The sequence below is a fragment of the uncultured Agrobacterium sp. genome, from assembly GCA_913777615.1.
GTDB lineage: Bacteria > Pseudomonadota > Alphaproteobacteria > Rhizobiales > Rhizobiaceae > Agrobacterium.
This window is the reverse complement of sequence record CAJYTK010000007.1, coordinates 1-230,686: the sequence shown is the minus strand read 5'-3', so window position 1 is coordinate 230,686 and position 230,686 is coordinate 1. Positions and strand designations below refer to the sequence as shown.

The window sequence follows — 230,686 nt, the reverse complement described above, 5'->3', positions numbered from 1 at the left end:
GGGTGGCATCCTTGGCGGGATTTTGGAGGCGGCACTCGGCGAGAAGCCCGCACGAAAGACAAGACGAGCGCCTGCGAAGAAACAAGTCAGCAAACGCCGGACAGCCGCCGCTCGCAGCAAGCAGAGGGCGCGGTAGGCCTGTAGTCCCTCATTACGTCTGCTGGTGCTTCATCAGTTCAGACACTGTGACGAATTGAAAGCCACGCGAACGCACACCGTCGATGATCTTGGGTAGAGCCTGGCGCGACGCTTCGCGGCTTCGATACATGACATGCAGCAGAATGATCGAGCCGCTCTTCGCGTTCTTTATCACATACTCCGCGATCGCATCGGGGTCCTCGGCGATATCCGGATAGGATTCCGGCTCTACATCCCAGGTGATCGACGTGCGCCCGGTTTGCGACAAATACCACGGCAAGGTGAAAAGCTTCTTGCCATAGGGCGGGCGGAAGTAGATTTCTCCCTGATATCCCGCGGCGCGAATGGCACGATCCGTTGTCTCGATTTCGTCGCGCACCTTGGCGAGGCCCATCAGGCTCATGTTGGAGTGCGAGAAGGAGTGATTGGCGACCTGGTGTCCGCGACGGACGATGTCGGCTGCGAGCGCTGGCGTTTCCTCCATCTCTTTACCTGTGAGAAAAAAGGTCGCCTTGACGTTCTTCTCATCCAAGAGGTTCAACACATCGCGCGTATAACGGAGGGTGGGACCATCATCGAGCGTCAAAGCCACAAGCGGCGCGCTTGTCTCCACGCGTGGAACGATCGTTCCGAAGAGTTGATAGCCACGCGCCTTGCTTAGCTGGAATAACCCGAAAACCGAGAGCAGCACCACCAGCGCTGCGATAATCCACACACCAAATTTTCGCATGTCTTGTCCCGGCTTTGGTTGAATGGAGCATCAGGGCACCACATTTTCAGGGCAGCACCATGACTGCTTGTTTCAATTCCGAACGCTCTCCGTTTTTTCGCCTTTGCGACTGGAAATAACGACATTCCATGTTATTTAAGAGCGAACGAAGCAGCGGCCTTGACCCGCATGTGAAAGGAATCCAGCCATGAGCGGCATTCACGACATGATCGACAACGAAGTGAAGAGCAACGATATCGTTCTTTTCATGAAGGGTACGCCCCAGTTTCCGCAGTGCGGTTTCTCCGGACAGGTGGTCCAGATTATGGATTACCTTGGCGTTGATTATAAGGGTGTCAACGTTCTGGCTGATGCTGAAATTCGACAGGGCATCAAGGACTATTCCAACTGGCCGACGATCCCGCAGCTTTACGTCAAGGGCGAGTTCATTGGCGGTTGCGACATCGTAAGAGAAATGTTCCAATCCGGCGAACTTCAAAGCCACCTTCAAGAACAGGGTATCAGCGTCCGCGGCGCGGCCTGATTTCGGCCGGTTCATCCGGCCCACCCTGATTGTCAGAAAACTATGCCAGGCGTTGCGTCATGCAACGCCTTTGCCGTTCTTTTGAGGCAATCCATTGACAAATCCTCCACAAACGACCGCTTCGCCCGCAGGCACTATGGGGCGCACGGAATTCATTGGCCTAGCCGCCATGCTGATGGCGCTCAATGCTCTTGCCATCGACATCATGCTCCCGGGCCTCCAGGAGATCGGCGCTTCACTCGGCGTCGATAATGAGAACCATCGCCAGTATGTCGTCTCGGCCTACCTGCTCGGTTTCGGCATCGCCCAGCTTTTTTACGGCCCGCTGGCGGATCGCTTTGGTCGCCGCAAACCGATGCTGTTCGGCCTTGGTATTTATATCGTGTCATCTATCGCAGTGATCTTTGTGCCGAGTTTTGCCGGCCTCCTGGCGCTGCGTTTCATCCAGGGTATTGGTTCAGCCGCAACACGCGTCATCACCGTCTCTATCGTTCGCGACATCTATGGCGGGCGTCAGATGGCCGAGGTCATGTCGCTGATCATGATGGTGTTCATGGTGGTGCCGGTCATTGCACCGGGGACAGGCCAGATCGTCCTATTCTTCGGAGACTGGCACCTGATATTTGGTTTCATGGCAGCAATCGCGGCCATCGTAACGGTCTGGATGTACACGCGTCTTCCCGAAACACTGCGTCCGGAAGACATGCGCCCCCTGACGGTTTCATCCGTACTGACGGGCTTCAAGATCGTCCTGACCAATCGGGTGGCGCTCTGTTACACCATCGCCAGCATGATCATCTTCGGCGCGCTGTTCGGTTTCATCAATTCCGCCGAACAGGTCTATAAGGGCATCTACGATCTCGGTGCGTGGTTTGCCGCAGCCTTTGCCGCGGTCGCACTGTTCATGTCGCTGTCGTCCTTCCTGAACTCGAAATTGGTTGGGCGCTACGGCATGCGCAAGCTGTCGCATGGTTCGTTGCTCGGCTTCATCACCATCAACTTCATCTGGTTGATGATGATGGTCTTCGGGCCCCATCCATTGCCCTTCGCGCTGTTTATCGTGATGTTCGGTCTGTCGATGTTCCAGTTCGGCCTGATCGGTTCGAACTTCAACTCGCTCGCCATGGAGCCACTTGGCCATGTGGCGGGAACGGCGTCTTCCGTCATTGGCTTTTTGGGAACGGTAGGCGGCTCGCTAATTGGTGCAAGTATCGGGCAGGCTTTCAACGGCACCGCACTACCCATGGTCAGCGGCTTCTTCATCGTCTCCGTGATAGGCTTGGTCTTCGTGCTGATCGGTGAAAAAGGCAAGCTGTTCCAGGCTCATAACAAGCCAACGCACTGAGTTGAATATTCAACGAAAAAGGGCGCGGTTGTCACAACAACCGCGCCCATCTTCGTGCAATGTGTCAGCAGATCACACCGTAAAAATCCGCTCGCGCAGAACTGTCCACGTCTCTTTATCCGGAGCCAGCAGCAAGCCGCCACTCACATGGTTTGGCAGATAAAGAGAACCGTCGAAGCGGGCAGCGTAAGCACCCGCTTCCTGCGAAATCAGTGTGCCAGCCAGATGATCCCAAGGCATCAGCTTGTTGTACATCAGGAAGTGCATGTGGCCGCCGCAGAAGATGCGGTATTCGTGCGCTGCGCAGCGATAACTGGTGAAGAGCCGGACATCGGCGAGATTGTTTAAGATGCGACGGCGCGTCTCGACGTCGAAGTAGCCTGTATTGGCAATACCGACCATCTGCGACAGTTCCGGTGAAGGAACCACCTGCAACTGGGTCTGGGAGCCATCCGCACTGCAAAGCCAGGCTCCAGAGCCTTTTTCCGCAATGACCCAGTCATTGCCCATCGGATCGAAGATGATACCCGCAACGGTCTCACCCTTGGAGACGACGCTCAGCATCACACCGAACAGCGGCAATCCGGCAGCGAAGTTATAGGTTCCGTCGATGGGGTCGACGACCACGACAAGGTCAGCGTCGCCGAGTTTGTCCAGCAGCGATGGATCTGCCGCGACCGCTTCCTCGCCGACGAAAAGAGCATCGGGCATGAACTCGGCAACACGGGCGCGGATCAAACGCTCCGCCGCCTCGTCGGCCTCAGTGACCAGATCGATCGCTTCGGTTTTTACCCGCACGTCACCCTCTCCGAGATTGCGAAATCGCGGCAGGATTTCCACCGCTGCGGCTTCCTGAAGGGCATTGGCCAGCGAGGCGATGTCGAGTTCCACGGACATGGGCGGTTCCTTTACATATTCAGATCAAAGACCGAGAATTTCCCGGCGCAGCATCTTCCAGCTTTCCCTGTCGGGTGCGGAGAGGATGCCGCCCTCAATATCTCCCGGACGATAGGGCGTACCATCGAGCTTTGCCGTGTGGCCGCCTGCTTCCTGATGGGTTAGCACGCCTGCCAGATGGTCCCAAGGCATAAGCTTCTCATGACCGATGAAATGCAGCTTGCCGGCTGCCACCAACCAGTATTCGTGCGCCGAGCAATTCAACGACAGCGCCATTTTCGTCTTCGCCATGTTGGCCGCGATCATCGGCCGGCGGTCCGGATGGCTGTGCCCCCAAGAAAAAATACCGACCATATCCGTAAGACCGACCGCCTCGGCGACTCGCATTTTCGCTTCGCTGCCGTTTTCGCGCTTCAGCACGGCGCCGGCGCCTTTGACCGAGACGATGCTATCGCCCATCACTGGATCATGAATGATGCCAGCGACCGTTTCACCTTTGACGGTCACGGCAAGAAGCGTTCCAAAGGCTGGAAAGCCGGACGCAAAGTTGAACGTACCGTCGACCGGGTCGATCACGAAGGCAAGCGGCGCATCACGCAGAGCGGGGATGACGGAACGATCCGCATCATAGGCTTCTTCCCCAACAATATGAGCAGAGGGAAATCGCTGCAACAAAGCTGCAGTGATGCGCTTTTCAGCAAGTATATCGGCTTCCGTAACCAAATCTACAGCCGACGTCTTCTCGGAAATGGCAGAAGCGCTGAGATTGCGAAAGCGTGGCATGATTTCACTCGCGCCAGCATCGGCGACAGTCGCGACGAGGAAATCAATATCTGAATCGGAAAGGGTCATCGAAGGCAATCTGAAAAGGTGAGGAATGTGCCTCACCTACCTCTCTAGGATGACGGATCGGTGACAGTTAGACCGGAAAAGTCAAAGAGTTTCGTATCAAGCAAATGCGAAGGATTGACGTGGGCGAGCGCGCGCAACATCACGTCCTTGCGGCCCGGCATGCGGCGCTCGATATCGGCTAGCATGTCCTTCATGGCATTTCGCTGCAAACCGTCCTGAGAGCCGCAGAGATCGCAGGGTATGATGGGAAACTCCATCGCGGTAGCAAATTTTGCTAGATCGTCCTCGGCGCAATAGGCGAGCGGGCGCAGCACCATCAAGTCACCCTCATCATTCATCAGCTTCGCCGGCATGCCGGCAAGCCGGCCACCATGGAAGAAATTCATGAAGAAGGTTTCCAGAATGTCTTCGCGGTGGTGACCGAGCAGCAGCGCGTCGCAGCCCTCTTCCCGTGCGATGCGGTAAAGATTGCCACGACGAAGACGCGAACAGAGGGAGCAGTAGGTGGCTCCTTCCGGGACCTTCTCTTTCACGATCGAATAGGTATCGCGATATTCGATGCGATGCGGCATCCCGATCTTCGTCAGATAGTCGGGCAGGATATGTTTTGGGAAGTTCGGCTGCCCTTGGTCGAGATTGCAGGCGATCAACTCAACCGGCAAAAGACCGCGCCACTTGAGATCGAGCAGGAGCGCGAGAAGACCATAGCTGTCCTTGCCGCCGGAAAGACCAACCAGCCAGCGCTTTTGCCCGTTCAACATGCCGAAATCATCGAAAGCCTGTCGCACGTTTCGCAACAACCGCTTGCGCAGCTTGTTGAAGGAGACCGAACGCGGCGCATCGGCAAAGAGCGGATGGGCACCACCAGCCTCTTCGACCTCGCCGGCTTCCTGAATGTCATCGATATTGGCGGCAATGGTCATGGTCATCTCGCTGTCCTATCCGCATTGAAGCGGCTAGGGACAGGGAATGCCCTCATATAGGCGCAAGATCAAGCCCCGAATACCGACCAGCCCATGCGGTTCGCCAGCATTTCGAGCGCATCCGAGCCAAGCGCGGAGTTGCCCACCTTGTTGAGACCCGGCGACCAGACGGCTATTGAAGCCTTGCCGGGCGCCACCGCCAGAATACCGCCGCCGACGCCGCTCTTGCCGGGAAGACCGACGTGGTAAGCAAAGTCGCCCGATCCATCATAATGGCCGCAAGTGAGCATAAGGGCATTGATACGACGCGCCCTGCGATCAGAAACCACCGAATGCCCCGTCAGTGGATTGCGTCCGCGATTGGCCAGGAAGAGCCCTGCCCGCGCCAACTGCACGCAGTTCATCGAGAGCGCGCACTGGTGAAAGTAAACGCCGAGCGTATGGTCCACCGGATGATGGATATTGCCAAAACTGCGCATGAAGTTTGCGAGCGCAAAGTTGCGAAAACCGGTTGCCTGCTCGGATTTGGCGACGGTGTTATCGATCGAGATCGTATCGTCATTGGCGAGATAGCGAACGAAGCGCAGGAGTTCACCAATAGCTTCTCGCGGCTGATGTCCAGCAAGTACCATGTCGGTGACCACGATCGCGCCTGCATTGACGAACGGGTTGCGGGGAATGCCGTGTTCATGTTCCAACTGAACGATAGAATTGAACGATGAGCCGGAAGGCTCTCGGCCAACGCGCTTCCAGACGGACTCACCGGCCTTGCCGAGCGCAAGAGTCAGCATGAAGACTTTGGAGATACTCTGGATCGAGAAAGGCACGATGGCGTCGCCTGCAACGAAGGTCTCGCCTTCGACTGTGGTGACGGCAATGCCGAACTGCTTCGGATCAACCTTGGCGAGTTCGGGAATATAATCCGCGACCTTCCCTTCACCGAGATGGTTTTTCATCTCGTCATAGATGGAATCGATGACCGTCTGAATATTCTGCATACCCTGCCCCGATACAGAAAAAGCGCCCGTGGGGCGCTTTTGCTAGATGTATGACCGCCTTAGATGGAGGTTGAACGTGCCTTTGTGGTGATGGCGAACGCCTTCATCACGTAGCTGTCACGATCGTAAACGTCGTCGAAATACTGCACCTTGCCATCCTTGTCGGGCCATGCGGTAAAATAGGCGACATAGACCGGAATTTTGACAGGCACTGACACGGCACGGTTTTCGCCACCAGCAATCTGCTTGTTGACGTTGTCGATCGTCGTGCCGAGAACCGCTGCCGCCATGCGACGTGGGTCAACAAGGCGGATACAGCCATGGCTCAGAGCGCGCATATCGCGGTTGAAGAAGCTCTTCGATGGCGTGTCATGCATGTAGATGGCATGGCTATTGGGGAAGAGGATCTTGAGATCGCCCAGCGCATTGTCGCTGCTCGGAGGCTGACGAACCGAGATTGCCTTGGTCGAGCCATACCAGTTGACGCTTGACGATGACACGGCACGGCCATTGACCGTAACTTCATAGCCAAGACGATCGAGATAGGACGGATCGTTGCGAAGCTTCGGCAGCATTTCGTTGACGATGATCGACTGTGGAACGCCCCAATAGGGGTTGAATTCTACCGTCTGGATTTCATCCTGGAAGAAGTAGGTCTGGTTGGTCTTCGACCCGATGACCACCTTCATACCGAACTGCTCTTTGCCCTGATCATGGTAGTAAGCCATGAAGGCGGGCTGGTTGATGAGCACATAGCGGTCACCAAGATCGGCAGGCAGCCAGCGGACCTGCTCCATCGCCACTTGAAGCTTGGCGATCTTGGCCTCGTTGCTGTCGCCGGTCATCGCCCTAACAGTTGCGCGGCCGATCACTCCGTCGGCCTTAAGACCGTTTTCACTCTGGAATGCCTTGACTAGCTCCACCAGTTCCGGCGTGTATTGTGTGGACTGCTGCGAGGCGGAAAGTGCCGCAGCATGCTCGCTCTTCAATGCCTCGGAAGAGCGATGCTGAATGGCTTTCACCACATTCGCCACTTCGGGATTATCCTCGCCGGGTTTCAGAACCAGATCGGCGGGAACAGCAATCTTGCCCTCACCAGACTTGTGTTCATCCAGAAGCTTTACCAACTCAGCCTTCAGCGCTTTGTATTCCGGATTGGACGGTTCGCGAGACCGCAAATAGGCCGTCACGTCTGGGCTCAAAGCAGTAAGCTTCAAAACCGGCGCCAGATTGACGGTCTTGCGCTTAAAATCATGGTAGCCGGAAAGCTTGTTCGGATCGACCCTGCCCCTTGTGGTGTCCTGAACGTAGCCGAGAACTTTTGCCGAAAGCGCCAGCTCGAATTGCATCATCGAACGGTTGACTGGCTTGGTTTCGGTTTCGGCAACGCTAACCGTCTGCACGGCTGCCTGTGGCTCGTCGGCGATGCTGGCGGTCACGTCGGAAGATGGCGCGGAGATACCGTAATCCGCTGGATCCAGACCACTTTCGCCTACGGTTTCGAAGAAAGCGAGCACGGCAGAAGCCCGCTCATTGATATCCCCATTGGACACCCAGATCGGCTTTGCGCCGCCTGCATAATAGGCCTCCAATGCCTTTGCGATTTCCGGTGTCGCCGACAGCTTTACGCCTGCGTAATCAGGTCCGAATTTAGATGTGTCGACCGCAAGCGTGCCGTCGGCCTTATACGTGTAATAGCGCGGACCGGAGATACGCGGTGCAGGCTCAGGATCCATATCGCGCCCGGCGGGCGCGCTTTGCTGCACGACGCCAGGAAGACCGCGGTCCTGACGTTCGCGCTCCACTTTACCAGGTCCGCCGCGAAGCAGATCCATGAGAGTGATTGCGCTGGCGGGAGCGGGAATGCCCGCAGAGACGGAAACACCGAGAGCCAGTATGAACGCCGCCGATTTTTTTCCTGAAGTGATCTGCAATTTGTTCCTCATTGCGTCCAGCGCCCGCATCCATCGAAGCGCGAATAAACCATTGTCTGTCTAGCGGATTGAGCTTCACTTGGAAAGAAAACGCGCAAAGTCCGATCTCGTGCCAGAATCGTTCTGCCGTTAGTCAAAAAAATCTCCGGCAATCTCCTTAATTTTTGGCAGGAATAGTTAAATTTCTCTTTAATTTCGCAGCATTGCAGCAAGATGTTTTTTCGTGAGGCATGGGGTCTCAATGGTGAGAGTGACCGCTTCAAAAACGTCACCCAAAAGTCACGCCGATCGACTTTCGAATCTGCGACGAAATCTGACGCCCCGCTGCGACTGAGGCTTTCCACGCTTGCGGGATAGCTCTATATGTCTGCGCGCGCAGGGCGAGCGGAGATAGCGTCCTGCTGAAGGAACACAATGGAGAGGCAGGACCGATGACAGCCACACGCACCGAAACCGATACATTTGGGCCGATCGAAGTCGCCAGCGATCGCTATTGGGGCGCGCAGGCCCAGCGGTCGCTCGGCAATTTCAAGATCGGCTGGGAAAAGCAGCCCACATCCGTCATCCGTGCACTTGGCATCGTCAAACAGGCCGCAGCGCGCGCCAACATGGCGCTGGGCGGTCTGGATGCGAAGCTCGGCGACACTATCATCAAGGCCGCTCAGGAAGTCATCGATGGCAAACTGAACGAGCACTTCCCGCTCGTCGTCTGGCAGACGGGCTCGGGCACGCAGTCCAATATGAATGCCAATGAGGTGATCTCCAACCGGGCAATCGAGATGCTCGGCGGCGTGATGGGTTCCAAGAAGCCCGTCCATCCCAACGATCATGTCAACATGAGCCAGTCGTCCAACGATACCTATCCGACGGCCATGCACATCGCCTGCGCCGAACAAATCGTCCATCATCTCCTGCCTGGACTGAAGCATCTTCATGCTGCTCTAGACAAGAAGGCGAAGGATTTCGCCCACATCATCAAGATCGGACGCACCCACACACAGGACGCGACGCCGTTGACGCTTGGTCAGGAGTTTTCCGGCTACGCAGCGCAGGTCGCCTCGTCGATCAAGCGCATCGAATTGACGCTGCCGGGCCTTTGCGAACTCGCCCAGGGTGGAACCGCCGTTGGTACCGGGCTGAACGCACCCATCGGCTTCGCGGAGAAAGTCGCCGAGGAAATTGCGGCCATTACAGGCCTGTCCTTCGTCACCGCGCCGAACAAGTTCGAGGCACTCGCCGCGCATGATGCAATGGTCTTCTCGCACGGCGCGATCGCCGCTGCGGCTGCGGCACTCTTCAAGATCGCCAACGATATCCGCTTCCTTGGTTCCGGCCCGCGCGCAGGTCTTGGCGAACTGTCGCTGCCGGAGAACGAACCGGGTTCATCGATTATGCCGGGCAAGGTCAACCCCACCCAGTCCGAAGCGCTGACGCAGGTTTGTGCTCACGTCTTCGGAAACCAGGCTGCCATTACCTTTGCTGGATCGCAGGGCCATTTCGAGCTCAACGTCTATAATCCAATGATGGCCTACAACTTCCTGCAGTCCGTTCAGCTCCTGGGCGATGCAGCGGTGTCCTTCACCGACAATTGCGTGGTGGGCATCGAAGCGCGCGAAGACAACATTCGCAAGGGTGTGGAAAACTCGCTGATGCTGGTCACAGCACTCAACACCAAGCTCGGCTACGATGCTTGCGCCAAGATCGCCAAGACTGCTCACAAAAACGGCACGACGTTGCGTGAAGAGGCTGTCGGCGGTGGATATCTTACGAACGAGGAGTTCGATCAGTATGTTCGTCCCGAGAACATGATCGGCCCCAAATAAAGACCATGGTCAGACAACGGGCATGTCCCGTTGTCTGACCTACTCGTGCTGTCTACTGCCCAACGAAATGCCTGTTTACAGACAATAATTTTCGTAGATAAAATCTTGGTGAGCTTATAAAGCAATACTATGTTCTCCAGCGACTCCCGCAAGAGGCTGAACTTGAGAACGGGCCGGCCTGTCAATGCAGCATCAACGGTAAGTTTGGGAGAACTGTCGTTGAGGATGCGCCGGTTACAACAAGATTACATGGGGACGCCTGATGAGTACGGGATCGACACTGACCATGCCCGGCGCTGATGTTGCCAGTCAGATTCTTCTTGCCATGCGCAACATGGGCGTTGCACCAATTCCGCGTAACTACAATCTTTTCTACGAGGCGTTTATCGGCTCAAACCCTGCGCTTTCGAAAGAACTGCTTCGATTTGGCAGTACGGTAACTCAGGAAGAGCTGGATGAACTTGGTGCTCGCTTTTTCAACCAAGGCCACAGCAGGATTATCGAGAACGTCCACGAGAGGCTTCATCTAGAACTGGAAGCTTTGCTGACGGTCCTGAAACAGGAACAATCGAGCCTGGAAAAATATAACCGTGTTCTGGACGAAACCCGTGAACGCATCTCGGTAAAAAGCGCGACGAGCACCTCTATCGTCAGCGCAGCGATATCCATTCTTGCAGAAGCCACGGGCAACAAGATTTCCCAAGGAGAGACACGTTCCAAGGACTTGAATCGGCATGCTGAAGAGATGCAGCAGGTCCGTCTCGAACTGGACGAATACAAGCGCATCGCCAATACAGATTCTCTGACCCGCCTCTCCAATCGCAGAGCCTTCGATGAGAAGCTTGCGGGTGTGTATGATACGAGCATCGGTCTTCACCTTTCCTCCCTTGTGCTGCTGGACGTGGACAACTTCAAGCGCATCAACGACACCTATGGTCATCCCGTCGGCGATAAAATCCTCGCAAGCGTCGCCTCCGTCATTCGCAAGTCCGTTCGAGGCGAACTCTTCGTTGCACGCACAGGCGGCGAGGAATTTGCGATCATAGCTGAGAAGATGAATGCCGATGAAGTCAGGGAAATGTGCGAGCGTATCCGAGTGGCGCTTGAAAAAACCCCGTTCAGAAACTCGAAGACTGGTATCGATTACGGTCAGATCACTATTTCAATCGGCTATGCAATAGCAACACAGGCCCAAAACCCGGTCGATCTTTACACGAATTCCGATGTTGCGCTTTATAATGCGAAAAGCAGTGGCCGCAACCGCACGATCCTGTTCGAAGAAGGCATGCAGAAGAATTACACCGGTAAAGGCTGGCTGATCTACCGGACCTGATCTGCGTGATCCGGACGTCCTACCACATTGTTTTTGCAGCCCTTTCCGGCCATTCCTTATCGTAGCTGTCCTGATCGAAATCCGTCTTGGCTGCCTTGAGCAATGCACCTGGCGTCGGAAGCGACGCCGGATCGATGAAGTTTTGCGGATGCCAGAGCTCTGAACGGATCAGGGCGCGGGCGCATTGAAAGTAGACTTCATTGATCGTCACCACCGTAACGGTGCGTGGATGTTTTCCATCCATCGTAAAGCTTTCGAGGAGAGCGGGCTCTGCCGAGACAAAGGCGCTTCCATTGATGCGCATGGTCGTGGTGGAACCAGGCACGAGGAACATCAGCGCAACTCTCGGGTCACGTACGATATTCATCAGCGAATCCACTCGATTATTGCCCCGCCAGTCCGGAAGTAGAACGGTCTTGTCATCCTGAACCCGAACGACGCCACCCTTGTCTCCACGTGGGGAGCAGTCCATTCCCTCCGGTCCAACCGTCGCAAGCGCCAAAAACGGCGCTGCTTCGATCATCTGGCGATATTCGGGGGTGAGATGCGACGTCACCTTGATCAAAGATGCCTCGGAACAGCCGTCATAGATGGCCTTCAGTTCCTCGACCGAGCGAATAACTCCCATTTTTTCTTACTCCTTTTCAGAGCGCTCTGCGATCTCTCGCGGCGCTCCCCATCCTGCTGTGTTCGATAGCATGTCGGCGTCCGAACTGCGGCCAACTTTCGCGACGACCATGTGTAGCAACGCCATTTTTCGACTGAAGTCAGCCATCTTGCTCTGCTTCTTCGCGTGCTTCACGTTCAGCGCGCTCACGCGCCGTCCTTGCCGCTACGAGATCGGCAGGTGATGCATTACCGCGCACGAGCGAGCGACCCGCATATATGCCGCCGACAACTTCCATGGCGAAGCGCTCCGCGTCGACATCGCGAAACTCTTCGACCAGACTTTCGGCAATCTCCTGCCTCTCGCCGACGGAGGCCAAAACCTTCTCACTGAAATCGAGTGCCGATTCGTAGGTCTCGCGGATTTGATAATCGACGCCTGCTTTGACCAGGTCGATGGCATGACCGCGATCGAAAGCGCGCGCCAGCACCGGCACCAGCGGAAACTCATGCTTGACGATCTCCGCGATGCGAACCGCCGCCTCTTTGTCATCGACGCAGATCAAAACGGCACGCGCCGTCGCAGCCCCCGCTGCATGGAGGATTTCCGAGCGCGCACCATCGCCATAATAGACTTTGAAACCAAAATCAGCCGCATCGCGGACGAAGTCCGCATCCTTGTCGATCAGCGACAACATGTAGCCACGTGCCAAAAGCGGCTGGCTTACGATCTGGCCAAACCGGCCGAAGCCGATGATGAGAATACTGCCTTCGACATTTTCAGGAAGTTCAAGGCCGTCCGTATTGGGCTTTGCAGCCGGCATGACACGATCGTGGACGATCACCATCAACGGCGTCAGGATCATCGAAATGATGATCATCGCAGTCAGCACAGCGTTTGCTTCTGCGTTCAGAATACCGGCGGTCGCTGCGGCGGAATAAAGAACGAAGGCAAATTCACCGCCCTGCGCCATCAGTGCGGCACGCTCGATGGCTTCACGCTGGCAGGTACCCACAAGCCTTGCGACACTGTAAATCAACAGCGCTTTGACGAGCATGTACGCGATGACGCCAACGACTACGATCTTCCAGTTCGTCGCAATGACCGAAAGATCGATCGCCATGCCCACACCGAGAAAGAACAGGCCAAGCAGAATGCCACGGAACGGCTCGATATCGGCTTCCAACTGGTGACGGAAAGCCGATTCCGATAGAAGAACGCCGGCAAGAAACGCTCCCATCGCCATGGAAAGCCCGCTGACCTGCATGAGAAGCGCTGATCCAAGCACGACAAGCAGCGCCGCAGCCGTCATCACCTCACGCGCACCGGAGGCGGCCAATAGACGAAAAAGAGGATTGAGCAGATAACGCCCGGCGAAAACCAGAGCAACCGTCGCAGCAAGCGCGATACCGAAAGACAGGAGCCGCTCACTCATCGCGACTTCTTCGCCGCCTGCGCCCAGAAACGTGACGAGCACCAATAGCGGCACGATCGCCAGATCCTCGAAGAGCAGAATGGCGATGATGCGCTGTCCCTTCAGCGTCGAAAGGCTGCCGCGCTCCTGCAGCATCTGCATGACGATGGCCGTCGATGTGAGTACAAATCCAGTTCCCGCTACAAAAGAGAAAATGACCGGATATCCGAAAACCACGCCGATCATCGTCAGACCGCCGATACAGATTATGACCTGAAGGGCGCCCAGACCAAAAATATCTTTTCGCATGGACCACAGCCTTGATGGCTGCATCTCGAGACCGATGATGAAGAGGAACATGACCACGCCGAGTTCGGCGATATGTATAATGGCCTGCGGATCGGAAAATGCGCCTAGTCCGAAAGGACCGATAACGAGGCCCGCTGCGAGATACCCAAGAACCGAGCCGAGACCGATGCGTTTGAAAATGGGGGCGGCCGCCACACCGGCGGCGAGCAGGACGACCACTTGGGCCAGATCATTCGCATTTCCCTCGACGGCCAAGTGTCACCTCTACGTTGAAATCATATGCAACTTCCCTAACGGAACCGCGGCTCCCTGCTCAAGCCCTTTTCCGCCAGTTCCTGTTCGTAAGTCTGGAACAGTGCGTCTCCTTTTTCGCCCAGTTCCTGAAGGTAACGCCAGGTGAAGATGCCGCTGTCATGCCCGTCATCGAATGCGATGCGCACGGCATAATTGCCCGTCGCGACCACATTGCGGATCGCAACATCGCGCTTGCCCGGCACAGTAGTCTTCTGCCCTGGACCGTGTCCCTGAACTTCCGCAGAAGGGGACAAGACGCGAAGCATTTCAGCAGGAAGCGTATGAGATACGCCGCTGTCGAACAGCACGGTCAGATGCTTGCGATCCTTGGAAACCCGCAATTCGGTGGGCCAAGCTTCACTCATGTCGATTTCCATCACGTTAAAGGTAGGGAACAAGTATGGCCTTGTCGGCTTACAGGCAAGACATTACATGTTGTGAAACAACGACCCCAGGCCACTGGCACAATATCCCTGAACATGGAGAGATCCGCTTGAACAGCGTTGTGACGCATCTCGGGCAACCTCAAGCAATCGCCAAGGCCGATGGCCCGATGATCGACCCCTTCGGCCGGGCGGTCACATACTTGCGGGTCTCGGTCACGGACCGCTGCGATTTTCGCTGTACCTATTGCATGTCGGAGCACATGACCTTCCTGCCGAAGAAGGATCTGCTGACGCTCGAAGAACTCGACCGGCTCTGTTCCGCCTTCATCGCCAAGGGCGTGCGCAAGCTGCGCCTGACAGGCGGTGAACCCCTAGTGCGCAAGAATATCATGCATCTCATCCGCAATCTCGGTCGCCATCTTGAAACCGGCCGACTGGAAGAGCTGACGCTGACCACCAATGGCTCGCAACTTGGTGCCCATGCCGCCGAGCTTTATGATTGCGGCGTGCGCCGGATCAACGTGTCGCTGGATACGCTCGATGCGGAGAAGTTCCGACAGATCACCCGTTGGGGTGATTTCTCCAAGGTGATGGCCGGCATTGACGCGGCTCTCGCGTCAGGCATCAAGATCAAGCTCAATGCAGTGGCGCTGAAAGACTTCAACGAGCACGAAATTCCCGAACTCATGCGTTTTGCCCACGCGCGCGGCATGGATCTGACCGTAATTGAAACCATGCCGATGGGCGAGATCGAAGAAGACCGCACGGATCGTTACCTGCCGCTTTCGCAAGTTCGCGCATCGCTCGAAGAACGGTTCACACTTACCGATATTCCTTACAAGACGGGCGGCCCAGCCCGTTATGTCGAGGTCAGGGAAACCGGTGGACGTCTTGGCTTCATCACGCCGATGACACACAATTTCTGCGAGAGCTGCAATCGAGTGCGCATTACCTGCACCGGCACACTCTATATGTGCCTTGGCCAAGACGATGCGGCGGATCTGAGAGCGGCGCTACGCGCCTCAGATGGCGACGTGCTATTGTCACAGGCAATCGACGACGCCATTCTCCGTAAACCCAAGGGCCACGACTTCATCATCGACCGGGATCGCAAGCGTCCCGCTGTCGCTCGCCACATGAGCGTTACCGGCGGCTGATGTCTCCACCCGAGCATCAAGCCGGAACTGATCTTGGCACAGCACGACGCGCGGAGCCGACGAAGAACGATGATCCTTCGTGCGTCCAAGAGCGCAAAATGAAGTGCTCGCTTATTATTTGATACCCTTACATTAAATGGATTGAATTCGACCGCCCGCCATGTCACGACTCTGAAACTGGAGGAGTGAACGGACTCGCGCTGCTGCTGCGGAAGAAAGCATCGCGACGTCGTTCTTGGGATCACATCATGGCATTGACGGACAATACGCGCGGAGCGCTGCTGATGGCTCTGGCGATGGCAAGCTTCACGATCAACGACGCTTTTACCAAGTCCGTCACGCCCTACATCAATACCGGACAGATCCTCTTCGTTCGTGGCGTGATGACCTGCGTGCTAGTATACGTAATCGCGCGCCACATGGGGGCGCTGCGCCCTCTGACAACCATGCTACGGCCCATCATTCTGCTGCGTTGCCTTTGCGAGGTTGCGGCCTCCATTCTTTATCTCAAGGCGCTTAGCCTGATGGAGTTTGCCAATGTGGCGGCTATCATGCAGTCGCTCCCCCTTGCCGTCACGCTTGGTGCAGCACTTTTCCTGAAAGAGCCTGTGGGCTGGCGGCGTTGGACCGCCATCCTCGTCGGCTTCCTTGGTGTTCTGGTTATTCTGAGGCCTGGTCCAGAGGGCTTCACCTCCGGCGCACTGCTTGTGGTGGCTGCGATGTTCGTGACCGCCGGACGCGACCTTTTGACCCGGCGCATGTATACCGATGTTCCATCCATGGCCGTGACGATGACGACGACTGTCGTGAACACGTTATTTGGGTCCGCACTGATCATGCCCTTCGGTGGATGGCAGCCGATGAACGCATACGTCTGGTCGCACCTCGTCGCAGCCTCTTTCCTGGTCGTCATCGGTTACCAGGCGGTGATTACTGCAATGCGCAGCGGCGATATTTCGTTCGTTGCACCTTTCCGTTACACCAGCATGATCTGGGCCTTCTCCATCGGTCTTTTCTTCTTCGGCGAGCATCTGGACGTCTGGACGCTGTCCGGCACAGCCATCATCGTCGCCTCCGGTCTCTACACATTCTATCGCGAAAGCAGACGTCACCGCGCGCCGATCGCCAAACAGGCTGTGGGTATCGAATGACCAAGACGCGTTTTCTCGATCGCTCCACCCCACCGCATGTGATCACGCTCGTCCTCGTGGCGGGTGTCGCAGCGCTCAGCATGAATGTCTTCCTGCCGTCGCTTGCGGCAATGTCGAACTATTTCGGCACCGACTACGCCGTGATGCAATTCGCCGTCTCAGGCTATCTTGCCGCAACGGCAGTGCTTCAGCTTGTGATCGGACCGCTTTCCGATCTCTTCGGGCGCAGGCCCGTGATGCTCTTCAGTATCCTGCTGATGATTGTTGCCACACTCATCTGTACCTTTGCGCCGAATATCACCGTTTTCATGATCGGCCGCGTTCTGCAGGCGGCGATCGCGTCGGGCTTCGTGCTGGCGAGGGCCATCGTCCGCGACATGGTACCAGCCGAGCAGGCCGCCTCGATGATCGGTTATGTCACAATGGGAATGTCGGTGGTTCCGATGGTCGGGCCCACCGTCGGCGGCTTTCTCAATGATCTCGCTGGCTGGCAAGCAAGCTTCGCCTTTGTTGGCCTCTCCGCCGTTGCGGTTCTGCTGCTCGTCTTTTTCGACATGGGCGAAACCAACCGGCAGAAGTCAGCAAGTTTCGCAGCGCAGTTCAAAGCATGGCCGCAACTTCTTCGCTCCACTCGTTTCTGGGGTTATGCGCTAACCTGCACGCTCTCCTCCGGCCTGTTCTTCTCGTTCCTCGGTGGCGCACCTTTTGTCGGCAGCGTGCTCTACGGGCTGACGCCTGCGGTGCTGGGCATGCAGTTCTTCTTCATGGCGACAGGATACATGCTGGGCAACTTCGTCTCCGGCCGCTATGCCAGCCGAATCGGTATCCCAGTGATGATGCTGACCGGCAATGTGATAGCGCTTGGCGGTATCGCCATCGCATATCTTCTGCTTCATCTTGAGCTCGACAGTCACTATGAGTTCTTCATTCCGCTGGCCCTGATCGGCGTCGGTAACGGCGTGACACTGCCCAGCGCCAATGCAGGCATGGTGAGTGTCCAACCTCATCTGGCAGGCTCCGCCTCCGGGCTTGGCGGAGCGCTGACAATTGGTGGTGGAGCAATGCTGTCGGTTATCGCCTCTTCCCTCCTATCGGAAGAAGCCGGTACGACACATCTCCTCCTCGTCATGCTGGTGAATGGCGTGCTTGCCGTTGCGACGAGCGCTTATGCGGGCAGACAGGAACGTCGCCACACACAGCATATACCGAGAGGTGAGGCATGACGAGCACGGTGCGCGCTTTCCCCGGCCTCATACTGGCGGGCGGTCTCTCCCGGCGTATGGGCTCCAACAAGGCTCTCTGCCCCTTAGGCGAACAACAACTTCTGCACCACGTCATCGACAAGATTGCGCCGCAGGTTTCGACACTGGCGCTTAACGCCGTCGGCGAATGGGGAAAAGGCTTTGACCTGCCTCTCGTGCCCGACACAAAGATCGGTCACGCAGGCCCCCTCGCCGGTATTCTCGCTGGCTTGGAGCATTTTAGAGATCACCCTTCCAGCGCAAGCCACATCTTGACGGTGCCTTCAGATAGCCCGTTTTTTCCAGATGATCTTGCTTCGAAGCTCTTGGATCATTTGCCTGACGAGAACTCTATTGTCATCGCGGCCTCCAAAGGCCAGGTCCATCCGGTCTTTGCTCTCTGGCCCCTTGCTCTTATGGAGGATCTGCAGCAATGGCTCGCAAACGACAATAACCGGCGCATCCGAAGCTTCCTGGCGCGCCACCCCACGATAGGCGTTTCTTTCCCGCCAGTCGAAAGCGCTACGAGTTCCATCGATCCGTTCTTCAACGTCAATACGCCCGAAGAACTGGCGCAGGCTGAGACTTTCCTTCGGAGCCTGTCTGCATGACGCGTCAAAAAGTATTCGGTATTTCCGGTTGGAAGAACTCGGGTAAGACAGGGCTCGCCGTTCGCATCGTCTCTGAGCTGACTGCGCGCGGCTACCGGGTCTCCACTATCAAACACGCACACCATGATTTCGATATCGACAAGGTGGGCGCAGATAGCTGGCGGCATCGGCAGGCTGGCGCGCATGAGGTGACGATCGTTTCCGGCACCCGATTTGCCATCATGCATGAGCTTCGCGGCGCGCCTGAACCTTCCTTCGAAGAAATTCTGTCCCGGATTGCACCCTGCGATCTGGTTTTGATCGAAGGGTACAAATACGAGCCCGTACCCAAAATCGAGGCCCGCCGAACAGACGCGGCAAAAACAGAACCGCTGGCGCCGCACGATCCGCATATCATTGCAATCGCTGCCGACCACTTGATCCCGCAGAGCACACTTCCGGTCTTCCACCTCGATGACACTGTCCGGATCGCCGACTTCATCGAAGCAACCGTCGGACTTGAGCGTCCATCAACATGAAGAAACCGGCGAAATAAAAACCTGACCGAAATGAAAAAGCCGGGCCTCACGACCCGGCTTTTCCTGTTACCTTGATACGCACATTACACTATTCAAGGAAAGAGGACGGGTTCACCGGCGTTGCATCCTTGCGGACTTCGAAGTGAACCTGTGGACGCTTGGCGCTGCCAGTCATGCCCGACGTCGCGATGGTCTGGCCACGCTGGACCTTCTGGCCGCGCTGAACGTCGAGGTTTGCGGCGTTGCCGTACACCGTCACCTTGCCGTCGTCGTGGCGAACCAGAACCGTGTTGCCGAGCTGCTTCAGTCCGTTGCCGGCATAGATGACCACACCGTTTTCGGCAGCCTTGATCGGCGTACCTTCGGGCACGGAAATGTTGATGCCGTCATTACGATTGCCATCGACATTTTCGCCGAAGCCGGAGATGACGGCACCGCGAACCGGCCAGCGGTACTTGCCAATGCCTGTAGACTCCGGTGCAATCGAAGCGACATCGGACTTCTTCTCGACATCGCTGACACTTGCTTCGGCAGCCGGCGCCTTTGGCGCTTCTGTCTTGGCAACTGGCGTTTCGACAGCCTTTGCAGCCGCTGCAGGCGCAGTTTCATGTGGCTTGACCGAAGCGGTTTTGATGCCATCCGTTCCGGCAGCTGGAATCGTCAGTGTCTGACCGATGCGGATATTGCCGTCTGCCATGTTGTTGGCAGCCTTCAGATCGGCAACGGAGACGCCGTTTTCGCGGGCAATCTTGGCAATGCTGTCGCCCGGCTTGACCTTATAGCCACCGGTTGGCGGCAGTCCCTTGCCGCCTGGAGGTGTCAGCTTGCCGCTTTCAGCCGAAGCCTTGTCGCGCGCCGCCGTCTGCGCCGGCAGAACCGCAACATTCTGCTCAGGACCACGAGCCGGAGCCGGTGCGTTGTTCTTGCTCAGATCAATGTTGTCGGACGCAGCGCGCGCAGCGTTGCGTGGCTGACCGAAGCGTGGAATGACAATCGACTGACCGGGACGTGCGGCCGATGCCGTCTTAAGACCGTTTGCGTCGAGTAGCGCCTTTTCCGGAACGCCATAGCGTCTGGAAAGCGTGGCGATGGTTTCACCGGAGTTGAGCGTGACGGAAGACGCTCCCTCGGTATGCCAGCCGTTGCTATCGCGCTTGACGGTTCCTGTTGAAAGCGTGTCGGCGCCATTATTGGCCGGTACGCGTGCCGATGCCATGGATGGCGCACGGTTTGCGGTTGCAGACGGCAATGGCTGCGCCATGGCTTCGGTTCTCGTGGCCGGATCACGGCCTGCTGCTGAAGATGGGGCTGAAAGCTCAGCGCGCTGAACCGGCGCGGCGGACGATGCTGCGCGGGCCACCGATGGCTGAACCGAACCGTAACCGCCATTGGCAGCCGGATAGGGCTGATTGGTGGCTGCGTTCTGGCTTCCATAACCGCCCTGCGGTGCGGTTGCATAACCACCGCCATTCATATCGCCCTGTGGAACGGGGGCTTGGCCATAGGCACCAGCACCGTTTCGCTGGGGAATGGACGCGGTCGTCATCTGGTCCGTATTGTTGCTGGAAAAGAGTCCGGAGAAGCGTGTCGCATCCGAGCTGCAACCCGTTGCGACGCTTGCCAGCAATGCCGCTGCGAACATCTTTGCGATTGATTTTCCGATTTTAGGCGAATGACTCATACGCATGACTCGATCTACACTGACGCAAACGCCGCATCGGAATCGATCCGGCTCAACAAACTCTGCAAGGCCCCTCTTCCGAAACGGAAAAACCATGCGTCGATGGAGATGATTAAAGCGCGTTAGTGTTACCACGCCGTTAAAACGTTAAGCACTTCGCATATTTTTTGACACTTCGATAACCATGACGGAATGGGCGCATCGAAAACACGGCCTTGCTTCCGCCAATGATACCGGTGACGACAAGGCGGGTTCCTCCACCCATCGCCAGTTGACGACGGGCCATCGTCCACGCCAAATCCCCGCAGCGCGGCTGAAGGAGGAGCGATCATGATCGACAAGCTGGAATTTTTCATCGCGCTTGCCCGAGCCGGGCACTTCGGACGGGCCGCGGAAGAATGCGGGATTTCGCAGCCGACGCTTTCAGCAGCGATCCGACAGCTTGAGGATCATCTCGGCGTCGTTCTCGTCGTACGCGGGTCGCGCTACCAAGGCCTGACACCGGAGGGCCAGCGCGTTCTCGAGTGGGCGCGAAGGATCGTTGGCGATACACGCACCATGCGTGAAGAAATGCGGGCAGCAAGAAAAGGTCTTGCTGGACATATTAGGATTGCCGTCATCCCTACTGCGCTGGCCATGGTCCCGAGGTTGACGGAACCTTTTCAAGCGCGGCATCCGGACGTCACCTTCTCGGTGACCTCCCGTACCTCCTTGCAGGTTCTCAGCCAGCTTGAAAATCTCGATATAGATGCGGGAATCACCTATCTCGATAATGAGCCACTTGGTCGCGTGACGACGGTTCCTCTCTATTCAGAACGCTATCACCTGATCACCGCTGCTGGCACACCCTTGGCGGATCGCGAAGTCGTGACCTGGAAAGAGGTATCGGACCTTCGGCTTTGCCTATTGACCTCGGACATGCAGAACCGCCGCATTATCAATCAGCACATGGCGGAAGCCGGCGCTCCGGTGAAGCCAACGCTCGAATCCAATTCAATGATCGTTCTCTTTTCTCACATACGAACAGGCAAATGGGCCTCGATCATGCCACGTAACGTAGCGGAATCATTCGGCTTTCCTGAACAAATCAGAATGATTCCGATTTCCGAGCCGGATGCCGAGCATCTTGTGGGCCTCGTAGCGACCCATCGGGAACCGCACACCCCCCTTGTCTCAGCGCTCCTGCACGAAGCAAGGTCGCGCGCTGCGGCATCCGCCTTTGATAGAAATTTTCTATCGATCGACGCGAAGGCGTTATTGACCTGATCCCGTCAATTTCGTCATCTTTGACGAGAGCCAATTTAACGGCTTGCGCATTTGCTTTCGGTCGTCGTTTACCGAAAGCGTGGGTTGGCAGAATTTGAGGTTTCGCCAATCTTGCGTCGGTTTGGGAGGACTGACCATGAACATTCGAGCGGTTGCCGCCACTGAGGCAAGCCGGATATCAGAGATCATCGATCACTGTCGTCACTTGGAAGGGCCCATGCTGCCTATCCTGCATCATGTGCAGGCGGAGTTCGGCTATATTCCAGAAAGCGCCAAGCAGTTGATCGCTTCCGCGCTGAATGTGTCGCGCGCCGAGGTCCATGGCGTCGTTACCTTCTACCACGATTTCCGCGATCAACCGGCAGGACGTCACAGCTTGAAGCTCTGTCGCGCCGAAGCCTGTCAGTCCATGGGCGGCGACCGGCTCGCCGAACGGGCGAGGGCAAAGCTCGGCCTCGACTGGCATGAGACTGCACCTGACGGCTCGGTCACGCTGGAACCGGTCTTCTGTCTAGGGCTCTGCGCCTCTGCTCCCGCAGCCATGCTGGATGGCGAACTTCATGGGCGATTGGACGAACACTGCCTGGACGACATCGTGGCGGGGGTTAGCAAATGAGCATCACCGTCTTCGTTCCCCGCGATGCAGCGGCTCTCGCCGTCGGCGCCGACAAGGTCGCAGCAGCCATCGAGCGTGAAGCAGCCTCCCGCGGCACTTCGATCCGCGTCGTGCGTAATGGCTCACGCGGCATGCTCTGGCTGGAAGTACTTGTCGAGGTAGAGACTGACCAGGGCCGCGTGGCCTATGGGCCAATCAAGCCATCCGACGTTCCTTCTTTGTTCGACGCGGGCTTCCTGGCGGGAGGTGCACATGCGCGTTGCCACGGCCTCACAGAAGAAATGCCATTTCTGAAAAGCCAGACGAGGCTGACCTTCGCCCGTTGCGGCATCACCGATCCTTTGTCTCTGGATGATTATCGCCAGCATGGCGGCCTTCAGGGACTGGAAAAGGCCGTTGCGATGGCGCCTGCGGATATCGTCCGGCAGGTCACTGACAGCGGTTTGCGCGGACGCGGTGGCGCTGGCTTTCCGACAGGCATCAAATGGAAAACGGTCGCGGACGCCGCTGCCGATCAAAAATACATCGTCTGCAACGCGGATGAGGGCGATAGCGGCACCTTCGCCGACCGGATGATTATGGAAGGCGACCCCTTCGTTCTCATCGAGGGCATGGCGATCGCCGGTATCGCGGTGGGTGCCACCAAAGGCTATATCTACACGCGCTCGGAATATCCGCATGCAATCGCTGTCATGGAAGAGGCGATCCGCATCGCCCGTAATGCCGGTATTCTCGGCGCTTGCGTGATGGGCTCGACGTATGCGTTCGACCTTGAAGTTCGCATGGGTGCGGGTGCCTATGTCTGCGGCGAGGAAACCTCGCTTCTGAACAGTCTGGAAGGAAAGCGCGGCATCGTCCGTGCCAAGCCGCCGCTGCCTGCGCTTCAAGGACTGTTCGGCAAACCCACCGTCGTCAACAACGTCATGTCGCTGGCGTCCATTCCGGTGATCATGGCTCGCGGTGCACAGTTCTATCGCGATTACGGCGTTGGCCGGTCTCATGGCACAATCCCGATCCAGCTTGCCGGAAACCTGAAACATGGCGGCCTCTACGAAACCGCCTTTGGCATGACGCTCGGCCAGCTCGTCAACGATATCGGTGGCGGAACTCTCTCCGGTCGTCCGGTCAAGGCAGTCCAGGTGGGCGGCCCGCTCGGGGCTTATTTTCCGCCATCGCTTTTCGACACGGTCTTTGACTATGAGGCCTTCACCGCCGCTGGCGGCCTGATCGGGCACGCGGGGATCGTCGTTTTCGACGAAAGTGTCGACATGCTCAATCAGGCGCGGTTCGCGATGGAATTCTGCGCGGTCGAGAGTTGCGGGAAATGCACGCCTTGTCGCATAGGCTCGACACGCGGTGTCGAAACTGCCGATAAGATCGCGCAAGGGATTGAGCCCGAAAAGAACCGCCAGCTTCTGGCGGATCTCTGCAACACCATGAAGTTTGGCTCGCTTTGCGCGCTGGGCGGCTTCACCCCATATCCGGTGATGAGTGCGATGACGCACTTCCCGGAGGATTTCGCACCCACCCCACTTGTTGAAGCGGCGGAGTGATACCATGACCCTCGTTCCAGAAATCGACTACGGCACACCGGCTTCCAAATCCACCGAAATGGTGACGCTCACCATCGATGGCCGAGAGATTACTGTGCCCGCTGGCACCTCCATCATGCGCGCTTCCATGGAAGCAGGCATTCAGGTGCCCAAACTCTGCGCCACAGATATGGTGGATGCTTTCGGCTCCTGCCGTCTCTGTCTGATCGAGGTGGAGGGCCGAAACGGCACCCCCGCCTCCTGCACCACGCCGGTTGCGCCAGGCCTCGTCGTCCACACCCAGACGGAGCGGCTGAAGCAGATCCGCAAGGGAGTGATGGAGCTTTACATCTCCGACCACCCGCTGGACTGCCTCACCTGCGCTGCCAATGGCGATTGCGAATTGCAGGATATGGCAGGCGCTGTCGGCCTTCGCGATGTGCGCTACGGCTATGAGGGCGACAACCACGTCAAGGCTCGTTCGACCGATGGAGCGATCAACGCGCAATGGATGCCGAAGGACGAGTCTAACCCCTACTTCACCTATGACCCGTCGAAATGTATCGTCTGCTCGCGTTGCGTTCGCGCCTGCGAAGACGTGCAGGGAACCTTCGCGCTGACGATCGAAGGCCGTGGCTTCGACAGCCGCGTTTCAGCCGGCGCGCATGAAGCCTTCCTCGATTCCGACTGCGTTTCTTGCGGCGCCTGCGTGCAGGCCTGTCCGACCGCGACACTGACCGAAAAGTCGGTGATCGCCATCGGTCAGCCGGAACATTCCGTGGTCACCACCTGCGCCTATTGTGGCGTCGGCTGCTCCTTCAAGGCAGAAATGCGCGGCGAAGAGCTCGTCCGCATGGTGCCGTGGAAGGATGGCCAGGCAAACCGTGGCCATTCCTGCGTCAAGGGTCGATTTGCCTATGGTTACGCCAGCCATAAGGATCGCATCCTTAATCCCATGATCCGCGAGAAAATCTCCGATCCCTGGCGCGAAGTCACCTGGGAAGAGGCGTATGCGCATGTCGCATCCGAATTCCGTCGCATCCAAAACCAGTATGGCAAGGAATCGATTGGCGGCATCACCTCTTCTCGCTGCACCAATGAAGAAACCTATCTGGTTCAGAAGCTGATCCGCGCTGGCTTCGGCAACAACAACGTCGATACCTGTGCCCGCGTCTGCCATTCGCCAACCGGTTACGGCCTCGGTCAGGCCTTTGGCACCTCTGCTGGCACGCAGAATTTCGACAGCGTCGAGCATTCCGACGTGGTGCTCGTCATCGGCGCGAACCCCACGGATGGACACCCGGTATTCGGCTCGCGCCTGAAGAAACGGCTGCGCCAGGGTGCCAAGCTGATCGTTATCGATCCGCGTCGTATCGATCTGGTACGTACGCCGCATGTGGAAGCCGCCTTTCATCTGCCGCTGAAGCCCGGCACCAATGTCGCAGTTTTGACATCGCTTGCGCATGTCATCGTCACCGAAGGGCTGTTCGACGAAGCCTTCATTCGCGAGCGGTGTGACTGGTCCGAATTCGAGGACTGGGCTTCTTTCGTTTCCGAAGAGCAGCATAGCCCGGAAGAGACCGAGAAATTCACCGGCGTTCCGGCGGCTGACCTGCGCGGCGCGGCACGGCTTTATGCGCGCGGTGGCAACGGCGCAATCTATTACGGGCTGGGCGTAACCGAGCACAGCCAGGGCTCCACCACTGTCATGGCGATTGCAAACCTTGCAATGGCGACCGGCAACATCGGTCGTCCGGGCGTTGGCGTGAACCCGCTACGCGGTCAAAACAACGTTCAAGGTTCATGCGATATGGGCTCCTTCCCGCATGAGCTGCCGGGCTATCGGCACATTTCTGATGACGCGACGCGCGAAATCTTCGAGAAACTATGGGGTGTCACGCTCAATAACGAACCCGGTCTGCGTATTCCAAACATGCTGGATGCCGCTGTCGAAGGCACCTTCAAGGGCCTCTATGTGCAGGGCGAAGACATCCTCCAGTCGGACCCGGATACCAAGCACGTATCTGCGGGACTGGCGGCCATGGAATGCGTTGTGGTGCATGATCTGTTCCTGAACGAAACCGCCAACTACGCGCATGTCTTCCTGCCAGGATCGACGTTCCTTGAAAAAGACGGCACCTTCACCAATGCCGAACGCCGCATCAACCGCGTGCGCAAGGTCATGAGCCCGAAGAACGGCTATTCGGACTGGGAAGTGACGCAGAAGCTCGCGCAGGCGATGGGGCTGGACTGGAATTATACTGATCCGTCTCAGATCATGGATGAAATCGCGGCGACGACGCCAAGCTTTGCGCGCGTGTCCTATGATTATCTTGAGAAGAACGGCTCCGTTCAGTGGCCTTGCAACGAAAAATTCCCGCTCGGCTCGCCCATCATGCACATCGATGGCTTCGTGCGCGGTAAGGGCAAGTTCATCCGCACGGAATATGTGGCGACCGACGAGCGCACAGGGCCACGCTTCCCGCTGCTGCTGACAACGGGCCGCATCCTGTCGCAGTACAATGTCGGTGCGCAGACACGGCGGACCGAGAACGTCGTCTGGCACGAAGAAGACCGGCTGGAAATCCACCCGCATGATGCGGAGCAGCGCGGCATCAACGATGGTGACTGGATCAAGCTTGCAAGCCGGTCGGGCGATACGACGCTGCGCGCGCTGATCACCGATCGTGTGTCGCCGGGTGTGGTCTATACGACGTTCCATCACCCCGACACTCAGGCTAATGTCATCACCACCGACTTCTCCGACTGGGCAACCAACTGTCCGGAGTACAAGGTAACGGCGGTCCAGGTCTCGCCCTCTAACGGTCCGACGCAATGGCAGGAGGAATATGAAGAGCTGTCCCGCCAGTCCCGCCGTATCGTTGCGAAACTGGACGCTGCGGAGTAGGACGGGGGATGCAGCGAACCCCCAGCAGAACGATCGAAGAGTGGCGCTTCCGGCAGGGACGGATCGAGGCGGGTCACCGCATTGTTCCGGAAGAAGTGCCGATCGCTTTTTCCTACGGCGGCTCCACGCACGCCGTGATGATGGCAACGCCTGCGGATCTTGTCGACTTCGCATATGGCTTCTCGCTGGCCGAAGAGATCATAACCTCGGCGCAGGATATTCTGGAGGTGGAGCTAGTCGAGGCTGGGCGCGGGATCGACGTGCAGATCACGTTGCGGGACGCGACTGCCGATGCGCTTGTGGCGCGCCGTAGGCGTATGGCGGGACCAGTAGGCTGTGGCTTGTGCGGCATTGAGTCGATCGACCAGGCAACCCGCTCTGTCAGAACGGTAAACGACCCAGCATCGCGCTGGCAGCCGCGACAGGTCAGCGAGGCCATCCGCATGCTGGCAGACGGGCAGAGCCTCAATCGCGAGACTCGCGCCGTCCACGGCGCGGGTTTTTACCGACCGGAAGGCGGCATTGTCGCCATTCGTGAGGATGTCGGGCGGCACAATGCTCTGGACAAGCTGTCTGGCGCGATCCTTCGATCGGGGCTGTCTGCACTCGAAGGTATTGTAGTGGTTACGAGTCGTCTTTCCGTGGAGATGGTTCAGAAAACGGCTCTCCTCGGCTGCCCCGTTCTGGTCGCGATTTCGGCGCCGACGGCGCTCGCCATTGAGACAGCAGACGGATCCGGGATCAGCCTCATCGGCATTGCACGCGGCGATGAATTTGAAGTGTTTACCAGACCCGATCGTCTGGCATCGGGGGAGACCAGTCATGTCGCTTAGTCACACAGATGAAAAACTCGTTCGCATGGCGAACCAGATTGCCACCTTCTTCCTCTCGCAGCCACAGGACGTGCAGGTGGACGGTGTCGCCACTCATATCAACAAATTCTGGGAGCCGCGCATGCGGCGGCGTTTCTTCGAGATGATCGATGGCAGCCACGAAGGATTTCTGCCGCTGGTTTTGACCGCAGCCAAACAGATCAAGCGTCCGGAAGATCCGACGTCGCAGGCAGTCGGACTTGGTTCAGATGCTGCAAAGGGCGCGCCGGGCGGAAAGGGAGTAGTGGCGGGAGAGTCGCTGTCGGAGCCCAGCATTCCACCAAGTGGAGCATGAGAGTGAAGGGCATCGTCACCGGGTCCACCTACTGTCACAATGCCGTTGAAAAACAAATGGAGGCCACCGGCTCTCCGATTTCTCACAGATTTTCAATTCATTGATGGTCGCTCATTGCATTTGAGCGACAATCATTAGAGTAGTCCTGACATTCCAAGAGGGAGGTATTGTCGATGGCAGTTACAGGCGTAAGCGGAGGAGGCATGGCGGGGACCGGTCTTCTCGATCGAGAGCGAATCATCGCCAAACCCGGATTCAATCGTTGGCTGGTTCCGCCCGCCGCACTGGCCATTCACCTGTGCATCGGTATGGCCTACGGCTTCAGCGTATTCTGGCTCCCTTTGTCGAAGGCTCTTCCCGCCACAGATCCAAGCTGCTCGAGCTTGACGCTGATCGGTGCCCTCTTCACGACTGCCTGTAACTGGCGCGTGGCAGATCTTGGGTGGATTTACACTCTGTTCTTCGTTCTCTTGGGCTGCTCTGCGGCCATCTGGGGCGGTTGGCTGGAGCGTGTCGGCCCGCGCAAAGCCGGCTTCGTTTCCGCGTGCTGCTGGTGCGGCGGTATTCTCGTCGCGGCGATCGGTGTCATGACCCATCAGTTGTGGTTGATGTGGCTCGGTGCAGGTGTCATCGGTGGCGTGGGCCTCGGGCTTGGCTATATTTCGCCCGTATCGACGCTGATCAAATGGTTCCCGGACAGGCGCGGCATGGCGACGGGCATGGCCATCATGGGATTTGGCGGCGGCGCGATGATCGGCGCTCCACTCGCCAACCTGCTGATGGGCCATTTCAAGACCGATACGACCGTTGGCGTCTGGCAGACCTTCGTCGTCATGGCGCTGATCTACTTCGTCTTTATGATGGCCGGTGCTTTTGGATACCGCATCCCACCCGCTGGCTGGCGCCCGGAAGGCTGGACGCCGCCTGCTTCCAAGAGCGCGATGATTACCACGCGCCACGTGCATCTGCGTGACGCCCACAAAACCAAGCAGTTCTGGCTGATCTGGGCGGTTCTTTGCCTCAACGTTTCTGCGGGCATTGGCGTGATTGGCATGGCTTCCCCCATGCTGCAGGAAATCTTTGCCGGTTCTCTCATCGGAGCGCCAGGTGTCGCCTTCGCAGACCTCGATGCAGCGCAAAAGGCACAGATTGCGGCGATCGCAGCAGGCTTCACCGGGCTTTTATCGCTCTTCAACATTGGCGGCCGTTTCTTCTGGGCCTCGATGTCAGACAAGATTGGCAGAAAGAACACTTACTTCTGCTTCTTTATTCTTGGCATTGTGCTTTATGCGCTTGCACCGACGCTTGCGCTGATGGGCTCGAAGGCTCTCTTCGTCCTTGCCTTCGGCATCATCCTGTCCATGTATGGCGGTGGTTTCGCCACCATCCCGGCCTATCTCGCGGATATCTTCGGCACACAGTTTGTCGGCGCCATCCATGGTCGCCTGCTGACGGCTTGGGCAACGGCTGGTATCGTTGGTCCCGTCGTGGTCAACTACATCCGTGAGGCACAGATCGCCGCTGGTGTCGCACCGGGCCCTGCTCTCTACACCAGCACGATGTACATCCTAGCCGGCATGCTGGCGCTCGGCCTCATCGCCAACGCCTTCGTCAAGCCACTCTCCGACAAGTGGTTCATGTCAGACGAGGAAGTCGCCTCGCTTCAGGCAAAGACCGCGGCGGCCAATGCCGGCCCGACAGGCTCCTTCGGCATCGGCAAAGGCGGTTTCGATGGTAAGGCGGCTCTCGCCTGGGCCGCAGTCGGCCTCCCGCTCCTGTGGGGTGTATGGGTTACCCTGAAGAGCAGCTTCGCGCTCTTCGGGTAAGTGCAGCAAGACAGGTCAAAGATCATCGGGAGCCGGTGTAAGCCGGCTCTTTTTTTAGCCACTTTGAAGCCATCTGGGCGCGTCGTGACCTTAAGCTTCGCTCATATGTCTTTATCGCATGACGTGACCACAAAACCGCTGCACAGTCCGACGCGACAGGCTCTAAAGATAGGTTGCGATGTGGGATTCGATTGGCAGGAAGGGTGTTTCAAAAAGCTCTTCGCGCTCGAAGCGACTGCCGGTCTTTGAAAAGCGGGTCATCACGCAGCGTCCATCTTCAAGTATGATCGGGGCAATCATCATACCGCCGGACACGATCTGTTCAGTGAAGAAGCGCGGCATGGCGGAAAAGGCGGCGGTGGAAACGATCCGATCGAAGGTTCCCTCACCCACAAGACCGTTCGAACCATCGGCCTGACGGATGACCACATTGCGGATGCTGAGATCGTCCATCCGATTCTGTGCCGCTTGAACCAGCGTTTTGTATCGCTCCACGGAGAGTACACGTTCCGCACGTCGCCCAAGGACCGCGGTCATGAAGCCGCTACCCGTGCCGATTTCAAGCACACGCTGGCCGGGCTTCACCTGGAGCCGGGCGATGATCTTCACCGCCATATCGGCGCCTTCCATGAAGGCTCCGCAGTCGATGGGGATTGTGCGGCTGCAATAGGCGTCTGCGGCGAGAGGCGCCGGAACGAAGAGAGAGCGTGGCGTCTGCTCGACCGCCGTCAGAAGATCGAGGTCGGAAATGCCCGCGGCCCGCAGTCTGAGGACAAGCGCAGCGAAGCCTTCTTTCTCCACCATGGGCGATTTCAATCGTTTGCTCCGAATCCAAGTGCCTTGGCGATCCGATCCTTGACCGAGTAGTCGGTAAGGTCAAGCTTGAGGGGTGTTACCGAAATCTTGTTGTGCTTGACGGCATGGATATCGGTGCCCTCCATGAAGGTACCGAGGCGTTCGCCGAAACGCAGCCAGTAATAGGGTAGACCACGGCCATCATGGCGCTCCTCCACCATCAAGCCAAAGTCGAGCTTGCCTTGTCCCGTTACGCTGACACCTTGGACGTCTTCGGGTGCGCAGTTTGGGAAGTTGAGATTGAGAAAGGTACCATCCGGTAGATCGACCTTGCTCAACTTGCGAATGAGATCCGGCGCGTAAGATTCGGCAACCTCCCAGGGAACGACCCGCTCGGCTGTACCCGTATAGGCGTAGGCTTGGCTCAGCGCGAAAGAGCGGACACCCTGAAGCGTGCCTTCGATCGCACCCGCGATCGTTCCCGAATAGGTCACGTCGTCGGCCATATTGGCGCCGGAATTGACACCGGAGAGAACCAGATCTGGCTTACCGGGAAGAACTTCACGGATGCCCATGATAACGCAATCGGTCGGCGTGCCGCGTACCGCGTAATGCTTGTCCGATATCTTGCGCAAGCGAAGCGGCTCGGAGAGCGTCAGGGAATGGGCAAGACCGCTCTGATCGGTTTCCGGCGCAACGATCCACACATCGTCAGACAGCGTGCGGGCGATGCGCTCCAGCGCTGCCAGACCCTCCGCGTGGATGCCATCATCATTCGTCAGTAAAATCCGCATGATCTTCTCCCTCGTTGCTTCGTCCCGTGCCACCACCGCACCAGCAACCGCTCAACCGGAAGGCAAGCCTAGCGGGTACACTCCTCATGGCAGAGGTGACTTTCCGCGCCGGTGACGCGGAGAGCAGAATTCAGAACTCAGGCTGCCTTCTCGATTCGCTTCAAACCGCCCATGTAAGGCAGCAAAACGTCCGGAATGGTGACCGAGCCATCTTCGTTCAGATAGTTTTCCAGAACCGCGATCAGGCAACGTCCGACGGCGGTACCCGAGCCGTTCAATGTGTGAACGAACGTCGTGGCCTTGTCGCCCTTGCCGCGATAGCGCGCATCCATGCGTCGTGCCTGGAAATCGCCGCAGAGGGAGCAGGAGGAAATTTCACGATAGGTGTTCTGGCCGGGCAGCCAAACCTCGAGATCGTAGGTCTTGCGCGCGCCGAAGCCCATATCACCGGTGCAGAGCGTCATCGTGCGGAAATGCATGCCAAGACGCTTCAGCACTTCTTCGGCACATGCCGTCATGCGCTCATGCTCTTCAATCGAGCTTTCAGCATCGGTAATCGACACAAGTTCGCACTTCCAGAACTGATGCTGGCGCAGCATGCCGCGGGTGTCGCGACCGGCGGAACCTGCCTCCGAGCGGAAAGAAGGCGTCAACGCCGTGAAACGAAGCGGTAGCTTTTCCTGTTCGAGAATTTCACCGGCAACCAAATTGGTCAGCGTCACTTCCGCGGTCGGAATGAGGTATCGTCCGTCCGTCGTCTTGAACAGGTCTTCCTCGAACTTTGGCAGATTGCCCGTTCCATACAGCGTTTCAGCACGCACCATAAGCGGCGACGAAACTTCCGTATAACCGTGTTCGCTGGTGTGCAGGTCAATCATGAACTGACCGAGCGCACGCTCCAGCCGGGCAATCTGGCTGGTCAGCACGGTGAAGCGAGAGCCCGAAAGCTTGGCAGCACGATCGAAATCCATGTAGCCCAGGGCTTCACCGATCTCGAAATGCTCCCTCGCCTGGTGGTTCCAACCGGGTTTCTGGCCAACGACGCGCGTCACGACATTGTCGTTCTCATCCTTGCCGACCGGTACACCGTCCAGCGGGATATTGGGAATGCGCGAGAGGGCATCGTTGAGCTGACCGGTAACCTGACGGTCTTCCTCTTCCAGCTTCGGCATGCTGTCCTTGATGTCAGCGACCTCGGCCTTCAGCTTCTCAGCCAATTCAGCGTTCTTCTGCGCCATGGCAGCGCCGATCTCCTTCGAGGCGGCATTTCGGCGAGACTGCATGTCCTGCAAGGTCTGGATGACGGAGCGGCGCTTCTCGTCGAGCGCAATCAGGCCCGCGGACTGAGGTTCGGCTCCGCGCTTGGCAAGCGCAGCATCGAAGGCTTCAGGGTTTTCGCGTATCCATTTAATATCGTGCATCGTCGTTCCAGACCGTGGTTTTTGCGTCTTGGCTTGTTGGAAAACAAAACGCCGGGACAAATGACCCGGCGTCTGGAGAAAAGCGTTCGAGAACCGTTAGACCTCTTCGGGGCCTTCAAGCTCCCGTCCAGCAACTTCGGCAGCGCGCTTCTTCTCCACGAGTCGAGCCATATAGATTGAAACCTCGTAGAGAAGGATCGCTGGCAAGGCAAGACCGATCTGGGACATGGGATCGGGCGGTGTCAGAACGGCAGCAACGATGAACGCGGCAACGATCGCAAACTTGCGCTTTTCTCTCAGCCAGTCGCTTGTCAGCAATCCAACGCGTGCCAGAAGCGTGGTGACGACCGGTAACTGGAACACAAGCCCAAAGGAGAGGACGAGCGTCATGATGAGGCTCAGATACTCAGACACCTTCGGCATCAGCGAAATAGCCACCTCGCCATCTTGCGGCAATTGCTGCATGGCAAGGAAGAACCACATCACCATGGGCGTGAAGAAGAAATAAACGAGAGCGGCGCCGAGGAGGAACAGCAGTGGAGAAGCGATAAGGAACGGCAAAAAGGCCGCGCGCTCATTCTTGTAGAGGCCGGGTGCCACGAACTTGTAGAGCTGTGACGCAACCACCGGAAAGGAAATCACCATGGCTCCGAACATGGCGACCTTGATCTGGGTGAAGAAAAATTCCTGCGGAGCCGTGTAGATCAGCGAGGATTTCGCAACATCCAGACCGGCCCAGATGACCGCCCACTTGTACGGAATAACGAGTAGATTGAAGAGATGCTTGGCAATTGCGAAGCACGCAAGGAAAGCGATGAAAAACGCGCCGAGCGACCAGATAAGCCGGGTGCGCAGTTCCATGAGGTGTTCGATAAGCGGCTGCGGCTTATCCTCGGTATCCTCACTCATGCTTCATCCTTCTTGGCCTTGACGGTCCGGGTCTTTTTCAACGGCGTTTCTGCGGCAACGTCATCGGATCTGGCGCTTTCGATTTTCGCCTTTGTGACGCTCTGCTTCTTCGGCGTTACGGTCCTTGTCGTTTTCGATTTTGCCGCCGTTGCAGCCATCTCTGTAAGTGCAGGTGTAATGGCGGGTTCGGCTTCCATTTCAGCGATGGAGGCAACCTTCGGCTTCTTTGCATCAGCCATGGCGGCTATGGTGCGAGACGCACGTTTCGGTTTTGCGGCAACCGTTTCCGCCTCGACTTCCTGAGCAGACTTGGCGGATGCCTTCCGATTGCGCTTGGGCTTCTCGGCGATGGAATTCGCGGTCACCGTTGCATCTGTGGCGATCGAACTGGTGGTGCCGGATGCTGTCGCAGGATACAGGGCGGAAGGCGGCGTATCCGGCAACCTCATTTCGGGCTCGGACAGCGTAACCGCAGGTGCATCGGCCGGAGCGCTGGTTGCAGGTCCAGATGGTGGCGTTGCAGCATTCTGCAGGTCGGAGCGGATGTCATTGCCGAGCTGGCGCAGCGGGTTCATCGCATCGCGCAGAGAATTGGTCGGGTTGAGATTGCGGACATCGGCGATCGTCTGGCGCACATCGTCCATGTCGGCCTCTTTCATGGCCTCATCGAACTGAGCGCGGAAATCCCCCGCCATCTTGCGGAAACCGGCCATCGTCTTGCCAAAGGCACGGATCATGGGTGGCAAGTCTTTCGGGCCAACAACCACGATCAGGACGATCGCGATCACCAGCAACTCGCTCCAGCCGATATCAAACATCAAAAAGCTCCCGACACGCGCACCGACGCGCCATGATCCTCAAGGCGCGAAGACCAGGGTGACGACGTTTCCGTCCCACCCCGCGTCAATTACTTGATCTCGTCAGCCTTATGATCAACCGTCTTGGCATTGACGTTGGTATCGGAAGGCGGAGGTGTGGCATCGTCATCGGCCATGCCTTTCTTGAAGCTCTTGATGCCCTTGGCCACGTCACCCATCAATTCGGGAATTTTGCCCCGGCCGAAAAGCACTAGCACAATCACCAGAACGATCAGCCAGTGCCAAACACTAAAAGAACCCATGACGCAAACTCCCTGAATTTTGCTTTGCAACGATGTAAGACGTTTGCAGGGCTTTTTCAAACGACAAAATGGCTATTCAACAAAGTAAGCGAACCGCAAATGCTGTGATGCCACAGCACGTCGACACATCTGCGTGATCACTATGCTGTTGCAACAAAATCAATCATCTGGATCGCCGCCACTCGGTGCAAGCAGGCCAAGCTCCTCTAGATCGAGCTGCGTGATCGGGTCTTCGTCCTCGGTCAGTTCGTCGCTCATGGAGGGAATCGGAATTCCGAAATTCGGAGGAACGCGACCGGACAAGAGGCCTGCGCCCTTCAGTTCATCGAGACCCGGAAGGTCTCGCAACTCCTCGAGGCCGAAATGATCGAGAAATTCGACGGTCGTTCCCATCGTAACCGGACGCCCAGGCGTGCGGCGACGGCCGCGAAAACGCACCCAACCTGCTTCCATCAAAACGTCCAGCGTTCCACGCGATGTTTGGACACCGCGGATATCTTCGATTTCAGCGCGCGTGACAGGCTGATGATAAGCGATGATCGCAAGCACTTCCAAAGCAGCCCGGGATAGCTTCTTCGGCTCCTTCTCATCGATATGTATGACGAAGGACAGATCACCAGCCGTGCGAAACGCCCAGTTGCCGCCCACCTGCACAAGATTGACGCCGCGTGTTGCGTAAACCTGCTTCAACCGGTTCATCAGAGGTGGCACATCGACACCGCGCGGGATACGCTCAGCGATGAACGCTTCCGACACGGGTTGCGCCGAGGCGAACACCAAGGCTTCGGCAATGCGTTCCGCCTCGGCTTCAAGACGCTGCGAGACCGAGCCGCCCCTAATCTCTGCTGTGTCTTCAGCGACGTCGTTTTCTTGGTCAGCTTCATTCGGCATCATCGGCCCTTTCAGAACGTTCCTTCGCTCTAACCGAGCCTTTACGCATGAAAATCGGTTGAAACGCGCCATCCTGGCGAATTTCCAGTGACCCGTCCCGCACAAGTTCCAACGACGCTGCGAATGCGCTTGCAATGGCGGTGGCGCGCATAGAGGGATCGGGCACATATTGCAGGAGATACCGATCAAGTTCCGTCCATTCTCCGATCTCACCCAACATCGAGGTGAGCAACTCACGGGCCTCGACAAGCGACCAGACTTGGCGTTTCTCGATCGTGACCTGGGTGATGGCCTGACGTTGGCGAAGCGTTGCATAGGCGCTCAAGAGGTCATAGAGGCTCGCCTCAAACGCAGAGCGGCTACGGTGGGGGATATGCTCGGGCGCACCACGAGCGAAGATATCGCGCCCAAGCTGATCTCGGTTCACCAGCCTCTCGGCAGCGTCGCGCATGGCCTCCAGTCGCTTGAGCCTAAAAGCAAGGGTCGCGGCCATTTCTTCGCCGCTCGGCCCTTCATCCTTGCTTTGCTGGGGGATGAGCAGCTTGGACTTGAGAAAAGCGAGCCACGCCGCCATGACCAGATAATCGGCTGCAAGCTCGATACGCACCCGCCGGGCGCTTTCGACAAATTGCAGATATTGCTCCGCCAGCGCCAGAACCGAGATGCGGGAGAGATCGACCTTCTGGACGCGGGCAAGATGCAGAAGCAGATCGAGCGGGCCTTCAAAGCCCGCCACATCGATCATCAATGCCGCCTCGCCTGTTGCGCGCTCAGGCTTCACATCCTGCCAGAGCTTGTCCATCGGCGTATTGCCGCGCGATTTTTCTGCTGCCATGGTTCTCTTCGCCGGACCTTTCGCTGACGCTCCGGCCGGCGGTGCATCAGGCAACCGCAAGCATCGCGTTGAACTCTTCTCTCAAGCTTGTCTCATCGGCATCGTCCGGCTTCGGGAAGCCCATTTCCACAGCTTTGGCACGCTCGAGAGACCGGCCCGAAAGGACAGGAACTTCCTTCACGACCTGCAGCATTTCACTCATCACGCCGTTGCAATGCAAGACCATATCGCAACCGCCAGAAATAATATTGGCGGCACGTTCGCCGAGCGTACCTTTGAGTGCATTCATCGAACTGTCGTCGGACATCAGCAGTCCGTCAAAGCCGATACGCCCACGAATGATTTCCTGGATGACTTTCTTTGACGTGGTTGCGGGACGCTCGGGGTCGACTGCCTTGAACACGAGATGCGCGCTCATGCCCATCAGTTCCTGATTGAGAGCACGGAAGGGTACGAAATCATGTGTGTCGAGATCGTCGAGAGCAACGTCAACGACCGGCAGTTCGTGATGGGAATCTACCATACCGCGTCCATGACCTGGCATATGCTTCATGACCGGCAGCATTCCACCTGCTTTCAAACCATCGGCGGCCGCCTGCCCCATTTCGGTTACCATCGTCGGATCGAACCCGTATGCACGGTTACCGATAACGTTGCTCGCGCCTTCCACCGGTACATCGAGAACGGGCAAGCAATCGACGGTAATGCCGAAGCGCGTCAGGTCGAAAGCATGCAGGCGCGACATCAGCCATGCTGCACGCAGACCTTTATCCCGATCGCGCGTGTAGATCTCGCCGAGGGCCTGTGCATTGGGATAAGACTGGAGAATTGGTGGACGAATGCGCTGAACGCGTCCCCCCTCCTGATCTATCAGCACGGGCGCGTCGGGCCGTCCCACCGCATCACGCATGGAGGCAACCAGATCGGTGATCTGCTGCGCATCACCAATATTGCGACCAAAAAGAATGAAGCCCCAAGGTTGCTCTGCCTTGTAAAGGTCGATTTCCTCCGCGGTCAGCGTCAGGCCGCTACAGCCAAGGATCATAGCTTTCGATTGGGTCATGATGTCGGTCCTGTGCATGAGGTCGAGTTGGAGCGTGGGATATTCTTATAAAAAAAGCCGGGACGGCAAGACCGTCCCGGCTTTCGAGTACTAAAGCGTCGCTCTCACCGCGCGATAAGGCAGCTGCCGCCGGCAGAGCGGAAGCGTTCGCACAATGCAGCAGCTTCGTTCTTGTCACCAGCGGGAATACGAACGCGGTAGAATGTTCCCTTTCCGGCGATTTCCGCGGCCTTGATGTCCACACCTCGTCCACCGATCACGGAGCCGAACTTCGCAGACATGTTCTGATAGGACTTCTGCGCCTCTGCCTGGCTCGGCAGCGATGCGATCTGGATGTAGTAGCCACCGGAAGACGGCGTGCTGGTCGCGGCTGCTGGCGTAGATGCCGCCTGCGGCGCAGCCTGCGGCTGAGACGCCGGACGAACATTGCCCTGGCTCGTCACGGTCGCGACAACGTTGGCTGGCTGGCTGGCCGGGCGGGAGCCAGGCAGCGGTGCCGCAGTTTGCGACGGCTGGGCAGTGGCAGGGCGTGCTGTCGTTTGCGTCGAAGCGGGCTGCTCCGGCGTAACCGGAACACGCGATGCGGAAACCACTGCAGGTGCGTCTTCCGCAGCCTGTCCGGCAGTCGGCGCCGCCAGTTGCTCAACCTTGTCCTGCTGCGGCGCTGCGGTGGCTGGAGCAGGCACTTCCTGAGCAACAAGAGTACCGTCCGGCTTGACGATCATGGTGCGCACCTTGCGCGGAGACACATTCACACCGCCATGACCGGCGTTATCGGCAGCCTGCGCATTATCGTTGCGAGACAGCAGACGCGGATCTTCGGTTTCGCCGACGGGCGTGGATGTACCACCCTGCATCTGGTCGGCCTCGTCTTCCATCGGAAGTTCGGGGATCAGCGTGCGCTGAACGACATCCACAGGTTCTTCGTTGGTCGAAATCAGCGATGGCTGCTTGGGATCTGACGGTGCAGCACCGGCGACGCGATCATAGACCGCCTTGTCCTGGTTCGGGACCACACGGCCACCAGGATTTTCAGGAACCACCTTGGTCGGCTCGCTATCGGCGGAGATGATCACCGGCGCGCCATTTGAACCGGAGTGCGACGCACCACCACCGATCAAGGCGTAAGTGCCGCCACCGATGAGGATAAGACCGACGGCAGCAGCCACCGGTACGAACCAGCGGCGTGCGCCACCCTCGCGGCTGTCATCCGAATAGCGAACCTCGGCGGGAGACGCATCGTCTCTAGACTGCGAGCCGGCGCGGCCTTCCGCCGCTTCCTGCATGCTTCGGCGAAAATCTTCTTCCAGCGCACGCTCGAACTCATCCACCTCTTCAGGCGTTGGCTGAGCCTGCTGCACCTGACGAGGCGCGCCATTCTTGTGGCGATCAAGACCACCTGAAGTTGGCGTTGCAAAGAGCGATGCAAGCTCGGTGTCGAGATCGAGATCCTCTTCATGACGGCGGGCAACAGGTTTTGGTTCGAAAACGCCGACGGGAAGTTCGGGAACGTCCATCTCCGTAATGGTTTCAGGCGCATCCTCCGTCTCACCGATCTGCGTCGGATCGAAAGGAAGTCCTTCCAGAGACGCGGCGGGAACGACAGCGGCCGGAGCCGGAGGTCGGCGCTCCTCGTAGCGCGTCTGTTCAACCACGGGCTGCGGCTGCAAACGGGTAGCAACGGGTGTCGTGACGCTCGATGCCGCGACCGGCTTAGGTGCCACGGCAGCCGGCATAACAGGCGCCGGCTGAGCGACTGGTGCAGGCTGGACGGCAGCCGGCTTAGCGACCGCTGGCTTGGCGACCACTGGCTTGGCGACAGGTGCGGGTGCAACATCTATATTGCTGATTTCGGAGAGGTCGATATCGAAATCGATATCCTCAAGCGCAAGCTCGAAATCGGCATCATTGAAGGCATCGAATTCATCGGCCACCGGCGTCTCTACTGCTGGCGCAACAGGCGGCTTGACGACCTGCGCAGTAGCAGCGCGTGCAACAGACGCAGGCGTGGCAACAACACCCTGCTGTGAAGCGACCGGCTTGGGTGCTGCAACGGGCGTTTCGAAGACAGGTTCCGCACGGACCGGCGCCACGGGCGGTGCGTCAGGCTGCGCTTTTAAGACAGGCGCGACAGACGACAATACAGGCGTTGCTGTCGCAACCGGCTCCATCCTCGCAACAGGTGCGGCAGCGTTCACGCTCTTATTGCTGATCTCATAGCGCGCCACGTCGGAAATGAGTTCATCCATTGCCGACAGCTTATGTCCGGCAGGAGAAGGCATCACAACATCATCGGCAACAGGCTTGGCAGATTCAAGGACAGGTGCAGTAGCGGTAGCAGGCTTGGCTGCAACTGGGGTTGCGCGTGGAGCGCCGAAGTTCGCCAGCGGAAGGCGCAGGCTCGAGAAGTCGAGCGAAGATTTGCGCAACGATGGAGCTGCTGGCTGAACTGGCGTAGAAACGTCGTCCGAAACGGAGAGCTCCAGTTCGCTTGCGAGATCGATCGCAGTTTCACCGGACGTCTCGGCCATCAGCTCCCAATTGGGCTGCTGTAGCTGAGCCGGCTGTTCGTACGCACGAGGCTCGGGCGCAGCGGCGATGGGTGCCGCCGCGATCTCTGCTTGCGCCACATGGGAAGGCTCTTCAACCTGCGTAACCGTATCGCGGCGCGTAACATCAAAAACTGCAGCAACCGAATGCGGATCGTCGCTAAAATCGTCTCTCAGATCTGAATGCGGTGCGGACGCGTGATGCTCGGCAATAAGATAGTCTTCGCGATCGACGGGAAGCTGCTGCGCGACCGGCTCTAGCTCCGGCTCGCGGCGGGAAAAAACCGATTCCACACGCTGCATGAATTCGCTGGCTGGAACGGGTGAGCGAACATCGTTGGCAGCATCCAGTGCGATGGGCTCATGACGCGGCGCATCGTAGACGGCAAACTCACGAAGCAGCTCATCTTCGAGGTTGAATTCGGGTTCCCGACGCACAGACGACGCGGCAGCACTCTGCGCGGCCGGCGGCGCGACATGGGAAGGACGATCCTCTTGCGCACCAAGTCGCGCCAATTGGGCCAGAGGATCGTTGTCAGCGAATTCCTGCGACCGAGAGTCTCGGTTAAACGCGACATTTTTTTCGACCATTACGTGTTCCACCATCTACGCATCACAGCACTTGCCAGCGTATTGTGAGCAAATAATGGTGAGGATGTCATCGCATCTCGTCAGGCGCGTCCGCTCCCAAAAGCGTCAATCCGGACTTCAGCACATTCGCGACAGCACTCACCAGCCCTAGTCTGGCAACGCTCAATTCTCGGTTTTTATCGTTAACAAAACGTAATTCCGGCTGATCTTTACCTTTGTTCCAGTGTCCATGGAAGGAACTGGCCAGATCGTAGAGGTAAAATGCCAAGCGATGCGGCTCATGATTCTGTGCCGCAGACTCGATCAGACGCGGATATTCCGCCAGCTTCGCGATCAACTGCAACTCATTGACATCGTTAATCAAAACCGATCCGGAAGAGAAATCGGAAACGTCCAGATCCAACCCCGGAAACGCCTCGTTCGCCTGCCGGAAAACCGACTTGCAACGGGCATGAGCATATTGCACATAAAATACCGGATTGTCTTTAGATTGCTCGGTCACCTTGGCAAAATCGAAGTCCAAAGGCTCAGAGTTCTTCCGATAAAGCATCATGAATCGCACCGGATCGCGTCCGACTTCGTCCACGACGTCCCGCAATGTAACGAAATCGCCCGAGCGCTTCGACATCTTCACCGGCTCGCCATCACGGAAAAGCTTGACCAACTGGCACAGCAAAACGGTCAGTTTCGCTTTGCCTTCCGACACCGCCCGCGCCACCGCTTCCAGACGCTTGACGTAACCACCATGGTCTGCGCCCAGAACGTAGATCATCTCGGAGAAGCCGCGATCGTACTTATCCTTGAAGTACGCCACATCGGCTGCAAAGTAGGTGTAGGTGCCGTCCGACTTCATCAGCGGACGGTCCATGTCGTCACCAACTTCGGTGGAGCGGAAAAGCGTCTGCTCGCGGTCTTCCCAATCTTCGGAAACCTCACCCTTAGGCGGCGGTAGCGTGCCCTTGTAGACATGGCCCTTGAAGGTGAGGTCGTTGATCGCAGACAGAATGGGACCGGCATTGCCAGCATGCAGGGTCCGCTCGGAATAGAAGACGTCGTGCTTGACGTTGAGAGCTGCCAGATCCTCACGGATCATCGCCATCATTGCATCGATCGCCTTGTCCTTGACGATCGGCAACCACTGCTCCTCAGGCATGGCGCGCAGCTTGATACCGAACTCATTGGCAAGCGCCTGACCGACGGGAACGAGATAATCGCCCGGATAAAGACCTGGCGGGATGGTGCCAACATCCTCACCTAGCGCTTCGCGGTAACGCAAGAAGACTGACTTCGCCAGAACATCGATCTGCGAACCGGCGTCGTTGATGTAGTATTCCTTGATGACGTCATAGCCCGCGAATGCAAGCACATTTGCAAGCGTATCGCCAACGACAGCACCACGGCAGTGACCGACATGCATCGGACCTGTTGGATTGGCGGATACATACTCAACGTTAATTTTCTTGCCCGTACCGACTGTGGACCGGCCAAAATCCAGACCCTGCGAGATCATGCCAGCCAAGAGGCGCTGCCAGTAGCCAACCGAAACGCGGATATTGATGAAGCCGGGGCCTGCCACATTGACGCTATCGACATCGGCATCCTGTTCAAGTGCCGGCACGATCAGCTCAGCCAGCGCGCGCGGGTTCGTGCCAAGCGGCTTGGCCAGCACCATTGCCGCGTTGGTCGCGACATCGCCATGGCTTGGATCGCGTGGAGATTCCACGGTGATACGGCCAAAATCGACAGCATCGCGATTGGCTTTGACGAGATCGATCGTCTCGAGAGCTTTTTTGATTCGTGCGTCAAAATCGGCAAAAAGGTTCATGGTCATCTACCTTCGCGAAGGGCTTTCAGTCATCCGGGTATCGGCTTCGCAATCGCGCGCTGCCTATCGCAAATCGGGTGTATGGTCAAACAGCCGCTGATGCGTCCTAAGCGCATAGCTATCGGTCATGCCTGCGAGATAATCGCCCACATGGCGCGCCCTTGCGGCTTCCGTCATGCCGGGAATGCTGTCCACCCAGTAGTGACTCTGCATCTCGGCTGGCGTTTCCATATAGCGGTGGAAAAGGTCAGTAACGATCTGCGTCGCGCCTGCGCGAATGCGCATGATATCCGGGTGGCGATAGATATGCCCGAAGAGCAGCTTCTTGATCTGCTTGTCGGTCTCGGCCATGTCCGGCGAAAAGGTCGCGACGGTGCGGTCGGCGGCGCGAATATCGGCAGCATTCTTCGGTTTCAGGAGATCGAGGTTGTGCTGCGCCACACCAATCACATCTTCCACCATCCGCGTAATCTGGCGGCGCATGATTTCATGCGCGAAACGATCATCATCGAGCGACGGATACTTTGCACGAACCTCAGCCATCAGGCCTGAGAGGAACGGCACGTCCTCCAGCATATCAAAGGTCAGATAACCTGCGCGCAGACCATCGTCGATGTCATGTGTATTATAGGCGATGTCATCGGCGATGGCGGCGACCTGGGCCTCCAGGCTGGCGAAGGTGCCGATCTCCAGATCCTGAAGCTGGCAATATTCGAGGATCGGCAATGGCACCGGACCATGCGTCCCCTCACCCGCCGCATTCAACAGAGGACCATTGTGCTTCACCAGACCTTCGAGCGTTTCCCAGGTCAGATTGATACCGTCATACTCGGCATAGCGCCGCTCAAGCTTGGTGACGATGCGCAGCGACTGGGCGTTGTGATCGAAGCCGCCATAGGGCTTCAGAACTGCATCCAGCGCATCTTCCCCGGTATGGCCAAATGGCGTGTGCCCGAAGTCATGCACCAGCGCCACGCCTTCAGCCAGATCCTCATCCAGTTTCAGTGCGCGAGCAAGCGCGCGGGCGATCTGCGCCACTTCAATCGTGTGGGTCAGACGTGTGCGATAATGATCGCCATCGGGACTTATGAACACCTGCGTCTTGTGTTTCAGTCGTCGAAAAGCGGTGGTGTGAACGATGCGGTCGCGATCGCGCTGGAATTCCGAGCGTGTCAAACTGGATGTTTCGGCAAACAGGCGTCCGCGCGTCGTCCATGGATCCGCGGCATAAACCGCTCTTTCTCCGCTCCCAAAACCCAACGCACGCTGATCGATAATCATGTCTGTCCTGCCATCGGCCCATTGACCTTTTACTTTGCTCTTCATACCTATCGCGGAGGTTGCCGCAAAGCGGGTTTGCGACCGTTAAGCCTATAGACGGTGAATTTGACTGGTTTATAATCGGTCTTACACAGAACTTTGCTCGCCGGTTCTTGACCCCGGTTGGAGAAACGACATGACCACGGACGTTACACTCTCTGAATCCGCCGCAAAACGAATCGCCCAGATCGTTTCGGCTGAAGCGGGAAAACAGGCACTTCGCGTCTCCGTCGAAGGCGGCGGCTGTTCCGGCTTCTCCTATAAGTTTGACCTGGATGGCGCGCCGACCGAAGATGACATCGTTATCTCGCGCGGGGATGCGAAGGTCCTGATCGACAGTTTGTCGCTCGTCTACATGGCAGGATCGGAAATCGATTTCGTCGACAATCTGCTGGGCCAGTCCTTCCAGATCAAGAACCCCAACGCGGTTGCCAGCTGTGGCTGCGGCACCAGCTTCTCGATCTAAGCTTGCTGTTGAAACAGTGAAAACCGATGGCATTCGCCGTCTCATCGGGTAAAACAGGTCCAAAGAAAATGGAGCCTGCGATGAAGATTGCCACCTGGAACATCAACGGCGTCAAGGCGCGCATCGAAAACCTCTGCGAATGGCTGAAGGATTCGTCGCCCGATATTGCCTGCCTCCAGGAAATCAAATCGGTCGACGAAAACTTCCCTCGTTTGGAGATCGAAGCACTTGGATACCATGTGGAAACGCACGGCCAGAAAGGTTTTAACGGCGTTGCCCTTCTATCGAAGATGCGCCCGGATGAGGTCAATCGCGGTTTGCCAGGCGACGATGGCGATGAACAGGCGCGCTTCATCGAAGGGGTGTTCTCCATACAAGGCGGCGTTATCAGGGTCTGCTCGCTCTATCTGCCGAATGGCAACCCACCTGACGACCCGGTGAAATATCCTTACAAGCTGGCCTGGATGGAACGGCTTCGCCGCTTTGCCGAGGAACGTCTGCAATTGGAAGAACCGTTGATCCTTGCAGGTGACTACAACGTTATCCCCGAGCCATTCGATTGTTATGACCCACGAGCTTGGGAAGGTGATGCACTATTCTTGCCGCAGACTCGCGCAGCTTTCAGAAGTCTGGAAAACCTCGGCCTCACCGATGCCACCCGCGCCACATCCGACGAGGCCGGGCTCTACACATTCTGGGATTACCAAGCGGGCGCTTGGCAGAAGAACAACGGCATCCGCATCGATCATTTGATGTTGTCATCGGAAGCGGCAGACAGGCTTCAATCGGTCTCGATTGAGAAACATGTCCGCGCCTGGGAAAAACCATCCGACCATGTGCCAGTCTCAGGTTATTTCGACTTCCAGCCAGCCTGAAGGCTGACGACCCAGGAATCCGCGGCTAACACAGAAGCTTGGTAAGAAAGCCCCACGAGTGCATGTAACGCGTTGGCCGTGGCAGCGCCTGTCCGTTGTCTCATTTTTTGTGGAGCATCACCGGGACAATTGCGTCGGCCAGAAAGTAGTCCGGAGACACAAGGGCAACCTGCGGCCTACGTTCGCGCTTCAACGTTATCGTGACAAACCAATATACTAAACGAAGCGGCGCTTTTTCTGATCAATCAGCATCGCTGGAAGCGATGTTACGGGCCAGCTGAATAGCAACGCGGCGATCATTTTCCGCTGCCACGGAAAAAGCCTGTTCCTGGAGGTTCTGTATCCAGATGCAATTGGCTGCGGCGCATTTGTCGAGAGCTGCGGTCATGAATGCCAGCCCGCGAACTGTCTGTCCTTCCTGGAAGAGAAGATTTCCGAAGATCGACATGGCACCGGCATGACCATGCTTGCGAGCCTGATTAAGCCACTTTTTGGCCTGCTGCGTATCCGCGCGGCCACCCTCACCCGCGAGGATCATCTGCGCAAGCTGAAACTGCGCCTCCGCTACGCCGAAGGTCGATGCGACCTGAAAATAGAGTTGGCGGGCCTGTCCCAAATCCATCTTGACCGGACTGCCAGGAATGCCGTGGCGATAATAATCTGCGAGAGACAGGAGTGCGTTGACGAAGAAGCCCGTATCCTCCGACCCCGGCTCCACGCCCTGGCTGGCAATCTCGCTGTAAATCTTGAAGGCCTCGAAGTCGTTTTTCGCTACACCGTCGCCATAGGCATACATATTGGCAAGCGCCCAACGCGATCCAGTGTGACCTTTTTCTGCAGCGTAGCGATAAGCCTCAACGGCATCTTCTTTCTTGCCGTCCTTGTAGGATTTGAAGCCGAACTTAAAGAGATCGAAAGGCCCAGATTCTTTAGTGACGCCGGAATTGATATCGAATGCCAGAACAGGCACGGACAGTGAAGCAAGCAGCAGTCCCAGACATAGCGGTTTCAAAACGTTGATGTCACATTTCAGCATTTCAACGAACTTCTCTCACTCTTCCCGGCAAAAGCCGAGATGCGATCTTTTGAACAAACTGCACCCGCCCGACAACAGCTTTCATGCTGCCGCCGGTGATCTTGAGCGGTCGTAAACTGGTAATGTCATGAGCACAGATATAAGTACCGTTTCCGGCAACATCGCGGCGTTTCACCGCCGTATGGATTCTTCCAAGCAAGCCGTTACGGACAAAACCCGTGTTTACTTGCTTAGAGCCTGAATCCGCACCTGTTTTCACTTCCACCACTTCCGCAGAACCAGTTTTGATGTCTGCATATTCTTCCATTCCCGCACCGTCGCGAGCATTCAAGCACATGCTTTGTGGCGGGAAATGGACAAATCTGCCCACATTCTTACGCTACGTGAAGGTTGCAGAAATTTGTTGCCAAATCGTCACAATATTGCGGATTGGCAACAAAAAACCCGGCCGATGAGGCCGGGTTTGGATTGATTGTTTTCCGAAACTTAGAACTTCACCTTTACCGAGGTGTTAATCGCAGCAACGACGTCATTGCCGAAGTCGTACGTGGCGTCAGTACCGTAAGTCACACCGCCGCGCATGACCTGACCTGAACTACCGCTAGTTAGCAGACCGACAGCCGCGCCCAGACGCCATTCAATATTATCGGTAACGGCATACTGAACCCCTGCACCAAGTGTCCATGTGTCAGTCGATGCGCCAATACCAGTGCTCGTACCACGGTCCCAGGTCACGCTAACGGCACCTGAAAGCTTATCGTTGAACTTGTGCCCGATACCGCCGCTGACGGTCCAGCCGTCTCTATAGAGCAGATCGAGCGACGTCACACCCGTAGCGGGGCAGCCAAAGGCGCCATTCTCTTCACAGAAGCGAATAGACTGGATCAAGCTCCAGTTCGTCCATTTCACCGAACCAAACGCCAGCCAGTCAGGAGCGATACCGCTCTGAACTTTCAACTCAATCGAGTCCGGGGCTTCAGCAGAGCCAAAAACGTTGAAGCGCCTTCCCGCGTACGGATTGCCAGGAATCGTCGGAAGCTGTGTAAGATCGAGTGTGCCGGTAAGATCATATTTCACCCGACTATTGTACACTAAGCTTGTTCGAAGCGCGTACTCAGGGATTTCATAAGCTATGCCAGCTCGCCAACCAAAAGCCTCGTCCGCAAGGTCAAGTCTTCCATTACCATTTATGGGCGCGCCAGGCGGAACGTATAGGACATTCCGGGTCTTGAAACCCTCTATCTCTTGATAGAAGCCGCCACCAATAATTCGAAACTGACCTGGACCTGCATCAAACTTATACGAACACGTCAGCCCGTAATTATCTGTCCGCAGTTTGGTCTCAATATTGCTCTGCGCACCCGCCCAATTTGCGCCTGGATTGAGATGGGCCCCAAATGGCTGAGAATAGTCGACCAAGCAATCGACATCGCCGTAACTTCCCTTGAACCCGACATAAGGGATGGCGAAATTCTCAGTATCATCTGCAGTAGTTGTGCCGCCAACGAACGTGTTACCACCGGGTCCGTCTTTGGCGTTCTTCAGCTTTCGCTGAGGCGCAACATATGTAACGCCAGACTGGAACGTGAAGGGCGAGGCGTCAAACAACTGGTCGATGTTATAACCGCCACGCTCGAGGCCGCCCGCAAATGCAGGCGTAACCGAAGTGATGCCGACAGCAAGGCATACCGCACCATTTATGATTGAAATTCGCTTTGCCATCTCTCTCCCCAATCAAGGCAATGTGATGTTTGGAAATTGAAATGCTTTCGAGGAAATGACAATCGGCACTTTGCGAAACAGAGCTCGATTAGTTAGTCGATATTTTACGTGAGAAATCCAGGCACTAATGGATTCGCAAAAAAATTAGAAAAAAAACCTTATAAATGACTTTCAATCTTGCTCTTGTAGACTTTTTTTGCGCCCAAGGCTTCGTGTGTGTCTACAAGACAACATCCACTGTTTTCACTCAAAAAAGTCAACGTTCTGTCATGTTTTGAGGCACTTGCGTGGTTTTCCGGCAGCTTGATCGTTTGAAGGCGACTCGTCGGCAAGAAGATTTTCGACGCCAACAAAAAAAGCGCCTCCGTTGTGAAGGCGCTCTCATGATCGTTTTGATATCTTATTACCCGGCCTCGTTAACCCGTTGCAAGGCAACTTTCAGGCTCTTGATCTGAAGCTCAAGCTCCGCCTTACGCTCACGGTCCGCTGCAACCACCTCTGGATCAGCATTGGCTACGAACTTCTCATTCGACAGCTTCTTGTCGATGCGCTCTAGCTCCGCCTCCGCTTTACCAATCGTCTTTTCGAGACGGGATCTTTCAGCCGAGACATCAATGAGATTGCCGAGTGGAATGCACACGGTTGCTTCACCGACAACGATCTGTGCCGAACCCTTAGGTGCCGCATCCGCAGCAAGAATTTCATCGGCACGGGCTAGACGACGGATCGCTGCAGAGTGGCGGTCAAGACGCAGTTCGGTGGTCGGATTTGCGGCAACGACAACCAGTGGTGCCATGGCACCAGGTGGTACGTTCATTTCCGAGCGGGTTGAACGGATGCCCGAAACAAGTTCGATCAACCAGTTGATTTCAGCCGCCGCCGCTTCGTCGGTAAACTCCGGGGCAGGCCAGTCGGCATGGCAAAGCAGTTGGTCGCGGCTTGCGCCTTCACCAGCCGTGTGCGCCCACAGTTCTTCCGTCATGAATGGCATAAACGGATGCAGAAGCTTGTAGATCTCTTCGAGTACGTAAGCCGCACAGGCTTGCGCCTCTTTCTTGGCCGCCTCATCCTCGCCGTTGAACACCGGCTTCAAGAGTTCGAGATACCAGTCACAGAACTGGTTCCAGACGAAGCGATAGAGCGTGGTGGACGCATCATTGAAGCGATAGCTCTCGATCGAAGCGGTGACGTCCTTGGCCGTATTAGCAAGTTCAGTCAGGATCCAGCGATTGATCGTCTGTGTGGCCGCCTCGGGTTTAAAGCGCGGATCGCGTTTGACGCCGTTCATTTCGGCAAAGCGCGTGGCGTTCCAGAGTTTGGTACCGAAGTTGCGATAACCCGCAATACGTGCCGGATCGAGCTTCACGTCGCGGCCCTGCGCCGCCATGATGGCCAGCGTAAAGCGCAGCGCGTCTGCACCATACTGGTCGATCAGTTCCAGCGGATCGATGACGTTGCCCTTGGACTTCGACATCTTCTGGCCGTTCTTGTCGCGAACCAGCGCGTGAACATAGACGGTGTTGAACGGCTCGACGGCGTGACCGGCATCATCCTTCATGAAATGAAGACCCATCATCATCATCCGGGCGACCCAGAAGAAGATGATATCGAAGCCGGTGACGAGAACGTTGGTCGGGTAATAGCGCGCAAGCTCCGGCGTCTTGTCCGGCCAGCCAAGAGTGGAGAACGGCCAAAGTGCGGAGGAAAACCATGTGTCCAGAACATCTTCGTCGCGTGTCAGGATTTCGCCCGGCTTGAAGTTTTCAAGCTTCTCCTGCACCCAAGCCTTCCACGGGCCTTCATGGGCAAGATAGTGCTGGACGGCAGCGTCGAGTGCTTCTTCCTCCGTCTTCTCAACGAAGACCTGACCATCCGGACCATACCAAGCAGGGATCTGGTGACCCCACCAGAGCTGACGCGAAATGCACCATGGCTGGATGTTCTCCATCCATTCGAAATAGGTCTTGTCCCAGTTCTTCGGAACGAAGTTCGTGCGACCCTCGCGCACCGATGCCATCGCAGGCTCGGCCAACGTCTTCGCATCGACGAACCACTGGTCGGTCAGCATCGGCTCGATGACGACGTTGGAACGGTCGCCAAAGGGCTGCATGATCTTCTTGTTCTCGACGTAAGGCACGTCGTTGCCTTCAGCGTCCTTGGTCGTGACGGCAAGACCATCGGCATTGATGGCGGCGACGACGCGCTTGCGAGCCTCGTAGCGGTCAAGACCGCGATACTCGTCGGGAACGAGGTTGATAGCATCGACATCCGCTTCCGACGGCAGCTTGCCGGAGCGCGTGATTTCGCCTGCAAGTTCCGCGCAGCGCGCATAGGGCTCGCCATCGTCGCGCATCTGTGCCTGCGTATCCATCAGGCGATAGAGAGGAATATTGTTGCGGCGGGCGACCTGATAGTCGTTAAAGTCATGCGCGCCTGTGATCTTGACGGCGCCGGAACCGAAGGTCGGATCCGGATACTCATCGGTGATGATCGGGATCAGGCGGCGGCTTTCCTTCGGACCGACAGGAATTTCGCAAAGCTTACCAACGATTGGCGCATAGCGTTCGTCCGACGGATGAACGGCAACAGCGCCGTCGCCCAACATGGTTTCCGGGCGAGTGGTCGCGATCGCGATATAGTCGCGCTCTTCCTGGAAGACGATGTTGCCGTCGGCATCCTTCTCGACATAGGTATAGGTCTCACCACCGGCGAGTGGATATTTGAAATGCCACATATGGCCGTCGGTTTCGCGGTTTTCGACCTCGATATCGGAAATCGCGGTCTCGAAATGCGGGTCCCAGTTGACCAGACGCTTGCCGCGATAAATCAGGTCCTGCTTGTAAAGCGTGACGAAGACTTCAAGAACCGCCTTGGACAGGCCTTCATCCATGGTGAAACGTTCGCGCGACCAGTCACAGGATGCGCCAAGGCGCTTCAACTGGTTGAAGATCAAGCCACCCGACTCACCCTTCCACTCCCAGACCTTGTCGATGAAGGCTTCGCGGCCCATGGCGCGACGGCCAGGCAGCTGGTTTTCCATCAGCTTGCGCTCGACAACCATCTGGGTTGCAATGCCCGCATGGTCCATGCCCGGCTGCCAAAGAACATCCTTGCCGCGCATGCGCTCGAAACGCACCAGAATGTCCTGAAGCGTATTGTTGAGCGCGTGTCCCATGTGCAGAGAGCCGGTGACGTTTGGCGGCGGGATGACGATGGTGAAGCTTTCGGCATCCGGCTTGGCGTTCGCGCCAGCGCGAAAGGCGTCTGCCTCATCCCAGGCTTTGGCAATTTTGGGTTCTACGGATGCGGAATCGTAGGTCTTGTCGAGCATGTTCTGACCTGAAATCTGGAGTTCTATTTTTGGTTTGTAAATAAGGATGGGCGGTTGAGAGTCAACAGCAACCGAAAGGGCACCGGGCTCATGCGTGACCGCTTTGTCACTGGAACTCGAATATCTGCCGGAAAACGCCAGGAGCAATCAGCGACAGAGGATTGATCTGCAACCGCGGTGTCGCTGTCGGGCCGGTCAGTTTGAAGGTAATGCCGAGAAGACCACGATCACGACCATTGCCCAGGAAGATGCCGATAAACGGCAACTCGCCAAACAGGCGATTGAGACCGTAGGCCGGCATGAAGGTCCCGGTCATATCGATATTGCCGTTCTGGTCTTTCAAAACGCCCTGGAAGGTAGCTCCGATCTGCTCCCCACGCACCACACCGTTCTCCAGTGCCACGATGCCGTTGACGTAGACGACACGCGCAAAGCCTCGCTGGAACTTTTCCGAACTGACATCGATGTTGCGCCGAACAGCCGCGTTCAGGCTGCGGCCATCTTGGCCGGAAGGGGTCGCAACAATGTCCTGAAGCTTGGCTTCATTGAGAACGGCGAAATTGCGCAGATCGAGGGAGCCGCTCCACGACGTCCCGTTGGACGTGGTCAGAACCAGATTTAACAGGCCACCACGGATACGGGTGTAGAGATTGGTGAAACGCGCAAACGCGCCTGCGTCGCTGCTGGTCAGATTGATCGTGCCGCCATCCCCTTGGTTGGTCGTCTGTGCGACCACGGCCTGCCCTCGACCGGACACGCCCTTGAAATCAACGGTGCGCACCTTGCCGTCCCTGACGCCGATGCTGGCGGTAACATTGGAAAGTGCCTCGTCGTTGAAGCCATAGACGCGGTCGAGATCCGCCTTGATGTTGAGCGAGCCGAGATCTCCACTCGGTACCGCACTGGCTGATGCTCCGGACTGCCCGCTATCGGAACTGCGCAGCTTGGCGATGATGGGCCTGAGATCTGCCGACTTGCCGTTAATACTGACGGAGTAGCTTCTTTTCGCGGCAGAAACGGAAACCGCATAGTCATCCTGTGGCGACAACTGGAAACGGGAGAAGTTGGCGGAGATCAAACCGCCCTTGTCAAAAGCAAGGTCGCCAGCCACACCAAAACCATCGCCTTTGAGCGCTAGGTCATGAATGTTCGTACGGCCATTCACCGTCTCCATGTTGAAGGACGCATTCGCCTTTACGCCAACACCCTTTGTCCAGCCAATACCCGGCAAGACCATGGAAGCATTGGAGAGATCGAGTTTTACGTCCTGTCGGTCGGGATCGGTGCTGTCGATTTCAAGCAAGGTGGTTCCGCCGAGCACGCTGGAGAGTTCCGGTGCAAGCTTGGCAATCTGGCCTGGCTCCAGCACGGCATTCAGCACCAGCTTTCGGCCTGTCTTGCTGCTTTTGCGGATGGGCTGGGTCAGATCGATATTCATCGCAACATCGTCGATCCGCCCCTTGCCCAGCAGGTGAAGCGTATCATTGTTGAGCTTCAAGCTTCCGTTGACAGACGATACCTTTCGATTGGAGATGGGGCGAGACAACGACACGTCATTCAGCGACAGATCAGCCGACCAAACAGGTTCGGGCGGAGACTGGCTTTTCAGCAAACCGACGCGCAGCTTTGCGTGGGCCGTTACCGTCCCGGAAAAATCATCCGGCTTGAATTCGGTGTCTTTCAGCGCGTTGAGCGGCTGGAAGGACGCAAGCTCCGCGACGCTGTCGGCCGATCCGCTAACGTTAAGATCGAGGTCCGCCATCAGCGGTTTGTTGTAGACGTCGACAATTGAAAAACGGCTATTTTCCAGCTCAAGATTGCGGTTGGATGGGAAGTAGGACGTCGCTTTGGAGACATTGACGTCGATCTTTTCGCCCACCAGTTCAAAACGGGCATAGACGTCGCGAAGCGGCGGGATGTCACCGGCAACGTTAAGCCGCGTATTGTCGACGTCGAACCTGATCTGCAATTCGCTCGCTGCAAGCTCCAGCGAGCAGTCCGGCCCGCACATTTTGCCCGCGGGAATGAAGACGGCTATGGAGCCGTTGCGCACCGTCCCGCCGAAAAGATTGGCGATTACCCAAGGCCGCGCCTTGCGCGCCATCCAGAAGGGCCAGAGCTGCTTGACGGCGGTCGTTTCCATTTTGGGAATTTGCCCGCCAAAACTGATCTCAGGTGAACCCTCTCCAAAGCGAACCTTCAGCGATCCCGCCATATCCCCATGCTGACTTGCGACGTAAAGCGCAGGCACATTGATCTCGCGTGTTGCGCGGTCATAGGTCCCATCTGCCGTCAGGTCGAACGTCACCGGCTCTTCGCCACCGGCATCAGCCACGGCAACGCCTTGCGGTAGGCGCAGAGCAAGATTGAAACCTTTGTCGTTGTCGCTGATCTTGCCTTGGATCGGAAGCGTTGTGCGCCCCAATACGAGGCTTGAATTGCCTATCACGATGGCCTTGTCATCAAAATCATAGCGGGCGTTGATCACGCCGCTGGACACTGGCTGCGCCTCGCCGCCGATGTAAAGTTCACCATTACCGAGCGCAAACGAGAGGTCGAGCATGGGTTTTTGACCGCTTGCGCCCCGGCTCGCGTCGATAATGACACCTGCCTTGACGTTGAGTCCCTGATGCATGAGGCCATCGCCATCATATTGCTCCACAAGCGGACCGATATCGAAGCCGTCCAGCCGTGCGGAAAACTTATCGATGCCGCCACCGCTGGCGGTGGCAGCAAGCGCCAGTTCCGCAATCTGCCCGTTGAAAGCCACGTCGCCATCCAGCTTGTAACCGCCATCGCCATCAGGAACGAGCGACAGTTCGCTTAAGTTGATTGTGCGCGGCTTGCCGTCCTCGCGCGGCGGCAAACGGATTGCGATATCTGAAAGATCAATTTCCTCCGTACCACTGCGCTGGAAAGTCTGTGATAGCCGGTCGAGATGGGCGAACGCATTTTCCAGAAGACCCGGCAGGGTATCAACACGTAGCTGCGAGAAGTCGAAGCCCTCCCCCTTCGGCAAGAGGGACGTATCGAGCTCCATGCCATTGGCTTCAAGGGCGGCGATCGATACGCGACCTGTCAGCAGGGCCAAAGGATCGAGCGCCATCCCGATGGAACGCGCCCGGCTGAGGTGCTGACCCGACTCGCTATCGATGATGTCAACATCCTGCGCCACGAGCGCCAGCTTCAGCCCGGAAGAAAAGCGAATAGCGGTGGAGCCTATGCGGGCCTCGTACCGAGAACCGAGCGCCCTCTCAAGCGCCTGCTGAGCCTGGCTGGACAGGGCGTTGTCCACGGAGCCGGTTTCCACCGACAAGATGATGCCGCCAATGGACAGGAAAGCGAGGATGAAGAGAGCGACGAAGACCTTGGTGAAAGCGCGCAGCATGGAGCGCGGCGGAGGGCAGTGGACGATGATCGGGTCTTCGGCTTGCGCAGACGGCAAATCGTGAAGGGGCACGATGTCTCGCTTGCTGAAATTGACCTTCTCCCCTCGAATTTCCGCCATCCGTCCTGCCCGCTCCCGGAAACATCATGAACCCAAAGCCAATGGAATGAATTTGACATTTGATACCCATACACGGCCATCTTGAAGATCAAATGTCTGCTTCGAAAATTCCACTGGAAACAAAAACTTACTAGCGACTTTCATAATCTTGACGTTTGCTCTTGAGGCCTTCGCAGGCGGCAACAAGCGTCAAAATCAGACCACTAGCACTACATCAGTTTGGCGGTGTCACCCTGCCATTCCGCTTCAAACGCAACAAGACTGGACGAAGCTGTTATTCGCACTATATCGAGTAGCAGCCCCCATGCTCAACAATCCGGGCAAAAGAAAGGTGAACCATGGCAGAATTGACGATTGGCGACGAAGCACCCGATTTCCGTCTTCCCAGAAATGGCGGTGGTGACATTTCTCTCTCCGATTTGAGGGGCAAAGCGGTCGTCCTTTATTTCTACCCCAAGGACGACACATCCGGTTGCACGGCAGAAGCTATCGATTTCAGTGCGCTGGGTGGAGAATTCGAGAAGGCCAATAGCGTCGTCATCGGCATATCGCCTGATTCGGTGAAAAGCCATGACAAGTTCGCTGCGAAACATTCACTGAGCGTCATGTTGGCCGCCGATGAGGATAAGACCGCCCTGGAAGCCTACGGGGTCTGGAAAGAGAAGAGCATGTACGGAAAGAAATACATGGGCGTCGAGCGCACGACCTATCTGATTTCTCCGCAGGGCAAGATCGCGAAAATCTGGAACAAAGTGAAGGTTCAAGGTCACGCACAAGCGGTCCTCGACGAAGTGAAGGCCCTTTGACCGGCAAAAAGCTGATCGCGGAACCATGACATTTACCGTGACATCGCTACGCGGCGGGGCAATTGACGCCATTGCCTCAGCCGATCTCGATCGAAAAACCGCGCTTACGCAGGAGACGGCAACGCGCTGGCTCGAGCGGCGTCTTTCTTTACGCTCGCCGCTCGATCCAAAATTGCCCGAACGTCCTGGACGCCCTGAGAAACCGGAACTCGTTCCACCCACCGCTGTGAAGCGGCGTTCGCTTCACAGCGTGAAGGGACGCATCGCGCTCTTGCACGCCATCGCGCATATTGAACTCAACGCGGTCGATCTCGCTCTCGACATCGTTGCCCGATATGCCAGCGAGCCCGTCCCGCACTCGTTTTTCGATGGCTGGATGCAGGTGGCCTTCGAAGAGGCGAAGCACTTCACGCTGGTGCGGGACAGGTTGCGCGCCTTAGGTGCCGATTATGGCGACCTCCCCGCCCATGACGGCCTGTGGCAGGCAGCGCACGCCACCCGCAACGATCTGACAGCACGGCTTGCCGTCGTTCCGCTGATTCTCGAAGCGCGCGGTCTCGATGTCACGCCCCAGCTTCAGGCGAAGATGCGAGAGACAGGAGACATGGAAAGTGCAGCCGTCCTCGATGTGATCTATAATGACGAAAAGAGCCACGTTGCCATCGGCGCGAAATGGTTTCGATTTCTGTGTGCGCGAGAAAAGAAGGATCCAGCGGAAACCTTCAAGAACCTGGTCCGCGTCAACTTCCGTGGCCCTTTGAAGCCCCCCTTCAATGACCTTGCGCGCGCGGAAGCTGGTCTGACGCCCTCGTTCTATCGATCGCTTACCGCCGTCAGCCAAAGTTGACTGCGTTTGTAAAAGCTTCGTTAACCTTAACAAAGTATGTTTTTCAGCGAGCTGAAGCGTGCCGCGATCGCCCGGATTCGTGCCTTACGCTCCAACTTGATGTTGATCGCATGTCGCCATCGCAAGACCGCTTCACGCTTTTGCACGACATGCTTCAGAAACCGCTGGAGCTGAAATGACGGAAGCGAGGACAAACCTGGCCTTTGGCAAGAAGCGCAAACAGCACGTCCTCATTCTGGCGAGCGGCGAAAGAGTTCGCCATGTCACGATCCGGCCTCTGCTGGTCGTCCCCACTCTTGTCATAATCCTCGTCATGACACTCGGCTTTGTCGGCTCCACCGCCTACCTGGTATTCCGCGATGATATGCTTGGAGCGATGATCGCGCGCCAGTCTCGTATGCAAAAGGACTATGAGGACCGCATCGCCGCGTTACGGTCACAAGTAGACCAGATCACCTCGCGTCAGCTTCTCGATCAGCAAGCGGTTGAAAAGAAGGTAGAAAAGCTTCTGGCTCAACAGAACGCCCTTTCCTCGCGTCATGGTCGGGTGAACGATCTTTTTAATGAGAACGATGGACCCGCCTCACGCGAACAGGAAAGCGCTGCTCCATCGGCAAATGCATTTGCGCCTCAGAAGAGGGCAAGCCTTTCGGGAGCTGCGTCCGCCATCGATCACGCGCTACGCGGGCCGGGAAAGGAACCGGGCCTAAAGGGAAGCCTGACATACCTTGATAACAAGGATGCTATTTCCGGCCGGGCGCTGACTCGTATGCTGGCATCGCTCAATCGAATCGAATCGGAACAGCTCGGGCGAATCGCTTCGCTAACGATAGGCGCAAACAATCGCGCAGACGCCATGGCCGATATCATTCGCAGCACCGGCATCAAGATCGATGACAAAGCGGACGATGCAATTGGCGGTCCCTATGTCGAGGCCTCCTCTAGTCCTTTCCAGTCCTCACTTGCCGATCTCGACAATGCGCTGGACCGGCTGGAAACCGTCCGTGGCGCCGCCGAGCGTTTGCCGCTTGGCAATCCGGCACCGGGCCGCGATATCACCAGCCGCTTCGGCAACCGCATGGACCCCTTTTTAGGTCGGCTTGCATTGCATACCGGCATAGATTTTCGTGCGGAAACAGGCGCGGATGTGCGCGCCACCGGTGCGGGCACCGTTTCTTTCGCAGGTTATTCGGGCGGTTATGGCAACATGGTGGAAATCGATCACGGCAAGGGCGTGAGCACCCGCTACGGCCACCTTTCACAGATTCTGGTTAGAACCGGTGAGAAAATCGAAGTTTCCGACGTCCTCGGCAAGGCAGGCAGCACGGGCCGCTCGACCGGTCCGCATGTCCATTACGAAGTGCGGCTGCACGACGAGGCTGTCGATCCGATGCGGTTTCTCGTGGCGGGCACGGAATTGAAGACCTATCTACAGTAACGCTCACGCCCCTCGGCAGAATTCAGACCGGTTTTTCTTCCCCGGCTACGATTTCATGTGTCGTTTTGGCACAAATCCCTGTTTCCTTGACTTTTCGACGATTTAAGCCTAAGTCGCGGACCACGATCTGCGGCACTAACGCTACGACAGTCGTTTGTTCTTCGAACCAGAACGGAAACAGTTTTTCCTTTGACAACATTCTCTGATCTTGGCCTGAGCCAAAAAGTCCTTTCCGCTATTGCCGATGCCGGCTACAACACGCCGACACCTATCCAGGCGGGCGCCATTCCCCCGGCGCTGGAAAGACGCGACATTTGCGGCATTGCACAGACAGGAACCGGTAAGACCGCCTCCTTCGTGCTGCCGATGCTCACCCTGCTGGAAAAGGGTCGAGCGCGCGCACGAATGCCCCGGACACTCATTCTGGAACCGACGCGCGAACTCGCCGCCCAGGTTGCCGAGAATTTCGAGAAGTATGGCAAGAATCACAAGCTCAATGTCGCATTGCTCATCGGCGGCGTTTCGTTCGAAGAGCAGGATCGCAAGCTGGAGCGTGGCGCGGATGTCCTGATCTGCACCCCCGGTCGCCTGCTCGACCATTGCGAGCGCGGCAAGCTTTTGATGACGGGCGTGGAAATCCTTGTCATTGACGAAGCCGACCGCATGCTCGACATGGGCTTCATCCCCGATATCGAACGCATCGCGAAGATGATCCCCTTCACGCGCCAGACACTGTTCTTCTCGGCCACCATGCCGCCGGAAATTCAGAAGCTCGCCGATCGCTTCCTGCAGAACCCGGTCCGCATTGAGGTTGCAAAGCCTTCTTCGACGGCAAAGACGGTCACGCAGCGCATCGTCGCAACGCATGACAAGGATTATGAGAAGCGCGCCGTGCTTCGTGATCTCATCAAGGCGCAGACCGAGCTCAAGAACGCGATTATTTTCTGCAACCGCAAGAAGGATGTCGCCGATCTCTATCGTTCGCTTGAACGTCACGGCTTCTCCGTCGGTGCTCTGCATGGCGACATGGACCAGACCTCACGCACCAAGATGCTTGCCGGCTTCAAGGACAATCAGATCACGCTGCTGGTCGCGTCCGACGTTGCCGCGCGCGGTCTCGACATTCCAGATGTCAGCCACGTCTTCAACTTCGACGTTCCGATCCATGCGGAAGATTATGTTCATCGCATCGGCCGTACCGGTCGCGCTGGCCGTTCGGGTGCCGCCTTCACACTCGTCAATCGCCGCGACACCAAGTATCTCGACGCCATCGAAAAGTTGATCGGCGAGAAAATCGAGTGGCTGAACGGCGACCTTTCGGAACTTCCCGCCCCCATGGAAAGTTTTGCTACCGACCGTCCGCGCCGTGGCAAGGACAAAGACAAGGATCGTGGCCGTGGTCGCGACCGGAACCGCCGCGACGCGCCACAGCAGGTCGAGGCAGAAATCCCGAATGTAAAACCGGCTGACAACACGCATGTTGCGGCAAATGGAGGCGACAAGGTGAAGGCAGAGCGCAAGCACGAGAAGGCACCTCGCAATTTTGAGCGGAGCCACGGTGCTTCCCACGCCAATGACGACAACCGTGACCGTCGTCGCCACTACCGCGACCATGACGACGGCCCGACGCCTGTCGGATTCGGCGATGACATTCCGGCTTTCATGCTGATCGTCGCAAACGCCAAAGGCTGATGGCACGACCGGGCATCGATTTTCCCGGTGTAGGATGCGGGCTCGTCATTAGACGAGCCGGCAAGGTTCTTCTATATAAGCGCGTCAAGTCACCTGAAGCCGGTCACTGGAGCATAGTGGGCGGTAAAGTCGACCATATGGAGCACGCTCTCGATGCTGCCCGGCGGGAGGCTGAAGAAGAAAGCGGGCTGACGATCGGTAACGTCCGCTTCTTGTGCATCAGTGAGCAAATCATTCCTGCGGACGGCCAGCATTGGCTCTCCCTCATCTACGTAACCGACGATGCGACGGGAACGGCGCAATTGACGGAGCCGGATAAGCTTTCAGACATGGGCTGGTTCGATATAAACGACCCACCCTCCCCGCTTTCCCTTTTCGCTCAGGACGCGTTTCGTCACCTTGGATCCTGGCAGGGTCAAGACTGAACGATCCGCGGCGCTATACCCATCGCGCGCTAAGCAATCATTCTTAGCCATAAGACGTTTTTTCTCGGCATTAGCCTTTTGCATCCTGCTCAGCCTCGATAACATCGGACAATCGCACAGGATAATGCCGTCCATGAATTCACTCCGCCTGCTCAGTTTTGCCTTTAGCCTCAGCGTGGCCAGCGTCGCACATTCGGCGACTATAGCCGTTGTTGCGCCGCAAAGCGGTCCGTACGAGATATTGGGTTCACAAATCCGGCAGGGTGTGAAGGCGGCAGCGGCGAAGGTCGGCCTCGATGTGATGGAGATCCATGAAAGCTGCGAAGATGGTAGCGGCGGCGCGATAGCTGATGGCCTTGTCGCATCCAAAGTCTCTGTCGTGGTTGGCTTCCTCTGCACAGAAACGCTTGCGGATGCCTTGCCAACCCTGAAGGGCGCAGCCATTCCAGCAATCACGCTGTCCAGCCGGGCACCGATCGTCATGGAAGATTCGTTGAAGCGTGGCTGGCCTCTGTTCCGTATGGCCGCTTCGGAGACCGCAGAATCATCTGCCATCGCTGATGTCATGTTGCGCGACTGGAAAGGCCTGCCCTTCGCCCTTCTCGATGACGGCACGATCTATAGCCGCGAGCTGGTGGATCGGGTTCGTGCGCGGCTGGAAGAAGCCGGGCTGAAACCGACATTTACCGATACGCTGCGCCCGTCGCAGGAACAACAAATCTCTCTTGTTAGACGCCTCAGCCGTACGGGTGTGACACATGTCTTTGCTGCTGCCGAACGAAATGACGTATCGATTATCGCGCGGGATGCAACGGCAGAAAAAATATCGCTGGTGCTGTTGGGCGGCGATGCACTGCGAGCGGCAAACACACCCGTTCCGCTTCAGTCAGGCGTTCTGGCTATGGCGCTACCGGATTATGCGACACTGCCATCCGCAAACGAAGCCGTACAACAATTGCGCACCGCCCATATCGAGCCAGACGGTTATGTCCTGCCAGCCTATGCAGCGACGCAACTCTCCGCCCAAGCGCTCGAAATGGCTGCGGAACAATCGAAGCCAACGCCTGCGATCATGATCGGAAACACCTTCACTACGGTGATCGGCCCCATCATCTTCACTGATCGCCACGAGTTGCAGGATAATCCCTATCGGTTACAACGCTGGACAGGGACTGAGTTTACGCCTGTCGATAAGGCGATAAATTAAAGCGTTTGCCAGCCGTATGGAAACGTTACCGTCATGCTTGATTGTCTTCCGACCCAATCGACTGGAGACTGGTCCTATCCTTAGCCAATCTTGTTGTGCCGGACATCCGATGATAAGGGGCAGCAACGCCTTGCCACTCAGGAGCATTTGCCAATGACACTGCCCGTCAGGATCGCCCCCTCCATTCTCGCCGCAAATTTCGCAAAGCTCGGGCAAGAGGTTGCCGACGTAACGGCGGCTGGAGCCGACTGGATCCACCTGGACGTCATGGATGGTCATTTCGTGCCGAATATCTCGTTCGGACCGGATGTCATCAAGGCGCTACGCCCGCACAGCAACGCCTTTTTCGACTGCCATTTGATGATTGCGCCAGCCGATCCTTATCTTGAGGCTTTCGCCAAGGCTGGCTGCGACGGCATCACGGTTCACGCGGAAGCCGGACCTCACCTGCATCGCTCTCTGCAAACCATCCGTTCGCTTGGCAAAAAGGTTGGCGTCACGCTTAATCCCGCGACACCGCTTTCGGTGCTCGAAAACGTGCTGGACGATGTCGACCTCATCCTCATCATGAGCGTCAACCCGGGCTTTGGCGGCCAGAAGTTCATTCCGGCGATGCTGGACAAAATTCGCGCTGCAAAGTCGCTTATCGGCGACCGGCCGATCGAACTCGAAGTTGATGGCGGGATCACCATCGAAACAGCAGGCAGCGCCATTGCCGCTGGCGCCAATGCACTCGTCGCTGGTTCTGCCATCTTCAAGGGCGATGGCGTAGATGACTACAGGAAAACCGTTTCGGCGCTGCGGGCATCCGCCGAAAGTGGCAGGACCTGAGTGTGATCACTCCACGCGTCGGGATTTACCCTGCCGCGCCGAATGCGTTGAGATTGCCGGAACACTTTGCTAAACGGCATCAGATTTCTCAGTTCAAAAAGGCTTTGCCATGATCCCTCGTTATTCCCGGCCGGAAATGGTCGCTATCTGGTCGCCGGAAACCAAGTTTCGCATCTGGTTCGAAATCGAGGCGCATGCGTGCGACGCGCTGGCCGAGATCGGGGTGATCCCCAAGGAATCGGCAAAGACCATCTGGGAAAAGGGCGGCGCTGCAGAGTTCGATGTTGCCCGCATCGATGAGATCGAAGCCGTCACCAAACATGACGTCATCGCCTTCCTGACCCATCTTGCGGAGTTCGTCGGTCCTGACTCGCGCTTCATCCACCAGGGCATGACCTCGTCCGACGTGCTCGATACCACGCTGAACATTCAGTTGGTCCGCGCCGCCGACCTGCTGATCGCCGGCATGGACCGCGTTTTGACGGCACTGAAGACCCGCGCTTTCGAGCACAAGAACACCGTTCGCATCGGCAGAAGCCATGGCATTCATGCCGAGCCGACCACGATGGGCCTGACATTTGCCCGTTTCTATGCCGAGATGGACCGCAACCGCAACCGCCTCGTCAATGCCCGTGCGGAAATCGCAACTGGTGCGATCTCCGGCGCTGTCGGCACCTTCGCCAATATCGATCCGTCGGTTGAAGAGCATGTTTGCAAGGCGCTTGGCCTGTCGCCGGAGCCCGTTTCCACTCAGGTCATCCCGCGTGACCGCCACGCCATGTTCTTTGCTACACTCGGCGTCATCGCCTCGTCGATCGAGAACGTTGCCATCGAAATCCGTCATATGCAGCGCACCGAAGTTCTGGAAGCGGAAGAGTTCTTCTCCCCCGGCCAGAAGGGCTCGTCCGCCATGCCGCACAAGCGCAACCCGGTGCTGACCGAAAACCTGACCGGTCTTGCCCGTCTGGTGCGCATGGCTGTGGTTCCCGCCCTGGAAAACGTCGCTCTGTGGCATGAGCGCGATATCAGCCACTCATCCGTCGAGCGCGGCATTGGCCCGGATACGACCATCACACTGGATTTCGCTCTCAACCGGCTTGCCGGCGTGATCGAGAAGCTGGTGATCTATCCGGAAAACATGTTGAAGAACATGAACAAATTCCGTGGCCTCGTCCATTCGCAGCGTGTGCTGCTGGCTCTGACTCAGGCCGGCGTTTCGCGCGAAGATTCCTACCGTCTCGTTCAGCGCAATGCGATGAAGGTCTGGGAGGAAGGCAAGGACTTCCTCGAAGAACTGCTGGCGGATGAGGAAGTGCGCGCAGCGCTTCCGGAAGAGACGATCCGCGAAAAGTTTGACCTTGGCTACCACACCAAGCACGTCGATACGATCTTCAAGCGGGTGTTCGGCGAGGCTTGATCCTCAAGCCGAAGACAAAATCGGCGCTTCGCGTCACTTAAAGATCATCGCTCACTTCGGCCAGAACCGAGGTGAGCGTCAGGCGTGGAAGAGTTCGTCCTATGGGCATTTCCGGGTCTTAGCATCTTGATAACGCCAGCCAACGCACCAAGATAAGCGGTATGAAAGCATCAGAAGCAGATATCCTCATCGTTCCCGGATATACCAATTCCGGTCCTGATCACTGGCAAAGTCGCTGGCAGGAGAAGCTGTCGACGGCGCGCCGCGTTGAGCAGGCGGAGTGGTCGAAGCCGGTGCGTGAAGACTGGGTGGCCCGCCTCGTGGAGGAAGTGAACGCCTCGACGAAACCAGTGGTCCTCGTCGCGCACTCGCTCGGCGTGCCCACGGTGATCCATGCGCTGCCAAACATCGGCTCGAAAGTGGCGGGTGCGATGCTCGTGGCACCGCCAGACGTCGCGAATCCGGACATTCGGCCAAAGCATCTGATGACGTTCGGACCTTATCCGCGCGATCCGCTACCCTTTCCGGCAATCACGATAGCCAGCCGCAATGATCCGTTCGGAACATATGAGCATGCCGACGACATCGCCGCAGCCTGGGGCTCGCTTCTTATCGATGCCGGCATGTCGGGACATATCAATACGGAATCGGGCCATGGCCCATGGCCTGAAGGCACCATGGTTTTCGCCCAGTTTCTGAGCAGGCTCAAACCGCCTCCTGGCTTCGTCACTGCTGAGTAACAGTGAACGAAATCACCTGTTTTTACCCAAAAATTTCATGAATTGAGAGTAAAACAAAAATCCGAGCAAGCAAATCTCGCGCGGATTTAATCTGTCGATATGTGTGATCAAGACCGATAACGTCAGGCAACGCGCTTGTTGCCGAATTGCGAGATCCCATCACGCAGCTCGTCGGCGGCACAGCGTAGCAGGCTACTCATCTGGTCATGGATCGCGTCGTCGGTAACGCCGACACCGGCTGCGATGAAATCGTCATGCAGCTTGTTGAACACAGCTTCATCGCCTTCGCTACCGATGGAAGTGGAAACGATCTCTGTTGCATAGGAGTTCGCGTCTTCCTTGTGCATCAGGGAGGCGGCCCACAGCCCCATCAACCTGCTGCGCAGCCCGTGAAGGCGGAAGCTTAGTTCTTCTTCGTGAAAATAAAGATTCTCAAGCGCTTTACCGCGCGTTCTCAGACCCATGACTATACCCCGTTTTACTTGTATCGTTATTTGCGTCCTCTTGGTCGGGACAACACTGTTCTACAATACAACTGTTGAAAAAGCGTAACTTTGGAATGATGCCTTGGAAGAGCCAAAAACAGGGTTGAAGAATTGCAAACAACCGCGTGCCGTCGCATTGTGAAGTCGCTTCTTTTCCGTTATGGGACCGCTTCAAGAAACGAAACGACCGCCACCCGCACCGGCGCTAAAACAAGAGATATGTCGCTATGAACCGTCGCCGCCGAATCTATGAAGGCAAGGCCAAGATCCTTTATGAAGGTCCGGAGCCGGGAACGCTCATCCAGTTCTTCAAGGACGACGCGACCGCTTTCAACAAGAAGAAGCATGAAGTCATCGACGGCAAGGGCGTTCTGAACAATCGCATCTCGGAATATGTCTTCACGCATCTGAACAAGATCGGCATTCCGACACACTTCATCCGTCGGCTGAATATGCGCGAGCAGTTGATCAAGGAAGTCGAGATGATCCCCCTTGAGGTCGTCGTGCGCAACGTCGCCGCCGGCTCGCTTTCGAAGCGCCTCGGCATCGACGAAGGCGTCGTGCTGCCACGTTCGATCATCGAGTTCTATTATAAGTCGGACGCGCTGGAAGACCCTATGGTCTCGGAAGAGCACATCACGGCGTTCGGCTGGGCCAACCCTGCCGAACTTGACGACATCATGGCGCTCGCCATTCGCGTCAACGACTTCCTCTCCGGCCTTTTCCTCGGTGTTGGCATTCAGCTCGTCGATTTCAAGATCGAATGCGGACGCCTGTTTGAAGGCGATATGATGCGCATTATCCTTGCAGACGAAATTTCTCCGGATAGCTGCCGCCTGTGGGATATCGAGACGCAGGAAAAGATGGACAAGGATCGCTTTCGCCGCGATATGGGTGGACTGCTGGAAGCCTACTCGGAAGTCGCGCGGCGTCTCGGCATCATCAATGAAAATGAACCGATCCGCGGCACGGGCCCGGTTCTCGTCAAGTAACATCAGGAGACCATCAGGTGATCAAGGCACGGGTGACTGTTACGCTGAAGAACGGCGTTCTCGATCCGCAGGGTAAAGCAATCGAAGGCGCGCTGGGCAGCCTCGGTTTCGATGGCGTCGGTCAGGTCCGTCAGGGCAAGGTCTTCGATCTTGAACTGGACGCCACCGACAAGGCGAAGGCCGAAGAAAACCTGAAGGCGATGTGCGAGAAGCTTCTCGCCAACACCGTCATCGAAAACTACGCGATCGCCATCCTCTAGAGCAATTTGCGTGAACGGTGTTCACCTTTATAGCTCTCAACTCTTTGTTTGACGCATTTCCACATGCAAGATCGCAGGCGCTTCTGCTGGAAATGCTCTGAATTTCGGAGCCAAGGCCCATGAAATCCGCAGTCGTCCAGCTTCCTGGCCTCAATCGCGACCGTGACATGATCGCGGCCTTGACGAAGATTTCGGGTCAGGCGCCCGTCACCATCTGGCAGACGGAAACGCAAATCCCGGATGTCGATCTGATCGTCATCCCAGGCGGCTTCTCCTATGGCGATTACCTGCGTTGCGGCGCGATTGCTGCTCGCATGCCAGTCATGCAGGCGATCCGCGAGAAGGCAGAACAGGGTGTGAAGGTTTTGGGTGTGTGCAATGGCTTCCAGATTCTGGTTGAAGCTGGGATGCTTCCGGGCGCCTTGATGCGCAACGCCTCGCTCAAATTCGTCTGCCGCGAAGTCAAGCTCGAAGTCGTCAACAACGATACCGAGTTCACCCGCACCTATGACAAGGGCCAGATCATCCGCTCGCCCGTTGCTCATCACGACGGCAACTATTTCGTCGAAGCTGACGAATTGAAGGCGATGGAAGACAATGGCCAGGTCGTCTTCCGTTACGCTGAAGGCACTAACCCGAACGGCTCGTTGAACGATATTGCCGGCGTCATCAACGCCAAGGGCAATGTTCTCGGCATGATGCCGCATCCGGAAAACCTCATCGAAGCTGCCCATGGCGGCAAGGATGGGCGCGGCATATTTGCCTCGGCGCTTGGCGTTATTGCCGCCTGATATCGCAAGCATCGAGCCGGGCGGATCAGCCCGGCTTTCTTTTTGCCGCTCATGCTGGATTGAAGAATGAACCGCACCGCTCCCACACGTTCCGTCGGCATTGTCGCTCTTGGCTTCGCAGCAATCGCACTTGCTGCATGCCAGCCGAAGCCTGAGCCACCGAGGGCTGCGTCGCAGGCTGCCCTTCCTGTGATGGAGCGCATCGCGCTTGGCGCCAATGCCTGCTGGTTCAAGTCCGGCGATCCAGCTTTCAAGGCCTACCGCCTTGCACCCGAACTCAACTCTTTCTCTGGCCGTCCTCGTATTCTCCTGGTTCCACGCAACAGCCCGGAATCGCGTCCAATGCTGGTGGTACAAGCCGAAGGCAATCCGGCCAATCTTCAGGCTTTCGGTCCGGTGATGAATGACGGTCACGCACCGCGCATCTCAGCAGATATCAAGCGATGGGCCAATGGTGGCAAGGGCTGCTGATCTTCCATAGGCTGGATACGGCCTCTTGTAACGTTGATAGGGAGCAGGCCGGAAATTCTATTTCCGCCTCTCCACAGGCAGCTTGAGCAAGATCACGATCGCCGCAAACGCACAGACTTGCTTTTTGCCGTTTCTTGCCGCTATTAGCCAAAGCCATCAGCAATTGAATGAGATGGCAGACACCCATGTCCCTTCCCGATAAAGCCTTCCCAGTGTCCTGGGATCAGTTTCACCGCGATGCCCGCGCGCTGGCGTGGCGTCTTGCCGGCCTGAACCAGGAGTTCAAGGCCATCGTCTGCATCACCCGCGGCGGACTCGTTCCAGCGGCGATCATCTCTCGCGAGCTTAACATCCGCCTCATCGACACGGTCTGCATCGCCACCCGTCACGACTACTTGAACCAGGGCGATACCGTTCTGCTAAAGGGCATCTCCCCCGAACTGTTGGAAAAGTCCGGCGAGGGCATTCTGGTCGTCGACGATCTGACGGATACGGGCAAGACGGCTTTGGAAGTCCGCGAGATGCTGCCAAAGGCACATTTTGCCTGCGTCTATGCCAAGCCAACCGGTGTTCCCACCATCGACACCTTTGTGACCGAGGTAAGCCAGGATACCTGGATCTACTTCCCATGGGACATGGGCTTCACCTATCAGGAGCCAATCGCCAAGGGCGCGCCCGGCTGATCACCCCAGATAAATCATGTCGCGTCGAATCCTGTGAGGTTTGGCGCGATATGGTCTCATCGCGCTGTCAGAGCGCATCTCCCCTTACGGCCCCGGCTCCAGCAGCACCGGCCCGGCACCCTTATCACCCAGTATATCTGCCGGATTGCGCAGCGGACACTCATCCGTCGAAAGACAGCCACAGCCGATGCAGCCGGTCAGCTGATTGCGCAGTCGTGTAAGACGCGCAATACGGTCGTCCAGTTCGGCCTGCCAATGGGTGGCAAGCCTCTGCCAGTCCTTTCCCGTCGGCGTGCGACCATCCGGCAGAGTATTCAATGCCTGCTGAATTTCCTTGAGCGGAATCCCCGCCCTCTGGGCCACCTTGATAATGGCGATGCGTCTCAGCACATCGCGCCCATAGCGACGGTGATTGGAGCTGTTGCGCCAGCCTTTTATCAGCCCTTCGGCCTCGTAAAAGTGGAGCGTCGAAACCGCCACCCCCGCCCGCTCGGCAACGTCCCCGACAGATAGATCGCGCACCAGCGGAATCTGCTGAAGTTTTCTCGTCATGTTTGCTGACCTCAACTTTACTTGAGGAATTACCATATGGCGATCAACCGTCCAAGGAGAACCTACATGCCGTCGCGCCTGCGACCGTAAGGTGCCATCGACTTAAATGCTTTGAGGAAAGAGCTGCACAGACCGCTAGATGTAGTCGTAGGCCTGTGCATAAAGGCCGCTCACGCTACAATTGGCTGTAGAAGGACATCTCATGTTGCCGCTTGGCAACATCGAGAATCTTCCCGGAAATGCTCGATTTCATGCCCTGCGCTGCGACAGGCAAGCTTCACGCAAGGTAAGGGTAAAGCTCTCATTCTGCGCAAGTCACTGAAATCTATAGAGGGTTTTTCTTTCCCCGTTTTCCACAACCTATCCACACCATATCTTGTGGTAAATAAACACTTACAAACTAGCACTTGACGGAATCGGCTCGTTTTCTAAAAGTAGCCCCACGTTGCGGCGGCACCGGAATCGGCAGGTTCATCTGCGGTTCTTTCCTGTATCTGTTCACGCGTTGTCTTGCGTTCCAACCATGAGGGGTGAGGAACGTGAGGGCGTGTCCATGTGTCGGGAATGCTGCCAAGACGTGCGGCGGGGTCTGGCAACAAGAAACTGTTAATACTATATATAGTATGCTTGCGGCCATTATAACCACGACATAAGGGAACGACATCCAAAGATGAACGTTTCCAACTCATCGGCGAACAACTGGTGGCGCATGGCCCATGCGACACCGGAACGATATTTTGCGCCCGACCAGGCGCCAACGGACAAGGACACCAACGATGCGCATCGAACGCCGCTTTACGAAGCCCGGCCAGTCGCCTTACGCGGAAATCGAATTCCGCAAGGCCATTAGCGAAATCAAGAATCCGGACGGTTCCGTCGTGTTCCGTCTTGCGGATATTGATGTGCCGGCGCAGTTCAGCCAGGTGGCGACCGACGTTCTGGCGCAGAAGTATTTCCGCAAGGCTGGCGTTCCCAAGGTCCTGAAGAAGGTCGAAGAGAACGACGTTCCATCCTTCCTGTGGCGCTCCGTTGCCGATACGGCTGCCATGAAGGATCTGCCTGAAGCCGAGCGCTACGGCTCGGAAATCGACGCGCGTCAGGTTTTCGATCGCCTCGCCGGCACCTGGGCCTATTGGGGCTGGAAGGGCAAGTATTTCTCATCCGAAGAAGATGCTCTCGCCTTTCGCGACGAGCTCGCCTACATGCTCGCCACCCAGCGCGTTGCGCCGAACTCGCCGCAGTGGTTCAACACTGGCCTGCACTGGGCCTATGGCATCGATGGTCCGGGCCAGGGCCACTTCTATGTCGACCCCTTCACCGGCAAGCTGACCAAGTCCAAGTCCGCTTACGAGCATCCTCAGCCGCATGCGTGCTTCATCCAGTCCGTTGAAGACGATCTCGTCAACGAAGGCGGCATCATGGACCTTTGGGTTCGCGAAGCCCGTCTGTTCAAATACGGCTCCGGCACGGGCTCCAACTTCTCCTATCTGCGTGGCGAAGGCGAAAAGCTTTCCGGCGGCGGCAAGTCCTCCGGCTTGATGAGCTTCCTCAAGATCGGTGACCGCGCAGCTGGCGCCATCAAGTCCGGCGGCACCACCCGTCGTGCGGCCAAGATGGTCGTCGTCGATGCCGACCACCCGGATATCGAAGCCTATATCGACTGGAAGGTGAACGAAGAGCAGAAGGTTGCTGCCCTCGTCACCGGCTCCAAGATCGTCGCCAAGCACCTCAAGGCCATCATGAAGGCCTGCATCAACTGCGAAGGCGATAACGGCGATTGCTTCGATCCTGCCAAGAACCCTGCCCTGAAGCGCGAAATCCGCGCTGCCAAGAAGGATCAGGTTCCGGAAAACTACATCAAGCGCGTCATCCAGTTCGCCCAGCAGGGTTATAAGGATATCGAATTCAAGACCTATGATACCGACTGGGATTCGGAAGCCTACCTGACTGTGTCTGGTCAGAACTCCAACAACTCCGTTTCGTTGAAGGACGATTTCCTGCGCGCTGTCGAAAGCGACGGCGACTGGAACCTCACCGCCCGCCGCGACGGCAAGGTGATGAAGACGCTGAAGGCACGCGACCTGTGGGAAAAGATCTCGCATGCCGCCTGGGCCTCTGCCGATCCGGGCCTGCACTTCAACACCACCATGAACGACTGGCACACCTCGCCTGCCGCCGGCTCCATCCGTGCATCCAACCCATGCTCGGAATACATGTTCCTCGACGATACGGCCTGCAACCTTGCTTCGCTGAACCTCCTTCAGTTCAAGGACGCCGCTACCAAGAAGATCAACATTGCCGATTACGAGCACGCCGTTCGCCTGTGGACCGTCGTTCTCGAAGTCTCGGTAATGATGGCGCAGTTCCCATCGCGTCAGATTGCCGAACGCTCTTACGAATACCGCACACTGGGCCTCGGCTACGCCAACATCGGCGGTCTGCTCATGTCGTCGGGCATTCCTTATGACAGCGATGAAGGCCGTGCGATTGCAGGCGCCCTGACCGCCATCATGACCGGCGTATCCTACGCAACGTCGGCTGAAATGGCAGGCGAGCTTGGCCCATTTCCAGGCTTTGCACCGAACCGCGACAACATGCTGCGCGTCATCCGCAACCACCGCCGTGCGGCCCAGGGCCTTGCCTATGGTTACGAAGGCCTGTCGGTAAACCCGGTTCCGCTGATCCATGCCGATTGCACTGATCAGGACCTGATCAAGCACGCCGTTGCTGCCTGGGACAAGGCGCTGGAACTTGGCGAGCAGAACGGTTACCGCAACGCCCAGACCACCGTTATCGCGCCAACTGGTACGATCGGCCTCGTCATGGATTGCGACACGACCGGTATCGAGCCTGACTTTGCTCTCGTAAAGTTCAAGAAGCTCGCAGGCGGCGGCTACTTCAAGATTATCAACCGTGCGGTTCCGGAATCGCTGCGTTCGCTCGGCTACTCCGAAAGCCAGATCGCCGAGATCGAAGCCTATGCTGTCGGCCACGGCAACCTGAACCAGGCGCCCGGCATCAACCCCGGCTCGCTGAAGGCCAAGGGCTTCACCGATGAGAAGATCGAAGCTGTCAATGGCGCGCTCAAGAGCGCCTTCGACATCAAGTTCGTCTTCAACCAGTGGACGCTTGGCGCGGACTTCCTAAAAGAGACGCTGAAGGTTTCCGACGAGCAACTCACAGACATGAGCTTCAACCTGCTGGAGCATCTCGGCTTTGCGAAGAAGGACATCGAGGCAGCAAACGTACACGTTTGCGGTGCGATGACGCTGGAAGGCGCGCCGTTCCTCATGGACGAGCATCTCTCGGTTTTCGATTGCGCCAATCCCTGCGGCAAGATCGGCAAGCGTTATCTCTCGGTCGAATCCCACATCCGGATGATGGCGGCGGCACAGCCCTTTATCTCGGGTGCGATTTCCAAGACCATCAACATGCCGAACGATGCGACGGTTGAAGATTGCGGCGCAGCCTACATGCTGTCCTGGAAGCTTGCACTGAAGGCCAACGCACTTTACCGCGATGGCTCGAAGCTCTCCCAGCCACTGAACGCCTCGCTGGTGGAAGATGAGGACGACGAAGACGCCATGGAAGAGCTGCTGGCTCAGCCACAGGCAGCCCAGGCCGTCACCATCACCGAAAAGATCGTCGAGCGCATCATCGAGCGCGTCGTTCGCAGCCAGGAAAAGCTGCCGACCCGCCGCAAGGGCTACACCCAGAAGGCCAAGATCGGTGGTCACACCATCTTCCTTCGCACCGGCGAATATGACGATGGCCGTCTTGGCGAAATCTTCCTTGATATGAACAAGGAAGGCTCGGCACTGCGCGCCTTCATCAACAACTTCGCGATTTCCGTGTCGCTCGGCCTGCAATATGGCGTGCCGCTGGAAGAATATGTCGACGCCTTCACCTTCACCAAGTTCGAACCTGCCGGCATGGTGACGGGCAATGACGCGATCAAGAACGCCACGTCGATCCTCGACTACGTGTTCCGCGAACTCGCCATCTCCTATCTCGGCCGCCATGACCTGGCACATGTCGATACGTCGGACTTCTCCAACACCGCACTCGGTCGAGGCGTGTCCGAAGGCAAGGCAGATGTCGTTTCCAAGGGCCTGACCCGCGGCTACAAGCCAACGCTCGTCTCCAACAATGGAAGCGAACGCGGCTCGGCGGAAATTAAGGGTTCGGCAACGGCAGCCCCTGCCCGCGCCTCGGCCAATGTGACGGCAATTTCCGGCAACGCAGCCCGCAAGCTGGAAGCAACAGTCTCAGTCGCCACCTCGGAAGTCGTCGCCTTCAAGCGTGACTATGAGGAACGCGCCCGCGAACTGGCCGAAGAGATTGCAGAGGAAGTCACCGAAACAGAACAGAGCGCGACCGGCCTCTTCTCGGACAAGGCCGCAGCGGACGCAGCCTCTGCCAAGGCCGACGCCAAGAAGGTGGAAAACGAACGCCGCATGCGCTCGATCGCCCAAGGTTATACGGGCAACATGTGCTCCGAGTGCCAGAACTTCACGATGGTCCGGAATGGGACTTGCGAGAAGTGCGACACGTGCGGTGCGACGAGTGGTTGCAGCTGATGACTGAATTGCCCCACTTAAACGTCATAAAGTGGGGCACCAAAGTCCAGAGAAGCCCTGGTGTTGCGTCCGTTTATTCACGAGATTCAAACGTGACCTCGCTTCAGAACTAAAGCTTCTTTTTAGGCCGTTACGCTCGAATGAACGTAACGGCCTGTTCCTTTGATGTCTTGGGAGGTCGTACCTCTCGAATCCTCAAGGCAGATCAGAGGAAGCAGAGCAAAGCGGGTCGCAGAATGCACCGGAAAACGTGAGTTACACGATCTTCCAATTCTCAACTCTAATATTGAGTCCATGCTCCGGATCAAATCCGGCCTCGACCTGTATCGTAAACGACCTTCCTCCATAAACCTGGATTGATGCCTTTCGCCCAAGTAACGGCCAAATTTCTTGGCTTGAGCTGATCTGCGGAAAGTCCTTGATCCAGTCCTTCTTTTCCTCCGCATCCATGGCCTCAAACTCGGGATAATATCGTTCTCTGTAAATATGAAAGACGTGATCCTCGAAAATTTTTCGGAAGGATGCCTTATTGAGGATTTCCGTTATCAATTCTATTACTTCAGCAGTCAGCGCATCCTCTTCACCACCGACGTGAAGCTCACATTTGAACTCTGCCCAGACTGGAGCGACCTTCTTCTTGAGGTGCCATTTATACGTTGTGTCGAAACCGAAGGTGCCGACGCCCCTCACACGCACATCCTTAATCGTTCCCTCAAGACGCCGAACGATTGTCCAAAGTCCTGATTTCGCATCATAATACAGCAGATATTGCTCATCGAAAGTCAGGTTGTCCCCTATCGTGCTCTTCACGGTCATCGTCATGAAGCCCTTGGAGAGCTTCTGTCCGACAAATCCGCCGTCATAGGGAGTGGGCACCCCAAACCGAATGGCGCGTCGCACGACAGCAGTTGAACTCTGAAAGGCGTTCGCTGGCATTTCATGACCGCTGGCTATCGCACTTTTTTTGATATCCTCCGATGTCTCAAATCTTCGCCCGCTAACGTAATGGTCGAACTCTACGTTTCTAACGCCATCAAAGAGGGTCTCCTCGCGCCGGTCGAAGTAGCCTTGCAACAAAATTTCCGGTGTTGATGCAGAGGAGGCAATTACGCTCGGTTTTTTTATTTCACTTGCGAACAACCGCTTAAAAAGAGCCTCATTGTTTTTCTCCGCTTTTGCCTGGAGGTTTCTCTCGGACCCCACCTGTTCAATGAATGTTGCAAAATCATCCGCAAGGCGTATGGGCTTAGAAGGTGTTTGATCGTCATGATAGCCAATGGGTCGGACACCCCAAATCGAACCGAAGTCCTCTCCTTCATTTAAATCAACGAGCAACCGAAGCGTTACACTCGGCCTGAACTCTCCGCTTATTTCACAAAGCGGATAATAAAGGGCTGGATTGCCTGGTAGTCCTGCGCCCTCTCTGCGATCCAGATAATGCTCGTATCGGCTCTTGAAGAAAACCTGATCTTCTACGCCTTTGAACCTCAAATTGAGAAGAGCGTCGCCCCGTGCGACAAGCACGGCACTGTAATCATATTCCAACTTCCAGGACCCGATATTCAGGAGGTACCACCGGATGTCTTGTGGGAGAGGCTGACCGACCAGCGCCTCAATGGCATCTATCGTCTCAGCATCATAGCGATATGAATAATACGGGTCTCTCTCATACCGAGCGCGACCCACAGTATCTTCAATTCTGCTCATGACCTTCCTATTCCGTTTATCCCGCTGCGCTCAATTCACGCAACGCAACGGTGGATCCTCTCAATTCCGCAGTATCTAAATGCCAAAATTTAAACCTGCTGAATCGAAACATCAGAACATACAACGCAGACAAGAAATTAAAGATGGAGTAGTTCCATGTAAAGTGGCGAGGCATCGTAGTTGCCCCTCCAATCACCACCGCGACACAAAAAAGGCCCGCCTAAGCGAGCCTTTCCAACCTCTTCCGAAAACCTTCAATCAAATTTCCGGGCAACCGCGCTGGTTGGCAAATGTGATGGTGTCGGTGCCGCGGCGGGTGTCGCCTTCGACGACCACGCGGCGCGGGGTCACGCGGACGACTTCCGGATCACGCAAGCCCGAGGCGCGAGCGGCTGCGCGAGCTTCGCGTTCGCTGCATCCCCTCATTGGGCCACGACGGTCCATGTCGCGGCGGTCGCGGTCGCGATCGCGGATAACCGGACGGACGCCATCTGGGCCGATCCGCAGCTCAACATCCTGCGCCTGTGCAACGCCTGACATGGCGACGCTCGAAACTGCCATAGTAACAGCAAGTCCTGCAACTTGAATAATCTTCCGCATGTTGCCTCCTCAGTGCCATTACTTCGGCACGCATAAATGTTCACCGCGCTATAACGTTGAAACGTCTCGCTGGTTCCTTCACGGTTGTTTCGTGATCATCTTGGAATGGGTGGCAGACCATAAAAAATACCCCGCAATCGCGGGGCATGAAGAGTGACGATGCGCCTTTATGGTCGCCGCATCAGGCCGCGACATCCGCCGTGAAAGCAGACTTGATCAGCGTCTTTGTATAATCAGCAGTGGGCGCGTTGAAGATTGCATCCGTCTCCCCCTCTTCCACGATCTTCCCATCCTTCATAACGATCACGTAATCCGAAATCGCCTTGATGACCGAAAGGTCATGGCTGATGAAGATGTAGGAAAGGCCATGGGTCTTCTGCAGCTCGCGCAGCAGATCGATCACCTGGCCTTGCACCGAGCGGTCGAGTGCCGAGGTCGGCTCGTCCAGCACGACGACGTCGGGCTTCAGGATGATGGCTCTGGCAATCGCAATACGCTGGCGCTGACCGCCGGAGAACTCGTGCGGATAGCGGTTTCTGGCTGCGGGATCGAGGCCGACTTCCTTCAGCGCTTCGATGGCGCGCTTATCCCGCTCGGCGCGGGTCAGTTGCGGTTCGTGAACAAAAAGACCTTCGGTGATGATCTCGCCCACTGTCTGACGTGGAGAGAGAGACCCGTAAGGATCCTGGAACACGAGTTGCAGCCGACGACGTAAGGGGCGCATTGCCTTGCGGTCCAGCCCCGTAATCTCCTTCTTCTCGAAAGTGATACGTCCGTTGGCATGGGTCAGCCTCAGAAGCGCGCGGCCAAGCGTCGATTTGCCTGAACCGGATTCACCGACGATACCAATGGTCTGGCCCTGGCGCAGATTGATACTCACGCCATCAACCGCACGAAACACGCTGGCCTTCGACAGGAAGCCACCAGGAATATCGTAATCGACGGTGACATTCTGGCCGGAGAGCACAACGGGCGTGCCATCTGCGACCGGCGGCTTGTGGCCGCTCGGCTCGGCATCGAGCAGCATCTTTGTGTAATCCGCTTGCGGGCGCTCGAAAATATCCTCCATCGTGCCTGCCTCGACCACCTCCCCGCGCCGCATCACCGTGACGCGGTCGGCAAAGTGGCGCACCACGCCAAGATCATGGGTGATCAGCACCACAGCCATGCCGAAGCGTTGCTGCAGCGACTTCAACAGATCAAGGATCTGCGCCTGGATCGTGACATCCAGTGCTGTCGTCGGCTCGTCCGCAATGAGAATGTCCGGCTCGTTTGCCAGCGCCATGGCAATCATGACACGCTGGCGCTGCCCGCCGGAAAGCTCATGCGGATAGCTGTCGATACGGCGTTCCGGATCGGGAATACCGACGAGCTTCAGAAGTTCAAGAACACGAGCGCGCGCCTCGCTCTTGCTACCGCCGCGGTGGTGCAGGATCGGCTCGGCGATCTGCGCGCCGATCCGGTAGAGCGGATCGAGCGAGGTCATCGGCTCCTGGAAGATCATGGTGATCTTCGCGCCGCGGATGGTGTTGAGTTCATCGACCGGAAGGCCGATCAACTCGCGTCCGCGATATTTCGCAGATCCATTGATGACGCCATTGGAGGCGAGAAGCCCCATAATGCCCATCATCGTCTGGCTCTTGCCAGAGCCGGATTCACCGACAACGGCAAGCGTCTCACCCTGGCGAACATCGAGGTCGATACCCTTGACGGCATTGACCATGCCGTCCGGCGTGGTGAAATCGACCTTGAGATTGCGAACCGAAAGAATGGTTTCAGATGTCGTCATGTCAGCGATCCTTTGGATCGAGTGCGTCACGCAACCCGTCGCCCACGAAGTTGAGAGAGAACAGGGTCAACACGAAGAACAGCGCCGGGAAGATCAGAAGCCAAGGTGCCGACTGCATGTTGTTGGCGCCCTCAGAAATCAACGCACCCCAGCTCGTCAATGGCGCCTGAACGCCAAGGCCGAGGAAGGAGAGGAAACTTTCCAGCAAAATGACTTTCGGCACGACCACAGTGACGAAAACAACGACCGGGCCAATGGTATTGGGAATGATGTGACGGCGAATGATCTGCCAATCGCTCAAACCCAAAGCCTGTGCCGCACCGACGAATTCCCGTCGCTTGAGTGCAAGCGTCTGGCCTCGGACGATACGCGCCATATCCAGCCACTCCACCGCCCCGATCACCAGAAAGATCAGGATGAAGCTTCGGCCAAAGAAGACGACGAGCACCACGACCAGGAAGACGAAGGGCAACGAATAGAGGATTTCGACAAAGCGCATCATCACATTGTCGACGCGTCCACCGATGTAACCGGCTGTCGCGCCATAGACGACGCCAATGCCAAGCGACACGAGGCTCGCCAGAACGCCGACCGCAATCGAGATCTGCCCGCCCAGCATGACGCGGGCCAGCATGTCACGTCCGTTGGTATCGGTGCCGAAGAAGAAGTATTCGCGGTTCACCTCGCCTTCCAGCTTCAGTGTCCGCCCATCGTCTTCGGTGGCAACAACTTTGGTGTTTTCGAACTCGTTGGCACGGTCGAAATAGCGTGTCGTGCGCGGATCGATGGCGGAGCTGGAGGTCACGGTCGCCGTAAAGGTCTGTCCGCTGACAGCAAACTCCTTCAAGTCAACACGCGCCCGGCTTGCGACCCCTTTCATCACCTCCTGGAGATTGTTTACGTCCGGACGCGGTTCCAGGCTTGGCGGCACAGAGACGTAGGAGGAGAACACCTGATCGTAGGTGTGGGTCAGGAAATGCGGACCGATGAAAGAAAAAAGCGTGATCAGCACCAGCATGACGGAACCCGCCATCGCTGCCTTGTTGCGCCGGAAGCGCAAAGCCGCCAGCTGGAAGAGGCTTCGGCTCTCCACAGTGGATACAATTGGAGGATTGGTTGCGATATCAGTCATGTCGGACCCTCGGATCGAGCAGGCCGTAGAGAATATCGACCACGAGATTGAACAGGATGACGAAGATGGCGACGAGAACGACGGTTCCCATGACCAGCGTGTAGTCGCGGTTGATGGCGCCAAGAACGAAGTACCGGCCGACCCCTGGGATCGTGAAGATGGTTTCGATCACCGCGGAACCGGTGAGAAGTGCCGCTGCGCAAGGCGCCAGATAGGAAACGACCGGCAGCATGGCGGCGCGCATCGCATGAAACACCACGACGCTTTTGGCCGGAAGCCCGTAAGCCTTGGCGGTCCGGATATGGTCCATCCGCAAAGCCTCGATCATCGCACCACGGGTCAGGCGGGCAATCACCGCAAGCTGCGGCAGCGCCAGCGCAATCATTGGCAAAATGAGATAGCGTAGCGATCCATCACCCCAGCTACCGGCGGGCAACAGGCCGAGGAACACCGCGAAGACGAGCGTCAGAACGGGTGCAACGACGAAGTTCGGCACTGTCACGCCAACTGTCGAAATCGACATGATGGAAAAATCGAAAGCGCTGTTTTGTCGGAGGGCGGCGAAGGTGCCAGCTGTCACGCCACCGATCAGCGCCAAAAGCAGCGCGTAGCAGCCAAGCTCCAGCGAATAAGGCAGGCCCTTTCCGATCAACTGAGCGACAGTGTTGTCCTTATAAATATAACTCGGGCCGAAATCTCCGGTCACCGCATTGCGCAGATAAATTAGATACTGACGCCACAATGGTTCATCCAGATGATAAGTCCTCATCAGGTTTTCCATCGTTTGTGGCGGTAGCGGCCGTTCGAGGTTAAACGGACCGCCCGGCGCAAAACGCATCAGGAAAAAAGAAATGGTGACGACGATGAACAGCGTCGGCACCGCGCTCGCCAAACGGCGCAGAACAAATGAAATCATGGATCTTCAGGCTCCGGGCAAGGCGCGGCGGACCCTATGAGCCGCCGCGCCAGCGCTGCTTATTCGGAAACGCTCAGAAAGCGGCTCAAATGTTCATTGGCAGCGTTGTCGTGCCAACCCTTGACGCGATCCGATACCAGCCAAAGGTCGGCCTGGGTCAGAAACGGTGCCACCGGCTGTTCCTTCATCAGAATGGTTTCCGCCTCATGCAGCAGCTTGGAGCGGGCTGCCGGGTCCTTTTCCTCGTAAGACTTCTGCATCAATGCGTCATAGTCGGCATTGTTGAACTTCGCATAGTTGAAGGTCTTGTTGGAGGAGATGGAAAGCGCCAGGAAGTTTTCGGCGTCCGCGTAGTCAGCAACCCAGCCGGCACGCGCGACATTGTACTTGCCGCCTTCCTGCAGGTAGCCATAATGCGAGGCAACGTCGAGGTTTACGAGCGAAACCTTGGCACCGAAAGTGTTCTTCCACATATCGGCAATAGCGGTCGCCACGCGCTCGTGGTTCGGGTTGGTGTTGTAGCGGATTTCGATGGAGAGCGGCTTGCCGCCTTCACCGTAACCGGCTTCCTTCATCAGCTTGAGCGCTTCGTCTTCACGATCAAGCTGCGACATGGCGGCGAAATCGGCCTTTGCGGGCTCGCCATAGGAGTCCATGCCGGGCGGCACCATCGAGTAGGCCGGAACCTGCGAACCACTGTAGATTTCCTTTGCGAGGAAGTCGCGATCGACCGCCATGGAAAGAGCCCGGCGAACGCGAACGTCGCTATAAGGCGCCTCGCGCGTATCGAACGTGTAGTAATAGGTCGCAAGTGTCGGCGACACGTGAACCTGTTCGCCATAGGACTTGCGCAGACGATCGAGCTGATCGGCCGAGAAGTTGTAGGCAAGATCCATTTCCTTCGCTTCAAAGCGACGCACAGATGCGGCCTGGTCGTCGATTGGGTAGAAAATCACCTTGTCGATCTTGGTATTGCTAGCGTCCCAGAAGTTAGCGTTCTTCACCACCGTCAGGCTGTCATTGGGAACATGAGACTGCAGCGTATAGGCACCGTTCGACACCATGACGCCGGGCTTGACGAAATCATTGCCGTTCTTCTCATAGCTCGCCTTGGAAATAGGAAGCGCGGTCTGGTGAGCGAGCAGCTCAAGGAAGAAAGGCGTCGGGCGCTCCAGCGTAATTTCCAGCGTCTTGTCGTCCACGGCCTTCACGCCGAGCTGATCGACAGGCAATTCGCCCTTGTTGATCTTCTCGGCATTCTTGATGGGATACAGGATGTTGGCATATTTCGCCGCCGTCTTCGGGTCCTGCACGCGCTGGAAGGAGAACACGAAGTCTCCGGCGGTTACGGGCGAACCATCCGACCACTTGGCATTGTCGCGTAGCTTGAACGTGTAGACGGTGCCGTCATCCGACAGCTTCCAGCTTTCGGCCGTGCCGGGAATGATCTTTCCGGCTGCGTCATAGATCGTCAGACCCTCATAGAGGTCCTTCAGAATGAAAGCTTCGATATTGATCGAGGTTTGTGCCTGATCGAGGGTTTGAGGTTCCCCGGAATTACCGCGATGCAGAACGGTTTCAGCAAGAGCGGAACTGGCGCCAATCAGAAGCGAGCCAAGAAGAAGTGCGGCCCGTGTTGTCGTTTTAAACGAAATCATTTTTTTATGCTCCCAGACAGTTGAGAGGCCTAAAACAAGGCCATATTGGCTTGACGCGCAACCCCCAATATTTGCAGCCACGTCAAACTTGCCCCTCGAACAGGCACGCGGCTTGGCTGCGCAACAATGCGGCAACGGAAAATATGCTGAAAAAATATCGGGATACGAGGCGCTGTAATCGGTCAAGCTGACTGACAAATTTGCCCCCAATTTCGTAACCGGCTGTGGAAAAAGATGAACCTGAAAGTTCAGATAAGTCTAATCTTCAGAAGAATCCGCTTCTGACAGACGGGTTGTAAATAGCGTCGAAGGACGCTTGAGCGCCTTTCGTTTTCGGTTAAACTGAACCAAAACGAAAAGATTTAGGGGATCATCGAATGTTTCTCACCACACGTCAAACTGAGATAATAGAGCTTGCCAAAGCCGAGGGACGTGTGCTCGTCGAAGACCTCGCAACACGCTTTTCCGTTACCCCGCAAACGATCCGCAAGGACTTAAACGAGCTTTGTGAGAACCGCACGCTGAACCGCATCCACGGCGGTGCGATTTTTCCCAATGGTACAGAAAATATGCGCTATGAGGCGCGCCGCTCGATCGCGGCGGCTGAGAAGCAGGCGATCGGGAAGGCTGCGGCAACCATCATACCGAACAAGTCATCGCTTTTCATCAACATCGGCACTACGACAGAAGCGGTGGGGGATGCGCTCCTCGATCATCAGGAACTGATGGTCATTACCAACAACATCAATGTCGCGAACCGGCTGCGGATCTTCCCCTCTATCGAAGTCATCATAGCTGGCGGCGTGGTGCGCGGCACCGATGGTGGCATTGTCGGTGAGGCGGCGGTTGATTTTATCCGTCAGTTCAAGGTCGATTATGCAGTGATCGGCGTTTCCGCCATCGATCCTGACGGCGCGCTGCTCGATTACGACTTTCGGGAGGTGAAAGTGGCCCAGGCCATCATCGCCAATGCGCGCCATGTGATTCTTGCCAGCGACTCAAGCAAATTCGAACGCACTGCCCCGGTCAGAATAGGCCATCTGTCGCAGGTTCAGACTTTTATCACCGACCACTGTCCATCAGATGCCATCAGAGAGATCTGCCGCGAAGCAGGCGTAGAGCTGGTCGAAACAGCTCAACTGAATGGCGACGCTATAGACAATAGTTTCGTTTGACATTCACTTTGAGTTCCTTTTATTTTCTCTTTAACAAAAAAATCGTTCGGCTTGCACGCGCAACATCAGGGAGTGGGACAGGTGGCTCAAGAGGCGGTTCGCGACATCTTCGTGATCGGCGGTGGCATTAATGGCTGCGGCATTGCGCGTGATGCGGCCGGTCGGGGATATTCCGTCACGCTGGCCGAGATGAAGGATTTTGCCTCCGGCACGTCCTCTGGCGCCACCAAACTGATCCATGGCGGCTTGCGCTACCTCGAACATTACGAATTCCGTCTCGTGCGCGAAGCACTGATGGAACGCGAAGTCCTCTGGGCCATGGCTCCCCATATCATCTGGCCGATGCGCTTCGTTTTGCCCTTCCATAAGGGCGGCATTCGCCCTGCCTGGCTGATCCGGCTCGGTCTCTTTCTCTACGATCACCTCGGCGGCCGCAAATTGCTGCCTGCGACAAAGTCGCTCGACATGCGACGCGATCCAGCCGGCAAGCCGTTGAAGCCGCTTTTCACCAAGGCCTTCGAATATTCCGATGGATGGGTGGATGACGCCCGCCTCGTGGTGCTGAACGCACGTGATGCGGCTGATCGCGGCGCAGACATCATGAACCGCTCGAAAGTCACCTCCGTCCGCCGCGAGAACGGTCTTTGGACCATCAACGTCCAGGACATTCAAAGCGGCGAGTTGAAAACCGTGCAGGCACGAATGCTGGTCAACGCCGCCGGTCCTTGGGTGGATCAGGTGTTGTCCAATGCCGCCGGAAAGAACCAGGTTCATAATGTCCGCCTCGTTCAGGGCAGCCACATCGTCGTGAAGAAGAAGTTCAACGACCCACGCGCCTATTTCTTCCAGAACCCCGATAACCGCATCATTTTCGCCATTCCCTACGAAACTGACTTCACCCTGATTGGCACGACCGACCGCGATTATGACGGCGATCCTTCGCAGGTGCGGATCAGCGACGAGGAGACGGATTATCTCTGCAAGGCGGCAAGCGAATATTTCGCCGAGCCGGTAACGAAGGACGATATCGTCTGGACCTATTCCGCCGTTCGTCCGCTCTATGATGACGGCGCATCCAAGGCGCAGGAAGCCACGCGCGACTACGTCTTGAAGCTGGAGCAGAACACCGGCGAACCGCCACTGCTCAACGTCTTCGGCGGCAAACTCACGACCTATCGTCGCCTGGCCGAGCATGCGCTGGAAAAAATCACCGAAGCGATCGGCGCCAAGGGTTCGCCCTGGACGGCAAAAAGCTCACTGCCGGGCGGCGATTTTGCACCGACGGGATACGAGGCCGAAGTGGCAAAACTGAAGGCCATCTACGGCTTTCTCTCGGACCGCCACGCGCGTCGTCTTGTCCGGCTCTACGGAACGAAGGCTGCCGTCTTCTTGGGAGATGCGGCCAGTGTGGAGGCACTGGGCAGGCGTTTCGGCGGCGACCTTTACGAGCGCGAAGTCGCATGGCTCATGGAAAAGGAATGGGCCAGAACGAGCGAGGATGTGCTCTGGCGCAGAACGAAACAGGGCTTGCATTTTTCCAGGGAGGAAGCCGCAGCCCTTAACGATTACATGATGACGAAGGCTGCTTGAGACGACTGATCTATACGCGCCGTAACGGCGCTACATGAAGCATATTGATTGCAGACATCTTGCTGGTGGAGGAGGCCGCGGGACAGAATGCTTGAATTGCGCAATATCGCGAAGATGGTGGGTGGGGATTATCATATCTACCCGACCAATCTCACACTCAAGCGGGGCACGCTGAACGTCCTGCTGGGCCCGACCTTGTCCGGCAAGACATCCCTGATGCGGCTGATGGCCGGCCTCGACAAGCCGACCGAAGGCTCGCTGATGTTCGATGGCACTGACGTGACAGGCAAACGCGTGCAGGATCGCAGCGTTGCCATGGTCTATCAGCAGTTCATCAACTATCCCTCGCTTTCCGTTTACGAAAACATCGCCTCCCCGATGCGGATCGCCAAAAAGGATAGTGCCACGATCGATCGCGAGGTGCGCAAGGCGGCAGAGCTGTTGAAGCTGACGCCCTATCTGGAGCGCACGCCACTCAATCTTTCCGGCGGCCAGCAGCAGCGCACCGCCCTTGCTCGCGCCATCGTCAAGAATGCCAGCCTCGTTCTTCTGGACGAGCCGCTTGCCAACCTCGATTACAAGCTGCGCGAAGAACTACGCGAGGAGTTGCCCAAGATCTTCGCCTCGTCCGGCGCGATCTTTGTCTACGCAACCACCGAGCCTTCCGAGGCACTCCTGCTTGGTGGCAATACGGCAACGCTGAGCCAAGGCCGTATCACGCAATATGGCCCGACCATCGATATGTATCGTAATCCGGTGGATCTTATCTCCGCCAGAACCTTTGCCGATCCGCCCTTGAACATCGTCGAACTGACGAAAGCAGGCGGCTCCTTCCTGCAAAATGGCCAGCCGGCTTTCGCCGTGCCCGCTCATCTTTCCGGAATTGCTGACGGGCCGATGACGGCAGCATTTCATCCACACCACCTTTATCCCGAGCCGACCAACATCAATGCCGTGAAACTTCAGGCAAAGACGCTGGTGTCTGAAATTGCCGGTTCGGAGAGCTTCATCCATCTGGATTTTGCCGGCCACCGATGGGTCATGCTGACACGCGGCATTCTCGATATCGAGCCGGACCGGCAGATCGATATCTATCTCGATACCCGTCACCTGATGGCCTTCGACGTGAATGGCCGTTCCCTTGCCGCTCCTAAGCTTGCTGCCGCGTGAGGAGATAGAGACATGGCACGTATCAGTCTCGACCATATCCGCCACGCCTACAACGCCAAGGCCAAAGCAGCCAACGATTACGCTCTGAAAGAAGTGCATCACGAATGGAGCGATGGCGGGGCCTATGCGCTTCTCGGGCCGTCCGGTTGCGGCAAGACGACCTTGCTCAACATCATTTCCGGATTGATCCACCCGTCGGATGGTCGCATTCTCTTCGATGGCAAGGACGTTACTACCCTGCCGACAGAGCAGCGCAACATCGCGCAGGTTTTCCAGTTCCCGGTCATCTACGACACGATGACGGTCTATGACAATCTCGCCTTTCCTTTGCGCAATCGCGGCGTGGCCGAGCCGGATGTTGATCGTCGCGTCAAGGAAATTCTAGAGATGATCGATCTTGCCGCGATGGCGAAGCGCCGTGCGCGAGGCTTGACGGCCGACCAGAAGCAGAAGATCTCACTCGGGCGCGGGCTAGTGCGCAATGATGTGAACGCCATCCTCTTCGACGAGCCGCTGACGGTCATCGATCCGCATATGAAGTGGGTGCTGCGCTCGCAGTTGAAGCGACTTCACCGCCAGTTCGGCTTCACAATGGTCTATGTCACGCACGATCAGACCGAAGCCCTGACATTCGCGGACAAGGTCGTCGTCATGTATGACGGCCAGATTGTCCAGATCGGGACGCCAGCGGAGCTCTTCGAGAAGCCAAGCCACACTTTCGTCGGTTACTTCATTGGCTCGCCTGGCATGAATGTGATGCCGGTTTCTCTGAACGGCGCACAGGCAACGGTCGGCGACCAGACAATTGCGCTGTCCTTCGCGCCAAACGTCAGCGCGGGTGCAAAAACTGAACTTGGCATCCGTCCCGAATTCATCTCGCTTGGTCGCGACGGCATGCCGGTCTCGATCAACAAGGTGGAGGACATCGGTCGGCAGAAGGTCGTACGCTCCAGCTTTGCCGGCCAGCCGTTGACCATCGTGGTTCCGGAAGATGGTGAGATTCCCGCAGACCCGCGCGTGACCTTCGATCCCAAAGCGATCGGCATTTACGCCGATAGCTGGCGCGTCGGAACAGGAGCCTGAGCCATGGACAAGACAGTCAATAACAAGGCCTGGTTCCTCGTCATTCCGGTTCTGGTGCTCGTCGCCTTCTCAGCCGTCATCCCGCTGATGACGGTCGTCAACTACTCGGTGCAGGATACGTTCGGCAATAATGAGTTCTTCTGGGCGGGCACCGACTGGTTCGTGCAGATGCTGCATTCACCTCGCTTCTGGGATGCGCTCATCCGCAACCTGATTTTCTCGCTGGTCATCCTGGCCATCGAAATTCCGCTTGGAATCCTGATTGCGCTGAACATGCCGAAAAAGGGGTTAGGCGTTCCGGTCTGCCTCGTGCTGATGGCGCTGCCGCTCCTCATCCCATGGAACGTCGTCGGCACCATTTGGCAGGTGTTCGGTCGCGTCGATATCGGCTTCCTTGGCCATTACCTCTCGATGCTCGGCATCGACTATAACTATACGCAGGATCCAGTGGATGCCTGGGCGACCGTCATCGTTATGGACGTCTGGCACTGGACAAGCCTTGTCGTGCTGCTCTGTTATGCCGGTCTTGTCTCTATTCCGGATGCCTATTATCAGGCCGCCCGCATCGATGGCGCCTCGCGTTGGTCCGTCTTCCGCTTCATTCAACTGCCAAAGATGAAGCGTGTGTTGCTGATCGCCGTGCTGCTACGCTTCATGGACAGTTTCATGATCTACACCGAACCGTTTGTCGTCACCGGCGGCGGTCCCGGCAACTCGACGACGTTCCTCTCGATCGACCTCGTGAAGATGGCCGTCGGCCAGTTCGATCTAGGTCCTGCTGCGGCAATGTCGATCATCTACTTCCTGATCATCCTGGCACTGTCCTGGATCTTCTACACCGTCATGACAAACAGCGACGCGGACGCGTGAGAAAGGAGACCGATATGAGCAATTCCACCATGAGCCGGTTTTCCTTTTTGATCCCGACGGTCTACATCATCTTCCTGCTGCTGCCGATCTACTGGCTGGTGAATATGAGTTTCAAGGAGAATGCCGAAATCCTCGGTGCCTTCTCGCTCTGGCCGCAAAACCCGACGCTGCGTAACTACACGATCATCTTTACCGACCCGTCCTGGTATAACGGTTACATCAACTCGATCATCTATGTGGCGCTAAACACCGTCATCTCGGTCGCAGCGGCCCTGCCAGCGGCCTATGCCTTCTCCCGCTATCGGTTCCTGGGCGACAAACATCTGTTCTTTTGGCTGCTCACCAACCGCATGGCACCCCCGGCCGTCTTCGCTCTGCCTTTCTTCCAGCTTTATTCCGCCTTCGGTCTGATCGACACGCATATCGCAGTCGCAATCGCCCACTGCCTGTTCAACGTGCCGCTGGCGGTGTGGATTTTGGAAGGCTTCATGTCCGGCGTTCCGAAGGAAATCGACGAGACCGCCTATATCGACGGATACTCTTTCCCGCGCTTTTTCGTGAAGATCTTCATGCCTCTGATCGCGAGCGGCATCGGCGTAGCGGCCTTCTTCTGCTTCATGTTCTCATGGGTCGAGCTACTGCTCGCCAGAACCCTGACCACGACGGCGGCAAAGCCGATTGCCGCGACCATGACACGCACAGTTTCTGCTTCGGGGATGGATTGGGGTGTTCTGGCGGCTGCTGGCGTGCTGACGATCATCCCCGGAGCGCTCGTCATCTATTTCGTCCGAAACTACATCGCCAAGGGCTTTGCCCTCGGCCGCGTCTGAGAAAGGAGAATCTCACATGAATTTTTCCTGGATGGCCTGGACGCTGCCGACAGCCCTGTTTTTTCTGACGATCCTTATGCTGCTGATCGGCATGGCGGTGTGGGAATATTTTTCACCCGGCGGTAATCCGCGCGTCGGCATTCTTCGCTTCGAGACGACGCGCGGGGACAGGCTCTTCGTCTCGCTGCTCGGCTCTGCGTTCATCAACCTCGCTTGGCTCGGCTTTGTCGGCCCAAGCCTCTGGTGGGCGCTCGCTCTTTCGGTTGTCTATGCGATCGGGGTGTTCCGCTTCGTATAGCTGCCGACAACATACCGGGGCGGAGGACGACCCGGCACTTCTCTACATGACGCAATCGCAAAACCTTGGGAGGACCTCTTATGCGAATGCATCTTCTTACCACCACGGCAGCAGTGCTGCTGGCAATCACCGGCGTGGCTCACGCCGGCATGAATGAAGCCAAAGCCTTTCTGGACAAAGAAGTCGGCGACCTTTCTTCCCTTTCCCGTGCGGACCAGGAAAAGGAAATGCAATGGTTTATCGACGCTGCAAAGCCATTTGCAGGCATGGACATCAAGGTCGTCTCCGAAACGCTGACGACGCATGAATATGAATCCAAGGTGCTGGCCAAGGCCTTCTCGGACATCACCGGCATCAAGATCACCCACGACCTGATCGGCGAAGGCGACGTCGTCGAAAAGCTGCAGACGCAAATGCAGTCCGGCGAAAATATCTACGACGCCTTCGTTAACGACAGCGACCTCATCGGCACGCATTGGCGCTACCAGCAGGTGCGCAACCTGACCGACTGGATGGCTGGCGAAGGCAAGGACGTCACCAATCCTGGTCTCGATCTTCCCGACTTCATCGGCACGAAATTCACCACCGCGCCGGACGGCAAGCTCTACCAGTTGCCGGACCAGCAGTTCGCCAACCTCTACTGGTTCCGCTACGATTGGTTCAACGACGCCAAGAACAAGGCCGATTTCAAGGCCAAGTACGGTTACGATCTCGGCGTTCCGGTCAACTGGTCGGCCTATGAGGATATCGCCGAGTTCTTCACCGGTCGCGAAATCGACGGCAAGAAGGTCTACGGCCATATGGATTATGGCAAGAAGGACCCGTCGCTTGGCTGGCGCTTCACCGACGCCTGGTTGTCGATGGCCGGCAACGGCGACAAGGGTCTGCCAAACGGTCTGCCGGTCGATGAATGGGGTATCAAGGTCAACGAAAAGTCCCAGCCAGTCGGCTCCTGCGTTGCGCGCGGTGGTGACACCAATGGCCCTGCTTCCGTCTATGCCATCCAGAAATATCTCGACTGGCTGAAGGCTTACGCACCTCCGGCAGCGCAGGGCATGAACTTCTCCGAATCCGGTCCGGTACCGGCGCAGGGTGAAGTCGCTCAGCAGATCTTCTGGTACACCGCTTTCACCGCGGATGCGGTCAAAAAGGGTCTGCCGGTCGTCAACGAGGACGGCACGCCGAAGTGGCGTATGGCCCCCTCCCCGCATGGCGTTTACTGGAAAGACGGCATGAAGCTCGGCTATCAGGACGTGGGTTCCTGGACGCTGATGAAGTCTACCCCGACGGACCGCGCCAAAGCCGCTTGGCTCTACGCGCAGTTCGTCACCTCCAAGACGGTGGATGTGAAGAAGGCGCATGTCGGCCTCACGCTCATCCGTGAATCGACGATCAACCACGAGAGCTTCACCAAGCGCGCCAAGGATCTCGGCGGTCTGATCGAATTCTACCGCTCGCCTGCCCGCGTTCAGTGGTCGCCGACTGGTACCAACGTTCCTGACTATCCGAAGCTGGCTCAGCTGTGGTGGCAGGCGGTGGGTGACGCCTCCTCCGGGGCGAAGACCGCACAGGAAGCCATGGACTCGCTTTGCGCCGAACAGGAAAAGGTCATGGCACGCCTGGAACGCGCAGGCGTTCAGGGAGACAAGGGACCGAAGCTCGCGGAAGAGCACGATCTCGAATACTGGCACAAGGACGCGGTCGCCAAGGGCAATCTGGCACCGCAGCTGAAGGTCGACAACGAGAAGGAAAAGCCGGTTACCGTTAACTACGACGAACTGGTGAAGAGCTGGCAGAAGTAAGTCTACTCATCTGATAAGAGAAAGCCGGGGCGATATTCGCTCCGGCTTTTTTAATATTGCATCCAGAGAGTTAGAGCGTCTTTTCTGATCCTAATCGCAGACGACGCTGTAATATCGTCAGCGCCAGCCGAGTTCCGGCGCAACATATTTCAAGATCGCCTCCAGCGCATGGACGTTATAGTCGACGCCAAGCTGGTTCGGGATCGTCAAGAGCAAGGTATCGGCTTCCGCCACCGCCTCATCCTTTGCGAGTTCCTTGACGAGCACATCCGGCTCGGCCGCATAAGAGCGACCGAAGATCGCACGCGTATTGGCGTCGATGTAACCGATGCTGTCGCTTTCCTTCGAACCTCGGCCGAAATAGGCGCGGTCGCGATCGTCAACGAGTGCGAAAATGCTGCGGCTCACCGATACGCGTGGCGTCCGTTCATGACCCGCTTCCTTCCATGCATCGCGATAGGCCCGGATCTGCGCCGCCTGCTGAACGTGGAAGGGTTCGCCTGTCTCATCATCCTTCAGCGTCGAGCTTTGCAAATTCATGCCAAGCTTCGCCGCCCACTGGGCCGTGGCGTTGGAGCCTGCACCCCACCATAGGCGTTCGCGCAAGCCTTCCGAATGTGGCTCCAGCCGCAAAGGGCCGGGAGGATTGGGGAACATCGGCTGCGGATTTGGTTCGGCAAAGCCTTGGCCTTTGAGGACCTCTAGCAATATCTCGGTGTTGCGACGGCCCATGTCGGCGTCGCTTTCCCCATCAGCCGGCCGATAACCAAAATAGCGCCATCCGTCGATCACCTGTTCAGGCGATCCTCGGCTTAGGCCCAATTGCAGACGTCCGTTCGATATCAGATCGGCAGAGCCGGCATCTTCCGCCATGTAAAGCGGGTTTTCGTAGCGCATGTCGATGACGGCCGTGCCGATCTCGATCGACTTGGTGCGCGCGCCGACTGCCGCGAGCAGAGGAAAAGGCGAAGCGAGCTGGCGAGCAAAGTGATGCACGCGGAAATATGCACCATCGACGCCGATTTCCTCCGCGGCGACGGAAAGTTCGATGGATTGTTGCAAAACGTCCTTGGCGGTGCGTGCCTGCGAATGCGGTCCGGGGCTCCAATGGCCGAAGGACAGAAAACCGATCTTCTTCATGAGATAAAACCTGCTGACTTAATGACTGTGGTTGTCCCACATATAGTGAGCCGCCAGCAGGATGTACCGAAGCGATTAGTGAACAGTCCGTTCAGGCCTGTGCACGAACGACATGATCTCCATGGGAGTGCTCTGCGGAGCCAGGTGCATTGACCATGGCACCTGCCAGTTGACGGAAGGTCACGATGCCGAGCGGCTCGGCCTGTTTGCCAACCACTGTCGCAACCTCATGTCCGCCAATGGCAAGCAGACGCATGGCTTCCTCAATGCTTGTGCCAGCAGGAACTGGCGGCGCATCAGCAACGACAGTGCTGCGGACCGGCGTCATGACCGCTTCGACATTGACGACGCGACCGCGGTTCACTTCCTTGACGAAGCTTTCAATGTAAGCGTCGGCCGGACGAAGCACGATATCCTGCCTGTCACCCTGCTGGATAACCTCGCCATCGCGCAGGATGGCGATCTGGTCGCCTAGCCGCAGCGCCTCATCCAGATCATGCGTGATGAAGACAATGGTTTTCTTGATCTCGCTCTGAATATCGAGAAGCACGGTCTGCATGTCCGTGCGGATCAGCGGATCGAGCGCCGAGTAGGCCTCATCCATTAGCAGCACGGGCGCGTCGTTTGAGAGAGCCCGCGCAAGACCGACGCGCTGCTGCATGCCACCCGAAAGCTGGTTGGGGTAGCGCTGCTCAAAGCCCTTCAGACCAACGCGCTCCAGCCAGCGCATCGCCGTATCGATGCTCTTGTCACGCGCAACGCCTTGCACTTCGAGCCCGTAGATCGTGTTGTCCAGCACGTTGCGATGCGGCAGAAGTGCAAACTTCTGGAACACCATAGCGGTCTGGTGGCGACGAAACTCGCGAAGTTCAGTCGCTGACATCTTCACCACATCCACGCCATCCACCAGCACCTCTCCGGCGGTCGGGTCGATCAGCCGGTTGATGTGGCGGATCAGCGTAGATTTGCCGGAGCCGGACAGCCCCATGATGACCTGAATGCAGCCCGACGGAATGGTGATGTTGATATCGCGAAGCCCGAGCACATGGCCATACTTTTCGTTCAACTCTTGCTTCGTCAGACCGTTGCGCACGGCCTCCACATGGGACGCAGGGTTGGAACCGAAAATCTTGTAGAGATTGCGGATTTCAATACCGCCGAAATCATCAGCCATGGGCGACCTCCTGGTGCTTCTGGAGCCGCTTGCCATAGGCCTGGCTAATTCGGTCGAAGATGATGGCAATGCCGACAATGGCAAGACCGTTGAAGATGCCGAGCGTGAAATACTGGTTGGCGATGGCTTTCAGCACCGGCTGTCCCAGTCCCTGTACACCAATCATCGAGGCAACCACCACCATGGCAAGCGCCATCATGATCGTCTGGTTTATACCGGCCATGATCGTCGGCAAGGCAAGCGGCAACTGTACCTTGAAGAGCTTCTGCCAACCGGACGATCCAAAGGCATCAGCTGCCTCCAGCACGTCCTTGTCAACCAGTCGGATGCCGAGATCGGTCAGGCGGATCATCGGCGGGATGGCGTAGATAACGACGGCGATCAGGCCTGGAACCTTGCCGATGCCAAGCAGCATGACGACCGGGATCAGATAAACGAAGCTTGGCATCGTCTGCATCACGTCCAGCACGGGATTGACGATCCGCTGGAAGCGGTCGGACCGCGACATGGCGATACCGAGCGGTAGGCCAATAGCGATGGAAAGCACCGTACAGACAAAGATCATCGAGATCGTCCGCATCGTGTCGGTCCACATGTCGAAGTAACCGATGAGGAGAAGCGTGATCAGACAGCCGAAAACGATCTTGAGGCTGCGGCTGGCGAACCAGGCGATTGCCATAATGATCAGGATGATGATCGGCCACGGTGTCTGTGTCATAAAGCGTTCGGCCGAGATCAGAAAATGCTGAAGCGGCGAAAAGAACGTTTCAATCGTGCCACCCCATTCTCGGGTAAAGCCGCGGAAGCCGTCGTCGATCACCTTCTTGAGGTTCCGAAGAGCCTCATCATTCATGTGCGGAAATGTGTAAAACCAATCCATAGTCATCCCCTGTGAGCGTTACCCCTTTGGGGGAACGGTCGAACAGTGACGTATCGTCACCCACGGCGTTGACATGCGGCAGATGGGCGCCGCATGTCGTTTCGCGTGCCGCGCGTTCTTGAAGAGAACGGCGTGGCGAGGGGGAGTAGTTAGAGAGACGCCTTGATCTTCTCGGCCGCTTCTGGCGACACCCAGGTCGTCCAGACGTCGGCGTTTTCCTTGAGGAAGTGCTTTGCACCGTCTTCGCCAGTGGCCTGGTTATCTGTCATCCAAGCCATCAACTTGTTGACGGTGGCGTTGTCCCAGGACCGCTTGTTGAGATAGGCCATCACATCAGGGCCGGCCTTTTCGGAAAATGGCTTGGCGACGAGCGTCACGACCTGATCGACCGGCCATGCATTCGGCTTTGGGTCGGGGCAATCGGCAACCGTGTTGCAGCGCTTCCATTCCGCTGGATCGTTCGCAACGTCCTGCGTCAACTTCACCATTTCATACTTGCCGAGGATTGCGGTCGGCGCCCAGTAATAGCCGACCCAGGGCTGCTTGCGCTCGTAAGCCTTGGCAATCGAGCCGTCGAGACCGGCAGCAGAACCACTGTCGACCAGGGTGAAGCCAGCCTTCTCGCCGCCATAGGCCTTGAAAAGCTGCGCGGTGACGACCGTACCGCCCCAGCCCTGCGGGCCGTTGACAACGGCACCCTTGCTTGGATCTTCAGGAGCAGGGAACAATTTCGGGTTCTTGAAGACGTCCGCGAAAGTCTTGATTTCAGGATGGGCGTCGGCGAAATACTTCGGTATCCACCAACTCTGGACGCCGCCGTCCTTCAGGGCCTTGGCAGCAATAACAAGCTTGCCTTCATCGACGCCGCGCTTCACGACATCGGGAAGCAGATCCACCCAAGCTTCCGGCGCGATATCCGGCTGACCCTTTTCAGCCATCGAGGTGATGGTCGGAACGGTATCGCCCACCGTGATGTCAGCGGTGCAGCCATAGCCTTCGTTCAAGATGATCTTATCGATGTTGGAAAGCACTTCGGCACTCTGCCAGTTCATGCTGGCGATGGTCGGGCTACCGCAATCGGCAGCATTGGCGGCAGCAGCGCCGCCCAGCAGTCCGAATAGGAGACAGGTCGATGCAAGCAGTTTGTTCATATCTGTTATGTTCCCTTTGTTGGCGGCATCTACGAAAGCGCAGGTGCGCCGCTGGCACCAGGCTCAGTTCTTGTCTTTTGCAAGCTTGAATGGATGATGGCGTGAAGACCGCAAACAGCCTGCGCAGAAAGCGACGGGTTTTCGCCCAACTACGACAGGTTAATTTCTTTTGAATAGTTCATTGAAGTTTCCGATTCGGTTCTCGCAGTGGTTGAAATCAGCGCATAAAATGCCGCTTTGACAAGCCGTCCAAAAAAAAGATTCGAACCAAATCGTTTGAAAAACTCGTGCCTTCAAAAAGTGCTTGGCGAGTTATCCCCTTCAAGACAAGAGTGTTTCCCGTGATGAAAAATCGGTCACACACTCGGTTCAAATGGTCCCGCACCTGACGGTGACCTTCAATTAAGGGGAGAAACCTTGGCTCGAATTACGCTCCGCCAACTGCTCGATCATGCAGCTGAACACGATTATGGCGTGCCCGCCTTCAACATCAACAATATGGAACAGGCACTGGCCATCATGGATGCCGCCAGCGAAACCAATTCGCCGGTCATCATGCAGGCTTCGCGCGGCGCTCGTGCCTATGCGCATGACATCATGCTCAAGCACATGATGGACGCCGTGGTGGAAATCTATCCCGACATCCCCGTCTGCGTTCACCTCGACCACGGCAACGAGCCTGCCAACTGTATGACGGCCATCCAGGCTGGCTTCACTTCGGTCATGATGGACGGCTCGCTGAAGGCTGATGGCAAGACGCCGGGCGATTGGGATTACAATGTCGGTGTGACGCGCCAGGTCACCAACATGGCGCATTACGGCGGCATCTCGGTCGAAGGCGAACTCGGCGTTCTCGGTTCTCTCGAAACCGGTATGGGCGAGGCTGAAGACGGACATGGCGCGGAGGGCGTTCTGTCGCACGACCAGCTTCTGACCGATCCGGACGAAGCGGTAAAATTCGTTCGCGAGACCAAGGTGGACGCGCTGGCCGTCGCCATGGGCACCAGCCACGGTGCATACAAGTTCACGCGCAAGCCTGACGGCAGCGTTCTGGCAATGAACGTCATCGAGGAAATCCATCGCAAGCTGCCGAACACGCATCTCGTGATGCACGGTTCCTCGACTGTTCCGCAGGATCTGCAGGACATTATCAATGCCTATGGTGGCGCGATCAAGCCTACGTTCGGCGTTCCGATCGAAGAAATCCAGCGCGGCATCAAGAACGGCGTTCGCAAGATCAATATCGACACCGATTGCCGCATGGCGATCACCGGCCAGATCCGTAAGGTCCTCGTCGAAGAGCCTGCTGAATTCGATCTGCGCAAATATCTGAAGCCAGCGCGAGAAGCGATGACCAAGCTCTGCAAGGAACGTTTCGAACTGTTCAATACCGCAGGTCAGGCAGCCAAGATCAAGCCGATCGCCTTGCGCGATATGGCAAAGCGTTACGCCTCCGGCTCGCTCGATCCGGTCATTTCGTAACCTCAACTATTGCATGATGGCCGAACAAGCCGTTCGGCCATCATGTTGCCTGAGGATAAATTTTGCGCTGATACTCCAAATTCAGACTCATTTTCCTTTGAAGCTTCCCCGCAAGCACAAATCTGCGGCGACATGTGGCTGGTTTCACGGCACTATTCCGTCAGCATGTGAATGGGAGCAGACAATGACATTGCGCATCAACCAGACCGCACCGGACTTTACCGCTGCCACGACCCAGGGCCAGATCAGCTTTCATGACTGGATCGGCGATAGCTGGGCCGTTCTCTTCTCTCACCCTAAGAATTTCACGCCTGTCTGCACCACCGAACTCGGCGCGATGGCAGGCCTCGACGAGGAATTCAAAAAGCGCAACGTCAAGGTCATCGGCATTTCTGTTGATCCGGTAGAGAGCCATGCGCAGTGGAAGCAGGACATCAAGACCGCGACGGGCTTTAATGTCGAGTATCCGTTGATCGGGGACAAGGAACTCAAGGTCGCCAAGCTTTACGACATGCTTCCTGACGATGCCGGCGACAGTTCCGAAGGCCGCACGCCTGCCGACAACGCGACCGTGCGCTCCGTCTACGTGATCGGCCCGGACAAGAAGATCAAGCTGATCCTCACGTACCCGATGACGACTGGCCGCAACTTCGATGAAATCCTGCGTACCATCGACTCCATTCAGTTGACGGCGAAGCATCAGGTCGCGACGCCCGCCAACTGGAAGCAGGGCGACGACGTCATCATCACCGCCGCAGTGTCCAACGAAGACGCAGTGAAGCGTTTCGGTTCCTTCGATACGGTTTTGCCCTACTTGCGCAAGACCAAGCAGCCACAGGCATAAACCGGCCTCCCAAGGCGAAAGACCAAAAAGCGATCCTTACGGGGTCGTTTTTTGCTTTACACCACTGCTTTGCTGCCCTTCCTGCCCTTCCCGACCATTCAGCGGATGACACCGGCGGCGCACCATGGCATAGGGGCGCAACGTTTTGACAGTTTGGTCCGCTCCCCATGATCCGCATTGAAAATATCAGCAAGTCTGCCAGCCATCGCATTCTCTATATCGAGGCATCTGCCGCCCTTAATCGCGGCGAAAAGGTCGGTCTGGTGGGGCCTAACGGCGCTGGCAAGACGACGTTGTTTCGTATGATCACCGGCGAGGAACTGCCAGACGAGGGACAGGTCGCTGCCGAGAAGAATATCACGATCGGCTATTTCAACCAGGATGTCGGCGAAATGGCAGGCCGCAGCGCGGTCGCGGAAGCGATGGAAGGTGCCGGCCCTGTCAGCGTGATCGCAGCCGAACTGCGCGAACTGGAGTCGCGCATGGTCGACCCCGATCAACTGGACCAGATGGACGAAATCATCGAACGTTATGGCGAAGTTCAGGCCCGCTATGAGGAGTTGGATGGTTACTCGCTGGAGGGCCGCGCTCGCGAAGTGCTGGCGGGGCTGAGCTTCAGCCAGGAAATGATGGACGGCGACGTTGGCAAGCTTTCGGGCGGCTGGAAGATGCGCGTGGCCCTTGCTCGTATCCTCTTGATGCGACCTGACGTGATGCTACTCGATGAACCGAGCAACCACCTCGACATCGAAAGCCTGATCTGGCTTGAGAATTTCCTGAAGACCTATGACGGCGCATTGTTGATGACGTCTCACGACCGTGAGTTCATGAACCGCATCGTCAACAAGATCATCGAGATCGATGGCGGCTCGCTGACAACCTACTCCGGCGACTACGGTTTTTACGAGCAACAGCGGGCGCAGAACGAAAAGCAGCAGCAGGCGCAATTCGAACGTCAGCAGGCAATGCTTGCCAAGGAATTGAAATTCATCGAACGCTTCAAGGCACGTGCGTCTCATGCCGCCCAGGTGCAGAGCCGGGTGAAGAAACTAGACAAGATCGAGCGCGTCGAACCGCCACGCCGCCGCCAGACCGTGGCCTTCGAATTCCTTCCTGCGCCTCGCTCCGGCGAAGATGTTGTTTCCCTAAAGAAGGTCAAGAAAGCGTATGGCAGTCGCACAATCTACGACGGCCTGGACTTCATGATCCGTCGCAAGGAACGCTGGTGCCTGATGGGTGTGAACGGCGCGGGTAAATCGACCCTGCTGAAGCTTGTGACCGGCAGTACAGAACCGGATCATGGCAGCGTCACGATTGGCGCTAGCGTCAAGCTCGGCTATTTCGCCCAGCATTCCATGGATCTTCTCGACGGAGACGCCACCATTCTTCAATGGCTGGAACAACGTTTCCCCAAAGCTGGTCAGGCCCCGCTTCGCGCGCTCAGCGGTTGCTTCGGCTTCACAGGTGACGATGTGGAAAAGAAATGCCGTGTCCTGTCAGGTGGCGAGAAGGCGCGGCTCGTGATGGCCGCCATGCTGTTCGATCCGCCGAATTTCCTCGTTCTGGACGAGCCTACCAACCATCTTGATCTCGACACCAAGGAGATGCTGATCAAGGCGCTTTCGGAATATGAGGGCACGATGCTGTTTGTCTCGCACGACCGCCACTTCCTTGGCGCTCTCTCCAATCGTGTTCTCGAATTGACGCCCGATGGTATCCACCAATATGACGGCGGATATACCGAATATGTCGAGAGGACCGGAGTGGAAGCCCCCGGCCTGGAACGCGCCGCCTAAAAAGCCGTCGTCCGAGATGATAGGCAAAAAAAATGCGGCTCAATAGCCGCATTTTTTCACGCACAGGGCTGGTTGCTCAGTTGAGCGTTTCCCAGTTCTCACGCACGTCGGAAGCCGACTTGCTGAGATGCACATGGGAATCGACGTGATCGACCCAGTCCAGCGGGATCAGGTGGTGCTTGCCGTCGTCGGCATCGTTTTTCGTCAGCTTGATGCGGCTCTGACCTTCGAGGTGATCGACGGTTCCCACGTGGCTGCCATCGGCTGCCTTGACTTCCATATGCTCGCGAATGTTGTCTGCAGAGATCATTGGATATTTCCTCCTGTCGGTATTCGTTGACGCTCAGAAAATGAGCCGGGCGCTATTTCGTTCCGACAAAAATCCACTGTTCGGCTCTTCCGAACCTCCCCCTGCGCGTCCAAGAAGCAGTCCAGCACGATACAAACAACGTCCGTTACCGGACGCTCCGAAAGATCGACGGAACAACTTACTGATCCTGTTCTTTAACATGATCGGCATCACCATTTTGAATCGGCGAAACTTACGTGAAGAACAGAATCTGTATCATCGGATCGGGTCCGACCGGCATTTACACGCTGAAGAACCTGATCGCGTCACCTACGCCTCTCGATATTACCATCTACGAAGCCGAGAGCGAGGCGGGCAAAGGGACTCCCTATCTGCCAAGCATCAACGATCCGGTAATGCTCTGCAACATTCCCAGCATCGAAATTCCTTTCATCGGTCAGACTTTGATGGACTGGCTGGCGAAGCAGCCTGATGCCTATCTCCAGCGCTTCGGCATCGTCAAAAGTGAAATAGACGAGCGGCAGTTCTACCCCCGCGTTGTCTTGGGCGATTATTTACATACGCAGTTCCGGTTCCTCTTGACGGTAGCAAAGGAAAAGGGACACGCCGTGCTGGTAAAACCCGCCCACCGCGTCACCGATATCGTCGTCGGTGAGACGGCCATACAGGTAAAGACCGGGCAAGGAGAGGATCTCGGCAGTTCGTTCAGCTATGTCGTGATCGCTACCGGGCATGACTGGCCCGAGACGACCGAAACGAAGCCAGGCTACTTCGTCTCGCCTTGGCCCGCTTCAGCCTTGGAAGGCATACCCAGCGGCTCGCTTGGAATTCTCGGAACGTCTCTTAGCGCTATCGATGCGCTGATGACGGTATCGACAGCACACGGCTCGTTCTTATACGATGAAGCGGGCGCCCTGATCTACAAGCCTGCAGCCGGTTCAGGTGACTTCCACGCCACGATGATGTCGCGAAAAGGGCTTTTGCCGGAAGCCGATTTTTATTTCCCAATCCCCTACGAGACGCCCACAATCTGCACGGAAGAAGCGGTGGATGCATTGATCGCGAAGGGTTCCAGCGGTCTTCTCGACGCGACTTTTACGCTTTTTAGCCAGGAGCTCGCGCTTCGCGATCCGGAATATGCCATGAAGATTGGCTTGTCGGATCTCGATGCAGACAGTTTTGCCGAGGCCTATTATGCCCAGCGATCCGGCATCGATGCCTTCGCCTGGGCCGCACGCAATCTGGCAGAAGCACAAAGCAATATGATCCAAAAGGTTACCGTGCCGTGGCGCAACGCCATCATGACCACCCACGAGATCATTGCCAGGATTGTCCCGCATCTCGACTTGAACGATTTCCGACGTTTCGGAAAATCCTTCAAAAGCATCTTCATCGACGAATATGCGACTGTTCCCCACCTTTCCATCCAGCGCCTTCTGGCGCTTCACAATGCGGGAGTCCTATCGATTCAGAAGCTTGGAAACGACTACGAGATCGAAACGGCGCCGGGCAAAAGGGGCGCGACGGTCAAAACAGAATCCGAGAGACTAGAATTCGATACCTTTATCGATGCGACAGGCCAGAGCGCTCATTCTGCCAAGGATATTCCTTTTCCAAGCCTGGTGAATGCAAATGTCGTGCGCGAGGCACCCACCCTGCGGGAGTTGAGCATACTGCCAGAGGATCACGTGGGCGAAGTCGAGTATCTTGGAGGCATCGATGTCGATGAGGATTACCGCGTCATTTCAGGAGGCGCCCTTCAAACCGCACTCTATTGCGCCGCCATACCTTATCTGTTGCACAAACACCCTTTTATCCAGGGTATTACCAGCGCAGCGGAGATCGGTGAGGCCGTAGCAGCGTCCATCATCGCGGATATGGCAAGAGCCGACTTTCATGAGCGTCTTACGGCGTAATCATCGTCGGAATGTCCCATATGAACAAAGTTGGCCACATTCAGGAACTTTGGCGCTACCCGGTCAGCTCGACCGGGGGCGAAATGTGCAATGCACTTTCAATTGACGAACGCGGCCTTGAAGGCGATCGACGCTTCGGCCTTTTCGAGACGGAAACTGGCGCTATCGCCACGCCGGAGAAAGATCCGCGCTGGCGCCCGGCACTCTTACTCGGCAGCCGCGTTGGGGAGACTGGTGAAACACTGATCCGCTTCCCCGACGACCAGGAACTCTCCATCGAAGACCGTCATATTGTCGAGCGACTGTCGGCTCATTTCGGGTTTGGCGTATCGCTCGGCAAGTATCCAGATGTGGCCGAAGAGATATCGCCGAGGCTCCCTGTCATCGGGAGAGCGTATAAGGCGAGCCCTTTGCATCTTCTCAGCTCTTCGTCTGTGAGGCAGATCGAGGGCAGACTGGTTACGCAGGAGGCAGATCGCCGGCGCTTCAGGCCATCACTTCTTCTCGATACAGCTCTGACCGACGATTTTCCGGAAGACGGTTGGATTGGCGCAATCCTCCATATCGGTAGCGTCCGCGCCATCGTCATCGAGAGAACCAAGCGCTGTGGCGTGACGCTGATCCCTCAGCCTGATCTACCCGAGCAACCAGAGGTTCTACGAACGATCCTGCGGACAAATCACCGCTGCCTAGGCGTCTATTGCGACGTGATCGATCCCGGCATTCTACAGGTCGGAATGGACGTCTTTATCGAAGACTGAGATCGAGCACGATGTGACTTTTACGCTGCTTGCTCGAAACCAAGCCTGTCCAGCCCGCGCTGCACCTCCGGCGCCTGCATGAACAATCGCCAGAGAAGGCCAGTGCGATGATTCTCCATCATCGCGACGATCGGGCCCTGATTTGTGGCCAGATGAGTTCGTGCCGCCCAGCCGGTGACAGGCGAAAATGCGTCGATGAATCCGAACTTGCCGATCAGCGCACCGGACTGGTGGGAGGCAAAGCTATTCAGCGCGTCTTCCGCTTCATCCGGCAGATAAGCAAAACTGGAAAGGGCGGCGGTCGGAGCGATGACACCGCCATCCACCGTCGGCGAGAAGGCACGATATCCTTTCGGGCCGTCACAAGCACTCATGCCCCACGGCGCCTCGCTGCCGAACTGTGCCTTGCAGTAATCATGATTGATCCGAGCATGCGCGATCACCTGTTGGCGATAATCGCAATATCGATCGCGAAGCTCGAAAGGATTGAGCCCACAGAAGGAATATTGCGACAGGAAAAGTGGTCCGCCGAATGGCTCCCCCAACGGCAGCACCGTCCCAAGATAACTATTGCCATTGACCATTTCGCCGCTACGCGCCCATCCGTCATGGTAGCTCTCCGGCTTGATCGCATGTTTTTCCGATCCCGCCGCGAGGACGTACGTCACCAGTGCTTCGTTCCACCCGGTAATCGGAACATTGCGTGCCCAGTGGTGGTTCGGGCTCCAGTGCCAGTAGAGTGGCCCGGGCTTTCTGCGCGTGAACCATGACCATTCCACGCCCTGAACGAACGGTTCAGCCAAGGCTCTAAAATCCACTTCCGCTGCAATGTCAGTCGCAAAATACTCCCTTGCGCAGATCAGACCCTGGAGAAACAGTGTGGTTTCCACCAGATCGGCCCCATCGTCTCTGCGGCCGAAAGGCAGAATCTCAAGCGTTTGCGCATGAATGAAATGGGGCAACGCACCGTGAAAACGCTCGACCGAAGACAGCAACCGGACCATGAGCGAGGCCCGCTCAAGGGCTTGTTCTCTACTGAGCCAGCCCTGTTCGGCACCGACGAGGACAGCCATGAGGCCAAAGCCAACGCCCGATATCGACACAATATCGTTGATCGGCTTTCCCTCAGCCGTCAACCTGTCGAAGGGCAAGCCCGTCGTCTGATGCGCGCCAGAGCAGAAATAGTCGAACGTTGCTCGATGGATATTGCTGTAAAGACCGGTGGCCGAAAAGAGCTTGGTCGCGGGGTTGTCTGCTTTCAATCATTTTCAGTTGTCGCCATCGCGACAACCGCCCCTGCCACATCAATCATCTGTTGGCGTCAACATATGGCTCTTGGCGGTCATGTTCAATAGCCGGTCATTTCCAGGTAGCCCACACCGCCGCTACTGCCCGTAAAGGAAATCGGACCCTCCCAGTAGGGCGTGGAAACAGCCATCCACGACTGGTCATTGAGGGGACGTGTTGTAATGTCGAGACCTTTAACGGGAATTCTCACCCGCCATTCGACGGGAATATTCCGACCGTTGACCTTTGCCATACGCAATGGCTCCAGAACGACGTCCTGCGAGGCAAGCGGCGTGGTCTGGCCGTCAGCAGAAATCCAGTTGGCGGAGGTGTAGCCGCCCTTTGTGTCCCGCAGCCGAAACGCCATAACCTTGTCGCCATTTGCAAGGTGGAGCGAGAACCAGTCCCACCCCATCTGATCGGATGCGAGGGGCTGGGACGACCATTCCCTGTCGAGCCACGCGCGCCCGTTAACCTTCACGGATTTTCCATTCAGCACAACGCTGCCTGTGACGTGATAGAAAGGCTGCGAGTAGTAATAGCTGGCCTGTCCCGCCAGCGATTTGATCGAAAAACCCTGGTCACCCTGTAGCGCGAGAGGCCCTTCGGCGTCCAGTTTCAATTGATAGGAAAAATCAGCGCCATTTGCATTGAGGGTCAGATCGTCCAGTGTGTCTTCAGAGACTGCGGGTTCCCCCCTCATCTGCCAGTCGTCGATCCAGGCATCGAACGGCATGGCAGTAACGCCCGCTTGACCGACGCCTCCACGCGCAAAACGCTCGGCGACGACATGAGTTTCGCGCGTGGTGATGGCAGCATGTCCAATCCATATTTGCGGACTGGACCAGCCTTGTGTGTCGTTGGGTGCCAGCGCTGACCGAAAGAGTGTCCATTGCGCACCGAGGGCTTGACCATCCTCCGTCGTCAGATTGGCGGTGACGTACCACCATTCAATGCGATAATCCGCATGAGCGCCGTGATCCTTGGGAAATGTTAGTGCGACACCACGCTGTGGAATAGCGAAGCCTTGAGCCTCCGAACCGAGACCGGCAAAGCCTTGCGCAGCCACCGGCTGCCAAAGCGCAAGGCCCAGAGAAAGCGTATATAGGAACAGTTTAACGCTCATTGGCAAACACCCTGAGAAGATCGGCTGGATCGATTGAAGCTAGCCGACGAACGGGCAGCAAAACCGATAGAAGCGCCGCCACGAGCGCGATGGCACCAAGACGCAACCAATCCAGCGGGAAGATCATCATGGGAAGTTTCCAGCCGAATGCTTCGACATTGACAACGGAAAGCAGCACCCAAGCCAGCGCAAGCCCGACCGGAATGGCGGCAACGAAAGTGATGCACCACAGGGCGAGCGTTCGCCACGCCTCGAAATACGCAAGGTCACGCCGTCTGATCCCCATCGCCCAGATTGGTGCCAATTGAGAGAGCCTTGCGCCGGAAAGCGTCAGAAGGCTGGCGAACATGGCAAAGCCTGCCACACCCAGTGTCAATATATTGAGGGCGCCCGTCACGGTGAAGGTCTGTTCGAATATGTCGAGCGACTGGCGTTTGATGGCCGCCTGATCGAGGATATTGCCTTCCAGTAAGCCGAGCTCGTCGACCATTTTTTTCTTGAGTCCCTGGGCCAAAGAGGGATCGACACGTATTCCGTATTTCAGCCGGGACGCTTGCGGGTAATGCTGTGTCAGGGCATCTGCCCCGACCATGATCTGACCGCGAGGATTGCCGTAGTCGGAATAAACTCCGACAATCCTGAGCGTCCAGCCATCGGCAAGACGCAACGGCTCTCCCAGCGCTAAATGATCTCGGCGCCAAAGCTGTTCGTTGATCAGTGCCCCGTCGCCTCTGCTGACCGCGTTCCAAGCATCAGGCTCCTGCGACAATAACGGCCAGTGATCACGATAGGTTGAGTGGTCCGCAACCCCTGAGATCTGCACCAGCTCGCCGTTGACTTCGCCTTCTGTGCCAAAGATCGGCAGGGTGGCATCGGCGTGCTGCGGCAACCATGCCCTCAGTCGAGCGGCTTCGTTATCGTCTCGAGCGGTGACGTAAAGCTCCGCAACCAGACGCTGGTCTAGCCATCCTATGAAGGTCATTCTGAAGCTCGACACCATGGTGCCAACACCAATATTGGCCGAAAGTGCTAAGAGAAGCGCCATGAGAGCGAGCGACAGGCCCGGCAGTTGCAGACGCGTGTCTGCCCAAAACCAGACCGTCAGCGCGGTCTTCGATTTATTCTGAGCCAATGTCAGCGCCTTCGACAGGAAGGCTGGCAAGAGCAAGGCAGCACCCAGTAGTAACGCACCGAGCACCGTAAAACCGGCGACCAAGCCCGCCCCCCACCAAGCGACAAATATGGCGACGAGGAGAAGGAGAGCGCCAGCCAAGGCCTGGATGCGCAGAGAACGCGCGGATGACAACCCCCATGCTTGCGGTTGTGAAGAGGCTAGAAGCGGCAAATTGCGCACACGCCAAAGGCTCTGCGCGGAGGAAAGCAGTGTTCCCGCAAGCGCCATGGCCATTCCCGCCGCCCACCACTCCGGGCGGAACTGAAGGCTTCCGGGTACAGCAGCGCCATAAAGGCCACGCAGGGTGGACGAGACGCCTGGCAGCAGTGCCGATGCGATGACATAGCCAAAGCCAACGCCGATCATGCCGGAGAGCAGAGCAAGAGCAAGGATTTCCAACAGCAACAGTGCCGTCAGCATCTGCAAGGAAACACCGAGCCCACGAATGGTGCGAAAGCTCGCCCGCCGTTGTTCGAAGGAGAGACCCGTCGCCGAATAAACGATGAAGAGACCAACGATAAAGGCCAGAAAACCGAAGGCGGTGAGGTTCAGGTGAAAGCTGTCCGTCAGGCGTGCCATATCCGCCCGGTCTCCCATTGGCTGGATGTGAAGCTCTGGCGCAACGCTTGTCACATCCGCGATGTCTAGACGCTGGGTCTCAGCCACCATGATGCGGCTCAATCGCCCGTCTCGGCGCAGCAGCCGGTCGGCAAGCCCAATGTCGACAAAGCCGGTATCGTCCGGCACATCCGGCGAAATTCTTATTGGTATCCGTGTCTGGCCTTCGAGCCGGGCTGCCGTCGCTGGCGAAACCATCAACAGGCCTTTACCGCCCATGAAGTCCACCAGATCGGATGAACTCGAAATTCTGACCGGTCCGTCTCCGCCGGACATGCTCAGAGGATCGATACCGATCAATCTGATCCGAGCGGTATTGAACCGATAATCGCCTTCGATGACCGGCGAGACATTCCATCCGGCCCGCCGCAATGCCGCGAAGCTTTCGGGAGCGATAAGCCCGCCATTCTTTGCAACGAGACGAACGAGGCTACTTTGTTCGATGATTGACGCGGAGCGGGCATAGCTCGCCCGCGCTTCCGCATTGATCGCTTGAACACCGGACCAGAGCGCTGTCGCAAGGCCGATCCCGAGCACCAATGTCACGAACTGGAGCGGCCTGTGCCGCCAATGCGAGAGCAGCGCATGAAACACCACCCACATCATGCGGCGATCTTTCCGCCGCGTAATATCACCCGCCGGTCCAGCTTCTCGGCCATCCGGCTCGAATGAGTGACAAGCAACAGCGCAGAGCCGGCGCTTCGGCTGAGCGATATCATCAGATCGAGGACGATTTCGCTGGTCGCCTCATCAAGGTTGCCCGTTGGCTCATCGGCGAGAACCAGGGCCGGGCGCGCTGCCAGCGTCCGAGCGATCGCAACACGCTGCTGCTGACCGCCGGACAATTGCTCTGGGTAACGGTTGAGTAGAGTGCCGATCCCCAAAGTCTCGGCCAGTTCACGCTCCCATGTCGCATCGTGACGCCCCGCGAGCTTTGCGTGAAACGCAATATTATCTGCAACATCAAGAGAGGGAATGAGGTTGAACTGCTGGAATACGAGACCGACCACCTCACGCCGGTAAAGCGCCCGTCCAGCTTCGTCCAACGCGGTGATATCCCGACCGTCTACGACGATAGAGCCACCATCCGCCCGATCAAGACCACCCGACAGATGCAGCAGTGTGCTTTTGCCGCTGCCCGATTCTCCGGTCAATGCGACGCTCTCGCCAGCATCGACCGAGAGGTCGATCCCCTTCAATACCGCGACTGACCCTTCTACCGTTCGGTAGGATTTACTGACATTGGAGAGGGTTAGAAGCATGTCTGGATGGATCTCTGTGATGGTTGCTCTGTTTCAGCCCGTACGGGCTATGTGTTTTGGCCAAAAGAGAGAAACGCGCGATGCTCCCATGGTCCACCAAGATAGTCCCATAGGTCAATTCCAAGAATGGTTATCTCACGCGGCTGAAAATGAGTACGGAGATCATCATACAGCCTGTCCGCCGACGCCTTCTCCACCTTATTCTGGACGGTGATGTGCGGCTTGAATTTCTGCCGATCCTGCGGCCCCGGCCATGAACCAAACGATTTGAAGAGGTCTGCACGCAGGTTTTTCAGTTCCGGACTGTCAATATCGAAAGCAACGCCGCCGCCCAGGTGTCTTAGACCGGATATGGACGCAACGAATGGATCACGCTGCGCCATGACCTCGTCGGCTGCCGTCAAAATATCGCAGAATACTCTGCCCGGAAGATGATGGAACATCGTGATGTGGGCATCGAGGAAGTTTCGGTGGGGCGGGAAATGCTCCCGCCTCAGTTGGTCGAAGTAGTCCATATCATCCGATGAGGCGTGCGCCGTAACGATGATGGGTGGCAAGGACATGTTACCGGTCTGCGGTATCGTCTACGACATCGGTTTCCGGCCTGTCTCCACCACTGACATGCTGCGACTGCCAACGCCCATCAGCCAACTGATACGCGATTTCCACTTCTTCTCCGCCGATCTGCTGTCGGCGCGCTGCATCCTTCGCTGCCTCCAAGGCCGTATCATGGTCGGGAAAGGTTTCTGACCAAACATCGTCAACCCGGTATGCGAAGCCGCCATCATGTTCGTCGACGTGATAAGTTACTGCCATGTGAGTCTCCTTTTGCAGGCTTTCTCAAACGTTGCGGCGACACAGATGTTCCCGCGCCCTCGATACCTTCAGCGGGTCTGCTTAAGGAACACGTTCTTTTGGCAATCTCACTGCCCGCTGCTCCCACCCGACGAGGACGAGGCTGGCGGTCACGATGATGGCGGCGCCGATGAAGACATTGATGGCCGGGATCTCAGACCAGATGAGATAGCCATAAAGGAACGCCCAGATGAGGCCAGTATACTCGACGGACGCGAGAGACGAGGCCTCCGCATGCCTGAACCCCTCGTAGAGAAGGAACTGACCAAGCGTGGAGACAAGGCCGACACCGATCATCAGAGCCCATCCTTGGCTATCAGGGCTCTTCCACAACCATGGCAACGACAAAGCGCAGGCAATACCGAAGAGTGCGCTTGTCGAATACATCTGCGTCAGCGTGGTTTCCGTTTTGCTGACAATACGGACGATAATCGTGCTCCACGCCCAGCAGAAGCCAGCCACAATGCATAGAAGCGAGGGAAGCCAATTGGGTGAATGGGTAGGATTGGCAGCGATGAGAACCCCGATAAATCCGAAGGCACATGCGATCCAGCGACCGAAGCCGACATTCTCCTTGAGAACGAAAATGGAGAGGACGACGACCATGATGGGTGCCGAGAAATACAGCGTCGTCAATTCCGCCAGACCGAGATAAAGCGACGAGCTGTAAAACAGCATCCACGCGATCAGCATCAGAGTAGCGCGCAGGACGAGCGTTCCCCGGTATTTGCTTTTCAGAATAGATGGGTGACGGTAGAAATAAGCCAGCGTCCCGGTAATGGCGACAATCACGGCACTACGTATGAACAAAATTTGCGGAACGTAATAGGTTTCAACAAGGTACTTCACCACAGCGTCCTGCATGGCAAAGCAGGCATAGCCCATAGCAGCCAGACTGATGCCAAAGAGCGGCCTGGCTTCTAAAGAATGTGTCATGCTTCTCACCGATGTTGCGAACACTGACTCGCTCACGACAGCTTTGCTACCGGAGATACCGAGCGTGATACCAAACGCGTTCTCCCTTAGGAACGCAACCACTGGATGGATCGAACATCCCGCTCCGTTTTGCAAGGCCTAAAACGTGTCGTCGTCGCAAAGCCGCCGCACGGGCTTTGTGCGACATGCTTCGAATGCCCCGTAACGGGCTTTCCCATCAATTCGAAACAGTCCCTGCAGCAATCAGAACAGCGCGTCAGCGAAAAGATCGTCGTCATCGGCTTGAGCCGACGCGGCTGCAGGTGCGGATGCCTGGCTCGACGAGTTGTTTGCTGGAAGATAACGGACGTGAACCTCGCGCTCATGCGCCATCGTATAGAGCTTGTAGACGCGCGAAGCGAACCCCTCGATCTTGTCCGCAAAGCCGGACACGTCTGCCTGGAAGCCTTCAGAAAGCTGGGCTGCAATATTGCAGCAATCGTTGAACGTCGCGCCGAGTTCGCTTTCGAAATCGAGGTTGACGACGGCTGCACTGATGCGGGTAAAGACCGCCTGTCCCTCTTCCGCCAGAGCCTGCGTTCCGTGCTCCATCCGGGATTTTGCGTTCTGGATCGACTCCAGCGCTTCGTTCAAGGGTGCGCTGAAATTTTTGGAAAGGCCCTGCCCCTGCTCCACCAGGGCCTGCGTTGCGACCTCAACGCCGCGCAGCTCTTCGACAATCGCATCTGCAGGCGTCTCAAGCTTACCGGCAAAGATACGCATTTCGCCGCTGACGACGTTGACGGAACGGCCGGCCTCGCCGAGCTTTGAGCAGCGCAGGTTCGAATTCAACGCCATGTAGTGGATATCGATCTTGATCGAGCGCAGAACCTCGATCCCGCGCAGCAGTTCCTTGGCGCTCTCGGCAACCGAGGAGACGACGCTGTCCGCTTCGCCGCTGCTTCCCTGAACCCGTTCCGCCAGTTTGCAGGCTTCGACAATATCCTTTTCCATCAGTGAAAGGACATTTTTATCCCCATTCGAGCTGCGATCGACCAGCTCGTCGCGAAGCGAGAGAATGCGAGCCGCATCATCGGTGAAGCTGGAAATACTGTTGAAAATCTTGGCACAATCGCGCTGGAAGTCTGCGGCCGTTTCATCCATCTGCGCGCTAATGAGCTGAAGGACGGCCTCGCGCAGCACAGCCTGTTCATCGTGATCGAGGGCTTCGCCTTCCGGTGAGGCAACGAACTCGCTGAGAAGCTGAAGCGTGCTCTGGATATGCTCGATGCGCTGTCGGGTGATGTCGCCGATCTGCAGGTTGGACAGTGTGGAGGCAATCTTGCCCTGCACGCCCTGAGCAATCTTTTTGACCTGCCCCGCTATTTCGGCCATTTCCCGATGCTGCTCAACGATACGAGCGGAATTCTCGTTCAGGCCCTTGATGATGGAGGGAATGGTCGATCCGAAGTCACTCAGAGTTTTCGACGAAAATGTCCGGGCGTCCGTCAGCTGAAGGCGCATTGCCTCTAGATTGGCGCCGAAACGACTGACTTCGTCGGCGCCTGACTGGATGCGTTCGCGAATTTCATCCGCGAAACCGGAAAACTCCGCAAGGCCAGCACCCGCAATTTTGACCGTAACCGCAAAGGTCTTGAGATAGCGAATGGTCTCGTGAATATCCTCGATGTGGCCACGGGTCGAACTACACATGGTTGACAACTGCTCGAAGCCGGCTTTCCGATCGCTCTCGATTTCAGGCAAATGCGCCAGATCCTTGATCGTCCTGCGCAGACCAGCCACCGTATCCTCGGTCGTTCCCTGATCGAGCGTCCCCGTGATCCCGTCGAGAATACCGATGAGATCGTTGAGCATCTCCATGACGGAAACGAGCACCGCACCGCCATCAAGAAATCGCTTCTCTATGCGTGCATGCGCAGCCGTGAGTTTGCTATTGAACTCAATCTGGCGATCCGTATCGTAAGCCCTGTTCGCTTTGAGCATCGCGTTCATCGTCGTTTCCCGATCTCTTGTTATGCTTTGACGCTAAACGGGAATAATGAAACGACCGGTAAATGCGCGCATGCGACGCCGGAAAGATCGATTTTAGAGTTAACAGCCTCATTAGAATGGTTTTGGTCACCGATCGTCTTCAAGACGTACCGCAAGCATAAAACAGCGTCAGCTCACAGGACCACGTGACGAAAGGTAAGATTGTAGCGGTAGGATCCTGCCTTCTCATGCACGCCGTTTCTCAGCGTCAACACGCCATGAAAGAAGAGCCGCGACGGCCCTCCCCAAACCACGACATCGCCGTGCTGAAGCTGATGCTTCATGACGGGATCGGTCCGTTTCGCCCCGCCGAACTGGAAAGCGACAGGCAAGCCCAGTGATACCGAGACGATCGGCATGGTGAAATCTTTTTCATCCTTATCCTGGTGCAGCGCCATTTTCGCGCCAGGCTCATACCGGTTTATCAGGCAGGCATTGGGAAGGAAGTCGGGGTAGCCCGCTTCCTCAGCAGCCGTTGTCGCAAGCGACAGAAAGCTCTGCGGCATGGGGCTCCAGTCCCGCCCGGTCAAAGGGTCCTGTTCCTCATAACGATAGCCACGCCTATCCGTGATCCAGCCATAGGTGCCGCAGTTCGTCATGGCGACGGACATCGCAAAACCACCTGGCGTCACCATGTGACGAAAGGGTGCCAATGATGAAATACGCTGGATATCGGCAAGTAGCTGGTCTGCCTGCGGAAGCGCACGTGCGCGCATCAGCACGGCACCCTCTGTCATATCCTGCCTAGCCGCCTGTGGTTCGAGCCCGGCGAAAAGATCATTCATCATCACGCAGCATCCAGGTCGGAGGTTTCAAGCGACGGGTGCAGGACGGGCCGATAGCCTGCCTCCAGCGCCTTCAATGTCGAGGGCGGCGTCAGCAGCCCATCGACGAACGGGAGCGTAGACGTCTGACGATAGCCTTCAGGGCTCCACCGATATGTATCGCCACCCGCCACGAGATAGGCTTCGCCTTGGGCTGCAAGCATTGTTCCATCCGGCAGTTCCTCCACAGGCGTGAGCAGGACATTGACGCGTTTTCGCTTCATCTGCAGCCGCTCGCGGTGCAGCGTTGCGTCAATATCGCGGATGGAACTTGCCGGAGAACCATTGCCCTTGACCCAAGCAACCATAAACTTGGAAGCCTCTTCCCGCCTGCATTGAAAGCAGGGTCTGTGTCCGGCAGCGAGCGCGGTCGCTTCATCAAGAAAGAACAGCTCAGTCCAGCTTCGTGACGCCATGACGTCACGGCGGACGTCCTTATAGCTGCAACTGCAAATCAGCCAGGATTTCGAAGCCCATCGCTTGGTGGTCAGCGTTTTTGACGCGGGATCATGGATGATGCCGCGGTTGCCGGTAAAAAGACCACGCAATGGTAGATCGAGAATATCCCCGAACGGATCGACACGGTTTTGAAGCGGCATGTCCTTCCTCCCCTGCTTTCAAAGCAACACCAACAACAGTCTACAGAAAGTAGACGGTTTTAGGGTCAGGACCCGCAACGAGACAAACATATGGTGCGTTCGCTTACTTATTCTCGGAGATTAGACGAGTTCAAAACCAGAGCGGCACTCTGCCGACCTGCGAAATAGCCAGCGTCCAGTTCTGCACCATGCACCGTTGAAAGAAGAAGAGCGCCATGTATCCGACACGAACCGGCGCTCTCATTCTCACATATTGCCTACCAGCGCTGATGAACGTGCGGAGCGATTTTCTCGCGATAAAGCGTCCGCACCTGGTCCATAATCTCTGCCGGTATTGCCGCTACACCGCTCGCCGCCGCATTTGCTGTGGCTTGGTCGCGGTTCTTCGCGCCGGGAATAACCACCGAAACGGCGTCTTCCATCAATATCCAGCGCAGCGCAAACTGAGCCATGGTGGCTTTATGGGGAACAAGCGCTCGCAATTGCTCAACCGCGTCCAGCGCGACATCATACGGGACACCTGAGAACGTTTCGCCGACATCAAATGCCTCACCGTGCCGATTGAAGTTCCGGTGGTCATCGGCGGCAAAAGTCGAGTCCTTCCCCATTTTTCCCGTCAATATGCCGCTCGCCAGGGGCACACGCACGATGACGCCGACATCGCGCCGCAAAGCCTCGGAGAAGAACAGGTCGGAGGGACGATGGCGAAACATGTTGAAGATGATCTGAACGGTCGAAACATTCGGAAAGTCGATAGCTTTAAGCGCTTCTTCGACCTTCTCTACCGATACGCCGTAGTGGCGGATTTTGCCTGCCGACACGAGATCGTCCATCGCGCCGAACACCTCAGGACGATAGTAGACTTCGCTCGGAGGGCAATGGAGCTGGACCAGATCGAGCGCCTCTACGCCGAGGTTCGATAGGCTTCGATCCACGAAGGCTTCAAGATTGGACTTTGTGTATCCGTCGGCCACGTGCGGGTTAAGCCTGCGTCCGGCCTTCGTTGCAACGATCGGTCGCTCGCCGCCGCGCTCCTTCAACACGTCACGGATGATGCGCTCAGAGCGACCGTCACCGTAAACATCGGCCGTGTCGATAAAGGTCATTCCCGCATCAAGGGCTGCATGAACGCTGGCCTTAGCGTCAGCTTCATCCACATCTCCCCAAGAACCACCGATGGCCCAGGCGCCAAAACCGATTTCCGAGATGTTCCAACTGGTGCGACCGAGGCGGCGCGTCTGAATGGTCATGAATTTACTCCAATGATAGATCGACGACCTTGGCGAGACGCCAGTCGGCAATATTTGATGACAAGAATTGGGAGGAGCATAGGTGCCTTTACGGCATGAGTTGCCCACCGTTCACTTCGATAATCTGGCCTGTGATGTAGCCGGACAGAAGTGGTGAGGCGAGAAAGAGATAGGCGCCGACGCATTCATCCGGTGTGCCGACACGAGACATCGGGACGCTTTGTCGCTGGGTATCCAGCATTTCAGCGCTCGTGTAGCGATCGTGAAAGGGCGTCGAGATGATGCCGGGTGCAACGGCGTTGACGCGGATACCATCACCGACGAACTCCTTTGCATGGCCGTGGGTGATCGTTGAGACGAAACCTTTGGCGGCAGCGTAGAGGATTGCTCCATTACCGCCGCCATTGCGGGCCGCAATCGAGGTGGTATTGATCACGAAACCCTGTCGCCGCCTCAGAAACGGAATGGCCGCGCGCGTCGCGGCGAGTACCGAGCGGGCGTTAAGGTCCATGACGCGGGCGTAATGGGCATCATCCATTTCCGTCGTTGGTACGCGACCGAGCATACCGCCAGCATTGTTGACGAGTCCATCAAGCCCACCGAGATTTTCCGCTGCGGCCTCGACAACACGTTCGCTCTCGCCGGGCTTGGACACGTCGCCCTGAATGAGGATTCCATCCCCACCTCCACGCGCTATCTCGTCGACAACCGCCTCGGCGGCGGCGGCGCTTTCATTGTAGTGGACGGCAACCCTCGCACCCTGTGCAGCAAAGGCTTTGGCCACGGCCGCGCCGATGCCCGTCGAGGCACCCGTGACGAGAATGGCTCTGTCTCTCAAATCCGGGATCTTCAATTCATGCCACATGACGTTCTCCTCCGCGCGGCTTTGTTGGACCCGACCCTATGCCTTGCAGGTCCAGAAGCAAGCTCTTATGCTTGTACAACATTCAACGATACACTGAACGGAATTCACTCCATGCCGCCGTTTTTACGGTCCGAACTGCCGGACCTTGCTGCCTTTTCGATCGTAGTACGGCGTCGCAGCTTCAAGGCGGCAGCGATCGAACTGGGAATCACCGCGTCTGCTCTCAGCCACGCGATCCGCCGGCTGGAAGAGCGTCTTGGCACGAAGCTTCTCAATCGCACCAGTCGAAGCGTCGCTCCCACGCCTGCGGGTCTACGCTTCGCCGCGCGACTGGAGGCGGGTTTCGACGAGATCGGCTCGGCACTCTCCGAGATGGACGACGTGCACGCCGGCGCGTTCGGCGAGCTTCGCCTCAATATTCCCTCAGACGCCAGTCGCCTCCTGTTAAGCCCGGTCCTTCCAAGTTTTCGCAACCTGTTGCCCGACATCCGGTTTACGGTCGTTGTGGAAAATCGACCTGTCGATATGGTGGCCGAAGGGTTCGACGCCGGGATACGATATGGAGACACTGTTCCGGAAGATATGATAGCAGTCGCCCTCACCCAACCCTTGGAGTGGGTGATCGTCGGGGCGCCGACCTATCTCGATAGGCATGGACGACCGAGACGACCCGAGGATCTTCAGCGGCATTCCTGCCTGCGTCTGCTGCTGGGCGACAACTCCGCCTTCCGATGGGAGCTTGGCAATGGAGACGCCATGTTACGGATCGACGTGCCAGGTCACTGCACGATCAGCGATACGCAAACAACGATCAATGCCGCCGCCGACGGTCTGGGTCTTGGCTATGTCTTGAAACGGCGGGCTGAAGCTGAACTGCGAGAGAAACGACTTGAGATCGTCCTGCCTGAATGGTCATCCACGGGGGCGGGCTTTCACATGTACTACCCCAGCCGACGACAAAACCACCCCGCACTGCGTCATCTGATCGAGCTTATCCGAGCGCGGGAAGGACTTCCTCCTTTGGCCCGATGAAGCCCGGCAGAGAGTTTCCCTTTGGGCGCGAAGTGCTCTAAGGCTTGAAATCGATATTACGGCTCTCGCCCTTTCTTCAGATCATATGGTCCCACATGCGCCAGAAGCTTTTCTTCTCCGAAAGACCGGAGGTCATCTATGCAGTGGGCGATGTCCACGGCTGCCTGGATCTTCTTCACATCCTGCAGGACAAGATACAGGCCGACGCTGCACGGGAGACGGGTGCGAAGTGGATCGTCATGCTCGGCGATTATGTCGATCGCGGACCGAAGTCCTCAGCCGTCCTTGAAGAATTGATCACGACAAAGCCGGACGGCATGCTGCGATTTTGCCTGGCAGGAAACCACGAGGAATCGATGCTGGATTTCATTCGCAATCCACATCGGGATCATCGCTGGCTGGAGTTTGGTGGTATCGAAACCTTGCAATCCTACGGCATTTCCTGGCTACCAGACGATAATCGACAATTACGGGCCGCAGTACAGCAAGCCATTCCGCCCCATCACATCGCATTTGCCGCCAGCCTTCCTTCGCTCATCGCAGTTCCCGGACTGTGCTTCGTGCATGCCGGGCTATTAAACGACGTTCCCATCGAACAGCAGGAGGACAAGAACCTCCTCTGGATCAGGCCAAGTCAGCAGGTAGCGCCGTCGGTGCCGAACCCATTTCTGACCGTTCACGGTCACACGCCGGTGCGCAACGTCGCGATGGTCGAAAACCGGGTGAATGTCGATACGGGCGCCTTCATGACGCGACGGCTTTCTGCAGTGAAGATCAAGCGCGACGGAGAGATTACCGTCATGACGTCAGACAGCAGATAAAGAAAAGCCGCCGGCTAAAGATCAACCGGCGGCCAAGCTGTGTATGCCGAATTGCCTCGGCATATCCAAGCGAAGATTTAGTGGTTATCGCGCGGCAGGCCCTTGGTCTGGGCGATGCGCTGATACTTGATAGCTGGCTCGAGAACGGCACCGGTTTCCATCTGGCCAACGATGCCGCGCTGGATTTCCTGCCATGGCGTCTGGTGATCCGGATATTTGTAACCACCATTGGCATTCAGCGCCTCGTAGCGCTTGGCCAGTTCTTCCGGCGAGATCAGGATATCGGCGGTACCGCGACCCACATCGATGCGAACGCGGTCGCCGGTTTGCAGAATGGCAAGACCGCCGCCTGCCGCCGCTTCAGGCGAGGCATTGAGGATAGACGGGCTGCCCGACGTACCGGACTGACGACCATCACCAATGCAAGGCAGCGAGTTGACACCTTCCTTAAGCAGGTAGTCCGGCGCGCGCATGTTGACGACTTCCGCAGCACCCGGATAGCCGATGGGGCCAGCGCCGCGCATGAAGAGAACTGTCTGCGCATCGATACCCAGCGACGGATCGTCGATGCGGTGGTGGTAATCTTCCGGACCGTCGAACACGACCGCACGGCCTTCGAAAGCCTCCGGATCGTTTGGATTGGAAAGATAGCGCTCACGGAATTCCGGGCTGATCACGCTGGTCTTCATGATGGCGGACGAGAAGAGGTTGCCACGCAGCACACGGAAGCCTGCACGCTCCTTCAGCGGACGATCGTAAGGACGGATGACCTTTTCGTCTTCGATGATCGCGCCACGGCAGTTCTCACCGATCGTTTTACCGTTGACGGTCAGGGCGTCTTCCATGATGAGGCCTTGCTCCATCAGCTGGTTGACGACCGCAGGCACGCCGCCGGCATGATAGTAGTCTTCGCCAAGATATTCGCCAGCTGGCTGAAGGTTGACGAGAAGCGGGACTTCTTCGCCGTAGGTCTGCCAGTCATCGACGGTCAGTTCGACGCCGACATGGCGAGCGAGGCCGTTAAGATGGATCGGCGCGTTGGTGGAACCGCCGATAGCCGAGTTGACGCGGATGGCGTTGATGAAGGCATCCTTGGTCATGATGTCGGACGGCTTCAGATCTTCCTTGACCATCTCGACGATGCGAAGACCCGTGAGATAGGAAATTTCCTGGCGGTCGCGATAAGGCGCAGGGATAGCCGCAGAGCCCGGAAGCTGCATGCCGAGCGCTTCGGCCAACGAGTTCATCGTGGTTGCCGTGCCCATCGTGTTGCAATAACCGGTGGACGGCGCGGAGGAGGCAACCAGCTTGACGAAGCCCTGGTAGTCGATCTCGCCCTTCGCCAGAAGTTCGCGAGCCTTCCAGACGATGGTGCCCGAACCGGTGCGTTCGCCACGGAACCAGCCGTTCAGCATCGGGCCGACGGAAAGGGCAATCGACGGAATATTGACGGTGGCCGCCGCCATGAGACAGGCAGGCGTGGTCTTGTCGCAGCCGATCGTCAGAACGACGCCGTCGAGCGGGTAACCATACAGCACTTCCACGAGACCGAGATAGGCAAGGTTACGGTCGAGACCAGCCGTCGGGCGCTTCCCGGTTTCCTGGATTGGATGAACCGGAAACTCGATAGCAATACCGCCGGCTTCCCGGATACCTTCGCGCAGGCGGTTCGCCAGCTCCAGGTGGTGGCGGTTGCAAGGGGAAAGGTCGGAACCCGTCTGCGCAATACCGATGATCGGACGATCTGACTGAAGCTCAGCCTGGCTCAGACCGAAGTTCATGTAACGCTCAAGATAAAGCGCGGTCATGTCGGCATTGGCCGGATTGTCAAACCACGCGCGCGAGCGCAGCTTTGCTTGCGGTGCGGTCAGGTTCTTAGAGTCTGTCATGATAAGGGTCTCCAGCCGGAAGTGGCGAACGGGTAGGTCAATGGGAGTGTGACGAATTCATGCTGAATCGTCGAAAATTGGGCCATCGCCACGTCTCGCGAAAACCGACGCGTCTTGCAAGGCGAACATTGGTCCGATCCTTCCAGTTCGCTCAAAAATCCGCTCACGAGCCGCACGATTCCTCCCGCCTCAATCTTTGTCTTCCCTTGCCTGATGTGAGGCAATTGAAGCATGCGGTCAATGCCGCAATCTGTTCTTTATATTCGTATTACTATTTCCGCAACGGCGGACTTGTCAAGGAACGACCCGGCCTCACCCGTTCGCTCAAGAAAAAAATATTACTAAATTAAATTGTTGAATCTAATAGCAATTTTTTAGAGTAGCTTGGCTTGAGTTAGCCTAATGCGCGATATTTTGTGAAAAGTGCCTTCCCAAAGATATTACTATATGCTGATATCGCTTCGTCAGCCGACATCATCTCTGGGAGGAATGAAGATGAAAAAAGCACTCGCGGCGGTTACCGTCGCTCTCTCCGTATGCCTCGCTTCCGGCGTATCCGCAAAGTCGCTCACTGTCGGCTTCTCGCAGATTGGCTCCGAATCGGGTTGGCGCGCGGCCGAAACCACCGTTACCAAGCAGCAGGCTGAAAAGCGTGGCATCACTCTGAAATTCGCCGATGCGCAGCAGAAGCAGGAAAACCAGATCAAGGCCGTTCGTGGATTCATCGCTCAGGGCGTTGATGCCATTCTGATCGCACCTGTCGTGGCCACCGGTTGGGATGCTGTTCTGAAGGAAGCCAAGGAAGAAAACATCCCTGTTATTCTTCTCGACCGCCAGATCGAAGCACCAGACAGCCTCTACCTGACCGCTGTGACCTCCGACCAGGTTCACGAAGGCAAGGTTGCAGGCGACTGGCTGGTCAAGGATGTCGGTTCAAAGGACTGCAACGTCGTCGAGCTTCAGGGCACGACCGGCTCTTCGCCTGCCATCAACCGCAAGAAGGGCTTCGAAGAAGCGATCGCTTCGCACAAGAACATCAAGATCACCCGCTCGCAGACCGGCGACTTTACCCGCACCAAGGGTAAGGAAGTCATGGAAAGCTTCATCAAGGCTGAAAACGGCGGCAAGAACATCTGCGCTGTCTACGCCCACAATGACGACATGGCTGTCGGCGCGATCCAGGCCATCAAGGAAGCTGGTCTGAAGCCCGGCACAGACATCAAGGTTGTCTCCATCGACGCCGTTCCGGATATCTTCAAGGCCATGGCTGCCGGTGAAGCCAACGCAACCGTCGAACTGACGCCTGACATGGCTGGTCCTGCTTTCGATGTACTCGATGCTTACCTGAAGGACAAGAAAGAGCCAAAGAAGTGGATCCAGACGGAATCCAAGCTCTATACGGCCTCTGACGATCCGATGAAGGTCTACGAAGCCAAGAAGGGCCTCGGCTACTAAGACCAATTGGGGTGAACCTCGGCTCACCCCAAAATGCTCTCATGCTTCCGTCACGACGCATTTCGCGCATGTGAGGCCATAGGCCATCTCTTCGGATGCCGTCCGACAGAAGCCGGCGATCGGAACGGTGCTTCGGCACCGTTTCCATTCACGCTCTTTCTTCAATGGAATGCTTCAGAATGTCCGAACAACCGTCCCTTCTGGAAGCACGTGCCATCGGTAAGTCCTTCCTCGGCATAACCGCTCTCGACAATGTCGACTTCACCTTGCGTGCGGGCGAAGTCCACGCGCTCCTCGGCGAGAATGGCGCCGGTAAATCCACACTCATCAAAATCCTGACCGGCGTCTATACACGCGACAAAGGAACAGTGCGTCTCGACGGCGACGAGATTTCCCCGGCCGACGTCGGTGAAGCGCAGGCTCTCGGTATCGGCACCGTCTATCAGGAGGTCAACCTCCTTGAGAATCTGACCGTTGCCGAAAATCTCTTCCTCGGTCGCCAGCCGCGCCGCTTCGGCCTGATCGACAAGCGCACGATGCGCGACGAGGCCCGGAAGCTGCTTGGTCGCTACGGCCTGAATATTGACGTCAATGCGCTGCTCTCCAGCTATTCGGTCGCCATTCGGCAGATCATTGCTATTGCCCGGGCTGTCGATCTCTCCGGCAAGGTTCTTGTTCTCGACGAACCGACGGCCAGTCTCGACAGTCACGAAGTCGAGATGCTGTTCACGGTGCTCAGACAATTGCGCGCCGAAGGGCTCGGCATCGTCATCATCACGCACTTCCTCAACCAGGTTTATGACATTGCAGACCGCGTCACCGTTCTGCGCAATGGCAAACTGGTGGGAACACGCACCATTTCAGAGCTGCCAAGAGGTGAGCTCATTTCCATGATGCTCGGGCGCGAATTGCAGAATGTCACGCATAACCGCCAGCCGTCCAACAATGATGTGGTCGAAGGGGCGCCTGCCATCCGTTTTCAAGGCTACGGCAAGCGTGGGAGCGTTGAGCCTTTCAATCTTGATATTCGACCGGGAGAAGTGGTCGGTATCGCAGGCCTCCTCGGTTCTGGCCGCAGTGAGACCGCATTCCTTCTCTTCGGCATCGACAAGCCGGAAAGCGGCACAGCCACTATCGATGGCAAGCAGGTTTCGATTCTGTCGCCGGAAGCGGCAATCGAACAAGGCTTCGGCTTCTGTCCCGAAGAGCGCAAGACGGATGGCATCATCGGTGATTTTTCCGTCGCCGATAATATCGCTCTCGCCTTGCAAGCGAGACAAGGCTGGATGCGGCCCATCTCCAAGCGTCAGAAGGCAGCGTTGGCCGACGACTTCATCAAGTCGCTCGACATTCGCCCCGCCGATCGCGAACGTCCGATCAAGTTTCTCTCCGGTGGCAATCAGCAGAAAGCGATCCTTGCTCGCTGGCTGGCAACCGAGCCTCGGCTTCTCATTCTGGATGAACCGACCCGCGGTATCGATATCGGCGCGCATGCCGAAATCCTGAAGATGATCGAGAAGCTTTGCCAGGAAGGCATGTCACTTGTCGTCATCTCCTCAGAGCTGGAAGAACTGACGGCTGTCGCCCATCGCGTCATCGTCCTGTCGGACCGTCGCCACGTTGAAGAACTCAAGGGATCCGATGTGACTGCAGAAAACATCATGAAGGCGATTGCCACGTCCGCTCACACGGAGGCCGCGTGATGAAAAGCGTGACATTGAAATTAAAGAGATTGGCGCCGCAGTTCATTGCGCTGTTCATCATTCTTGCGGCGATCACGGTGATCTCACCGGGCTTTCTCAACGTCTCCATGCAGAATGGCCGTCTTTACGGCAGCCTTATCGACATTCTGGTCCGTGCCGCACCTGTAGCGCTACTGACAATCGGCATGACACTCGTCATCGCCACCAAAGGTATCGACCTTTCGATCGGCGCTGTCATCGCGATCTGCGGTGCTGTTGCAGCAACGCTGATCAGCGCCGGGCATTCCATTCCGGTGGTGATTGCAGTTTCGCTGGCTGTTGGTATCGCCTGCGGCATCTGGAACGGTATTCTTGTTGCAGTTCTCGATATCCAGCCCATCATCGCAACCCTCATCCTTATGGTGGCAGGCCGCGGTATTGCACAGTTGATTACCGAAGGGGTCATTCTGACCTTCAACAATGACAGCTTCGCCGCTCTCGGTTCTGGCTCCTTTGCAGGCGTCCCGCTACCCGTCGTCATCTGGGTTGTGAGCGCAGTTCTGATCGGTCTTCTGGTGCGCAAGTCCGCACTCGGCTTCCTGATCGAGGCAACCGGTATCAATCGCCGCGCGGCAGCACTTGCTGGTGTCCGTGCCCGCTTCCTGCTGTTCTTCGTCTACGCAATTTCTGGACTGTGTGCGGCAATCGCCGGCCTGATCGTGACCGCTGACATTCGTGGTGCAGATGCCAACAATGCCGGACTCTGGCTCGAACTCGATGCGATCCTTGCAGTGGTCATCGGCGGCACGTCGCTCAATGGCGGTCGCTTCTCGATCACCGCGTCGCTCATCGGCGCACTGATCATCCAGACGATCAATACCGGTATTCTCGTCTCAGGCTTCCCGCCGGAATTCAACCTGATCATTAAGGCAGGCATCATCATCGTGGTCCTGACGCTTCAATCGCCGGCGCTCGTTACTTTGCTCGGCTTTGCCAAGACACCGAAAAAACAAAGTCCGGTCACGCCGGCGCCGACCGCCAACAAAGGAGAAGCAGCGCGATGATCCACACCCGCAACCTTCCCTTTTTTACTACGCTGGCGATTTTCATCATCGCCTATGCTCTTTGCGTGTCCCAATATCCTGGGATCCTTAGCACACGGGTCATCGGCAATCTTCTGACGGATAATGCATTTCTCGGCATCGCCGCGGTCGGCATGACATTCGTTATCCTGTCGGGAGGCATCGATCTGTCTATCGGCTCTGTCATCGCTTTTTCCAGCGTCTTCGTTGCAGTGCTGGTCAATGGATATGGGGTTCACCCCCTCGTCGCTTTTCTCGCGGTGCTCGTCATATCAACGATTTTCGGCAGTCTGATGGGCGTGATGATCCGCTTTCTGTCCATTCCACCCTTCGTCGTCACGCTGGCAGGCATGTTTCTGGCGCGTGGAGCGGCCTATCTCATCTCTACCGATTCCGTGCCGATCTCGCATCCCGTCATCGATGCCATCCAGGGCTTCTATATTCGTGTTCCGGGCGGAGGTCGGTTGACAGCGCTTGCCATCGTCATGCTCATCGTCTTTGCGGTGGGAATGCTTGTGGCAGCCCGCACCCGCTTTGGCGCCAATGTCTATGCGCTTGGCGGAAATCAGCAATCGGCTGAACTGATGGGCGTCCCGGTGGCAAAGACGACGATCGGCATCTACGCGCTATCGGGCTTTCTCTCCGGTCTCGCAGGCATCGTCTATACGCTCTACACGTCATCCGGTTATTCTCTGGCGACCGTCGGTGTGGAACTGGATGCGATCGCAGCCGTGGTCATCGGTGGCACGCTTTTGACCGGCGGAACAGGTCTTGTCGCCGGCACCTTCATCGGCCTGATGATCCAGGGACTTATTCAAACGTATATCGTGTTCGATGGCACGCTTTCATCCTGGTGGACTAAAATTGTCATCGGAATACTTCTGTTCATATTCATCGTTTTGCAACGCACAATCATCTGGTACTCAAACAGAAGAATGGCGGCGGCTCACCCGGCATAGCAGCAGCGAAGGAGATAGTTTTTGGGGCTACTGGAAAACACCATATCGGGACGAAAGCGGCGCAATAGCCATGCGCACGTCGTGGCGGAGCTCGGCAGCGCCATTGTTTCGGGTCTGATACCGGAGGGTTCCCTTCTTCCCAACGACGCCGAGCTTTCCCTTCGCTTCGGCGTATCGAGAACGGTGCTTCGAGAGACGATGAAAACGCTGGCCGCCAAAAGGCTTGTCGAGGCGAAAGCGAAGGTCGGCACACGCGTTCTCGACAAATCGAGCTGGAATTTCTTCGATCCCGATGTTCTGGGTTGGCGCTGCGAAGCGGGGCTGGATCCAGAATTCATCGAGCATCTGGCTGAAATTCGCCTCGCGCTTGAGCCTGCCGCAGCAGCCGCAGCAGCACGGCATGCATCCAGCGAAGACATCGTCGCGCTCTATGCGATCGCCGCGAAATTTGACAATCCCGCCCACACTGCCGAAAGCATCGCCAAGATCGACCTGGAGTTTCATCTGGCGGTCGCCAGCATTTCCGGCAATCCCTTCATGCGCTCGGCAAGCGGCTTGATCGAAGCGGCACTCGCCATCTCCTTCAAACTGTCGTCCCCCGCCTCTGCCCCAGCAACCATCGCAGAGATCGCCGCCAACCATCTTCGCATAGTCCACGCTATCGCTGCACGCGATGAAGCCGCAGCCGTGAAGGCCATGCGCCACGTCATCGAGGTTGGCAAGGACCGGATCAAAAGCGCTGTTCTATAACGCTGGCGAGAACGATGCAGCAACCGGGCTGAAAATCGCGATCGATTTTTCGAAAGAACACGACTGGTTTAGACGAAGAGACAAGGTGTCTTCTCCGGGCCCAATAAGACTCGCGGTTTTTTAGTGGAAGTTGCGGCCCTTGATGGTGATGTGGTCTTCATCACTTGTCTGGACTGATCTCGGCGGCAAGCCGCGCCTGTCTCGTGTCGGCGGACTACCATGATGGAATTCATCGCCACGCCCATGCGGTAGCGGAAACGGCTTGTCCCTCTCTCCCACGCTTCTCAGAATATCGGAAAGATCGGTTATGCGATGGGCGACGATATGGACAACTTCGCCCTCACGCTGGAGCTTGCCGTAAATCCCGACCATGCTCGCCGACAAGACGACGCGACGATACTTCTCGAAGGTCTTGACCCAGACAATCGCATTGGCAATGCCAGTCTCGTCTTCAAGCGTCATGAAGATGACGCCCTTTGCCGAACCGGGGCGCTGACGGATAAGGACGAGGCCCGCCACCTCCAGCCAGCGCCCATCGTTGGATTTATAGGCCTCAGAACATGTGATGATCCGCCTTCGGGCAAGGTCTTGGCGCAGAAAGCTCATCGGATGTTCGCGAAGAGTGAGGCCCATATGACCGTAATCCTGCACCACTTCTCCGCCTGCCGTCATAGGCAGCAAGTTTACCTCCGGCTCTTGCAACTCCTCGATCAAGGCGTTTTCTCTCGCTGCGGCCGCTGCAAAGAGTGGCAAAGGCTCGTCGCGCAATCCCTTTATGACCCATAGCGCCTCACGGCGTGAAAGTCCGAGAGACGGCAAAAACGCATCAGCCTCGGCAAGACAAACCAGCGCGGCAACCGGCACACCTGCCCGCCTCCAGAGATCATCGATAGACTGGAATGGCTTATCCTGGCGGCAGGCGATGATATCGCCGGCATGTTTGTTGGAAAGACCCTTCACCAGCCGCATGCCGAGCCGCACGGCCTCGCGGTCGGGTCCGGTCTCTTCCTCCAGCGTGCAATCCCAGCGGCTGGCATTGATGCAGACAGGTCGGACCACGACACCATGATTACGCGCGTCGCGGACAAGCTGTGCAGGCGCATAGAAGCCCATGGGCTGAGAGTTCAAAAGCGCTGCGCAAAAAATATCGGGATGGTGACACTTCATCCACGCCGATGCATAGGCAATCAATGCGAAGGACGCCGCGTGGCTTTCCGGAAAGCCATAGCTGCCGAAACCTTCCAGTTGCTTGAAGATACGCTTAGCGAAGTCTTCGCTGAATTTATTCTTCACCAAGCCCTGAACGAGCTTTTCTTGAAACTCGTTGATCGTCCCTACGTTTTTAAAAGTGGCCATGGCTCTTCGCAAACGGTCCGCGTCATTGGCACTAAAACCGGCGCATTCGATTGCTACACGCATCGCCTGCTCCTGAAAGAGAGGAACACCGAGGGTCTTTTTGAGTACGTTCTCCAGTTCAGGCCGCTCGTAGACCACCTCCTCCTTTCCCTCTCTTCGCCGAAGATAAGGATGCACCATGTCACCCTGGATCGGTCCGGGGCGAACGATTGCGACCTGTATGACTAGATCGTAAAGTCTACGTGGCTTCAGTCTGGGGAGCATCGACATCTGCGCCCGGCTCTCGATTTGAAATGTGCCGATCGTATCAGCCCTGCAGATCATGTCGTAGGTAGGCTCATCGTCGTTCTTGATGCTGGTCAACCCGAACTCTTTCCCCGTACGTTCGGTCAGCATCTCGAAGGCTCTACGCATACAAGAGAGCATGCCAAGCGCGAGACAATCCATCTTCATGAATTTGACGATATCGATATCGTCCTTGTCCCACTCGATGATCCGCCTGTCCTTCATGGCCGCGGGAAGAATGGGAACGAGTTCGTCCAGCCGGTCGTGGGTCAATACGAAGCCGCCCGGATGCTGACTGAAATGGCGAGGCGTGCCGATAAGCTGGCGCGCGAGATCAAAGGCGAGCCTGACGCGCCGATCCTCCAGATTGATGTTCAACTCCTTGGCGTGCTTCTCACCCGTCCCTTCTGTCCACCACCATATCTGCGAGGACATGAGCTTGGTCAGGTCTTCTGGAAGGCCAAGCACCTTTCCCACATCGCGGATGGCACCCTTGCCGCGATAGCAGGTGACGACAGAACAAAGCGCTGCCTTGTCAAACCCATAGTGATCGTAAATCCACTGAATGATCTCCTCGCGCCTCTGGTGCTCGAAATCGACATCGATATCCGGGGGCTCGTCGCGGTCTTCAGAAACGAAGCGCTCGAACAGAAGGTCGCTTTCCTTTGGATCAATTGCGGTAATGCCGAGAACAAAACACACGGCGGAGTTGGCCGCAGATCCCCGTCCCTGACAGAGGATCTTCATCTCCCGCGCCCGCCGGACGATCTTGTTGACGGTCAGAAAGTAGGCTGCGTATTTCTTTTTGGCGATGACGGCCAATTCATGCCGGAGTGTCTTTGCCACCTTTTCCGGCACACCATCAGGATAGCGCTTCGGCGCCTCCTCCCAAACGAAGTTTTCCAGTGCTTCCTGAGCCGTAATCCCCGGGACTTGTTGCTCGTCCGGATATTGATATTCCAATTCAGCAAGCGAAAATCGGCATTTTTTTACGATCTTTAATGTATTTTCCAGCGCATCCGGATAGGCAGAAAAAAGCCGATACATTTCCTCCGGCGGCTTCAGATAACGATCCGCATGCCGCTCGCGCCGAAAGCCGGCATCGTCGATGGTGCAGTTGTGGCGAATGCAGGTGACGACATCCTGCAACATGCGCCGACCGGGCTCGTGAAACAGAACGTCATTGGTGACGACTGTTGCCACACCGGCGCGTTGCGCCATCTGCGAAAGCTCATGAAGGCGCAGTGCATCATTGGGCCGTCGGCGCAGGCTCATCGCCACATAGGCGCGATCGACAAAATCCGCTTTTATCCTACGCAGATGACTGGCGAGGCCTTCACTCGTCTCATCTGGCAGCAGAACCACGATCATCCCTTCGCCGTAGGCGACGAGATCGCTCCATGTAAGCGAGCACTTGCCCGCCTTGCCGTCTCTCTTTCCGAATGTCAGCAGGCGGCATAGCCGACCATAGGCTTCCCTATCGGTTGGATAGACCAACACGGAGACATCCTGCGTGAGATCCAGCCTGCAGCCGACCACGAGCCGAAGCTCAAGCTCTTTAGCGATTTTGTGTGCCCGAGGAATGGCTGCAAGGCTGTTGCGATCGACAATGCCCAGCGCCTCTATGCCGAGTGCCTTGGCCTGCGCAAACAGTTCCTCGCAGGAGCTCGCGCCCCGCAGAAAGGAAAAATGCGACGTCACCTGAAGCTCGGCGTAACGGACACGCGCGCTCATGCGAAAAATCCATGCATGAACCAGTTCTGGGAGCCGGTATCGCTGTGTTCGCCATCACCGGAACGGAATATCCAGAAGCGCTCGCCGCTCTCGTTTTCCACACGGAAATAATCGCGCACCGCCGAAAGTTCACGGTCGCGCTTCCACCATTCCCCGAACACACGTTCCGGCCCATCGGCCCGCTTCACGATGTGGCGCACACCCCGCCATGTAAAATTTCTGGGAGGATGATCGGGCAGAAGCGCCACGGTCTGGATCGGCTCCGGCTTGAACAGCAGTCGCACCGGGCGGGGCCAATACTCCGGCCAGCCAGGCGCGTCTTCCACAGTCTCCGCTGGAATTCTGGCAACGGAACGCTCCGGCACATCGCTTTGAACGGCAGCATAGCGATAAACCCTGTGACCACGGTTGAGGATGATATCGACAGCCTCGCCAATATCCCCTCCAGCATCTTCCAGAAGAATGGAGCGTGTCTGTCCGGCAAGAAGCGTCTCGGCATGGGTTGCCGTGAGTATCATTTTTTCGATACCGAAACCCGGATCGATCGTCTCGATACGATCCGTGAGAAGACGTGACAATTGCTTGATATCACGTGCGGGTCTCGAGGTTCCTGCACGGATGGCCTGTAGACTGCTATCAACACGATGGAAAAGAAGATCGACACGGCGCGCACCTAAGCCGCGCTTCTCCAGATCCAGACAAAGATCAGACACAAGCTGTCTCGTGTATTTGGCGATGGTCTCGGCAGCACCGATGGGTTCGGGAAAGAAGCGCTTTACCGTCACCAGCTCCGCCACGCGGACAGGCCCTATCGGTTCCGCAAGCAGGCCATAGGCCTGATCCAGCCTGCGTCCCACTTCAGGGCCAAACCGCAAGGTAATCGGCGCACGTGGGGCGGCTGCCAGTTCTCCAATCCGGCGAAATCCTAAAACCTTCAATTCATTGACCAGATGTGCATCCAGCCGTAAGGCGGAAAGTGGCAGCGGGGCAAGAGCCTCTCTCACGCTACCTTCAGGTAAAATGGTGACGGCCTCGCGCCCGAAACGCGCAAGTGCATGAGCCGCGCCCCAGCTTTCGGCAATTGCCGCACGGGCCCTAAACCCGAGCGCATGCAAGCGATTGATCATGCCGGTCAGCATCAGCTTCTCATTGCCATGCAGATGATCGGCACCGGTTGTATCGAGTACCAGCCCATCAGGCGCATCGGGTGCAACGATGGGGGCGTAGATGCGCAAAAACCAGAAGGCCAGATCCTCCAGAGCTTTTGCATCCTCCAGCGGCTTCAGGTCTTCGACGATCAGGCCCGGCAGAATGGCCTGCGCCTTGCTAGCTGGCATTCCCGGACGCAAGCCCGCTTTCATCGCAGCGCTATCGAGAGCAGCCACAAGGCGACGGCTTGCCTGACGGGCGATCATGACGACCGGGGTCTCAACCGGCGGCGCTTCGTTCCCAAGCATTCTGCGGTATCGATCCGTCTGCCATGTCGGCAGGTATAGCGAGACGACCCTCTGCATCACAGGCTTCCACTTCGAGTTCAAAAGGTTCGCCACCCCGGACACGCAACAATTCCAGAAACCAGCGTGACCGCCCTACTCCGCGCACGGGCAACGGTGTGGAGGGGCGCATGGAAATGCGCCATCGGGTGACAGCGGCGGTCGGCTGACCGAAATCGTCCAGACCGCTCACATGGCGCCAGCGGCGAAGCGCAATCGCTGCCACGCCTGAGGCTTCCGCCGTCAGTTGTAACCGCCGTGACATATTCATAGGCAGTTTAGACACTTCCCCGATCACCGCACCAAAGCCGTTGCAGCGAAGCCCCTCCTCGAAACAGTCCAGAACACCTTTTTCGTCACGACATTCGACGATGATCAGCCGGTTATGGGAAAGCCCTGCCTGGGTGAGGGCCGGCATAAAAAGATCAGGCCGTGTCACACACCAGAGAATCTTTCCCTTCAGGCGCGCCGCAATGCCTGCGCAGAAAAGCGCAGAAGCCGCACCGTCCACGGCACCATTTCCCCCACCGCTTATCTCATGTAAGCTGCCAAGCTTCAGGCCTTGACCGGGAAGACGCTCATCGATGGCAGGAATATTGAAAGGCAGAGTCTGCTGCTGTCTGGCAGGACCTTGGGTGATCCTCTCCAGTCTTTCTCGCAATTCCTCCACAACAAGCTGTTCTGCGCGCTTCTGCATGACACGAAACTTCTCAGAGCATTCCACGCTAAAAAACTAATGTTCACTTTTTGTTCTATCATCACAAAAGAGTCAACAGGAGTCCAACAGACTCCTGTTGAGAGATGAGAAGATTCTTCATCCGCCAATGATTGGCCGTACCGGAATACCTGCCAGAAAGGGCGACGCGGGAAGCGGCGCACGGCGCGGCAGGCAGAGTTTTCCAGCCGCGAAGAACAACAAGAAGGAGCCTACCTGATAGGGGAAAATGATGTCGATTTCGACGAAGGATCGGACGACAAAAAGGGCGCATAGGGAAAACAGGATTAGCGCCTGTGGATCTTGGTTGCGCATGAGAATTGAGCGCAGGTGACCCAGCAGTGTTCCATAAAGCAGGATCGCCAGCAGAATAAGACCGACGAAGCCATTCTCCACCACCACCTCGATATATGTATTGTGGAAATGGAAGCCGCTACGACCAGTAATGAAGAAATCGTCCCAGAGGCGTTCGGCATCTGAAAAACCCGGCACCCAGAAACCCTGATAACCGACACCGAAAATCGGCGCGCGCTTTGCAGCCTCAATGCCTTGCTGCCAGAGATAGGTGCGTCCCGTCAACGTGGTGTCCTTGCCAAAAGCGCCGAGAATCGCGTCGAACAGACCGAATTGCAGTGCTGCGACCACAAACAGGCCACCCACACCCACGGCAGCGAAGAAGAGCGTCTTTCGGTTACCGGGAGACAAGACCCAAAATAGCAGAAGACCCGCCATCAGAACGACCACAGCCGCCGTGGTGATGGCCGATGTCGCCGATTGAGATGCAAGCAGGCTGTAGGACGAGATCAGTCCTGCGACGCCCGCAACCGGCCACCACAAGCCTTTTTGGCGAAGGACGAGCACCGACGCTGCGGCGAAGAGAACGCCCAGCGAAGCATAGAAACCCAACTGGTTCTTGGAAGAAAAGGCCCCAACGAAGCTCGTCGTGCCATCCAGCGCATCAAAAAGATAGGTACCGAAGAGAAGCGAATAGAGCAAAACAATAGTTATGCCGATCAATGCGCCGCGTGTCAGCGTTTGGATAGAAATGACGCGCATGGCAATCAGCGCGCAGACGATATGGGTCATATACTGGATCGAGGCCCGCAGGCTGACCGACATGGCATCCGACCAGAAGCTCGAAATGAGGGCCAGAATTCCGAAGGCAAATATCCAGAAGTAGCGCGCATAATTGCCGAGTACTCTGCGGTAATCCACCACGACCAGTGGCAGCCAGACGGCGTAATAGGCAAGGATCGATATCTGTCCGAATTTCGAGGAATAGGCGAAGACAAAGAACGACAGCGCAACCGCCGCCGTTCCATAAAGCCCACTTCTATCAGGATCGATCAGTGCTGATTTCGCAATCCGCATCGCAGCCTCACTGCATCAGCACTTCCGAGGAAACCTTGATGACGTCGCCCGGCTGGAGAGCCGTGGTTTCGTCGACCTTGATTTCCTTCGACTGTCCATTGTCCTCACGAACGACCACATAGGAAATCGAGGCAGACTTGCCGGACGGATCGAAACGTAAAGCTTCCGCCGACTGCGCGAGGGCCTCCGACATGAGTTCGCGGCTGGTGGAGAGCTGCAGGTTAAGCTTCTGCAATTCGGCCTGAGTGTCTTGCAATTCCTTGGAACGCTGAGCTTCCCAGTCGTTTCGCAGATTGATTTCGTCCTGGATCGCCTTGTTGATGTCCTGCTTGGCGCGCAGCGCATTGGTATCGATATCAAGAAGCGTTGCCTCGACCTCGGCTGCGCGCTCTTCGGCAGAGATGCGGCGTTGAGCAAGCGCAAGACCCTGCTCGTTGAGCCGGTTGACCTTCTCACGGTCTTCATTGGCCAACTGCAACTGACGTTGCTGGCTCTCTGCCTTTTTGCGCAGAGACTCGACTTCGGAATCCAGCAGCTCACGCAGATCCTTCAACGCCTTCAACTGAAGCGTATAGCGCTCTGTGCGAGACTTCATCAGCGCGCTTTCGCTTTCCAAGAGCGCGTCGATATTGATGACCTTCTCCATCTCTGGCGTCTTCTTGATCTGCTGATCACCGCTCACTTCGGCGAGCAAGCGTGCCTGCCGGGCAAGAAGGCGACCACGCTGATCGTCATAGACGGCAGCGTCGCCGCGCGCGTTAATGAAGTCACGCGCAAAACGCTGACCTGCATCCGAGCGGCGCAGTCCCCCTGCAAGGCTGACCGCCTTCAAAACCGTCATATTGGGGGCATAGGGATATTCGCCTGGCGTCTGGACGTCACCCGTCAGGAAAACCGGGCGGAATTGGGCAACTTCAACGGAAGCCGACGGGAGGTTGCGCAGCGCAAATTTGCTTTGAAGCCCCGCACCAATCGCTTCCCCCACCTCCCCTGGGGTTTTTCCGGCAACATCCAACTGGCCGATGAAAGGCAGCGAAAGCGTGCCGGAAGGCCCAACGGAGTAATCGCCGTTGATCACATCCCAGTTGCGGATGGTGCCATCTGCCGGCTGCCATTCGGCCACGCGGATGCGAAGCTTATCAGCGGTTCCGAGGCGGTATTGTCCATCCTGTGCGAGCGCAGCTAACGGAGCGGTTAGCAACAGAGCCGTAGCAAAAGCTAACGCGGCGCCTTTGCGCAATGTTTTAGAGAAGGCTTCGTCGGCAGTGCCAACCATGTAAAACTCCATGTTGATGCCTTGAAAAGTGAATGCGCGACCGGTGCTAGTCCGGTCGCAGCCGCAAGGCATGGCACAGGTGGGAGTCCTGCGGCATGCCAAGTATCTATTCTGGCTTCAATAGCTGCCGCGGGACATGCAGACAGCAGGCACGGTTTTCATGATGATGGAAATGTCCTTCATCATCGACCAGTTCTGAACATATTGCGTGTCGTAATCCACGCGTTCCTTATAGGAAACGTCGTTACGACCGCTAATCTGCCAGAGACCGGTGAGACCAGGACGCGTGCTGAGATAGTAGCGCGCGGCACTTTCATAGTAGTTGAGCTCTTCGTCCACGACAGGACGAGGACCGACAACACTCATTTCACCACGAATGATGTTGATGAGCTGTGGCAGTTCATCGAGGCTCAGCTTGCGAAGAACGCTGCCGACCGCAGTCACGCGCGGATCGTTCTTCAGTTTTCTGGTCTGGCGCCATTCTTCCGCTGCTTGCGGATCGGAAGCCAGATATTGCTTCAGCACCTCATCTCCATTCACGACCATCGTGCGGAACTTCAGGCAATGAAACATACGGCCATTATGGCCAATACGGCGATGGCCGTAAAAAGCAGGTCCCTTGTCGGATAGTTTGACCAAGACCACGATCATGAGAAAGATCGGGCTGAGGACAAGAAGCGCGAGCAGTGCCGAGGACACATCGAAACTGCGTTTCACGATGCCCCCGATAGGAAAGCTCACATCAGACTCTTCAGAACCACTAAGCGGCGAAACAGCCGATCGAGTCGCGGACTTCATAGAGAGAACTCCATTTATGTTTTGCGATAGGTCGGTACCCGTTGGGCGCGTCATTGAGCCTTCATGAGATAACAAGTCTGTGGTCGGAATTTGGTGCTTTTGAATTTTTTGTGAGGCACACTGACCCGGCACCTCGAAAACGGCCGTCCCAAATTCCTCACATGATGTTGACTGAGACTATTGGTAAACGCCTATTAAAGGAACAGGCACAAGGCCGTGCCATGCAATTTGCGCATGATCGACATTCGCATGTATTGCCCGGCTCTCTTTATTAAAACTGTTCTTCCGGTTTACTGGTCATCTAGGTCTAGTCGATCAATTTCGTAGGGTCCAGGCGAATAAGAAGCACATAATATTTCTTATATGCAGCGCAGCAAATTTACGGCGTCGCACATAAAAAATAATTAAAAATAAACCGTTTTTGTTGGCAAAAATTAATTTTGACCGCGGCCTGAAACGTTTCCAAGACTAAAGCGTGGCCTAAATAAGGCAAAAATGTGGCGCAATTGATCATTGGTGGGTGAGCTCTTCCGACTCGTGAGTGGTGTGCTACCTTATTCTGGCATCCCTATTCACTTTAGCCGCACATAAAGCGCACAACGCAAAGGGCTGGCACACGTACGGCGCACCAGCCCCTCGTCTTCTTCAACCTATGATGAATAGCTTATGCTGCCTGGCGATCGTGGCGGCCCTCTTCGACCTCCTCGACGATTTTGGCAACGAAAGCGTCTAGATCATCTGGATTGCGAGATGTAACGATGCCCTTGTCGCAAACGACCTTTTCGTCCTTCCAGATGCCGCCAGCATTCTTCACGTCGGTTTTGATCGAACCGTAAGACGTTACCTCACGTCCACGGACGGCATCGGCCTCAACCAGGAGCCATGGCGCGTGGCAGATAGCCGCGACGACCTTTCCGGACTTGACGAAGTCCTTCACCACTCGCATCGCGTCGTCGCTGGTACGCAGGACATCCGGGTTGATCTGACCGCCGGGAAGCACGAGGGCATCGAAATCCTCGATGCGCACGTCTTTGGCAAGGAGATCGACCTTGATGGAATCGCCCCAGTCCTTCTCGTCCCAGCTTTTGATCTCACCGTCCTTGATGGAGGCGATCTTGACGTCCGCACCCTTGTTCTTCAGCTGCTCGTATGGAACACGCAGCTCGGAGCGCTCGTAACCATCTGTCGCAAGAATGACGATTTTTGCAGAATTAATCGAAGTCATAAGAATTTCCTTCCTAGTTTCTGATTTCAACGGGATGTGATTAGGGCTCCGCATCGGAATTAACCGAGGGCAGAAAGAACTCGACATCCGCAATCCGCTCTTTGTCGAGCGTCGCGATGCGCTCCTGCCAGAAGCGTTCGGCCTCTGCCGGTTCATGGTCGTACTGTCGAACAAATGTCTTGTTGTCGTCGATCATGACCTGGCGGGTGCCACCGAGGAGCATGTATTCTTCCGCAAGCTTTCGCGTTTCGGTCTTTTCCACGTCCAAACCTCCTTGGCAGAGTGAAGCGGAGACGGCCGGATGGATAAGAAGCTCGTCTGCCCATTCGTTGGCCACCGAGAGAAAACGGAAAAATCCCGATGTCCTTCAGCACCATCGCGTCCGTTTGACACGGCGCGTCTCCTGCCAATTCGAACGTAGCCCTCCAGCATTGGTTCCGGAAAAATTAAAGTGAAATGGCCAGGAACAAGCAGAGCTGAGCGCCGACGAATGATCCCGGCCTCCGTCAGCACGAGTAAGCGATAGGGCCTTGAACTAGGCGAAAGGCAGTCTTTCCGACATCCCTACGCGTGGGTTTGTAGCGTCGGCGCTTGTTCTGTTGCACAAACTATCGTGCTGGCGGAAACTGGCGCTCCTTTAGAGCCTGTCCGCATCGACCCCACATCTGGCGAACAACGGAAATGAGACTGTCTCTACTAGTCCCCAAGAGTACGTGCCAGCGATGAGTATCGATGGCTGCATGCTCACCGAAAGCCCAGCCGTTTTCAATTTCATTGCATCGTGTTTTCCGGGTGCAGGGTCGTGGCGTGAGCAGATGCGTCATCAAGAACGCGCACGGAATGGTTGGGCTTGATCGGCCTGACCGTTCATGTTGCGCTGCGCGTGCGCATTACGCGGAACGTGATGCCGATAGCGAGGCCACCTTCAAAGACGTTTGCCCTAAGGGCAATGAAAGCTGCCTTGATCTGTGGCGATGAGTAGAGCATCGTTTAGGCGTCGGTCGCGCGGCATCGATGACCGCTAGACGGTCATTGATCCAAACCTTTTGGTGTTCTGGACCGGAAATGATGCTCGGCGCTCAGCGTAAGCTACGCCATTTCAAATATTACCGATCACAGGAAAAGCCAACGGTCCTTCTAGACATTCCGACGTCGCATTATTTCAACGTTTGAGGGCTTCTCAGCGCCTCAATCAGCCATGGGCTCATAGGAAGTTCAAGATTGATGTTCAGCCCGGGCATCGGCTCCTCGAACCAGCGGCTGTAGATCCCCTTGACCGCCTCGGACTTGTAGATTTCGTTTAGGGCCTGGTTGACTGCTGTGACAAAAGCCTCGTCGTTCAGGCGCATCATGAAGCCAAGCGGCTGAAGTTCCGTCACCTGCTCTTCGGAAAGCACGTAATCGGAGGGTGACTGCGTACGGGCGATCATCGTTTTCAGAAGAACTTCATCCATCGCGAAGGCTGCAACGCGTCCGTCCGTCACCATGTCGAAGGCAGCTTGCAGACTATCCACCGGAACGGTTGAGATATTCAGCTTCCGTTTGCGGCTGATCTCATTGATTTCGTTGATATTGACGGTTCCCAGCGCCACACTGACGGACCGTCCCTTCAGATCATCCAGCTGCTTGAGGTTGTTCTTGCGCAGGGAAACGTAGCGCGTGGCACCATAGAAGTGGCTGTAGGCAAAAGCGACGCTCTTGCGCCGTTCCGAGGTGTTGGTGCTGGCATTACACTCGATGTCCATCGTACCATCATTCAACAACTGCACGCGATTGCTGGGTGTGCGCGGCACGAACTCGATATCGATCGAATGTAGTTTCAGACGGTCTTTCAGCTTTTCTACAATCCCTCGGCAGAGATCGATCGAGTAACCTACGACCTGACCATCCGCGTTGAGAAACGAGAAAGGCGCAGTCGATCCGTAGCCGATCCTGATCTTGCCGGTCTGGACGATCCTGTCGAGGGTCGGTGTTTCGAATTTCTTGTCTTCAGCCTTTACCCCAATAGCGACACCAAGGCACGAAACCAGCAAGAGACAACGGATGATATGCATTTTCATTGCAGATACTCCTTCGGCTCCTTGAACACAGCCTTCAACTCCGGGGAGAGAGGAAGATTGAAATTGCGATTGTCCGGCGGCACGGGAGACATGAACCACTTATTGTAGATCGCTTCTGCCCCGCCGTTGGTAAAAACGGAGAACAAGGCCTCGTTGACGAGAGTTTTGAACGCTTCATCGTCCTTGGGCAAAAGAATGCCATAAGGCTCGGGCGGGCCGAACGCGTCTTTGGAAATCACGTAGTCTTCGGGCGACTTCGAGAATGCCACGTTAGCGGCCAGTAGAACATCATCCATGACGAAGGCGGATGCTCGGTTATTTTCTACCGCAGCGAATGCTTCCGAATTCAGTTTCGCGATCAATACTGAGATATTGAGCTTTTCCGCTCTGTTGAGATTTTGCAGCTGCGCTATGTTGATGGTGCCTGTCGTTGAGGCGACTGTGCGACCTGCAAGGTCTCTGATGGTGTTGAGGCTGCTCGATTTTTTTGACACGAAACGGGTGGCGGTGATGAAGTGAGGATAGGAGAAGGCCACCTGTTCACGCCGTTCGGCGTTGTTGGTGGTCGCGCTGCACTCCATGTCTATCTTGCCGGATTTGACCAGCAGAAACCGCGTAGCCGCCGTTGCTACCACATAATCTATCTTGATCGTATCGAGCTTGAGCGTTTGACGGACATGTTCGGCAATCTCCCGGCACAGATCGATCGAGTATCCGCGCGCCACGCCATCCGGCGTCACATAAGAAAATGGCAACTCGTCCTGGCGATGACCTATGGTAATCGTCTTTGTCCGCACGATCTTCTCGAGCGTCGGACTCTTCAGGTCTTCAGCGGCGGCAGGATGTGAAACACTTTGGGCGCAAATGATCGCGGCACATAGAATCGAAATAAGACTGAAGCACTTCGACAGGCGGAGCCTGGTATCACTATGCTGCACGATCGTTACTCCTAACCGTGGAAAATTTTTACGTCACTGGAATGCTGCCAACTTTCTATGTCTTTGAGAGCCATTGGACGGCCAAGATGGTATCCCTGCACCAGATCACAACCAGCGGCGCGTAGCAGGGAAAGCTGTTCTCGCGTTTCGACGCCTTCTGCCGTTGTCTCAAGCCCCAGGCCTTTAGCGATGTGGATGAGCCCTTGAATGATCGCAAGACTCTCGGTCTTCGTCATCGCTTCGGAAACAAAACTACGATCGATCTTGATCTTGCTCACCGGCAATTTGGTCAGATAGGCAAGGCTTGAATAACCAGTGCCGAAATCGTCGAGGGCGATTTTAACGCCGAGCGCACGGATGTCCTCCAGGCATTTTTCCGACTGCATATCGGAAAGAAGCACAGTCTCCGTCAGTTCAATCTCCAGCCTCGAAGGAGGCAAGCCGCTGTCTTTGAGCGCCCGCTTCACCTTGGCCACAAGGTCACCTTGCTGAAGTTCGATTGCTGAAATGTTAACCGCGACCGCCGCATCATTGGAGAACTGCATGGCTTCCACGCATGCGCGGCGCAGAACCCATTCGCCGATAGCGCAGATCTGACCGGTCTTCTCGGCAATAGGAATGAACTGATCCGGATTGATCAAACCGCGAAGGGGATGCCGCCAGCGGACAAGAGCCTCGAACGTCACTGGCTGCGAATCCGAGAAAGAAAAAATCGGCTGATAGTGCAAAACGAATTCGTCGCGCTGGATCGCAAGATCCACGTCCTGCTGGAGTTCGTGATCCTGTTCCGGGGACATCTCCATGCCGTTTTCGAAGAAGCGAAAGTTGCCGCGCCCTTCAGACTTTGCGCAATAGAGAGCCACATCGGCATGCTTGAGAAGCTCGGAATTGTCAGTCCCATGAATGGGAGCCATGGAAATGCCGATGCTGGTTCCGACGCTGGCTTCCTTGCCGAACAGGATAAAGGGACGTGATGCCGCCGCGACGATGCCTTCCGCCAGCCGGTTTGCCTCCCGCACCGCATTTTTTCGCACGACCTGGATCACCGCGAACTCGTCGCCGCCGAGGCGCGCCACCATGTCCTGCGGACCGATCAGTTGCAGCAAGCGCTCCGCGAAAGCGGTTAAAAGCGCATCTCCACTGGCATGCCCCATCACGTCATTAACGGCCTTGAAGCGGTCGAGATCGAGAAGCATGAGGTTGAAACGAAGACCATTGCCCAGTTCGCCGATATCGCCATCCAAACGCTTGCTGAAGAAAGCCCGGTTTGGCAGCCCTGTCAGCGGATCATGATGGGCAAGATGCTCCATCTGTCGTGCAACATCGCGCATCACGCGCAGATTTTCCCGCTCGACAACGGCTTCGCGCACCTTCTCGATTGCCACCGCAACACGACCGATCTCGTCATTGCGTCGTTGAAACGGCGTGACCGACTGAGTGTCGTCATGAGCGATTTTCGTCAGAGCCTCGATCAAGGAGGGGACCGGCATGAAGACCTTCCGCATCAGAACCGTGACGATTACGCCTGTAGCGACAAGGATGGTCACTAAAAGAATGAGAGAGTTACGCAAAAGCTTCGTTTGCGTTTCAAACAGATCGGAAGCTTTGCCGATGGTTGTTACCACTCCGCCCTGAAGGCGCCCCGCCTGATCGACAACCGGGACATAGGCAATATAATACTTAACGTCGCCCAGTTCGGCGAAACCGACGTAAAAACGATTGAGTGTCGCGCCTTCGGTCAACGTAAGCGGTATTCTGTTGGCTTCCCCCATCGCATCCGCAGAGCTGACAAAAACATGACTTGCCGCGTCATTCTGGAAAATCCAGATATTGTTCTTGGTTTGCGCGGCTGCGAGGGCAAGGACATCGCCAGGATTGAAACCCGTGTCGAGGATCGACGCTTCGTCACCAAGCGGCCTGTCACTTATTATTTTGACGATCTGCCCGTCCTGGTCGCTTTCTATGGAAATGAACGTGTAGATCGTGCGGATGGACGAACTCGTCACCTGCGCGTTGAGCTCGGCCTGTCGATGCCATTGATCGCGCGAGTCTCTCTCGACCATGATCCAGCCGACAGCAGCGCCGACAAGATAGGCGAGGACGACGCTGGAAACGAGAAAAAGAGTTATCTTCCAAAATAATGACTGGTACCAGACAATTCTGGTCGGTCGTGCTGGAGCAACTGCCTCCAAATGGTCCGGACTCTCGGCGCTCAAGGGCTTCTGACTTTCATGTTGTCCTCTTACGAGGGGTAAACCGGGCCAACTTATCTTCTAGCGTCTCGACACGTCGCAGGTTGAGAGCCGCACTGTTGGCGAAGATAGTAAAGATATCCTGCCATCCACCGACATGATTTGACGGCATGGCTAAAAAAGAGAAAACAGCTTGATCGGACTGGATTAGTCGTTGCGTCGTAGGATCTAAAAGCCGTGTAATGGTGGCCGCGATCAAGAAGAGACTGCCTCCTGGGCAGGCAGGAAGAAACCAGCACATGGCAATATTGAAATTCATCGATCGATCGAAGAGCAGTGGTGGCGCGGTCGCAAAATACGCAAGCTCACTGCTGCATCCTTACTCCATTGAGGTGACACCGCGTACCGCAGCAAAGATCGACGATTTCTCAGCTCTTTTGCCTATTGGAACACGCGTGTACATCGCTCATATCGCTGGCACATCGATCAGCGACATGGTCGCCACCGCAAAGCGGCTGCGTGAGGATGGCTTCGCCGTCATGCCACATTTTCCCGCACGCAGCATTCCCGACGTGCCGACACTGGAAAGCTGGATCTCGCTCTACCGTAACGAGGCCGATGTGACGGAGGCGCTTCTGCTGGGTGGAGGAGAAACGCGTCCGGTGGGCACTGTCGAGAGTTCGATTCAGCTGCTGGAAAGCGGACTGTTCGACAGATATGGATTCAAACGCTTGCATGTCGCAGGCCACCCGGAAGGAAGCCGCGATATCGATCCGGACGGCACAACGCGCAATGTCGACAGCGCATTAAAGTGGAAGACGGATTTTTCCGGTCTGACCGACGCCCACATGGCGATCGTAACGCAGTTCGGCTTCGATCCGACCGTCATCACAACATGGGCTGAACGTGTTGCCCAAGCAGGAATCACGCTTCCCATTCATGTGGGAATTGCGGGCCCAGCGAAACTCCAGACCCTGATCAAGTTCGCGCTCTCCTGCGGTGTCGGCCCTTCGCTGAAGGTCTTGCAAAAACGAGCACTGGACGTGACGCGGTTGATGCTTCCATACGAGCCGGGCGACATGGTCGGCGCGCTGACGGACTATGTCCGCGACAATCCTCAAACACTGATATCCCAGCTCCATCTCTTTCCACTGGGTGGCATCGAACCTGCGGCCAGATGGGTGGGCGACAATACCATCACCCAGCCGCGACCAGCGACCGCTACCTTGTGAAGGAGCGTTTACAGACCGGCTGTCGATGACATTCACCGAGAATCAGGCTTCAGGCGAAGCGAAGGCCGCCCCCAGGACTGCGGCTCCCACAAGGCCCGGCTCTATCGCGCATTCAGCGCGCACCACGAGCGGCCGCTGAAACTTGCGGAGAACTCTGGCCTTCACGGCGCGATCGAGAGCCGCGATCAGCGGCAGTGAATTTGACAGGCCGCCGCCGACCGGAACGATCGTCGCGCCAGTCATATTGACGACGAGCGCCAGTGGCGCGGAAAGAATGTCGATATAGACGTCTATCGTGCGGGCTGCATCTACATCGCCGGTCTGCCAGGCGTCGAGGATTTCTTCCGCCTTCAACTCGGAGCCCGCCAGATGACGATGCAGCTTTTCCATGCCACGAGCACTACCGATGGCGTCCACACATCCATCAAGCCCGCATCCACAAGCAAAGCGAGGTAGTTCCACAGGCGGATTTCCAGCGCGGGTGGCGGCAACCGGGCCATGACCCCATTCGCCGGCAAAGCCGCCTGCGCTATTGATAAGCTTGCCATCCACAACGAGACCGCCGCCGACGCCCGTTCCCAGAATAGCGCCAAAAACCACCCGATGCCCGCGCCCGGCGCCCACACCGTATTCGGCGAGCGCACAGCAATCGGCATCATTGGCAATCAGAACCGGAAGGCCAAGAGCGGCTTCCAGATCTGCTCGCAGAAGACGCCCATGGGCGCAGGGAATATTGGCGATAACGGCGCGATCAGTATCGGGATCGATAATGCCCGCAATCGAAAGCGCCACACAGGTCGGCGTCTCGCCAATCTCGTCGATCACGTCTTTCAACACGCCGATGAAGGCGTCGAAATCATGAATTGGCGTTTGTCGCCGGGCCACGGGACGAACATCGTCGACCGCCCACGCGCCTGCGCCCTTAATGGCCGTGCCGCCGATATCGAAGCAGACGATCACGCAGCGACCCCTTTTGCAAAATCTTCGCCATAGGCGCAATTACCGCCAATAAAAGTCGCTCTCAAGGTCAGGTCCTCTTGCAGCACGAGCAGATCCGCATCCATTCCCACTGCGAGACTGCCCTTCGTGGCGCAGCCAATGGCCTCGGCCGGATAGAGCGAGGCCATGTTCAAAGCGTCAGCCAAAGACAGGCCAAGATGCTCATGAACGAAGCGCACACAAGACAGCATGTCGATATCGGCACCGGCAAGCGTGCCATCAGCAAGCGTCAATCGTCCGCCCCTGCGAAAGACCTCACGGCCATTCAGCAGGAAGCCCTGCAAGTCGGTGCCGATGGTCGACATAGCGTCGGTCACCAGGAATATCCGGGCCGGCCCCTTCTTTGCGGCCAGAGCAACTTGCATGACCATCGGATCAACGTGGAATCCGTCGGCGATAAGGCCGCAGGACAAGCGGCCATTGGCGAGCGCGACGCCAACAAGACCCGGCTCCCGGTTCTCCATCTGGCTCATCGCATTGAAGAGATGCGTGGCCATCGACGCCCCGGCCGAAACATAGGGAAGAATGTCGCGCGCCTTGGCATTGGTATGTCCGAGACTGACGACATATCCTGCCTCAACCAATGCTGTGACGTCGCCAGGAGAAACACTTTCGGGAGCGAGCGTGATGAGGGCCTCGCCAAAACGTCCCGCATGTTCCACAAGAAAACTGAGATCGGGCTGTTCAAGCGGGCGGATCAAGGATGGATCGTGGGTTCCCTTGCGCGCCACCGAGAGATGGGGGCCTTCCAGATGCAAACCAAGATAGCCGGGCACCTTTTGCGAATATGCGGCAATACCGGCCTCGACCGCTCTCGCACGGATTTCGGCTGTATCGGTGATGACGGTGGGAAGAAGAGCCGTCGTGCCGTAAGCTGCATGCGCTGAACAGATGGTGCGAATGCCGTCGAGATCAGGCTGGTTGTTCAGCAGCACACCGCCGCCACCATTCACCTGAAGATCGATGAAGCCTGGAACGAGGAGGCTACCCGCCACGTCACGCCTTTCGATTGAAGGCGAAAGATCGGCCTGCGCCACAATGGCTTCGATGCGACCATTGCTCACGACCAACGCTTGCCCCTCAAGGAACCCGACGCCGTCGAAAACCCGACCGCCGCACAGTGCAAATGAACCACTCATCGTGTTTCCGTGACCTTTTTGAGCGCAACCGGCCTATCGGGATCGAAGCCGCGCGCGAGAGAGAGGACCTCGACCATGCTATAATACGGAACGATCAACGCCAGCGCATCGGTCAAAGGATGGCCCGTTTCGACAAAAGGCAGAACGGTGGCGCCTTTACCCTGATCTGATGTGAGATAGACATTGGCATTCTTGGTCACGAGACCCGACGCTGTCTGGGCTATCGACGCCTCTGCCTTGTCGCGCGCGGCAAAGGCAATCACGGGGAAGCTTTCTGCCACCAGCGACACTGGACCATGCAGAACCTCGGCCGATGAGTAGGCTTCAGCGTGTAGCTCGCAGGTTTCCTTACATTTCAGCGCCGCTTCCATTGCAATGGCGAGCGCCGGGCCGCGACCGAGCATGTAGAGGGATTCGGCCTTGACCAAAGGTTCGACCAGCACACTCCAATCGAGTGACAGCGCTTTGTCGAGATGATCAGGGAGCGCTGCCACAGCTTTTTTCAAGGTGGCCGAACCGCTCCACTCGCTCAAAACAGCAAGACCGGCAACAATCGAATTGACGTACGACTTCGTGGCTGCCACCGCGATCTCCGGTCCAGCCTGAATGTTGACAGCGATGGAAGCAGCATCTGCGAGAGGAGATGGTGTCGTATTCACCAGCGAAACGGTCAACGCGCCACCTGCCTTAGCGCCTTCAAGCATGGCGACGATGTCCGGGCTCGCCCCCGACTGAGATACCGCAAAGGCTGCAGCACGTTGCAAGCGAAGCGGCGCCTGATAAATCGACGCCAGCGATGGGCCGAGTGAGGCGACCGGTAGGCCAAGCTCGAGCTCTATCGCGTATTTGAGGAAATAGGCCGCATGATCCGAAGATCCTCGGGCAATGGTGACGACAACTGCGGGATCACGCGCGGCAAGAGCGCTTCCTGCCCGTGCCACATCGTCTTTTCCACGATCCAGCAGCCGGGCGACAGCCTGTGGAATTTCATTGATTTCGCGTCGCATCATAGTCGTCATCAGTAAAGCCCTTATGTTTTTGATCAGGCGCCGATCGTAAGTTCCGCGACGAGGTCATAAGCGTCGCTGCGATAAAGCGCTGTGGAGACCTCCATTACGCGCCCGGTGTTCAGATAGGCGATGCGCTGCACTGAAAGGGCTGCGGAGCCGGGAGCGACCTCCAACAATTCGCTCTCGTCATCGCGCAGCAGAACGGCGGAAATTCTTTGGTTGGCCCGAACTGGACGAATATCCCGGGCTGCGAGGGCCAGATACAGCGATCCCTCGACCTGCTCCGGCTCCGGCAGAAGGTCGTCGGGAAGGCTGGTCCTCTCAAGCGCAATGGGCGTATCGTCGGCAGTGCGAAGGCGAAGGATTCTTGCGACGCGCGCGCCTCCCGAAAGGCCGAGCATCATGGTTTCCTCTGGTGTTGGAAAATACAGTCCGCGCTCCAGCCAGCGCGAGCCCGCCACCATTCCCCTGCGGCGCATATCCTCGGTAAAGGAGGTGAGCCGCGTCAACGGCTGCTGCATTTTCGGCACAGGCTTGGTGACGAAAGTGCCGGAACCGCGCCTGCGCACGAGGAGCCCCTGCTCGACCAAATCGTCGATTGCCTTGCGTACGGTCACGCGGCTGATGGCCGCAGCATCGGCGATATCTCGCTCGGCCGGTAACGCATCCCCATGCTTCAGGCGTCCGCTGGACACAGCATCTTCGATCAGACGCCGCAATTTCTGATAAAGCGGCCCGCCCCTTAATGCCTGCAATTCACCAAACGGCAAATCACCGTCCATTGCGCATCTCCGTTCCGTGGCTTTCGATATCGGCGCGCCCTTTGCAAAAGACACACAGCGCAGACACCATACCAAAATAGATACCAATACAAATCCACCTTGGCAAGGCGCTGGGACAATCCATCAATTTTGCTGAAAAACGAACGTTTTCAATGATGAACATATGTTCCAGACGCGGAATTGGAGAAATTTTTATTCCACAGTGGACACGCGGTATTTTTTTGGTATTAGATATTAACAATCATGACTGACCTGCGGGAAACCGAAAGTGGTCGGTGAAGGGGAAATGCCCAAGACTTCAGTGTTTCGATCAATCCGCTCATGCTCAACATGCATGAGTTGGACAAGCATAACCACCGCGTGAAAATTATTTTCATAGCGGAAGTCAAACGCGGTTTTTCTGATTGACCATCAGGAAGATTTGCAACAGGCTACGAAAATAAATTACGAAAAGGGGAGCTTTAAGGCCATGAAAGTCGCGATAATCGGACTCGGGTTCCGCCTTGGCTATCTCGGCCAGGTCTTCACGGAGATCGATCCTGATTTTGAGATCGTTGCCCATGTCGATCCCGAGCCGGCAGGCTTGAAGCAGCTTGAAGCAGAAAACATTTCCGCCGGCCGCCGTTACGAAACTCCGCAGGAGATGATCGCGAAAGAGACTTTCGATCTTCTTATGATCGGCTCGCCCAATACATTCCATCTTGAACATATTCGCATTGGCCTCGAAGCTGGCCTCAAGGTCTTCACGGAAAAGCCCATCGTCACGACGATCGAGGAGAGCTTCGAGCTTGCTCGGTTACTGAACCAGTATGGCCAGGACCACCTGATGGTCGGTCTCGTTCTCCGTTACTCGCCGCTTTACCGCGACCTGCGACAGGCACAGGCGCAAGGACTTCTCGGCGATATCGCCTCGATCGAGGCCTCCGAGCATATTGCTCCCTATCATGGCGCGTTCTTCATGCGAGACTGGCGCCGATACGACAAGCTTGCAGGCGGCTTCATGCTGGAAAAGTGCTGCCACGACCTCGACCTTTACAACGGCGTGATGGGCGTGCGCCCTCGTTATGTATCGAGCTTCGGCGGACGTCGCAGCTTCGTTCCGAAAAACGCTCCGCAAAATAGCGGCGTCAACGATCTCGACGTTTACTTCCGCAAACCGAGCGGCTGGATGGGTGCCGACAAGGTGTTCGACAGCGATGGCGATATCATCGACTTCCAGACGGCAATCGTCGAATACGAAAATGGTGCGTCACTGGCATTCCACACCAACCTGAATGTGCCCGACGAATTCCGCCGCTTCTGCGTCGTCGGCGCAAAAGGCATGGCTGAAGGCGATTTCGTCCGCGGCTTCCTCGACGTTCACCGCGCTCATGACAGCGCCAAGCTGATCGGAAACACCTATCAGGCACCGTCGGTGAAGTCGCACCATTACGGCGCGGATGAACAGATGGCAGCCGATGTGTTCGCCCACGTCACGACAGGTGCAGCACTTCCGGTATCGGCGCTCGACGCCATTGAGGCTGGCATTCTGGCGATCGCCATGGATGAGGCACGCGCCGCCCGCAAGGTCGTCGATCTCGCACCCGTCTGGACAAAATACGACGCCTGCCTTCACGGCACCGAAGACGCGCAAAAGCGCTCCGCCTGATGAGAGGGTGATCATGGACACCAGACGAAGCGCCGTTTTTTTTGCTTGGCTGCTTTTGGCGCCAGCCCTTCTCTATGTTCTTGCCGTCGTAGCTTATCCGCTTGTCGACACCTTCATTCTTTCGTTTACCGACGCATCGCTGAAGAAGACCACCAACTGGGTCGGCTGGACGAATTACGACAAGATTTTCAACGCTACGTTCGCGGAAGTTATTATCCGCACTTTCATCTGGACGTTCTTCTCGGTCGCCATCAAGATGATCATCGGCACCTTCGGCGCCACAATGTTGAATGCTGCAGTGCCGGGCCGCGCGATTTTTCGCATCCTGACCATGCCGCCATGGATCGTTCCGATGGCGATCGGCATCTTCATGTGGGGCTGGATGTATAATGGTCAGTTCGGCATGATCTCCGGCATGCTTCAGCGTGCAGGCCTTGTCGACGGACCGATCGCCTTTCTGGCGCAGGGCTCGACCGCATTCTGGGCAACCGTCATCACCGACGTTTGGATCGGCGTGCCGATGGTGACCCTCTATCTCCTCGCTGCCATGCAGGCCGTTCCGCAGGATCTCTACGAAGCTGCATGGGTGGATGGTGCCGGACGTTTCTATCGCTTCCGCCGCATTACCCTTCCGCTGCTCGTTCCGTCCATGATCACCATGTCGATGCTCTCGTTGATCTCGACATTCAACTCCTTCGACATCATCTGGATTTTGACGCGCGGTGGCCCGAACGGCGAAACCACGACGATGATCATCGATACCTATAAGACCGCGATCGGTTCTTATAAGTATGGTGAAGGTGCTGCGCGCGCCGTGTTGATCTGCATCTTCCTGTCCATCTTCTGCATTGCCTACTTCCGCATTGTCAGCAAGCTATCCGCCGGAGACAAGCGATGACACCTCCTCCCGCACTGATCAACCGTTACAAATGGTACGAGATCCTCGCCATATATTGCGGCATCGCGCTTTTCTTGATTTTCGTGCTGTCGCCATTCGTCGAAGGCTTTCTGGTGTCGCTGAAGCCGCTCAGCCAGCTCTTCTCGTCACCCTATCGCTTCTGGCCTGAAAATGGCTCTTTCGAAGCTTATCGGACGATGTGGGTCAGCGTGCCTGGCTTTGCCCGCTACATTTTCAACTCGTTCTTCATCTCCGGGATCGTCACAGCCATCGTCTTGGCACTGGTCATTCCGGCCGCCTATGCGTTTGCCCGCTTCGAGTTTCGCGGTAGCGGTCTGCTGCTTGGCGCGTTTCTCGCCGTCAACATGTTCTCAGGTGCGGTTCTGCTGATCCCGCTCTTTCGCCTGATGCGCTCGATTGGTGTTTTGAACACCTATTTGGCGATGATCGTGCCGGGCGTGGCCTTCCTTATCCCGTCGGCCATCTGGTTGCTGAGAACCTACATGATGCGCATTCCGCGAGAATTGGACGAGGCGGCCTATGTCGATGGTGCCGGCTACTTTTATACGCTGCGCCGCGTGATCATACCAATTGCGATGCCTGGCATCGTGGTCGTAGCGATCACCACCTTCATCGGTTCTTACGCGCAGCAGTTCATCTACGCACTCACCTTCAATTCGAAATCCGAATATATGCCTCTGCCAGTCGGCCTGTTTGCCTATTTCGGCCGCCAGGAGGTCATCTGGAACGAACTCATGGCCGCAAGTTTCGTCGGCATAGCACCGGCGATGATCGTGATCTTCTTCCTGCAACGCTATCTCGTCAGCGGCCTGACCGCAGGCGCGGTGAAACAATAAGATAACCACCAGAGAATGGGAGACTGACCGTGAATACCAAATTCAAGTTTACCCTTTACGCGCTGAGCCTTGCCGCCTCCACGGCACTGGGCGCCATGTCCGCACAGGCTGCCAGCCAGGAAATTTCCTGGATCTATTGCGGCGACAAGATCGACCCGATCCATGAGAAGTACATCAAGGAATGGGAAAGCAAGAACGAAGGCTGGACCGTCAAGCCGGAAGTCGTTGGCTGGGAACAATGCCAGGACAAGGCGACAACGCTTGCAGCATCGGGCTCTCCAGCAGCCATGGCCTATGTCGGCTCGCGCACGCTGAAGCAGTTCTCTGAAAACGACATGATCGTTCCTGTCCCGATGACGGACGAGGAAAAGAAGTCCTACTATCCGCACATCGTCGACACCGTCACGGTCGATGGCGAGCAGTGGGGCGTTCCGGTCGCCTTCTCCACCAAGGCTCTCTACTGGAACAAGGACCTGTTCAAGAAGGCGGGTCTTGACCCGGAAACGCCGCCGAAGACCTGGGAAGAAGAAATCGCTTTCGCCAAGCAGATCAAGGAAAAGACTGGCGTCGCCGGTTACGGCCTGCCTGCCAAGACCTTCGACAACACCATGCACCAGTTCATGCACTGGGTTTACACCAACAACGGCAAGGTCATCGATGGCGACAAGATCGTCATGGACAGCCCTGAAGTGCTGGCAGCTTTGAAGGCCTACAAGGACATCACCCCTTACTCCGTTGAAGGCGCGACTGCCTACGAGCAGAACGAAATCCGCGCAATCTTCCTCGACGGCAAGGTCGGCATGATCCAGGCTGGTTCTGGTGCAGCTTCGCGTCTGCAGAAGACCGGCATCAACTGGGGTATTGCCACACTCCCGCTCGGCCCTTCGGCAAAGGGTCCAGGCACCCTGCTCATCACCGACAGCCTTGCCATCTTCAAGGGTTCGGGCGTGGAAGACAAGGCGATTGAATTCGCCAAGTTCATCACCTCTCCAGGTCCACAGGGCGAGTATGAGCTTCAGGGTGATGCCGGCCTGACACCGCTTCGTCCTTCGCCGAAGGTCGATGAGTTCGTTGCAAAGGATCCTTACTGGAAGCCTCTGATCGATGGCATCACCTATGGTGGTCCTGAGCCGCTCTTCACCGATTACAAGGGCTTCCAGAACACCATGATCGAGATGGTCCAGTCTGTCGTCACCGGCAAGGCTGAGCCTGAAGCCGCGCTGAAGAAAGCTTCGGCAGACCTCGAGCAGTACAAGTAATGCCTAACGAAGGGGGCGTTGCTTGACGCCCCCTTCGACACCACCGCAGGTGTCAAAACCCTTGCGGTAGAAGAAACAGCGCTGCCGAATGCACAGAATGCAAACGGCCCTCTGGAGACGATCGTGGGTCAGCTTCATCTCAACAACGTGAAAAAATTCTACGGCGACTTTGAAGTTCTCAAAGGCGTGCAACTTAATGTTCCGCATGGAGAATTCGTCGTTTTCGTCGGCCCATCGGGCTGCGGAAAATCAACGCTGCTGCGCATGATTGCTGGCCTGGAATCAATCAGCGACGGCGACATTGTCATTGATGGTATCCGCGTCAACGACAAGCCGCCCGTCGAGCGCGGCATCGCCATGGTTTTTCAGTCCTACGCGCTCTATCCTCACATGACGGTCTTCGAGAACATCGCATTTCCATTGCGTGTGGAGAAGATGGCGGAAGATAAAATCCGCGAAAAGGTTCATGCCGTCGCCAAAATCCTCCAGCTCGAGCATCGGCTGGAGCAGAGACCGGGAATGCTCTCAGGCGGCCAACGCCAGCGCGTCGCCATTGGTCGTGCCATTGTCCGTGAACCGAAGATATTCCTCTTCGATGAGCCTCTGTCGAACCTCGACGCGGCTTTGCGTTCAGACATGCGGATCGAGTTGACGAAGCTTCATCGCCAGCTGAAAGCAACTATGATCTATGTGACACATGACCAGGTCGAAGCCATGACCATGGCGGACCGCATCGTCGTACTCAACGGTGGTTCTATCGCCCAGGTCGGTTCGCCGCTTCAGCTCTATCACAAGCCGGATAATCTCTTCGTTGCGGGCTTCATTGGCAATCCCAAGATGAACCTCCTGCCCGTCACCTGTGTGGAAGCTTCGGACACTGGCGTAACCATCGCCTACGAAGGCAAGCAGCTAACGGTGCCGGTTGCGCGCGGCCAGGTCCGCGCTGGCGATACGCTGACACTTGGTATTCGCCCGGAACACTTAAGCCTCGGCACCGGCGACATGACCATTACCACGGTGCCAACCGTCATCGAAAGGCTCGGCATCAATACGATTTCTTATTCCACACTCTCTTCCGGCCAGCAGTGGTGCGCCCTGCTTCCAGGCTCTGCACCGGTTGCGGTAGAGCAGCCCGTCTCGGTCGCGATCAACGGTGCGGATTGCCATCTGTTCGATGGCGAGGGCAATGCGCTGGAACGTCGCATCGACTGGAAGACACAGGAAATGCCTGTTCTAGCTTGAGCTTGGTATCAAGACGAATAGCAAAAATTTGAGGGTGTTTCCTTGTTTGTAGGAAACACCCTTACTTATGTCATCATGCGCATAGGTAACGAAAGAAAACCGCCGCTGCCCTCAAAACTATGAACGACTTCTCAGGCCGCCTTGTGCCCATGCGGGTCCTGCAGGATTGGCCAGATGTCGCGCCGGACCCTGCGGTATGGATTCGTCGCAGGATCGTTCGGATAAGGCTTGCCAGCGGAGCAATAAAGGATCTTCGACGCGATCTTGGAGAAAGCCGCGTAGAAATGATTGGTCGACTTGATCAGCAGGATCTTCTTCGACAGAGGATCCATGCCAAGGGCTGTAAAGAGGGACGGGTCGTAGCTTTGAACCCGCACCGTGCCCAGGATCACGTCGATGCCGTTAAAATGAATATGCGCTGCGTCGCCAAACGGGGCGATGCTGTCGCCAAACTTCATCTCAGCATTGGAGGCGACCTTCACCACCTTGACCAAGGCGTCGATCGGGTCACCGGTATTGGGTGCGGATTTTGCCCCGAAGCGCAACGGGATTTCAGCTCCCTCGCCTGCCGCCATGCAGATTTGCACTGCAATGGGATCCCAAACCAGACCGGCGGCGACATTTGAAGCACCCTGCGCCATCAGTTCCCGCAGGAGCACCGTGGCGTCACCGGCCGTACCTCCTCCTGGATTGTCCCACACATCGGCAATGACCACGGGTCCGTTAGACGTATCCGCCTTCATCGCAAGCGCCACAGCCTCGGCCTCACCGATCTGCGGCATCATAAAGGTGCCACGCTTATCGAAGAGCTCAAGCCCGATCGAGCGCGCCAGGGCTTTCCCCTTGGCTTCATTGCCATCGGTGACCGCGATCGTCTTCGTTCCCATTTCCGGCACATCGCCCGCCATGAAGCCATGGATAACCGATAGCGACAGGACCTCTGGATCCTGCTTTTCCAGGGCAAACATGCGATCAACAATGCCGCGCATTGGCTCGCGCGAGGTCGGGAACACGTCGATCATGCGACAATCGAATACGGACATGATCGGTTTGACGCGACCTTCCAGCGTATCCACGGCGATCCGCCACAGATCTTCTGCGCGATCGACGAAGTCGGTATGCGGAAATTCCTTGAAGACGACGAAGAAGTTCACGGCATCGATGCGCTTCTGCGTCAGATGGCTATGCGGATCTAGTTCCGCGCAGATCAGAACGTCGGGTCCAACGATCTCGCGGATCCGCGCCAGGAGATCGCCCTCCGGGTCCAGATATCCATCCGCCACCATGGCGCCATGGAGACCCATCACCACAGCATCGACGGGCATAGCAGCCCGCAGCTGATCGAGAATTTCATCGCGCAAACTTTCGAACGCCTGACGGTTGATCAGGCCAGCAGGATCCGCCCAGGCAGCTGTTCCTTCGATCAGCGTCCATCCCTTTGTGGCACAAACGGCGCGTCCGACGGTAATCGGCGCTGTACAGAGGGTGGGCGTTGCTGGGTGCTGGCCCGGAGGGGCGTATAGCGATTCCACGAACGCCCGCCTATCGATGCAGATTGGCGCGAATGTGTTGGTTTCTGTGGCGAGAGCCGCGGTAAAGATGCGCAAGGACTTGGGCCTTTTTGCTGAAGGGCGGGACGTTTACTGGCCCATAGGGTTTGGGAGATAACCGGTGAAGCCAGAAATCTTCCAGCGGCCCTCGTGCAGACGGCAGTAATAGAGCGTCTGCCACTTCATCACATCGACCGAGCCGTCGGGCTTCTTGATGCCGCCGTCGAACTTCTTGCGAACCAGCGCCGTATCACCGGAAATTTCGATTTCTTCCAGGGTCGTGGTGGTAAAGATGGCGGTGCGTGGATCTTCGCCATAGCTTCCCTTGGCAAATTCGCGTGCCTGCTTCAACCACTCGTCCCGATAGGCGGGCAGATCAGGGAACGCCAGAGTCCATTTGTCCGGGTTCGGCTCGCGATTGCCGCTGATGCCGATAAACCCCTCTTCAACGAAATCGCCAGCGACCATCGACCAGTCTGCGGCCAGAAACGCATCAATATCGCGCGGCACAAGCATTTCCCATATGGAATGCCGCGCAGCATCCGAGGCAGGAAACGGATTGAGAAAAGGATCGCGCATCCGAAGGCTCCATATCTAAATTATTTTCATGACAACCAAAAAACTCTGGCAAAAATCCGTTTTCTGTGGTCACTTGTCAATGAATAACGAAAATAATTTGCAAGAGCCCGTCACATGAGCATCAAACGATACGGCGCTGAGAAGTCCGGCGCAGGTGGACAAACCCTTCCTTTTGCACGCGCCGTCGAAGCGGACGGCTGGCTGCATGTTTCCGGCCAGGTCGCCATGGAAAATGGCGAAATCATTTCCGGCGGGATCATCGAACAGACTCACAAGACCATCGAGAACGTGATCGCCATTTTGCACGAAGCGGGCTACGGCGTCGAGCATGTCGTGCGCTGCGGCGTGTGGCTGGACGATCCGCGTGACTTCTGGACCTTCAATCGCATCTATCAGAGCTATTTTGGCGAACATCCGCCAGCACGCGCCTGCGTCCAGGCATCGATGATGGTGGACTGCAAAGTCGAAATCGACTGCATCGCCTACAAACCTAAGTCCTGAGCGCTGTCCAATGGATATCTTTGCGACCATTCAGGATGAGAGAGCGCAGTTTTCACCATCCGAACAGCGCATCGCGGAGATATTGCTGAACGAGTTCGACTTCGCCGTCGGCGCGTCGATCATAGAGCTGGCTGAAAAAGCGGATGTCTCTCCGCCGACCGTGACCCGCTTTTGCCGAAGGCTCGGCTGTCAAAACTTCGCCGATTTCAAGGTGCGTCTTGCTAAAACGGCGTTTGTCGGCGTGCGCTATCTGAACCCCGAGGCCAAGAGCACGTCGGCGGTCGATGTCGCCGAAGACATCATCACCAAGGCGCAGAACGCGCTTTTTATGGTTCACCGTGCGCTTGATCCACAGGTGCTCGATGCTGTGACCGAGCGGATCGCTGCCGCGACCATGGTCTATGCCTTCGGCTCCGGCGGCAATTCGTCCATGGTGGCGACGGAGTTGCAGAACCGCCTCTTTCGCCTCGGCACCCGTATTACCGCCAGCAACGACCACAATATGCAGCTGATGCTGACTGCGGCGGCCCAAGAGGGTGACGTGATCATCGGGTCATCCTTCTCGGGACGCAACCAGGAACTGATGCGCTCCTTCAAGCTGGCTAAAGAAAACGGCGTTCGAACCATCGCGCTCACTCAAGTGAAAAGCCCGCTCGCAAAGCTTGCGGATCATGTCATAGGCATCGATCTGCCCGAGGGCGATAACATCTATCGCCCCACCTCGACGCGCTTTGCCTATCTTGCGGTGATCGACGTAATTGCAAGCCTCGTCGCCTATAAGAACCGCAAACACTCCACCGTCACGCTGCGCCAGATCAAGCAGCAGTTGCTGGAACATCGCGATGGCGGGGACGATCGCCAGATATTGGGAGACTGACGACATGACGACCCAGAAGCGCATTGCCGTGGTCACGGGTGCTGCCGGCGATATCGGACGCGCCATTGCAGCCCGGCTAGCAGAAAGCAATGACCTGATCGCACTCGTCGATATCGACGTACACGCGCTGGAAAACGCCGTGGCAACGCTTGGCGGCGGATCGTCTTACGTCGCTATCGCGACGGATGTCACCAGCACGGACAGTCTCGCAGCTCTGGCGTTGCAACTCGAAAAGCTCGGCAAGGTGGTAACCCTCGTCAACAATGCCGGTGCAGCCCGTGCTGTCTCGCTGCACGACACGACGCCGGAAATCTGGCGAATGGATTCGAGCCTCAACCTGGAAGCTGCCTTCCTGACCTTCCGCGCTCTGGAGCGGGACCTCAAGGACATGCAAGGGTGCGTCGTCAACATTGCCTCCGTCAACGGCATGGCGGTTTTTGGCCATCCAGCCTACAGCGCCGCGAAGGCAGGCTTGATCCATCTGACAAAGTTGATCGCGGTCGAATACGGAAAGTTCGGGATCCGAGCCAACGCCGTGGCACCCGGAACCGTGCGCACTCAAGCCTGGGAAGCGCGCGCCGAAGCCAATCCAAACGTCTTCGAAGATGTGAAACGCTGGTACGCACTGCGCCGCATCGCGACCACGCATGATGTCGCCAATGCCGTCCATTTTCTGGCAAGCGAACAGGCAGCGGCGATCACCGGCGTCTGCTTGCCGGTCGACTGCGGACTGACGGCGGGCCAGGCTGAGCTGGCGCACACCTTCTCTCAATCCGAACACTACTGAACTCGCATAAAAATCAAGGGAACGACGATGAGCAAGACCGGATTTCGCCTCGAAAACGCATGGCATCCTATCGAAGGTGATGCGTCAGGCGGCTTCGCCTTTACCCTCATCAATCTGACAGACAAGCCGGTCAGCGACTTCAAACTCGCCTACACCGCGCTGACCCGCGTCATGGACAATCCGGTTTGCGAGAATGCGACCTTCCTGCTTCGCAACGCCAATTTCCACCAATACGCGCCGCCTTCTGGTTTCGTTCTGGAGCCGGGTGCGAGCTGGCGCTTTTCCGTGCGCGGCCTTTGGCGGCCTGCCAAGCACAGGACAGACGGAGCGAAATCCGCTTATCTGACATTCTCCGACGACACCCATCACACAATCGACGTTGCTGACCTGATGTTGGAAGGAAGGCCAAGTGAACCGCAAAAGCCGCTCCTGCCGGAAGGGCGTGTCACCGAGCCGTTTTCCCTTTTACCCTGGCCCAAGCAGGCGAATGTGCAAGCCGGTGAAACGCCTGTTGCCATGTATCCGGCAGAGGGCAGCGCGCTTGCCGATTTGAAAGCAATGGACACTGTGCTCGGCCTCCATCGCCGCCTGTTTTCCGCGGCCCATCAACCGTTCTCGCTGGCCGCCGTTGAACAGGGCAAGGCTGTTCGTTTCCAGCAAAGCGATTCACTTGCCGCTGAAGCGTATGAGCTCACATTCGCCGAGGATGAAATCTTGCTTTCCTTTGGCGGCGATGCCGGTCGTCAGTATGGCCTGACAGCGCTTGCACAGCTTCATGATGGTGCGCGCCGAAACGCCGCGCTCTTTCGCTTTCCCGGATCCGGCACCATCAACGACGAACCGCGTTACGGCTGGCGCGGATGTCATCTCGATGTGTCGCGCCAGTTTTCTCCGGTGTCAGACGTGCTCCGTCTCATTGATATTCTCGCCTGGTACAAGATGAACGTGTTCCATTGGCATCTGACCGATGACGAGGCGTGGCGCTTTGAGGTTCGTGCCTATCCGCAATTGACCACCGTCGGCGTCAGACGTGGACCGGACGAGCCTATGCTGCCGCAGCTTGGCAATGCAGCCGAACCAGTGGAAGGATTTTATACCCAGGCCGACGTTACCGCCATCATCGCCCATGCGACCGAGCTCAATGTCGAAGTCGTGCCGGAAGTCGACATCCCCGGTCACAGCACGGCCATTCTCGCCGCTCTTCCCGAACTGGTCGATGGACAGGAAGCGCCGGACAGCTATCGGTCGGTTCAGGGTTTCCCCAACAACGCCCTCAATCCTGCGATCGAAGAAACTTACGTGTTCCTCGGCAAGGTCTTCGATGAAATGGTCGAACTCTTTCCATCGAAGCTCATCCATATCGGAGGCGATGAAGTGGCCGACAACACCTGGATGGCCTCGCCGCTGGCGCGCAAGCTGATGGAGAAGGAGGGTCTGGATGGCACCTTCGGGCTGCAGAGCCACTTCATGAAGCGGATTCAGAAAATGCTGGCCGAGAGAGGCCGCAGCATGGCGGGCTGGGACGAAGTCTCCCACGGCGGCGGCGTCGATCCGGACGGCACATTGCTGATGGCATGGCGCGCGCCCGAAGTCGGCGTCGAGCTGGCGAAAGAAGGTTACGACGTCGTGATGACGCCCGGACAGGCCTATTATCTCGACATGGTGCAGGACGAAGCCTGGCAGGAGCCGGGCGCCAGCTGGGCCGGCACCGTGCCACCGCATCACACCTATCACTATGAGGCCGTCGGCGATTTTCCCGAGGACCTGAAGCCGCGTCTTCGTGGCGTGCAGGCCTGCATCTGGACCGAACACTTCCTCAACCGCGACTACTTCAATCATCTGGTCTTCCCGCGTCTTCCCGCCGTGGCAGAAGCCGCTTGGACACCGCGTGAGCGCAAGGATTGGGATCGCTTCTCGGCGCTCGTGCGCCTCAGCCCCACGCTTTGATCGGAGACAGTGCCATGGTGTTACGCATTGCAGTTGGCGGCATTCATACGGAGTGCTCCACCTATTCGCCTGTTCTCATGCAGCCGGAAGATTTTCGCGTGTTGCGCGGTGACGATCTGACGGGTGCTGAGTATTTCAGCTTCTTGCCGACCGAGGGTGTGGAAATCTTTCCTCTCCTTCACGCCCGCGCCATTCCAGGCGGCCCGGTCTCTAGGGCGACCTATGAAGGATTCAGGCAAGAATTTTCCGACAAGCTGCGGGCGACCCTGCCGCTCGACGGTCTTTATCTTGCCATGCACGGCGCAATGAATGTCGAAGGCATGGACGATGCCGAAGGCGACTGGATTGCCAATGCCCGCTCGATCATCGGTCCGGATATTCCGCTGGCTGTCAGCTACGATCTGCACGGCAACGTGACCCAGAAGATCGTCGATCAGATCGACATCTTCGCTGCCTATCGCACCGCGCCCCATATCGATGTGCGCGAGACGATGGTGCGGGCCTGGTCGATGCTCGTCCGGACGCTGAAGACGGGAGAAAAGCCAGGTGTCGCCTGGGCGCCGATCCCGGTTCTGCTGCCGGGCGAGAAAACCTCGACCGAAGACGAGCCGGCCAAATCGCTCTACCACCGCCTGCCGGAGCATGACCGGATCGATGGTGTGTGGGATGCCAATCTCATGGTCGGCTATGTCTGGGCGGACGAGCCCCGCGCGACGGCCTGCGCCGTGGTGACGGGCTCCGACTATCAGGCGGCAAAGCGAGCGGCGGAAGAGATTGCGTTTTCCTACTGGCAGGCAAGGCAGGATTTTCGCTTCGGTCCCGTCACCGGTAACCTCGACGATATGCTCGACCTGGCTGAAAAGGCCGAAACGAAGCCGGTCATTCTTGCCGATTCCGGGGACAACCCTACCGGTGGTGGCGTTGGCGATCGTGCCGACGTATTAAAATCGCTCATCATTCGTGGCTTCGAGGGCGCCGTCATTGGCGGCATCACGGATCGCCCGGCGGTAGAGGCCTGCTTCGCTGCAGGCGTCGGCAAGACGCTGAGCCTCAAGATCGGCGGCTGGCTGGACCCGGCCAGCCCCTTTATTGAAGTGGGAGCAGAGATCATCAGCCTTGACGACCCAGGGCCCGCCGCCGAACGGCAGGCAGTGGTGAAGATTGGCGGCAACACCCTCATTCTGGCCGCACGTCGTCGCCCCTACCACAATATCGCAGACTTTACCCGCCATGGCATAGATCCCGCCAAGGTGAGGTTGCTGGTGGTAAAATCCGGGTATCTGTCGCCGGAGCTTCAACCCCTTTCCAACCCGAACCTGATGGCTCTGACGGATGGCGTCATCAATCAGGATATCGAGAAATTACCCTCAGAGCGCAGGGTGCAACCGATATTTCCTTTCGCTAAGGATTTCGATTATACCCCGGTTGCAAATGCCTCGGCGCGATGGCGTTAATACCCTGAAAGCAGGGTAAAGACGCCGGCGGCCAGATCATTTTTCGCGCCCGATTATAGCCGAGCGCTCCCATACTTCATCGATCCTGCGTGTTCGCAGGCTGACCCTGCTACTGGACGATCCATGCTGTCGGCACTGCCTTTTGTTTATCGACACAGCCAGCTGCGGCTTTCCGCTGCGGGCATATTCGTCTTTGGATTTACCGGAGCAGCGACCGCGCCCTACATGTCGCTGATTGGCATTCGCGAACTCGGCCTGACGGATGCCGGGTTCTCGATCCTGAGTTTCGTTGCTGCCCTCGTCAACGTTTCGGCCAGCATCAGCATGGGCATCCTTTCGGACCGGCTCGGACATTACAAGCTGCCGATTCTGGGAGCCTGCATATCCGGTGTCTTGGGATATGGCGTGGTCTTCGCCTTTCCCACCATCTGGACCTTCGCGCTAGCTCTGCTCATTCCAATCCCAGTCTATGGCGCGCTCAACTCCCTGATTTTCGCCTATGTGCGTGCAAGCTGTGTCAGCATGCCGCCACGAGAACTGATCGCCGTCAACTCCGCCGTACGTGCCGCGATTTCGCTGTCCTGGGTGCTGGTTCCAGGCATCGTCGGTTACGCACTGGCTGGCAGAACCAGTATGCTTCCCGCGTTCCTGTTGGCAGCGCTCGCATGTGCCTTCTGCTTCTTTCTCTTTGCTCAGTTCATGAGAGAGGAAAGCATAGCGCATACGCAACGAACGGAACCTGGCTATGCCTTTCTCGCATCCATTCGCCATCTCGGATCAAGCGCAATCTGGCCCTTCGTACTTGCCATTGCGCTGATTTCGTCGACGCTCCATGTCAACGGCATTGTCCTACCGCTGGTCGTGACAGGAAAGGCGGAAGGCCAACCTTCGGATGTCGGCGCAATCGTCGGTATCGTTGCGCTTCTTGAAATCATCTTTATCTTCTTTTGGAGTTGGGTCGAAACCAAGACGTCGGCGGCCGTCGCCATTGGTGCAAGTGCGCTCATCTATTGCGTTTATATGCTGGGCCTTGGATTGGCGAGCGACCCCATGACGGTCTATCTCCTCACCCCGCTGTCCGGTCTTGGGGCAGCTGGCATCATTTCCCTCCCAATTACCTATCTGCAAAATCTGATCGCAAGGCGTGCAGGTCTTGGGAGCTCTCTGATTGCCGTCAACATTTTTCTAGGCGGAGGTTTGAGCTCGTTGCTCTTTTCTGCGGGGACCGCTCTCAGCGATTATTCTCACACGGCGATGCTCGGTGCCTTTGCGGGTTTGTGCGGCGTGGCATTGCTCGCATTTCTCCACAACCGTCCGCGCGCGCGAAAAGCGGAATCGATTTTCGCAAGTCACGATATCTAGAGTAAAGAGGATAGAATGTCCTCTACGCATCCAACACGACGGACGTCACTTTAACGGCACCAGAAGGAAAGCGAACATCATGGCTGATCGAAGCGGGCGGTTGCTCGAAATCTGCGTCGATAGCGCAGAGGGTCTCGCCGCAGCCATCGAAGGTGGTGCTGACCGCATCGAACTCTGCTCGGCACTTGGCGTCGGTGGACTGACGCCGCCCTATGGTCTGACGCAATATGCGCAGCGCATCAGTCCGATCCCGGTCTATCCCCTGATCAGACCGAGGGCCGGCAACTTTGTCTATGATGCCTCCAATGTCGCCATCATGGAAGCCGACATTGCGCAGGCACGTGACCTTGGGCTGCCGGGTGTCGTTATCGGTGCCACTACCAACGATCGCAAACTGGACCGGCGGGTGCTGGAAAGATTGATCGAAACCTCAAAGGGTCTGGATATCACTCTGCATCGGGCTTTCGATATGGTGGACGATCCGGTCGAAGCGCTCGAAACCGCAATCGAACTCGGCATATCGCGCATTCTCACCTCCGGAGGCGCAAAAAGCGTGTCACTTGGCATAGCAACTATCCAAAGGCTGGCGGAACAAGCAGCCGGACGCATCGCCATCATGCCGGGTGGCGGCGTCAGCGTGGAACTGGTGCCAGAGCTTCTTGCGTCATCCGGCCTCAATGAAATCCATGCCTCCGGTAGCGCCTCATCGAACGAAGAGGAACTCCTGGTGGAATTCGGCTTTGCGCCGCAACAGCGCAGACGAACAAGCGCTCAGGTCGTCAGGGCTTTAAAAACCGTCCTCATGGAGAGTTGAAGCAGATCGTTATAGATCGTTGCGCGGCGAGCATCATGAGGACGAGGCTGCTAGATCGACCTCATTCCTGAAGGGAGATGCGACGGCCCGGTTGGAACGCTTGGCAATATAGAGCGCCTCGTCAGCACGCTTGAAGACCGTATCTGGCGAGGTTTCTCCGTTCAACACCCTGCTTATTCCATAGGATGCGCCCACCGTCATGATCGTCCCGTGGACCTCGTAAGGTTTGGAAATCAACGCCGCGATCTGCTTGCATCGTATCTCAGCCTGCTCTTCCACAACCCTCGGCATCATCACGGCAAACTCGTCGCCTCCCAACCGGAAGCAGATATCGTCCTTCCCGCATCCGGCGCGCAGCCGTTCCGCGACCTGTTTCAGAACGTCGTCTCCATCAGCATGTCCGAAGCGATCATTGATTGCCTTGAAACCATCGAGATCGATACAGACGATGGTCAGCGGCCCTTGCTGCGACAGTCGGCTGAACTCAGTCGAAACGAGAGTTCTATTTGCAAGACCGGTCAGGAAATCATGTGTCGCTGCATGACGCATCCGACGTTCGGCATCCAACAATATCTTCAATGCCTGGCGCGATGTTAAAATAGCGAAAATGCAACTCGCGACAAAGATGCAGAGAGTCACCGCTGCGATTGGAAGGGATTGGCGGAGCAGATCGTGTGCCGGACTGTCAGCGTGCCATGACAGAACCTGTACCTGGCCATTTGGTGCAGTTGCTATTTCCACGGACGCGCGCCCAGGCGTTACCGACGCTGCGGGTTCTACCGTCGCATCGTCGAGCATGAAGCGCTCACCAAAAAACGTCTGAAGGTTGCCCGCGATAGGAATGGCCGAGACGAGAATAGGAGCGTGACTCGTAGTTGGCACCACCGTTCCGATATCTGCCTGGAAGAGGCTGGCGGTCAACAAAAGGGCATCATCGCCAACGACTTCCATCCTGCTGAAAGCGATCTTGGCGGGAATGCCCTGTTTCTTTGGTTGATGCTCGTGCACGCGAACGAGATCCAGAAGCGGACGAGCCGCCGCCAAGAGGGCATCAGGGCCTCTCTTTAAAAAAGAGTGGTCGCTAAAATCATCCGCCGTCTTGGCATAGATGATCTTGTCGCTGCCATCGATTACGACGAGAGAACGAACGCTTGACGTGCCCAGAATGGATTTGCCGAGATTGCGCTCCGCCCAGTCGAGATCAAAGTTATTGTTAAGCTTTTCAATCGCCTCATCCCAGATTGTCCAGGATGTCAGCGCCACTTCCGTGTCGAAAATCCACGTCGCGACGTTTCGCCTGACAAGCGTCTCCTGACGCTCACGCGCCTCTGCATCCAGCCGTGTCGCACCGAAGTAAAGAACAGTGGCAAGGCCTAGCAACAACAGCCCCACGATAATGGCGATGGGGCCGATAAACCTGGCATGATTGAAGCGCATCGTCATAGGAAATTCCGTTTGCAACACGCGACAAATCTATCTCAGTGACCCTTCACGGACTGTTATCGGTCAGAACGATAATCTCGACAGGGTTAACGCATTTACGCGTTAGCCCTGCGCAGCTCGGCATCAAGCCGGGAAATCGCCGAAATGAAGAATTCCGTGCAACCAGTTCCTATTCAGCGGCGAGAGAAACGGGTCGGATGACCCGCTCACTCACCCGATTCTGGAATTATCGCGCGGCCCGCTGTTTTCCTGGTGCGAGATCGGCCACATCGGCAACGATCGCAGCCGCCTCGGTCTGGAGAACGTCTTTGGCATTCTTGCGCGCATTTTCGAGCGCGAGGTTGGCGCTGAGGCTGCGCTCATTTGCCTGAAGACCATCATCTTTCGGAAGGACGTCTCCACCTTCATCCTGACGCGCCTTCAATTTGGCAGCCACCGCCGCCATCTCCTTGCGACGCTCTGCCTCGTTGAGGGATATAGTCTTCTTTTCCCGCTCCGCTTTCAACTCTGCCACATCGGCGACAAAGCGTTGATAGTCCTTATCGTCTTTCACCCGCGCTTCGTGACGACTTTCCAGCTGAGGCACGAGGCCGGCCATGTCGCCCAGTTTGCTGTACTTGGCGGGCTTGATCGTCGTCCAGGGCAATGCGTTATCGTAGCTCGATTCGCCCAAAGTCTTTGGGTCGAGCACGCCGGGGGTAGCGATATCGGGCGTCACACCGCGCAACTGGGTCGTCCCACCATCAATTCTGAAGAACTGCGCAATCGTAAGTTTGAGCTGGCCAAGCTCTGGCTCCTGCTTGCCCGCCACCTTGTCGAGATCGACCACCGTCTGCACAGTTCCCTTACCGAAGCTTGGATCACCGACGATCACGCCGCGGCCATAATCCTGGATCGCTGCGGCAAAAATCTCCGACGCTGAAGCCGACCCGCGATTGATCAAAACGCCGAGCGGTCCGTCCCATACCGGGGCAGCGATGTTATCGCTTTCCACCTCTACCTTGCCGGCGGCATTGCGTTGTTGGACAACCGGACCTTTGCCGGTGAACAGGCCAGTCAGATCGATAGCCTCCGTCAACGATCCGCCGCCATTATCGCGGAGGTCTACCACGATGCCATCGACCTGCTCCTGCTTCAACTCGCCAAGAAGTTTCTCGACGTCGCGGCTGGCGCTCCTGTAATCCTTGTCGCCGTTGCGGCGTGCATCGAAATCCTCGTAGAATGTCGGCAAAGCGATGACGCCGATCTTCAAAGTCCGGTCTCCAAGCTTAACCGGAACGACGGACTTTTTTGCCGCCTGTTTTTCCAGGCTGACCTTATCTCTCACCAGACTGATGACCCGGTGTCCGCTGGCATTGCCAGCATCGGCGGGAAGAATGTCCAATCTCACGACCGACCCGACCTCACCACGAATCATCTGGACGACTTCATCGAGACGCGTACCGACGACCTCTTTAATCGACCCTTCTTCGCCCTGACCGACGCCGATGATACGATCTCCGACGGCAAGCTTGCCGGACAGTTGAGCCGGGCCACCGGCAACCAGTTCCCGGATCGTCGTATAGCCATCACGTTCCTGCAGCACGGCACCGATGCCGACGAGGGAGAGCTTCATCGAAATGTCGAACTCAGCAGATGCCTTGGCGCTGAAATAATCCGTGTGCGGATCGACCGCAGTGGTGAACGCCGCCATGAAGGATTGGAACACGTCATCACCCTTATAGGTATCGACGCGGTCGAGGATATTCTTGTAGCGCTTGTCGAGCGTGTCGCGGATCTTCGCATCGTCCTGATCGGCAAGCTTCAGCCTCAACCAGTCGCTTTTAACCCGCTTGCGCCAAAGCTCGTTTGCCTGCTCTTCAGTCTTCGCCCAGGGCGCATCTTCGCGCGACAGCGGATAATCTTCCTGCACGGTGAAATCGAAGCCGTCTTTCAACAGACTGCGCGCATAAGTCATGCGCTCCGTCACGCGTTGATTGTAGATATCGAACATCGAAAAAGGAATCTTGAGATTCTTGTCGACGATCGCGTCATCCAGTTTTTTGCTCTGCTTGGCAAAACTTTCGATGTCGGCCTGTGTGAACAGCATGCGGTCGGGATCGAGCGACTTAATATACTTGTTCATTATCTTGATCGAGAGCGCATCGTCTAGCGGCACCGGACGGTAGGCATAACGCTCAAGAAACTGTGCGCTGAGAAGGGCCGCTTCAGCCTGGGGTGCAGTCGGCTCCAGCACAGGCAGGCGCGAGGGTTCGCGTGCCTGCGCGACAGAGGCAACTCCGATGAGAAGGCCGACGAAAAGGGGCTTGAAGCGCATCCCGACATGTTCCTTATTATTCCACATACGCGTCTTATCTTATTCTGGGGCAAAATTGCGATATTTTAAAAGCGGTATCAAAACATATTGATACTGCGGGCTCTCCCGCCGTTCAGATATCGGCCAGAATTGGCGCAGACGATCTGATATCTGCTCTCATCAGGAACCGCCGCCTCAGACAGCCGTTCACTCCAGCCAGAAAAGGAGATCGATATGGCCTATGTAAAGACGCGCGACGGCACAGATATCTACGTAAAGGAATGGGGTGAAGGACGCCCGGTCATATTGCTGCATGGCTGGCCACTCTCATCAGATATGTGGGATGCTCAAGCCATGGCGCTAGCCGAGGCCGGCTACCGGGCAATCGCCTATGATCGGCGCGGCTTCGGCAGATCCGGTCAACCATGGAACGGTTACACATATGATGGCTTGGCAGACGATCTTGCCGATGTGATGCAGGCGCTCGGCGCGACAGAAAATGTGAGCCTCGTCGGCTTTTCCATGGGTGGCGGCGAGGTCGCCCGCTATATGAGCAGGCATGGCGGAAAAGGCGTAGTCTCTGCAGCGCTGATTGCGTCTGTCGTTCCTTACATGTTGAAAACGGAAGATAATCCCGAAGGAACGCCGGAGAAGGTTTTCGACGAGATTGCCGACGGCATCAAGAAAGACCGGGCACATTTCTTCAAGTCGACATTCTTTCCGCAGTTTTTCGGTGTCGGACTTCTTTCCCAGCCTGTCAGCGATGAAGTCATCGCCACGGCTACGGCAATCGCTATGACCGCAGGACTGAAACCGACCCTCGCCTGCGCCCAAGCCTTCGCGACCACGGACTTTCGCCCGGACATGTCTCACTTCCGCGTACCAACGCTCATCATTCACGGAACGTCCGATAAGACCGTTCCGATCGACGCGTCAGCGCGCGCCGCGGCAGCAGGTATCCAACAATCACTCCTCATCGAATATGACGGAGCTCCCCATGGATTAAGCGAGACGGACGGTCCGCGTCTCACCTCGGATCTGCTTAATTTCCTGCGGAAGTAATGGTGCGTGTTCGCAGCCTACCAAGCGGCGTTGCATATCACCGCGCCTAAAAGCAGGTCGCCAAAAAGCGTATAACAACTAAGCGACATCCGCTGCAATAAAGCCAAAACCTAAAGCGCGTGAGCGTCCCCAAAGATCGACATGCGCTTTAGACTTGCTCTGGCCCTACAACGACGCTGGCCAAAATGACAGGCGATATTCCCGTTGTCATCGGCTTGCATACGGACAACGAGAAAAATAGACACTCCGTGCAATCAGGAGTGACACATGCAGAATTTAAGAAGCTTGATTATCGCCCTCGTCGTCGGCATCGCGGTTGGGACCGCATTCATGATGCTTGATAAATCACAAGGCGCCGAATGGGTGGTCTCACCACAACAGATCGAGCAGGCGAAGGCTGAAGGCAAGCCAGGTTATGAATCCTCACCTGGCACCATCGCGGTTTTACCCATCCGAAGCGAAACTGCGGACGTTCTTCCGTTCAAATGGACGATGTACGGGCTTCTGGCGGCGGTGGTGACCTTCCTGACCATACGCAAGAAAAAGACCGCCTGAATCGAAAAAGCCTGCCGCGGGAGGAGGTGCGGCAGGCTTTCGAAAAGAACCGAATGGCAACTGGGAGGAGGAGTGTTGCCATTCCAGCAAATGCCCTTTGGGAGGAGGATAAGGACATTCGCGTATCGAAGCTCTGCGGGAGGAGGTGCATCGCTTCGATGACCAATGTATATTCTGTCCCTTCCCTGAGATAAATGCCGTTTATCGCAAGAGAGGTATGCATAGTTGCATACCTTAACCGGGATAGACGATATTGCCTGGCGAATATTGATGCGAAAATGGGCAATCTGGAATTAGCCTGCATGTATTCTTTAGAGAGTAGACCAACAGCGGCGAGACACGACAAAACGATCACGCTCGAGATTGATGCTCAGGCTTTAGAAAGGTCACTCCTTTGGTAAACACCGGACCGACCGTACCAGGTGAGTTTCACCTCTATGTGGATGGCTCCTATGACCCTTCCACGGGAAGAGGCGGATGGGGGGTGCTCGTTGTGCGCGATAATGCCGAGGTCACCCGCCATTGCGGCAGTTTGATATGTGCCGACAGCAGCAAGCCCGAACTCGTCGCGGTACTCGAAGCTGCCCGCTGGCTAGAGCATAATGCTGCAGGGGAGGTCGCGATCATCTGGTCGGATTCCATCTATGCCGTCAATGGTTGCAACAGATGGCGCCACATTTGGAGAACGAACCGGTGGAGAAAGCGGGCGCCGAACGGCAGCGGCCGGAGCAGGAATGTCGCCAATATGGAGATCTGGAAATTGATCGACCTGCACCTCTTAAAAAACGAAATGATCAGCGTCCAATGGTGCAAGGGGCACGCAGGACTGGAATGGAACGAAAACGCCGACGACTTGGCCAGACGGGCGCTCTCCCTGCCCTCCGTTTCGGTCAGCTCGTGACCGCTAAAACTAAGCTGTGAGGAATACGCGTTTAATGTGAAGAACAGTCGTTGCGTTCGGTTAAGGCTTAAGATCGGGGAACTGTAACGTCAAAATCGGGTTTGGGCTTCATACCTAGCAACGGAGCACATAGATGAACGCCGATATCCGCCGTCCCACGCCACCCTACCCGGAACAGAAACAGACACCGCCCGGCACGACGCGCCAAATGGACCCCAAGCCTGATCACGGTGAAGAATCGTACAAAGGCAGCGGCTTGCTGGAGGGTAAGGTCGCTCTCATAACCGGTGCGGATTCGGGCATCGGAAAAGCCGTCGCCATCGCCTTCGCACGTGAGGGCGCCGATCTTGTGATTTCCTATCTCGACGAAGAAGAGGATGCACGCGACACGGTGAAGTGGATCGAGGACGCGGGCCGTAAAGTGATAGCGATCGCTGGCGACATCACCTCCGAAGAACATTGCAAGTCGCTGGTGCAGCGCACAGTGAATGAATTCGGCAAAATAGATGTTTTGGTCAACAATGCCGCATTTCAACGCACCTATGCGGATATTGGCGATATCGATGCCGCCGAATGGGATGAAACTTTCAAGACCAACATTTACGCCCCATTCTACCTCTCGAAAGCAGCCGTAACTCACATGAAGGCAGGAAGCTCGATCATCAATACGGCGTCCATTCAATCGAAACAGCCCTCGCCGCACCTTTTAGCCTATGCCTCAACCAAGGGCGCGCTCCTGAACTTTACCGCTGGACTGGCGGGAATGGTTGCCGAGAAAGGCATTCGCGTCAATGCGGTAGCCCCAGGCCCCATTTGGACGCCCCTCATTCCTTCGACCATGGGAACGGAAAAGACAAAATCGTTCGGCGAACAGACCTTGATCGGGCGGGCGGGACAACCTGCAGAGCTGGCGGGTGCGTATGTTCTGCTTGCGTCCGAGCGCAGCAGTTACATGACCGCAGCCGTCATTCCCGTGACGGGCGGCGAGATCATGATGTGAATTGCACCCGGCACGAAATTAAGATCAATCTTGACGGAGAACCGACATGTCCAATCAAAACTCCACGTCGCCCGCTGTTTCGTCGCTTCACGACGAGCAGGCGAAACAACGCTCGGACGATGGGCAACTTCAGCAGGGACTAGAGGACACATTTCCCGCATCCGATCCCGTTTCCCATACGATGACGACGACCGCAACGCCGACCATGACGTCTGATAATACGGACGACATGGAAGACACACCCAAGGTTGACGAAGCGCTTGCTGCGGTACGAGCACGCTCCCACACCCCGATGACAGAGGATACAAGGCGAGAGATCAAGGCTTTACGGTCGGAACTGGGACGAATAACGGACTCTGCACAAGAAGCGGTTTCGGCTTCAGGCAGGGTTGCTGGACGTGAGATCCGCTCGGTCAGACAGACGATTGCCAATCAGGTTCGCGAGCACCCGCTGTCTACACTAGGGTTGGCTGCACTGGCCGGATATGTCTGGGGAATGACACGATAGGTCAAATGATAAAGCGCACCGAACGGTAGGTGCGACAAGCCAGCCCGTCCACAACGAAATGAAGGGTATGTGACAGTCATACCCTTCATGACATGCGCCTGTCATGAATGCGTTATAGTTGCGATATGGACAGGAACGCCGGGTCGATGAACCGGAGGTTGGAGCTGGTTGCAAATGGATATCATCCTGGCCGCAGTGGCGATTGCGCTCATATTCGTGCATTTGGTGAGTATTGCTCTGACGGCATTTCGTGTCCGGCTCGATGAAGCTCCGGCGGTGCCCCGAACAAGCCGACCACCCGTATCGCTCGTCATCCCACTGCGCGGCATAGAGAATTTCACGGCTCTGACAATTCCGAGCGCCTTTCGTCTCGATTGGCCGGATTACGAAATTCTCTTCTGCGTCGCGGATGCCTCAGACCCGGTCATTCCCCAAGTCAAATCCAGTATCGCCCTCTTCCCTCACATCAGAGCCAGAACACTCATCGGCGATGACAGGATCAGCGCCAATCCCAAGCTCAACAATTGTGTGAAAGGCTGGCGGGCTGCCAGCCACGAGTGGGTCATTCTGGCAGATTCAAACGTGCTGATGCCGCAGCATTACATATCGACACTCATGGCAGCATGGCGCAGTGATAGTGGGCTTGTTTGCTCTCCGCCACGTGGATCGCGTCCGGAAGACATATGGTCCGAGCTCGAATGCACCTTCCTCAATACTTTTCAGTGCCGTTATCAATATGCAGCAGAAACTCTGGGACAGGGCTTCGCACAGGGTAAGACGATGCTCTGGAACAAGCCGCTGCTGGATTCGCTTGGCGGCATTGAAGCCTTGGGCGCGGAGATCGCGGAAGACGCGGCGGCAACCAAACTCGTTCGTGCGAGCGGCCGAAAAGTTCATCTCGTTCCCTCTCCCTTCGAACAGCCGCTCGGCAGGCGGAGCTTTGAGGACATATGGTCTAGACAAACACGTTGGGCGAGGCTGCGTCGCGTGACCTTCCCGCATTTCTTCGCCCCGGAAATTCTCGTCGGCGCCTTTCCTGCGCTTTGTCTGGCGCTGGCATCAGGCTTCCTGGCAGATGTAGATGCCACGACATTGCTTGCCGTTGCGATTGCCGTTCCGAGCATCATGTACCTGCCGGAACTGGCCCTCGCAAAGGCAAAAGGCTGGCACGTTTCCTGGGCCAGCCTTCCAGCCATGATAATGCGTGACGCCCTTCTGCCGATCATCTGGGCAAAAAGCTGGATGGGGTCGTCCGTGTCTTGGCGCGGCAACATGATGACAGTGGGAACTCAGGAAAGCACACTCGGCTAAACCAACCTGGTTAAGCAAAACTGAAGTCAGCGGTTGAGCATAAAGCCGTCACGCCTCTGGCTCGGTTTGCATTTCCACGAGTTGAGCCAGTTCCTCGCCTGTGATCAATATGTCATGGCCGCCGCGATGGATGTGAAGTTCTGTGCGCGTGGGGCGAAACATGTTGTTGCGCAGAAAGACCAAGGCTCCGTCGAGAGAGTCGAACATTTGGCGATGCGCGACCTCGAAACGCTGCCACAGAACGACCGTCGTGTGACTGTCACCAAACCTGCATCGTGCCTCTTGCGCATCGAAAACCACCCCAGTCCTCCTCGAGGTTGCTATTTTGAAGCAACGCCTCAACGCGCCTATCGTTCAACTGCTACAGGACGTTTTGATTCGAGACAGCCTGCAAGGCCCCCAGCAAAGGCTTCGTCAACGGCGCTTCAGGACGGAGAGATAGAGCGCTGCGGTTTGCTCGCAAATCGTGCGCCAATTGTACCGCGACATGATCTTGCTACCGGTGTCCTGCGCCTCAGTCGGTTTTGGCGAGGAGTCTTGCCGTTCCAGAAGTTTTACGCGCATAGCTCGTGACAGAGCGGATACGTCGCCAAGCGGAAAGTAGGAAGACGGATCCAACTCGAGAGCGACATTTGCTTCGATATCGCTTGCCAACACTGGAAGGCCATATGCCATAGCCTCAAGTAGCGCGATAGGCATGCCCTCATGGCTCGACGGCAGGACGAAAAGGCCTGCATTGGCGAAAAGACCGGCGAGTTGAGCACCCGACTGTGAGCCCGTCAAAACTATGTTTGGATTAGCCTTGGTGCGCGAGCGTAACATCTCAGCATAGCCACTTCGCGCGTCACCACCACCCACCAGAACAAGCTTCGTGTCAGGCAGATCAGCACTCAAGAACGCGTCGATCAGATCTGTCTGACGCTTTTCCGCCACAAGACGTGCCACAAGCAGAACGTAACGACCTCTGGTCAAGTCGAACGTCTCTAGAATGCCATTATCAACCGCACTGAGATCGACCTGAACCCCGTTCGGAATGAACTTGACGTCTCTTTTAAACTTGGCCTGCATGGCGTCGGCTATATGTCTGGCAATAACGATACGCCCCTGCGCAAAGCGCATGCCTGCCCATTCCCCAAGTCGCAGGATTTTCTTATCGACCGCGTTCCACTTTTCCCGATCGTAGTCGTAGCCGTGGTGGGTAAAAACCACATTCAACCCCATCAGACGTGCCAAGGGCGCCACGAGGGAAGGGCCGACAGCGTGAATATGGACGATATCGGGCTTGAGCAGTCTGGCCTTGAAAAGCGCAAAAAGCGTGTGAACGATTGCTTCCAGGCGCATATTGTTCGGCGCCCAGCCGGGATGAACGGTAATGCCACGCCAAAGATATGGTATCTTGCCGGCCACATAATTCTCTCGAGCGAAAACGTGAACTTCCGCTCCCTTATCGACTAAACCTGGAGCGAGTTGCTCGACATGCGTTTCAATACCGCCGGGCACACCCGGCACGCCGCGCAATCCGATAATACAGATACGAACGCCTTCCAGAGTGCAAAACTCGGCCACGGATGTCGTCTTAGCGGACAACGACGCATCCGGCATAAGCTTGTTGGCACCGACGTCGTTCATGACGCTCTTCCTCCCGGGCATCCTACCCTTTACTCAGCTACGCTTGTACCAACAGCTTCAAGCGCCCTCTCCGCGCCCAGGCATGCAATCATTCATCGATCTAAACTTAGTTATCGCTAAAATTCGCTTGTGCCAAGCGGGTTTGAATTCGGATATTACTCCGATTATATTGATAAAATGCTTCCATCAGCGTCGCGTTTGCCTCGTCGGACATCCCTCACGGGATCTGTCGGTCTTGAAACGCCAAGTTCACGATAAAGGTCGAGCGTTCTGTCGAAGAATGCCTGACGCGAAAAATCCTGCTCAACCCAAGCGCGACCGTGCGCGCCCATCTGCTTGCGTTCTGCGGCCGACAGTGCATCCATTTGCGCCAGCACACGAGCCAAGTCGTCGGGATCGCCAGACCTTGCAATGAGGCCTGTATGGTCAGGCTGAATCAGTTCCGGAATTCCGCCTATATCCGTTCCAATGACAGGGCGGCCAAGAGCGTAGGCTTCCAGAAGACTGACAGGCGCATTTTCGTACCACTCCGAAGGCAAAACAAGCGCCTTGGCGCCCGCCACGGTCTCATGCAGCGCCGCACCCGAGAGATAGCCCAGAAACTGCACATCGGCCCCTTCCTCTCGCGCCAGCGCCTGAAGCGATGCCTGTTCCGGACCGGTGCCGGCGACGAGCAGGCGCTTTTTCGCGCGCGCCACCGCACGAATGAGGGTAGCCACACCTTTTTCAGGCGCAAGACGTCCGGCAAAAAGGAAATAGTCGCCTTCGTCGGCCTGAAGGCGCTGTTTGCTGATCGCATGCTCAACGAAGTTGGGAATGTAGACCAGTTTTTCGCTTGGCCAGCCCCACTCCATCAGCTTGTTTCTGTAAAACCGGCTCGGCACGACGAGCCTGTCTATGTGATCACGATAGAGCCGCAGCGCTCGATGAACTGCCGTTTCGACCATCACGAGCCCGCTGAGTGCCACCGAGCCCTTCATGCATCGATGGAGAAGCACGTTATGGATGCGCCCACCTTTACATCTTTCGCAAACACCATCAGGTGCCAGCATCTTGTAGGAGGGACAGGCAAGCTTGAGGTCGTGCACCGTCATCACGGTCGGGATCCCGCGCTGTTTCAGAAGTGGAAAGATCGCAGGCGAGATGTGGTGATAGACATTATGGGCGTGAGCCACGTCCGGCCGAACCCGATCGATCAGTGCGCTGAGGCTGCGTCGAGCCTTGCGAGAATAGATGACCTCGATCCCATGACCTATTTTCGTCAGTATACCGCCCTGATGACCAAATTCGATTTCAGGAACGAAATAAGACGACCATTCCGTCGGCAGGTTGTCCGGATGCTGCATCGAAAAGGGTACGGCTTGCCACCCGGCGCGGGCGAACATGTCCATTTGGTCAAGAAAGATCGCATCCGCGCCACCGCGGCGATAGTGATAATTGTTGATTGCCAGAAGCCTGCCGTTCATTCTTTCTCCCTAGCCCCGAACATGTTCGAGAGCATCACGCACCGGAAGCACGAGGCAATTGCTCGACACCGCGTATCTCACCAATGTGGAAAAGGTCGAAGGCGTGCATCCATAGGGTGTCGGCGTATCGCTGACATCGTGGGTGAAAAAGATGAGCCAGCCCGGATTCTTCACCACCTCATCGATCTGCCGAACCAGTGCCAGAGCGTCCTGTTCCGGTTGGCGGATTTCCATTCCCCATAGAAAGCCGCGATTGACCGTGCCCCGATTGATGCGATCGCCGCCGCCGCGCGCCGTCTGATATCGATCGGCGATGAGTTGCCGATGCCGTAGCGATCCTTGATTATAGGGATAAGCAAAGTTCCGTTTCTTCACCGGGCGCTCAAAGGTGTCGAGCAAGGCGCCGTTGCGATCGAGATTTTCACGTAAGGCGCGTCCTGACAGGGTATGTACGATCTCATGCCCAAAGGTGTGACAACCAAGCTCATGACCCGCCTCAGCAAGCTCGTGGCAGCCTTGGACTGAGATCATATTCCGATCCGGCTCCACCTGATTGAGCAGCCCTCCTGCTATATAAAACGTACCGCGAACACCATATTCCTCAAGGATCCGCGCACCCGCACTCAATGCCGTACAGGGAACATCGTCGAAGGTGAAAGACACGACGGGACGGCGGCAGGTGACAGTCATTGTCGAGGCCGGCAAAGCGCGTACTGCCCTTTCGGCCAAGCGATCGCGCAAATAATTGAGTTTACAGCTGGCCTTGGATAGAAACGCCACGGCTTCCCTCCCTGGCTGCGACGTGTTCTTTTACGAGACTCATCCTCGACTGCAGAACCAATCCGAAAATGGAGATGAGGAAAGCGAAGAACACTGCACTTCCGTTCTGGAAGAAAACAGCCTCCAAGCAGGCGGAGTAAAGCACGCAAAGCCATGTGCGCTGAAACAAGCGAGTCAATGCGGGATCGTTCGACGGTGTTCGGTCAAGGCAGGCTATGGCGCGCATCGGCACCAGGATAACGAGAGCAAGCGCCAGCAACAGCCCTGGAATGCCGGTCGTCAGCAGCGTATCAACGTAAGCATTATGTCCGTTGAACGCTCTGACTGCCCAGTTTTCCAAGGCGGCAGGGCTATGCATCATGTTGGGCGTCTGCCAGAAACCTTGAAAGCCGTAGCCAAAGATCGGCGAACGGGCGATGCCATCGAACGCGACTTTCCATATGTCCGATCGGTTTGTGAAGGTCGGATCGATCCCGAGAGATGCTACGAGGTCACGGAAGTCCGGAAAGAGCGTCGCACCAAGGATCAGCGTGTTAAAGGCTACGATGCCACCGACCGCGATAAACCATCGGGTCCAGCGAAATTTCTCGAATATCCATTGTAGAACGAGGATCATCGGCAACATTGCCGTCGACGATTTTCCGCCCGTGTGAATGAGAAAGAACACGGAGAGGAAGGTTATGGCAATCCCGCTCTTTTTCCAGCCCGCACTGCGAAAGTAGAGTCCGCAAAAGGTGAGTTGCAGTGTCACCGCCGCGGCGAGATTCTTATGCGGGTAATGTCCTCTCCAGTAACCGGCGTTCATTGGCTCAAGCACTTCGGTCGCCTGGTGGATCGACAAACGGGGTAGAAAGAGAACGCCGAAATAGGCAACTCCAAGCGTGATGGACGTTCCATATAGCAGCAGACGCGTGAACTGCTCCTCCGAACGGGGAAGAAGCAGGAACATGCCAGCGTTGAAGAACGTCATGGTCGCGAGGATCGTTCGTTTTATCCCATCGACTGGATAGTCCGACAGAGCGGAGGAGATGAAAAACCAAGATAGAAGCGCGATGATCAGAAGTCTTGGACGACAGATCTGCGCCCGCAGGGGATGAGTCACGGCGACATAGATCGTCAGCGACGTGATCAGCAGGAACGTAATCTGGTTGACGACATTGGAACCGGTCGACCCATCCAGGCCGGCAGCCTGCAATTGCACGAGGTCGATAAACGGATTCGTGGTGATCCAGAAGAACAGGAATACGGCCATGAAGATCGCGACCCTGATCTTTTCATGCTGAGCATTCACCTGCACTGCCGGGACCGTCGTTACCTGCATCACACGATCCGATCGAACCGCCAGTCGTTTCGCCTCAGCTCGATGACGGTGCGGCCCGAGATCACGAAGAACGCACCCAGCAGAAGCCCGGCGATCAGGCCGCCGATTGCCAGCAGTGATGTCGGAGGTGGAAAGCTACGCCTTTCAGGCGGCACCGGTTCAGTCACTATGCGAAGATTGGAAACATTGAGCTGTTCCTGCTCTCCCGTTTCGCCCGCACGCTTCAGGAACGTATCATAGAGTGCGGCCTTTGCTTCGGCATTTCTCTGCAAATCCTGCAACTGAACTTGCGCCGCATCGTCGTTCGATACCCGGCCCTGAGCGTTATTGATCTGGGTACGAAGAGAATCGACAGCACTCTGAGCCTGGTCCATTTCGATCTTGACGCTCTGCAAGACGCGTTCTGTCTCCCGCGCGATTTCGGTTCTGAGAGTCGCAAGCTGCGCGCGTGAAGCGGCGAGCTTGGGATAGCGTTCCCCATAGGTCAGCGCCAACTCGTCATATTGCTGTTTGAGAACCGAATATTGCGAGCGCAGCGTGTCGAGGAGCGGCGAAGATAGAGAATTGGCACCGGCAGCACCATTTGCAGAGGTTTGACTGAGCTTTTTGTAACGGGCCTTAAGGTCCTGCAATCTGGAATTGGCATCGTTCAACTGGGTGTTCAGCTGAGACAGACTTTGAACGTTAACGGAACCTGCGCTGCCAAGATCGAGAAGATTGTTTTTCTGCCGGAACTCCACGACTGCACTGGCGGCCTGTGTCGCGGCATCTCTTAGCTCTTCAAGACGCGTTGCGAGCGCAGTGCTTGCGCTCTTGGCAAAATCGCTGCGCGCCGCCTCAAGTTCCTGTTTGAAGGAGTCGGTGAGTGCCGCCAATATCTTGACCGAGCGCTCCGGATCGCGTGTCCAGAGACTGATGTTGATGAGGTAGGTTCCACCTTCACGGCCGACCTTGATGCGCTTGTCGAGAATTCTCATCGCCGTCAAGGTCTGATCCCCCGGCGGCTGCGGCTTGGACAGGCCGAGCGCCTGCATCAGATTGAAACCGCCTTCGAGCGAAGGATTGAACTCTGGAAGCTGCTGCAACTGCTCTCGCTCGACAGTTTGTCTGAGAACATTACCGGAGTTGAGTAGCAGAATTTTGCTGGAGATGTCGAGGATTTGGGCTTCACTCTGAATGGCAGGAGCCGTCAATTCGTTCGGAAGGACCTGGCCTGAAGGTGGCGGCAACAGGATATCCATCGAAGCCGTATAGCGCGGTTTGGTGAGGACGCCAAAGGCAATGCCCCCCAAAGCGCCGATGATACCGAAGAGCAGAATGATGAAGAGCCCGCGACGCAGCCAAAGAAAGACGTTGCCGGGAGTAATGATCGGGCCGGAGGATGCAGCCGGTCGGTTATCGACGTTTGGGCGCGGCGAAGGCTCCGGCTTTGGGCGCTCGACACGCTTTTGCGTTGGATACTCGTACATGCGCGACTGGCCTCTGTGTCAATCGAAACGAAACATTTTCAGCTTATAGCTCCCATAAACCACACAGACCGCTGAGAAATGGTTTACGCCCTTCCTCTTTCTCGGCACGGAATGAAACATGGCAAGAAACGCACCCGGAAATACATCCAGATTGCTTGGAATGCTCTTGTCCTATAGCGCATCCTCGGCAAGTCTTCTGATTGCTAACGCCGCGCAGCTCATCACGTTCGCGATACTGGCCCGCACGTTCGGTGCCGAAGAGTTCGGTCGTTATGTGTCATTTATTGCCATTACCAGCATCGCCGTTCATCTGTGCGGAATGGGTGCATCGGAATCTCTTGTCCGTCGTGTGCCGCAAGATCCATCCTGCTTCCCGCGTATCTTCGGCCACAGCATCATCCTCAGCGCCGTCAGTGGAGCCGTATTGGTCTCGCTCGGAGTGCTCGTGCTGCCGCACTTCATGCGTTTTGGAGAAACGTCGGGTGCGAATATCTGGATAACCTTTCAGCTGCTTTTGACGAACATCGTCCTGGTGCGCCTGATCATGCTGGGCGAAACGATCTTCCTGGCCCACCGCAGAAACGGCGCGGCCAACGCTTCCATCATGGGCTTTGCGCTTATCCGCACATTGACAGCAGCGCTCGCCTGCCTCGCGTTCAAAGTCGATACGGTCGAGAGCTGGGCAACATGGCAGATGATTTCATATGCGCTGACGCTCGTGCTTTATGGTTCGATCGCCTTCCGCATCGCGCGCCCGGACTACAGGCTGGACCGTCCCGAAATCCGCCTCGGGGTTCTCTTCGCCACTCCGTTTATTTTCCGCGCCTTTCGCCAGAATGTCGACCTTCTGGTTCTCGGCTTCGTGGCCGGTCCCGAAATGGTAGGCAGTTACGGCGTCGCCAGGCGTATCACCGATAGCAGCTATATGGCGGTCGATGCGCTCAACCGGCTCATTTACCCTCACCTTGCCGTGGCCAGCGTCAATGGTATCCATCATGCCTTCAAGCTGACGATGCGTATCCTGGCAATAGCGATCGCTCTCGGACTGGCCGCAGCGCTGTTTATATTCTTCTCCGCCTCTTTCATGCCGCTGATCTTCGGAGCGGAATATGTATCCCTGCCGACGTTTCTTCGGATTTTGGCGCCTCTGATCCTGTTCATCGCAATCTGGTCGGTTGCAGTCGACCTTCTCGGAGCGGCCGGCGAACACGGAGCCCGCGCCTGGGTCTTGAACCTCGCAAACGGCGTCGGCGCACTCGTTATCGGCGTGGCAGCATGGATTTGGCCACCCTACGGAATTTTCATCTCGGCATATATTATCGAATTTAGCATCGTGATCGCTTCATGGCTCGTGGTTAGAGCCTTCGTCGCCCGTTCTATCGCAGCAAGCAAAGAGGTTCAAACATGACGACAAAAGCCACTTCGAAGCTTCGGCCCGCAGAACTTGCTGATATTCCCCAAATGAGCGCGCTTTTCAGCTCGGTGTTTCGACCCAATTCTCAGCCAAAAACGAAAGCGCTTGAAGCCCATCTGTCTCACATCCTGTTCTCACACCCCAATTACACGCCCGAGAACGGCAGCCTCGTCTCCGCCGATGAGACAGGAACATTGAAGACAGTTTTGAACATTATACCGCTCACCTATCGTGTCGGTGAGGAAATCGTTATCTCAAGGCTCGCCTGCGGCTTCACGACTGCCCCCGATGCGAACCCACGGGCAGCAGCGGCCGTGTTTTTGAGCGCGCGCCCAAAGGCGGACAATATCCTCTTCACAGACAGCGGCGCCCCCATCGCCGTGGCCCACTTCAAGGCAATCGGAGGGATAGAGCTGCAGGTGCAAGCGCTGCGCTGGTACAAAATGTTCAAACCCGTACCGGCGCTGATCAGCTTTCTCAGAATGAAATTGTTCGACCGCTTTCCGCGCTTCATCAGCCGTGGCCAGCTTCCTGATAACAGCCTTGCGAAAGATGTGAAGACCCCAGACGGACACAGTGTGGTGGAGGCAACTCCCGCTGTCTTTGCCGACTACGCCAACCGCTATCTGGCACGCTATGTTGTCGCCCCCGTGTATGACGAAACCTACGTGTCTTGGGCAGTCAGTGCCTCCGCTGGAGAGGACGGACGGGGCAGGCTGATGCTGGCACAGGTCCAGGATAAAAACGGCAACATAGTCGGCGTCTTCTCATTTGTGGGCGAAATGGGCGGCTCAGCGCAGATACTCGATCTTCTTTACGCAGACAGCGCTCAGGATGCCGTTGTCGATGCCGCCTTGCTGGCCTTGCAGCAATCGGGCTTTACCTATGCCTGCTCGCAGGCAAGACCCGAAATGATCCGCTCCCTCTCCCGCTACCGCCGCATCTGGTACCGCTACTTCACCGGCATCTCCGCGACCTGCCGCTCTGCGTTGTTCAAGGATGCTATGGTAAGTGGCCAAGCTTATTTTGGTGGGCTTGGCGGTGAAGGTTGGACACGTCTGACGCGCGATTTCTACTAAACCGCCTTGAAGCATATCGTTCTCGCAAAGGCATGAAGGGCGTATCTGGACGATCGCGATCCGCTTCAGCCTTTGCGGATTAAAAACTCCGAGCGCACGGGCTTTTCTAAAGATCGCTGCGCGCTTTATTCCGCTCTTTCCACAAGGAAGTAGGTCGTCGGACCATTTGGCGTATCGTTCGACAATTGTATCGTCTCGCCGCTCTTTGCGGTTGCTACAGGGGGCCGAACCCGTCCATCCAGACCGACGGGCGAAACCTTGAAGGTGCCAGGGCCCTCAAATCGGATACCAACCGTCATGCGCCTGATCAGCACAGGCAGATGACCGAAATTTTCGATGACGTGTTGATCGGCATCGCGAAAGCGCATGCCGGAATTGCGCGCATCAGATGCCAGGATCAAAAGCTGGCGTTTGCTCTGTCCCAAGGGCACACCGTCCAGAGAGGATAGCGACAGTAGCCCTCTCCCGTCCGCCTTTTTAACACTGATCGTTCCGAGCTCGACGCCATCTCCTACTTTGTCGAAAGCCACCGCCTCCGTCATCGACGTTCTCAAAGCCAGCGCCTTTGCGGCAGCGTCCAGTTGCAGCTCACCGGTCTGGCTTACAACGTTGCCATTGTCGAGATCGGACGGGCTGGAGGGGTCGAGGCGTCCTGCTTGCTTGAACTCTGCCACGATCGCCATCGGCGTCTCGCCCTCTCGCGCGGGATCGACAGCCACAACACCCGGCTTCGCCTCAGCAATCGATTGAAGGCCGATAGCCCCGAGAAGACCAAGGCGCGTCAAAAGCTCGGGCTCCATATCGTTGACGCCCTGAGGCAGGCCCTTCTGCCCATCCACCAGGAACGGGATATCGAGCGGCGCGCTCTTGGCATCGCCACGACGAAAGACGAGCGCTGATAGCGTCTCGCCAGCCCGCGCCACGGGGTCGAGTGCAATCGTGTAGGGCAGTATCTGCTTTTTAAATTTAAAATCTTCGCCATAAGCGAGAACGATCGGACCGTGCGCGTGCCTGCACAAAACGTCCCATCCCTGCAAGGCCGCAAAAGCGGGTGCGGCAAGACCTGCTTCGTAGCGATAAGCGTTCCAGAACAGATGATCATATTCGGTGATGACGAATGGGCGGCCGAGCCAGCGCGCAGCGCCCACCGTTCTCAGATAGCGCAGCCCATCTTCCAGCGAACTTTTACCCTCAATGCTCGTGCCCGGCTCGTAGGAGCCGACCCAATCATGATAGGTGTTCATCGCCACGGCATCCTGGATGCTGCGGCTGATACCAGTCTGGATCGTCGGCCAGTTATTGTAAGGCAAGACGATGCCGCGAAAGCCAAGATCGCGCAGCGCCTTGGTCATGCGGCGTGTGGCATTCTGCTCCACGTCGATGAAGAAAGATTGCAGGTCGCGCGTCCGTTCGCTACGTTCGTTGCGGTTCGTTGGCAGCGCAACGGAACGGTCTTCCAGGCTACCCTCTTTCGTCCACCAGCCCCATTTCTGTTTTAACGCGTCGTCGCTGCCATATTTTTTCAGCAGCCAGTCATTGAAAAGCGGTCGAAGCTGCTTCTGAAAAGCGCTGCCCCGAACGCCCTCCTGCACCATGGAATCGAATTCCAGACCGTTTTCGTTGAAGGGAACGATGGCGACGAGCGCCGGATCGCGAATAGGGGCGATGCCGGTATAGGGATTAACCTTGCTGAAGAAAGCCTTCTGGAACGTCAGCCAGTGATTAAAACCCTCGTCACCAATCTGCGCATCGACTTTCAGGTCGCCTTTCAGATCCCAACGGTCATCGTAGCCACCATAGGCCCCACGGGTGGAGCTCAAACCGTCCATGATCCAGTAGATGCCGTTTCGCTTCAGCGCTGCCATGAAGTAATGGACGCGGTCCAGCACCTGCGGATCGAAGTCGAAATCCTTGCTGCGGTCCGCCATCAGTGCGGCATCGACATAATGAAAACGAGCTATGTTGTAGCCATGTCTTTTGAGCTGAAGCGCATAGCGGTCTGCTGCATCGTGATCGGGAAATCCACCGGACGCTGGACTGAGCGCGAGTGAGGCACACAGAAAACGCTGCGGCTTGGTGGCGTCGTTCGCCATTGCAAGTTTGCCAGCGGGATTAATGATGATCCGCGTGTTCTCGTCGATCTTTGTTTCTGGAAGAATGCTTGAAAAATCAAGCGGGCTGCCGGCTTGAACTTCAAGCGACGTTTCTCGCACAGCGAGCCATTCTTCGGCATAGGCTGGCCGGATCAGAAGAAGCGAGGCGACCAGTGACCAAAGAAGGCTTTTTTTCATCAGGGCTTCAACAACTTGCTTTCGATCCAATCGGTGGGATTTCGTCTAGGCGCAAAAAGGCCAAACGGCAGTGCTGCGGCATGAAAGCACCACGCAACGATGGCGTAAAGGCCAAGCGAGACGCTTTTTTTCTTGAGCATCATCACCAGAACCGGCAACAGCAGCACAACGGCAAAGCCTGATAGCCAAGCCGGATGGAAAATGCCGCCGATCAAAAAAACGATTAGCAGCGCCCACCAGACGTATACCCCAAGCCAGAGCTTCATCTCCGGATTTTCTTGGATCACAGCCTTCAATCGGCCCTGTCGCCACGCCGCTCGCAGAAGCTCTCCAGTGCCTAACAGATACTTGGTGGACCAGCGCCGTGTCAGCAGAATATAGGAATTGATACTGTGGCCGAAGTGATCGACATAGCGGCGATCCAGAAGATACAGCGTCCAGCCACGCAGACGAAGGCGTTGCGCGAGATCGAACTCCTCGAAAGCGTGAAGATTGCGGTCGGAGAAATATCCTGCCTCTTCAATGGCCACCCGGCGATAAATGCCTCCGCCATTGAGACGATCGCGAACGCCGTGCTTGACCTGCGAAGCAATTCTCTGGACCCGACGTGTGAACTCCAGATTGTCCAGATTGACCTCGTTGATGTCGCCACTGACACCGGCGACACGCGGATTTTTATCTAGATAATCGAACGCCTCTGGCAGGAAGGTCGGATCCAGCAGCATATCGCCGTCCATCAGACAGATGAATTCACCCTTACTGTATTGGAAGCCCAGTTGCGGACCGACACCGCAACTGGCTGTGGCAGGCGCTTGGATCTGTGCAACAATAACAGGATATTTAGACGCGATCTCGACTGTTCTGTCGCGCGAACCACTATCCGCAACAATGATTTCGCTTTCGGCGTCAGGCAGGGCTTTCAGGGCGGCGATGACACTTTCAATCGCTGCGCCGATGCGCTTTTCTTCGTTGAGCGTCTTAAGAATGACCGATAATTTCACAGCCGCATCCATACATGTCACAGGGCATGAAAAGCATACTCGCGCGAGAGAAAATTTTAATCAGATATTGCTCATATGCTTAATATCCGGAAGATTGGCTTAAGCGCTTCTTCAGGCTATGGCAACCATACGACAATGCCACGGAGCTTTGACCGGCGAGCGAGGACTGCGACGGTCGTCAATGGAGCGTTCCGCTATGGGCGGATTTTTCCATGTAGAGCTGCAGAAGCGTCATGGCCTGTTGCAAGATCAACTCCAGCGCCCCAAAATTGTCCGGTGACGGCTGGCCGCTTTCGCCTTCGATCATGGCGGCCATTGCGCGAAAATTTTCGACAAGACGCACTTCCCCCTCTTCTTCTGCATGCTCTGCCGCATCGGAAAGAGCTTCCGTTATAGTGCTCATTATGGCCTGTCTCTCACCATAATTCATTTCGGGCAAGGATTTTGGTGCCGACTGCATGGTCCACCTCCGCGAGCGCGCGCTCAATCCGTCCTTGCGGACGCATCGGCCTTTACGCATTGTTCGATTGGAATTCAAAGTGGGAAGATGGGGGCGCGGATTGCAAGACGCAAGTCATGACAGCGATGCCGCCTACGCATGGCGCACTCGCCACGCCGCAAGACGACCTCCGACGAACGGCATCGGATAAACGAGGTAAGGCGGGGAGGATTTGCGAACGCAGAAACCCCTTAGCTACCCAGACCCTACCACTCGATGCTCGATCCGTCATATGCGAAAAAATTGCCGCTCTGCTCCGGCTGAAGCCCGTCAAGAACCGCCAACATCTTGGCCGCGCTCTCCTCTGGGCGAAAACGCTCGCGGCCGCTTGAGTAGTCTTCGCTGAGACCGGTTGCAACCGTTCCTGGGTGGAGAGCGGCCAGCACCGATTGTGAGTGGGTGCGAGCAAATTCAATAGAGGCGGTGCGAATGATCTGGTTCAGGGCCGCCTTGGATGCACGGTACGATATCCAGCCACCAAGATGATTGTCACCTATAGAACCCACACGTGCGGATAAAAACGCGATCAGACCGCGTTCGCGTTTTACCATCTTCGTAGCGAAGTGTTTCAGGATGAGCGCAGGGCCAAGCGCGTTCAGCGCAAACTGTTTCATCATCGCGTCTGGATGAAGTTGCTTAAGCGCCTTTTCAGGCCCGACGCCGTCGATGGTGAGAGCGCCGGTGGCACAAAATATAAGATGAAACTCGCCTTCCAATTGCGCAGCGGCATCCCGAACACTTGCCTCATCAGTAATGTCGAGGCCATCTTCGGAGCGCGAGAGGGTAGCGATCTCGGCACAGCGACCATACTGGCGCAATGCCTCGGACACAGCGGAACCTATTCCGCCGCTTGAACCGATAACAAGTGCCCGAAACCCCTCGGGAAGCGAAGTCATGACCATCGTGAACTCCTAAACAGGTTCTGCGTCATCGAGTTTCTTCAAGAATGCTCGCGCAGCGGACTTGTAAGCCTTGTGTTGCTCGCCCTTCATCCGCCGCCACGTCGCATAGGGCTGAGCGAGACGCCGGTTTCCGCCAAGCTTCTCGCTGTTTCTATCGAGGAAATCCCAGTACAGCGAATTGAACGGGCACGCGCCCTCTTCCGTCTTTTTGCGCACATCGTAATGACAGGTTTCGCAGTAGTCCGACATGCGGGAAATATAGGCGCCACTCGCGGCGTAGGGCTTTGACCCAAGCAAACCGCCATCGGCAAACTGGCTCATTCCAATCACATTCGGCAGTTCAACCCACTCAAAGGCATCCGCATACACCTCCAGATACCATTGATGCACGGCATGTGGGTCGAGGCCTGCCAAAAGGGCGAAATTGCCGGTAATCATCAACCGCTGGATATGATGCGCATAGGCATTTTGGATGGTTTCGCCGATTACCGTCGAAAGGCAGTTCATTTTGGTTTTGCCGTCCCAGAAAAAGGATGGGAGCGATCGCGATGCGTCGAAGAAATTCCGCGCTGCATAGTCCGGCATGAAATGCCAGTAAATCCCGCGCATATACTCACGCCAGCCGATAATCTGTCGAATGAAGCCTTCCACGGCATTGAGTGGTGCCTCACCCTCTAGAAAAGCGCGCTCCGCCCTGCGGCAGATATCAAGGGGATCGAGCAGACCGAGATTGATGTAGAAAGACAAAAGCGAGTGGTTGAGAAATGGATCGCTGGTCAGCATGGCGTCCTGCGTTTCGCCGAAATTGGGCAAGAAATGCTCAATAAAACCGTCCGCCGCACGCTCGGCATCCGGTTGCGTCACCGCAAATGCAAAGCCCTCCGCCTCACCCATATGATCGGCAAAGCGCCCATCAATCAACGTCATCACCTGTCGCGTCACGCCGTCAGGCGGAAAATGCAAGTGAGACGGACGGAAGAGATCTGGCTTGGCCGGTTTTCGATTTTCTGCATCGAAGTTCCACCGTCCTCCCACCGGCTTATCGCCCTCCATGAGAAGTCCTGTCTTTCGCCGCATGTCGCGGTAAAAGAATTCCATCCTCAGCTCGCGCCGTCCCTCGGCCCAATTGGCGAACTCCTCCCTCGAACAGAGAAAACGACTGTCGAGGCGTATCTCCACTGGCAAGTTGAAGGACGTTTCCCACTCTGACATTGCCTGCGATACCCGAAACTCGCCTGGTTCGGTGACAATTACTCTTTCCGGTTTAGTCTCTTTGACTGCACGCTTCAGCTCGTTCGTGAAGCTCCCAGAGTTGGCCTCATCATCCAATTCGATGTAGCGAACATCGAATCCTTTACCGCGTAACTCTTGTGCGAAATGGCGCATGGCAGACAGGATCAGGACGATCTTCTTGCGATGGTGCCGAACATAAGTCGTTTCTTCATGCACCTCGCACATGAGAATTATATCTCGGCCCGGATCGGCCCCCTCCAGACTTGAAATGGAGTGGGACAATTGATCGCCAAGGATGAAGATGAGATTACGATAGCGCTGTTTCATCGCCGCAGAACGTCAGGACGCCACGTCCCGTTCCCAATGTAAATCGGCACCGGCTGATTTTAGAAGTTTAGCTTTCGTCACCACTAAAAAAAGTGTGCTGCCTCTCATGTCGTCTCAATGACCGGCACCTTTACGCGAAAAAGAAACAAGCCGCTATAGACGAGGCAAACCGACGAGAATTGAGACGGCCCAAACGAGCGTCGCATCCTTGTGGCTGGAGAATGTCACAACCGTATCGAATGAGCGATTGCCACCAGCAAACAATTCATACAGCCGATGACGAGAAGAGCGACAATAGGGTTGAATGCGCGTATGGGAACCCCAAAAAAATCCTCCGCGCCTGACGCGTCGTCTCCGTTGATGGTCCAGAGTCGCGACCACATGGACGTGATAGCAAAGCTACCGACTAAGCCCCCATGCGCCTTTTGATGTTTTGATACTGGCGGCCCCCGCTCGAATCACCAAGGCAAAGGCAGCAGAAAGTAACAATCACCGCCACGTGAATTCTAAGACTTCGTTAACAGCGGAACCAAAGCAGGCTTCGCTACGTTGCTTTTTCGAGATACGGAAAAGGAACTTCCAAAATGTCAAGATCAGGAAACATAAAATCCGTAGTTTTTTTTGCAGCAGCATTTGTATGCGCCGCGAATAGTCCATCGCTCGCTCTGAGCGTTATCAATCCCGCCTATGTGAGCGAAGCGTCCGCGGAAGAAGGCACGAACGTTTCCGTGTCCGCATTCAGCAATGGCGGCGCGACGAAAGGCAGCGGAGCTCTTCTTCTTTCTGCCGAAGAGGTCCAGCATATCCGCTGGTGCGCAACGCGCTACCCATCCTACCACGCATCAGACAACACTTTCGCCAACGCATCTGGCGTACGGACCGTGTGCCACTCCAAGTAAGGCAGGCGCGTTTCGCCCGCCCTGCTTGAAGACACCTTATTGGCAGGTTTCAATACCGCCAATAACCTTAGAAGTGGTAGTTAAGACCGCCCTTAACAACGTTGTCGCTGATGTCGGTACGCGATGTCGTCGAGCCCGAGAAGGTCCGAACATCGTTCGTTGCAACGTAATTATATTCGACCTTGCCAGATATCTGCTGATTGAACTTGTGCTCAATACCTGCGCCGAGAAGGTAGCCTTCCTTCATGCCGTCGGGACCGATCACATTATCGCCGTCGCGAAGGCTTGTAACGGTTAGACCAGCGGTACCGTAAATTAGCGTGTCGTCCATCTTAACGCCAGCCTTTGCCTTGGCAGCAACGCGCCAACGCTCGCGCAGATTTCCGTTCGGGACAGATACGCGTGTATCACCCAAATGCGTCGCCTCAAGTTCACCACCCACGACTGCACCGCCGAGATCGTAGTTGTAGCCGCCCTGAACGCCCAGAGCCAAACCTTTGCCGTCACGGAAAGGGTTCGCGCTTGGCATAGCGGCACCGATATGACCGCCTGCGTACGCACCCGTCCAGGACGAGCTTGCAGGCTCGTTATAGGCGGGAGGTGCCTCATAAGACGATGTGAGGTCTGCAGCGACGACCGGGCTTGCGGCCAAAAGTGCTACAGCGGCAACATTATAAGATCTGAATTTAAAGGACATTATCAACTCCATACAAGTCCACGTGCCTCCTGAGCGGGAGGCGTCATTCCGAAAGCAACCGTAGACAGCGCCTGTCTGATTGCCGTTATGGTCAACATAATCGCGAAGGTATGGCGGAAAAAGAAACTTGGTTAGAATTTAGCTAAAACTTTAACGGCATGGCTAACAGGGGGTTAACGAAAAATTACGATTGGCGTCCGTTGGACGAAGTGGCGCTACGCAAGCAAAATGGGAACCAATGGAGCGGGCTTCTGTTTACTTGGAGAACCCCAAACGAAGGAGCGTACCATGCCAAACCGTGATCCATTGGACGAATCCACGATCGACAGTCCGCGTGGTCCTACATCGACACCGGGCATTCCCGACCGAGTTCAGGAAAAGCCGCCAGTGCCCCCTGTGAAGGATCCGGGCGATACGAAGAACCCCAACGATCCGACCCTCAACCCCGCACTCCTGCCAATAGGCGATCCAGCGGGCGCTGCCTGAGGACATAGTAATTCAGCAAACCGCCGTGCGAGGCTGTCGCACGGCGGTTTTTGTATTTAGACATGGTCGATACGATCGACACAGAACTGTCGGTCAAGATACCAACCTGAAAAATCGCGGAACGCGTCAGAGCTTGACCCAGTTGCCGTTGTCCTTGGACGAACGAATGCACGCATCGACAAAGGCAACGCCTTTCACACCATCGTCCACGGTCGGGTAGATGACGGCCTTGTCGAGTTCAGAACCGTTGCGGCGTGCGTCAATCGCATTGGCCGCCTCCGAATAGATCGTCGCGAAGGCTTCTAAGTAACCTTCCGGGTGGCCAGACGGAATGCGCGTGACACGGGATGCCGCATCCCCTGCGCCGGCGCCACCGCGGGTGATCAGCTGCTTCGGCTCTCCCAGTTTGGTGAACCACAGATAGTTGGGATCGGCCTGGGTCCACTCCAGTCCGGCCTTGGTACCGTATACACGAACCTTCAATCCGTTTTCGTGGCCAACCGCGACCTGGCTGCACCACAAAAGGCCTTTGGCCGCCTGTTTGCCGTCCTTCGCCTTGAAGCGAAGCATGACATGCGCATTGTCATCAAGACGTCGGCCCTCGACAAAGGTGTGTACATCGGCAGCCAGCTCATCGAGCTCAAGTCCGGAGATGAAACAACCGAGGTTGTAGGCATGGGTGCCGATATCGCCGGTGGAGCCGCCAGCACCAGACTGTGCGGGGTCCGTTCTCCACACCGCCTGTTTGGCTCCGGTCTGTTCGATCGGCTCTGCCAGCCAATCCTGCGGATACTCCATCTGCACCAGACGAATATCGCCAAGCGCGCCGCTTTCCACCAGTTCGCGCGCGTGCCGCACCATGGGGTAGCCGGTGTAGTTGTGTGTGAGCACGAAGAGCGCGTCAGCTGTGTCCGCAACCTCTTTCAGCTTTCTGGCGTCTTCGAGATTGGAGGTCAGCGGCTTGTCGCAGATGACGTGGATGCCACGCTCCAGAAAGGCCTTGGCCGCCGGAAAGTGCACATGGTTCGGCGTAACGATCGCGACAGCATCGATACCATCGTCGCGCGCCGCTTCCTTCTGCGCCATTTCCTCATAGGAGCCGTAGCAGCGGTCTTCATCCAGACCGAGTTCAAGACCGGACGCCTTCGACTTCTCCGGCGTCGACGATAGCGCGCCTGCCACCAGTTCGAAGCGGTTGTCGAGACGCGCTGCCATGCGGTGAACGCCGCCAATGAAAGCGCCGCTGCCACCGCCGACCATGCCGAGGCGGATACGCTTGGACGCCTTGTCGGTCGTTTTTCCTTCAATTGCCATTTTCAAATCCTCGAAATCGTTCTGTTACAAGCCGAGCATGCGCCGGTTGGCCGCGTCATCCGTACCGCTGGAAGCGAAATCGTCGAAGGCCTTCTCCGTCACCCGGATGATGTGCGCCTTGACGAACTCCGCGCCCTCACGTGCTCCGTCCTCAGGATGTTTTAGTGCGCACTCCCATTCGACCACGGCCCAGCCGTCAAAATCATTGGCCGCCATTTTGGAGAAGACGGCACCGAAATCGACTTGCCCGTCGCCGAGCGAGCGGAAGCGGCCTGCACGGTTGACCCAACCTTGGTAACCGCCGTAAACGCCCTGGCGTCCCGTCGGGTTGAACTCCGCGTCCTTGACGTGGAACATCTTGATGCGGTCTTTGTAGATGTCGATATTGTCGAGATAGTCCAGGCACTGCAGCACGTAGTGCGACGGATCGTAAAGCATGTTGGCGCGGCTGTGATTTTTCACACGCTCAAGGAACATCTCGAATGTTACGCCATCATGCAGGTCCTCGCCTGGATGAATTTCATAGCAGACATCGACGCCCTGTTCGTCTGCGAAGTTCAGGATAGGTGTCCAGCGTCTTGCAAGTTCGTCGAACGCCGTTTCTACAAGGCCAGCAGGACGCTGCGGCCATGGGTAGATGAAAGGCCAAGCGAGTGCGCCCGAGAATGTCGCATGCGCATCGATGCCGAGATTGCGTGACGCCTTCAGCGCAAGTTTGACCTGCTCAACCGCCCATTCCTGCCGCGCCTTCGGATTGCCGCGCACTTCGGGTGCAGCAAAACCATCGAAGGCTTCGTCATAGGCGGGGTGTACCGCGACCAGCTGGCCCTGAAGATGGGTGGAAAGTTCCGTGACTTCGACGCCATTCTGCCGTGCAACGCCGGCGAATTCGTCGCAATAATCCTTGGATTCGGCGGCCTTTTTCAGGTCAATCAACTGGCTTGCCCATGTTGGCACCTGAACGCCGGCATAGCCTTTTTCAGCGGCCCATTTTGTGATCGCGTCCCAGCTATTGAAGGGTGCGGCATCTCCCGCGAACTGACCCAGAAACAAACCGGGACCCTTGATCGTCTTCATCTCTGACTTCCTCCTGTATCGATACAGTTGAACGGACCGAGCCTCCGCCGCACAACCGCGGACAAGCTAACCGCTCCAGAATTTCGTGCAACCCTGAATGTCGCATCCGCCGCTATTAAATGCACCCAAGCGACAAGTGCTCCTAGAGCGGACGGGCTTATGCGGAGGCGAAGCGATAACAAGTTCGGGAGCGTCTCTCAAATGACGCCTCCAGAGGAAACCTTTCCGCAACTGCTTCGGTTAACGGGGCTTGACCTCTCGCGATCAGGAGCTTTGAACCGCCATGATACTGACCAGACGCACAGTCCTTGCAGCAGGAGCGGCCTCCGCTGTCGCCACGGTTCTTTCAACGCCGTCCATTGGCCGCGCCGCAGTTCCTTTCGAGCAGCCCTCACTCCCGTTCAAGGAGGATGCGCTGGCACCGCATATTTCGGCAAAGACAGTGGGTTTGCATTACGGAAAGCACCATAAGGCTTATTTCGACAAACTCAACACGCTCGCAAAGGGCACGCCTTATGCTGACATGAAACTCGAGGAGATCGTGACAGCGTCCTACGGCAAGCCCGCAGACAAAAAGATCTTTAACAATGCCGCTCAGGCGTGGAACCACATTTTCTACTGGGAGCAGTTCGTCCCGGGCGGCCCGAACAGACCTGAGGGCAAAACGGCGGACGAGATCAACACGGCATTCGGCAGCTATGACAAGTTCATCGAAAAGGCTGTGACCGCGTCCGATGAAGTTTTCGGCACAGGCTGGGTATGGCTTACCAGAGATGACGCCAACAAACTTGCGCTAGTGGGATACGAAGACGGAAACAATCCTGTAGCCGTTGGTCGCCCAGCTTATCTCGGCATCGATATCTGGGAACATGCCTATTATGTCGATTACGAGAACCGAAAGCCTGCCCACATCAAAGCCGTATTGGAAAACTTGATAAACTGGCGCTTCGTCGGCGAGAAAATGTCTGCGGCGTAAAGTTTCTTTGGCAAATCCAAGGCCAAGCCCCGATGTAAATCATAGACGCCCTGCTTTCAGCGGGGCGTTTTGACATGAGTGAGCGTAAAGGACGATAGGAGGATATACCGCTTTTAAGCATTTCAACGATCATAACATTCTAATCGCGCCGCCTAAAATAGCATCAGATCGCGATAAGTTGATTATTTCATCAAAAATCATATGAATCGTTTCAGGTGTCCGCTTGAGTATGTAAAGACTTTCTTATAACGACGATCAGTCGGCATCCGCGGGACAAGCGAGCCGGTTACAAAAAATTGGGAGCTCACATATGAGATACAAACTTAGCATCATCGCCGCAGCCTTGCTTTCGGCGACGTGCTTTGCAAACGTGGCAAGCGCGAAGACCTTCGTTTACTGCTCCGAAGGTTCGCCAGAAGGCTTCGATCCAGGCCTCTACACCGCCGGCACCACCTTCGACGCCGCTGCGCACACCGTGTACAGCCGCCTGCTGGAATTCGAAAAGGGCACCACGAAGCCAGTACCAGGCCTCGCCGAGAGCTGGGAAGTTTCGAAGGATGGCAAGGAGTACACCTTCAAGCTGCGTCCTGGCGTCAAATTCCAGACCACGGAGTTCTTCACCCCGACCCGCGAACTGAACGCCGATGACGTTGTTTTCTCCATCGAGCGCCAGATCAAGACCGACAATCCATGGCACCAGTATGTTCCGGGCACGTCCTGGGAATACGCAGCCGGCATGGGCTTCCCTGAACTGATCAAATCGGTCGAAAAGGTCGACGACATGACGGTCAAGTTCACGCTGAACCGCCCGGAAGCTCCCTTCCTTGCAAACCTCGCAATGCCTTTCGCTTCGATCGTTTCGAAGGAATACACCGACAAGCTCGCCGCTGAAGGCAAGCAGGCAGAGTTGAACCAGAAGCCGGTCGGCACTGGTCCGTTCGCTTTCGTCGGCTACCAGCAGGATGCCGTCATCCGCTACAAGGCCAACAAGGACTACTGGGGCGGCGCACCGAAGATCGACGATCTCGTTTTCGCCATCACCACCGACGCTGCCGTTCGCTACCAGAAGCTCAAGGCTGGCGAATGCCACCTGATGCCTTACCCGAACGCTGCCGACGTCCAGTCCATGAAGTCGGATTCGAACCTCAAGGTTATGGAGCAGGAAGGCCTTAACGTCGCCTACCTCGCCTACAACACCACTCAGGCTCCGTTTGACAAGCCGGAGGTGCGCAAGGCGCTGAACAAGGCCATCAACAAGAAGGCCATTGTCGACGCAGTCTTCCAGGGCATGGCAACACCTGCCAAGAACCCGCTGCCGCCGACCATGTGGTCCTACAACGACAAGGTCGAGGACGACGCCTACGATCTCGACGCCGCCAAGAAGATGCTGGCAGATGCCGGCGTGAAGGACCTTTCCATGAAGGTCTGGGCAATGCCGGTTTCGCGTCCTTACATGCTGAACGCCCGCCGCGCTGCTGAAATCATCCAGGATGATTTCGCCAAGATCGGCGTCAAGGTTGAAATTGTCTCTTACGAGTGGGCCGAGTATCTCGACCGCTCCAAGGCCAAGGATCGTGACGGCGCCGTTATGCTCGGCTGGACCGGCGACAATGGCGATCCGGACAACTTCCTTGACACGCTGCTCGGCTGCGAAGCTGTTGGCGGTAACAACCGTGCACAGTGGTGCAACAAGGAGTTCAACGATCTGGTGAAGAAGGCCAAGGTTACGACCGATCAGGCCGAGCGCACCAAGCTCTACGAAGAAGCTCAGGTCGTCTTCAAGAAAGAAGCGCCTTGGGCCACGCTCGACCACTCCCTGTCTATCGTGCCGATGCGCAAGGAAGTAACCGGCTTCGTACAGAGCCCGCTGGGTGACTTCACGTTCGAAAACGTCGACATCACCGAGTAATCGCTGCACCCGAATAGAATTGCCGCGCATCTCTTAAAAAGGTGCGCGGCACTTCCTTTATGCGGCACTTATAAAACATCAATAAGCAGGCAAAAAACTGCCTCGTGCCAGAGCATAGGTTCCTCGTAAGGAACAGATCGAAGGTTTCTCATGATTGGCTTTCTTGTGCGGCGTATCGCCGTGCTCATCCCGACATTCATCGGGGTTTCCATTATCGCGTTCCTGTTCATCCGGCTTCTGCCAGGCGATCCGGTCGCACTTCTGTCCGGCGAGCGCGTCATGTCGCCAGAGCGCCATGCGCAGATCAGCGCCGCTCTCGGCATGGATCGGCCGCTGGTCATCCAGTATTTCGATTACCTCAAGGGTATTTTGACGGGTGATTTCGGCACTTCGATCGTTTCCAAGTCGCCGATCATCGATCAGTTCTTCGCGCTGTTTCCAGCAACCGTCGAGCTCTCCGTCTGCGCCATCATCCTTGCTGTCTTCATCGGCATTCCGGCAGGCGTGATTGCCGCCATCAAGCGCGGTTCGATCTTCGATCAGGGCCTGATGGGCGTAGCGCTCGTCGGCTACTCCATGCCGATCTTCTGGTGGGGCCTGCTGCTGATCATCCTGTTCTCGGGCATTCTGCAATGGACACCGGTTTCAGGACGCATCTCGCTGATGTTCTATTTCCCGCCAGTCACCGGCTTCATGCTGATCGACTCGCTGCTTTCCGGCCAAAAAGGCGCTTTTGCCTCGGCGCTGAGCCATCTGGCGCTGCCGTCGATCGTGCTGGCCACAATCCCGCTTGCCGTCATTGCGCGCCAGACGCGCTCGGCCATGCTAGAGGTGCTGTCGGAAGACTATGTGCGCACCGCGCGCGCCAAGGGCCTGTCTCCCTTCCGGGTGATCGGCATCCATGCGTTGCGCAACGCCATGATCCCGGTCATCACCACCATCGGCCTGCAGGTCGGCGTCATGCTGGCCGGTGCCATCCTCACCGAAACGATCTTCTCCTGGCCGGGCATCGGCAAGTGGATGGTCGATTCCGTCTTCCGCCGCGATTACCCGGTTATTCAGGGCGGCCTGCTGTTGATTGCGGGCATCATCATGGTCGTCAACCTTATCGTTGACCTCCTGTATGGCCTGATCAACCCGCGCATCCGGCACTAAAAGGAGGACCGTTTCATGGCCGATACCGCCATTACCAAAACCGCAGCACCGGTTTCCTCTTCCGCCATGCGCAAGCAGATGCTGAAGGAATTCTGGTTTTACTTTTCTGAAAACAAGGGTGCCGTCATTGGCCTTTATGTTTTCCTGGCACTCGTGATCATCGCGGTCTTTGCGTCGATCATCGCGCCGCATTCGCCATTCCAACAATATCGCGATGCCGTTCTTCTTCCGCCTGCCTGGGTTGAAGGTGGACGCCTGACATACCTGTTAGGCACCGACCCCGTCGGCCGCGATATCCTGTCGCGCCTAATCTATGGCGCACAGTATTCGCTGTTCATCGGTGTGTTCGTCACCACACTGTCCTTGACCACCGGCGTCGTCATCGGCGTTCTGGCCGGCTACTATCGCGGTTGGCTTGATACCGCCATCATGCGTTTGATGGACATTATTCTAGCCTTCCCTTCCCTGCTTCTGGCGCTCGTTCTGGTCGCTATTCTCGGACCGGGCCTCACCAACGGCATGATCGCGATCGCGCTCGTTCTTCAACCGCACTTCGTGCGCTTGACGCGTGCCGCCGTCATGGCGGAAAAGTCCAAGGATTACGTGACGGCCTCGCGTCTGGCCGGTGCCGGTCCGCTGCGTCTGATGTTCCGCACGATTTTGCCGAACTGCACCGCGCCGCTCATCGTTCAGGCAACGCTATCCTTCTCCAACGCCATTCTCGATGCGGCGGCTCTAGGCTTCCTCGGCATGGGCGCGCAGCCGCCCGCACCCGAATGGGGCACCATGCTTGCCGAAGCGCGCGAGTTCATTTTGCGCGCGTGGTGGGTCGTTACCTTCCCCGGTCTTGCCATTCTCATCACCGTTCTTGCCATCAACCTGATGGGCGACGGTCTGCGTGATGCGCTCGACCCGAAACTGAAGAGGTCCTGATATGGCACTTCTGCAAATCGATAATCTCACCGTCGAGTTCGAAACCGCCAATGGCTGGTTCCGCGCCGTGGATGGCGTGTCGATCTCGGTCGATCCGGGTGAAGTACTTGCCATTGTCGGCGAGTCCGGCTCCGGCAAGTCCGTCTCGATGCTGGCTGTCATGGGTCTGTTGCCCTGGACGGCGCGCATCACTGCCGACCGCATGCTCTTTCAGGGCAAAGACATCCAGAAGCTTAGCCCATCCGACCGCCGCAAGCTGATCGGCAAGGATGTCGCAATGATCTTCCAGGAGCCGGTGGCAAGTCTCAACCCTTGCTTCACGGTCGGTTTCCAGATCGAGGAAGTTCTGCGGATCCACATGGGTCTCGACAAGAAAGCGCGTCGTGCACGCGCTATCGAACTCTTCAAGCTCGTCGGACTGCCTGACCCGGAAGAGCGTCTGAAGCACTATCCGCACCAGATGTCCGGTGGCCAGTGCCAGCGCGTCATGATCGCGATTGCCATTGCCTGCAATCCGAAGCTTTTGATCGCGGACGAGCCGACAACCGCGCTCGACGTCACGATCCAGAAGCAGATCCTCGATCTGATCATGCGCCTTCAGGCCGAAACCGGCATGGGCCTCATCATGATCACCCATGACATGGGCGTGGTGGCGGAAACGGCCGATCGCGTTGTGGTGCAGTACAAGGGTCGCAAGATGGAGGAAGCCGACGTGCTCACTCTGTTTGAAAACCCCAAGAGCAACTATACGAAGGCGCTGCTGGCAGCGCTGCCGGAGAATGCGACGGGTGATCGCCTGACCACCGTGTCGCAGTTCTTCGACGGTACGCCGACACCAGCCTCAAGCGCTGCGGGAGAAACGGCATGAGTAACAATAAAATCATGCTCGAAGTCCGCGACATGAAGCGGGATTACCATATCCCTGGCGGATTCATGAAGCAGAGCAAGACGGTCCATGCCGTCAAGGGCGTGTCCTTCAAGCTCGAGACCGGCAAGACGCTGGCGATTGTCGGCGAAAGCGGCTGCGGCAAGTCAACCCTTGCCCGCATGCTGACCTTTATCGATGAACCGACATCGGGTGACCTCTTCATCGACGGCGAGAAAATGGACACACGTCCCGGCCATTTGACGCCGGAGATGCGCCAGAAGGTTCAGATCGTGTTCCAGAACCCCTATGGTTCGCTGAACCCGCGCCAGAAGATCGGCGATGTGCTGGGTGAATCGCTCTTGATCAACACCAACATGTCCGCCGCCGAGCGTCGCGAAAAAGCGAATGATATGCTGGTGCGCGTGGGTCTCGGCCCAGAGCATTACAACCGCTACCCGCATATGTTCTCCGGCGGCCAGCGCCAGCGCATCGCCATTGCGCGTGCCTTGATGCTCAACCCGAAGCTCTTGGTGCTGGACGAGCCGGTTTCGGCGCTTGACCTTTCGGTCCAGGCTCAGGTTCTCAACCTGCTCGCCGACTTGCAGGACGAGTTCGGCTTGACTTATGTCTTCATCAGCCACGATCTTTCGGTGGTGAAGTATATCGCCGATGAAGTGATGGTGATGTATTTCGGTGAAGCCGTCGAACACGGCACGCGCGATGAGGTTTTTTCCGACCCGAAGCACAGCTATACGCGTACACTCTTTGCGGCAACGCCTAAAGCGGATGTCGAATCCATCCGCGCCCGTGTGGCCGCCAAGGCTATGGCGAAGGCCGGCTGATTGGACGATCCTTAAACCCCGGAGCGATCCGGGGTTTTTTATTCCGGCTTGCGCGCACAGATCGCGTAACGGTGCTGGATTCCGCGGGCCGCAGCCTTCAGGAAATTCCAGTTCTTAGCTTGGCTCCTATGGACGTCGCGAAAGTCGGTGTCGATCGTCACCTCCTCGAAACCAGCATCACGCAACAATGCTGCAACCGCGTCCGCGCGCGCGCCATTGGAAAAATAGACGCGTGAAAGGATGCTGTTATGGGTGCCCGCCATATCTGGCGGCATATGAACGGCTTCAGCCTTGAGAACTCCGCGCTTTTGCAGCCAGTTCGCCAGATCTTTCAGAAGCTTCTCGGTGCGGCTGACATTGACGAAATCACCATCGACGACCAGCACCTTGCCGCCGGGCTTCAGCACACGCAGCCACTCGCGGAAGGCAGCCTCTGGATCGACCAGCGTCCAGACCAGATGGCGGTTGATCACCACATCATAGTTCGCGTCCGGCTCCATGGTGTTTTCCGCATCGCCCATGCGGAAAGTGATTGCCCGGTTGCGGCTCTTCGCTTTCGTCTTTGCGCGCTCCAGCATGGGTTCTGCCCAGTCGAGGCCAGTGACGCGATAGCCGAGGTCGTCCATCAGATGCGAGACGACGCCCGTGCCGCTTGCGAGATCGAGCGCCAGCTTGCCCTCACCCGGTCCCAGATGCTTCAACACAAGCCGATGCCAGGCAGCGCGTTCATCCTCGGAAAAAATCTCATGACCTGGTGAAAGATCGAAGGTTGCAGCGCGCGCGGACCAATAGGCCTTGATCTCGTCCTTCAGACCAAAGTTGCTTCCGTAGCCATTTGCGCTGTCCATGCCGGTGAACCTCAGGATTGCAGTTGAGAATTGCTCTAAAAGATAAAACTTGACGAATGCAATCATAAAATCATAAAGCGCCAAAAGTTTTATTGGAGAGCTATTTCAATGCGCATTACGGGCAGATCCGCAGTTCTTGCAATGGGCCTTGTGGTTTCGAGCGTATGGCCAGCTTTCGCTGAAAAAGTGACGGTCAAAGACGTCACTGGACGCGATGTCGAGGTCAATGTGCCAGTCAAGCATGTCATTCTCGGCGAAGGCCGCCAAATCTATTTTCTCGCCGCTCTGGACAAAAACAATCCTTTTGAACATGTCGTCGGTTGGCGCGACGATCTGCCGAAGGCCGACCCGGAAACATATGACGCCTATCTCGCAAAATATCCGAACATCGCCAAGCTTCCCAAATTCGGTGGGATGAAGGACGGCACATTCGATATCGAGCAGGCGGTTGCGCTGAAGCCTGACGTCATCCTGATGAACATCGACGCCAAGACCGCAACAGAAGAAGCCGGCTATATTGAGAAGCTCGGCAAGGTCGGGATTCCTCTCGTCTATGTCGACTTCCGCGAGAAGCCGATGGAAAACACCGAGCCGAGCATGCGCCTCATGGGCAAGCTGATGGGCAAGGAAACAGTCGCGGAAGACTTCATCAAGTTCCGCTCCGACAGCATCCAGCGCGTAACCGACGTCCTTGAAAAGGAAAACCCGAAGAAGCCCGTGGTCTTCGTCGAGCGCGCTGGCGGCTATTCGGACGATTGCTGCATGTCCTTCGGCAACGAAAACTTCGGCAAAATGGTCGAAATCGCCGGTGGCATCAACATGGCCAAGGGTATAATCCCCGGCACCTTCGGCACGGTCAACCCGGAACAGATCATCGCCTCCAATCCTGATCAGATCATCATTACCGGCGGCAAGTGGGATGCCTATGTACCAGGCGGCAACTGGGTCGGCGTGGGCTATGGCGCGGACCTCAAGGAAGCACGCCGCAAGTTGGAAAATCTGACAAAACGTCCGGGCTTTACCGGCGTCAAGGCGGTGGAGAACGGCAACGTCCACGCCATCTGGCACCAGTTCTACAACAACCCGTACCAGTTCGTCGCCATCCAGGAGATCGCAAAGTGGCTGCACCCCGCTCTCTTCAAGGATCTCGATCCTGAAGCGACGTTCAAGGAACTGCACGAGCGCTTCCTGCCGCTCGAATATAAGCCCGGCTACTTCGTGTCTCTCAAGGACGACACGTAAGAGCTGTACCGTGATGGCCCGAACCAGGCCAGACCGAACGAAGCGAGGCGGCCCTCCATCCGGCTCGCCATGCTGTTTTTAAAAGAGGGTTATCCCATGATTTTCAAAACGCTTGGCACCATTGCAACGATTATCCTTGCCGCACTTTCATCCCCAGCATGGTCGACTGAGATAATCGACGCTGCTGGTCGCACCGTCGAGATGGACCTGCCGGCAAAGCGGGTTATCCTCGGCGAAGCCCGTCAGGTTCATGTGGTGGCTGCCCTCAAGGGTGAAAAGACATTCGATACGGTTGTTGGCTGGCGTGACGATCTCATCAAAAAGGATCCCGACAGCTACACGGCCTATGTGGAGCGTTTCCCGCAGATCAAGGACTTGCCCCGCTTCGGCTATCTGCCGCAGGGCGAATTCAGCCTCGAAGCCGCCATCGCCCTTTCGCCGGATATCATCACACTCAACCTGGAGGCGGAGCAAAGTGCCAAGGAAAGCGGTTTCGAGGACAAGGCCGCCGCTGCCGGTATCAAGGTCGTCTATCTCGATTTTCGCCTCGATCCAGAGAAGAACACCGAACCCTCCATTCGCGCCCTTGGACAGATATTCGGTGCCGAGCAGCGGGCCGACGAGTTCATGGCCTATCGACGCCAGCAAATTGCGCTCGTCACCGACAGACTTGCAACGGTCAAGGACCTGAAACGCCCAGGCGTCTTCATCGAACGCGCGCCGGGCATTTCCGGAGAAAACACCTGCTGCCGCACCTTCGGCCCGGTCAATTTCGGTGAAATGATCGAAAAGGCTGGAGGCCACAACATTGCGTCTGACGTGATCAAGACAACCTTCGGCGACCTGAACCCCGAACAGCTGGTCGTTTCCGATCCCGAGCACATTATTGTCACCGGTTCAAACTGGGCGGCAGAATCCGACATCAACCAGTTCGTTCCAGTCGGACGCGGTGCGGACATGAAGCTTTCGCGGCAACGTCTGGCCAAGCTGATGACCCGCACGCCCTTCCCGGAATTGAAGGCAGTGAAGGACGGCAATGTGCACGCCGTCTGGCACCAGTTCTACGGCGCTCCCTATGAGTTCGTTCCGATCCAGCAATTCGCCAAGTGGTTCCACCCGGATCTCTTTGCCGACCTTGATCCGGAAAAGAACTTTGATGACTTCCACAAGAAATTCCTGCCCATCACCTACAAGCCAGGCTACTTCGTCTCCCTCGAAAAAGGCGTGAACTGATATGGCTTCCATCAGCGAGACGTCCGTGGAAACGGGGGGCCATCGATATCGCGCCCTTGCCGGTCGCCGTATCCTCATCCTGGTCGGACTGACATTGGCGCTGTGTCTCAGCGTCGCGACCGATATGGCGCTTGGGCCAGCGAGATACACACTCTCCGAAGTGGTCGGAGCGATTTTCGATCCAGCTGCCGTCGCCAACCAGCTGCGCGTCGTCATCTGGGATATCCGCATGCCGATTGCCCTGATGGCGGTCACCGTCGGCGCTTCTCTCTCCGTTGCGGGCGCGCAGATGCAGACCATCCTGTCGAACCCCTTGGCAAGTCCCTTCACGCTCGGCATCTCGGCCGCGGCAAGTTTCGGTGCGGCCATGGCACTCGTCGGTGGCATCGCGATCTTCCCCGGCGCTGTCGAGTATATGGTGCCGATCAATGCCTTCCTCATGGCCATGCTGGCAGCGCTTTTCATCCACTTCGCCTCGACCATGCGCGGTGTCAGCGTCGAAACTATCGTGCTTCTCGGCATCGCCCTGGTCTTCACCTTCAATGCCGCCTTGTCACTGCTGGAATATCTGGCATCCGAACAAGCGCTGGCAGCCGTCGTCTTCTGGACCATGGGGAGCCTGACCAAAGCGACGTGGGCGAAGGTTTATGTCACGGCGGCTATTCTTGTGCTCACCGTTCCATTGTTCATGAAGAACGCTTGGGCTTTGACGGCGCTCAGGCTCGGCGACGACAAGGCGGCCAGCATGGGCGTCAATGTCCGGCGCCTGCGCCTCCAGACCATGCTGACGGTAAGCCTGCTGGCCGCCATACCAGTGTCCTTCGTCGGCACGATCGGCTTCGTCGGTCTGGTCGGCCCGCATATTGCCCGCATGGTTGTCGGAGAAGATCAGCGCTTCTTCCTGCCCGGCTCCGTCATCTGCGGCGCGCTGCTGCTGTCGGTCACCTCGGTCGTCAGCAAGATGCTGATCCCAGGTGCTGTTCTGCCGATCGGCGTTATTACCGCCCTTGTCGGCGTTCCCTTCTTCTTCATCCTGATCTTTTCCAACAGGAGACGCGCATGGTAGCCTTGGCTCTTCAGGATGTCGGCGCAAAGTATGGCCGCACGACAGTTCTTTCCAACGTCACCATGGACATGCTGAAAGCCGGAAGCGTCACTGCCGTCATCGGCCCGAATGCAGCAGGAAAATCCACGCTCTTCAAGCGGATTGCCAGCCTGATTTCCGGTCCCGGCGTGGTGACGCTATCGCAAACGGAGCAAGGGCCGAAGACCATCTGCTACATGCCCCAGGACACTGGTGCCAATGCGGTGCTCACGGTTTACGAATCCATCCTGCTTTCTGCCAAGCAGGGAAGCGGCTGGAAAGTTCGCGACGACGAACTTGCCGAGATCGACGCGATCCTGAAGGCGCTCAACATCGACAACCTGTCCTTCCGCGGACTTGGCGAACTGTCCGGTGGTCAGCGTCAGCTCGTGTCTTTAGCGCAGGCACTGGTGCGCAAGCCGGAAGTCCTATTGATGGATGAACCGACCTCAGCGCTCGACCTTCATCGGCAAGTGGAAGTGCTGGACTTCATCTCAGGCCTTGCTCGCCGCCAAGGCATGATCGTGTTGATTGCGCTTCACGATCTGAACCACGCTCTGCGCTACTGTGAAAACACGCTCGTGATTGCAGGCGGCCAGATGGTGGTGAGCGGCATGACCGAAGATGTCATCACGCCTGCAATGCTGCGCGATATTTATCGGGTGGATGCGCGCATCGAAACATGCTCGAGGGGACAGCGCTTCGTTCTGGTAGATGGTACGGCCTGACGCCACCGCGTTTACAAATAGCTCTGGTAGAGCCGGTCAAACCACACGGCGCTAATTTTTTTGCGTTGCGGTCCATGACGCTGACAACGTCCCGCTTTGCAAAAGCACCATTCTAATATAGGACGATTCCATGGAACATTCTTCTTCCATATACACTCATGGGAGCATATTTTTATGGATAATGACGGTTCGGCAAAATATTTGAATAATGCATCATTAGCAGCAAACTTGCTGATGCAGATGGAGTTCGAGCGTCATGCATGAGTGCCTTTCCACGCCGCCAATCACGCCACTGCCTGCATGCGAAGACCGCGAATGGGCCCGACGCGCCATCGGCATACTTCAGGGTGATGGTCGCCGCTCGGCAGATACCCACCTCGTTAAACCCGTTTTCAATGGTCTGCGCGGCATATCGATCTATCTGAAAGACGAGTCGACGCACCCGACCGGCAGTCTGAAGCATCGCCTCGCGCGCTCGCTGTTCCTTTATGGCATCTGCAACGGCAAGATCCGGCAGGGAACCACGCTGGTGGAGGCGTCGTCCGGTTCGACCGCTGTCAGCGAGGCCTATTTCGCACATCTTCTCGACCTGCCCTTTATCGCCGTCATGCCGCACTCTACCAGCCGCCAGAAGGTCGAAGCCATCGGGCGCTTCGGTGGCCGCTGTCATTTTGTCGACAGCCCCGCCGAAGTTTACACCGAGGCAGAGAGACTGGCTGCGGAAGCGAATGGTCATTACCTCGACCAGTTCACTTATGCCGAGCGCGCAACCGATTGGCGTGGCAACAACAACATCGCCGAGTCCATCTTCGACCAGATGCAGAGCGAAGAGCATCCACAACCATCATGGGTGGTGATGAATGCCGGCACAGGGGGCACCTCTGCCACCATCGGCCGCTACATTCGCTATCGCAATCTTCCAACCCGGCTCTGCGTGGTGGATGTGGAGCACTCGGCGTTTTACCAGTCTTATATGTCTGGGGATCGCAACGTCACCTGCTCGACGCCGTCGCGCATCGAAGGCGTGGGACGCCCGCGCGTGGAACCGTCCTTCATTCCCGGTGTCATCGACCACATGATCAAGATACCAGACGCGGCATCGATCGCTGCTATGCATGTGCTGTCGGAGCGACTTTTCCGACGTGTGGGCGGCTCAACTGGCACAAACTTCTTCGGCGTCTGCTGGATCGCTGCGGCGATGATGAAGGAAGGGCGTGAAGGTTCTCTGGTTTCGCTCATCTGCGACAGCGGTGACCGCTACGCAGCGACCTATTATAACCAAGACTGGCTGGCTGAGAACAAGATCGACATCGCGCCTTACAAGGCCATGGTGGAAGCCTTCATCGACAGTGGCGACTTCCGCAACTTCGATGTAAGCGTCGAGACGGCATAGAGCTGCGCCGCGCTGCAACTATCCCACGGATGCGGCATGCCGGCGAAGTGCTACATACTCCCAGATCGCGACCATAAGCAGGACAGCGGCACTGACGATCTGCAATCCATAGAGCGGTACGCCCGGCACGAAGAGAAGTGCGGCCAGCACAACGATACCTGCGAAGTGCGAAATCGGCCTCACGAAGGACGATGCAACCTTCACGCCGATATTGCCGATCAGAAAAAGGATGGGCCCGCCCATGATGGCAAGCGATTCCCGCAACGTCGACGCATCGTGACTGTGGGAAAGGCTGAAATCCTCTCCAACTGCCGTCAGAATGATTCCGGCAACGATTGGCAGGTGGCCGTAGTTGAAGAGATTTTGCGCGATCGTTTCCGGCTCTGCGGCCTCCTCGGCCTCTTCGGCCTTATCCGATACTTCCTCTTGGCCATGGTGAAAATATATCCACCACATCACGACCGTACTTAAAAAGGCAGCACAGAATACAATGAACGTCAGGTTCGAATTCATGTATTCCGTCGCTGTTTTCCCTGTGGTCAAAATGGTTTCGCCAAGGCAGATAATGACGAAGAGCGCGCAACGCTCCGCCAGATGCTCTCCCGAGAGAAGAAGTTGCTCGTCGTCTTGAGCCCGCAACCCGGGAACATGATAGCGCGCTAAAGGTCCAGCATATTCTATGGCAATGGCCACGGTCCACAGGATCAAGCGAATAGTTAGATCGTCTTGGAAACCGCCGGCGATCCAGAGGAGGCTGGACACCATCAGCCAGACTGTCATCCTACCGAAGGTCTTGGAATTTCCGTGATCGACCCCGCGGAAGACATAGAGCCCGAAGAGCGAGCGAGACAGCTGCATCGCCGTGTAGATAGAAGCAAAGATAAGGCCTTGGCTCTCAAATGCCTTCGGCAGCGCAATCGCCAAAAGGACACCCGCAAACATTAGCCCGAACAGGAACATCCTGACCGGGCCCTTGTCTGTGTTCAACAGATTGGTCAGCCACGTGGTGTGAACCCAAAGCCACCACAGGGCAAGGATAAGGATCGCCGCCTCGTAAAGCGCGGTCGGGCCGAAATCTTTCGCCAGGGTGGCCGAAAGCTGGATCAGCGCAAAGACGAAAACAAGGTCAAAAAATAGCTCCGGGAACGTGGCCTTCTGCGACTCGTCGCCGTCTGGCCTGATCCAACCCCTATCCGCATTTTTTGCCAATACTGGCTCCCCGGTGTAAATGCTTTACCGAGCTGGCGGCAAGCGATCGTTTAAACTACCGTGCCGCGGTCGCGAAGGACATGTCAGGATGCCCAGCTTCCCGCTCCAAGGCCTGGTTACGCCCCATCAATTCCACGTCGCTGGAGTTGTCTGGATAGAAACGTGGACCTATCAATCGAACGCGCTTTCCCGCAACATCGACGATATAGTGAGGCCGCACATCTTCCATGGCCTGCCTCGTAACCGTCGCCAGCGACGGCTTTTTTGACGGAATAACGCTGCTGACTTCGTAGGTCTGCGCTAGCACAGCGGTCGTCGTTGACAATAGGAATAGCGCAGCGGCGCCTACAGCGGACCGTTTCATCTTCTTCTCCAGCTCTATCTTGCTTTGCACGAACAACATAAATCAGGGAAATATGGTTCCACCGCCGTTGCGTCATGCCTAGTCATTTGTGCGAAAGCGTACTCAAGCTCTGGAAAGCGGACAGAAACTTGCATAAGCAAAGGCATAGGCCTAGGTCCAGTTCAACCGAACATTGCGACATGCCTTGCAAAGTTACATATCGGGATCTGGGGACGTCATTGGTCAAGCTATCTCCTTTCGTCAGGCGAACGCTCGTCATGCTGGGGCTTGGAATTGCGCTGCTGATCGGGATGGTCGGCGCGTCTCTTTGGCTTGTGCAGAAGAACGACAGCTATTCACATGAGATCGTCGATCTCCGGCGGACGCGCGCCGCCATTCTGGATCTGTTGACCACGATCCAGGACGCAGAGACGGGACAGCGCGGTTATCTTCTGACGCGAAGGGAAGAATATCTGGCGCCCTATAGCGATGCTGCCGAAACGCTTGCGGACAAACGCGCGCGCTTGGTAGCAGCCATTCAGAACAAGCCTGCCTACGCTGCAAAACTTCCGGGGCTGCAAGCCGCGCTCATAGCCAAGCTCAACGAAATCGGGCGTACGATCGACCTCGTCAATGCGGGACGCACGGATGAAGCGATTGACATCGTGCGGGCCGATAGCGGCCTCATATATATGCGGGAAATCCGTCAAACACTGGATTATTTTCAGGACATTACGGATGACCGGCTGCGCACGATCGTTTCCGAACAGCTCAACGCGGCCTACAACCTTCGCTGGGTGACGGTCGGCGGTGCAATCGCAATCGTCGCGGTGGTGGGCGGTGCGCTTTTCCTCATCGCGAAATATGTGGGCGAATTGATGCGCTCACGCGAGGAGGTCGATTCGCTCAACCGCGGCCTTGAAGAGCGCGTCAACGAAAGAACAAGAGACCTGATTAGGGCTAATCAGGAAATCCAACGCTTCGCCTATATCGTGACCCACGACCTGCGTGCGCCACTCGTTAATATCATGGGATTCCTCTCGGAATTCGAGGCCTCGCTCAAACCAATTGAGCGCTACGTCCTTGCCAATGGTGCAACGCTTCAAGACAGCGAGATCAAGGAAGCCCGGCTTGCCGTTGAAGAAGATCTGCCGGAAGCGATAGGCTTCATTCGTTCGTCCACCCGCAAGATGGACCAGCTTATCAATGCCATCCTAAAGATCTCACGCGACGGCCGTCGCAAATTGCAGGCGGAGAAAGTCGACCTGAAGGAGCTACTGGCAACAGCGGCTGCAAGCGTTCAGCACCAGGTTTCTGCTGTGGATGGTGATATCGACGTGAACGTACAGCCATTCACTGTGATCAGTGATAGGATTTCGCTCGACCAGATTCTTGGCAACCTCTTTGACAATGCCGTAAAGTACCAGATGAAAGGCCGTCCACTTCAACTTTCGGCGCGCATCTTGCCGCAAGGACGTGGCCTAGTCCGGGTCGATATCTGCGATAATGGACGCGGAATCGCAGAGGATGATCTCGAACGGGTGTTTGAACTCTTCAGACGCGCCGGCGACCAGGATCAACAAGGCGAGGGTATTGGACTCGCACATGTGCGTTCGCTAATAAGAAATTTAGGTGGAGACATTACCGTCACCTCGGAACTTGGCAAGGGAAGCACCTTTCAGCTGACTTTGCCAACGGATCTGCGGAAAATCACACGAGGTAACGAGATATGAAAATAACAGGACAGGAAGTCACGATCGTCATGATCGAAGACGATGAGGGACATGCCCGCCTGATCGAGAAGAATGTAAGACGCGCAGGCGTCAACAACGACATCGTCCCCTTCACATTGGGCAACAAGGCGCTCGACTATATTCTTGGACCGGAGCGTGACGGTCTCGTCAGCAAGGACCGATACCTGCTGGTTCTGCTGGACCTCAATCTTCCCGATATGTCGGGGATCCGGATCTTGGAGCAGATCAAGAGCAACGAACACACGAAGCGTCTGCCTGTCGTGGTTTTGACGACAACGGACGATGAGACCGAAATCCAGAAGTGCTACGATCTGGGTGCGAATGTCTACATCACCAAGCCGGTCGATTACGAAGGCTTTGCAACAGCAATTAGAAACCTCGGCCTCTTCTTCTCGGTCATACAGGTCCCATGAAGGCGTAACGGCGGTGCATATACTTTATGTCGATGACGATCCAACAGTTGCCAGGCTCGCCACCCGCGTGCTGCGCCGACACGGCGTTGACGTCGAACATGCGCCGTCGGTCGCCATCGGGTTGGAAAAGTTCAATGCGGCCCGCTTCGACGCCGTCGTTCTGGATCACTACTTTCAAAACGGAACAGGTCTTCAATTCCTCAAGGCGATTGGAGAGCGGACACGCGACACGCCCGTTCTCTACGTAACGGGTGCGAGCGAGGCGCAAATCGCCATTGATGCCTTGAAAGCCGGCGCTGCCGATTATGTGATCAAGACTGTCACAGACGATTTCTTCCCTCTGCTGCTGACGTCGATCGAGCAGGTCTGCGCGAACTTCCAGCTTCGTAAGGAAAAGGAGGAGGCAGAGCGTCTTCTGGTGCGTGCCAAGGAGCGCGCCGAACTGATGGCGAAGGAGATGAACCACCGCATCGCCAACAGCCTTTCGCTGGTTTCCGCGATGATACGCATGCAGATGAACGCGGCCTCCAGCGAGGAGGCGCGCACCGTGCTATCGGAAACGCAAAACCGCATTTCCGCCATAGCAGGCGTTCACCGCAGCCTTTACACCGCGGACAATATGGGTGTCGTCGATCTCGATGCCTATCTCTCTTCGATCATCAGCGAGCTTGCCAAGTCCGGTCCCGATGAAGAGCGTATCCGCATCACCACGGATATGGAGACGATCAGCGCCGCACCCGATCAGGCGGTGGCGCTTGGTGTGATCGTCACCGAGCTGGCCACCAACTCTCTCAAATACGCCTATCCCTCCGGAAGCGGAGATATTCGCATTGCGCTGAGAAGCCGGGACGGAAAGCTGCAATTGACAGTCGAAGACGATGGCGTGGGCATGGGAAGCGCGCCTACGCCGCAAGGCACCGGGCTCGGCACCAAGCTGATATCCGCCATGGCCCGAAGCCTCAAGGCGACAGTAGAACAGAGCAGTGTGCAGCCGCAAACGGGAACGCGCATCTGCGTAGAGTGGGACGCGACACACGTCTGAATCGGCGATGCGTTTTCAGTTCACGCAGATTGGGCGGACGTTCGCCGCAATCACGACACGCGATAAACAGAGGACACTGGCCGCGCGGCGCCCAGCGTCCTTAGATCTAAGCATCGTATTTTCCTACAATCGATCCCGACCTTCCGAGCGACGCTTTCGGGCGCGTCTCCATTAAGAGCGAACGCTTCAGTATGTGCCCGGCAGGCCAGCAACGACTTGCGGTGCAGGCGTACCCGCCATCATTTGCGAGGGAGGCGCCAACGATGTTACAACGATCGGCGTGCCGTCCGGCACGCGATTATAAAGGTCGACAATGTCCTGGTTCATCAAGCGGACGCAACCGGACGAGACGGATTTGCCGATCGTCCACCATTCAGGCGAACCGTGGAGGCGATAGATCGTATCACGACCGTCCTTAAAGATATAGAGCGCACGCGCGCCCAGCGGGTTCATCAAACCCGGTGCCATGCCGCCATTGGCGGCGCTATAGGGCTGAAGCTCGGGCTGACGTGCAATCATCTCGTCAGGCGGTGTCCAGCGTGGCCATTGGCGCTTGTACTGGATGACGCCCCTGCCCGACCACTCGAACCCGGCGCGCCCAAGACCGACGCCGTAGCGCATGGCCTGATTGTTTTCATATGTCAGATAAAGAAAATGGTTCGCCGTATCGACCACGATCGTACCGGGCCGTTCGCCAGTCGGGTTTTCCACCATCTGACGGTAAAAGCGCGGGTCGATCTTCTGGTAAGGGATAGCCGGAAGCGGAAATTGCTCCTCAGGTTTCGGTCCGTAGACTTCGGCGTAATAGGGATCAATCCTTGGGCGGACCTCCACTGTTTCGCGTGGTGTTGTGGTACAGCCGGCCAATGCCGTCAGCGCCAGTCCGCCGGTGCCGAACAGGAAACTCCGGCGTGTCGTGTCATGCTTATTCAATCCAGATCCTCATCAACTGGTCATCGCGTTCCCGAAAACGGGTCTGCGAGCGCCGCGTCCGGGCGGCTTATCGGGTACTTTTTGCCGGATACGCGCCCTGCCATATCCTTGGGTCCGCTGCTTTTCAGAAGAGCACGGAAACTCGGATGCATTCCGCCATCCACATAAGCGTTCAGAGCGCTTGAAGTTCCTTCAGCCATTGCAACGTCGAGCTTCTGCTTCTCGGCACTCAGACGTGCTGCCACCTGCGCCTCGGGTTGATTTATGGCAGGCGGGCACGCGGCCAGCGGATCGCTGGGTTCTCCATTGGCAAACTCCGCATTGAAGACATAACGGCGACCGCAGACTGACACTTTCGGTTGGCGACGGGTGACCTCGAAGTAATCATAGCCATCCTTGAGGGTCCGCCAGAAGGCAAAGTTCGGGTCATTCTTGTAGGCGGCCATGTTTTTCGCCGTCATACGGAAAGGATAGGCCTGCACTTGGAAACGGTCCTGACCGCCCTTCAATGCCCGTTCGACGATCGCATAGATTTCACCCACCTGCGCATCCGTCATCGCATAGCAGCCGGACGAAGAACACGCACCATGCACCATGAGTGCTTCGCCGGTATAGCCAAGCGCAGATTCGAGCCTGTTCGGATAACCGAGGTTGAACGAGACGTAGTATTGAGAATTCGGATTCAGCATGCTGGAAGACACGTGATAGAAGCCCTCCGGCGCCTGTCTGTCTCCGCTCTTTGTCTTGGGTCCGAGCTTGCCGGACCAGCGGCACATGGGATAGGTCTTGAACAGAGCGTAGTTGCCGGTTTTGTCGACTTTCCAGACTTCCAGTTCGCTTTCCTGCTTGAATATGCGCACAAGAACCGGGCTTTCCGGCTTCATGCCCTTGGCGGACATGGCAGCTGCAACTTTGGAGGACAGCTTCGGCGGCTCTTTCGACGCGCTGTCAAAACCCATAGACGTACAGGCAGCGAGCGACGCGCACATTGCTACGACGGCCGCGGCACGTGCCGAAGCAATCATGATGTCTCGAAGCTTCGTTGGTGCGAAACCCGATTTTGCCGAAGTGCCCATGGAATGTCTTGCCCGTCTCTCTGCCGCTATTGCGTAACTAAAGAAGGTGACCACATGACGGCAACCACCCGCTTGCACAAAGAGTCGTGAATTTGCGTTACGAGTTCGTTAATCATAGACACACAAACACGTGAGAAACCGTGTGCGGCAATCCGGCTAGCGAAGCAACCCTTGTCCGCCATCGATCCAGACCGGCGTGCCGGTGATGTGACGCGATTTGTCGCCGGCCAGAAAGACCACCAGATCAGCCACATCCTCACTTAAACCGGCCTTTCCACCCGTAATAGGAATGTCCCCCTCCGGCCATTCAACCGGGACAGCGGTCTCGCGCGAACTGCGAATATCGGTGTTGTCATCGATTTTGGTTTCGATGGCCCCTGGGCAAATTGCGTTCACTCGGATCTTGTATTGCCCCAGTTCGAGCGCCAGCTGCTGGGCCATCGCAATCTGGCCAGCCTTTGTAGCCGAATAGGCAGTGGCACCGGGGGAGGTAAAGGTGCGCGTTCCGTTGATGGACGAGACGATGATGATCGATCCGCCGCCAGCGGCTTTAAGATGTGGCACGCTCTTGTTGAGGGTAAGGTAGGTTCCGCGAAGATTGACCGTGATGGTATTATCCCATTCCTCAGGCGTCAGATCCTCAATCGGGGCCCATACGCCGTTGATGCCGGCATTGGCAACAACAACATCCAGGCGGCTGAAGGTCTCCGTCAGTTGATTGATTGCGTGCGCCATCTCGTACGGATCTGCAACATCGGCAATGAGCGCTTTTGCGGTACCACCCTGGCTTTTAACTTCCGCCACAAGTTCGTCGAGTTCACTCGCCGTGCGGCCGAGCGCGCCTATCGCATAGCCCTCTTTGGCAAGCGCAATCGCGGCTGCTTTTCCGATACCTGATCCGGCGCCGGTCACGAGCGCGACTTTTCCTTTCATCATAAGATCTCCCCTGTGCTGCAACGCGATCTTTTAACCGCGCCCTCCACAAACTGCTTAGAAAAACGGTTGTTCCGAAAGACACAACGCGCCAACATGTCCAGATGAACAAGGACTTTTTTTCGAGGGACGCCGTTACCGTTGCCAAGGCGATGATCGGCATGGAGTTCCGGCTCCACAATACGGGCGGGATCATCGTCGAGACAGAAGCCTATCGGTCGGACGATCCGGCGTCCCACAGCTTCAATGGCCCCACCGCACGCAATCGCGCCATGTTCGGACCGCCAGCACATCTTTATGTCTACCGGTCCTACGGCATTCACTGGTGCGCGAACATAGTCTGTCTTTCTGGCTCCGCTGTGCTGATACGGGCTCTCGACCCTCAAACCGGCCTTGACCTCATGGCGTTGCGACGCGGAACTGCAGCCACGAAAGCTTTATGCTCTGGACCAGGAAAGCTTTGCCAAGCGCTGGGGATCACTGGCAATCTGGATGGAGTTTCGGTTCTACAAGAACCCTTCCTGCTGCGAGATCGCCAGTCCGTGGCTGATGTCTTGGTCGGCGCGCGCAATGGCATCAGTAAGGCGACCGAAGCGCAGTGGCGATTTGGCCTGAAAGGTTCAGACTGCCTCAGCAAGCCATTTAAGCGCTTGCGCTAGACCATCATCGGTGGGTCGTCATTCTCATCAGGATTGGGATCCGGCGCCTCGTCGGGCAAGCGATCAGGCTCTGGCTCTTTGATCGGCGGCGTTTCAGGCTGGGGTGGCAAGGGAGGCGATACCGGATTTGGTTCGGTCGGAACGATACCCACTGTTTTTCTTCTCCCAATCTATGCGGGCAATCTGATTTTTGACTTCGTCGCCCGGTCCGCTATTGTCGCCGAAACGATCCTGTTATCTGATCAGCGTGCCCGCGGTTCGTTAAACTATAACGCCGGGATAGTGAGAAGGTTGCCTACTGTGTCGTGATTACGCGTAGCCAAGCGAACTGCGTGCCACTTCGCGCTGGTCGCCATAATCCCGCGTATGGGCGTCATGGCCATATTCGTGCGCTGCGTGCGTCAGCTGTAAATCCGGCACCTGCAGCAAGGCGTCAGCGTAAGTGCCGGTTTCCTCGTCAGTGTCGAGAATGGTATGAGCAGGCTTTAGAAAATCGAACATGGCTTCCTCCCATTCGAAGTTTCTTTCTAACGCATTACCCGGCGCTACGTTCCTCCTCGTGGCGCCGACTATGTTCGTTACCGCCCAACTTTAACACACATTATTTTGATGAATCCTTATACGAATGCGACACTTCTTATCGAGCGCACGAGTTTGAGCAGACCCGACGCCGTATGGTATGTCTTCACGGCTCGGGCTATCCTACACCCCTCGCCGGTTACCCCACAGCATAACGTGAAGTTGGGGCAGCACACGCGCTTCGAACCAGCGTTCCGATGTCACCTTGTCGACCAGCCAAAGCATCCGATCCATGATGCCGTCGAGATCCACCCTCGCCTCGTCGTCATCGGGTGGTGGAGGCGTATGATTTCCGGGCTGCAGATAGACGGGAAGGGTGGGGAAACGCGCGGAAGCCTGCCGAGCAAAGGCGTAGTCGGCATCGTCAAAAACAACGACTTTCAGTGCAACGCGAGGCGCGCCACCGGCCGCCTTGAGACAGGTTTCAAGCGCCTGCCAGTCGGTGTCCATTCCGCTCGACGGCGGCTTGGGGCTGAGCACGAGGTGATCCAACTCGGCAAACCAGTCCTTGGAAAGGCTGCCTTGGGTTTCCAGCGCAAAGCGATAGCCTTTCGACTTTCCTTTTTGGATCAACGCCGCAAGTGGCTGGATCGCCGGATTACCGCCGGACAGCGAAACAGTAATCGGCTTGCCGCCGGACAGCGTTTCGACCTGCGCCCAGATCTGCTCAACATAATGCGGCTTCCAGTCTTCCCGATAGGCGCTGTCGACCGCATGAAGCGTATCGCACCAAGCGCAGCGATAATCGCAGCCACCGGTCCGCACGAAGACCGTCGGTAGGCCGATCAGCGGCCCCTCCCCCTGAATGGTAGGGCCGAAGATTTCACTGATGCGAATGGGCTGCTCGCGCAGTTGCGTTTCCGGCGCGGTCATGGCTGGGCCGCTGGACGGTATTCCGCCCATGTCTTGGCCGTCTCGCTGACGCGCACGGCACTCGTCTCCGGGAGCCGTTCCTTGCACCAGTCGTAGAAATGTTGTGCGAGCCGTTCCGCTGTCACCATATCATGGCCGAGCACTTCGTTGAGGTGACGGTGATCGAAGCAATCGTCGATGTAACGTTTGAGGGGCGCAAGCTCGTGATAGTCACGAACGAACCCATATTCGTTTAGTGTTTCTCCTGAAAGCTCGACTTCGACGATATAATTATGGCCGTGCAGACGGGCGCATTGGTGATCGGCCGGTAGCGCCTTCAACTGATGCGAAGCCGAAAAATGAAACTCCTTGGTGATGCGAAACATCAGCGCACCTCCTGCGCCGCATAGGCACTGGTGGCGGCAATCCAGAAATCCGAGTCTTCGTAATCGGTGGGATCGCTCACCCCGGCTAGATGGAAAGCTTCGCGACGCTCCACGCAGGTGCCACAGCGGCCGCAGTGGAGTGCGCCGCCCTTATAGCAGGACCATGTCTGTTCAAAAGGCGTTTTATGTTTTGCTCCATCTGTGACGATATCCGCCTTGGTCACATTTACATAGGGCGCGTAAAGCTCCACCTCGGCATAACCCTCCAGCGCGTGGCGCTGCATGGCGTTGAAGCTGTCGATGAAGCCGGGGCGGCAATCTGGATAGATGAAATGGTCGCCACCATGTACAGCGATTGCCACGGCATCTGCCTGCTGGGCAGCGGCCAGACCGAATGCGATGGTGAGCATGATCGCGTTACGGTTCGGCACAACGGTAGAGCGCATGGTTTCTTCCGCATAGTGACCGTCCGGTACGTCCACATCGTCGGTCAAAGCCGAACCTGTGAGATGTTCTCCGATGGTGCGGATATCAATGATATGGTGCGGCACGCCGAGACGGACCGCGCAAGCAGCGGCAAAATCGACTTCTTTCCTGTGACGCTGGCCATAATCGAAAGAGAGAAGAGCGAGAAGTTCGTGTTCCGCTGCAATTCTGTGCGCAAGCGAAATGGAGTCCAATCCGCCGGAGCAGATGACGATGGTTTTCATAAGTTGGGATCCCTTGTTTTGACCGGGTGGGCTGCGACCGGATTACGAAGGGGCTTTTAGAGCAAAGAATAAGAGTTGTGAAGACTCGAAAAAACCGCCGGGATTAACCTGGCGGCTTTCCGATATTGATGGAGGAGTAGAGCGCCCTGCTGCCTTTAAGACACTGAGGACGCTCTATTTCCTTCGAACGGCAGCATGCCTTCGATGCTTTATCGTTACCGCAGCAGAGACTGAGCTTCCTCTATGCCGAGCGCTGCCGGCTGTGTACAGGTTGTGGTCAGGTCGATGAAGCGCCCCTCCTCGCCGGACTTCAGGATCGAAGTCATGACGTCGATGCCGTGGAGCGAGCGCTCCAGCGAGCATCGCGCGTCGCGGCCTTCGATAAGCGCCATCGCCATATCGGCAAGGCCGGCCGTACGGTAGTTTGCGCGTGGACCGTTCGGGCTTTCCTGGTTGGCAATACCGAAGGGATGCGCCCAGTCTTCGAGGGGCTGGATGTCCTTGTTGCGACCGCTCGCTTCGACCACGCCCCCAAAGAAGTTTGGGTCAGGCACGTAGATGGAGCCCTCAGTGCCGTAAAGCTCCATATTGGCGTGGCGATGCGACCAGACATCCCAGCTCGCCGACAGCGTAATCGTGGCGCCGTTGACGAATTCCAAAAGCGCATGAATGTTGGTCGGCGTTTCTACCGGGATAATCTGCCCGTTCAGCGGCTGGCTGGTGACGGTACGCGTCGGGTTTGCCATGGAGGTCAGGGCGCCGACGCGCTTGACCGGCCCAATCAGATTGATGAGGTTCGCGATATAGTAGGGACCGAGATCCAGGATAGGTCCGCCGCCCTTCAAGAAGAAGAAGCCGGGATTGGGGTGCCACATCTCCATGCCGGGGCTCATCACATGGCACGTGCCAGACGTTACACGGCCAATACCGCCTTCGTCGATATGCTTGCGGGCCAACTGATGCGCGCCGCCGAGGAAGGTATCTGGCGCGCAACCAACGGCCAGGTTCTTTTCCTTGGCGATACGGCGCAACTCTTCGCCCTCTTCCAGGCTTAGAACAAGCGGCTTTTCCGAGTAGACGTGCTTGCCTGCTTCGAGAATTGCCTTGGAGACCTCGAAATGGGCCGCCGGAATGGTGAGGTTGACGACGACATCGATCTCGTCATTCGCCAGCAGTTCCTCGATGGACTGCGCCTTGACGCCGAATTCCTCGGCACGCAGTTCAGCAGCGCTTCTGTTCAAATCTGCGCAGGCGAGCACCTTCAATCCCTTGAACAGGGGCGAGAGGGAAAAGTAAGTGGTTGAAATATTGCCGCATCCGATGATGCCGACGCCAAGTTCCTTGGCCATGTTATGACTCCGAAATCGTCGATGTTGGATCATTCCAGCAAACAATATTCCTGCCGGAACTCGAGTGAAAAAAGGGAGGAAGCGGTGAACCGTGGCTCACCGCTTCCTAGTCAGTAGCTGTTGAACGATGCGATAGAGCGCGTGATGAGACGATCAGCATCGCTCGGATTGTCATGCTCCACGACGTAATATTTGACCGCGGTATTCTGAAGGGCCGCGATCAAGGCCTTCCAGTCGACCGTGCCATGGCCCACATCCGACCATCCATCTTCGTCCTTGTTCTCGCCAGCGGGTGCGATGTCCTTGACGTGGACTGCGGTGATACGCTTGCCATAACTTTCGATCCAGGCGAGTGGATCGGCATTTCCGCGGATGATCCAGGCGATATCGGCCTCCCATTCCAGATCGGGTCCGCCTGCAAGGATCTGCTCCTGTGGGGTCGAGCCGTCTTCAAGGGTTGCGAACTCGAAATCGTGGTTGTGCCATCCAAAGGAAATCCCGGCGTCGCGATAGGGCTTCCCAGCTTCCTGGAGACGCTTGCCAAAGGCGAACCAGCCGGCGGCGTCGCTCGGGCGCTGATCCGGGAGAAGATAAGGGCAATAGATTGCCTGGATGCCAAGCATTTTGGCAATTTTCAACGACTGCTCGCGATCGTTCTCCAGCATATCGAGACCGAAATGGCCGGTCGGCATGGTCAAACCATTCGCATCGAGATCGGCACGAAGACCCTTCAGCGCGGCCTCATCCATGGTGGCATAGATACCGCCAAATCCCTCGACATGGGCGTAGCCTGCTGCCGCGAGCTTCTTGAGCATGTCGGAAAGCGGCGGAAAATTGCGCGCGCTATAAAGTTGAAAGCCGAGTTTGGTCATATGTCTCTCCTGACATTTGGCTATCGAGTGAAAGGGTTTAGATGCGCTCTTCGGTCGTCGCATCGAAAAGCGAGGCCATGGTCATATCGAAGGCAAGCTTGACCCTCGCACCTGGCGCAAATCGTCTATGCCCGCCGACGCGGACCGAGATCGTGTGACCGGCAAGCTTGAGCCAGATCAGATTGTCCGCACCCATAGGCTCTTCGATATCGACTGTCGCGTCATGGATCTCCCCGCCGGTGATGTCAGCATCGACGCGGATATGCTCCGGTCGCACACCGAGAACTGCGGGTTTACCCGCCATCAACGGCGCAGCGGTTTGATAACCGTCCAGGCTGAAGTTCACGCCATTCGTCGTGAAGACCACCTCGCCATCCTTCTCGACCAATTCGCCCCGCAGAAAATTCATCGATGGCGAGCCGATGAAGCCCGCAACGAAGAGGTTCCTCGGCTTGTTGTAGATCGAAACCGGGTCATCCAACTGCTGGATGACCCCGCTTTTCATGATGGCGATGCGATCCGCCAGCGTCAGCGCCTCGATCTGGTCATGGGTCACGTAGATCATCGTGTTCTTCAGCGACTGGTGCAGGCGCTTGATTTCCACGCGCAGTTCCGAGCGCAGCTTGGCATCGAGGTTGGACAGCGGTTCGTCGAAAAGGAACACATCCACGTCACGCACCAGCGCCCGCCCGATTGCGACACGCTGACGCTGGCCACCAGACAGTTCGGCTGGCTTGCGCTTCAGCAGCGGCTCTATCTGCAGTATTCCCGCTGCTCTTTTTACCCGACGATCGATTTCGTCCTTCGGCACTTTTGCTACCTGAAGCCCAAAGGAAAGGTTCTTTTCAACCGACATCTGCGGATAGAGCGCGTAGGACTGAAAGACCATTCCAATGCCGCGATCCTTCGGCTCCTCCCAGGTGACATTGCGATCCTTGATAAAGATCTGGCCTTCAGTCGGCTCCAGAAGTCCGGCGATGCAATTCAGCAAGGTGGATTTTCCGCAGCCTGAGGAACCCAGAAGAACGAGGAACTCACCGTCATAGATATCGAGATTGAGGTTCGAGAGCACGTTGATGGCGCCAAACGACAGAGACAAATCCCGAATGGAAACGCTTTTGTTCATAAACTTACCCTTTGACTGCGCCTGCGGCGATGCCGCGCACAAAAAGTCGGCCTGAAACGAAATAGACGAAGAGAGGGACTGCACCCGTCAACAGCGTCGCTGCCATATTGACGTTATATTCCTTCACGCCCTGAACTGAGTTGACGATGTTGTTGAGCTGCACCGTCATCGGATAATATTCAGGTCGGGTGAACACGACGCCGAAGAGGAAGTCGTTCCAGATGCCCGTCACTTGCAGGATCATGGCGACGACGAAAATCGGCATCGACATGGGGAACATGATGCGGAAATAGATCTGCCAGAAGTTGGCGCCGTCGATACGTGCCGCTTTGAACAGCTCTTCCGGAAGACCGGCAAAATAGTTGCGGAACAGCAGCGTCAGGATCGGCATGCCGAAGATGGTGTGGACGATGACAAGACCCGTTAGCGTTCCGTAAATGCCCATTTCGCGCAGCACGATGACGATAGGGTAGATCATCACCTGGTAGGGGATGAACGCACCGATGATGAGGATGGAGAAGAAAAACTCCGAACCCTTGAACTTCCAGTTCGCCAACGCGTAGCCGCTGATCGAAGCGATCAGGATAGACACGATCGTGGATGGCACCATGATGCGAACGGAGTTCCAGAACCCGCGAGACAGACCATCGCAATTTAGGCCTGTGCAGGCATTCGCCCAGGCCTTGACCCAAGGCTCGAACGTGATCTCCACCGGCGGGGCAAAGATATTGCCCAGGCGGATTTCCGGCATACCCTTCAGCGAAGTGACCACCATGACGTAGAGCGGCAGCAAGTAGTAAAGTGCTGCTACGATTAGGGTGCCGTAAAGCACGATGTTGCGACGCGATAGCGTCTTGCGGGGCTTCCGACCGCGCGGTCCGCTCAATCGGTCCGATACGGCATCGGCCCCGGCAGCAACAGTGTTGAGAGTGCTGATATTAGCCACGCTTGCGCCCTCCGAATTCGAGGTAAGCCCATGGAATGATGATGATGGCGACAGTAAGCAGCATCATGGTGGAAGCGGCGAAGCCCTGCCCCAGATTCTGCGCCTGGAACATGTAGTCATAAACATATTTCGCCGGCACTTCGGAGGCGATGCCCGGACCGCCGCTGGTCTGCGCCACAACGAGATCGTACACCTTGACTATGCCGCTGGCGATGATGACGAGCGTGGTGATGAAGACCGGGCGCATCATCGGAATGACGATCAGGAGATAGGTCTTCCACATGGGAATTCCATCCACACGCGCTGCCTTCCAGATATCCTCGTCGATGCCGCGCAGGCCCGCAAGCATAAGGCACATGACAAGACCCGTGCCCTGCCAGAGTGCGGCAATCAAAATACCATAGATGACGATCTGTGAGTTATAGAGCGGATCGAACGTGAAGCTTTCCCAGCCGAGCGAGCGGACAACGGACTGAATGCCGAATTCAGGGTTGAGCAGCCACTGCCAGACGAGGCCCGTCACGATGAAGGACAGGGCAAAGGGGTAAAGGAAGATTGTTCTGAATGTGTTTTCGAAGCGGATCTTCTGATCCATCAAAGCGGCAAGCACGAAGCCTATTACCAGGCTGAAGATCAGCGACAACACGCCGTAAATGGCCAGGTTCTGAATTGATACGATCCAGCGCGGCGCAGCCCACAAGCGCTCATACTGGTCGAAACCGACAAAACTTGCCCTCGGCAGAAGCTTTGAGTTGGTAAAGGAATAAACGACAGTCCAGATTGTGCCCCCAAGAAATATGACCATGGACGTCAAGATCAGGGGGATGGATGCAATCTTGGAATTCAGATTGCGAAATAGCTGGTTTGGACGTCCCGAATGGCTCTTTACGGCCATATGCCCTCCTATCAATCGGTGTTCCGGACATACGCAGAGCGACGTCCAAACGGTTTGCCAGCCAGCGTCACGCGCCCGGCAAGGTTCGCGACATCGGCGGGATATCGCCCGCCGATGGCTTGCGATTGATAATCAGTCCGCCGAACCGATGATGTCGGCGAAACGCTTCTGCGCCTGCTCGGCAGTCAGCGACTCGTTGGCGAAGAACTCTGCCATCAGGTCTTCCTTCTGCTTCTGCGAATCTGCGGAAATCAGCTGGTCGGTGCTGGTCAGCGCATTGCCCTTGGCCAGAATGGCAAGACCCTTCTTCATGCAGTCATTGGCGGCATTGAGATCGACGTCGCCACGGATCGGCAGCGAACCCTTCTTCAGGTTGAACGCAACCTGCGTCTTGGGATCGACAATCGTTTCCGCGAGAACCTCCTGCGCCTTTGACTTGGCTTCATCCTTCAAAAGCGGGAAGTAGAAGGCGTCGCCACCTGTTGTGAGATATTCGCTAAGCCCGAGGCCCGGGAGGCAGGAATAATCTGTGCCGGCCTTCTGATTTGCGAGTTGGAACTCACCCTGGGCCCAGTCACCCATGACCTGACCGGCAGCCTTGCCGGTGATGACCATGTTGGTTGCTTGGTTCCAGTCCTGAACGTTGGAGCCTTTGGCAAGCTTTCGGGCTGCATCGGCGGCTGCAAAAATCTTGGCCATTTCCGGTCCACTAGCGGCGTCCGCATCCTTGTCCTTGAAGACCTTCTCGTAAAGCTCCTTGCCGCCAAGCGACAGGACCAGCGTATCGAAGAGCCCATTCGCCTGCCATGCCTGACCGCCGAGAGCCAGAGGCTGAATGCCCGCCTTTTGCAGGGCCGGACCAGCCGCAATGAATTCGTTCCAGTTCTTGGGAACCTCGACGCCAGCTTTCTTGAAGGCTGCATTGGAAAGCCACAGCCACTGCCAGGAATGAATATTCACCGGAGCGCAATAGATCTTACCGTCTATGGTGCAGCTATCGAGCAGGCTGGCGGGTTTGATTACCTCTTTCCAGTTGCCCTTTTCAGCCACGTCGCTCAGATCGCGCATCAAACCGGCTTGAACGAGTTCTTCCGCCTGACGTCCGTGGTTAAACTGCGTAGCGCCCATCGGGTCGCCGCCAGTAATGCGGCTGATCATAATAGGACGAGCCGTACCGCCGGAGCCGGCAATGGCGCCATCCACCCATTTATTTCCAGTTGCATCGAAAGCCTTGGCGAGCTCAGCCACGGCGGCCGCCTCACCTCCCGATGTCCACCAGTGCGTTACTTCGAGATCCGTCGCCCCGGCAATGCCCGCCGGCAGCATGACGCTTGCCGCCAGAGCGGCCAAAATAGAACGAATGCGCATGAGTCTCCTCCCTCACTGAAACGTTGCCGTAAGACCGTATGCGAATCATATTGCTTGCGCAACAGGGGAAAGGCGAAATTTTGATTTTATAAATTATTTATATATATCAATAGCTTAACAAATCTTCCAGCTGAGCGTCCTCGCTGATGCCCGCACGCGCCTGAACTTTGGTACGATTAGATATACTCAAAGCAACCAAGTGCCGAATTCAAGCGGTGTTGCGCGGAAAGAAACCCTAGCCACTCAATAAAAATCTTCAGGTATATAGGCTTGTTTTTTTCTCGACACTGGGATGATCCATTTACATCCTTAGAGAGAAATACGGATTTTCACGTAAAAAATAGAAATAATGATGTCGATAAACAATCGAAGATGGATAAAGGCTTGATCAAAGTAACATTTTAGCCGGTCAGCAAGTGAAGCCCGTCCCTTCGATTTTAATGACGCATTAACTATCCTCATATTAAAAAAAGAGTAGAAAATATGTCTTGATCCGGCTTCCAGATTTTTGGGCTTAGGCAAGACATTCTTACTGGGCGCATGACGCAAGCCCAAATTCCCAAAATGTTTAAATCAATTGCGAACGCCCGCTTTGGCTCGAGCCGAAGAACGGACAGTCGTTCCGTATCGAATGCCTGGAGCTAAGGTGAAGGTAGTACTCTTAGACGATAGCCGATCCGCGCTTTTTGCTCTCGAAACATCTCTGAGCAATATTGAAGGCATTGAAATCATCTCATTTCTAGCGCCCGAAGCGGCGCTTGACTATTGCCTCGTCAACCCTGTCGACCTGGTTTTCGTCGACTACATGATGCCGCGACACACGGGAATCGATGTTATCAGGGCACTGAGACAGTCACCTGATTACACACTTGTGCCAATGGTCATGGTAACCGCGGAGCGGCAACGCGAAATTCTCCTTGCCGCCTTCGAGGCGGGCGCAACCGAATTTGTGTCGAAGCCCTTCGACGCAATCGAGCTTCAGGCCCGTGCGACCAATCTCCTGCAACTTCGCCGAGCCCATCTCGAATTGGCTCGCCAAGCCACCCGGCTTGAAGAAGAGGTAACCCGCGCCACGCAGGAACTGGTTGCCCGGGAAGAAGAGATCATCTGGCGTCTGGCCCGTGCAATCGAGTTTCGTGATGGCGCGACCGGAGACCACATCTCGCGCGTTGCAAAAATCAGTCAATTAATTGCCGCAAATCTCGGTCTCGACAAAGAAACCTGCCGGATGATCTATCTGGTAGCACCTCTCCACGATGTGGGTAAAATCGGCATCGCCGACGATATTCTGCAGAAGCCAGGCAAGCTGACGCCCGCCGAAATCACCGTGATGCGCAAGCATGTGGAACTCGGCGTGAGCCTGCTCAGCAATGGTACGTCGCGCCTTCTCCAGGTTGCAGAGGCGATTGCTGGCGGCCACCACGAAAGATGGGACGGCACCGGATATCCGAGCGGCATCAAAGGTGCCGACATTCCTCTCGTTGCGCGGATTGTCGCAGTTGCGGATGTCTTCGAAGCTCTGTGTACACAGCGGCCTTACAAGAAAGCATGGCCTGTAGAAGCGGCCCGCGAGCACATTCGCGAAAACAGCGGGCTGCATTTCGACCCGGATTGCGTAGCGGCCTTCGAGCGGCAATGGCCCAGAATCGCGCCGCTGATGACACAAAACGGCACCGACAGCGTAGAGCCGCCAGCTTTGGCAGCCAGCCTGACAGACTATCTCTCCCTCGCATCCGCAGGGCAAGCGCAAATCGAACATACCCAGGAAAGCTGATGACCCCTGAAACAGTGACACTTCCGTCATCCCTTTCGATACGAGGGATCAACGCCATTCACGAGACCCTGCTTTCCGCCTTTCAGGAAAAAAGCGCCATCGTGCTCGACATACCCGAGGATGCGACCGTCGATCTGAGCTTCGTCCAGCTTGTCGAGTCCTCAAGGTTATACGCCCGCGAACAGGGCAAATTCATCACCCTGAAGAAGCCCGCAACGCAAGGCGTCGTGGAGACGCTTGAGCGTGCTGGCTTTCTCGAGAACATGGACGAGGCCTCGCGCCTCTTCTGGCTACACGGAAAGGACATATAAATGAGCGCCAACATTCTGACGGTGGACGACTCCGCAAGCATTCGAATGACGACTAAGATCGCCCTCACAAATGCCGGTTACCACGTGACCGAAGCGGTTGACGGCGCAGACGGCCTTTCGAAAGCGAAAAGCGCTTCCTACGATATGATCGTCACCGACCTCAACATGCCGAATATGAACGGCTTGGAGATGATCGAGGCTCTGCGCCAATCGCCTGCGCATACCGGAATACCGATCATCTTTTTGACGACGGAATCCGATGCCGACATGAAGGCGCGCGCCAAAGCTGCCGGTGCCACAGGTTGGGTAACCAAGCCATTCGACCCGGAGAATCTGGTCAAGATTGTCAGAAAGGTACTCGGTAAATGACGCTGCTGGACCCTATTCAGGTTTTCAGGACGGAAGCTGCCGAGCTCTTCGAGCAAATCGAAAGCGGGCTTCTCGACCTTCTGCACGATCTCTCCAATCAAAGTCAGATTGATGCCGTGTTTCGCGGCCTGCATACCTTAAAAGGGTCCGGCGCAATGTTTGGTTTCGAGGCTCTTGCGGCCTTCACCCATCACTGCGAAACGGCCTTTGACAGGGTACGCAAGGGTGAAGTTCCCGCCACGAGCGAATTGATTGCTGCCGTTTTGGAAGCGCAGGACCATATGCGCCGCTTGGTTGACAACCCGGCCACCGCATTCCCCGAAACAGGGGACCGGTTGCTGGCAAAGTTACAGGCAGCGGTCGGCGAAGGCGCCGGTAACAAGGCAACCACGCCGACGGCTCCGAAGGCCACGGCCGCTGGCGCACCGGCACAGATGTCCGGTGCGACGTGGAGCATCAAGTTCCGCCTCCCTGAGAATGCGATGGCCAATGGCACCAACCCGCTTGGCCTCCTCAATGAGCTGCGCGAACTCGGCAAATGCACCATCGCCGCCAACACAGGCGCCATTCCTCCTCTTGGAGAAATAGACCCCACACAGCTCTACCTCGGCTGGTCTGTGACCTTGACGACTGAACAGCCCCGTTCCGCCATCGACGACGTCTTCATCTTCGTCATGGACGACATGGAACTTGAGATCACCCAAGTGGAAGCCGCTACCGCTTCCAAGGAAATCGTACCGCCTCCTGCACCTGTCGAAGAAGCAGCCAAGGCCAATCCTCAGCTTGTCCAGGCGGCCACGGAGGGCAAGCAGGGTCGAGCAGCCGAGAACGTGCGCGTCCCGGCTGAGCGTCTCGATGAGCTGATGGACCGCGTTGGCGAACTTGTCATCGCTCAGTCACGTCTATCGCAGCTTGCCAATACTAGCGTCGATATTCATCTGCGTGCTGTGTCTGAAGATGTGGAGCGCCTTTCGGGCGAGCTTCGCGACACGATGATGGTTCTGCGCATGGTGCCGATCGCGCAGCTCTTCAGCCGCTTCCGGCGTCTGACACACGATCTGGCGCGCGAAACCGGCAAGCAGATCGAGCTCATTACCGAAGGCGAGAGCACTGAAGTCGACAAGGCCGTGATCGAGCGGCTGGCCGATCCACTGGTACATCTCGTGCGCAATTCCTGCGATCACGGCCTGGAAACGCCGGAAGAACGTATTGCAGCCGGCAAGGACCCGGTCGGGCATGTTTCGCTGGTCGCGCGTCAGACCGGTGGCGACGTCATCATCACCATCAAGGACGATGGTCGAGGCATCAACCGCGAGCGTGTCCGTGCCAAGGCGGAATCCTCCGGCCTGGTCGCGCCGGGAGCACTCCTGACAGATCAGGAATTGCTTCAGATGATTTTCGAACCCGGCTTCTCGACAGCAGCGCAAGTAACCAATCTCTCTGGTCGCGGCGTTGGCATGGATGTCGTGAAGAAGACGATCGAGGCGCTGCGTGGTACGATCAACATTACCAGCGCGCCAGGCGCCGGCTCTGAAGTGTCGCTTGCCATTCCGCTCACACTTGCCATCATCGATGGCCTGCTCGTTCGCGTCGGCCATGGCTGCTACGTCATTCCGCTCTCTGCCGTGGAAGAGTGCCTGGAACTGTCACCCGAAGACGACGTCAAATCCCGCGGTCGTTCGTTTATTTCGCTGCGCGAAAGCCTGGTGCCTTTCATTCGCCTGCGTGAACTCTTCCAGAGCGGCACGAAGCCGGACCAGTTCCAGAAGGTCGTGGTCATTTCCACCGGTTCGGAGCGTGTCGGACTGGTCGTCGATCAGATCATCGGCGATCACCAGACAGTCATCAAAGCCATGTCGAAGCTGCACCACGACGTCGCGACTTTCTCGGGCGCGACCATTCTTGGTGACGGCAGCGTCGCTCTCATTCTCGACGTCGCACACCTGGTTGCGGCGGGCCAGCAACAGGAGGCGCAGATGCGCATCGCCGGATGAACCAGCCGCTATTGAAACAACCCGAAGACTTCTGGGCGGAGCGCCAAGACATCGAAGTCCTGACCTTTTCGATCGAAGGCGAGACCTTTGCCATCGAAGCCGCACAGGTACAAGAAATCCTGGACCTGCTGCCTGAGACGGCCGTTCCGGGCGCCAAGGCCTTCGTATCAAGCGTCATCAATTTTCGCGGCAAAGTCATTCCACTGGCGGACATACGTCTCGCCTTCGGCATGCACGCTGCGGAAAAGACCATCGACAGCCGCATCGTCGTTATCGAAATTTCGCTTGAAGGCGAACAGACGCTGGTCGGGCTGAGAACCGACAAGGTCTATGAGGTCACCACATTTTCCAAGTCAGCCAGCGAGCCACCACCCAGTGTCGGCATGCGTTGGCGGCCAGACTACATCAACTGCCTGATCAAACGCGGCTCAGAGTTCGTCATCATGCCGAACCTCATCGCGATCTTTTCGGCACAGCGTGAAAGCATGCCTGGAAAAGTAGGCGTTCAAGGCAACGTGGTTGAACTAGGAAAAGTATGAGTTCCAGACCGTCGAAGGGGATCGGCGGCCAAGGAACCACCAGAAAACTTGATTGATCTACCACACGCCCGGTTTGGGCGCATGGAACCGAACGAAACAGCGCACCGGAAGAAATAGAGCGTTCCGGACAGCAAACACCTGATGCGCCAAAATCACGCATCAATCACGGGGGCAACATGCGATTTACGATCAAACTTAAACTGACGCTGGCGTTCGGGATTATCTTGACCGTTCTTGCCGCGCTTTCCTTTTACAGCATCACAAGCTTGGGCACCGTCAACCAAGCGATCAACGAACTCGCCAATGGTCCTGAGAAGCGGCTTCAATATGCACTTCAGATCGACCGTAACCTCTCTGAAATCATTCGCCAGCAAAAGAATGCTTTGCTCGAAAATGAGACTACAGGCACCGATCGTTATCTGAAGGTCGCGGATGATCTAACAGCCACCACTCTGGAACTTGGACGTACCGGCTTCTCTCAGGCTTCTCCGCAAGGCAAGCCATACTGGGCCGCCGCTGTCGAGGCTTTCGAGAAATTCAGCGGTGAGTCCGTAAAGCTCAAGGATTTGTTGGCAGCAGGAGACAAACGAGGCGCCATCGAGTACTCCAACGGTCAGATGCGCGCTCTCGCGCTATCGATCGGCACGAACACCAAGGAACTTGTCAAAGTTCAGTTGGAACGTGTGGACACAATGCTTGCCGATAGCCAGGCAACCTATGAGCAAGTCCGGCTCATCATGATCATCGCCGTCGCGTCAGCGGTTCTGGGTAGCCTCGTCATCGCAACCTGGATCGCGCTCGGCATCAACACCGGCCTGCGCAAGATCATGACGGTTGCTGAAGCTGTTGCCGTCGGCGATCTCGATAAGAATGTTGAGATCAAAACCAATGACGAAATCAAGGATCTTGTCGAGCGCATCAATGTGATGACCGCAAACCTTCGCAATACGGCAAATGTCGCAAACCAGATTTCCGAGGGCGACCTGACGGTAACGCCGAAGCCGCTATCGGATAAAGATACGCTCGGTATTTCGCTTGAAAAGATGGTCGAGCGTCTGCGTGGCGTGGTGGGCGATGCGCTCGCCGCAGCTGACAACGTATCTTCCGGTAGTCAGGAACTGTCTTCGTCTTCCGAGCAGCTTTCGCAGGGTGCGACCGAACAGGCATCCTCTGCCGAAGAAGCCTCCGCTTCGATGGAAGAGATGGCCGCCAACATCAAGCAGAACGCCGATAACGCTGCCCAGACCGAGAAGATCGCTCGACAGTCGTCGAAAGATGCGGAAGCCAGCGGTGAGGCGGTTGGCCGTGCCGTTGTGGCCATGCGCACCATTGCCCAGAAGATCTCCATCGTCCAGGAAATCGCGCGTCAGACCGATCTTCTGGCACTGAATGCCGCCGTCGAAGCCGCTCGTGCCGGTGAGCATGGAAAAGGCTTTGCAGTCGTTGCCTCCGAAGTCCGAAAGCTTGCAGAACGCAGCCAGGCAGCAGCAGCCGAAATCTCCTCCCTCTCCGGTGAAACCGTTCAGGTTGCAACCGAAGCTGGTGAGATGCTGAACCGTCTGGTTCCAGATATTCGCAAGACCGCAGAGCTGGTCTCGGAAATCTCTGCTGCCTGCCGTGAGCAGGACATCGGAGCCAGCCAGATCAACGAAGCGATCCAGCAGCTCGACAAGGTAACGCAGCAGAACTCCGGCGCGTCAGAAGAAATGTCTGCCACCTCTGAAGAACTGGCTGCGCAGGCCGAAGAGCTCCAGGCAAGCATCGCCTTCTTCAAGGTCGAGCGTGCCAATGCAAATGGCCGCCCTGTACCGGTTCGCGCCCCGGCTTCAACGATCGCACATCGCGCTCCGGCAAAGACAGCCGCTCCAGTTCGTCGCCCTGCCCCCACACACTCTGTCCACGCTCAGCAGGCTCGCGCCACTGGCTTTGCGCTCGACATGTCTATGGGCGGACCAGACGATAACGACCAGGACTTCCGCGAAAGCGCCTAAGACTTTCCGGGAGCCTGTGACCGAACACACACAGGCTCCTCGTCACTCATTCAGCCAATCCCAACGCAAAGCTCCTTGTGCCTGAGCTTTTCCGTCTCGTGGCCTAGCGCCACACCTAAGGATCACTACGATGCGATTTACGATTAAGCTCAAACTTGCATTCGCCTTTGCGCTCATCATCCTGCTGTCGGCGGGTATGGCTGGCATGGCCATCACACAGCTGTCATCACTCAACTCTGCCGTCACGGATATCGTGCAGGGCCCTGCCACCAATCTTCGCAACTCCAGCGATCTTTCTGACGCGATCATGAGTGCGATCGCCAACGAAAAGAGCGCGGCGCTCAACGAAGACGCTGCCCGTATTTCCACCTATGTCGATGCCGCGCGTTCGGAGCGCGTGAAGATGACGCAGATTATTGCTGCATTGGAAAAAGAGACCAATCCGGCCATTCACGCCAAGGTGCTGGAGCTGAAGGCAGCCATTCCCGCATGGGAAAAGCTGCAGGAAGAAGTCCTGCGCCTCGCCACCGTCAACACCACGGAAAGCAACCGTCAGGCGGGCTCCATCTCCATGGGAGACGGCGAGAAGGCGACACGCGCCATGCTGACAATTCTCGAAGGTCTGAACAACGAAATCGCTACTGACTTGAAGGCAACGGACGAAGCGACCAATGAGGAATATGACACTTCGCGCACGATCCTCGTCAGTGTCGTCGCAGCGATTATCATCCTTTCTATCCTGATCGCCACCTGGATCGCACTTGGCATCAACAAGGGATTGCAGCAAGCAATCCGTGCGTCGCGCGCAGTTGCAATAGGCGACCTCGATCAGGACATCGCGATCAAGAGCAATGACGAGATCAAGGATCTGGTCGACAGCATGAACGTGATGACGACCAATCTGCGCGCTACCGCAGCAGTTGCCAACAACATTGCGCAAGGCGATCTTTCTCAAGATGTGAAGCCGCTTTCCGACCAGGATAGCCTGGGGATCGCCATGGGCAACATGGTCGTCAATCTGCGCGCGACCGCCGACGTCGCGAGCACAATCGCCGCTGGCGATCTCTCCAAGGACGTAAAGCCTCTCTCTGACAGAGATACTCTTGGCACAGCCATGCTCAATATGGTGACCAATCTGCGCGAGACGGCAAAGGTCGCAAACCAGATCGCCGACGGTGATTTGACTGTCACGCCAAAGCCGCTGTCCAACAAAGATACTTTGGGCATTGCGCTGCAGTCGATGGTTGAACGTCTGCGTGGCGTGGTGGGCGATGCGCTTGCTGCGGCCGACAACGTCTCTTCCGGTAGTCAGGAACTGTCCTCGTCTTCCGAGCAGCTGTCGCAGGGCGCAACCGAACAGGCATCCTCTGCCGAAGAAGCCTCCGCTTCGATGGAAGAGATGGCAGCTAACATCAAGCAGAACGCCGATAACGCTGCACAGACCGAGAAGATCGCTCGTCAGTCGTCCAAGGATGCCGAGGCGAGCGGTGAAGCGGTTGGCCGTGCCGTCGTCGCGATGCGCACTATTGCGCAAAAGATTTCCATCGTTCAGGAAATCGCACGTCAGACAGACCTTCTGGCATTGAACGCCGCCGTCGAAGCTGCTCGTGCCGGTGAACATGGCAAGGGCTTTGCAGTCGTCGCCTCCGAAGTCCGTAAGCTCGCAGAACGCAGCCAGGCAGCCGCGGCTGAAATCTCTTCGCTTTCCGGTGAAACCGTTCAGGTCGCAACCGAAGCTGGTGAGATGCTGAACCGTCTGGTTCCAGATATTCGCAAGACCGCCGAACTGGTCTCGGAAATCTCTGCTGCCTGCCGTGAACAGGACATCGGAGCCAGCCAGATCAACGAAGCGATCCAGCAGCTCGACAAGGTGACTCAGCAGAACTCTGGTGCGTCGGAAGAGATGTCTGCTACCTCCGAGGAGTTGGCCGCACAGGCTGAAGAGCTTCAGGCCAGCATCGCCTTCTTTAAGGTCGAGCGCGCTCACGGAAGTGCACGTCCTGCGCCGGTTCGCGCGCCGGCTCCAACAGTCGCACATCGCACTCCGGCAAAGGCTGCCGCTCCAGTTCGGCGCCCTTCCCCCGGCAGCGTCCAGGCACAACAGGCGCGCGCCACCGGCTTTGCAATCGACATGTCGATGGGTGGACCAGATGAAGACGACCACGACTTCCGCGAAAGCGCTTAACACCAGGTACAAGACGACCATCAACAGTACTATGGCGGGCAATTTTGCCCGCCACCACAAGGCCTAAGGTCTCTTTGAAAAGCGGCATGATAGCGAGGCTACGTGTCCTACTTAGCTAAGGAACACCTCCATGCGTTTTACGATCAAATTGAAACTGACCCTCATCTTCACCCTGCTCGTCGGGCTGATGGCAGGCTGCGCTATTTTCGGGATCAGTGGCCTTAAGCAACTCGCCGCGCTTCAAGACGCCATGATGACCGGACCTATAAGGCAGGATAATGTAGCCAATGATTTGGCCAAGGCATTTGATGGTCTGGGTTTGGCAGAGGGCGATCTTTTGCTCGCAGCCACCGATCAGAAAATCAGCGCCGCGTTTGATACCATCGAAGACGAGCGAAAAAATTTTCGTACGGCGCTTGATGCGGGCGAGGCTTCGGCCCCCGAAGAATTCAAAGGCAAATGGGCGGAAATTCGCGAATTCTGGTCTGGTTACGAAAAGCTGGAAGATCGTCTTGTCGGCTTCATGAAAACGGGTCGCCGTGACGACGCGCTTGCTTTGAACCAGAATGAAGGAACAATCGCAGGTCAAAAGCTCGATGCCCTGACAGAGTCTCTTGCCAGTCTGACCGAAGCCTCCGTTCAGAAAGCCGATGAGGCGAGCGATGCTGCCTATCAAAGCACGTTCGGTACACTTGTGATTATCGCTTGTGTTGCTGGCCTGGTGTCAATCGTTTCGGCAATCTGGATCAGCATTTCCGTCAGCCGCGGCCTCACAAGGGCAACGACGGCGGTTCGAAGGGTTGCCGAAGGCGATCTGACAGAAAGTGTTCAGGTTACATCCCGCGACGAAATCGGTGTGCTGATCACGCATGTCAACGAAATGGTCGAGCGTCTGCGCGGTGTCGTCGGCGATGCGCTCGCTGCTGCTGACAACGTCTCCTCCGGTAGTCAGGAACTATCCTCGTCTTCCGAACAGCTTTCGCAGGGCGCGACCGAACAGGCATCCTCTGCCGAGGAAGCTTCCGCTTCGATGGAAGAGATGGCCGCCAACATCAAGCAGAACGCCGATAACGCTGCCCAGACTGAAAAGATCGCTCGTCAGTCGTCCAAGGATGCCGAAGCCAGTGGCGAAGCTGTGGGCCGTGCAGTCGTTGCAATGCGTACCATTGCGCAGAAGATATCCATCGTTCAGGAAATCGCCCGTCAGACCGATCTTCTCGCATTGAATGCCGCTGTGGAAGCTGCACGTGCTGGTGAACATGGCAAGGGCTTTGCCGTCGTCGCCTCCGAAGTCCGTAAGCTTGCAGAACGCAGCCAGGCGGCAGCATCTGAAATCTCCTCCCTCTCCGGCGAAACCGTTCAGGTCGCAACCGACGCAGGCGAGATGCTGAACCGTCTGGTTCCAGATATCCGCAAGACCGCAGAACTGGTCTCGGAAATCTCTGCTGCCTGCCGTGAGCAGGACATCGGTGCAAGTCAGATCAACGAAGCGATCCAGCAGCTCGACA

Annotated in this window: 202 protein-coding genes (1 of these 202 cut by a window edge); 100 read left to right on the top strand and 102 right to left on the bottom strand. The window is 56.8% G+C overall.

Annotated elements, in window-relative coordinates:
• Positions 1–136 carry the 3' portion of a hypothetical protein gene (locus tag QZ862_RS06705; RefSeq protein WP_296021988.1) on the top strand. The gene continues 128 nt to the left of window position 1, outside the view, so the window shows 136 of its 264 coding nt (coding positions 129–264); the start codon falls outside the window, past its left edge; its stop codon occupies positions 134–136.
• A 15-nt stretch (positions 137–151) separates the two neighbouring features.
• On the opposite strand, the gene QZ862_RS06700 is transcribed toward QZ862_RS06705, so the two are convergent.
• On the bottom strand, positions 152–868 hold the full coding sequence (locus QZ862_RS06700; RefSeq protein ID WP_296098385.1) for a polysaccharide deacetylase family protein: 717 nt from the start codon (positions 866–868) through the stop codon (positions 152–154).
• Between the two features lie 187 nt (positions 869–1,055).
• Here QZ862_RS06700 and grxD point away from each other — a divergent pair, with 187 nt between their 5' ends.
• Both grxD and QZ862_RS06690 read left to right on the top strand, forming a co-directional pair.
• Complete coding sequence (gene grxD, locus QZ862_RS06695; protein WP_296021984.1) at positions 1,056–1,391, top strand: Grx4 family monothiol glutaredoxin; 336 nt, start codon at positions 1,056–1,058, stop codon at positions 1,389–1,391.
• Positions 1,392–1,527: 136 nt separating this feature from the next.
• Positions 1,528–2,736, top strand: a complete 1,209-nt coding sequence (locus tag QZ862_RS06690) for a multidrug effflux MFS transporter (RefSeq protein WP_296098595.1) — start codon at positions 1,528–1,530, stop codon at positions 2,734–2,736.
• Between the two features lie 72 nt (positions 2,737–2,808).
• On the opposite strand, the gene QZ862_RS06685 is transcribed toward QZ862_RS06690, so the two are convergent.
• The 5 genes from QZ862_RS06685 to QZ862_RS06665 form a co-directional block, all read right to left on the bottom strand.
• Positions 2,809–3,633, bottom strand: a complete 825-nt coding sequence (locus QZ862_RS06685; protein WP_296098383.1) for an inositol monophosphatase family protein — start codon at positions 3,631–3,633, stop codon at positions 2,809–2,811.
• Between the two features lie 24 nt (positions 3,634–3,657).
• Positions 3,658–4,485, bottom strand: coding sequence for an inositol monophosphatase family protein (locus QZ862_RS06680; RefSeq protein WP_296098381.1), 828 nt, complete (start codon positions 4,483–4,485; stop codon positions 3,658–3,660).
• A gap of 44 nt (positions 4,486–4,529) precedes the next feature.
• On the bottom strand, positions 4,530–5,408 hold the full coding sequence (ttcA, locus tag QZ862_RS06675; protein ID WP_296098592.1) for a tRNA 2-thiocytidine(32) synthetase TtcA: 879 nt from the start codon (positions 5,406–5,408) through the stop codon (positions 4,530–4,532).
• Positions 5,409–5,476: 68 nt separating this feature from the next.
• Entirely contained in the window at positions 5,477–6,406 is a 930-nt protein-coding gene (locus QZ862_RS06670; protein ID WP_296041534.1) for a glutaminase, read from the bottom strand.
• Between the two features lie 59 nt (positions 6,407–6,465).
• Complete coding sequence (locus QZ862_RS06665) at positions 6,466–8,334, bottom strand: murein L,D-transpeptidase (protein ID WP_296098589.1); 1,869 nt, start codon at positions 8,332–8,334, stop codon at positions 6,466–6,468.
• A 437-nt stretch (positions 8,335–8,771) separates the two neighbouring features.
• On the opposite strand from QZ862_RS06665, the gene fumC reads away from it, so the two are divergent.
• Both fumC and QZ862_RS06655 read left to right on the top strand, forming a co-directional pair.
• Positions 8,772–10,163 (top strand): class II fumarate hydratase, encoded by a 1,392-nt coding sequence (gene fumC, locus QZ862_RS06660; RefSeq protein WP_296098379.1) that lies wholly within the window; start codon positions 8,772–8,774, stop codon positions 10,161–10,163.
• Between the two features lie 262 nt (positions 10,164–10,425).
• Positions 10,426–11,496 carry a GGDEF domain-containing protein gene (locus QZ862_RS06655; RefSeq protein WP_296098377.1) on the top strand — a complete coding sequence of 357 codons (1,071 nt, stop codon included), beginning with the start codon at positions 10,426–10,428 and terminating at the stop codon, positions 11,494–11,496.
• Positions 11,497–11,515: 19 nt separating this feature from the next.
• Here QZ862_RS06655 and QZ862_RS06650 read toward each other — a convergent pair whose 3' ends face one another.
• From QZ862_RS06650 to QZ862_RS06640, 3 genes are all read right to left on the bottom strand, one after another.
• Positions 11,516–12,124: a pyridoxamine 5'-phosphate oxidase family protein gene (locus QZ862_RS06650; protein WP_296098375.1), complete on the bottom strand. Its 609-nt coding sequence runs from the start codon at positions 12,122–12,124 to the stop codon at positions 11,516–11,518.
• Between the two features lie 139 nt (positions 12,125–12,263).
• Positions 12,264–14,081: a monovalent cation:proton antiporter-2 (CPA2) family protein gene (locus tag QZ862_RS06645; protein ID WP_296098373.1), complete on the bottom strand. Its 1,818-nt coding sequence runs from the start codon at positions 14,079–14,081 to the stop codon at positions 12,264–12,266.
• 35 nt (positions 14,082–14,116) lie between these two features.
• Complete coding sequence (locus QZ862_RS06640) at positions 14,117–14,485, bottom strand: DUF971 domain-containing protein (protein ID WP_296098372.1); 369 nt, start codon at positions 14,483–14,485, stop codon at positions 14,117–14,119.
• Positions 14,486–14,673: 188 nt separating this feature from the next.
• On the opposite strand from QZ862_RS06640, the gene moaA reads away from it, so the two are divergent.
• The 5 genes from moaA (at position 14,674) to mobB (ending at position 19,184) form a co-directional block, all read left to right on the top strand.
• The gene (moaA, locus tag QZ862_RS06635; protein ID WP_296098587.1) at positions 14,674–15,663 is read left to right on the top strand and encodes a GTP 3',8-cyclase MoaA; all 990 of its coding nucleotides are present in this window, start codon (positions 14,674–14,676) and stop codon (positions 15,661–15,663) included.
• 248 nt (positions 15,664–15,911) lie between these two features.
• Positions 15,912–16,814 carry a DMT family transporter gene (locus QZ862_RS06630; protein ID WP_296098370.1) on the top strand — a complete coding sequence of 301 codons (903 nt, stop codon included), beginning with the start codon at positions 15,912–15,914 and terminating at the stop codon, positions 16,812–16,814.
• Complete coding sequence (locus QZ862_RS06625) at positions 16,811–18,037, top strand: multidrug effflux MFS transporter (RefSeq protein WP_296039489.1); 1,227 nt, start codon at positions 16,811–16,813, stop codon at positions 18,035–18,037. Before QZ862_RS06630 ends, QZ862_RS06625 begins: the two co-directional genes overlap by 4 nt.
• Entirely contained in the window at positions 18,034–18,666 is a 633-nt protein-coding gene (gene mobA / locus QZ862_RS06620) for a molybdenum cofactor guanylyltransferase MobA (RefSeq protein ID WP_296039486.1), read from the top strand. The genes QZ862_RS06625 and mobA overlap by 4 nt, the downstream gene beginning before the upstream one ends.
• Complete coding sequence (gene mobB, locus QZ862_RS06615; protein ID WP_296039485.1) at positions 18,663–19,184, top strand: molybdopterin-guanine dinucleotide biosynthesis protein B; 522 nt, start codon at positions 18,663–18,665, stop codon at positions 19,182–19,184. Before mobA ends, mobB begins: the two co-directional genes overlap by 4 nt.
• Before the next feature lie 88 nt (positions 19,185–19,272).
• Here the strand turns inward: mobB and QZ862_RS06610 are convergent, their stop codons facing one another.
• Entirely contained in the window at positions 19,273–20,826 is a 1,554-nt protein-coding gene (locus tag QZ862_RS06610; RefSeq protein WP_296098585.1) for a peptidoglycan DD-metalloendopeptidase family protein, read from the bottom strand.
• 369 nt (positions 20,827–21,195) lie between these two features.
• Here QZ862_RS06610 and QZ862_RS06605 point away from each other — a divergent pair, with 369 nt between their 5' ends.
• From QZ862_RS06605 to QZ862_RS06575, 7 genes are all read left to right on the top strand, one after another.
• Positions 21,196–22,131, top strand: a complete 936-nt coding sequence (locus tag QZ862_RS06605; RefSeq protein WP_296021953.1) for a LysR family transcriptional regulator — start codon at positions 21,196–21,198, stop codon at positions 22,129–22,131.
• Between the two features lie 136 nt (positions 22,132–22,267).
• Positions 22,268–22,747 carry a formate dehydrogenase subunit gamma gene (locus tag QZ862_RS06600; protein ID WP_296098368.1) on the top strand — a complete coding sequence of 160 codons (480 nt, stop codon included), beginning with the start codon at positions 22,268–22,270 and terminating at the stop codon, positions 22,745–22,747.
• Positions 22,744–24,300 carry an NADH-quinone oxidoreductase subunit NuoF gene (locus tag QZ862_RS06595; protein WP_296098366.1) on the top strand — a complete coding sequence of 519 codons (1,557 nt, stop codon included), beginning with the start codon at positions 22,744–22,746 and terminating at the stop codon, positions 24,298–24,300. Before QZ862_RS06600 ends, QZ862_RS06595 begins: the two co-directional genes overlap by 4 nt.
• A gap of 4 nt (positions 24,301–24,304) precedes the next feature.
• On the top strand, positions 24,305–27,187 hold the full coding sequence (gene fdhF / locus QZ862_RS06590) for a formate dehydrogenase subunit alpha (protein ID WP_296098364.1): 2,883 nt from the start codon (positions 24,305–24,307) through the stop codon (positions 27,185–27,187).
• Between the two features lie 8 nt (positions 27,188–27,195).
• Complete coding sequence (gene fdhD / locus QZ862_RS06585) at positions 27,196–28,020, top strand: formate dehydrogenase accessory sulfurtransferase FdhD (protein ID WP_296098363.1); 825 nt, start codon at positions 27,196–27,198, stop codon at positions 28,018–28,020.
• Positions 28,010–28,354 (top strand): formate dehydrogenase subunit delta, encoded by a 345-nt coding sequence (locus QZ862_RS06580; protein ID WP_296098360.1) that lies wholly within the window; start codon positions 28,010–28,012, stop codon positions 28,352–28,354. Before fdhD ends, QZ862_RS06580 begins: the two co-directional genes overlap by 11 nt.
• Before the next feature lie 173 nt (positions 28,355–28,527).
• Positions 28,528–30,180 carry an OFA family MFS transporter gene (locus tag QZ862_RS06575; protein ID WP_296098359.1) on the top strand — a complete coding sequence of 551 codons (1,653 nt, stop codon included), beginning with the start codon at positions 28,528–28,530 and terminating at the stop codon, positions 30,178–30,180.
• A gap of 162 nt (positions 30,181–30,342) precedes the next feature.
• Here the strand turns inward: QZ862_RS06575 and QZ862_RS06570 are convergent, their stop codons facing one another.
• The 12 genes from QZ862_RS06570 to QZ862_RS06515 form a co-directional block, all read right to left on the bottom strand.
• The gene (locus QZ862_RS06570; RefSeq protein ID WP_296098357.1) at positions 30,343–30,996 is read right to left on the bottom strand and encodes a protein-L-isoaspartate(D-aspartate) O-methyltransferase; all 654 of its coding nucleotides are present in this window, start codon (positions 30,994–30,996) and stop codon (positions 30,343–30,345) included.
• Positions 30,993–31,769 (bottom strand): 5'/3'-nucleotidase SurE, encoded by a 777-nt coding sequence (gene surE / locus QZ862_RS06565; protein ID WP_296098355.1) that lies wholly within the window; start codon positions 31,767–31,769, stop codon positions 30,993–30,995. The genes QZ862_RS06570 and surE overlap by 4 nt, the downstream gene beginning before the upstream one ends.
• 137 nt (positions 31,770–31,906) lie before the next feature.
• Complete coding sequence (gene serS / locus QZ862_RS06560) at positions 31,907–33,190, bottom strand: serine--tRNA ligase (RefSeq protein ID WP_296098352.1); 1,284 nt, start codon at positions 33,188–33,190, stop codon at positions 31,907–31,909.
• Between the two features lie 96 nt (positions 33,191–33,286).
• Positions 33,287–34,099 carry a twin-arginine translocase subunit TatC gene (gene tatC, locus QZ862_RS06555; RefSeq protein ID WP_296021930.1) on the bottom strand — a complete coding sequence of 271 codons (813 nt, stop codon included), beginning with the start codon at positions 34,097–34,099 and terminating at the stop codon, positions 33,287–33,289.
• The gene (gene tatB / locus QZ862_RS06550) at positions 34,096–34,917 is read right to left on the bottom strand and encodes a Sec-independent protein translocase protein TatB (RefSeq protein ID WP_296098350.1); all 822 of its coding nucleotides are present in this window, start codon (positions 34,915–34,917) and stop codon (positions 34,096–34,098) included. Before tatB ends, tatC begins: the two co-directional genes overlap by 4 nt.
• 89 nt (positions 34,918–35,006) lie before the next feature.
• Positions 35,007–35,219 (bottom strand): twin-arginine translocase TatA/TatE family subunit, encoded by a 213-nt coding sequence (locus tag QZ862_RS06545; protein WP_296021926.1) that lies wholly within the window; start codon positions 35,217–35,219, stop codon positions 35,007–35,009.
• A 159-nt stretch (positions 35,220–35,378) separates the two neighbouring features.
• On the bottom strand, positions 35,379–36,110 hold the full coding sequence (gene scpB, locus QZ862_RS06540; protein WP_296022155.1) for an SMC-Scp complex subunit ScpB: 732 nt from the start codon (positions 36,108–36,110) through the stop codon (positions 35,379–35,381).
• Complete coding sequence (locus tag QZ862_RS06535; RefSeq protein ID WP_296039462.1) at positions 36,100–36,945, bottom strand: ScpA family protein; 846 nt, start codon at positions 36,943–36,945, stop codon at positions 36,100–36,102. Before QZ862_RS06535 ends, scpB begins: the two co-directional genes overlap by 11 nt.
• Before the next feature lie 46 nt (positions 36,946–36,991).
• Entirely contained in the window at positions 36,992–38,008 is a 1,017-nt protein-coding gene (nagZ, locus tag QZ862_RS06530) for a beta-N-acetylhexosaminidase (protein ID WP_296098347.1), read from the bottom strand.
• Between the two features lie 104 nt (positions 38,009–38,112).
• Positions 38,113–41,148: an SPOR domain-containing protein gene (locus QZ862_RS06525; protein ID WP_296098345.1), complete on the bottom strand. Its 3,036-nt coding sequence runs from the start codon at positions 41,146–41,148 to the stop codon at positions 38,113–38,115.
• Between the two features lie 67 nt (positions 41,149–41,215).
• Positions 41,216–42,973 carry an arginine--tRNA ligase gene (gene argS, locus QZ862_RS06520; protein ID WP_296098343.1) on the bottom strand — a complete coding sequence of 586 codons (1,758 nt, stop codon included), beginning with the start codon at positions 42,971–42,973 and terminating at the stop codon, positions 41,216–41,218.
• Positions 42,974–43,036: 63 nt separating this feature from the next.
• On the bottom strand, positions 43,037–44,254 hold the full coding sequence (locus QZ862_RS06515; protein ID WP_296098340.1) for a deoxyguanosinetriphosphate triphosphohydrolase: 1,218 nt from the start codon (positions 44,252–44,254) through the stop codon (positions 43,037–43,039).
• A 175-nt stretch (positions 44,255–44,429) separates the two neighbouring features.
• Between QZ862_RS06515 and erpA the strand changes: the two genes are divergently transcribed.
• Together erpA and xth are read left to right on the top strand one after the other, a co-directional pair.
• A complete protein-coding gene (gene erpA / locus QZ862_RS06510; RefSeq protein WP_296098337.1) occupies positions 44,430–44,759 on the top strand; it encodes an iron-sulfur cluster insertion protein ErpA in 330 nt (109 codons plus the stop codon).
• A gap of 80 nt (positions 44,760–44,839) precedes the next feature.
• Positions 44,840–45,634, top strand: a complete 795-nt coding sequence (gene xth, locus QZ862_RS06505; protein ID WP_296098334.1) for an exodeoxyribonuclease III — start codon at positions 44,840–44,842, stop codon at positions 45,632–45,634.
• Positions 45,635–45,875: 241 nt separating this feature from the next.
• Here the strand turns inward: xth and exoR are convergent, their stop codons facing one another.
• The 5 genes from exoR to QZ862_RS06480 all read right to left on the bottom strand — a co-directional run bounded on the left by exoR (position 45,876) and on the right by QZ862_RS06480 (position 55,231).
• Entirely contained in the window at positions 45,876–46,670 is a 795-nt protein-coding gene (exoR, locus tag QZ862_RS06500) for an exopolysaccharide production regulator ExoR (RefSeq protein WP_296021916.1), read from the bottom strand.
• A 1-nt stretch (position 46,671) separates the two neighbouring features.
• A complete protein-coding gene (locus tag QZ862_RS06495) occupies positions 46,672–46,977 on the bottom strand; it encodes a hypothetical protein (protein ID WP_296098331.1) in 306 nt (101 codons plus the stop codon).
• A 179-nt stretch (positions 46,978–47,156) separates the two neighbouring features.
• Positions 47,157–48,392: an OmpP1/FadL family transporter gene (locus QZ862_RS06490; RefSeq protein ID WP_296098328.1), complete on the bottom strand. Its 1,236-nt coding sequence runs from the start codon at positions 48,390–48,392 to the stop codon at positions 47,157–47,159.
• 403 nt (positions 48,393–48,795) lie between these two features.
• Complete coding sequence (locus QZ862_RS06485) at positions 48,796–51,723, bottom strand: valine--tRNA ligase (protein ID WP_296098325.1); 2,928 nt, start codon at positions 51,721–51,723, stop codon at positions 48,796–48,798.
• 106 nt (positions 51,724–51,829) lie between these two features.
• A complete protein-coding gene (locus QZ862_RS06480) occupies positions 51,830–55,231 on the bottom strand; it encodes a DUF3971 domain-containing protein (protein ID WP_296098323.1) in 3,402 nt (1,133 codons plus the stop codon).
• A 338-nt stretch (positions 55,232–55,569) separates the two neighbouring features.
• Here QZ862_RS06480 and bcp point away from each other — a divergent pair, with 338 nt between their 5' ends.
• From bcp to QZ862_RS06435, 9 genes are all read left to right on the top strand, one after another.
• Complete coding sequence (bcp, locus tag QZ862_RS06475) at positions 55,570–56,037, top strand: thioredoxin-dependent thiol peroxidase (protein ID WP_296077484.1); 468 nt, start codon at positions 55,570–55,572, stop codon at positions 56,035–56,037.
• A gap of 25 nt (positions 56,038–56,062) precedes the next feature.
• Positions 56,063–56,884 (top strand): ferritin-like domain-containing protein, encoded by an 822-nt coding sequence (locus QZ862_RS06470; protein ID WP_296098321.1) that lies wholly within the window; start codon positions 56,063–56,065, stop codon positions 56,882–56,884.
• A gap of 175 nt (positions 56,885–57,059) precedes the next feature.
• Entirely contained in the window at positions 57,060–58,322 is a 1,263-nt protein-coding gene (locus QZ862_RS06465) for a peptidoglycan DD-metalloendopeptidase family protein (RefSeq protein ID WP_296098317.1), read from the top strand.
• A 189-nt stretch (positions 58,323–58,511) separates the two neighbouring features.
• Positions 58,512–60,014 carry a DEAD/DEAH box helicase gene (locus tag QZ862_RS06460; RefSeq protein WP_296098314.1) on the top strand — a complete coding sequence of 501 codons (1,503 nt, stop codon included), beginning with the start codon at positions 58,512–58,514 and terminating at the stop codon, positions 60,012–60,014.
• Positions 60,014–60,439, top strand: coding sequence for an NUDIX domain-containing protein (locus tag QZ862_RS06455; RefSeq protein ID WP_296098312.1), 426 nt, complete (start codon positions 60,014–60,016; stop codon positions 60,437–60,439). Before QZ862_RS06460 ends, QZ862_RS06455 begins: the two co-directional genes overlap by 1 nt.
• Positions 60,440–60,572: 133 nt before the next feature.
• Positions 60,573–61,646: a branched-chain amino acid ABC transporter substrate-binding protein gene (locus tag QZ862_RS06450; protein ID WP_296098309.1), complete on the top strand. Its 1,074-nt coding sequence runs from the start codon at positions 60,573–60,575 to the stop codon at positions 61,644–61,646.
• 153 nt (positions 61,647–61,799) lie between these two features.
• Positions 61,800–62,477 (top strand): ribulose-phosphate 3-epimerase, encoded by a 678-nt coding sequence (rpe, locus tag QZ862_RS06445; protein WP_296039436.1) that lies wholly within the window; start codon positions 61,800–61,802, stop codon positions 62,475–62,477.
• 109 nt (positions 62,478–62,586) lie between these two features.
• Positions 62,587–63,894 (top strand): adenylosuccinate lyase, encoded by a 1,308-nt coding sequence (purB, locus tag QZ862_RS06440; protein ID WP_296039435.1) that lies wholly within the window; start codon positions 62,587–62,589, stop codon positions 63,892–63,894.
• 161 nt (positions 63,895–64,055) lie between these two features.
• Positions 64,056–64,634: an alpha/beta hydrolase gene (locus QZ862_RS06435; RefSeq protein ID WP_296021884.1), complete on the top strand. Its 579-nt coding sequence runs from the start codon at positions 64,056–64,058 to the stop codon at positions 64,632–64,634.
• A 122-nt stretch (positions 64,635–64,756) separates the two neighbouring features.
• Here the strand turns inward: QZ862_RS06435 and QZ862_RS06430 are convergent, their stop codons facing one another.
• A complete protein-coding gene (locus tag QZ862_RS06430) occupies positions 64,757–65,098 on the bottom strand; it encodes a DUF1476 domain-containing protein (protein ID WP_296098305.1) in 342 nt (113 codons plus the stop codon).
• Positions 65,099–65,346: 248 nt separating this feature from the next.
• On the opposite strand from QZ862_RS06430, the gene purC reads away from it, so the two are divergent.
• From purC to gpt, 5 genes are all read left to right on the top strand, one after another.
• On the top strand, positions 65,347–66,111 hold the full coding sequence (gene purC, locus QZ862_RS06425) for a phosphoribosylaminoimidazolesuccinocarboxamide synthase (protein ID WP_296021880.1): 765 nt from the start codon (positions 65,347–65,349) through the stop codon (positions 66,109–66,111).
• A gap of 17 nt (positions 66,112–66,128) precedes the next feature.
• Positions 66,129–66,371 carry a phosphoribosylformylglycinamidine synthase subunit PurS gene (gene purS / locus QZ862_RS06420; protein ID WP_296021878.1) on the top strand — a complete coding sequence of 81 codons (243 nt, stop codon included), beginning with the start codon at positions 66,129–66,131 and terminating at the stop codon, positions 66,369–66,371.
• A 119-nt stretch (positions 66,372–66,490) separates the two neighbouring features.
• A complete protein-coding gene (gene purQ / locus QZ862_RS06415) occupies positions 66,491–67,162 on the top strand; it encodes a phosphoribosylformylglycinamidine synthase subunit PurQ (protein ID WP_296021875.1) in 672 nt (223 codons plus the stop codon).
• A 66-nt stretch (positions 67,163–67,228) separates the two neighbouring features.
• Positions 67,229–67,633, top strand: a complete 405-nt coding sequence (locus tag QZ862_RS06410; RefSeq protein ID WP_296039433.1) for a hypothetical protein — start codon at positions 67,229–67,231, stop codon at positions 67,631–67,633.
• Positions 67,634–67,818: 185 nt separating this feature from the next.
• A complete protein-coding gene (gene gpt, locus QZ862_RS06405; RefSeq protein ID WP_296021871.1) occupies positions 67,819–68,316 on the top strand; it encodes a xanthine phosphoribosyltransferase in 498 nt (165 codons plus the stop codon).
• An 84-nt stretch (positions 68,317–68,400) separates the two neighbouring features.
• On the opposite strand, the gene soxR is transcribed toward gpt, so the two are convergent.
• Positions 68,401–68,868: a redox-sensitive transcriptional activator SoxR gene (soxR, locus tag QZ862_RS06400; RefSeq protein ID WP_296098302.1), complete on the bottom strand. Its 468-nt coding sequence runs from the start codon at positions 68,866–68,868 to the stop codon at positions 68,401–68,403.
• A 776-nt stretch (positions 68,869–69,644) separates the two neighbouring features.
• Here soxR and QZ862_RS06395 point away from each other — a divergent pair.
• A complete protein-coding gene (locus tag QZ862_RS06395) occupies positions 69,645–73,448 on the top strand; it encodes a vitamin B12-dependent ribonucleotide reductase (RefSeq protein ID WP_296098300.1) in 3,804 nt (1,267 codons plus the stop codon).
• Positions 73,449–73,703: 255 nt separating this feature from the next.
• Here the strand turns inward: QZ862_RS06395 and QZ862_RS06390 are convergent, their stop codons facing one another.
• From QZ862_RS06390 to QZ862_RS06365, 6 genes are all read right to left on the bottom strand, one after another.
• A complete protein-coding gene (locus QZ862_RS06390) occupies positions 73,704–75,155 on the bottom strand; it encodes an SMI1/KNR4 family protein (RefSeq protein ID WP_296098297.1) in 1,452 nt (483 codons plus the stop codon).
• 258 nt (positions 75,156–75,413) lie between these two features.
• Positions 75,414–75,755, bottom strand: a complete 342-nt coding sequence (locus QZ862_RS06385) for a hypothetical protein (RefSeq protein ID WP_296098296.1) — start codon at positions 75,753–75,755, stop codon at positions 75,414–75,416.
• Positions 75,756–75,936: 181 nt separating this feature from the next.
• Positions 75,937–77,544: an ABC transporter ATP-binding protein gene (locus QZ862_RS06380; protein WP_296098294.1), complete on the bottom strand. Its 1,608-nt coding sequence runs from the start codon at positions 77,542–77,544 to the stop codon at positions 75,937–75,939.
• 1 nt (position 77,545) lies between these two features.
• Positions 77,546–78,676, bottom strand: coding sequence for an ABC transporter permease subunit (locus tag QZ862_RS06375; RefSeq protein ID WP_296034714.1), 1,131 nt, complete (start codon positions 78,674–78,676; stop codon positions 77,546–77,548).
• Positions 78,669–79,592: an oligopeptide ABC transporter permease OppB gene (gene oppB, locus QZ862_RS06370; protein ID WP_296017268.1), complete on the bottom strand. Its 924-nt coding sequence runs from the start codon at positions 79,590–79,592 to the stop codon at positions 78,669–78,671. Before oppB ends, QZ862_RS06375 begins: the two co-directional genes overlap by 8 nt.
• 59 nt (positions 79,593–79,651) lie before the next feature.
• On the bottom strand, positions 79,652–81,250 hold the full coding sequence (locus QZ862_RS06365; protein WP_296098292.1) for a peptide ABC transporter substrate-binding protein: 1,599 nt from the start codon (positions 81,248–81,250) through the stop codon (positions 79,652–79,654).
• A 377-nt stretch (positions 81,251–81,627) separates the two neighbouring features.
• Here QZ862_RS06365 and QZ862_RS06360 point away from each other — a divergent pair, with 377 nt between their 5' ends.
• The 8 genes from QZ862_RS06360 to QZ862_RS06325 all read left to right on the top strand — a co-directional run bounded on the left by QZ862_RS06360 (position 81,628) and on the right by QZ862_RS06325 (position 90,068).
• A complete protein-coding gene (locus QZ862_RS06360; protein WP_296098290.1) occupies positions 81,628–82,425 on the top strand; it encodes a DeoR/GlpR family DNA-binding transcription regulator in 798 nt (265 codons plus the stop codon).
• A gap of 72 nt (positions 82,426–82,497) precedes the next feature.
• Positions 82,498–84,015 (top strand): glycerol-3-phosphate dehydrogenase, encoded by a 1,518-nt coding sequence (glpD, locus tag QZ862_RS06355; protein WP_296098582.1) that lies wholly within the window; start codon positions 82,498–82,500, stop codon positions 84,013–84,015.
• Positions 84,016–84,102: 87 nt separating this feature from the next.
• Entirely contained in the window at positions 84,103–85,185 is a 1,083-nt protein-coding gene (locus tag QZ862_RS06350) for an ABC transporter ATP-binding protein (protein WP_296098289.1), read from the top strand.
• A gap of 12 nt (positions 85,186–85,197) precedes the next feature.
• Positions 85,198–86,268, top strand: coding sequence for an ABC transporter ATP-binding protein (locus QZ862_RS06345; protein ID WP_296098287.1), 1,071 nt, complete (start codon positions 85,198–85,200; stop codon positions 86,266–86,268).
• Between the two features lie 3 nt (positions 86,269–86,271).
• Positions 86,272–87,138 carry a sugar ABC transporter permease gene (locus tag QZ862_RS06340; protein WP_296017277.1) on the top strand — a complete coding sequence of 289 codons (867 nt, stop codon included), beginning with the start codon at positions 86,272–86,274 and terminating at the stop codon, positions 87,136–87,138.
• 14 nt (positions 87,139–87,152) lie between these two features.
• The gene (locus QZ862_RS06335) at positions 87,153–87,968 is read left to right on the top strand and encodes a carbohydrate ABC transporter permease (protein ID WP_296080295.1); all 816 of its coding nucleotides are present in this window, start codon (positions 87,153–87,155) and stop codon (positions 87,966–87,968) included.
• A gap of 16 nt (positions 87,969–87,984) precedes the next feature.
• Positions 87,985–88,266, top strand: a complete 282-nt coding sequence (locus QZ862_RS06330) for a DUF2160 domain-containing protein (protein WP_296034698.1) — start codon at positions 87,985–87,987, stop codon at positions 88,264–88,266.
• Positions 88,267–88,346: 80 nt separating this feature from the next.
• The gene (locus QZ862_RS06325; protein ID WP_296017283.1) at positions 88,347–90,068 is read left to right on the top strand and encodes an ABC transporter substrate-binding protein; all 1,722 of its coding nucleotides are present in this window, start codon (positions 88,347–88,349) and stop codon (positions 90,066–90,068) included.
• A gap of 117 nt (positions 90,069–90,185) precedes the next feature.
• On the opposite strand, the gene QZ862_RS06320 is transcribed toward QZ862_RS06325, so the two are convergent.
• The 4 genes from QZ862_RS06320 to QZ862_RS06305 form a co-directional block, all read right to left on the bottom strand.
• Complete coding sequence (locus QZ862_RS06320; RefSeq protein WP_296098285.1) at positions 90,186–91,208, bottom strand: LLM class flavin-dependent oxidoreductase; 1,023 nt, start codon at positions 91,206–91,208, stop codon at positions 90,186–90,188.
• Positions 91,209–91,299: 91 nt separating this feature from the next.
• Positions 91,300–92,382 (bottom strand): glycine betaine/L-proline ABC transporter ATP-binding protein, encoded by a 1,083-nt coding sequence (locus QZ862_RS06315; protein WP_296098283.1) that lies wholly within the window; start codon positions 92,380–92,382, stop codon positions 91,300–91,302.
• Positions 92,375–93,262 (bottom strand): proline/glycine betaine ABC transporter permease, encoded by an 888-nt coding sequence (locus QZ862_RS06310; RefSeq protein WP_296034691.1) that lies wholly within the window; start codon positions 93,260–93,262, stop codon positions 92,375–92,377. The genes QZ862_RS06315 and QZ862_RS06310 overlap by 8 nt, the downstream gene beginning before the upstream one ends.
• A gap of 149 nt (positions 93,263–93,411) precedes the next feature.
• On the bottom strand, positions 93,412–94,413 hold the full coding sequence (locus tag QZ862_RS06305; protein ID WP_296017290.1) for an ABC transporter substrate-binding protein: 1,002 nt from the start codon (positions 94,411–94,413) through the stop codon (positions 93,412–93,414).
• A gap of 417 nt (positions 94,414–94,830) precedes the next feature.
• On the opposite strand from QZ862_RS06305, the gene fba reads away from it, so the two are divergent.
• The 3 genes from fba to QZ862_RS06290 all read left to right on the top strand — a co-directional run bounded on the left by fba (position 94,831) and on the right by QZ862_RS06290 (position 98,535).
• The gene (fba, locus tag QZ862_RS06300) at positions 94,831–95,895 is read left to right on the top strand and encodes a class II fructose-bisphosphate aldolase (RefSeq protein WP_296017292.1); all 1,065 of its coding nucleotides are present in this window, start codon (positions 94,831–94,833) and stop codon (positions 95,893–95,895) included.
• A gap of 184 nt (positions 95,896–96,079) precedes the next feature.
• Positions 96,080–96,739, top strand: a complete 660-nt coding sequence (locus tag QZ862_RS06295) for a peroxiredoxin (protein ID WP_296080291.1) — start codon at positions 96,080–96,082, stop codon at positions 96,737–96,739.
• A gap of 167 nt (positions 96,740–96,906) precedes the next feature.
• Entirely contained in the window at positions 96,907–98,535 is a 1,629-nt protein-coding gene (locus tag QZ862_RS06290) for an ABC-F family ATP-binding cassette domain-containing protein (RefSeq protein WP_296080288.1), read from the top strand.
• Positions 98,536–98,611: 76 nt separating this feature from the next.
• On the opposite strand, the gene QZ862_RS06285 is transcribed toward QZ862_RS06290, so the two are convergent.
• On the bottom strand, positions 98,612–98,845 hold the full coding sequence (locus QZ862_RS06285) for a DUF2171 domain-containing protein (protein WP_296017296.1): 234 nt from the start codon (positions 98,843–98,845) through the stop codon (positions 98,612–98,614).
• Positions 98,846–99,081: 236 nt separating this feature from the next.
• On the opposite strand from QZ862_RS06285, the gene QZ862_RS06280 reads away from it, so the two are divergent.
• Complete coding sequence (locus QZ862_RS06280) at positions 99,082–100,761, top strand: FAD/NAD(P)-binding protein (RefSeq protein ID WP_296098281.1); 1,680 nt, start codon at positions 99,082–99,084, stop codon at positions 100,759–100,761.
• Positions 100,762–100,781: 20 nt separating this feature from the next.
• Positions 100,782–101,522 carry an MOSC N-terminal beta barrel domain-containing protein gene (locus QZ862_RS06275; protein ID WP_296017300.1) on the top strand — a complete coding sequence of 247 codons (741 nt, stop codon included), beginning with the start codon at positions 100,782–100,784 and terminating at the stop codon, positions 101,520–101,522.
• 20 nt (positions 101,523–101,542) lie between these two features.
• Here the strand turns inward: QZ862_RS06275 and QZ862_RS06270 are convergent, their stop codons facing one another.
• The 12 genes from QZ862_RS06270 to QZ862_RS06215 form a co-directional block, all read right to left on the bottom strand.
• Positions 101,543–102,784, bottom strand: coding sequence for a glucoamylase family protein (locus tag QZ862_RS06270; RefSeq protein WP_296098279.1), 1,242 nt, complete (start codon positions 102,782–102,784; stop codon positions 101,543–101,545).
• Positions 102,785–102,870: 86 nt separating this feature from the next.
• Positions 102,871–103,935, bottom strand: a complete 1,065-nt coding sequence (locus tag QZ862_RS06265; protein WP_296098278.1) for a lipocalin-like domain-containing protein — start codon at positions 103,933–103,935, stop codon at positions 102,871–102,873.
• Complete coding sequence (locus QZ862_RS06260) at positions 103,925–106,333, bottom strand: ABC transporter permease (protein WP_296098277.1); 2,409 nt, start codon at positions 106,331–106,333, stop codon at positions 103,925–103,927. Before QZ862_RS06260 ends, QZ862_RS06265 begins: the two co-directional genes overlap by 11 nt.
• Complete coding sequence (locus QZ862_RS06255; protein WP_296098276.1) at positions 106,330–106,989, bottom strand: ABC transporter ATP-binding protein; 660 nt, start codon at positions 106,987–106,989, stop codon at positions 106,330–106,332. The genes QZ862_RS06260 and QZ862_RS06255 overlap by 4 nt, the downstream gene beginning before the upstream one ends.
• Before the next feature lie 47 nt (positions 106,990–107,036).
• Positions 107,037–107,552, bottom strand: a complete 516-nt coding sequence (locus QZ862_RS06250) for a 2'-5' RNA ligase family protein (protein ID WP_296098275.1) — start codon at positions 107,550–107,552, stop codon at positions 107,037–107,039.
• A gap of 1 nt (position 107,553) precedes the next feature.
• Positions 107,554–107,805: a DUF2188 domain-containing protein gene (locus tag QZ862_RS06245; RefSeq protein ID WP_296041218.1), complete on the bottom strand. Its 252-nt coding sequence runs from the start codon at positions 107,803–107,805 to the stop codon at positions 107,554–107,556.
• Positions 107,806–107,886: 81 nt separating this feature from the next.
• Positions 107,887–108,780 carry a DMT family transporter gene (locus tag QZ862_RS06240; protein WP_296098274.1) on the bottom strand — a complete coding sequence of 298 codons (894 nt, stop codon included), beginning with the start codon at positions 108,778–108,780 and terminating at the stop codon, positions 107,887–107,889.
• 243 nt (positions 108,781–109,023) lie between these two features.
• Positions 109,024–110,772 (bottom strand): chemotaxis protein, encoded by a 1,749-nt coding sequence (locus tag QZ862_RS06235; protein WP_296098273.1) that lies wholly within the window; start codon positions 110,770–110,772, stop codon positions 109,024–109,026.
• Between the two features lie 173 nt (positions 110,773–110,945).
• Positions 110,946–111,596 (bottom strand): DNA oxidative demethylase AlkB, encoded by a 651-nt coding sequence (gene alkB, locus QZ862_RS06230; protein WP_296017622.1) that lies wholly within the window; start codon positions 111,594–111,596, stop codon positions 110,946–110,948.
• Between the two features lie 2 nt (positions 111,597–111,598).
• Positions 111,599–112,234 (bottom strand): hypothetical protein, encoded by a 636-nt coding sequence (locus QZ862_RS06225; protein WP_296017316.1) that lies wholly within the window; start codon positions 112,232–112,234, stop codon positions 111,599–111,601.
• Positions 112,235–112,491: 257 nt separating this feature from the next.
• The gene (locus QZ862_RS06220; protein ID WP_296098272.1) at positions 112,492–113,484 is read right to left on the bottom strand and encodes an aldo/keto reductase; all 993 of its coding nucleotides are present in this window, start codon (positions 113,482–113,484) and stop codon (positions 112,492–112,494) included.
• An 88-nt stretch (positions 113,485–113,572) separates the two neighbouring features.
• Entirely contained in the window at positions 113,573–114,349 is a 777-nt protein-coding gene (locus tag QZ862_RS06215; RefSeq protein WP_296098271.1) for an SDR family oxidoreductase, read from the bottom strand.
• A gap of 111 nt (positions 114,350–114,460) precedes the next feature.
• Here QZ862_RS06215 and QZ862_RS06210 point away from each other — a divergent pair, with 111 nt between their 5' ends.
• Positions 114,461–115,381 (top strand): LysR family transcriptional regulator, encoded by a 921-nt coding sequence (locus QZ862_RS06210; protein ID WP_296098269.1) that lies wholly within the window; start codon positions 114,461–114,463, stop codon positions 115,379–115,381.
• Between the two features lie 95 nt (positions 115,382–115,476).
• Positions 115,477–116,202: a metallophosphoesterase gene (locus QZ862_RS06205; protein WP_296098266.1), complete on the top strand. Its 726-nt coding sequence runs from the start codon at positions 115,477–115,479 to the stop codon at positions 116,200–116,202.
• Positions 116,203–116,279: 77 nt separating this feature from the next.
• On the opposite strand, the gene QZ862_RS06200 is transcribed toward QZ862_RS06205, so the two are convergent.
• A complete protein-coding gene (locus QZ862_RS06200; RefSeq protein ID WP_296098264.1) occupies positions 116,280–118,091 on the bottom strand; it encodes an IlvD/Edd family dehydratase in 1,812 nt (603 codons plus the stop codon).
• A 489-nt stretch (positions 118,092–118,580) separates the two neighbouring features.
• On the opposite strand from QZ862_RS06200, the gene ytfQ reads away from it, so the two are divergent.
• The 5 genes from ytfQ (at position 118,581) to QZ862_RS06175 (ending at position 124,019) form a co-directional block, all read left to right on the top strand.
• The gene (gene ytfQ / locus QZ862_RS06195) at positions 118,581–119,546 is read left to right on the top strand and encodes a galactofuranose ABC transporter, galactofuranose-binding protein YtfQ (protein WP_296041242.1); all 966 of its coding nucleotides are present in this window, start codon (positions 118,581–118,583) and stop codon (positions 119,544–119,546) included.
• A 179-nt stretch (positions 119,547–119,725) separates the two neighbouring features.
• The gene (locus QZ862_RS06190) at positions 119,726–121,249 is read left to right on the top strand and encodes a sugar ABC transporter ATP-binding protein (protein ID WP_296098262.1); all 1,524 of its coding nucleotides are present in this window, start codon (positions 119,726–119,728) and stop codon (positions 121,247–121,249) included.
• Positions 121,249–122,292: an ABC transporter permease gene (locus tag QZ862_RS06185; RefSeq protein ID WP_296098261.1), complete on the top strand. Its 1,044-nt coding sequence runs from the start codon at positions 121,249–121,251 to the stop codon at positions 122,290–122,292. The genes QZ862_RS06190 and QZ862_RS06185 overlap by 1 nt, the downstream gene beginning before the upstream one ends.
• Positions 122,289–123,269 (top strand): galactofuranose ABC transporter, permease protein YjfF, encoded by a 981-nt coding sequence (gene yjfF, locus QZ862_RS06180; protein WP_296017334.1) that lies wholly within the window; start codon positions 122,289–122,291, stop codon positions 123,267–123,269. Before QZ862_RS06185 ends, yjfF begins: the two co-directional genes overlap by 4 nt.
• A gap of 21 nt (positions 123,270–123,290) precedes the next feature.
• Positions 123,291–124,019: a FadR/GntR family transcriptional regulator gene (locus tag QZ862_RS06175; protein WP_296017336.1), complete on the top strand. Its 729-nt coding sequence runs from the start codon at positions 123,291–123,293 to the stop codon at positions 124,017–124,019.
• 120 nt (positions 124,020–124,139) lie between these two features.
• On the opposite strand, the gene QZ862_RS06170 is transcribed toward QZ862_RS06175, so the two are convergent.
• The 11 genes from QZ862_RS06170 to QZ862_RS06120 form a co-directional block, all read right to left on the bottom strand.
• Positions 124,140–127,394 carry an error-prone DNA polymerase gene (locus QZ862_RS06170; RefSeq protein WP_296098258.1) on the bottom strand — a complete coding sequence of 1,085 codons (3,255 nt, stop codon included), beginning with the start codon at positions 127,392–127,394 and terminating at the stop codon, positions 124,140–124,142.
• The gene (locus tag QZ862_RS06165) at positions 127,391–128,908 is read right to left on the bottom strand and encodes a DUF6504 family protein (RefSeq protein ID WP_296098255.1); all 1,518 of its coding nucleotides are present in this window, start codon (positions 128,906–128,908) and stop codon (positions 127,391–127,393) included. Before QZ862_RS06165 ends, QZ862_RS06170 begins: the two co-directional genes overlap by 4 nt.
• Positions 128,823–129,584 (bottom strand): ImuA family protein, encoded by a 762-nt coding sequence (locus QZ862_RS06160; RefSeq protein WP_296017341.1) that lies wholly within the window; start codon positions 129,582–129,584, stop codon positions 128,823–128,825. Before QZ862_RS06160 ends, QZ862_RS06165 begins: the two co-directional genes overlap by 86 nt.
• A gap of 117 nt (positions 129,585–129,701) precedes the next feature.
• On the bottom strand, positions 129,702–130,973 hold the full coding sequence (locus tag QZ862_RS06155) for an O-antigen ligase (protein ID WP_296098252.1): 1,272 nt from the start codon (positions 130,971–130,973) through the stop codon (positions 129,702–129,704).
• Positions 130,974–130,980: 7 nt separating this feature from the next.
• Entirely contained in the window at positions 130,981–132,249 is a 1,269-nt protein-coding gene (locus tag QZ862_RS06150; RefSeq protein ID WP_296017344.1) for a polysaccharide biosynthesis/export family protein, read from the bottom strand.
• A gap of 117 nt (positions 132,250–132,366) precedes the next feature.
• The gene (locus QZ862_RS06145) at positions 132,367–133,047 is read right to left on the bottom strand and encodes a sugar transferase (protein ID WP_296098249.1); all 681 of its coding nucleotides are present in this window, start codon (positions 133,045–133,047) and stop codon (positions 132,367–132,369) included.
• 664 nt (positions 133,048–133,711) lie between these two features.
• Positions 133,712–134,272 carry a type 1 glutamine amidotransferase domain-containing protein gene (locus QZ862_RS06140; RefSeq protein ID WP_296039602.1) on the bottom strand — a complete coding sequence of 187 codons (561 nt, stop codon included), beginning with the start codon at positions 134,270–134,272 and terminating at the stop codon, positions 133,712–133,714.
• A gap of 40 nt (positions 134,273–134,312) precedes the next feature.
• Positions 134,313–134,534 carry a hypothetical protein gene (locus QZ862_RS06135; RefSeq protein ID WP_296098247.1) on the bottom strand — a complete coding sequence of 74 codons (222 nt, stop codon included), beginning with the start codon at positions 134,532–134,534 and terminating at the stop codon, positions 134,313–134,315.
• An 895-nt stretch (positions 134,535–135,429) separates the two neighbouring features.
• On the bottom strand, positions 135,430–136,332 hold the full coding sequence (locus tag QZ862_RS06130) for an amino acid ABC transporter substrate-binding protein (protein ID WP_296098245.1): 903 nt from the start codon (positions 136,330–136,332) through the stop codon (positions 135,430–135,432).
• Positions 136,329–137,129, bottom strand: a complete 801-nt coding sequence (locus QZ862_RS06125; protein ID WP_296098243.1) for an amino acid ABC transporter substrate-binding protein — start codon at positions 137,127–137,129, stop codon at positions 136,329–136,331. Before QZ862_RS06125 ends, QZ862_RS06130 begins: the two co-directional genes overlap by 4 nt.
• 152 nt (positions 137,130–137,281) lie before the next feature.
• Positions 137,282–139,486 carry an EAL domain-containing protein gene (locus tag QZ862_RS06120; RefSeq protein WP_296098240.1) on the bottom strand — a complete coding sequence of 735 codons (2,205 nt, stop codon included), beginning with the start codon at positions 139,484–139,486 and terminating at the stop codon, positions 137,282–137,284.
• Between the two features lie 275 nt (positions 139,487–139,761).
• Here QZ862_RS06120 and QZ862_RS06115 point away from each other — a divergent pair, with 275 nt between their 5' ends.
• Positions 139,762–140,694 carry a methylenetetrahydrofolate reductase gene (locus QZ862_RS06115; RefSeq protein ID WP_296098237.1) on the top strand — a complete coding sequence of 311 codons (933 nt, stop codon included), beginning with the start codon at positions 139,762–139,764 and terminating at the stop codon, positions 140,692–140,694.
• Positions 140,695–140,736: 42 nt separating this feature from the next.
• Here the strand turns inward: QZ862_RS06115 and QZ862_RS06110 are convergent, their stop codons facing one another.
• The 4 genes from QZ862_RS06110 to QZ862_RS06095 are packed head-to-tail and all read right to left on the bottom strand — an operon-like array spanning position 140,737 to position 144,624.
• Positions 140,737–141,654 (bottom strand): ROK family protein, encoded by a 918-nt coding sequence (locus QZ862_RS06110; protein ID WP_296098235.1) that lies wholly within the window; start codon positions 141,652–141,654, stop codon positions 140,737–140,739.
• The gene (nagA, locus tag QZ862_RS06105; RefSeq protein ID WP_296098233.1) at positions 141,651–142,832 is read right to left on the bottom strand and encodes an N-acetylglucosamine-6-phosphate deacetylase; all 1,182 of its coding nucleotides are present in this window, start codon (positions 142,830–142,832) and stop codon (positions 141,651–141,653) included. The genes QZ862_RS06110 and nagA overlap by 4 nt, the downstream gene beginning before the upstream one ends.
• A complete protein-coding gene (locus tag QZ862_RS06100) occupies positions 142,829–143,851 on the bottom strand; it encodes an SIS domain-containing protein (RefSeq protein ID WP_296017364.1) in 1,023 nt (340 codons plus the stop codon). The genes nagA and QZ862_RS06100 overlap by 4 nt, the downstream gene beginning before the upstream one ends.
• A 23-nt stretch (positions 143,852–143,874) precedes the next feature.
• Positions 143,875–144,624: a GntR family transcriptional regulator gene (locus QZ862_RS06095; RefSeq protein WP_296098231.1), complete on the bottom strand. Its 750-nt coding sequence runs from the start codon at positions 144,622–144,624 to the stop codon at positions 143,875–143,877.
• Positions 144,625–145,093: 469 nt separating this feature from the next.
• On the opposite strand from QZ862_RS06095, the gene QZ862_RS06090 reads away from it, so the two are divergent.
• The 5 genes from QZ862_RS06090 to QZ862_RS06070 all read left to right on the top strand — a co-directional run bounded on the left by QZ862_RS06090 (position 145,094) and on the right by QZ862_RS06070 (position 150,528).
• Entirely contained in the window at positions 145,094–146,272 is a 1,179-nt protein-coding gene (locus tag QZ862_RS06090) for a Gfo/Idh/MocA family oxidoreductase (protein WP_296080583.1), read from the top strand.
• A 13-nt stretch (positions 146,273–146,285) separates the two neighbouring features.
• On the top strand, positions 146,286–147,170 hold the full coding sequence (locus QZ862_RS06085; RefSeq protein ID WP_296017371.1) for a sugar ABC transporter permease: 885 nt from the start codon (positions 146,286–146,288) through the stop codon (positions 147,168–147,170).
• Complete coding sequence (locus tag QZ862_RS06080) at positions 147,167–148,027, top strand: carbohydrate ABC transporter permease (RefSeq protein ID WP_296080580.1); 861 nt, start codon at positions 147,167–147,169, stop codon at positions 148,025–148,027. Before QZ862_RS06085 ends, QZ862_RS06080 begins: the two co-directional genes overlap by 4 nt.
• Positions 148,028–148,122: 95 nt before the next feature.
• Positions 148,123–149,286 carry an ABC transporter substrate-binding protein gene (locus QZ862_RS06075; protein ID WP_296098580.1) on the top strand — a complete coding sequence of 388 codons (1,164 nt, stop codon included), beginning with the start codon at positions 148,123–148,125 and terminating at the stop codon, positions 149,284–149,286.
• A gap of 123 nt (positions 149,287–149,409) precedes the next feature.
• Positions 149,410–150,528, top strand: coding sequence for an ABC transporter ATP-binding protein (locus QZ862_RS06070; RefSeq protein WP_296017624.1), 1,119 nt, complete (start codon positions 149,410–149,412; stop codon positions 150,526–150,528).
• Positions 150,529–150,659: 131 nt separating this feature from the next.
• Here QZ862_RS06070 and QZ862_RS06065 read toward each other — a convergent pair whose 3' ends face one another.
• Both QZ862_RS06065 and QZ862_RS06060 read right to left on the bottom strand, forming a co-directional pair.
• A complete protein-coding gene (locus QZ862_RS06065; RefSeq protein ID WP_296098228.1) occupies positions 150,660–152,135 on the bottom strand; it encodes a M81 family metallopeptidase in 1,476 nt (491 codons plus the stop codon).
• A 33-nt stretch (positions 152,136–152,168) separates the two neighbouring features.
• Positions 152,169–152,657, bottom strand: coding sequence for a hypothetical protein (locus QZ862_RS06060; protein WP_296098226.1), 489 nt, complete (start codon positions 152,655–152,657; stop codon positions 152,169–152,171).
• A 114-nt stretch (positions 152,658–152,771) separates the two neighbouring features.
• Between QZ862_RS06060 and QZ862_RS06055 the strand changes: the two genes are divergently transcribed.
• The 7 genes from QZ862_RS06055 to QZ862_RS06025 all read left to right on the top strand — a co-directional run bounded on the left by QZ862_RS06055 (position 152,772) and on the right by QZ862_RS06025 (position 160,399).
• A complete protein-coding gene (locus tag QZ862_RS06055; RefSeq protein WP_062424125.1) occupies positions 152,772–153,158 on the top strand; it encodes a RidA family protein in 387 nt (128 codons plus the stop codon).
• A 10-nt stretch (positions 153,159–153,168) separates the two neighbouring features.
• On the top strand, positions 153,169–154,035 hold the full coding sequence (locus tag QZ862_RS06050) for a MurR/RpiR family transcriptional regulator (protein ID WP_296039622.1): 867 nt from the start codon (positions 153,169–153,171) through the stop codon (positions 154,033–154,035).
• A gap of 4 nt (positions 154,036–154,039) precedes the next feature.
• Positions 154,040–154,822 carry an SDR family oxidoreductase gene (locus tag QZ862_RS06045; protein WP_296098225.1) on the top strand — a complete coding sequence of 261 codons (783 nt, stop codon included), beginning with the start codon at positions 154,040–154,042 and terminating at the stop codon, positions 154,820–154,822.
• Between the two features lie 27 nt (positions 154,823–154,849).
• Positions 154,850–156,769 (top strand): family 20 glycosylhydrolase, encoded by a 1,920-nt coding sequence (locus tag QZ862_RS06040; RefSeq protein ID WP_296098222.1) that lies wholly within the window; start codon positions 154,850–154,852, stop codon positions 156,767–156,769.
• Between the two features lie 14 nt (positions 156,770–156,783).
• Entirely contained in the window at positions 156,784–158,223 is a 1,440-nt protein-coding gene (locus QZ862_RS06035; protein WP_296098220.1) for a M81 family metallopeptidase, read from the top strand.
• Positions 158,224–158,346: 123 nt separating this feature from the next.
• Positions 158,347–159,585 carry an MFS transporter gene (locus QZ862_RS06030; RefSeq protein WP_296098217.1) on the top strand — a complete coding sequence of 413 codons (1,239 nt, stop codon included), beginning with the start codon at positions 158,347–158,349 and terminating at the stop codon, positions 159,583–159,585.
• Between the two features lie 79 nt (positions 159,586–159,664).
• The gene (locus QZ862_RS06025; protein WP_296098215.1) at positions 159,665–160,399 is read left to right on the top strand and encodes a copper homeostasis protein CutC; all 735 of its coding nucleotides are present in this window, start codon (positions 159,665–159,667) and stop codon (positions 160,397–160,399) included.
• A gap of 33 nt (positions 160,400–160,432) precedes the next feature.
• On the opposite strand, the gene QZ862_RS06020 is transcribed toward QZ862_RS06025, so the two are convergent.
• Entirely contained in the window at positions 160,433–161,842 is a 1,410-nt protein-coding gene (locus QZ862_RS06020) for a diguanylate cyclase (RefSeq protein ID WP_296098213.1), read from the bottom strand.
• Positions 161,843–162,068: 226 nt separating this feature from the next.
• Positions 162,069–164,159 carry a carboxy terminal-processing peptidase gene (locus tag QZ862_RS06015; protein ID WP_296098207.1) on the bottom strand — a complete coding sequence of 697 codons (2,091 nt, stop codon included), beginning with the start codon at positions 164,157–164,159 and terminating at the stop codon, positions 162,069–162,071.
• 213 nt (positions 164,160–164,372) lie between these two features.
• Between QZ862_RS06015 and QZ862_RS06010 the strand changes: the two genes are divergently transcribed.
• The 6 genes from QZ862_RS06010 (at position 164,373) to QZ862_RS05985 (ending at position 169,475) form a co-directional block, all read left to right on the top strand.
• Positions 164,373–165,200: an alpha/beta hydrolase gene (locus QZ862_RS06010; protein ID WP_296098205.1), complete on the top strand. Its 828-nt coding sequence runs from the start codon at positions 164,373–164,375 to the stop codon at positions 165,198–165,200.
• A gap of 267 nt (positions 165,201–165,467) precedes the next feature.
• Positions 165,468–165,755 carry a hypothetical protein gene (locus tag QZ862_RS06005; protein WP_296098203.1) on the top strand — a complete coding sequence of 96 codons (288 nt, stop codon included), beginning with the start codon at positions 165,468–165,470 and terminating at the stop codon, positions 165,753–165,755.
• A 439-nt stretch (positions 165,756–166,194) separates the two neighbouring features.
• The gene (locus tag QZ862_RS06000; RefSeq protein ID WP_296098577.1) at positions 166,195–166,656 is read left to right on the top strand and encodes an RNase H family protein; all 462 of its coding nucleotides are present in this window, start codon (positions 166,195–166,197) and stop codon (positions 166,654–166,656) included.
• Positions 166,657–166,789: 133 nt separating this feature from the next.
• Positions 166,790–167,656, top strand: a complete 867-nt coding sequence (locus QZ862_RS05995) for an SDR family oxidoreductase (RefSeq protein ID WP_296098201.1) — start codon at positions 166,790–166,792, stop codon at positions 167,654–167,656.
• Positions 167,657–167,702: 46 nt separating this feature from the next.
• Positions 167,703–168,164 (top strand): hypothetical protein, encoded by a 462-nt coding sequence (locus QZ862_RS05990; protein WP_296098199.1) that lies wholly within the window; start codon positions 167,703–167,705, stop codon positions 168,162–168,164.
• A gap of 174 nt (positions 168,165–168,338) precedes the next feature.
• Positions 168,339–169,475 carry a ceramide glucosyltransferase gene (locus QZ862_RS05985; protein ID WP_296098195.1) on the top strand — a complete coding sequence of 379 codons (1,137 nt, stop codon included), beginning with the start codon at positions 168,339–168,341 and terminating at the stop codon, positions 169,473–169,475.
• Positions 169,476–169,523: 48 nt separating this feature from the next.
• On the opposite strand, the gene QZ862_RS05980 is transcribed toward QZ862_RS05985, so the two are convergent.
• The 6 genes from QZ862_RS05980 to QZ862_RS05955 form a co-directional block, all read right to left on the bottom strand.
• Positions 169,524–169,775, bottom strand: a complete 252-nt coding sequence (locus tag QZ862_RS05980; protein ID WP_296080547.1) for a hypothetical protein — start codon at positions 169,773–169,775, stop codon at positions 169,524–169,526.
• 114 nt (positions 169,776–169,889) lie between these two features.
• Positions 169,890–171,104, bottom strand: a complete 1,215-nt coding sequence (locus tag QZ862_RS05975; RefSeq protein ID WP_296098193.1) for a glycosyltransferase family 4 protein — start codon at positions 171,102–171,104, stop codon at positions 169,890–169,892.
• A 164-nt stretch (positions 171,105–171,268) separates the two neighbouring features.
• Positions 171,269–172,570, bottom strand: a complete 1,302-nt coding sequence (locus QZ862_RS05970) for a glycosyltransferase family 4 protein (protein WP_296098191.1) — start codon at positions 172,568–172,570, stop codon at positions 171,269–171,271.
• Between the two features lie 9 nt (positions 172,571–172,579).
• A complete protein-coding gene (locus QZ862_RS05965) occupies positions 172,580–173,260 on the bottom strand; it encodes a polysaccharide deacetylase family protein (protein ID WP_296017426.1) in 681 nt (226 codons plus the stop codon).
• Positions 173,261–173,321: 61 nt separating this feature from the next.
• On the bottom strand, positions 173,322–174,671 hold the full coding sequence (locus QZ862_RS05960) for an O-antigen ligase (RefSeq protein WP_296039659.1): 1,350 nt from the start codon (positions 174,669–174,671) through the stop codon (positions 173,322–173,324).
• Positions 174,671–176,140 (bottom strand): GumC family protein, encoded by a 1,470-nt coding sequence (locus QZ862_RS05955; protein ID WP_296098189.1) that lies wholly within the window; start codon positions 176,138–176,140, stop codon positions 174,671–174,673. The genes QZ862_RS05960 and QZ862_RS05955 overlap by 1 nt, the downstream gene beginning before the upstream one ends.
• A gap of 118 nt (positions 176,141–176,258) precedes the next feature.
• Here QZ862_RS05955 and QZ862_RS05950 point away from each other — a divergent pair, with 118 nt between their 5' ends.
• Both QZ862_RS05950 and QZ862_RS05945 read left to right on the top strand, forming a co-directional pair.
• On the top strand, positions 176,259–177,548 hold the full coding sequence (locus QZ862_RS05950) for a lipopolysaccharide biosynthesis protein (protein WP_296098186.1): 1,290 nt from the start codon (positions 176,259–176,261) through the stop codon (positions 177,546–177,548).
• Complete coding sequence (locus QZ862_RS05945; protein ID WP_296098183.1) at positions 177,545–178,633, top strand: hypothetical protein; 1,089 nt, start codon at positions 177,545–177,547, stop codon at positions 178,631–178,633. The genes QZ862_RS05950 and QZ862_RS05945 overlap by 4 nt, the downstream gene beginning before the upstream one ends.
• Positions 178,634–178,758: 125 nt before the next feature.
• Here QZ862_RS05945 and QZ862_RS05940 read toward each other — a convergent pair whose 3' ends face one another.
• From QZ862_RS05940 to QZ862_RS05920, 5 genes are all read right to left on the bottom strand, one after another.
• Positions 178,759–180,924, bottom strand: a complete 2,166-nt coding sequence (locus QZ862_RS05940) for a glycoside hydrolase (protein ID WP_296098180.1) — start codon at positions 180,922–180,924, stop codon at positions 178,759–178,761.
• Entirely contained in the window at positions 180,924–181,925 is a 1,002-nt protein-coding gene (locus tag QZ862_RS05935; protein WP_296098178.1) for a glycosyltransferase, read from the bottom strand. The genes QZ862_RS05940 and QZ862_RS05935 overlap by 1 nt, the downstream gene beginning before the upstream one ends.
• 178 nt (positions 181,926–182,103) lie before the next feature.
• Positions 182,104–182,328 (bottom strand): hypothetical protein, encoded by a 225-nt coding sequence (locus tag QZ862_RS05930; protein ID WP_296017441.1) that lies wholly within the window; start codon positions 182,326–182,328, stop codon positions 182,104–182,106.
• Between the two features lie 302 nt (positions 182,329–182,630).
• Positions 182,631–183,320, bottom strand: a complete 690-nt coding sequence (locus tag QZ862_RS05925; RefSeq protein ID WP_296017627.1) for an SDR family NAD(P)-dependent oxidoreductase — start codon at positions 183,318–183,320, stop codon at positions 182,631–182,633.
• A gap of 15 nt (positions 183,321–183,335) precedes the next feature.
• Positions 183,336–184,886 (bottom strand): cryptochrome/photolyase family protein, encoded by a 1,551-nt coding sequence (locus QZ862_RS05920; protein ID WP_296017442.1) that lies wholly within the window; start codon positions 184,884–184,886, stop codon positions 183,336–183,338.
• A gap of 584 nt (positions 184,887–185,470) precedes the next feature.
• On the opposite strand from QZ862_RS05920, the gene QZ862_RS21305 reads away from it, so the two are divergent.
• Positions 185,471–185,785 (top strand): BA14K family protein, encoded by a 315-nt coding sequence (locus QZ862_RS21305; protein ID WP_363315903.1) that lies wholly within the window; start codon positions 185,471–185,473, stop codon positions 185,783–185,785.
• Between the two features lie 67 nt (positions 185,786–185,852).
• Here the strand turns inward: QZ862_RS21305 and QZ862_RS05915 are convergent, their stop codons facing one another.
• Complete coding sequence (locus QZ862_RS05915; RefSeq protein ID WP_296098175.1) at positions 185,853–186,482, bottom strand: outer membrane beta-barrel protein; 630 nt, start codon at positions 186,480–186,482, stop codon at positions 185,853–185,855.
• A gap of 288 nt (positions 186,483–186,770) precedes the next feature.
• Here QZ862_RS05915 and QZ862_RS05910 point away from each other — a divergent pair, with 288 nt between their 5' ends.
• Positions 186,771–186,968, top strand: coding sequence for a hypothetical protein (locus QZ862_RS05910; protein WP_062441777.1), 198 nt, complete (start codon positions 186,771–186,773; stop codon positions 186,966–186,968).
• A gap of 126 nt (positions 186,969–187,094) precedes the next feature.
• Here QZ862_RS05910 and QZ862_RS05905 read toward each other — a convergent pair whose 3' ends face one another.
• Positions 187,095–188,282, bottom strand: coding sequence for a Gfo/Idh/MocA family oxidoreductase (locus QZ862_RS05905; RefSeq protein WP_296098172.1), 1,188 nt, complete (start codon positions 188,280–188,282; stop codon positions 187,095–187,097).
• Positions 188,283–188,306: 24 nt separating this feature from the next.
• Entirely contained in the window at positions 188,307–189,359 is a 1,053-nt protein-coding gene (locus QZ862_RS05900) for a sugar phosphate isomerase/epimerase (RefSeq protein ID WP_296017448.1), read from the bottom strand.
• Positions 189,360–189,642: 283 nt separating this feature from the next.
• Between QZ862_RS05900 and QZ862_RS05895 the strand changes: the two genes are divergently transcribed.
• The 6 genes from QZ862_RS05895 to QZ862_RS05870 all read left to right on the top strand — a co-directional run bounded on the left by QZ862_RS05895 (position 189,643) and on the right by QZ862_RS05870 (position 196,042).
• Positions 189,643–190,335, top strand: a complete 693-nt coding sequence (locus QZ862_RS05895; RefSeq protein ID WP_296098170.1) for a superoxide dismutase — start codon at positions 189,643–189,645, stop codon at positions 190,333–190,335.
• A 310-nt stretch (positions 190,336–190,645) separates the two neighbouring features.
• Positions 190,646–192,244, top strand: a complete 1,599-nt coding sequence (locus QZ862_RS05890) for an ABC transporter substrate-binding protein (protein ID WP_296098167.1) — start codon at positions 190,646–190,648, stop codon at positions 192,242–192,244.
• Between the two features lie 150 nt (positions 192,245–192,394).
• Positions 192,395–193,399, top strand: a complete 1,005-nt coding sequence (locus QZ862_RS05885; RefSeq protein ID WP_296017455.1) for an ABC transporter permease subunit — start codon at positions 192,395–192,397, stop codon at positions 193,397–193,399.
• Between the two features lie 15 nt (positions 193,400–193,414).
• Positions 193,415–194,332, top strand: coding sequence for an ABC transporter permease subunit (locus QZ862_RS05880; protein WP_296017457.1), 918 nt, complete (start codon positions 193,415–193,417; stop codon positions 194,330–194,332).
• A gap of 1 nt (position 194,333) precedes the next feature.
• Positions 194,334–195,200 carry an ABC transporter ATP-binding protein gene (locus QZ862_RS05875; RefSeq protein ID WP_113260869.1) on the top strand — a complete coding sequence of 289 codons (867 nt, stop codon included), beginning with the start codon at positions 194,334–194,336 and terminating at the stop codon, positions 195,198–195,200.
• Positions 195,197–196,042 carry a dipeptide ABC transporter ATP-binding protein gene (locus tag QZ862_RS05870; RefSeq protein WP_296098164.1) on the top strand — a complete coding sequence of 282 codons (846 nt, stop codon included), beginning with the start codon at positions 195,197–195,199 and terminating at the stop codon, positions 196,040–196,042. Before QZ862_RS05875 ends, QZ862_RS05870 begins: the two co-directional genes overlap by 4 nt.
• Before the next feature lie 38 nt (positions 196,043–196,080).
• On the opposite strand, the gene QZ862_RS05865 is transcribed toward QZ862_RS05870, so the two are convergent.
• Positions 196,081–196,890: a class I SAM-dependent methyltransferase gene (locus QZ862_RS05865; RefSeq protein WP_296098161.1), complete on the bottom strand. Its 810-nt coding sequence runs from the start codon at positions 196,888–196,890 to the stop codon at positions 196,081–196,083.
• 108 nt (positions 196,891–196,998) lie between these two features.
• Between QZ862_RS05865 and QZ862_RS05860 the strand changes: the two genes are divergently transcribed.
• The 5 genes from QZ862_RS05860 to QZ862_RS05840 all read left to right on the top strand — a co-directional run bounded on the left by QZ862_RS05860 (position 196,999) and on the right by QZ862_RS05840 (position 202,570).
• Entirely contained in the window at positions 196,999–198,132 is a 1,134-nt protein-coding gene (locus QZ862_RS05860) for an ABC transporter substrate-binding protein (RefSeq protein WP_296098159.1), read from the top strand.
• Positions 198,133–198,228: 96 nt separating this feature from the next.
• Positions 198,229–199,365, top strand: a complete 1,137-nt coding sequence (locus tag QZ862_RS05855; RefSeq protein ID WP_296098157.1) for an ABC transporter substrate-binding protein — start codon at positions 198,229–198,231, stop codon at positions 199,363–199,365.
• Between the two features lies 1 nt (position 199,366).
• Positions 199,367–200,431 carry an iron ABC transporter permease gene (locus QZ862_RS05850; RefSeq protein WP_296039691.1) on the top strand — a complete coding sequence of 355 codons (1,065 nt, stop codon included), beginning with the start codon at positions 199,367–199,369 and terminating at the stop codon, positions 200,429–200,431.
• The gene (locus tag QZ862_RS05845; protein WP_296039693.1) at positions 200,425–201,177 is read left to right on the top strand and encodes an ABC transporter ATP-binding protein; all 753 of its coding nucleotides are present in this window, start codon (positions 200,425–200,427) and stop codon (positions 201,175–201,177) included. The genes QZ862_RS05850 and QZ862_RS05845 overlap by 7 nt, the downstream gene beginning before the upstream one ends.
• Before the next feature lie 256 nt (positions 201,178–201,433).
• A complete protein-coding gene (locus QZ862_RS05840) occupies positions 201,434–202,570 on the top strand; it encodes a PLP-dependent cysteine synthase family protein (RefSeq protein ID WP_296039694.1) in 1,137 nt (378 codons plus the stop codon).
• A gap of 18 nt (positions 202,571–202,588) precedes the next feature.
• Here QZ862_RS05840 and QZ862_RS05835 read toward each other — a convergent pair whose 3' ends face one another.
• Together QZ862_RS05835 and QZ862_RS05830 are read right to left on the bottom strand one after the other, a co-directional pair.
• Positions 202,589–203,779 (bottom strand): low temperature requirement protein A, encoded by a 1,191-nt coding sequence (locus QZ862_RS05835; RefSeq protein ID WP_296039696.1) that lies wholly within the window; start codon positions 203,777–203,779, stop codon positions 202,589–202,591.
• Between the two features lie 55 nt (positions 203,780–203,834).
• Positions 203,835–204,143, bottom strand: coding sequence for a hypothetical protein (locus tag QZ862_RS05830; protein WP_296017478.1), 309 nt, complete (start codon positions 204,141–204,143; stop codon positions 203,835–203,837).
• A 257-nt stretch (positions 204,144–204,400) separates the two neighbouring features.
• On the opposite strand from QZ862_RS05830, the gene QZ862_RS05825 reads away from it, so the two are divergent.
• From QZ862_RS05825 to QZ862_RS05815, 3 genes are read left to right on the top strand one after another with little or no spacing between them, the layout of a single operon-like run.
• On the top strand, positions 204,401–205,855 hold the full coding sequence (locus QZ862_RS05825; RefSeq protein WP_296039706.1) for a CHASE3 domain-containing protein: 1,455 nt from the start codon (positions 204,401–204,403) through the stop codon (positions 205,853–205,855).
• A complete protein-coding gene (locus QZ862_RS05820; RefSeq protein ID WP_296017480.1) occupies positions 205,852–206,289 on the top strand; it encodes a response regulator in 438 nt (145 codons plus the stop codon). The genes QZ862_RS05825 and QZ862_RS05820 overlap by 4 nt, the downstream gene beginning before the upstream one ends.
• Positions 206,290–206,302: 13 nt before the next feature.
• Positions 206,303–207,331: a response regulator gene (locus tag QZ862_RS05815; protein WP_296017482.1), complete on the top strand. Its 1,029-nt coding sequence runs from the start codon at positions 206,303–206,305 to the stop codon at positions 207,329–207,331.
• A gap of 186 nt (positions 207,332–207,517) precedes the next feature.
• Here QZ862_RS05815 and QZ862_RS05810 read toward each other — a convergent pair whose 3' ends face one another.
• The 3 genes from QZ862_RS05810 to QZ862_RS05800 form a co-directional block, all read right to left on the bottom strand.
• Positions 207,518–208,264 carry a L,D-transpeptidase gene (locus tag QZ862_RS05810; RefSeq protein WP_296098154.1) on the bottom strand — a complete coding sequence of 249 codons (747 nt, stop codon included), beginning with the start codon at positions 208,262–208,264 and terminating at the stop codon, positions 207,518–207,520.
• 20 nt (positions 208,265–208,284) lie between these two features.
• Positions 208,285–209,289 carry a murein L,D-transpeptidase family protein gene (locus QZ862_RS05805; protein ID WP_296098574.1) on the bottom strand — a complete coding sequence of 335 codons (1,005 nt, stop codon included), beginning with the start codon at positions 209,287–209,289 and terminating at the stop codon, positions 208,285–208,287.
• Positions 209,290–209,496: 207 nt separating this feature from the next.
• Positions 209,497–210,276 carry an SDR family NAD(P)-dependent oxidoreductase gene (locus QZ862_RS05800; RefSeq protein ID WP_296098152.1) on the bottom strand — a complete coding sequence of 260 codons (780 nt, stop codon included), beginning with the start codon at positions 210,274–210,276 and terminating at the stop codon, positions 209,497–209,499.
• Positions 210,277–210,377: 101 nt separating this feature from the next.
• Here QZ862_RS05800 and QZ862_RS05795 point away from each other — a divergent pair, with 101 nt between their 5' ends.
• Entirely contained in the window at positions 210,378–210,932 is a 555-nt protein-coding gene (locus QZ862_RS05795) for a DNA-3-methyladenine glycosylase (RefSeq protein ID WP_296098150.1), read from the top strand.
• A 309-nt stretch (positions 210,933–211,241) separates the two neighbouring features.
• Here the strand turns inward: QZ862_RS05795 and QZ862_RS05790 are convergent, their stop codons facing one another.
• The 10 genes from QZ862_RS05790 to QZ862_RS05745 all read right to left on the bottom strand — a co-directional run bounded on the left by QZ862_RS05790 (position 211,242) and on the right by QZ862_RS05745 (position 220,015).
• Complete coding sequence (locus QZ862_RS05790) at positions 211,242–211,433, bottom strand: hypothetical protein (protein ID WP_296041668.1); 192 nt, start codon at positions 211,431–211,433, stop codon at positions 211,242–211,244.
• Between the two features lie 201 nt (positions 211,434–211,634).
• Entirely contained in the window at positions 211,635–212,384 is a 750-nt protein-coding gene (gene queE, locus QZ862_RS05785) for a 7-carboxy-7-deazaguanine synthase QueE (protein WP_296098148.1), read from the bottom strand.
• The gene (gene queD / locus QZ862_RS05780) at positions 212,381–212,749 is read right to left on the bottom strand and encodes a 6-carboxytetrahydropterin synthase QueD (RefSeq protein ID WP_296098146.1); all 369 of its coding nucleotides are present in this window, start codon (positions 212,747–212,749) and stop codon (positions 212,381–212,383) included. The genes queE and queD overlap by 4 nt, the downstream gene beginning before the upstream one ends.
• A complete protein-coding gene (gene queC, locus QZ862_RS05775; RefSeq protein ID WP_296098143.1) occupies positions 212,749–213,459 on the bottom strand; it encodes a 7-cyano-7-deazaguanine synthase QueC in 711 nt (236 codons plus the stop codon). The genes queD and queC overlap by 1 nt, the downstream gene beginning before the upstream one ends.
• A 215-nt stretch (positions 213,460–213,674) precedes the next feature.
• Positions 213,675–214,808: a Gfo/Idh/MocA family oxidoreductase gene (locus QZ862_RS05770; RefSeq protein ID WP_296098141.1), complete on the bottom strand. Its 1,134-nt coding sequence runs from the start codon at positions 214,806–214,808 to the stop codon at positions 213,675–213,677.
• Positions 214,809–214,918: 110 nt separating this feature from the next.
• Positions 214,919–215,680 (bottom strand): sugar phosphate isomerase/epimerase, encoded by a 762-nt coding sequence (locus QZ862_RS05765; protein ID WP_296098139.1) that lies wholly within the window; start codon positions 215,678–215,680, stop codon positions 214,919–214,921.
• Between the two features lie 37 nt (positions 215,681–215,717).
• A complete protein-coding gene (locus QZ862_RS05760) occupies positions 215,718–216,806 on the bottom strand; it encodes an ABC transporter ATP-binding protein (RefSeq protein ID WP_296098136.1) in 1,089 nt (362 codons plus the stop codon).
• Positions 216,807–216,810: 4 nt separating this feature from the next.
• Positions 216,811–217,752 (bottom strand): carbohydrate ABC transporter permease, encoded by a 942-nt coding sequence (locus QZ862_RS05755; protein ID WP_296017503.1) that lies wholly within the window; start codon positions 217,750–217,752, stop codon positions 216,811–216,813.
• Positions 217,745–218,647 (bottom strand): sugar ABC transporter permease, encoded by a 903-nt coding sequence (locus tag QZ862_RS05750; RefSeq protein ID WP_296041686.1) that lies wholly within the window; start codon positions 218,645–218,647, stop codon positions 217,745–217,747. Before QZ862_RS05750 ends, QZ862_RS05755 begins: the two co-directional genes overlap by 8 nt.
• A gap of 132 nt (positions 218,648–218,779) precedes the next feature.
• Complete coding sequence (locus QZ862_RS05745; protein WP_296041689.1) at positions 218,780–220,015, bottom strand: ABC transporter substrate-binding protein; 1,236 nt, start codon at positions 220,013–220,015, stop codon at positions 218,780–218,782.
• Between the two features lie 646 nt (positions 220,016–220,661).
• Here QZ862_RS05745 and QZ862_RS05740 point away from each other — a divergent pair.
• The 8 genes from QZ862_RS05740 to QZ862_RS05705 all read left to right on the top strand — a co-directional run.
• Entirely contained in the window at positions 220,662–221,789 is a 1,128-nt protein-coding gene (locus tag QZ862_RS05740; protein WP_296098132.1) for an HD domain-containing phosphohydrolase, read from the top strand.
• Positions 221,789–222,100, top strand: coding sequence for an STAS domain-containing protein (locus tag QZ862_RS05735; RefSeq protein WP_296041695.1), 312 nt, complete (start codon positions 221,789–221,791; stop codon positions 222,098–222,100). The genes QZ862_RS05740 and QZ862_RS05735 overlap by 1 nt, the downstream gene beginning before the upstream one ends.
• The gene (locus QZ862_RS05730; RefSeq protein WP_296098130.1) at positions 222,101–222,469 is read left to right on the top strand and encodes a response regulator; all 369 of its coding nucleotides are present in this window, start codon (positions 222,101–222,103) and stop codon (positions 222,467–222,469) included. It abuts the gene before it with no gap.
• Positions 222,466–224,463, top strand: coding sequence for a chemotaxis protein CheA (locus tag QZ862_RS05725; RefSeq protein WP_296098128.1), 1,998 nt, complete (start codon positions 222,466–222,468; stop codon positions 224,461–224,463). Before QZ862_RS05730 ends, QZ862_RS05725 begins: the two co-directional genes overlap by 4 nt.
• Positions 224,460–225,002 (top strand): chemotaxis protein CheW, encoded by a 543-nt coding sequence (locus QZ862_RS05720; protein WP_296017524.1) that lies wholly within the window; start codon positions 224,460–224,462, stop codon positions 225,000–225,002. The genes QZ862_RS05725 and QZ862_RS05720 overlap by 4 nt, the downstream gene beginning before the upstream one ends.
• Positions 225,003–225,178: 176 nt before the next feature.
• The gene (locus tag QZ862_RS05715) at positions 225,179–226,993 is read left to right on the top strand and encodes a methyl-accepting chemotaxis protein (protein ID WP_296098126.1); all 1,815 of its coding nucleotides are present in this window, start codon (positions 225,179–225,181) and stop codon (positions 226,991–226,993) included.
• A gap of 130 nt (positions 226,994–227,123) precedes the next feature.
• Positions 227,124–229,178 carry a methyl-accepting chemotaxis protein gene (locus tag QZ862_RS05710; protein WP_296098124.1) on the top strand — a complete coding sequence of 685 codons (2,055 nt, stop codon included), beginning with the start codon at positions 227,124–227,126 and terminating at the stop codon, positions 229,176–229,178.
• A gap of 130 nt (positions 229,179–229,308) precedes the next feature.
• A partial coding sequence (locus QZ862_RS05705; protein ID WP_296098121.1) for a methyl-accepting chemotaxis protein occupies positions 229,309–230,686 on the top strand: 1,378 nt, incomplete at its 3' end.

Coding starts and splice junctions, on each gene's coding strand:
- QZ862_RS06010 (WP_296098205.1), top strand. CDS start 164,373: ATGGCCTATGTAAAGACGCGCGACGGCACAGATATCTACGTAAAGGAA.
- bcp (WP_296077484.1), top strand. CDS start 55,570: ATGGCAGAATTGACGATTGGCGACGAAGCACCCGATTTCCGTCTTCCC.
- QZ862_RS06380 (WP_296098294.1), bottom strand. CDS start 77,544: ATGACGACATCTGAAACCATTCTTTCGGTTCGCAATCTCAAGGTCGAT.
- QZ862_RS06320 (WP_296098285.1), bottom strand. CDS start 91,208: ATGAAGAAGATCGGTTTTCTGTCCTTCGGCCATTGGAGCCCCGGACCG.
- QZ862_RS06290 (WP_296080288.1), top strand. CDS start 96,907: ATGATCCGCATTGAAAATATCAGCAAGTCTGCCAGCCATCGCATTCTC.
- QZ862_RS06680 (WP_296098381.1), bottom strand. CDS start 4,485: ATGACCCTTTCCGATTCAGATATTGATTTCCTCGTCGCGACTGTCGCC.
- QZ862_RS06690 (WP_296098595.1), top strand. CDS start 1,528: ATGGGGCGCACGGAATTCATTGGCCTAGCCGCCATGCTGATGGCGCTC.
- QZ862_RS06295 (WP_296080291.1), top strand. CDS start 96,080: ATGACATTGCGCATCAACCAGACCGCACCGGACTTTACCGCTGCCACG.
- QZ862_RS06055 (WP_062424125.1), top strand. CDS start 152,772: ATGAGCATCAAACGATACGGCGCTGAGAAGTCCGGCGCAGGTGGACAA.
- QZ862_RS06285 (WP_296017296.1), bottom strand. CDS start 98,845: ATGATCTCTGCAGACAACATTCGCGAGCATATGGAAGTCAAGGCAGCC.
- QZ862_RS06595 (WP_296098366.1), top strand. CDS start 22,744: ATGAGCATCACCGTCTTCGTTCCCCGCGATGCAGCGGCTCTCGCCGTC.
- QZ862_RS06450 (WP_296098309.1), top strand. CDS start 60,573: ATGAATTCACTCCGCCTGCTCAGTTTTGCCTTTAGCCTCAGCGTGGCC.
- QZ862_RS06465 (WP_296098317.1), top strand. CDS start 57,060: ATGACGGAAGCGAGGACAAACCTGGCCTTTGGCAAGAAGCGCAAACAG.
- QZ862_RS06160 (WP_296017341.1), bottom strand. CDS start 129,584: ATGCAGAAGCGCGCAGAACAGCTTGTTGTGGAGGAATTGCGAGAAAGA.
- QZ862_RS06410 (WP_296039433.1), top strand. CDS start 67,229: ATGAACCGCACCGCTCCCACACGTTCCGTCGGCATTGTCGCTCTTGGC.
- QZ862_RS06200 (WP_296098264.1), bottom strand. CDS start 118,091: ATGACAGACTCTAAGAACCTGACCGCACCGCAAGCAAAGCTGCGCTCG.
- QZ862_RS06375 (WP_296034714.1), bottom strand. CDS start 78,676: ATGACTGATATCGCAACCAATCCTCCAATTGTATCCACTGTGGAGAGC.
- QZ862_RS06360 (WP_296098290.1), top strand. CDS start 81,628: ATGTTTCTCACCACACGTCAAACTGAGATAATAGAGCTTGCCAAAGCC.
- QZ862_RS06480 (WP_296098323.1), bottom strand. CDS start 55,231: ATGGCGGAAATTCGAGGGGAGAAGGTCAATTTCAGCAAGCGAGACATC.
- fdhF (WP_296098364.1), top strand. CDS start 24,305: ATGACCCTCGTTCCAGAAATCGACTACGGCACACCGGCTTCCAAATCC.
- QZ862_RS05975 (WP_296098193.1), bottom strand. CDS start 171,104: ATGAACGACGTCGGTGCCAACAAGCTTATGCCGGATGCGTCGTTGTCC.
- QZ862_RS06085 (WP_296017371.1), top strand. CDS start 146,286: ATGGACACCAGACGAAGCGCCGTTTTTTTTGCTTGGCTGCTTTTGGCG.
- nagA (WP_296098233.1), bottom strand. CDS start 142,832: ATGAGTGGTTCATTTGCACTGTGCGGCGGTCGGGTTTTCGACGGCGTC.
- QZ862_RS06185 (WP_296098261.1), top strand. CDS start 121,249: ATGAAAAGCGTGACATTGAAATTAAAGAGATTGGCGCCGCAGTTCATT.
- tatB (WP_296098350.1), bottom strand. CDS start 34,917: ATGTTTGATATCGGCTGGAGCGAGTTGCTGGTGATCGCGATCGTCCTG.
- QZ862_RS06345 (WP_296098287.1), top strand. CDS start 85,198: ATGGCACGTATCAGTCTCGACCATATCCGCCACGCCTACAACGCCAAG.
- exoR (WP_296021916.1), bottom strand. CDS start 46,670: ATGCTGAAATGTGACATCAACGTTTTGAAACCGCTATGTCTGGGACTG.
- QZ862_RS05940 (WP_296098180.1), bottom strand. CDS start 180,924: ATGAAAAAAAGCCTTCTTTGGTCACTGGTCGCCTCGCTTCTTCTGATC.
- QZ862_RS05720 (WP_296017524.1), top strand. CDS start 224,460: ATGAACCAGCCGCTATTGAAACAACCCGAAGACTTCTGGGCGGAGCGC.
- tatC (WP_296021930.1), bottom strand. CDS start 34,099: ATGAGTGAGGATACCGAGGATAAGCCGCAGCCGCTTATCGAACACCTC.
- serS (WP_296098352.1), bottom strand. CDS start 33,190: ATGCACGATATTAAATGGATACGCGAAAACCCTGAAGCCTTCGATGCT.
- QZ862_RS05995 (WP_296098201.1), top strand. CDS start 166,790: ATGAACGCCGATATCCGCCGTCCCACGCCACCCTACCCGGAACAGAAA.
- QZ862_RS06545 (WP_296021926.1), bottom strand. CDS start 35,219: ATGGGTTCTTTTAGTGTTTGGCACTGGCTGATCGTTCTGGTGATTGTG.
- QZ862_RS06205 (WP_296098266.1), top strand. CDS start 115,477: ATGCGCCAGAAGCTTTTCTTCTCCGAAAGACCGGAGGTCATCTATGCA.
- QZ862_RS06470 (WP_296098321.1), top strand. CDS start 56,063: ATGACATTTACCGTGACATCGCTACGCGGCGGGGCAATTGACGCCATT.
- ytfQ (WP_296041242.1), top strand. CDS start 118,581: ATGAAGATGAAAAAAGCACTCGCGGCGGTTACCGTCGCTCTCTCCGTA.
- erpA (WP_296098337.1), top strand. CDS start 44,430: ATGACCACGGACGTTACACTCTCTGAATCCGCCGCAAAACGAATCGCC.
- QZ862_RS06100 (WP_296017364.1), bottom strand. CDS start 143,851: ATGACGACTATGATGCGACGCGAAATCAATGAAATTCCACAGGCTGTC.
- QZ862_RS05760 (WP_296098136.1), bottom strand. CDS start 216,806: ATGAACAAAAGCGTTTCCATTCGGGATTTGTCTCTGTCGTTTGGCGCC.
- QZ862_RS05745 (WP_296041689.1), bottom strand. CDS start 220,015: ATGCGCATTCGTTCTATTTTGGCCGCTCTGGCGGCAAGCGTCATGCTG.
- queE (WP_296098148.1), bottom strand. CDS start 212,384: ATGACCGCGCCGGAAACGCAACTGCGCGAGCAGCCCATTCGCATCAGT.
- QZ862_RS06060 (WP_296098226.1), bottom strand. CDS start 152,657: ATGCGCGATCCTTTTCTCAATCCGTTTCCTGCCTCGGATGCTGCGCGG.
- alkB (WP_296017622.1), bottom strand. CDS start 111,596: ATGAATGATCTTTTCGCCGGGCTCGAACCACAGGCGGCTAGGCAGGAT.
- QZ862_RS06655 (WP_296098377.1), top strand. CDS start 10,426: ATGAGTACGGGATCGACACTGACCATGCCCGGCGCTGATGTTGCCAGT.
- QZ862_RS06145 (WP_296098249.1), bottom strand. CDS start 133,047: ATGAAGTCCGCGACTCGATCGGCTGTTTCGCCGCTTAGTGGTTCTGAA.
- purC (WP_296021880.1), top strand. CDS start 65,347: ATGAACCGTCGCCGCCGAATCTATGAAGGCAAGGCCAAGATCCTTTAT.
- QZ862_RS05820 (WP_296017480.1), top strand. CDS start 205,852: ATGAAAATAACAGGACAGGAAGTCACGATCGTCATGATCGAAGACGAT.
- QZ862_RS05750 (WP_296041686.1), bottom strand. CDS start 218,647: ATGGCCGTAAAGAGCCATTCGGGACGTCCAAACCAGCTATTTCGCAAT.
- QZ862_RS06685 (WP_296098383.1), bottom strand. CDS start 3,633: ATGTCCGTGGAACTCGACATCGCCTCGCTGGCCAATGCCCTTCAGGAA.
- QZ862_RS06490 (WP_296098328.1), bottom strand. CDS start 48,392: ATGGCAAAGCGAATTTCAATCATAAATGGTGCGGTATGCCTTGCTGTC.
- surE (WP_296098355.1), bottom strand. CDS start 31,769: ATGCGGATTTTACTGACGAATGATGATGGCATCCACGCGGAGGGTCTG.
- rpe (WP_296039436.1), top strand. CDS start 61,800: ATGACACTGCCCGTCAGGATCGCCCCCTCCATTCTCGCCGCAAATTTC.
- QZ862_RS05725 (WP_296098128.1), top strand. CDS start 222,466: ATGACGCTGCTGGACCCTATTCAGGTTTTCAGGACGGAAGCTGCCGAG.
- QZ862_RS06640 (WP_296098372.1), bottom strand. CDS start 14,485: ATGAGTGAAGCTTGGCCCACCGAATTGCGGGTTTCCAAGGATCGCAAG.
- QZ862_RS06155 (WP_296098252.1), bottom strand. CDS start 130,973: ATGCGGATTGCGAAATCAGCACTGATCGATCCTGATAGAAGTGGGCTT.
- QZ862_RS05880 (WP_296017457.1), top strand. CDS start 193,415: ATGGCCGATACCGCCATTACCAAAACCGCAGCACCGGTTTCCTCTTCC.
- QZ862_RS05885 (WP_296017455.1), top strand. CDS start 192,395: ATGATTGGCTTTCTTGTGCGGCGTATCGCCGTGCTCATCCCGACATTC.
- QZ862_RS05735 (WP_296041695.1), top strand. CDS start 221,789: ATGACCCCTGAAACAGTGACACTTCCGTCATCCCTTTCGATACGAGGG.
- QZ862_RS06090 (WP_296080583.1), top strand. CDS start 145,094: ATGAAAGTCGCGATAATCGGACTCGGGTTCCGCCTTGGCTATCTCGGC.
- QZ862_RS06025 (WP_296098215.1), top strand. CDS start 159,665: ATGGCTGATCGAAGCGGGCGGTTGCTCGAAATCTGCGTCGATAGCGCA.
- QZ862_RS06455 (WP_296098312.1), top strand. CDS start 60,014: ATGGCACGACCGGGCATCGATTTTCCCGGTGTAGGATGCGGGCTCGTC.
- QZ862_RS05870 (WP_296098164.1), top strand. CDS start 195,197: ATGAGTAACAATAAAATCATGCTCGAAGTCCGCGACATGAAGCGGGAT.
- QZ862_RS06210 (WP_296098269.1), top strand. CDS start 114,461: ATGCCGCCGTTTTTACGGTCCGAACTGCCGGACCTTGCTGCCTTTTCG.
- QZ862_RS06535 (WP_296039462.1), bottom strand. CDS start 36,945: ATGGCAGCAGAAAAATCGCGCGGCAATACGCCGATGGACAAGCTCTGG.
- QZ862_RS05715 (WP_296098126.1), top strand. CDS start 225,179: ATGCGATTTACGATCAAACTTAAACTGACGCTGGCGTTCGGGATTATC.
- QZ862_RS06130 (WP_296098245.1), bottom strand. CDS start 136,332: ATGAAAATGCATATCATCCGTTGTCTCTTGCTGGTTTCGTGCCTTGGT.
- QZ862_RS06340 (WP_296017277.1), top strand. CDS start 86,272: ATGGACAAGACAGTCAATAACAAGGCCTGGTTCCTCGTCATTCCGGTT.
- QZ862_RS05805 (WP_296098574.1), bottom strand. CDS start 209,289: ATGATTGCTTCGGCACGTGCCGCGGCCGTCGTAGCAATGTGCGCGTCG.
- QZ862_RS05840 (WP_296039694.1), top strand. CDS start 201,434: ATGCATGAGTGCCTTTCCACGCCGCCAATCACGCCACTGCCTGCATGC.
- yjfF (WP_296017334.1), top strand. CDS start 122,289: ATGATCCACACCCGCAACCTTCCCTTTTTTACTACGCTGGCGATTTTC.
- QZ862_RS06305 (WP_296017290.1), bottom strand. CDS start 94,413: ATGAACAAACTGCTTGCATCGACCTGTCTCCTATTCGGACTGCTGGGC.
- QZ862_RS06165 (WP_296098255.1), bottom strand. CDS start 128,908: ATGCAGAGGGTCGTCTCGCTATACCTGCCGACATGGCAGACGGATCGA.
- argS (WP_296098343.1), bottom strand. CDS start 42,973: ATGAACCTTTTTGCCGATTTTGACGCACGAATCAAAAAAGCTCTCGAG.
- QZ862_RS06700 (WP_296098385.1), bottom strand. CDS start 868: ATGCGAAAATTTGGTGTGTGGATTATCGCAGCGCTGGTGGTGCTGCTC.
- QZ862_RS06435 (WP_296021884.1), top strand. CDS start 64,056: ATGAAAGCATCAGAAGCAGATATCCTCATCGTTCCCGGATATACCAAT.
- QZ862_RS05800 (WP_296098152.1), bottom strand. CDS start 210,276: ATGATGAAAGGAAAAGTCGCGCTCGTGACCGGCGCCGGATCAGGTATC.
- soxR (WP_296098302.1), bottom strand. CDS start 68,868: ATGACGAGAAAACTTCAGCAGATTCCGCTGGTGCGCGATCTATCTGTC.
- purB (WP_296039435.1), top strand. CDS start 62,587: ATGATCCCTCGTTATTCCCGGCCGGAAATGGTCGCTATCTGGTCGCCG.
- QZ862_RS06525 (WP_296098345.1), bottom strand. CDS start 41,148: ATGGTCGAAAAAAATGTCGCGTTTAACCGAGACTCTCGGTCGCAGGAA.
- QZ862_RS06485 (WP_296098325.1), bottom strand. CDS start 51,723: ATGCTCGACAAGACCTACGATTCCGCATCCGTAGAACCCAAAATTGCC.
- xth (WP_296098334.1), top strand. CDS start 44,840: ATGAAGATTGCCACCTGGAACATCAACGGCGTCAAGGCGCGCATCGAA.
- QZ862_RS06650 (WP_296098375.1), bottom strand. CDS start 12,124: ATGGGAGTTATTCGCTCGGTCGAGGAACTGAAGGCCATCTATGACGGC.
- QZ862_RS05910 (WP_062441777.1), top strand. CDS start 186,771: ATGCCAAACCGTGATCCATTGGACGAATCCACGATCGACAGTCCGCGT.
- QZ862_RS06575 (WP_296098359.1), top strand. CDS start 28,528: ATGGCAGTTACAGGCGTAAGCGGAGGAGGCATGGCGGGGACCGGTCTT.
- QZ862_RS05795 (WP_296098150.1), top strand. CDS start 210,378: ATGAACAAGGACTTTTTTTCGAGGGACGCCGTTACCGTTGCCAAGGCG.
- QZ862_RS05955 (WP_296098189.1), bottom strand. CDS start 176,140: ATGTACGAGTATCCAACGCAAAAGCGTGTCGAGCGCCCAAAGCCGGAG.
- QZ862_RS06515 (WP_296098340.1), bottom strand. CDS start 44,254: ATGATTATCGATCAGCGTGCGTTGGGTTTTGGGAGCGGAGAAAGAGCG.
- QZ862_RS06395 (WP_296098300.1), top strand. CDS start 69,645: ATGCGCATCGAACGCCGCTTTACGAAGCCCGGCCAGTCGCCTTACGCG.
- QZ862_RS06670 (WP_296041534.1), bottom strand. CDS start 6,406: ATGCAGAATATTCAGACGGTCATCGATTCCATCTATGACGAGATGAAA.
- scpB (WP_296022155.1), bottom strand. CDS start 36,110: ATGCCGAATGAAGCTGACCAAGAAAACGACGTCGCTGAAGACACAGCA.
- QZ862_RS06095 (WP_296098231.1), bottom strand. CDS start 144,624: ATGGACGGTGATTTGCCGTTTGGTGAATTGCAGGCATTAAGGGGCGGG.
- QZ862_RS06075 (WP_296098580.1), top strand. CDS start 148,123: ATGTCCGCACAGGCTGCCAGCCAGGAAATTTCCTGGATCTATTGCGGC.
- QZ862_RS06255 (WP_296098276.1), bottom strand. CDS start 106,989: ATGCTTCTAACCCTCTCCAATGTCAGTAAATCCTACCGAACGGTAGAA.
- QZ862_RS06240 (WP_296098274.1), bottom strand. CDS start 108,780: ATGACACATTCTTTAGAAGCCAGGCCGCTCTTTGGCATCAGTCTGGCT.
- QZ862_RS05915 (WP_296098175.1), bottom strand. CDS start 186,482: ATGTCCTTTAAATTCAGATCTTATAATGTTGCCGCTGTAGCACTTTTG.
- QZ862_RS05865 (WP_296098161.1), bottom strand. CDS start 196,890: ATGGACAGCGCAAATGGCTACGGAAGCAACTTTGGTCTGAAGGACGAG.
- QZ862_RS06190 (WP_296098262.1), top strand. CDS start 119,726: ATGTCCGAACAACCGTCCCTTCTGGAAGCACGTGCCATCGGTAAGTCC.
- QZ862_RS06115 (WP_296098237.1), top strand. CDS start 139,762: ATGGCAATATTGAAATTCATCGATCGATCGAAGAGCAGTGGTGGCGCG.
- QZ862_RS05825 (WP_296039706.1), top strand. CDS start 204,401: ATGCTGGGGCTTGGAATTGCGCTGCTGATCGGGATGGTCGGCGCGTCT.
- QZ862_RS06495 (WP_296098331.1), bottom strand. CDS start 46,977: ATGGAAGAATATGCAGACATCAAAACTGGTTCTGCGGAAGTGGTGGAA.
- QZ862_RS06625 (WP_296039489.1), top strand. CDS start 16,811: ATGACCAAGACGCGTTTTCTCGATCGCTCCACCCCACCGCATGTGATC.
- QZ862_RS06335 (WP_296080295.1), top strand. CDS start 87,153: ATGAGCAATTCCACCATGAGCCGGTTTTCCTTTTTGATCCCGACGGTC.
- queD (WP_296098146.1), bottom strand. CDS start 212,749: ATGTTTCGCATCACCAAGGAGTTTCATTTTTCGGCTTCGCATCAGTTG.
- QZ862_RS06605 (WP_296021953.1), top strand. CDS start 21,196: ATGATCGACAAGCTGGAATTTTTCATCGCGCTTGCCCGAGCCGGGCAC.
- QZ862_RS06080 (WP_296080580.1), top strand. CDS start 147,167: ATGACACCTCCTCCCGCACTGATCAACCGTTACAAATGGTACGAGATC.
- QZ862_RS06260 (WP_296098277.1), bottom strand. CDS start 106,333: ATGATGTGGGTGGTGTTTCATGCGCTGCTCTCGCATTGGCGGCACAGG.
- QZ862_RS06250 (WP_296098275.1), bottom strand. CDS start 107,552: ATGTCCTTGCCACCCATCATCGTTACGGCGCACGCCTCATCGGATGAT.
- QZ862_RS06315 (WP_296098283.1), bottom strand. CDS start 92,382: ATGGCTGATGATTTCGGCGGTATTGAAATCCGCAATCTCTACAAGATT.
- QZ862_RS05765 (WP_296098139.1), bottom strand. CDS start 215,680: ATGACCAAACTCGGCTTTCAACTTTATAGCGCGCGCAATTTTCCGCCG.
- QZ862_RS06350 (WP_296098289.1), top strand. CDS start 84,103: ATGCTTGAATTGCGCAATATCGCGAAGATGGTGGGTGGGGATTATCAT.
- QZ862_RS06030 (WP_296098217.1), top strand. CDS start 158,347: ATGCTGTCGGCACTGCCTTTTGTTTATCGACACAGCCAGCTGCGGCTT.
- QZ862_RS05895 (WP_296098170.1), top strand. CDS start 189,643: ATGATACTGACCAGACGCACAGTCCTTGCAGCAGGAGCGGCCTCCGCT.
- fdhD (WP_296098363.1), top strand. CDS start 27,196: ATGCAGCGAACCCCCAGCAGAACGATCGAAGAGTGGCGCTTCCGGCAG.
- QZ862_RS05945 (WP_296098183.1), top strand. CDS start 177,545: ATGACGACAAAAGCCACTTCGAAGCTTCGGCCCGCAGAACTTGCTGAT.
- QZ862_RS05970 (WP_296098191.1), bottom strand. CDS start 172,570: ATGAACGGCAGGCTTCTGGCAATCAACAATTATCACTATCGCCGCGGT.
- QZ862_RS05875 (WP_113260869.1), top strand. CDS start 194,334: ATGGCACTTCTGCAAATCGATAATCTCACCGTCGAGTTCGAAACCGCC.
- QZ862_RS06015 (WP_296098207.1), bottom strand. CDS start 164,159: ATGCGCTTCAAGCCCCTTTTCGTCGGCCTTCTCATCGGAGTTGCCTCT.
- QZ862_RS05950 (WP_296098186.1), top strand. CDS start 176,259: ATGGCAAGAAACGCACCCGGAAATACATCCAGATTGCTTGGAATGCTC.
- QZ862_RS06610 (WP_296098585.1), bottom strand. CDS start 20,826: ATGTTCGCAGCGGCATTGCTGGCAAGCGTCGCAACGGGTTGCAGCTCG.
- QZ862_RS06385 (WP_296098296.1), bottom strand. CDS start 75,755: ATGCGGAAGATTATTCAAGTTGCAGGACTTGCTGTTACTATGGCAGTT.
- QZ862_RS06050 (WP_296039622.1), top strand. CDS start 153,169: ATGGATATCTTTGCGACCATTCAGGATGAGAGAGCGCAGTTTTCACCA.
- gpt (WP_296021871.1), top strand. CDS start 67,819: ATGTCCCTTCCCGATAAAGCCTTCCCAGTGTCCTGGGATCAGTTTCAC.
- QZ862_RS06325 (WP_296017283.1), top strand. CDS start 88,347: ATGCGAATGCATCTTCTTACCACCACGGCAGCAGTGCTGCTGGCAATC.
- QZ862_RS05830 (WP_296017478.1), bottom strand. CDS start 204,143: ATGAAACGGTCCGCTGTAGGCGCCGCTGCGCTATTCCTATTGTCAACG.
- oppB (WP_296017268.1), bottom strand. CDS start 79,592: ATGATTTCATTTGTTCTGCGCCGTTTGGCGAGCGCGGTGCCGACGCTG.
- QZ862_RS06170 (WP_296098258.1), bottom strand. CDS start 127,394: ATGAGCGCGCGTGTCCGTTACGCCGAGCTTCAGGTGACGTCGCATTTT.
- QZ862_RS06215 (WP_296098271.1), bottom strand. CDS start 114,349: ATGTGGCATGAATTGAAGATCCCGGATTTGAGAGACAGAGCCATTCTC.
- QZ862_RS06630 (WP_296098370.1), top strand. CDS start 15,912: ATGGCATTGACGGACAATACGCGCGGAGCGCTGCTGATGGCTCTGGCG.
- QZ862_RS05965 (WP_296017426.1), bottom strand. CDS start 173,260: ATGACTGTCACCTGCCGCCGTCCCGTCGTGTCTTTCACCTTCGACGAT.
- QZ862_RS06225 (WP_296017316.1), bottom strand. CDS start 112,234: ATGCCGCTTCAAAACCGTGTCGATCCGTTCGGGGATATTCTCGATCTA.
- QZ862_RS06265 (WP_296098278.1), bottom strand. CDS start 103,935: ATGAGCGTTAAACTGTTCCTATATACGCTTTCTCTGGGCCTTGCGCTT.
- QZ862_RS05860 (WP_296098159.1), top strand. CDS start 196,999: ATGCGCATTACGGGCAGATCCGCAGTTCTTGCAATGGGCCTTGTGGTT.
- QZ862_RS05855 (WP_296098157.1), top strand. CDS start 198,229: ATGATTTTCAAAACGCTTGGCACCATTGCAACGATTATCCTTGCCGCA.
- QZ862_RS06220 (WP_296098272.1), bottom strand. CDS start 113,484: ATGACCATTCAGACGCGCCGCCTCGGTCGCACCAGTTGGAACATCTCG.
- QZ862_RS05990 (WP_296098199.1), top strand. CDS start 167,703: ATGTCCAATCAAAACTCCACGTCGCCCGCTGTTTCGTCGCTTCACGAC.
- QZ862_RS06150 (WP_296017344.1), bottom strand. CDS start 132,249: ATGGTTGGCACTGCCGACGAAGCCTTCTCTAAAACATTGCGCAAAGGC.
- QZ862_RS21305 (WP_363315903.1), top strand. CDS start 185,471: ATGTCAAGATCAGGAAACATAAAATCCGTAGTTTTTTTTGCAGCAGCA.
- QZ862_RS06430 (WP_296098305.1), bottom strand. CDS start 65,098: ATGGGTCTGAGAACGCGCGGTAAAGCGCTTGAGAATCTTTATTTTCAC.
- QZ862_RS05770 (WP_296098141.1), bottom strand. CDS start 214,808: ATGGCCAAGGAACTTGGCGTCGGCATCATCGGATGCGGCAATATTTCA.
- QZ862_RS05930 (WP_296017441.1), bottom strand. CDS start 182,328: ATGAGCACTATAACGGAAGCTCTTTCCGATGCGGCAGAGCATGCAGAA.
- QZ862_RS05985 (WP_296098195.1), top strand. CDS start 168,339: ATGGATATCATCCTGGCCGCAGTGGCGATTGCGCTCATATTCGTGCAT.
- QZ862_RS06390 (WP_296098297.1), bottom strand. CDS start 75,155: ATGAGCAGAATTGAAGATACTGTGGGTCGCGCTCGGTATGAGAGAGAC.
- QZ862_RS05850 (WP_296039691.1), top strand. CDS start 199,367: ATGGCTTCCATCAGCGAGACGTCCGTGGAAACGGGGGGCCATCGATAT.
- fumC (WP_296098379.1), top strand. CDS start 8,772: ATGACAGCCACACGCACCGAAACCGATACATTTGGGCCGATCGAAGTC.
- QZ862_RS05900 (WP_296017448.1), bottom strand. CDS start 189,359: ATGAAGACGATCAAGGGTCCCGGTTTGTTTCTGGGTCAGTTCGCGGGA.
- QZ862_RS06040 (WP_296098222.1), top strand. CDS start 154,850: ATGAGCAAGACCGGATTTCGCCTCGAAAACGCATGGCATCCTATCGAA.
- QZ862_RS06580 (WP_296098360.1), top strand. CDS start 28,010: ATGTCGCTTAGTCACACAGATGAAAAACTCGTTCGCATGGCGAACCAG.
- QZ862_RS05960 (WP_296039659.1), bottom strand. CDS start 174,671: ATGCAGGTAACGACGGTCCCGGCAGTGCAGGTGAATGCTCAGCATGAA.
- mobB (WP_296039485.1), top strand. CDS start 18,663: ATGACGCGTCAAAAAGTATTCGGTATTTCCGGTTGGAAGAACTCGGGT.
- grxD (WP_296021984.1), top strand. CDS start 1,056: ATGAGCGGCATTCACGACATGATCGACAACGAAGTGAAGAGCAACGAT.
- QZ862_RS06035 (WP_296098220.1), top strand. CDS start 156,784: ATGGTGTTACGCATTGCAGTTGGCGGCATTCATACGGAGTGCTCCACC.
- QZ862_RS06365 (WP_296098292.1), bottom strand. CDS start 81,250: ATGATTTCGTTTAAAACGACAACACGGGCCGCACTTCTTCTTGGCTCG.
- QZ862_RS06020 (WP_296098213.1), bottom strand. CDS start 161,842: ATGACGATGCGCTTCAATCATGCCAGGTTTATCGGCCCCATCGCCATT.
- QZ862_RS05845 (WP_296039693.1), top strand. CDS start 200,425: ATGGTAGCCTTGGCTCTTCAGGATGTCGGCGCAAAGTATGGCCGCACG.
- QZ862_RS06140 (WP_296039602.1), bottom strand. CDS start 134,272: ATGACTTCGATTAATTCTGCAAAAATCGTCATTCTTGCGACAGATGGT.
- mobA (WP_296039486.1), top strand. CDS start 18,034: ATGACGAGCACGGTGCGCGCTTTCCCCGGCCTCATACTGGCGGGCGGT.
- QZ862_RS05925 (WP_296017627.1), bottom strand. CDS start 183,320: ATGACTTCGCTTCCCGAGGGGTTTCGGGCACTTGTTATCGGTTCAAGC.
- QZ862_RS05790 (WP_296041668.1), bottom strand. CDS start 211,433: ATGTTCGATTTTCTAAAGCCTGCTCATACCATTCTCGACACTGACGAG.
- QZ862_RS06310 (WP_296034691.1), bottom strand. CDS start 93,262: ATGGATTGGTTTTACACATTTCCGCACATGAATGATGAGGCTCTTCGG.
- QZ862_RS06275 (WP_296017300.1), top strand. CDS start 100,782: ATGAACAAAGTTGGCCACATTCAGGAACTTTGGCGCTACCCGGTCAGC.
- QZ862_RS05710 (WP_296098124.1), top strand. CDS start 227,124: ATGCGATTTACGATTAAGCTCAAACTTGCATTCGCCTTTGCGCTCATC.
- QZ862_RS06245 (WP_296041218.1), bottom strand. CDS start 107,805: ATGGCAGTAACTTATCACGTCGACGAACATGATGGCGGCTTCGCATAC.
- moaA (WP_296098587.1), top strand. CDS start 14,674: ATGATCGACCCCTTCGGCCGGGCGGTCACATACTTGCGGGTCTCGGTC.
- QZ862_RS06235 (WP_296098273.1), bottom strand. CDS start 110,772: ATGAACGCGATGCTCAAAGCGAACAGGGCTTACGATACGGATCGCCAG.
- QZ862_RS05730 (WP_296098130.1), top strand. CDS start 222,101: ATGAGCGCCAACATTCTGACGGTGGACGACTCCGCAAGCATTCGAATG.
- QZ862_RS06045 (WP_296098225.1), top strand. CDS start 154,040: ATGACGACCCAGAAGCGCATTGCCGTGGTCACGGGTGCTGCCGGCGAT.
- nagZ (WP_296098347.1), bottom strand. CDS start 38,008: ATGACCCAATCGAAAGCTATGATCCTTGGCTGTAGCGGCCTGACGCTG.
- queC (WP_296098143.1), bottom strand. CDS start 213,459: ATGAAAACCATCGTCATCTGCTCCGGCGGATTGGACTCCATTTCGCTT.
- QZ862_RS06330 (WP_296034698.1), top strand. CDS start 87,985: ATGAATTTTTCCTGGATGGCCTGGACGCTGCCGACAGCCCTGTTTTTT.
- QZ862_RS05920 (WP_296017442.1), bottom strand. CDS start 184,886: ATGAAACAGCGCTATCGTAATCTCATCTTCATCCTTGGCGATCAATTG.
- QZ862_RS06005 (WP_296098203.1), top strand. CDS start 165,468: ATGCAGAATTTAAGAAGCTTGATTATCGCCCTCGTCGTCGGCATCGCG.
- purQ (WP_296021875.1), top strand. CDS start 66,491: ATGAAATCCGCAGTCGTCCAGCTTCCTGGCCTCAATCGCGACCGTGAC.
- QZ862_RS05905 (WP_296098172.1), bottom strand. CDS start 188,282: ATGGCAATTGAAGGAAAAACGACCGACAAGGCGTCCAAGCGTATCCGC.
- QZ862_RS06600 (WP_296098368.1), top strand. CDS start 22,268: ATGAACATTCGAGCGGTTGCCGCCACTGAGGCAAGCCGGATATCAGAG.
- ttcA (WP_296098592.1), bottom strand. CDS start 5,408: ATGACCATTGCCGCCAATATCGATGACATTCAGGAAGCCGGCGAGGTC.
- QZ862_RS05890 (WP_296098167.1), top strand. CDS start 190,646: ATGAGATACAAACTTAGCATCATCGCCGCAGCCTTGCTTTCGGCGACG.